This is a genomic window from Stenotrophomonas sp. YJH_SMC_119 (assembly GCF_059368315.1).
Genome location: NZ_JCAFRP010000001.1, coordinates 676,639 through 904,893 on the forward strand (window position 1 = coordinate 676,639; position 228,255 = coordinate 904,893).

Genomic DNA, 228,255 nt, shown 5'->3' on the forward strand with positions numbered 1-228,255 from the left:
AGGTCGCCAAGCTGATCGATGTGAGCAAGTGCATCGGCTGCAAGGCCTGCCAGGTCGCCTGCATGGAGTGGAATGACCTGCGCGACGAAGTGGGCAGCTGCGTTGGCAGCTACGACAACCCGCCCGACCTGAGCGACCAGTCGTGGACGGTGATGAAGTTCCGCGAGTACGAGGATGAGAAGGGCAAGCTGGAGTGGCTGATCCGCAAGGAAGGCTGCATGCACTGCAGCGATCCGGGCTGCCTGAAGGCCTGTCCGTCGCCCGGCGCGATCATCCAGTACGCCAATGGCATCGTCGACTTCCAGGAAGAGAACTGCATCGGCTGCGGCTACTGCGTGACCGGTTGTCCGTTCGACGTGCCGCGCATCTCCAAGAAGGACCACAAGGCCTACAAGTGCACGCTGTGTTCGGACCGGGTGGCGGTGGGCCAGGAACCGGCCTGCGTGAAGACCTGCCCGACCGGCGCGATTACCTTCGGCAGCAAGCAGGCGATGACCGAGCATGCGGCCGGACGCGTGGAAGACCTGAAATCGCGCGGCTACGAGAATGCCGGCCTATACGATCCGCAGGGCGTCGGCGGCACCCACGTGATGTACGTGCTGCAGCACGTGGACAAGCCGGAGCTGTATGCCGACCTGCCCAAGGACCCGCGCATCAGCCCGATGGTGGAGGTGTGGAAGGGCGTGGCCAAGCCGCTGGGCGTGCTGGCGATCGCCGCCACCGCCTTCGCCGGCTTCCTGCATTACATCGGCATCGGCCGCAACACGGTCAATGACGAGGAAGAAGAGGAAGCCGAGCACGAGGCGAAGAAGATCGAAGAGGAGCAGCGGCCATGAAGTACGCCCCGCACCCGCGCCAGATCATCCGCTACCGCGCACCGACCCGCATCAACCACTGGATCGTGGCGATCTGCTTCGTGCTGACCGCGCTGTCCGGGCTGGCGCTGTTCCACCCTGCCCTGTTCCCGTTGACCCAGCTGTTCGGTGGCGGCCCCTGGACGCGCATCCTGCATCCGTTCATCGGGCTGGCCATGGTGGTGGGCTTTGCGCTGCTGGCGTTCCGCATGTGGCGCGACAATCTGCCGACCGCCGACGATCGCGCATGGATGCGCGGCATGCGCGATGTACTGCGCAACGAGGATGAGAAGCTGCCGCCGGTGGGCCGTTTCAATGCCGGCCAGAAGCTGCTGTTCTGGGCCATCATCGGCTGCCTGTCGGCGCTGCTGCTGACCGGCTTCGTGATCTGGCGGCAGTACTTCAGCCACTTCTTCCCGATCGGGGTGATCCGCTTCTCGGTGCTGGCCCATGCGCTGTTCGGCTGGGTGCTGGTGTGCGCGATCGTGGTGCACATCTATGCGGCGATCTGGATCAAGGGCTCGGTGCGGGCGATGACCCAGGGCAAGGTGACCTATGGGTGGGCGTACAAGCACCACCGGCAGTGGTTCAGGGACATCCTGCGTGGACGTCGGGAAGAGGGTTAGCGGCAGGGCCTGCGGCCCTGCACCCGCAGAGGCAAGGTCAACGTCAACGTCAACGTCAAAAGCGGGCTTCCTGAGGGGTGGGGGAGTGGGTCCGGTTGCGGGGGACGCCGTCAACCCGTCCTTGGGGGGTTGGCCGCGGCATCCATGCCGCGGACACCCCCGCAACCGGACCCACTCCGCCTTCGACAGTTTCCCGCTGCTGTCGGAATGGCATGAGCTGCTCTTGGTGGGTGTCGACCTTGGTCGACACGATGAACATGGCAACGACCGAAACCGGTTTTTGTAGAGTCGAGCCGTGCTCGACTGCTTTGCTCGACTGCGTTGTTTGAACACGCTGGACGCCAGCGCCGACAACGGCGAGGATGGAGGCTGGTTCTTCTGGCTGGCCCTGCATGGCGCAACGCATCCTTGAACCCGGTGAGATCGAGACGCTCGCCTCGCGCGATGTGCCGCGCATCATCCTGCCCGATATCGAGTCACTGTTCGCTGAGCGCGCGACGCGCCTGCGCAGCCTGGCCGCGCACAGTGCCATCGGCGGTTACCTGCAGCTGCTGGCGGCGTTGGCCGATGCACAGCAGGCGCTGCTGGATGAGCTGACACCGCAGCAGCGCGAGGCGCTGCAGTCGCAGGCGCGTGCGCAGCAGTCGAGTGCGGCGGCCGGTGCCGGCATGCCGTTGCGGCCGGCCAACACGCTTCAACTGGATGGATGCTGGCGCGACTGGCTGCGCACGCTGTGCCAGCACTGTGCCGACGAAACGGGGCTGCCGCTGGAAACCCGGCAGGAGCTGCAACGCGTCGCCGCGGCCGACGACGCCTGGCTGGATGCGCAGGCGCACGCGGTGCTGGAGCGCGATGACGCGCCGTCGGTGGATGCGGTCGCTGCGCTGCTGGTGATGAACGCACTGCAGGTTTACTGGGCGGTGCTCGCAGCCAGCTTCCGCCCTACCGACCTGAAGCCGCTGGCTGATGCGCCAGGGCTGTGCCCGCTGTGCGGCACGTTGCCGGTGACCAGCGTGGTGCAGGCACGCCCACCCTATGCGTCCTACCGTTACCTGTCGTGCTCGCTGTGCGCCTGCCAGTGGCATTACGTGCGCGTGCAGTGCAGCCAGTGTGGTGCCGCCGGCAAGGACATCGCCTATCGCGCCCTGGCCGATGTGGACGGCGACAGCGGCGAGGCGGTGCGCGAGAGCGCGGTGCGTGCCGAGACCTGCGACCACTGCCACAGCTACCGCAAGATCCTGTATCTGGAAAAGGACCCGTCACTGGAGCCGGTGGCCGATGACCTCGGCACGCTGGCGCTGGATCTGCTGCTGGCCGAGGAAGGCTATGCGCGTGCCAGCCAGAATCCTCTGCTGTGGCAATCCGACGGCGATTGAGGCGATGACAGCCATGCCCCCCGCCCCGGCATCGGCCGCCGCCCTGCCCTCGCTGGACCGGGTGCTGCGCCTGCCTGCACTGGCGCCACTGATCGAAGGCCACGGTCGAAGCCGCATCACCCAGCTGCTGCGTTCGCACCTGCAGGTGCTGCGTGAGCGTGTCAGCGCCAGCCAGTTGTCGACCGCGCAGCTGCAGGAAGCGGTCGACGGCCCGGCGCTGGTGGCAGCGGTCGAGGCCGCACTGGCAGCCGATGCACGGCTGGACCTGCAACCGATGTTCAACCTGACCGGCACCGTACTGCATACCAACCTGGGTCGCGCATTGCTGCCCGAGGCCGCGGTGCAGGCAGTCACCCGCGCGATGACCGCGCCGGTCGATCTGGAGTTCGACGTCATCCGTGGCCGTCGCGGCGACCGCGATGCGCGGGTACAGGCATTGATCTGCGAACTGACCGGCGCCGAAGCGGCCACTGTGGTCAACAACAATGCAGCAGCGGTCCTGCTGCTGCTCAACAGCCTGGCCAACCGCCGCGAGGTGGTGGTGTCGCGCGGCGAGCTGGTGGAGATCGGCGGCGCTTTCCGCATCCCGGATGTGATGCGCAGCGCGGGCGCGCGGCTGCTGGAAGTAGGTACCACCAACCGCACCCATCCGGCCGACTTCACCAACGCCATCGGCGCGCGCACAGCGCTGCTGATGGAGGTGCATGCCAGCAACTACGCGATCAGCGGATTCACTGCCAAGGTCGACACGGCGGCGATGGCCACGATCGCGCACGAACACGGCCTGCCGCTGGTGGTGGACCTGGGCAGTGGCAGCCTGTGCGATCTGGCCACGTTCGGCCTGCCGCACGAGCCCACCGTGCAGGAAACACTGGCGGACGGCGCCGATCTGGTTTCGTTCAGCGGCGACAAGCTGCTGGGTGGCCCGCAGGCCGGCATCATCGCCGGTCGCGCCGACCTGATTGCACGGATCAACCGCAACCCGCTGAAGCGGGCACTGCGCATGGACAAGATGGGCCTGGCCGCACTGGAAGCGGTGCTGGCCCTGTACCGCGAACCCGAGCTGCTGGCACAGCGGCTGCCGACACTGCGCACGCTCTCGCGCACGCAGGATGACATTGATGCGCAGGCCCAGCGCCTGCTGCAGCCGATGCGTGCCTCGCTGGCGGCGGACTACACCCTCGAGCCTGCTTCGATGCACAGCCAGATTGGCAGCGGCGCGCAGCCACAGGCGCAGCTGGCCAGCGCCGGACTGCGCATTACCAGCGCGCGCCGTGGCGGACTGGATCGCCTGGCCAAGCGCCTGCGTCAGCTGCCGCGACCCGTGCTGGGCCGCATTGCCGATGACGCGCTGTGGCTGGACCTGCGCTGCCTGGAACCGGCCGACGAAGCCGACTTCCTCGCCCAGTGGAGCACGCTGCAGGCATGATCGTCGGCACCGCCGGGCATATCGACCATGGCAAGACCAGCCTGGTACGCGCACTGACCGGCATCGAAACCGATCGCCTGCAGGAAGAGCGTACGCGTGGTATTTCCATCGAGCTGGGCTACGCCTATGTCCCGGTGGAAAGCGGGGACGTCGAAGGCCCGGCCGCGACCCTGGGTTTCGTCGACGTGCCGGGCCACGAGCGCTTCGTGCACACGATGGTGGCCGGCGCCACGGGTATCGACGTCGCCCTGCTGGTCATCGCTGCCGACGACGGCGTGATGCCACAGACCCGCGAACATCTGGCCATCCTGCAACTGCTGGGCGTGAACCGCGGTGCGGTGGCGCTCACCAAGATCGACCGTGTGGATGCGGCGCGCCTGGCCCGGGTCGAGATCGAGGTCGCTGCCCTGCTGGCCGGCACGCCGCTGCAGGATTCCCCTGTGTTCACCTGCAACAGCACCGCACCCGACGATGCTGGCATCAACGCGCTGCGTACCCAGCTGCACGCGTGGGCGGCGGACGACGCCAGCACGCGCCAGGCCGAACTGCGCAGCGAGCTGTTCCGCATGCCGGTGGACCGCGTGTTCTCGCTGGCCGGCCACGGAACGCTGGTGACCGGCGCAGTGCACGGCGGCATCGCCTCGGTGGGTGAGCATCTGCAGCTGGTGCCGGCCGCCACTGAAGTGCGCATACGCAGCATCCACGCGCAGAACCAGGCCAGTGACCACGCGATGGCCGGGCAGCGCTGCGCGCTGAACCTGGCGGCCATCGCCCGTGATGACATCCGCCGCGGTGACTGGATCGCCGACGCACGCGCACTGCTGGCCACCACCCGCGTTGATGTGCGGTTGCGGCTGTCCGCGTTGGCCGCACCGTTGCGCGACTGGGCACCGCTGCATATCCACTGGGGCACGATGCACCGGCAGGCCCATGTGGTGCTGCTGGAGGACCATGACCACGGTGATGGGCAGTTGGTGCAGCTGGTGTTCGATGCTCCGGTCTGTGCGATGTGTGGCGATCGCTTCATTGCCCGCGATTCAGCGGCCACCCACACGCTGGGCGGCGGCCTTGTGCTCGATCCGGACCCGCCACAGCGGCGCCGGCGCAGTCCTGCACGGCTCGCATGGCTGGGAGCCCTGGAGCAACTGGCCGCGGGTGCGGGAATCGGCCCACTGTTGCAGCAGGCGCCCTTCGGCGTTGCCATGGCCGCGCTGCAGCGCTACTGCCGGCGCGCCGCCGACCGGATCGATCTTCCTGCAGACACGCGACGCATCGTCACCCGCGAAGACACGGTAGTCATCCTTGTCCCGCACTGGCAGGCATTGCGCGAGCAGGTGATCGCCTCACTGCGTGGATGGCATGAGCGACGCCCGGACGAACCCGGTGTCGACAGCGGCCGCCTGCAGCGCGGCACCCTGCCCGCGCTTGCAGCGAGCCTCTGGAATGCGCTGCTGCAGGACCTGCTGGACGACGGCAGCGTGCAACGCGTGGGTGCCTGGTGGCGCCTGCCCGGGCATGACCATGCGCCACCGGAACGCGAGCGTCTGCTGCTGGAACGCGTGCTGCCGCAACTGCACGCCGGTCGCTTCGATCCGCCGTGGGTGCGCACCCTTGCTGCCGAGATCGGCCTGGCCGAAGACGAAGTCCGCGCCGTCCTGCGCCGCGCCACCGCACGTGGCGAGCTGTTCCAGGTGGTGCCGGACCTGTTCTATGCCCCCGCACGCATTGCGGAACTCGCCGCGATCGTCGCGCAGCTGTCACAGGCCAGCGGCACGGTGGATGCAGCCAGTTTCCGCGATGCCATCGGCCTGGGCCGCAAACGCAGCATCCAGATCTTGGAGTTCTTCAATCGCGTTGGCTACACTCGACGCGTCGGTGACCAGCATCGGCCGCGCGGCGACCTGCAGTGGAACGCAGCCCGCGACTGAGCCCACCGGTACCGCCGTACTTTCGGAAGGCATGCGCATCCGGGCATGCGGCTGGGCTTCAAACCCAGTAGGGGGCGTCGATCGTTCCCTGGTAGGTTCGACTCCTGCTGCCTTCCGCCATTCGCGTTCCCGCAGGAGATGTCGGCATGGCCACGCACGCGCAATCCCCCGCCCCTTCAACGGCCGATGCCCCGCAACGACTGACCTCTCTCGCGCATGGCGGCGGCTGCGGCTGCAAGATCGCGCCGGGCGTGCTGAGCGAACTGCTGCGTGGCGTTCCAGCACTTCCGGCACCGGCTGAGCTGCTGGTGGGCCGTGAGAACAGCGACGACGCCGCGGTGTATCGCCTCGATGACCGGCAGGCGATCGTCGCCACCACCGACTTCTTCATGCCGATCGTCGACGACCCGTTCGACTTCGGCCGCATCGCGGCCACCAACGCGCTGTCGGACCTGTATGCGATGGGCGCGCGCCCGCTGTTCGCACTGGCCATCGTCGGCATGCCGATCAACACGCTGCCGCAGGACACGATCCGCGGCATTCTGCAGGGTGGCGAACGCGCCTGCGCCGATGCTGGCATCGTGGTCGCTGGTGGCCACAGCATCGATTCGGTGGAACCCATCTACGGCCTGGCCGCGATCGGCGTGCTCGACCCGCAACGACTCAAGCGCAACGCCGATGCCCGCGCCGGCGACGTGCTGGTGCTGGGCAAGCCGTTGGGCGTGGGCGTGTATTCGTCAGCACTGAAGAAGGAAGTGCTGGACGCTGACGGCTACCAGCAGATGATCGCGTGGACCACCCGCCTGAACACCGTGGGCGTGCCCCTGGCTGCGCTGGACGGCGTGCATGCCATGACCGACGTCACCGGCTTCGGCCTGCTCGGCCACCTGCTGGAAGTGTGCCGCGCCAGTGGTGTCGCTGCCGAGGTGGACAGTGCACAGGTGCCGCTGCTGCCGCAGGCGCTGGAGCTGCTGCAGCGTGGCTGCGTGACCGGCGCATCCAACCGCAACTGGGCCTCCTATGGCACCGAGGTGCGCTTCGCCGATGGGTTGCCGGCACACTGGCAGCCACTGCTGACCGACCCGCAGACCAGCGGCGGACTGCTGGTGTCGTGCGCTCCGGAGGCGGTGGATGCAGTGCTGGCCTGCTTCCACGACGCGGGGTTCGGCCAGGCAGCCGTGGTCGGGCGTTTGAGCGAAGGAGCGCCGGGCGTCAGCGTGGTTTGAGACGTGAAGGTTTGCCAACGTGTCACTTCCGGGCACTTGAATCATGTCCAAAATATTGGACACTAAAGCCATGAACCTGATCGACATCGGCAAGGCGGTTCGTACCCGCCGTGAGCAGCTTGGCCTGTCGCAAGGCCAACTGGCTCATCTCAGCGGCCTTTCCCGGCAGACCGTGGTCGGCCTGGAAGGGGGCACCCTTAGTGATCTGGGCGTCAATCGCGTGGGACAGCTGATGGCCGTGCTCGGTCTGGATGTTCCGGCACCCACCACCGAAAACCGGCTGCGCAAGCAAGGCCTGAAAATGGCCGCGCGAACCGCGAACGTGAGCTACGCAAGCGAATTGACTGCGGGCGAGCTGGCCCGCGTACTGGTCAGCGGGGAAGTTCCTGCCACCTACGCGGCGCAGATGGCGCACCTGCTGGATGAAGCCCCTCCCGCCATGGTGGTGATGGCGGTCGAGGAAGCTGCAATCGGCGCGCAGATGCCACCACGGCGCATCTGGCGCAACGTGGCGAAGATGGCCAACACACTTTCTGCTCACCGCAAGGACCTGTGGATGTGAACCGCGAATTGCCGGCCGGCGCCTGGCAGGCGCTGCTACCCCGGGCGCTTGTCCTCATCGGGGAGATCCGGCGCCACGGCGGCATCACCGATCCGTTCTGGACGTTGGGTGGCGGAACGGTACTGATGTTTCGACATCGGCACCGGCTCAGCAAGGACATCGACATCTTCGTGCCGAACCCCCAGTACCTGGGCTTCGTCACTCCCCGCTTGAGCGATGTGGCCGCGAGCCTTACCGGCGACTACAGCGAAGATCCCAGCGCATGGGTCAAGCTGCAGTTCGAGGAAGGCGAGGTGGATTTCGTCGCAGCTCCCAATCTTCTCGATGACGCCTGGGAGGAATGGACGATCGATGGCCGGCGCATACGCGTGGAAACGTCGGCGGAAATCATCGCCAAGAAAATGTTCCATCGCGGGCATCGAACAACGGCCCGAGACCTGTTCGATCTTGCGCTGGTCATCGAACGCGAGCCGGACGCGCTGGCGGCCGCAGCAGACGCACTGGTCCGCCATCGATCAACGTTTCTTGATCAGATCCGCAATCCCCATCCGACATTGAAGATTGCGTTCAAGGCCATCGACACGCTGGACTAATCGCCAGACTTCGACCACTGCGTCGCGATAGCTGCGGACTACCTGGAAGGACTGTGATCCTCCCAGGCGATTGCGCAGAACATCACTCGATGTTCTGCACCTGTTCGCGGATCTGGTCGATCAGCACCTTCAGTTCCACCGCGGCATTGGACGTGCGGCTGTCCACCGACTTCGAGCCCAGCGTGTTGGCTTCGCGGTTGAACTCCTGCAGCAGGAAGTCCAGGCGGCGGCCGACCGGCTCGCGCTGCTTGAGCACGCGACGAATCTCGACGATATGGCTGCCAAGGCGGTCCAGCTCTTCATCCACGTCCAGCTTCTGCAGCCACAGCACCAGCTCCTGCTCGGCGCGGCCGGGGTCGACCGGGTGCGGCAGGTCAGCCAGACGGGCGGCCAGCTTGGCGCGCTGGCCGTCGCGAATGGCCGGAATCAAGGTGCGCACTTCGGTGGCGATGCGCTCGATGCCGTCCACACGCTCGCTGATGGCCGCAGACAACTTGCCGCCTTCGCGCTCACGGGCCTCGACGAAGCCATCCAGCACCTGGTCCAGCAGCGCCAGCGCCTCGACCTGCAGGGCGGCGGCATCGGTGGCCTCGCCACGGGTCACGCCCGGCAGCTGCAGCAGGTCGGTGAAGCTGACCTGCAGGTTGGGGAAATCGGAGGTCAGGCGGTGCGCCAGGCGGCCCAGCTGGGCCAGCAGGGCCTCGTCAACCTGCAGGTTGGCCGCCGCTTCCGGCGCGCGCAGGCGCATCACCAGATCCAGCTTGCCACGGCTCAGGCGCGCGGCGATGCGCTCGCGCAGCTGCGGTTCCAGCGCCCGCAGCTCCTCGGGCAGGCGGGTGCCGACCTCCAGGAAGCGGTGGTTGACCGAGCGCAGCTCGCAGCCCAGCGTGCCCCACGGGGTGACCCGCTCGCCGCCGGCATAGGCGGTCATGCTTCGAATCATGGATTGTGTCCGGTGCGTGCAAAGGGGGAATGGTACCCTAGCGCCCTCACCAGAGCCCCCTTGCCCGCCCCGTGAAGGCCGCGGGCGTGGCGGCGTACTCCCTTGCCATTACGGAACCCGCACCATGTCCGATTCCCGCCCCAGCGGCCGCCAGCCCGACCAGCTCCGCCCGGTCGTCATCCAACGCGGCTTCACCCGCCACGCCGAAGGTTCGGTGCTGGTGTGCTTCGGTGAAACCCGTGTGCTGTGCACCGCCAGCGTCGAGAACCGCGTGCCGGGCTTCCTGCGCGGCAAGGGCGAAGGCTGGGTCACCGCCGAATACGGCATGCTGCCGCGCGCCACCCACACCCGCAGTGACCGTGAAGCGGCCCGTGGCAAGCAGGGTGGCCGCACGCTGGAGATCCAGCGCCTGATCGGCCGCAGCCTGCGCGCCTGCGTGGATCGCAACGCGCTGGGCGAGCGCACCATCACCCTCGACTGCGACGTGCTGCAGGCCGACGGTGGCACCCGCACCGCCGCCATCACCGGCGCCTACGTGGCGCTGGTCGATGCGGTGAACGTGCTGATGAAGCGTGGCGACATCAAGCGCAACCCGATCCTGGGCGCAGTGGCCGCCGTATCGGTAGGCGTGTACCGCGGCACCCCGGTGCTGGACCTGGACTACGCCGAAGACAGCGACTGCGACACCGACATGAACGTGGTGATGAACGACGGTGGCGGCTTCATCGAGCTGCAGGGCACCGCCGAAGGCCACGCCTTCCGTCGCGATGAACTGGATGCGCTGCTGGGCCTGGCCGAAAAGGGCGTGGGCGAACTGCTGGCCGCACAGCAGGCGGCGCTGTCGGCATGAACCGCCGCATCGCCCTGACCACCCTGGTGGTGGCCGACTATGACGAAGCCATTGCCTGGTACACCGGCAAGCTCGGCTTCGCACTGTTGAAGGACATCGACCAGGGTCACAAGCGCTGGGTGGTGGTCGGCCCGACCGACGGCAGTGCCGCCGCCCTGCTGCTGGCCCGCGCCAGCGACGAGGAACAGCGCAGCCGCATCGGCAACCAGACCGGCGGCCGCGTCGGCTTCTTCCTCAACACCGACGACTTCCGTCGCGACCACGCGGCGATGGTCGCCGCCGGCGTCGAGTTCCTGGAAGCGCCGCGCGAAGAACCCTATGCAACGGTTGCGGTGTTCCGCGATCTGTATGGCAACACCTGGGACCTGCTGGAGCCCCGTCAATGAAGAAACTGGTACTGGCCAGCCACAACGCCGGCAAGCTGGTGGAGATGCAGGAGATCCTTGCCGATCTGCCGCTGCAGATCACCTCGGCCGCCGAACTGGGCCTGGGCGATGTGGAAGAGACCGGCCTGACCTTCGTCGAGAACGCGCTGCTGAAGGCACGCGCGGCCTGCGAAGCGACCGGCCTGCCGGCGCTGGCCGATGATTCGGGCCTGATCGTCGATGCCCTCGGCGGTGCGCCGGGCCTGTACAGCGCACGCTATGCCGGCCACCCGACCAATGCTGCGGCCAACAATGCCAAGCTGCTGGACGCGATGGCCGACATTCCCGATGGCCAGCGCAGCGCCCGCTTCTATGCGGTGATCGTGCTGCTGCGCCACGCCACCGACCCGCAGCCGCTGATCTGCGAAGGCCGCTGGGAAGGCCAGATCATCCGCGAACTGCGCGGCACCAATGGTTTCGGCTACAACCCGGTATTCCTGGACACCACCCACGGCCTGACCGCCGCGGAAATGGAGCCGGCGCTGAAGAACGCCATCAGCCACCGCGCCATTGCCCTGCAGCAGCTCAAGCAGCAGCTGGCGACGCTGTACTGACGCCACCCGATCGACCCAGGGAAGCCGGCCAGCGGCCGGCACTACCGAAGAAGCCCATGCCGCACGCCCACGACCACTGCAACCACCTGCCCGGCGAAGCCTGCTCCGCCGACCACGACAACCCGCCGCGGCTGGTGCCGCCACCGCTGTCGTTGTACGTGCACCTGCCGTGGTGCGTGCGCAAATGCCCGTACTGCGATTTCAATTCGCACCAGGCCAAGGGCGAGCTGCCGTTCGACGCTTATATCGATGCGCTGCTGCGCGACCTCGACCAGGACCTGCCGCTGGTCTGGGGCCGGGTGGTGCACAGCGTGTTCTTCGGTGGCGGCACGCCCAGCCTGTTCCCGCCGGAGGCGATCGACCGCTTCCTGCAACAGGCCAGCGCACGCCTGCGTTTCGCGCCCAATGCCGAAATCACCCTGGAAACCAACCCGGGCACCGCCGAGCATGGCCGTTTCGACCGCTACCGCGCGGCCGGCGTGAACCGCCTCAGCTTCGGCATCCAGAGTTTCGACGACGCCATGCTCAAGCGCCTGGGCCGCATCCACGACAGTGGCGAAGCCGAGCGCGCGGTGAAGATGGCGCAGGACGCGGGCTACGACAACTTCAACATCGACCTGATGTACGCGCTGCCGGAACAGACCCTGGCCGGTGCCGAGGCCGACCTGGAACGCGCGTTCGCGCTGCAGCCGGCACACATCTCCCACTACCAGCTGACCCTGGAACCGAACACGGTGTTCTTCGCGCGGCCGCCGCAGGGCATTCCCGATGAAGACAACGCCTGGGACATGCAGGAACACTGCCAGGCATTGCTGGCACAGGCCGGTTTCGGCCAGTACGAGGTCAGCGCCTATGCGCGCCCCGGCCGGCAGAGCGCGCACAATCTGAACTACTGGCGCTTCGGCGACTACCTGGGCATCGGTGCCGGCGCGCACGGCAAGATCAGTTCCGGCGCCGAGGAGCATGTGCTGCGGCGTTGGAAGCTGAAGCACCCGCAGGCCTACCTGGACAGCGCCGGCACGCCCGCCTCGTTCGGCGGCGACGATGTGATCGCGCCGGAGCGCCTGCCGTTCGAATACATGCTCAACCTGCTGCGCCTGCACGAAGGTTTTGGCCTGCGCGATTTCGAGTCGCGCACGGGGCTGCCGCGCAGCGTGCTGGACGCTCCCCTGGCCGAGGCCGTGCAGCGCGGCTGGCTGGACATGACCGATGGGCATGTGCAGCCGACCGAGCTGGGCCGCCGCTTCACCAACGATGTGGTGAGCCTGTTCCTGGAAGATTGATCCTCGCCTGACAGAGGATCGTTCCGGCCGCTGGCCGGCAATCCGGTGAAGACATATCTGCCGGCCAGCGGCCGGCACTACCGTTCATCGGTCGGGCCAGGCCCGGCGGATGCGATTCACGTTCAGCCTAAAGTAGCGCCGACATCGGCCGACACGGTAGATTCACCAGATCGATCCGCGGGAATCCGGGTACCGCCTGCCGATGTCAGTTGTCTTTTCCATCACTCCTGCCGACAAGAACCGCCTGGCCGCCAGCGATCTGCCACCGCGGGTACGTGAGCTGCTGGGCGCGCTGATCGGCCTGTGCCGGCAGACGCTGGCGGCGCCCCTGATCCTGACCGTCGAGGCGCTGGAGCAGACCCTGCTGCACGACGCCGACCGCGCACGCAATCCGCAGCAGCAGGCCGAGCTGATGGCCCAGCGTGGACAGCTGCACGCCTTCGCCGGCCATTTCGCCGATCGCATGCTCGATGCCGTGGCCGACGCCCTCGCGCGGTTGCGCGAACCGGTCAGCGGTGTCAGTACCAGTGCTGGGCCGCCAGCGCTGCCGGGCATGCTCGGGCTGTCGCTGGTTGATGAGCACGAAGTGGATCGCGACCTGCTGCTGACCGAGATGGTGCGGCGCGAAACCCTGCGTTCAACCAACACACTGAACCTGCTGGGCCAACGCCTGGGCGTACTGGCGGCGGCGCCGGCCTTCGAGGCCGACACCCTGCCGCTGGCACCGCAGGCACTGTGCGCGATGGTGCGCCGGATTGCCGAACAGGACGCGCTGAGCGTCGAGGTACAGCTGGCGCTGTATCGCAGTTTCGAACGGCAGGTGCTGGAACGGCTGGGCGATATCCTTGACCGTGCCAATGCCCTGCTGGCCCAGTCCGGTGTACTGCCGGGGCTGGTCTACACCCCCTACCTGGCACGCTCGTCGAGCACGCGGCGGATCATCACCCAGTCGGTGGGGGGCGGCCGCACCACGCAGCCGGCCAAGCGCACCGCAGCCCCCCTGACCGGCTGGAACGGTTCGGCACCGGCCGGCTCCTGGTCCAGCCTGGTACAGGACGCCTTCCACGAGGGCGGCGCTGGCGGCCCCGCCACGCCGGGCGTGACCACCTCCACCGGCAGTGCACTGCATGAACTGCTGCAGCAGGCGCGGCACGGCAGCCCTGCCCCGGCGGACAGCGGCGCGGTGCCCAGCGCGGCAGTCGACGCGGTCCTCGCGCGCCTGCAGGCCCAGTCCAGTGCGGCAACCGGTGTGGCCGACCTGCAGGCTGCCGTGGTCGCGCAGCTGCGCAGCGAGCATGGTGCGCAGGCCCAGCTGGGCAGTCACGACCGGGACAACCTCGACCTGCTGCGCATGCTGATGCAGCAGGTGCAACAGCAGCAGCGTCCCGATCCAGTGCCGGCCGCGCTGCTGGCCCGCCTGCAGGTACCCCTGGCACGCGCCGCCATGGCCGATCCGGGCTTCTTCGTGCGCGACGAACACCCCGCGCGTGAGCTGCTCAATCAGATCGCCGAAGTCGGCGCCAACTGGCTGGGCGATGAGGATGTCGACCCGCAGCTGCTGCAGCGCATGGCGCAGAGCGTGCAGGGCCTGCTGGGGCAGGATGCGCGTGCGCCGGAAGCCTTTGCCGCCGCCAGTGAAGACGTGCAGCAGCACCAGCGCGCGGCGGCCCATCGTGCCGAACTGGCCGAGCGCCGCCATGTGGAAGCCGCGCGCGGCAAGGAACGATTGGAACTGGCCCGTCGCCAGGCCACCGCACAGATCGACCAGTGCTGCGACACCCGGTCGCCACCGCGTTTCGTGCAGACCTTGCTGCGCCAGGCCTGGGCCGATGCACTGACCCTCACCCGCCTGCGCCATGGCGACGATTCACCGCAATGGCAGGAGCGCCTGCAACAGACCGAGCGCATCGCTGCCATCACCGCGCAGGCCATCGACGCCCCCGGCGGCACCGATACCGCACTGGCAGCGGACGTGGAGGCCGCATTGCTGCAGGTCGGCTACCACGCCGAGGAAGCCGCCGCTGTCGCGCGCAGGCTGGCCACGCCCGGCGGCGAGGATGAAAGCACCTCGCGTACCGAGCTCAGCGCACGCCTCAAGGCACGTGCGCGCCTGGGCGAGCACGCCGGCACGAACGGTGGCGCCGCACCTGCCACGCCGCGCAGCAGCGCCGAAGAAGCGGCCTACCAACAGCTGTCCAGCCTGCCGTTCGGCAGTTGGTTCGACATCGACATGGGCGATGGCACGATGCGCCGCCAGCGCCTGTCCTGGTACAGCCTGCTGACCGGCCACGCGTTGTTCGTCAATGCGCGCGGGCAGAAGATCACCGATACCGACCTGGATGCGCTGGCACGGCAGATCAGTGCCGGGCGCGCGCAGCTGGTCACCGAAGACAAGGGCCGGCTGGTCGACCGTGCCTGGGAAGCCAGCCTCGGTGCGCTGCGCGCACTGGCCACGGCTCGCGCACAGGAGACCCCCGCATGAAAGCCGTACCGCCGCAGGACACCCGCCGCGCGCCGCGCCGCCAGGTCTCGGACCTGGTGCCGGTTACCGACCAGATGCGCGAGTGCGTGGTCGGGCGCCTCGGCAATGTCTCCGAAACTGGCATGCTGATGCTGGCCAGCATGCCGCTGCGCGAGGATGCGCTGTACCAGCTGCGCTTTCCCTTGCCATTGGGTGATGGCCGCCAGCAGGCCATCGACGTAGGCGTGCATCTGCTGTGGAGCGAGCCCGCACACGTTCCCGGGCAGAGCTGGACCGGCTTCCGCTTCCTGACCCTGTCGCGCGAACATCGGCAGCTGCTGCGGCAGTGGGTGGGCGAGGACAGCGACGAGGGACCGGTTTCGACGGCCTGAGTGCCGGTTCCGGCACAGCGGTTTTTCGCGGTATGCGGCAGAATCTAGGGCCGTTTTCCGTGTCGAGCCACCGCAATGATCCAGCAAGACCCCGGCGCCCTGTATTCCGACCACCTGGCCGTGCTGTGCCGACGCGCCGAACAGGCGCTGGCCCGCGGCGGCTTCGACCATCTGGTGGTGCCCAGCGGCACCCTGCACTACCAGGTGTTCGACGACCGCGACTACCCGTATGCGGTCAACCCGCAGTTCAAGGCCTGGCTGCCGCTGACCCGCGTGCCCAACAGCTGGATCGTGTTCACCCCGGGCAAGCGCCCGGCGGTGATCTTCCACCAGCCCTTCGACTACTGGCACGTGGTGCCGGACGCCCCCAGCGGCTGGTGGGTGGAGCACTTCGACATCCACATCATCCGCAAGCCCGAAGAGGCGCTGGCCCTGCTGCCGGCCGACCCGTCGCGCTGCGCGATCCTGGGCGAGCCGCAGAGCGCACTGGGCAACTACGTGCCGAACAATCCAGCGCCGGTGGTGAACTACCTGGAATGGCACCGCGGCAGCAAGACACCGTATGAAATCGCACTGATGCGCCAGGCGCAGGTGCTGGGCGTGCGCGGCCACCGCGCCGCCGAGGCGGCCTTCCGCAATGGCGCCGACGAGTTCAGCATCCACATGGCGTACTGCCAGGCGGTGGGCCAGGATGCCAACGAGCTGCCGTACGGCAACATCGTCGCACTGAACGAACACGCCGCCGTGCTGCATTACACCGAGCTGGGCCGCAAGGCACCGCAGCCGCTGCGCAGCTTCCTGATCGACGCCGGCGCCAGTGCGCACGGCTATGCCAGCGACATCACCCGCACCTACGCCGCGCAGGGCCACGACGAATTCGCCGCGATGATTGCGGCCGTCGACGCCGCCCAGCAGCAGATGTGCGCAGCGGTGCGCCCGGGCTTCGACTACAAGCAGCTGCACGTGGACGCACATCTTTCGCTGATGGGCGTGCTGAAGGACTTCGGCGTGATCAAGGTGTCGCCACAGACCGCGCTGGAGACCGGCGTCAGCGCCGCATTCTTCCCACACGGCATCGGCCACCTGATCGGCCTGCAGGTGCACGACGTGGCCGGCTTCGCCGCCAGCGACGAAGGTGGCCGCATCGAGCGCCCGGCCGGCCATCCCTACCTGCGCCTGACCCGCGTGCTGGAACCGGGCATGGTGGTGACCATCGAGCCAGGCCTGTACTTCATCGACATGCTGTTGAACGAAGTGAAGGACGCCGGCCATGGTGATGCGATCAACTGGGAGCGCGTGGATTTCTTCCGTCCGTATGGTGGCATCCGCATTGAAGACGAAGTGCTGTGCACTGATGGCGAGGCGGACAACCTGACGCGGCCGGCGTTTGCGGCGGCGAACGGCTGAGCCCCTCGTGGTTGGGTGCTGAATTCAAAAGCCGCGCTTTGCCGGGCGGGGTGGGTTTGCAGGACACGCCGTAAACCCATCCATGGGGGCTCGATGGCGCCATCCATGGCGCCAACGGTCCTGCAAACCCACCCCGCCCGGCCTTTGACAGTTTCCTGCGCGCGTCCAACCACGGAAAAGAAAAAGAAAAGCAAAAGCGGGTCGCTCGCTGCGCTCGCTCTGTGTCGACCAAGGTCGACACCTACCAACAGCCGCAATTGCCCGTAGATCCACGCCATGCGTGGATGATTCATTCGATATCTGACAGATGTGCCGACCAACGGTCGGCACCCACCAACAGCCACAGGAATCTGTCAGGGGTGGGGCGGTGTGGGTGGGCAGGACCGTTGGCGCCATGGATGGCGCCATCGAGCCCCCATGGATGGGTTTACGGCGTGTCCTGACCACCCACACCGCCCCGCCATCCCACGGAATGCCGCTCTGGCATTGGCAGTTGCCGTTGATTGCAGCAGGTGCAGGGCTGCAAGCCCTGCAGAACACCCCTTACCCCGCCATCACCGCTTCAATCTCGTCGGCGCTGCGCGCCAGGCCTTCGGTCAGCACGCGATGGCCGTCATCGGTGATCAGCACGTCATCCTCGGTACGGATGCCGATACCGCGCCAGCGCGGTTCCACCGTCGTGTCATCCACGCCGATGTACAACCCGGGCTCGATGGTGAACGCCATGCCCGGCTCCAGCAGACGCGAGTCACCCGCCAGGCGGTAGTCGCCCACGTCGTGCACGTCCATGCCGATCCAGTGCCCGGTCTTGTGCCGGTAGAAGCGCTGGTACAGGCCTTCGGCCAGGTTCTTTTCCAGCGTACCCTTCAGCAGGCCCAGCCGCAGCAGGCCCTCGGTCAGGGTCTGCACTGCGGCGAGGTGACCGGCTTCGTACGGCACGCCCGGCCTGGCCTGGGCCAACGCAGCGGCCTGCGCATCGCCGACCAGGTCGTGCAGTGCACGCTGCTCAGCGCTGAAGCGGCCATTCACCGGGAACGTGCGGGTGATGTCACTGGCGTAGCCACGGTACTCGGCACCGGCGTCGATCAGCACCAGCTCGCCGTCGCGCGAACGCGCGTTGTTGTCGCGGTAATGCAGGATGCAGCCGTTGCGGCCGGCACCGACGATGCTGCAATAGGCCGGCACGGCGTCGTTGGCGCGGAACACGCGTTCCAGCTCCGCCTGCAGTTCGTACTCGTGGATGCCGGCCCTGGCGGCCTTCATCGCGGCCAGATGCGCACGCACGCTGATCTGCGCGGCGTGGTGCATCAACGCCACTTCGGCACCGGACTTGAACAGGCGCTGCTCGTGCAGCAGGTGGCCCAGTTCGAGGAACTCGTGCGGCGGCTGCGCACCGTGGCGCACCTGCGAACGCACGCGGTTGACCCAGCCGATCAGCTTCAGGTCGAAGTCGGCATCCCGGCCGAAGTGGTAGTAGACGCGCGAACGGCCTTCAAGCAGGCCCGGCAGGATATCGTCCAGATCATCGATCGGGTAGGCATCGTCCATGCCGTACTGCGCCACCGCGCCTTCCTGGCCGGCGCGGCTGCCGTCCCAGGCTTCGCGTTCGGCATCGCGCTCGCGGCAGAACAGGATGGCCTCGCCGTGGCGTCGGCCCGGGATCAGTACCAGCACTGCTTCCGGCTCCGGGAAGCCGCTCAGGTACTGGAAATCCGAATCCTGCCGGAACGGATAATGGGTATCGAGGCTGCGCACCTTCTCGGCCGCGGCCGGCAGCACCAGGATCGCATCCTCGCCGGCCATGTCCATCAGCTGGCGGCGACGACGCTTGTACTCGCCGGCGGCAATGCCGGTGCGCTGCTTGATGTCCATCAGTTCAGGCGCTGACGATGGCGCGAGGCCAGCACCACGTCGCCGTGCAGCAGGAGCACCGCCACGCGGATGAATTCCTCGATCTCCGACAGGGCTTCGTCGTCATCATCGCCACCGGCCTCGAAATCCTCGCTGGAGGCACGCGCCAGGCTGGCCATGTCGGTCAGCGCTTCCTCGCCCTCTTCGGACAGGGTCGGGCGGCGGCCGCCGCTGCCCAGGCCGAAGCCGCCCAGGAAGGAACGGGTCCAGCTGAACATGGCATCGGCCTGCGCGGATACATCGTCGCCGTCGGTCAGCAGCAGCTCGAAGGCGAAGTCGCGGTCTTCCAGCTGCTTGATGGTGGCCTGCAGCAGCTGCCCCAGCACGCTGTCGGCAGCCACCGGCGGCAGGTTGTCGTCGGCCAGCACGCGCGCCGGCCAGTCGTTGCCGGGGGCACCGCCGGCAGCCAGCCAGCCGCACAGCGCGCCGTGCAGCTCGGCAGCGGTGGCGCCCAGGCCCAACGCCTGGCTGGCGCGGGTAACGTCGTCGACGGAGGGAAGTTCGGTCATCGTGCGGCTCGTTCGGAAAGGAAACCCGGGGCGCGCACGCGCGCGCCCGTGAGACCCCGTAGTGTAGCAACCCGACGGCATCCTCTCCGCAGCCGTCCAGCCTTGCTGCGACAACGCTTGACCGCCCTTACCCGGCTTGCCTATCGTGCCCGCATGGAACCCGCCGATCCCCTTGCCCAGCTGCAGGACTTCGCTGCCCGCGTGGAAGCGTTGCTTGACCGCAACCAGCGCCTGGCCGAGGAGAACCGCAGCCTGCGCCACCAGCAGGAACAGCTGGTGGCCGAGCGCTCGACGCTGCTGGCCAAGAATGAGCAGGCACGTTCGCGGGTGGAAGCAATGATCAGCCGGCTCAAATCCCTGGAGCAGCACACATGAGCGCCGAACCGGTCAGTGTCCGCATCCTCGATCGTGAATACACCGTGGGCGTCGGCGGCGATGAACGTGACAGCCTGATGGCCGCCGCACGCCTGCTGGATGCGCGCATGCGCGAGATCCGCGGCAGCAACCGCATGGCCGCGGTTGATCGCGTTGCCGTACTGGCCGCGTTGAACCTGGCCCACGAACTGCAGCTGCTGCGCGACGAGAACGCCCGCCAGGCGGTGGCGCTGCAGCAGACGCTGGCCGATCTGAACCGGCGCCTGGACCGCGCCATCGACGGCACCCCCTAGAAAAAGGGGACGGAGGGGATTAAGGCGCATTCGCCCCCATCCGTGCCGGAAACGTCTTAATCCCCTCCGTCCCCTTTTCTCATATCTGAATTGGCACGGACTGTTGCCGACGAACGGCCTATCCAGATCCTGCGTGCTGGCTATAATGGCCACGCGTTCTCTGCGGTACTCGACGGCATGTGCAAACATTCGCCTTGTCCCTTAAGAACGACACCGGGAGCGCGACAGCGCCGGGAGTGCAGGTCCGCCTTGCAGCGGGAAGCCCGATGGTTCTCCAGCGTTCCCACTTGAGCCCCCGGGTTCAAGGTCGTTTCGCATGCATCGACATTGCGGAGAATGCAATATTCCAGCAAGGGCGGCGTCTTCGGGCGTCGCCCTTGTTCTTTCCGGCACAATGGCGGCTGTTCCCCCGCCGCACGCTGCCATGACCGACCCGCGCCAGGCCCTGCGCCACGACCTGCGGCAACGCCGCCGCGACCTTTCCGCCACTGAGCGCATCGCCGCCGCCGAATCGCTTGCCGATGCCCTGCTCGCCCTGCCGTTCGCCCCGCGCGAAGGCGCCGTGGCCGGCTACTGGGCGCTGGATGGCGAGATCGCCCTGCACCGCTGGCAGTTGCAGTTGTCCGAAGGCCTCACCTACTGCCTGCCGGTGCTGGCCGGCGACGTGCTGCGCTTCGCGCCGTGGCGGCCGGGGCAGCCGCTGACCAGCAACCGCTACGGCATTCCCGAGCCGGACGTGGCGCTGGAAGACACCCTGGAACCAGCACAGATGGCGCTGGTGGTGGCCCCGCTGGTGGGTTTCGACACGCAGTGCCGGCGGCTGGGCATGGGGGGCGGCTGGTATGATCGCAGCTTCGCCTTCCGCCACGACCGGCCGGCGCCGCCCTGGCTGGTCGGTGCTGCGTTCGCGGTGCAGCAGGTCGAGTCCTTGCCGGTGGCGTCGTGGGACGTGCCGGTGGATGCGATCTGCACCGAAGACGGCACCCTGTTCCCCTCCGCTGCCCCCGTGAACGCATGACCGCCCGCAAGCGCTACTGGCTGATGAAGTCCGAACCGGACGCCTTCTCCATCGATGACCTGGCCAAGGTCAAGGTCGAACCCTGGAACGGGGTGCGCAACTATCAGGCGCGCAACTTCATGCGCGATGGCATGCAGGTGGGCGACGGCATCCTGTTCTACCACTCCAATACCAAGGTGCCCGGCATCGTCGGCCTGGCCACCGTGGCCAGTACGGCCTACCCGGACGACACCCAGTTCGATCCGAAATCCGACTACCACGACCCCAAGAGCACGCGCGAAAACCCGCGCTGGATGCTGGTGGACGTGGCCTTCGACCGCAAGCTCAAGCAGGTGATCGCGCTGGACGAGATCAAGCTGCACGCCGAAGAACTCGGCGAGGGCTTCCCGCTGGTTGCCAAGGGCAACCGCCTGTCGGTGTTCCCGGTGACCGCCGCGCAGTGGAAGCTGCTGCTGTCGCTGGAAAAGAAATCCTGATTCCCTGCCTGAGAGTTCTCCCATGTCCGAAGCCAAGCGCCTGGCCGCCGAGAAAGCCATCGAGTACGTTGAAGACGGCATGATCGTCGGTGTCGGCACCGGTTCCACCGTGGCCTATTTCATCGATGCCCTGGCCCGCATCCAGCACCGCATCAAGGGCGCTGTTTCCAGCTCCGAGCAGAGCACCGCGCGCCTGAAGCAGCACGGCATCGAGGTGATCGAGCTGAACCACAGCGGCAACCTGTCGCTGTACGTCGATGGCGCCGATGAGTGCGACGCCAACAAGTGCCTGATCAAGGGCGGCGGCGCCGCGCTGACCCGCGAGAAGATCATCGCCGAGGCCAGCGAGCGCTTCATCTGCATCATCGACCCGAGCAAGCAGGTGCCGGTGCTGGGCAGGTTCCCGCTGCCGGTGGAAGTGATCCCGATGGCGCGCAGCCTGGTTGCCCGCCAGATCCGCGACATGACCGGCGGCCAGCCGACCTGGCGTGAAGGCGTGGTCACCGACAACGGCAACCAGATCCTGGACATCCACAACCTGCAGATCACCGATCCGGAAAAGCTGGAGCGCGAGCTCAACCAGCTGCCGGGCGTGGTCTGCGTCGGCCTGTTCGCCCGCCGCCGCGCCGATGTGGTGATCGTCGGCGGCGAGCCGCCGGTCGTGCTCTGACCCTTTCGAAGGATCCTGACGATGTCGCTGTTGCGTTCGCTGCTGATGCTCCCGCTGCTGGCCCTGGCTGGCTGCGCCACCGACGCGGCCCGCCACTGGGTCGAACTGGATGGCGCCCGCTACCAGGTCGAGCTGGCCACCAACGATGAAACCCGCGCACGCGGTCTGATGTTCCGCGACCAGATGGCGGCCGACCACGGCATGCTGTTCATCCACGACCGCGAGGAAATGCAGGCGTACTGGATGAAGAACACCAGGATCGCGCTGGACATCCTGTACTTCGACAGCCAGCGCAAGCTGGTCAGCCAGCAGCGTGATGTGCCGCCGTGCTCGGCCGGCGACATGTGCCCGCCCTACCCCAGCGGTGGCCCGGCACGTTACGTGCTGGAGCTCAACGCCGGCCAGGCCGAGAAGCTCAAGCTGAAGGACGGCACGGAGCTGAAATTCGGCCCAGGCATCGAGTAACAGGGTTCTGCCCGCGGTAGTGCCGGCCGCTGGCCGGCAACCCTGCAGGGGTCAGATCCCTTTCGCACGCGAAAGGGATCTGACCCCCGGATTTTTCACGCGGCACCGCTTGAAACCGCCTGCGAATGACGCCAGTCTGTGGTCATGCAGGACCGGATCACACTCCCCGACTGGGATGCACTGGCCGACCTCGAAGACGAGGCGCTGCCCTTGTTGCCGACCGCGCTGCTGATCGCGCGCGATGAATACCCCGATCTGCAGCCGTCCACCTACGACGCGCTGATCCAGAGCCATGTCGACCACCTCCGCTCGGAAGTGGAGAGCATCGACAACAGCCCACTGAAAATGGCGGCGATCAACCGCCACCTGTTCGACGAGCTGGGCTACAGCGGCGACCACGACGAGTATTACGACCCGCGCAACAGCTACCTCAACCAGGTGTTCGAGCGGCGCCTGGGCAATCCGATCTCGTTGGCGCTGGTGCAGATGGAAGTCGCGCGCCGGCTCGGCATACCGTTGGATGGCGTGTCCTTCCCCGGCCACTTCCTGGTGCGCTTGCCGGTGGACGACGGCGTGCTGGTGATGGACCCGTTCAACGGTGGCCGGCCACTGGACGTGGACGAACTGCGCGAACGCGCCAAGTCACACCTGGGCGGACAGATGCCCGATGACCAGGTGCTGGCGCAGATCCTCGACCCGGCGCCGGCGCGCGCGATCCTGATGCGCATGCTGCGCAACCTGCATGGTGTCTACGCCGAAGCCGGTGAATGGGATCGTGCCGCACGCAGTGCCGACCGCCTGCTGAAACTGGCGCCCGAGCAGGACGACGCGCTGCGCGACCGCGGCCTGGCGTACCTGCAACTGGAGTATCTGGCCGGTGCCCGCCATGACCTGGGGCAGTACCTGAAGCGCAATCCCGAGGCCAGCGACGCGCAGTGGCTGCGCGAGAAGCTGATCGACCTCGGCGGGCCGATGCCGCGGCTGCATTGAGGGTGTCGGTGTGTGGACCAACGGTCCACACCCACCCCAACGGTCCGCACCCACAGGATGGGCCGGGTGGCCCGCCGGTCAATCGACCTCGACCATCTCGAAATCGGCCTTGGTCACCCCGCAGTCCGGGCAGGTCCAGGTTTCGGGAATGTCCTCCCAACGCGTCCCGGGCTCAATACCCTCCTCCGGCAAGCCTTCCGCTTCGCTGTACAGGAAGCCGCAGACCACGCACATCCAGGTTCGCAGGGTGGTGGGGCTGGCGTCGCTCATCGGATAATCGGGGCTGGATTCACGGGCGGCCATTGTCCCATTGCAGCCCACGCACCGGTAGCCATCGATGACTTCTGCTTCCCCTGCGCCCCGCGGCGTCTACCTGATCACCCCCGACGAGCCAGATACCGCGCGCCTGCTGGCCCGTACCGCGCCGCTGCTGGCCGCGGGTGCCACCTGGCTGCAGTACCGCAACAAGACCGCCAGCGACGCGCTGCGGCAGGAACAGGCGGCGGCCCTGCAAGGCCTGTGCGCCGCCCACGGCGTGCCGCTGATCGTCAACGACGACCCGGTGCTGGCCAAGGCCGTGGGCGCGGCCGGCGTGCATCTGGGCGGCACCGACGGGGACATCCCCAGCGCGCGCGCGCTGCTCGGTGCCGAGGCCATCATCGGCGCCTCCTGCTACGACCAGCTGGCCAATGCAGAGAAGGCCGTGGCGGCCGGCGCCAGCTATGTGGCCTTCGGCGCCTTCTTCCCGACCACCACCAAGGTCACCAGCAGCCGCGCCCACACCGACCTGCTGCGGCAAAGCGCCGCACTCGGCGTGCCGCGGGTGGCGATCGGCGGCCTGACGCCGGACAATGTCGGTCCCATCATCGACGCCGGCGCCGATCTGGTGGCCGTGGTCAGCGGTATCTATGCCGCATCGGACCCGGTCGCGACCCAGCGCGCCTATCTCGCCCAGTTCGCGTAATGCCCAGGAAAGCCCCATGAACCACGACCAGTCCCACGCCCTGTTCTCCCGTGCCCAGCAGCTGCTGCCGGGCGGCGTCAATTCGCCGGTACGTGCGTTCAAGTCGGTCGGCGGCGAGCCGTTCTTCGTTGAACGCGCCGATGGCGCCTACCTGTACGACGTCGATGGCAACCGCTACATCGACTACGTCGGTTCCTGGGGCCCGATGATCGTCGGCCACAACCACCCGGCCGTGCGCCAGGCGGTGAAGAAGGCGATCGACAGTGGCCTGTCCTTCGGTGCGCCGTGCGCGGCCGAAGTCACCATGGCCGAGACCATCACCGGCCTGGTGCCATCGTGCGAGATGGTGCGCATGGTCAACTCCGGCACCGAGGCCACGCTGTCGGCGATCCGCCTGGCGCGTGGCGCCACCGGCCGCAACCGCATCGTCAAGTTCGAAGGCTGCTACCACGGCCACGGCGACTCGTTCCTGGTCAAGGCCGGCAGCGGCATGCTGACCCTGGGCGTGCCGACCTCGCCGGGCGTCCCGGCCGGCCTGAGCGAACTGACCCTGACCCTGCCCTACAACGACTTCGAAGCGGCCACCGCCCTGTTCGAACAGCAGGGTGACGACATCGCCGGCCTGATCATCGAACCGGTGGTCGGCAACGCCAACTGCATCCCGCCGCGCGAGGGCTACCTGCAACACCTGCGTGCGCTGTGCACGAAGCATGGCGCGCTGCTGATCTTCGACGAAGTGATGACCGGCTTCCGTGTTGCCCTCGGCGGTGCGCAGGCGCATTACGGCATTACCCCGGACCTGACCACTTTCGGCAAGATCATCGGCGGTGGCATGCCGGTGGGTGCCTACGGTGGTCGCCGCGAGCTGATGCAGCAGATCGCACCGGCCGGCCCGATCTACCAGGCCGGCACGCTGAGCGGCAATCCGGTGGCAATGGCCGCCGGCCTGGCGATGCTGGAGCTGGTCCAGCAGCCGGGTTTCCATGCCGACCTGGCCGAGCGCACCGCACGCCTGTGTGCGGGTCTGGAAGCGGCCGCCGCCGACGCCGGTGTGGCCGTGACCACCACCTGCGTGGGTGCGATGTTCGGGCTGTTCTTCACCAGCGAGAAGGTGGAGACCTATGCGCAGGCCACCGCCTGTGACATTCCGGCGTTCAACCGCTTCTTCCACGCGATGCTGGAGCAGGGCGTGTTCCTGGCCCCGTCGGCGTACGAGGCCGGCTTCCTGTCCAGCGCGCACGACGATGCCGTGATCGAGGCGACGCTGGCCGCAGCACGCGTGGCGTTCAAGGCTGCCAAGGGCTGATCGCAAAAAAGGGGACGGAGGGGATTAAGTCGTTTGTGCACAAACGACTTAATCCCCTCCGTCCCCTTTTTTTCAACCGAAGACGAACTTGCCCTTCATCATCGCGAAGTGGCCGGGGAACGAGCAGAAGAAGGTGTAGTCACCGCCCTTCTGCAGGCCCTGGGTGGAGAAGCGCACGCGCGTGGTCTCGCCACCGCCGATCACCTTGGTGTGCGCCAGCACGCGCTTGTCGGCCTTCGGCAGGTAGCTGTCGGCCAGGGTCATGCGCATGCCCGCCATCGCCACCGGCTGGTAATCGGCGGTACGGGTCAGCACCCAGTTGTGGCCCATCGCGGTGACAGCCAGCTTGCCGGTGTGGCGCAGGGTCAGGTCCACGGCGGTGCAGTCGGCGGCGACCTTGATCTCGCGGCTGCTGAAGCTCATCTGGTCGGTGCTGTCGATGCTCACCGCACACACCCGCGCCATCGCCGACGGCGCCAGCATCAGCACGCCCAGTCCCACTGCCACCATCCAAGCCTTCATCGTTGCATCTCCTGCGGATTCAAGCGCCATTCTAGGCAGCCTCCTGTGGCCGCGTCTGCGACCGTCTGTCGCACGCGCACTCCAGGGTTTCCGCGCATCCACCGCGATGGCATGCTCGGCCGATGCGGATCGATCTGTTGCTGCTGGATGTGGATGGCGTGCTGGTGCAGTACCTGCGCGCGCAGCGCGTGCTGCATCTGGCACAGGCGCTGGATGTCGCGCCGGAAACCGTGCAGGCCGCGCTGTACGACAGCGGGCTGGAAGCGGCACATGACAATGGCACGCTGGATGGCCCGGCCTATCTGGCGCAGCTGAGCAAACAGCTGGGCCGCACCGTTGATGTACACACGTGGATCGCGGCGCGACAGGCCGCCAGCCATCCACAGCCGGCCGTGCTGCAGCGGCTGCAGGCCCTGCAGCTGCCGATGGCGGTGCTGACCAACAATGGCGCACTGATGCAGCAGGCCTTGCCGACTCTGCTGCCGGAACTGTTCCCGGCCCTGCATGAGCGCGTGTTCTGCAGCGCGGAGTTCGGCCTGCGCAAACCGGCGCCCGCGGTGTTCCTGCGCACGCTGGAAGCACTGGACGTGGCACCTGCGCGCACGCTGTTCGTCGATGACCTGTTCGCCAACGTGCGCGGCGCACGCGCCGCCGGCCTGCACGCGGAAACCGTGCGCGATGGCCGTGAGCTGGGCAAGGTGTTGAAGCGTTACGCGGTGGGCTGATCGGGGCCAGAGCCCTCTCCGCAGGAGAGGGATCCGACCCCGACGCCAAGGCGTCAGCGCGCGGCGATGAACGCGGCAATTGCCGCGCGCAGGCGCTTGAGGCCTTCAGCCACTTCTTCGTCGGTGATGTTCAGCGACGGCACGAAGCGCAGCACGTCCGGGCCCGCCTGCAGGGTCAGCAGCCCCTGCCCGGCGGCGTGGTCGAGGATCACACCAGCCTGGCCGGCGAAGTCCTTGCTCAGCACCGCACCCAGCATCAGGCCGCGACCACGCACCTCGCTGAACACGCCGAACTCTTCGTTGATGCGCGCGAAACCATCGCGCAGCGCCTTCGACTGGCGGCTGACGTTGGCGGCGATCTCCGACGAGGCCAGCTTGCGCAGCGCCACGCGGGCCACCGCAGCGGCCAGCGGGTTGCCACCGAAGGTGGTGCCGTGCGCGCCAAACTGCATGGTCTCGGCCACCTTCGGGCCGGCCAGCATCGCACCGATCGGGAAGCCGCCACCCAGTGCCTTGGCCAGGGTGACCATGTCCGGCACCACGTCGTCCTGCCAGTGCGCGAACAGCGTGCCGGTGCGGCCCATGCCGGCCTGGATCTCGTCCAGCACCAGCAGCGCGTCGTGCTGGTCGCACAGTTCGCGCACGCGCTTGAGGAAGCCGGACTTGGCCGGCATCACGCCGCCCTCGCCCTGGATCGGCTCCAGCATCACCGCCGCCACGTCACCGGCGGCCATCGCGGTTTCCAGCTGCACTTCGTCGTTGAAATCGATGTAGCGGAAGCCACCCGGCAGCGGCTCGTAGCCTTCCTGGTACTTCGGCTGCGCGGTAGCGGTCACCGCGCCCATGGTGCGGCCGTGGAAGCTGCCACGGAAGGTGATGATGACGCGCTTGTCGGCCGGGCGGCCCTGGCTGGAGGCCCACTTGCGGACCATCTTGATCGCCACTTCGTTGGCTTCGGCGCCGGAGTTGCACAGGAACACCCGCTCGGCGAAGCGACTGGCCTTCACCAGTTCCTCGGCCAGGTGCAGCGGCGGTGCGCTGTAGAACACGTTGCTGGTGTGCCAGAGCTTGCCGGCCTGCTCGACCAGCGCGGCCACCAGGTCCGGATCGTTGTGGCCCAGGCCGCACACGGCGATGCCGGCAGCCAGGTCGATGAACTCACGGCCCTGGCTGTCCCATACGCGGGCGCCCTGGCCTCGCTCCAGTACCACCTGGCGGGGCTTGTAGACCGGCAGGTAATAGTGCGAAAGGGAGATCAGCGGATCGGTCGCGGCGGTCATGGCAGTCGGCAGGGTTCAGGAACGCCCATTCTCGCGCCGGAACCCCTGCGGCACAATGCGCCCATGCGACCGTTCTCCGCCCCCCAGCTCAACCCCGCCACCGAGACCGGCTGGCGCCGTCGGTGGTTCGACATCATCTACCGCCATGACACCCGCCCTTCGCGCAATTTCGACCTGATCCTGGTGGTGGCGATCGTCGCCAGCATCCTGGTGGTGATGATCGACAGCGTGCAGCACCTGCATGCCGAATGGTCCACCGGCCTGTACATCCTGGAATGGGGATTCACGATCATCTTCACCGCCGAGTACCTGCTGCGGCTGGCGGTGGTCAAGCGCCCCCTGCGGTATGCAGTGAGCATCTGGGGCATCATCGACCTGCTGTCGATCCTGCCCGCCTACCTGTCGATGTTCATCCCCGGCGCGCAGAGCCTGCTGGTGGTGCGCGCGCTGCGCATCCTGCGGGTGTTCCGCATCCTGAAGCTGACCCGCTACATCGAGGAAAGCGGCGTCCTGATGACGTCGCTGTGGCGCAGCCGGCGCAAGGTGCTGGTGTTCCTGTTCACGGTGATCACCATCACCATCATCGCCGGTGCGCTGATGTACGTGATCGAGGGCCCCGAACACGGTTTCACCAACATCCCGGCCAGCATGTACTGGGCGGTGGTGACCATGGCCACGGTCGGCTTCGGCGATATCGTGCCGCAGACCGTGCTCGGCCGCTTCGTCACCTCGGTGCTGATCCTGATCGGCTACAGCATCATCGCCGTGCCCACCGGCATCTACACCGCCGAACTGGCCAGCACCATGCGTGAAGCCGAGCAGGCCGCACGCCGCGATGCGCGTGGCTGCCCGGACTGTGGGCTGGAAGGCCATGAACCAGATGCACTGCACTGCCGCAAGTGCGGCGGCAAGCTGCCGGATGCGTTCAGTCATTGATGCGAGCGCCGGCGATGTACACCGGCGCACGCTGATCACGCCATGAGCGGGAGCACTACTGGCGGTTGCTCTGGAAAACGAGCGTGTTGTATTCCTGCATCAGCTTGCTGGCCGATCCACGGGGCGCCATCGACGGCGAATCAAGCATGCGTCGTTCGAAATCGGTGTAAGGCTCTTTCTCGCTGACGCGCTGCAGCCGCGCCTTGCCTTCCCGACGGAAGTTCTCGGCCTCACGCTCGAAGCTGTTCCAGTCCAGCTTGCCCGGTTCCTGATCAGCCACCTTCGCATGTGCTTCGTCGGAAATGCGGTTGAACGCATCCAGACGCTCGCGGGCCTTGGCCTGATCGAAATCATCCTCGCTCATCAGATCCATGATGGCCTTGGCTTCCAGCATCATCGCCAGGCGGTAGTACTCGCGCGTGCGACCCTCGGCCTGCTCCAGTGCCTTGAGCTGCTCGCGCTGGGCGGCGTCGTTCTGGCGCTCCAGCTCGGCATTGAACGTTTCGCTGGCAGCCACGAAATCCTTGAAGGCGGCCATCAGGGGCGCGTGCAGCTGCTTGCCCTTGGCGAACTGGTCGTCTTCGTAGTCCTGGCGATCGTAGTAGTCGTGCGCGTCCTTGCTGATCGGCACCAGTGCCTTCAGCGCCTGCTGGTAGTGCCCAGCAGCAGCATCGAGATCGGCCAGCACTGGCTTGGCAGCCATCGCCTCGGTCACGGGGGCATCGCACTGCTTCATGTCGTAATCGCTGATCTCGAACGGACCGTACACCTGTGTCTCGCGACCGGTCGGGCCGGCGGCGACATCCTTGATCCAGCGCGTATAGGACTCGATGCTGCCGTGGGTCTTCGAATCAAGCGCGTTGAAGCAGCCGATGTAGGCGTTGAGCTTGGCGGTCAACTGCTGCTGCGGGTCGGACGGCGCCGCGCTGGCGTCCGGCGTGCCGGATGCAGCGGCGCCGCCCGCAGCGGCGGGTGCTTTGCCACCGCAGGCGGCCAGGATCAACGACAGCGAAGCGGCCAGCGCCGCGACGGAAAGAGTGCGTGACATGTGTTCACATCCCTGTTGAAAACGATTACAGCCGCACATTCTAGCGCAGCAGGCCGAAGGTCGCAGCCCTCGGCCTCTTCCGGCGACGTACGATCAATCCAGGAACAGATCCGGCAGCAACGGACGCGATGGATCCACTGCGTAGCCCGAAAGATCGGTGATACCCGCCTGCGCCAGCACGTCATCGTCGATCAGGAACTGGCCATGGAAGCCCGCCGCTTCGCGCACCAGCACCGCATGCGCGGCATCAGCCATGATCTGCGGCGTGCGGCAGCCGGCCGCATCCACGCCCGGGATCATGTTGATCGCATCGGTGGCGATGACCGTGCGCGGCCACAGCGCATTCACCGCCACGCCCTGCGGGCCGAATTCCGCGGCCAGGCCCAGGGTAACGAAGCTCATGCCCATCTTCGCCAGCGTGTAGCCGGTATGCGGTGCCCACCACTTCGGCTCCAGGCTGGGCGGCGGTGCAAGGGTGAGGATGTGCGGATTCGGCGCCTGCAGCAGGTACGGCAGGCAGGCCTGCGCGCACAGGAAACTGCCGCGCGCATTGACCTGCTGCATCAGGTCGAAACGCTTCATCGGCGTATCCAGCGTACCGCGCAGCCAGATCGCGCTGGCGTTGTTGACCAGGATGTCGATGCCACCGAAGGTATCGACCGTGGCCGCAACCGCCGCGTGCACCTGCTCTTCCTCGCGGATGTCGCACTTCAGGGCCAGGCCCTGCCCGCCTGCCGCCGTCACCGCTTCGGCCGCGGTATGGATGGTGCCCGGCAGCTTCGGATTCGGCACCGACGACTTGGCCGCAATGGCCACGTTGGCGCCGTCGCGCGCAGCGCGCAGTGCGATGGCCAGGCCGATCCCACGCGAGGCTCCGGTGATGAAAAGCGTTTTGCCCTGCAGACTGCCCACGTTCCACACTCCAGCGTATGCAATGAGCCGCTAGTATGCCGCGCCGACGCGGAGTTCACCCGGCCTTGACGATACTCGGGCCTCCAGCCAACGCACGAGGTCCACGCCATGCGCCGTTCCCGCCTGTTGCTGCCTGCCCTGGGGCTTGCCCTGCTGACTGCCTGCCAGGGCCGTTCGCCGGAACCCGGCAAGGAGCCGCCCGCCGGTGACGCGCCCAGCGCGGAGAAGGCAGCCGCCGACGGCAAGATGCGCTGGAGCGAGGCCGTGGTCTGGGATGGCGATCTGAACGCATGCCGCCAGGGCGAGAATGCCGCCACCCGGGATTGCCTGCGCGATGCGATGCGAGCGGGGGGAGCAAGCGCCGAGGCGATCACCGCGGCCGAGCAACTGTCCAGCGCCGGGGAACTGGCGTATGTGACCGCCTGGCATGAGAACGAGGGGCTGGGCATTGCCACGGTCGAGTATCCCTTCCGGGCCAACACCAACGAAGGCACCCGCCTGGTCGACGCCAGCGGCAAGCGCATCGATGTGGATGCCGTACAGCTGGACGACACGCTGCGTGCCGACCCGGCCGTGCAGGAGCTGTTGAAGGCCAACCCGCAGGCCACGCCATTCGCGCCGGCGCAATCGGCCGGAGCGACACCGCTGGAGGGCGGCGGGATCCGCCTGCTGTACCGCACACCACTGCGCGACTGCCACGCCTGCCCGGACGTGGGCCAGCTGCAGATCGCCTATGACTTCGATGCCAAGCGCAACTTCATCGGCCAGCAGGTGGTGCCGGCGACGCCGTAATCCGGAAACGCCGCGTGTCGCCGGGCATGGCCCGGCGAGCGCAGTGTCGAATCATCGGTACGCCTGCACCTGCTTCTGCAGCAGATGCGGCACGATCAACCTGTGCACGGGCGCGACCGGCAGCATGTAGAGGCGCCCGAATGCGTTATGCGTATGCACCACCGTCACCACTTCCAGCGCATCGCCCTGCCATTGCAGGGCCAGCTGTACGCGCAGGTGGCGATCATCGTCTTCCAGCACGATGGCGTCGTCATCCAGCGACTGCAGGGTGAAGATGCCCAGCCGCTGGCCGGCAGCCGGATCGTCGGTGTCCTGCACCGCACGCAATGAGCCAAGGTGCTTCATCCCAAGCAGGCGCATGCCGTGGTTGCGCAGCGCCATCAGACCATCGAACCAACCGGGAATGCTCGCGGCCATGTCGCGATAGGCCTGCAAGGCCGAGCGCCCATCACGACGGGTGGTCGCATGGCACGCATGCACGAAATCCGCACCGGGCAGCTGAGTTCGCAGCACGCTGCCCGCGCTCGGCGGCGCGCTCATCACCTGCGATGCACTCACGGCTTCGGTCCCTGCCCCTCGTTGTCTTCCCAGTGCAGGATGCGGCGGGTGACGAAGCGGTAGACCGGCTTGCCGGTGGCGAACCACAGCTCGCGCACCCACGACGTACGCTTGAGCACGCGCTTCTCCACCGGGGTGAGTGATTCGCGGCAGTACATGCGCTTGTGCTTGAGCAGGTGGCGCAGGTCCTCGCGGGCCAGCAGCCGCATCCAGCGCGAGCGCGGGTTGCCGATCACCGCCAGCTGGAAGTCGATCAGCGCCGGTCGTCCATCTTCAGTGACCAGCCAGTTGGCTTCCTTGGCCAGGTCGTTGTGGGCCACGCCATTGCGATGCAGCTGCTGCAGCAGGCGACGCGCGGCGCGGAACCAGGCCAGATCGCCGCGCGGCGGACGCTGGTACATGGCATCGCCGGCCATGAAGCTGCGGTCGAGGTGGCGGCCATCCCAGGCCAGCAGCTGCGGCACATCGGCCATGCCATGGATATGGCGCAGCGCGCGTGCTTCGCGACGTGCAAGCCACCACGCGGGCAACCGCAGCCACAGCGGCGTGGCCCCCAGATCGCGGCGTACGAACGGGCCATCGGGCCCTTCAACCAGAAGGATCTGACCGAAACTGTCGGCCTTCAAAGCACGGTGGGGAGCGTCTGGCGTATGCGGCATGACTCCATTCTAGGCGATGGCGCCGGTTGCAAACGGTCACGAAGCGGCTGGGAACCAGTCACCTTCACGCCCCTATAATCGGGCAATGGACTCTTCATGGATCGACGCCACGCTCGCGTGGATTGCCGCTCACCCCGTGCTGGCGGGCGCCGTTATCTTCCTCATCGCCTTCTGCGATGCGGTCATCATTCTTGGCGCCATCGTGCCGGCGCTGCCACTGCTGTTCGCGGTGGGCGTGTTCATTGGCCTGGGCCAGATCTCCGGGCCGTACGCGGTGGCGGCTGCGGCATTGGGTGCGTTTGCCGGCGATGGCATCAGTTACTGGATCGGCCGCCGCTGGGGCGACCGCCTGCGCGGCGTGTGGCCGTTCAGCCGTTACCCGCAGCTGCTCGACCGCGGCGAAAACCTGTTCCGCCGCAATGCCTTCAAGAGCATCCTGGTGGCACGCTACGTCGGCGCGATCCGCCCGTTCGTGCCGGCCATCGCCGGCATGATGAAGATGCCCGCCAGCCGCTACGTGCAGGCCAGCGGCATCGCCAGCATTTCCTGGGCGGTGCTGTTCCTGGCGCCGGGCTGGATCCTCGGCGAAGCGTACGACGCGGTGGCTGCTGTGGCCGGGCGGCTGGTGGTGGTGGTCGGCCTGCTGGCGGTGATCCTTGGCCTGGTCTGGGCCATCGTGCTGTACGGCTACCGCTGGTCGGCCGCACGCATGGACAACTGGCTGGCACGCCTGCTGGACTGGTCCAACCGCCACCCGACGCTGGGCCGCTACACCGTTGGCGTGCTGGACCCGAAGCGGCGCGAATCGGTGCCGCTGGCGATGCTGGCGCTGATGCTGCTCCTGCTGGGCTGGGGCTGGTTCGCGCTGTTGACCGTGGTGGTCGCACACGGCGAGCCGCTGGCGATCGACCTGCTGGTGCACCAGGCCATGCTGGCGCTGCGCAATCCGCTGGCCGACTACCCGATGGCTGCGCTGGCGTCGCTCGGGGCCTGGCAGGTCCTGCTGCCGGCCACCGCCGCGGCGATGGGCTATCTGATCTGGCGCCGACGCTGGATGGCCGCTGCGCACTGGCTGGCGGCACTGGCCTTCGGCCTGGCGCTGACCATGCTGCTGGGCGCCACCGTGGATGTGGTGCGCCCGATCGACGCCAGCAGCGGCTTCGGCTTCCCGTCGGTGTCGGTGACCATGGCCACCATCACCTTCGGCTTCTTCGCGGTGCTGATCGCACGCGAGATGCCCGGCCGCACCCGCGTCTGGCCGTACCTGGTCTCGGGCATCGTGGTCAGCCTGATCGGCTTCTCGCGCCTGTACCTGGGCGCGCATTGGCTGAGCGACGTGATCGGCGGCATGCTGTTCGGCACGTTCTGGCTGCTGGTGCTGGGCATCGCCTATCGCCGCCGCTTCAACCGCTCGTTCTGGGTGAAGCCGGTGGCCTGGCTGTTCTACGGCGTCTTCGCCGTGGCGGCGATGTGGTACGCACCGCGCAACATCCCGGTGAAGCTGGAACGCTTCGAACCGACCCTGCCGGCCCCGCAGGCGATGGACATGCAGGCCTGGTGGCAGCACGACTGGGCCACGCTGCCGGCGCGCCGCAACGAGTTCGACGACGACCAGCGCTGGCCGCTGGACGTGCAGGTGGCCGGGCCATTGGCACCGCTGCAGGCGCAGCTGGAAGCGCGTGGCTGGAAGCGGCAGGAACAGGCCGGCTGGCAGCAGGCGCTGCTGATGCTGGACAAGAACACCGGCGCCGATGAACTGCCGGTGCTGCCGGCGACGCTGGACACCCGCGTGGAAGCACTGCTGATGGTGCGCCAGGGTGCGAAGCCGGACGAACGCTATGTGCTGCGCCTGTGGCCGGCACCCGCGCAGCTGCAGGCGGGCAACACGCCGCTGTGGCTGGGCAGTGCACAGACCCTGCGTTACGAACGCCACTTCGAGTGGATCGGCATGTGGCACCCGCTGCGTGGCGTCGACCCGGCGTTGAACGCGGTGAAGGACGCCGTGCAGGACCTGCCGCAGCGCGAGGACGTGCACAGCGAAACCGGATTGCCGGTGCTGCGGTTGAAGACCACCACGCCCTGAGGAGGCCGCCGGGCATGACCCGGCGCTGCCGCAACACGGACAGGTAGCGCCGAACCATGCCCGGCGGAGTAGATCCACGCCATGCGTGGATGACATTCCCCGCATGCACCAGCGTGTGCACCAAGGTGCACACCCACCCAAAGCAGGCTGCTACGGCATCCAGCCCAGCAACTGCTGCAACCGCTGGTGCGGGTCGTCCATCTGCAGCAGCTGCAGGCGCTGCTGCTCGCTCAGCGGCAGCAGTTCGGCCAGCCGCCAGCCAACCCAGCTGGCCTGGTCCAGCAACGCCGGATTGGCCGGCGCATAGGCCTCACCGGCCTGCTCGATGATGTGCCCCAGCACCGTGGCCAGCAGCGCATGCTGCGGCCGCAGCTCATCGTCGGGGTCTTCGTCGCACCAGCGCACGTCGGCCACCACCAGGCCGTTGTCGCGTACGCGGGTGCGCTCGACATGGAAGCGGCGGGTGCCTCGCAGGCGCAACTGCAGCACGCCGTCGGCGCCGACATCGAAGTCTTCGATGCGTACCTGCACGCCATACGCTGCCGGTGTCGCCGGGGCTCCCACTTCCTGGCCGTCGAGGATCAGGCAGACACCGAAGCCCTCGCCACTGCGGCCGCTGTCGCGGACCAGATCCAGGTACCGCCGCTCGAACACGCGCAGCCCGACCGCTGCACCCGGCACCAGCGTGGTGTGCAGCGGAAACAGCGGCAGTGACGTGTCGCTGCTCATCGGGCCTGCAGCGCGGCGAGGAAGCGACGCGGTGCGCCGTCGAAGCCCCCATTGGACATGAACACCACGTGGTCGCCGCTGCGCGCGCTGGCCTGCAGCTGCGCCAGCAGCGCGTCGGTATCGGGCACCGCGTGCGCTTCGCCGCGCACCGCGGCGATCACCGCGGCCGCATCCCAGGCCAGTTCCGGGCGATGCAGGAACACCACCTCGTCAGCCAACGCCAGCGACGGGGCCAGCGCCTGCGCGTGAGCGCCCAGCCGCATCGAATTGCTGCGCGGCTCCATCGCGACCACGATGCGCGCGTCACCCACCTTGGCACGCAAGCCTTCCAGCGTGGTGGCGATCGCGGTCGGGTGATGGGCGAAATCGTCGTAGATGGTGATGCCGTCATGGCGGCCGATCACTTCCATGCGGCGCTTGACGCTGCGGAAGCGCGCCAGCGCAGGAATCACGTCGGCCGGCGCCACGCCCACCGCATGTGCGGCAGCCAGCGCAGCCAGGCCGTTGAGCACGTTGTGGCGGCCCAGCAACGACCAGTGCACATCGCCCATTGCCTGCCCGCGGTGGTGCACGCGGAAGGCGCTGCCATCGGCGGCCAGCAGCTCGGCATGCCATTCCAGCGACGGGTCGAAGCCGAAGCGCTCGACCGGGGTCCAGCAGCCCATCGCCAGCACTTCGGCCAGATGCGGGTCCTCGCCGTTGACGATCAGTCGGCCACGCGCCGGCACCGTGCGCACCAGGTGGTGGAACTGGCGCTGGATCGCGGCCACGTCCGGGAAGATGTCGGCGTGGTCGTATTCAAGGTTGTTGAGGATGGCCACCAGCGGCCGGTAGTGCACGAACTTGCTGCGCTTGTCGAAGAACGCGGTGTCGTACTCGTCGGCCTCGACCACGAACTCGCGGCCCTGGCCCAGCCGGGCGGAGACGCCGAAATCCTCGGCGACGCCGCCGATCAGGAAACCGGGCGAACGACCGGCGCTTTCCAGCAGCCAGGTGAGGATGGTGGTGGTGGTGGTCTTGCCATGGGTACCTGCCACGGCCAGGGTGTCGCGACCCGGCAGTACCTGTTCGGACAGCCATTGCGCTCCCGAAATGTAGCGCTGGCCGCCGTCGAGCACGGCCTCAACGGCGGCATTGCCGCGCGAGAGGGCGTTGCCGATCACCACGTCATCGGTGCCGGCCGGCACGCTGTCGGCGCGGTAGCCCTGGTTCAGGGCGATGCCCAGCTGCTCGAGCTGGGTCGACATTGGCGGATAGATGGCCTGGTCGCTGCCGCTGACCGTATGGCCCAGTTCCCGCGCCAGGGCGGCCACGCCGCCCATGAAGGTGCCGGCGATTGCAAGGATATGTACGCTGCTCATGACCGAGGATTGTGACCGATGACGGCTGTATAGGGCCAATGTCCGCCCCCGGGTAAGACAAGTCCTACACGGGATGTGAGAAAACTCCAATCACCTGTCAGGGAATTCCCGATAGCGATGTTCTGTGAACCCGGACACAATTCGAACTGCCAGCCGCAGTACCCGAACCGGTCCTACTCCCCAAGAGGCCATCCCCAAGGGAGCTCATGCTGCGGGGCCCTGAGCAAGCCCTTCGCTGGCGCCTGTCAAACGACACAGGCCTGATCCTCACGGACCAGGCCTGTGTTTTTTTGCGCCCGAAGGGCCGGCAACAGGCCGGCCCCCGCCGGATCAGGCCTTGATCGCCGCCAGGATGCGGGCTTCGATCTCGTCCAGCTCACCGACGCCATCGACGCGGGCCAGGGTGCCACGGCCGGCGTAGAAGTCGACCACCGGGGCGGTCTGGTCGTTGTAGACCTGCAGGCGCTGGCGCACCGCTTCCGGCGTGTCGTCGGCGCGGCCCTGTTCCTTGGCACGACCGGCGATGCGCTCGACCAGCAGCTCGGTGGCCACGTCCAGCTGCACCACGGCATCCAGCGGCTGGCCGATCTTGGCCAGCAGGCCGTCCATCGCATTGGCCTGGGCCACATTGCGCGGGTAGCCATCAAGAATGAAGCCCTTGGCGACATCGGGCTGGGTCAGGCGCGACTCCAGCATGCCCAGCAGGATGTCGTCCGACACCAGGTTGCCGGCATCCATCACCGTCTTGGCCTGCTTGCCCAGCTCCGTGCCCGCGGCGATTTCCGCGCGCAGCATGTCACCGGTCGAAATGTGGGCGATCCCCAGCTTTTCCTTCAGGCGCGTCGCCTGTGTCCCCTTGCCCGAACCGGGCGGTCCCAACAGAACCAATCGCATTGACCTGACTCCAACGTGTTGAAAACAAAGAAGGTTCGCGTCCCGGACGGACCGGTATCGCTGCACCGCAATAGCGCCACTTTACCGCATCCGGGTAATGTCCCTGCAATGTCCTTTCCCCCGAGCAGGTAGACGCATGCGCAACGGTACTCTCCTCTACGCCCAATCCGGTGGTGTCACCGCGGTCATCAACGCCACGGCGGCGGCGGTGATCGAGCAGGCCCGGGCCAAGGGCATCAAGGTCCTGGCCGCGCGCAACGGCATCCTCGGCGCGCTGCGCGAGGAACTGATCGACACCAACAAGGAGAGCGCTGCGGCCATCCGCGCCCTCGCCCATACCCCGGGCGGCGCGTTCGGCTCCTGCCGGGTCAAGCTGAAATCGCTGGACGCCGACCGCGCCCGCTACGACCGCCTGCTGGAGGTGCTGCGCGCGCACGACGTGCGCTGGTTCCTCTACAACGGCGGCAACGACTCGGCCGATACCGCGCTGAAGGTCTCGCAGCTGGCCAAGGCCTCCGGCTACGACCTGACCTGCATCGGCGTGCCCAAGACCATCGACAACGACCTGGCAGTGACCGACACCTGCCCCGGCTTCGGCTCGGCGGCCAAGTACACCGCGGTGTCGGTACGCGAGGCAGCGCTGGACGTGGCGGCGATGGCCGAAACCTCCACCCGCGTCTTCATCTACGAAGCGATGGGCCGCCACGCCGGCTGGCTGGCCGCGGCCGCGGGCCTTGCCGGCAACGGCGATGACGAAGCGCCGCACATCATCCTGCTGCCCGAACGCGCCTATGACGAGGCGGCGTTCCTGGCCAAGGTGAAAGCGGTGGTCGAGCGCGTCGGCTACTGCGTGGTGGTGGCGTCGGAGGGCATCGCCACCGCCAATGGCCGCTTCGTCGCTGACGCTGGCGGCGGCAAGGACTCGTTCGGCCACTCGCAGCTGGGCGGCGTGGCCGCGCACCTGGCCGGCCGGGTCAAGGACCAGCTGGGCCTGAAGGTGCACTGGGCGCTGCCCGACTACCTGCAGCGCTCGGCCCGGCACCTGGCCAGCAGGACCGACTGGGAGCAGGCGCAGGCGGTCGGCAAGGCCGCCGTGCAGCTGGCGCTGAAGGGCCAGAACGGCGTGATGCCGGTGATCGTGCGCAGCAGCGATGCGCCCTACCGCTGGAAGATCGAAGCGGCGCCACTGTCGAAGATCGCCAACCATGAAAAGAAGATGCCCGCCGGCTTCATCCGCCGCGACGGCTTCGGCATCACCGCCAGGGCGCGGGCCTACCTGTCGCCGCTGATCAAGGGCGAAGCACCGCTGCCGTATGGCGCCGACGGCCTGCCGAAATACGTCACCCTGAAGAACGTGGCGGTGAAGCAGAAGCTGCCGCCGTTCGAGGGCTGACCCGAAAAAGGGGACGGAGGGGATTAAGTCGCATACGCCCCTCTGTCATCTCCAACAGCGTCAGCAGTGGGTCGGATACGACTTAATCCCCTCCGTCCCCTTTTAATGGAGGAACACCATGGCACTGCGTGTTGTTCGACTCGGTACGCCGCGCGTGTCTGGCGAGGGCCTGCGCATCGGCACCGTGCGGCGGCCGCCGCGCGGCGTTCCGCGCAGCGAGTTCGCCCGACAGGACTGGTACGACGTCTGGTTCCCGACCCTGGCACCCAGCGCGGAACTGGTGAAGCGGGCGCATGAGGCGACGACGGCCGCCGACTGGACCGCGTTCTTCCGCCACTACAAGGCCGAGATGAAAGCGCCGGATGCCGCCCATGCACTGGACCTGCTTGCCGCACTGTCGCAGCACAGCGACATCAGCGTGGGGTGCTACTGCGAGGATGAGGCGCACTGCCATCGCAGGGCTTTGCGCGAGCTGCTGGTGGCGCGCGGGGCGACGCTGGCGGAGTGATGATTGCAGGGTTGCCGGCCAGCGGCCGGCACTACCCGTGGATGACCGCTTGGGTACACCGCCCAGGCAATTTCAGTTGCAGGCCTTGCCTTCCATCTGCAGCTGCGCGGCGAACATCGTCACCTGCGGAATCTGGCCGGCAGCGGCCTGCTTCTTCGCTTCCTCCAGATAGATGCGCGACTGGCCCTGACCGTCCAGCTCGACCTTGTTGGTCGACGGCAGGCGCCACACGCGCACCACGGCCTGCTGTGCCGGGCATGCGGCGCTGGGCACGCGGATCACATCATTGAGCTTCCAGCCCTTGTCGGCACTTGGCTGCGCCTTGGCGTAGTCGACGAAGCGCGCGCGCGGCTGGCACTGCTCACTGGTACGCACCGCAGAGAAGCGGTACGGCTCGGCCGCCTGCCCGGTGAAGGCGCCTTCCAGGCGCGCACAGGCCTCGGGGATCTGCCGCAGCGTATGCACCGCGCCTACCGCCTGCGGAGCGCCCACGGCGCGCTGTAGCTCCGGGGTTTCCGCGGCGAGTGCTGGTACGGCCGGGACCAGGGCGGCAAGCATCAACAGGGACAGGCGCATGGGAGATCTCCTACAGGACTGAGCGCAGGCTTGCAGAGCCTGGCTTAACGGGGTGCAAAGGCCGGTGGCTCTCGAATCAAGCCCATTGACTGGCGGCATGCGCTGCGGCTCGCAGAAGCCAGTCGAGCACGGCTCGACTCTACAGTGCGCGGCACGCATACTGCGGGCACCAGGGAATGCTGAACACCGCCATACGTCGGACGACCGCCAAGGTCGGTACGGGTTGGTTCCAGGCTGCAGCCCGTCGTCCCCCTCGTGGTGCCGTTCATCGCCACTGGATGCCTACATCCATTCTGCGGAGGGGTCTAATGCTGGAACGTCACGGGCTGTCACTGGCGCTGGGCTGCGCCATTCTCGCGATCCTGTTCGGAATCGTCTCGGCGCGCTGGATCCTGCGCCAACCCACCGGCAATGAACGCATGATCGCGATCGCCACGGCGATCCAGGAAGGTGCGCGTGCCTATCTCAACCGCCAGTACCTGACCATCGGCGTGGCCGGTGTGGTGCTGTTCGTGCTGGTCGGTGTGTTCCTCAGCTGGTACACCGCGATCGGCTTCGCGGTCGGCGCGGTACTGTCCGGCGCGGCCGGCTACATCGGCATGAACGTGTCGGTACGCGCCAACGTGCGCACCGCCGAAGCTGCACGCCACGGCATCAGCGCCGCAATGGACGTCGCCTTCCGCGGCGGCGCCATCACCGGCATGCTGGTGGTCGGCCTCGGCCTGCTGGGCGTGGCCGGCTACTACGCGCTGCTGCTGCGCATGGGCTTGCCGATGGAACAGGCGCTGCACGCGCTGGTCGGCCTGGCCTTCGGCTCGTCGCTGATCTCGATCTTCGCGCGGCTGGGCGGTGGCATCTTCACCAAGGGTGCCGACGTCGGCGCCGATCTGGTCGGCAAGGTGGAAGCCGGCATTCCCGAGGACGACCCGCGCAACCCGGCGGTGATCGCCGACAACGTGGGTGACAACGTGGGCGACTGCGCCGGCATGGCCGCCGATCTGTTCGAGACCTACGCGGTGACCGTCATCGCAACAATGCTGCTGGGCAGCCTGATGCTGGCCGAAGCCGGAGCCAATGCGGTGCTGTATCCGCTGGTGCTGGGCGGCGTATCGATCATCGCCTCGATCATCGGCGCGCTGTTCGTGAAAGTGAAGCCTGGCGGCTCGATCATGGGCGCGCTGTACAAGGGCGTGATCGTCTCCGGCGTGCTGGCCGCCATCGCCTTCTACCCGATCACTACCGGCCTGATGGGTGACAACGTGCACGGGCCGATGGCCCTGTACGGTTGCGCGTTGATCGGCCTGGTCCTGACCGGGCTGATCGTGTGGATCACCGAGTACTACACCGGCACCCAGTACAAGCCGGTGCAGCACGTGGCGCAGGCCTCGACCACCGGCCATGGCACCAACATCATCGCCGGCCTCGGCATCTCGATGAAGTCCACCGCGCTGCCGGTGGTGGCCGTGTGTGCGGCGATCTGGGGCGCGTTCGCGCTGGGCGGGCTGTACGGCATCGCCATCGCCGCCACCGCGATGCTGTCGATGGCCGGCATGATCGTCGCTCTCGATGCCTACGGGCCGATCACCGACAACGCCGGTGGGATTGCCGAGATGGCCGAGCTGCCCTCGGAGATCCGCGACATCACCGATCCACTGGATGCGGTTGGCAACACCACCAAGGCGGTGACCAAGGGCTATGCGATCGGTTCGGCCGCACTGGCCGCATTGGTGCTGTTCGCGGACTACACGCACAACCTGCAGGCTGCACATCCCGGGCAGGAATTCCGCTTCGACCTCAGCGACCACACGGTGATCATCGGCCTGCTGATCGGCGGCCTGATTCCCTACCTGTTCGGTGCGATGGCGATGGAAGCGGTCGGCCGCGCGGCGGGTGCGGTGGTGGAGGAAGTACGTCGCCAGTTCCGCGAGATCCCCGGCATCATGCAGGGCACCGGCAAGCCGCAGTACGACAAGGCGGTGGACATGCTGACCCGCTCGGCGATCCGCGAAATGATCGTGCCCTCGCTGCTGCCGGTGGCGGTGCCGGTGGTGGTCGGCCTGCTGCTGGGGCCACGCGCACTGGGTGGCCTGCTGATCGGCACGATCGTGACCGGCCTGTTCGTGGCCATTTCGATGACCACCGGCGGTGGCGCCTGGGACAACGCCAAGAAGTACATCGAAGATGGCCACTTCGGCGGCAAGGGCAGCGAGGCGCACAAGGCTGCGGTGACCGGCGATACCGTCGGTGACCCGTACAAGGACACGGCCGGCCCGGCGATCAATCCGCTGATCAAGATCATCAACATCGTCGCGCTGCTGCTGGTGCCGTTGCTGTAGATCCACGCCATGCGTGGATGACGGCCTCGATGGGGTCAGAGCCCTTTCCCAGAAAAGGGATCCGACCCCACCGTCAATCACCGCCCGCGCAGGAAGAACGACACCGGCACCATCACGTCCACCGGGTCGCCGGCCACTTCGGCCGGCGGCGCCGGTACCGGGCTGGCGCGCTGCACGGTGTCCAGCGTCTCCTGGTCAAGCAGCGCGAAGCCACTGCTGCGGCCCAGCTTCAACCCCGAGACCGCGCCATCGCGGGCCACGGCAAAGCGCACGTAGACCACGCCCTGCTGGCGCAGCCGCTCGGCCTGGCGCGGATAGCGGCGATGCTTCTGCAGGTGCCCCAGCAAGCGACCTTCCCAGCTTGCCTCGGCGCGACTGCGCTCACCCGCCGTGGTCTGCGGTGCGGTGTAGCGCGCGGCGGCGTCAGCGGCCACCTGTGGCGGTGCGCTGGTCTGCGCGACATTGGCGTCGGCGACATCCGGCGAGGGCGTCGGCTCCGGTGTACGCGGCGGTGGCAGGTCACCCTGCGGCTGCACCGGCGCCTTCGGTTGCTCGCGCAGGGCCGGCTTCGGCGCCTGCCGCTGCTGTTGCTGCTGCAGTGGACCGGTGGCGACCTCGCGCGGCGGCACCGGCGGTGCCTGCACCATCGGTGCCAGTTCCAGCATCAGCGCGGCGGGCGGCGCCGTCGCAGCCAGTACCGGTGCGCGCGTCGCCCACCAGCAGGCCGCGCCGATCAGCAGCGCGTGCACCAGCAGCACGATCGCCAGGCTGGTCGCCCAGCGTCGCAATCCGCTCATCGCGCGCCCTGCTCCAGTCCAACCAGTGCCACCTTCAAGTAGCCTGCGCCACGCAGCGCGTCCAGCGTCGCCATCAGTTCACCGTAAGGCACGCGGGTATCGGCACGCAGGAAGATGCGCTGCGCGGTGTCGCCGTGGGTGGCCGCCTGCAATGCAGCCGCCAGCCCGTCACGCGCCACCGCCTGCTCGCCCACGCGCAGCGACAGATCGGCCTGCACGGTCACATACACCGGCGCCTGTTCGGGCGGCGTGGCACTGGCGCTGCTGGCCGGCAGCTGCACCGGCACTGATACGGTAGCCAGCGGTGCGGCTAGCATGAAGATGATCAACAGCACCAGCATCACGTCGATGAAGGGCGTGACGTTGATCTCGTGTGCTTCTTCCGGTGCGTCGTCGCGGTCGGACGCGGTCCTGATCGCCATCGGCGCGCCTCAGTGCACCGCGCGCAGCGGTGCCGCTGCGGTACGCGGCACGGCACGATCAAGATCGCGCGAGACCAGCTGCTGCACGGCCGCCGACAGATCGCCGAGCAGGCCCCGCAGGCCGGCCAGCACGCGGCTGAAATGGTTGTAGACCAGTACCGCGGGAATCGCCGCGACCAGGCCGAGTGCGGTCGCCAGCAGGGCCTCGGCGATGCCGGGCGCAACCACCGCCAGGTTGGTGGTGTTGCTGTGTGCGATGCCGATGAAACTGTTCATGATGCCCCACACCGTGCCGAACAGGCCGACGAAGGGCGCCACCGCGCCGATGCTGGCGAGCACACCGATGCCGCGCCGCTGCACGCGCGCGGTCTCCAGTTCGATGCGGTCCAGGCGCGAGGCGATGCGCTCCTTGATGCCGTCGCGACTATCCAGATCCTGCGACAGACGCAGTTCGGTGCGGGCGGCGTCCAGCATCGCCAGCGCGATGCCCTGCTGCAGACTTGCCTCTTCGCTCTGCGGCGGCAGCTGTGCGGACTGCAGCAACAGCGCGCGCGCCGCGCGCAGCTGCCGGGCCTGGCGGGCCAGCTCCCAGCCCTTGGCCAGCAGCACGGTCCAGGTGGCCAGCGACGCCAGTGCCAGCGCGATCATCACGGCCTTCACCACCACGTCGGCGGCCAGGTACATGCCCCATGGGGTCAATGCGGGGGCGGCCACGGGGGCCAGGTCAGCAGGCAGCATCGTCTCGGTTTCCATCAGCATCAGGGGTCGCTGCGCGACGACGGGCCGCGCGCGGATCATTGGCGTCGTCCACTTCCACGACCGGATGGGACTCCAGCCGGGGGGCCGGTCGGCTCAGCACGTAGCCGGCGCTGACCGCGAAGAACAGGCCCACGCCCAACAGCAGGCGCCAGGACGGGTGCGCGCCCCAGCAGAACAGGGCAAAGCCCAGCGCCATGCCGGCACTGGCAAACGCCTTGCCCTTGCGCGATACCGCGCCCTGCTCGCGCCACAACCGCAGCGACGGGCCGTAGCGCGGATGCGCCAACAGGCGCTGCTCGAACTTCGGCGAGCTGCGCGCGAAGCAGCCCACGGCCAGGATCAGGAAGATGGTGGTCGGCATCACCGGCAGCAACGCGCCGATCACCCCGAGCCCGACCATCAGCCAGCCCAGCGCGAACCAGAGCCAGCGCATCAGCGCTGCACCTGTGGGCGTGCGCCGTGCATCAGGCGAATTCCACTTCGACGTGGCCGTGCACGCTGCGGAACGCGGCGTCGGCCGCATCGATTACCTGCTGCTCCTGCTCGGCACTCAGCGGTACCGCGTCCAGCGCCGCGGTGAACTCACGCCAGTGGCGCGCCGCGCCATCCGGATGCGCGGCCAGGTGGCGGGCGCCAAAATCACGGTCCAGGCCGAGCTTGGCAGCCATCTTGTACAGAATGGTGCCGCCCAGGTTGGAGCCTTCAGCCACGTACAGCCACCCCAACGCGGCGGGCAGTTCCAGATCGGACGGCAACGCCGCGATGTCAGCCCCCGGCAGGGTCTGCTCCAGGTCCTGCAGGTCGCGCGCGACCTGGGTCAGGCGGCGGCGCTCGCCCAGCTCCGGCAGCAGTGCGTCCAGCGCAGGGTTGGCATACAGCGCATCGATGCTGCGGTGGAAGCGATACTGCACGCGCAGGAAACGGGCGAAATTGCTGCGGTCGGCGAAGATGTCGCCGGCCATGATGCGCTTGTCCAGGGCACCGTGGCTGTCGCGGGTGGCGGCCTTGAGCCGCAGGCTGCGGCTTTCTTCAGGGGCGATGTGTGCGTTCATGGGGGAATGCCAAGGGGGTCGTCGTGCTGTAGACGTCTGCCACGGGGCTTTCCCCAAGGCCGTCTACACCGATAATGGGCCATCCCCTTGTCCATCCGGAACCGACGATGATCACCACCGAACCGCGCATGACCAACCTGTTCCTCCAACTGGGCCTGGACGCCAGCGCCGAGGGCATCGCCCGCTTCATCCGCGAGCACCAGCTGGCCACCGATGTCGAAGTGGTCGAAGCACCGTACTGGAACGATGCCCAGCGCCAGTTCCTGTCCGAATCACTGCAGGCCGATGCGGCATGGACCACGGTGGTGGATGAGCTGAACGAGTCGCTGCACGAAGATGCGGTGAAGGCTTCGAGCGGGCTGTAAATAGACGCCGGGCATGGCCCGGCGCTGTCGATTGCTCGGCAGAAGCGGTGCGGACCAAGGTCCGCGCCCACCGAGGGCGGTTGGGGCTCGCTGGGGTCAGAGCCCTTTCCGCAGGAAAGGGATCCGACCCCACCACTCATCCGCGACCGATCAGTACTTCCAGGTCAACGCCAGCCGCGCGGTGCGGCCCGGGGCCGGCATCACGCCCAGGGCAAGCGGGTCCAGGTAGTAGCGGTCGGTCAGGTTGTCCACGCCGGCTTCCACCGACAGCTGGTCGTTGAAGCTCCAGCTGGCGAACAGGTCCACCAGCGTGGTTGGCCGGTACAGCTGCTGGATCGCCGACAGGCCCACGTTCCAGTCCTTGTCCAGCTTGCTGATCGGGCCGGCGTTGTGGACCACGCGGGTGCCGAAGGTCAGGCGCTCGTCGAACAGGCGCGAGCCCAGGGTCAGGTTGACCATGTAGCGCGGTGGGTTCTGGGTATTGGTGTACGAGCCCTCGAAGCCGCCGTCCACGCAGTCGGGCGTGTTGGCCAGCTCGCCGTTCCTGCGCTGCGCCCCATAGGCACGGCGCTCGGCGGCGATGTCCGGCGCGCAGGTCTTGGCCTTGAAGTAATAGTGCGCGGACAGATCGGCAAATACCTTGCCGCTGTCATAGCTGGACTGGAACTCCATGCCGGAGACCTTGAACTGGTCGACATTGCGGATCAGGCCCGCCGACAGCGTGCGGTAGTCACGGGTGATCAGGTCGTCAATGCGGGTATCGAAGTACGCCAGCTTCAGCGCCAGGCGGTCACCGGCGGTGAACAGGTCGTAGCGGAGGGTGCTGGCACCGATTTCCCAGCTGCGCGCACGCTCCGGCTTCAACTCGCCCACCGGCTTGGCAGCGGTGAACAGGCCCAGCGTGGTCTCGAACAGGCTCGGCAGCTTGGTGCCTTCGGCGTACTTCACGTAGACCATGATGTCTTCGCTGAAGCGGTAGGCCACGCTGGCGGTCGGCGAGAACGCGGTGTCACGACGGCGGATCGGCTGCGACCAGGTCCAGCTGACCGGCACTTCCAGGTCCTGCGCCTTGCCGGCGTCGTAGAAGTTCCAGCCACCGATGTCGCCCACCGTGCCCTTCTTGTACGGTGAGGCCAGCAGCGATTCCTGGGTGAAGTTGCCGTTGGCATCCGGATACCAGTTCAGCAGCGCGATGCGCTTGGCCCGCCACGACGGCAGCGCCGGGTTGCCATTGAGCAGTTCGGTGTAGCGGTACTGGCCCTGCACCTCATAGGCATCGGGCGTGGCCAAGCGGTTGCGGTCATGCACATCCACGCGGTTCCAGCGGCCGCCGGCCAGCAGTTCCCAGTGCTCATCGGGCTGCCACTTCAGCGAGGCCACGGCGCTGTATTCCTTGCGCTCGGCGTTGCGCAGGAAACGGTTGTTGATCAGGTCATCGTGCATGACCGGGCCCGAGCTGCCCGGTGCGATGTCTTCGTCACTGTAGGACAGGCCGTAGTCGAGGGTGAACGCGCCAGCACGTGTGTCGAACTTCGAGGTGTTGCTGGCATCCAGTCCGAAGCGCTTCTGTCGCAGCGGATTGCGGTAGGCATCCTTATAGCCGGGGTCGCCACTGAAGCTGGGCGCGTCGTACCACTCGGTGCGGCGATCGAAGTACCAGGGGGTGATGCCGGTCAGGCTGTTGTACATCACGCTGTCGGTGTCGGTGTACGCGGCGTTGACGCGCAGGTCGACCAGCTCGCTGTCCGGGTTGAAGCGATAGCGCAGGGTGTAGCTGTCCATGTCGACGTGGCCCGGATCCCATTGCGGAATGCGGTCGCGATCGACGCGGATGATCTGCGAGGCCATGATCTCGCCGGCGGTGCCTTCGTAGCGGCGGTAGCCCGCTTCCAGGGTCTGTGCATCGTCGATACGCCAGGTGCCCTTGAGCAGCGCCGACTTCGAGCGCGACGAGGTGTTGAACACTTCGGTACGCGGCGGATTCAGCGGTGCCAGCGTGCGACGGGTCTGTGGGAAATCATCGTAACCGTGCTTGCCGGAGAAGTAGTTGCCATTGTCGCGGTAGGCGTAGGCGGCGACCAGATCGAAGCGATCCCAGTGTCCCGCAGCGGCCACGTTGAAGAACTGGCTGCCGGTGGCGCTGCGATCGTTGCGCGGCGCGGCACTGTAGGAAGGCAGGTTGTTGGCGCTGTTGTTGGCCAGGCCGCCACGCACGCGCACGCCGAAGTCGCGCTCTTCGCGCAGCACGTCGCCGATCTTCAGCGTCTCCATCTCGACCACGCCGCCGATGCCGCCAGAGGCGTTGGCCTGCAGGCTCGGGCCCTTGGTGATGGTCAGGCTGGAGATCAGGTCCGGGTCGAGGTAGGTACGCTGCGATTGACCGGCATAGCCACGGTAGGTATCCATGCTGGACTGGCCACCGTCGATGATCACCGGCACGCGGCCCTGGCCCTGGATGCCGCGGATGTTGACGTCGAAGCCATTGCCAACGCGTGGGTCACCGGCAGTGACGCCGGCCACGCCCTTGACGATGTCGCCGTTGGACGTACCGCGGAAACGCTCCAGGTGCGTGCGGTTGAGCGTGGTGGTGGAACCGACGCTGCGATAGCTGTCGAGCAGGCGCGCCTCGTCGCTGGTCGCGCCACTGTCGACGCGGTCGCCGGCCACGCTGAGCGTGTCGGTGACGATCACGCCGCTGTCGACCTGCGCCGGCGTTGCCGCTTCCAGCGTGACTGCATCTGCGCTGACCCGGCGCACCGCCAGGCCACTGCCCTGCAGCAGCTGCTGCAGCGCCTCGTTGGCCGGCAGGCTGCCATTGACCGCACGCGAGCTCACCCCGTGGGCCGGGATGGCCGGATACACGACCTGCACGCCGGACTGGCGCATGTAGCTGCGCAGCGCATCGTCCAGGGGCTGCGCTGGAATGTCGAAGCGCTGTACGGCGGCGTGATCGCCACGGGCGTTCTGTGCCAGCACGGATGGCGTGGCACTGGCCAGGCCGGCAGCCAGCAATGCAATGCACAGGCGGGACGGGCGCGGCGCGCGGCCCGGACGGTGGGAGTCGAACATGGGGAACCTGTCAGGTAATCGGTGCCGCAGGCGCGGCGTCATCCGCAACACAGGCGGACACGGCGACGTACGTGGCGGCGGCGGGTACGTTCGCGGGGTAAGACGGCTGGGCGCGCGGCAACCCCAAGGGCGATTTGCGGTCGCGGTGGGTGCCGACCGTTGGCCGGCACATCGGGAACATCATCCACGCATGGCGTGGATCTACTGATGGATGATGGCGACGCCGAGCGGCAGGCGGGTGACCTGCAGACCTGCCGTCGCCGCCAACGCGTCCAGCGCCTGTTCCGGGCGATCGATGCGCAGCGCCGCACTGATCGCCGGCAGTCGCGACAGATCACCGCGCACGAACGTCGGGCCGGCACGATAGCGCCCCACCCATTGCACGGCGTCGGCGACGCTGGCCTGCTCCAGCAGCAGCTCGCCCTGGCGCCATGCACCCACGCTGTCGGCCGCCACATCCTGCAGGCGCGTCACGCCGCTGCGCTCGCCATAGACGGCGCGCTGGCCCACCTGCAGGTAGGTCCAGCCACCGTCGGCCGGGCTGGCCACACGCACCCTGCCTTGCCCGACCTGGGTTTCCACCCGGTCATCGCCACGCGCGACGGTGAACGCGGTCGAGATGTCCTCAACCACGCCATTGCCGGCACGCACGCTGAAACGCCGCTGCGCATCCGGGCTGACCTCGAACCAGACGCGCCCGCGCAGCAGCTCGACCTCGCGTGCGTGCGCATCGAAGCGCACGGCGATCGCGCTGTCCGCATCCAGCACTGCGCGGCTGCCATCGGGCAGCGTTACGTTCTGCACGACGTGCGAGCTGCAATGGTCGGCCTGCAGCCGCAACCAGGCCTCCGGCCATGCCACCAGCATCGCCAGCACAGCTGCAGCGGCCATCGCCCAGCGCATTCGATGCGGGCGGCGGCGTTCGGCACACCGGGCCAGCGGGCGTGGCCCGACACTGCGCCACAGCGTGCGCTCGTGCTCGAAGGCCCGGCGGTGCCCCGGCTCTGCCAGCCAGCGCTCGAACTCGTGCATGCGTCCCTCGCCGATGTCACCCGAGGCCAGCCACGCAATCCAGCCCCGGGCCTGTTCGGCCAGGGCATCGTCATTGGCGGCGGGCAGCGTGTTCGGCGGGCTCATCGGCTGGCGGACAGGCGCATTCAAGCGCGGGCGGGGGAACTAGACCGCATCCACGGTCCAGTGATCAAGACGTTTCAGCGAGGGCCAGGCCCAAGCCGGAGCGATCATCGGCCGCTGCGCGCCCAGGCCAGGCGTTGCAACGCGGTGCGCACATGGTTCTCGACGGTGGTCACCGACACCCCGAGGCGGCGGGCGATCTCGGCCTGGGTCAGGCCCTGCAGGCGGTTGAGCCGGAAGATGGTGCGGGTCGGCTCCGGCAGGTGTCCGGCAGCATCCAGCACACGCTGCAGCTCGTCCTGGGCCATGGCCTGTTCCTCGGTCGAGATGACCTCGTCCGGCCCCCACAGGTAGTGGTCGGCCAGCAGGCGGTTGCGCCGGGTCGATTCGCGGCCGTGGTCGGTGGCCAGGTTGGCGGCCAGCCGGTACAGATAGGCACGCGGATTGTCGATGGCCTGGCTGTCATCGACGCCACGCGCCTTGAACCACACCGCCTGGATCACGTCCTCTGCGCCGTTGTCGCCCCCCAGGATGCGCTGCACCCGGCGCAGCAGCGCAGGCCGCTCGCGGATCAGCAGTTCGGTGAGGGAGGCGGCATTGGAGGACATGCGCGGAACCGGGACGTCAGACGGAAGGCGCCGCGCATGCTACTCCGTTAATGAGAATCAGTCACGTTCGCATCAATGGATGCACCCGGTCAGCCCGTCATAGACGCTCTGCGAGGTCCCCGGCAACGGGTCATGCAGTGGATTGCGGGCGGCGAGCGCGGCATGGAAGGCTTCCACCGGTGTGCCAGGCTCCAGCGGCAGGCGGCACAGCCAGGTCGGTTGCCGGGCGACGATCGCACCGTCTTGCCGCGACACAGCCAGGTCACTGGCGGCAAATGCCCACAGGCACTCATGCACCGTGCCGCGCACCGCGTCCACCGAGCAGCGCAGGCGCAGGGCGCGGATATCGCTGTACTCGCCTTCGCAGAATGTATCGCCGCAGATCGCGTCGAACCCGTAATGCAGACGTCCCTCCAGGGCAAAGAAGCGGTCCCAGTTGGCTTCCTGCCGCGGGTAGTCGATCAGGTCGACGTAAGGAGAGGCCTGGGCCAACGGCGCAACCAGCAGCATGCAGAACAGGGCGAACGGCAGGGCAGACACTTTCATCGGCGGACTCCTTGGCAAGGTCGATCCAGCCTGCGCCCCCGCACCGGCCGGCCCTATCAGCCAACCCCGGCCTGCCGCGTGGGTCCCTGCCCCACGCAGCGGTCAGCCCCTCCCTCTGCACAGCGCCCGGCAAAGGCATAAAATGGGGGGCTATCCGTCTATATCCCCCACCTGGAGCACGACCATGGGTCTGGAACTCGTCTCGCCCGGCAAGAACCCGCCGGAAGAAATCAACGTCATCATCGAGATCCCGAAGGACTCGGAGCCGGTGAAGTACGAAGTGGACAAGGAAACCGGCGCGATCTTTGTCGACCGCATCCTGTCCACCCCGATGCGTTACCCCTGCAACTACGGCTACGTGCCGAGCACCCTGTGCGGCGACGGCGATCCGGCCGACGTGCTGGTGGTGCTGCCGCTGCCGCTGGTGCCGGGCTCGGTCGTGCGCTGCCGTCCGGTCGGCGTGCTGAAGATGAGCGATGAGGCGGGCAGCGACGAGAAGATCCTGGCCGTGCCGGTCTCGAAGATCTTCAGTGGCTACGCCCACGTTGAAGACATCGCCCAGGTCTCGAGCCACTGGCTGGAGCGCATCGGCCACTTCTTCGAGCACTACAAGGACCTGGAGAAGGGCAAGTGGGTCAAGCTGGACGGTTGGGGCGGCGCCGCTGAGGCCAAGCAGATCCTGATCGAGGCGCACCAGCGCCACCTCGACAGCAAGGCCTGAGCCTGAACCGGATCGCTCCGGCGGTACCCTGCCGGAGCGATGCGGGTCACGTTTCATGATGACGGCACATCACTCTTGCTGCCGTATTAGGTAAATTGCGTCACTTCACACGTCATCGACATCCATCGTCGAGACAGCCAGGGGAATGTGTCGTGCGTATTCTGCTTGTTGGGGATGCAGCCAGCCTGCCGGCTGAGCTGACCGAATTCATTGCCGATCTTGGGGAAGACTGGCAGCCGCTGACCGCCACCGATGGCCAGACCGCGATGACCGCGGTTGCCACCCAGGGCGTGGACGCGGTGATTGTCTGCCCGCAGCTGCCGGACCTCAATGCCACCACGCTGCTCGGCCAGATCAGGACCCTGCGTCCGGAAACCATCCGCATCGCGCTGGTGGACGCACAGCATGGCAACCGGCCGCCGCCGGCACGCCTGATCGGTGTCGCTCACCGTTTCCTGCCGTTGCCACTGGCACCGGAAGTACTGCTGGAAGCGCTGACCAGCCTGGAAGAGCTGCGCGAAGTGCTGGACAGCCCGCGCCTGCGCGATGCCATCGGCCGCATCGAGAAACTGCCGTCGCCGCCGCACCTGTACCTGAGCCTGACCCAGGCGCTGGAGCATGATGACGACGCCGACAGCGCCGACGTGGCCAAGCTGGTGGCCGCCGATCCGGCCATCGCCGCCAAGGTGCTGCAGTTGTCGAACTCGGCGTTCTTCAGCCAGGGCCGCACCATTGCCGACCTGCGTACTGCAGTCACCCGGCTGGGCCTGGCCACGCTGCGTGACCTGGTGCTGGCCAGTGAAGTGTTCTCGGCGCCGACGCTGTCGACTGCCGAACGCAACTCGCTGCAGCAGCGCGCCCTGCTCGCCTCGCGCCTGGCCGCACGCCTGCTGCCCGAGTCCAGTGCCGAACTGGGCGCAACTGCGGCACTGCTGGCCGACATCGGCCTGCTGCTGCCCGGCGTACGCAACGAGCGCACCGAGCCGTCGCTGGCCGGTGATACCCGCCCGGGCCATGCCGAAGCCGGTGCCTACCTGCTGGGGCTGTGGGGCCTGCCGATGCCGATCATCGAAGCGGTGGCATTCCACCTGCAGCCGCAGCGCGCCAACACCCGCAGCTTCTGGGTGACCGGTGCGGTGCACGTGGCCCTGGCGCTGGTCAACGGCGACCCGGTGGATGAGGACTATCTGCAGCGCGCGGGCGTGCTCAACAAACTGCCGCAGTGGCGCGAACATGCCAACAGCCTGATGGGGCTTACGCCGAGCGAAGCCTGAGTTCCGCCGGCAATCCACACGATGAAGGCGCGTCCGCAGGGACGCGCCTTCGTTGCATCAGGGCTGCGCGCAGTGGTCGTACACGCAGCGCTCGAACAGGAACTGGCAGTACGCCGCATCCTCACCGGCCTTGATGCAGTTGCTGCGCACCTCCGCGCAATAACGGCCATTGGCACACACCAGCGGACCGGCCGACACACTGCCGGCCAGGCTCAGGACGGCGAGAACTGCAGCAGCAAACATACGTGGCATCGCGTTGTTCATTTCGCGCTCTCCTCGGTCCGGAATGGACCTCTGCGAACCTACCAGCGGTCCAGTTGCGACAAGCGTGACCTTTGTCGCTGAACTGCCCTATTCAGAATTTCCCGACCCGGCTCTGCCAAACGCAAAGAGGGCGGGCCTTGCGGCCCGCCCTCCTCGTCTTGCCTTCAGGCTTCGATGGATCAGAAGCGCTGGTTGTACTGGATGAACAGGAAGCGGTCGTAATCCAGCATCGGGTCCAGCTGCACGGCACTGGCGTTGGTCACCGCGTAGGTGATCGGCGGGGTCTTGCCGAACACGTTGCGGGCACCGACGGTCACGCTGCCGTTCCACGGGGCCTGCCAGGTGGCCGAGATGTCGTGATAGACGATCGCGCCCTTCTTGTTGGCACCCAGGCCACCGCTCCAGCCACCGTTCTCGGTGTAGTAATCGGGCTGGTTGCACTCCAGGCCATTTTCCTGGTCGTAGCAGAAGTCGCGGAAGCCGCCGTAGTAACGCATGGTCCAGGTGGCCGACAGGTCGCCCTTGGTCCAGGTGCTGGCCAGGGTGCCGCGGACACGCGGGTAGTTCCAGTAGCCTGCGTAGTCATCCCATGCAGCACCCTTGGTGGCCTGCTGACGGAAGCTGGTCAGGTAGTTGGTGTCCAGGTTGAACGACAGGGTACCGAAGCTGTATTCCGGCATGCGGTAGCGGACGCCGAAGTTGTAGCCTTCGGTTTCCAGCGAGCCCAGGTTCGCGTTGCCTCGGCTCAGGCCGGTGACCTGCTGGCCGTTGGCGACGTCGCCACGGCTGTACTGGTCACAGAAGGCCTGCACACCGTTCTGGTAGCACTGGTTCAGCACGTAGTTCGCCGACAGCGCGGTGATCACGTTGTCGACAGTGATCTTGTACCAGTCCAGCGAGACGTTCAGGCCGCTGACGAAGCTCGGGCTCCAGACCAGGCCCGCGGTGCGGGTCTTGCTGGTTTCCGGCTGCAGCTTGTCGTTGCCCACACCCGAGTTGAACGGGTTGTTACCCTGGGTGTCACGGGCACTGATCGGACGACCGGCAGCGTCGGTCTGACGGAAGTCGGACGCCAGGCCTTCAGCACCGCAACGGGCTGCAACGGCCGGGTTGCTGCGCTGGCCGAACACGGCATCACACGGATCGGTGAACTTGTCGAAGGTCTGCGAACCACCACCGAACGTGTCGTCCAGGGTCGGGGCACGGAAGCCCTCGCCGTAGGTCGCACGCACCAGCAGGTCGTCGATCGGCTTCCAGGTCACGCTGAACTTGCTGTTGACCGTGTTGCCGAACTTGTCGTAGTCCGAGTAGCGGCTGGCGATATCCAGCGACAGCTCCTTGGCACCCGGCAGGTCACGCAGCAGCGGCACCATCAGTTCCAGGTAGAACTCGTTGGTCTTGTACTTGCCTTCGGTCGGCTGCGCGGCCAGCTCGGTGGTGTAACCCGAGGAGGACAGTGCGTCCGGGTGATCGTAGCCCGACACTTCGCGATGCTCGTAACCGGCAGCGAAGGCGAACTCGCCCGCATCGCCCGGCATGTCGAACAGCGAACCGGTGATGTTGGCGAAGTACTGCTTGCTCTTGCTCTGGCCGGTCGAGTTCAGCAGGGTGTTGATGTACTTCAGCGCATCCGGGGTCGCGGCGCTGGCGCCGCCCAGCAGGTCGAACGGGACGCAGCTGCCCGGGCTGGTGCCCAGCGCGATCGGGTTGGCAGCGGTGCCGCACTGGGCGACGCCGTTGGCGTTGATGAACGACGGGCCGAGGGCGTTCTTCAGGGCCAGCAGGTTGATGTTGCCCGAGCTGGTCTGGGTCACGTCGAACTGGTTGTAGTTGATGCCCACATCCCAGTCGAACGGACGGTTGTTGAAGTCGAAGTTGCCTTCCAGGGCCGCGTCGAAGTGCAGCGACTTGACGTTGTTCTGGGTGATGCGCGGCAGTTCGAAGATACGACGGCCCCAGCCACCGATGTCAACGCCGGCGCCCGGGTTGGCCCAGTTGCCCAGCGGGTTGTAGATGCTGTCCTTGCTGATCGCCACCGGGAACTGCGGCTGCGAGGTGCCGGTCAGCGGGTAGCCGGCGATCTGGCGCTTGGAATCGCGCTCGGAGTACATCGCCGTCGACTTCAGACGCAGGTTGTCGTTGATGTCGTAGCTGGCCGAGGTGAACATGGTCTTCGACTCAGCGCCCTGGTTCAGCATCATCTGCTGCGAGGCGTTGTAGTAGTCGTCCAGACCAATCAGGTGGTAGTTGTTGAAGTTGTTCGACGGCTGGCCAACGCCGACCGGGGTGTCCCAGGAACCGGTGTGGTTGACCACCCAGGTGTTCGGGACCCACTTGCCAGCCTTGTTGTATTCGCCAGCACCGGCGGTGCCTTCGGCACGCGGATCGGTGAAACGACCCCACGGGCCAGCCGGGCTCAGACCGTCTTCCTTGTGGCCCTGGCCATAGGAGTACTTGGTCAGGCCACGATCCTTGGCCCACACCGGATCTTCCTTGATGTAGTTCGCGCCGAACACGATCGAGGAGCGCTCGCCGCTGGCACCCAGGGTCAGGCTGTACTGGGTCTTGGAACCGTCGCCGTGGCTGTTCTGGCCATAGTAGGCACTGGCCTCGGCGCCATCGAAGTTCTTGCGCAGGATGATGTTGACCACGCCGGAGATGGCGTCGGAACCGTAGATCGCCGAGGCGCCGTCCTTCAGGACTTCAATGCGCTCGATCAGCGAGGTCGGGATGGTCGACATGTCGGTGAAGCCGGCCAGGCTGGTGCTCCAGCGCTTGCCGTTGACCAGCACCAGCGTGCGCTGCTCACCCAGGTTGTACAGGCTGACGTACTGGCCGCCCTGTTCCGGGTTGGACGCCAGCACGGCCGCCTTGCTGAAGGTCTGGGTGCCCGCCACGGACAGGTTCTGCAGCAGGTCGCCGACGCTGACCAGGCCCGAACGCTGGATGTCCTCATGGCTTACGGTGAGCACCGGCTGGGAGGTTTCCACATCCACCGAGCGGATGCGGGAGCCGGTGACTTCCAGGCGATCAAGGGTGGTCGGGGCACTGGCTTCCTGTGCGGAAGCAAATGCCGGTGCCAGCGCCAGCGCGATGCCGGCGGGCAGCAGGCCCAGCCGCACGGCAGGGGTGCGAACGTTCATCAATCTCTCCAAGGTACGTGTTAGTAGCGTGTTAAAACGCTCCAGCACGTTACGATTGCGTTGCGATGCTGTATTTGCGCGACCCAACCGTAGACTTTGCAGAGTGTGGCGGGAGCAAGCCGCCGTTTTCCCTGAACCGGGAAGCAGACTGCCCGTAACGGGCGCGGAAGGCCCGCGCGAAGCTGCAGCAGTTGTCGAATCCGCTGGCCGCGGCGACCTCGCCCACCATCATGTCGGTGTCGCGCAGCAGATCTGCGGCCCGCTCCAGGCGCAACCGTGCCGAAAGCGACTGGGGGCTCTCTTCATACAGGCTCTGGAAGGTCTTGGAGAGATACCAGCTGGAGAAGTTGGTCAGCTCGGCCAGTTCGCCGATCCGCACCACGCGGTGGCTGTTGCCCTCCAGATAGAGACGGGCGCGCTGCATGCGGCCGAACACCTGGCGCTTGCGGCTGCGTGAGCGACCGGGGCAGCGCTGTACGTTGTCGGCTAGGTCACGCTGCAGGCCGGCCAGATGCAACAACAGCGGGCGCAGCGCCTGCGCTGGCAGGCCGCTGTCGAGCGCATCGCGCCACAGGCGCAGGGCAACGCGGGCGTCGCCGCGGCTCATGCGACCACGACCGGCATACAGGCCGCAGTCGGCCATCTCGGACAGCACCCGCATCGCCTCCGCAGTCAGGCTGAGGCCCACGCACAGTCCGTTACGGCCGGCCTGCACCAACGGGCGCGACTCCTTCTCGAAGGCAATCCACTCGCCATGGCGCAGGCGGAAACGCCCTTCCTTGGCTTCCACCCAGGAACTGCCCCGCACCTGCAGCCAGACAGTGAAGCTTGACCCTGCCGTCTGCAGGCTGCCGAGCCGGGCCACGCCCATGCAGGTCGGCGCGAGATCGTCCAGCGCCTTGTCGAGGGAGACGGTTTGGCCACGATCGGCCAGCGAGAGTTGACGCATGGGGCACCACGGGTTTGCCTGATACAGGCTTCCGTTTTGCCTAATCAGGCGTCAGCCCGTCAGGAAAATCCGCCGAGATCGCCACGAATTCGCGGCGAGAACTCCACGAAAAAATCACGAAGAGATATTTTTCTTCAGGATCAATGACTTGAGAAAGGCCGGGAACAGTGCCGGCGTCGACTGGGGCAGCTGCATGACGCCGATGTCGGCACCATCGCTGACCGCCAGGGCGACGTACAGGTCCCGGCCATCGGCGCTGGCACTGATGCCGTTGCCCGCGCTGAGCCGCTGCCGGTCCAGGCAGCGCTCGGGAGCTTCGGTCCCGGCCTGGATATGGATCAAGGTCGTACCGCATTCGGTCGAGTTGCCGAGATACCCGATGCCACCGGTGCCCGCCACCGTCCAGGTGCGATAGCGCCATCGGCTGGGCCGGTCTTCACTGACCTGCTGCACGCTGGCCGGGGACAGTGCCGCATCCACCGACCACAAGCCGCCGGACGCCAGGCGTGTGAACAGCACGCGGCCATCGCCGCGATCGAAACGCGCCTGGGAGACGCCGTCGATACTGGCCAGGCGGCGCCAGGGGGTCACGCTGCGATCGAACAGGCTCAACCGGGTGCGTTGCTCCGCATCGCGCTCGACTACCAGCAGCTGCTCCGGGGTTGCCCCGTACAGGGCCTGCAGCGGCTGATCCACCGGAACCGGCAGCGGTTGCAGGTGCTCGTCGCGCGGGGCGATCTCGTAGACAACGGTACGCCCATGCTCGTCACGCCCGACCACCAGCAGCTGGCGGCTGTCGGCCGACCAGTCCGGCGCCTGCCGCCCCTCCGGACGCAGGCCCTCGATCGGCCGCAGTGAGTCGGGCCGCTGCATGTCCGCCCACCACAGCGCGAAACTGCCGGAACGATCGGAGGTGAAGACCAGCTGGCGACCGTCGGGCGCCGCCATCGGCTGCCCGTCGCGCCCACTGGACGCGAACAGGCGCTCGGCGCTGCCGCCGGCCATCGGCACCTTGAACACGCCGAACTGGGCACGGCGGTGAACGAAGGCCAGCACGTCGCCGTGGCGGGACACCGCAGGCCATTGTGCGTCGTCGAGGCCGGCATCACGCAAGGTGCGGCGCTCCACGTCCAGGTAGTACAACCGCACCTCGCTGTCCACGCGCCGGCCGAACACGATGCTGCGCCCATCGCCCAGCCAGGCCCAGCCACGCTGTTCGGCGGATTCGTTGGTCAACTGCTCCAGCTCACCGCCTTCGGCCGGCATCCGCCACAGGTCGCCCATCTGTGGATTGCGCACGAACACCAGCCACTTGCCGTCGGGCGAATAGCGTGGCGCGTAGTCAAAATCATCCTGATCGACCGCGTAGTCCAACGCCCGCCACTGGCCGCTGGCCAGGTCGAGCACACGGATGCCGCGATGGGCATAGCGGCCCACCATGCTGCCAAAGACCAGGCCGCGGCCATCCGGTGTCCAGTCGAAGCTGAGCAGCTCGGTTCCATCGCAACGGGTCGCCTGGCGCACGCCGCCGCCAGTGGCGCTGGCGATCAGCACCTGGCAACCGCCGTCGGCTCCAAAGCGGGCAAAAGCGATCTCGCGCCCGTCCGGTGACCAGCTCGGGAAACGGTCACTGGCCCCCTTCGGCGGCAGCGCCAGCTGCCGGGCCGGCGCATTGCCCGAGGTCTGCACCTTGATCACACCACCTCCGGCGCCATCCTCGTTGGCGCCTTCGTAGGCAACCTGGGAGCCGTCCGGCGAAAGTGTGGGATAGGTTTCAAAACCACTGGTAGCGGTGATCAGGCGATAGGGACGCTGCGGGCTGCCGATCACCCGCACGCCGTTCTCGACCGCTGCATCCACCGGTGAACTCGGCTCCGGCCCGCGCCGCAGCAACAATGTAGCCATGACCAGCAGCGCGGCCAGCATCATCACGCCCAGCACCCACAACAGCTGGCGGCGCAGCTGGCGCCAGCCACGCCGGCGTGAAGCCGCTGCCGGCACGGCCAGCGCCGGAATCATGCCGGCACCGTCCGGCGACGGCATCACATCCGCAATGGCCAGCGCGTCCACTTCCGCCACCGGCTCGAAGTCGTCCAGCGCCTGCACCGGTACCAGCAGCCGATAGCCGCTCTTGGCGATGGTCTCGATGTAGGCCTGGCCATTGTCATCGTCGTTGGCGAACGCCTTGCGCAGCTGGGTGACGGCCTGGGTCAGCACGTCATTGGTCGGCAACGTATCGGGCCAGACCTCGGCAAACAGCTCTTCACGGGTGACCACGCGCCCAGGCTGCCGCATCAACACGCGAAGTACGCCCAGCGCTTTCGGCGTCAGCCGCCGCGGACGGCGCGCGCCTTCAACCTCGACCTCACGCGAGGACAAGGTAATGACACAGTCGCCGACCTGCACGCGGTCGGCGTCAATGGGCGTGAGTTCGCTGCTGTTCATTTTCCGCTATACAGTAGGGACGGGACCTGGGCAGGGCTCACCAGCAATACCGTCCCCACCGTCCCTGGACAGGGCCATCGAAAAGCCAGATTCCGCACAAAGCATCGGCGCATACCGCAAAAACAATAACGCCCCCGGATATTAGCCTAAGCCGGTTACCCCGCCTATGACGGGGTCGACACTCAGGCTCTCTCTCGCCGACGCATTCACATAATCTGCATCACCATTCGCGCCCTTATGGGCGCGAAATTTTTATCTGGCGTTCATTTTCACATGCGCCGAAGCATGGTCAATCCGACCAGACGCGACACCACAAGGCCGATATACATGACGCCTGCGAACTGTTCGAGCATCACCAGGGCCCGTGCCTGCGGGTGCAACGGCACGACGTCACTCAATCCAACTCCGGACAACAAGCTGAAGCTCAGATAAAGCAGCTCCATCCAGCTGCGCTCGGGGCCAGCCGTCGCGCCCTGGAAACTGCCTGGATACCACTGTTGGCACACCGCGAATGCAAAGGCGAACCCCCAGGCCAGCAGGGTGAAGGTTGCCCCGGCCGCGAACAGTTCGTCGCGTGTTACTCGATGGTCCTGCAGCATGTAGGCGATCAATGCCCCGGCCGTATAGAAGTACAGCAGGCTTTCCAGCAGCTGCGCGGTGGTCAGCAGCGCGCTGCGGTCCAGCAGGGCGCCAGCCAGCGAGAACACCACCGATGGAATGGCCAGCAGCAATGCCAGCCAGGTTCCCAGCGGACTGCGCTGGACCACCCACAGCGCCAGGCCGAGTACCGCCATGCCGAACATGCCCAGCGCCGCCCGGCCAGCGGCGGTGTCATCGAGGGCGGGATACAGCAGCACCGCGATCAACTGGGCGGCCAGGAGCCAGGCCGAAGGATGGCGGCGGGCGATGGCCAGCCAGCGGGTGGTCGTGGCAACGGGCATGGCGTCCTTTCCCCTGGGCGATGCGCGGAGGATAGCCGGGCGCGGCGTGATGAACGGTAGTGCCGGCCATTGGCCAGCACTCTCCCCGGTCCCGTGCACGACGGAATGCCGGCCGGCGGCCGGCACTACCCGTTACCCGTCACCCCTGGCGGTAGACCTCGGCCCCGCCAGCACGGAACTCCTGCGACTTCTCCTTCATGCCGGCCTCGGCGTAGTCGCGCACGTCCTGGGTGATCTTCATCGAACAGAAGTGCGGTCCGCACATCGAGCAGAAGTGGGCCAGCTTGTGCGCGTCCTTCGGCAGCGTCTCGTCGTGGAATTCCTTGGCCTTTTCCGGATCCAGGCCCAGGTGGAACTGGTCCTCCCAGCGGAACTCGAAGCGCGCCTTGCTCAGCGCGTTGTCGCGTACCTGTGCGCCCGGATGCCCCTTGGCCAGGTCGGCCGCGTGCGCGGCAATGCGGTAAGCCATGATGCCGTCGCGCACGTCCTGGCGGTTGGGCAGGCCCAGGTGTTCCTTCGGCGTCACGTAGCAGAGCATGGCCGTGCCAAACCAGCCGATCATCGCCGCGCCGATCGCACTGGTGATGTGGTCGTAGCCCGGCGCGATGTCGGTCGTCAGCGGGCCCAGCGTGTAGAACGGCGCTTCGCCGCATTCGCGCAGCTGCTTGTCCATGTTTTCCTTGATCAGCTGCATCGGCACGTGGCCGGGGCCTTCGATCATGGTCTGCACATCGTGTTTCCAGGCGATCTTCGTCAGTTCACCCAGCGTTTCCAGTTCGCCGAACTGCGCCGCGTCGTTGGCATCAGCGATGCAACCCGGGCGCAGGCCGTCGCCCAGCGAGAAGGTCACGTCGTAGGCCTTCATGATTTCGCAGATGTCTTCGAAATGCGTGTAGAGGAAGTTCTCCTTGTGGTGCGCCAGGCACCACTTGGCCATGATCGAGCCGCCGCGGCTGACGATGCCGGTAACACGCTTGGCGGTAAGCGGCACGTAGCGCAGCAGCACGCCGGCGTGGATGGTGAAGTAGTCCACGCCCTGCTCGGCCTGCTCGATCAGGGTGTCGCGGAAGATCTCCCAGGTCAGTGCCTCGGCGCGGCCGTCAACCTTCTCCAGGGCCTGGTAGATCGGCACGGTACCGATCGCCACCGGCGAGTTGCGGATGATCCATTCGCGCGTCTCGTGGATGTGCTTGCCGGTGGACAGGTCCATCACCGTGTCACCGCCCCAGCGGATCGCCCACACCAGCTTCTCCACTTCCTCGGCGATGCCGGAAGACACCGCGCTGTTGCCGATGTTGGCGTTGATCTTGGTCAGGAAATTGCGGCCGATGATCATCGGCTCGCTTTCCGGGTGGTTGATGTTGTTGGGCAGCACCGCACGGCCACGGGCGATTTCGTCGCGCACGAACTCCGGGGTGATGACTTTCTGGATCGACGCACCGAAGGCCTCGCCCGGGTGCTGCTGCAGCAGGCCGGCATCGCGGATCGCGTCCAGGCGCTGGTTCTCGCGGATGGCGACGAATTCCATTTCCGGCGTGATGATGCCGCGGCGCGCGTAATGCATCTGGGTGACGTTGGCACCGGCACGTGCACGGCGTGGCAGGCTGCGCGCGGGGAAACGCACCGCGTCAAGCTTCGGGTCATGCTCGCGATCGCGACCGAACGAAGAACTCAGTCCTTCGAGCTGCTCGGTATCACCGCGCTCTTCCACCCAGCCGCGACGCAGTGCCGGCAAACCGGCGGACAGATCGATGCGCACCTCCGGGTCGGTGTACGGGCCCGACGTGTCGTAAACGGTCACCGGCGCATTCTCTTCGCCGCCGAACAGCGTCGGCGTACGGGTCAGCGCGATCTCGCGCATCGGCACCTGCAGATCCGGGCGTGAACCGGGCACGTGGATCTTGCGCGAGCCGGGAATGGGCCGGGTCACGGATGCGGAGAGTTGCTGGGCCTGTTGCTGCAGGGCGGAGAGCTGTGCGTTCATCGGGCATCGTCCAGGAAGGTCAGGGACGAAGCGGCGGCGCACGGCACCCGCACACGGACGGTCCTTGGGCGGAGTCCGGGCACGGCTGCATTGCAAAGCTTCCCTACGCCGGTATGAGCCGGATCAGGTTCCAAGGGACTGTCTCAACCGTGGCCAGATGGCCCGGTACCCCCGCTTCTTGGTGCGCATTAGAGCATAGACCGCCCGCCTCCGGGACCAGATCGCCATTCGTTAACGGAACCATGACGTCGCGTTCAGTAACGTGCACGCCATCGCGTTGCTGAGATCGATGCGTTCCCCGCCGCCTTCGCGGCTCCTGCCCGGTCCGTGCTGCATGCCGCCGGCCCTTCGCTGCAAGCTCTGCTCGCTCCCCTCAATCCCCCTTGATCGGAGAAGCTCCTTCATGGTGTTTCGCGTTTCCATCGCACTGGTTCTGCTGCTGGTGCTGCTCGCCGGTATCGCCCCCGGCCCCTTCAACACCGTGGTCCAGTCGATGCTGGCAGAAGTCATCCGCAGTGTCGGCTGGCTGTACCTGCTGGTGGTGTTCCTGGCGCTGGTGTTCCTGATGTACCTGGCGTTCGGCCGCTTCGGCAACCTGCGCATCGGCGGCGAGGACGCCGAACCCGAGTTCTCGCGTGCCAGCTGGATGTCGATGCTGTTCGCCGCCGGCATGGGCATCGGCCTGGTGTTCTGGGGTGCGGCCGAGCCCATCTCGCATTTCAGCAAGCCGCCGGAAGGCCTGGCGCCGCAAAGCCTGGATGCGGCGCGCGCATCGATGCGCTATGCGTTCTTCCACTGGGGCCTGCACCCGTGGGCGATCTACGCACTGATCGGCCTGGCGATGGCCTGGTTCCAGTTCAACCGCAATGGACGCGGCCTGGTCAGCGACATGCTGCAGCCGATCATCGGCCGCCACCATCGCGGCTGGATCGGTCGGGTGGTCAACATCGCCGCCGTAGTTGCCACCGCGATCGGTGTCGCCACCACGCTCGGCTTCGGCACCATCCAGATTGCTGCCGGTATCGAACGCGTCTTCAGCGTGCAGGCTACCGTCGCCGTGCAGATGACCATCATTGCCGTCGCCTTCGTGCTGTACATGGCCTCCACCGCCAGTGGCGTGGAGCGAGGTGTGAAGTGGCTGTCCAACTTCAACCTGGCGTTGGCTGCCCTGCTGGCAGCCATCCTGCTGGTGCTGGGGCCGACCGGCTTCATCTTCGATACGTTCACCACCACGCTGGGCTCCTACCTCAACCAGCTGGTGACGATGAGCCTGCGCATGTCACCGTTCTCCGGCAGCACCTGGGTGGCGGACTGGACGATCTTCTACTGGGCCTGGTGGATCTCGTGGGCGCCGTTCGTGGGATCGTTCATCGCGCGCATCTCGCGCGGCCGCAGCGTTCGCGAGTTCGTGATCGGCGTCGTGCTCGCACCGACGCTGCTGGGCTTCTTCTGGTTCGCGGTGTTCGGCGGCACTGCGTTGTGGGCACAGATCTTCGGCCACGCCGATCTGGTGCAGGCGCTTGGCAATGGCTACGAGACGGTGTTGTTCACACTGTTCGACAGCATGCCGCTACCGCTGTTGCTGTCGTGCATCGCGCTGGTGCTGCTGATGATCTTCTTCGTGACCTCGGCCGATTCGGCGGTCCTGGTGCTGGCCAGCATGTCCACCGACGAGGCTGGCGACCCACCGTTGAAGCGCAAGCTGGCCTGGGGCATTGCGGTGGCACTGATCGCAGCGGCATTGCTGCTGGCCGGAGGCCTGGACGCGCTGCAGGGCATGATCACGATCGCGGCATTGCCATTCGCGCTGCTGATGGTGCTGGTGATGGTGTCGCTGTACCGGGTGCTGGACCAGGAGTACACGCGCGAGCGGCGGCAGGCGCAGCGCCAGCGGCACATGATCGATGCGTGGATTGCACGCGAGATGGCGGCGCAGGAGGAGACGCAGGCCGAGGCAGCGCGCGCGCACGATCAGGATTGAGGGCTGTTTTGCAGCCTGCGGCTGCACCGCTTTTTTCAAGCAACGGCAACAACAACTTCAAAAGCGGCTCTGGATTTCTGCTGGTTTGGCGGGGAGGGGGCCGATGGCGGGACACGCCGCAAGTACGTCCCTGTAGGCTCGGCCACGGCATCCATGCCGTGGACGGTCCCGCCATCGGCCCCCTCCCCGCTTCCGACAATTTCCCGGTGACGGTTGGTTTTCCACGCCATGCGTGGATGAGGTGTATCAGAAAACAAGAAAGGGTCAGATCCGTTTTCCGAAGGAAAACGGATCTGACCCCAACCCACAGCGCGCGGCTGTTGCTGTTGCTGTTGTCTTTGCTTTTGATCTTCTTCTTTCTCTTCCTGCGGTGGCGGCCACGGAAACTGTCAGGGGCCGGGCGGGTGGGCTGGGCGGGGGTGTCAGCCGCATGGATGCGGCTGCCAAGCCTCCAGGGACGGATTCACGGCGTCCCCCGAACAGCCCACCCGCCCGGCCCAATCACATGATCCCGCTTCCACGAACCACCACCGCAGAGGGGGCTCAGCCCGGTGGCCGGGAAACCTCAATACCCCGCCGCCTGCCCATCCTTGCGGCTCTCCGACGCACCGTAATACACCCCGGTATCAGGATCACGCATGATCGCCTGGTACCCGCCATAAGGCCCATCGGCGAACACGATGCGATGCCCCTTGCGCATCAGCGCACGCACCGTCTCGTACGGGAAGCCGGTTTCCAGATTCACTTCGCCGCCATCGGTCATCGCCGTGGCCTGACCCGTCGGTTCAGTCGAGCCTTCGTGCTGGATGCGCGGCGCATCACCGGCTTCCTGCAGGTTCATCCCGAAATCCACCAGGTTCATCACGATCTGCGCATGGCCCTGCGGCTGCATCGCGCCGCCCATCACGCCGAAGCTGGCATACGGCTTGCCGCCCTTGGTGATGAACCCCGGAATGATGGTCTGGAATGGACGCTTGCCCGGCGCGTAGCCGTTGGGATGGTTCTTCTGCAGCACGAACATCTCGCCACGGTCCTGCAGGATGAAACCCAGACCGGGCGGTGCCATGCCGCTGCCCATGCCACGGTAGTTGGACTGGATCAGCGAAACCATCATGCCGTCGGCGTCGGCCACGGTCATGTAGATCGTGTCGCCCTCCTCCAGCTGCTTCGGCGTGCCCGGCTGCACTTCCTTCAACGCCTTGTCCATCGAGATCAGCGCACGACGCTGCGCGGCGTACTCCTTGGAGATGAGCTTCTGCACCGGTGCCGGCTGGAACGCCATGTCGGCGTAGAAACGCGCACGGTCGGCGAAGGCCAGCTTCTTCGCTTCGACAAACAGGTGCACGTGTTCCGGTGAACCGAACGGGATCTTCGAGAAGTCGTAGCCTTCCAGCACATTGAGGATCTGCAGCGCGGCGATGCCCTGGCTGTTCGGCGGCAGTTCCCAGACGTCGTAGCCGCGGTAGTTGCTGCTGACCGGTTCGACCCACTCGCCATGATGGTCAGCCATGTCCTGGTAGCTCAGGTAGCCACCGTTGGCCTTGAAGTAGTCGCCGATGGTGTGGGCGATCTCGCCCTTGTAGAAGGCGTCGCGGCCACCGTCGGCGATCTTCTGCAGGGTGCTGGCCAGGTTCGGGTTCTTCCACATCTCGCCCTTGCGCGGAGCGTGGCCGTTGATCGTGAACTGCTCCTTGAAGCCCGGGTACTGCGACAACTTGGGCACCGAGCGGTCCCAGTAGTAGGCGATCACCTCGGCCACCGGGTGACCCTCGCGGGCGTAGCGGATGGCCGGCGCCAGGTTGTCGGCCATCGGCTTGCGACCGAAGCGGTCGTGCAGCGCGAACCAGCCGTCGACGGCACCCGGCACCGACACCGGCAGTGGACCGGTGGCCGGGATGTCCTTCAGGCCACGGCGCTGGAATTCGGCCAGGGTGAGCGATTTCGGCGAGCGGCCCGAGCCGTTGTAGCCGTAGAGCTTCTGCGTCTTCGGGTCCCACACGATGGCGAAAAGGTCGCCGCCGATGCCGTTGCCGGTCGGCTCCATCAGGCCGAGCGCGGCGTTGGCGGCAATCGCCGCGTCCACTGCCGAACCGCCGCCCTTCATCACGTCCAGCGCGATCTGGGTGGCCAGTGGTTGCGAGGTCGCGGCCATCGCATGCGGGGCGATCACCTCCGAACGGGTGGCGAAGGTCTGGCCGGTGATGCGGTCGGCGCCGAAGGACAGCGCGGGTACGGCAGCCAGTACGGCGGCGGCGAGCAGGGAACGGGCAAGGCGTCGGGACACGGTCGGGTTCCGATGGACGGGTGGTTCCCCGATCTTCGCCGCTGCGGCCTTCACGCGGTATCGGACAGACGTCATGGACGTTGATCCTTGGGCGGAAAAATCCACCGGATTCCGCGCAAAAACCGCCCCGAAAGGAGTGAATTCGGGTTCACCGAAACACTTTCAGCAGCAACCATCCTTGTGCCGCAAGCGATTGCGCTGGGTGCAGCGGAAACCGATAGAAAATCCGTCGCGAGGGTTGACACCGCCGAAATGGCTGTGTTTCTCTCGATCACATGTTGCATCACAACACGCCACCGCGAACCCACATCGAAGCCGCCGACACCGGCGCCGCCTCGCTGCATTCGATTCTTGTGCTCGTACTTATTACCCAACCAACAGGTGCGGGACGAGCCAGCGTGTAAGCAACACACACACCGGAACTCTTCAAAAACCCGCACCCGCCCCGGTGCGGGTTTTTTCATTTCAGAACCTGGTTTCAGACGCAACCACCATGACCAACGCTCATCGCACAACCCGGACCTGCACCACCACGCCTCGTGGTGGCTGCGCCTGTGCGATGCGCGGCGCCTCCTCCACCGCTTTCCCCTGACCGGCCGGCACGTCACCTCGACGACCGGCCGTTCTTTTTTCTTCCCACCGCAAGGAACCTCCCCCATGAGCACCAACGACCTGCCCCAGACCAAGATCGCCGTCATCGGCTACGGCAGCCAGGGCCGCGCCCACGCACTGAACCTGCGCGAATCCGGCTTCGACGTGGTGGTAGGCCTGCGTCCGGGCGGGCCGACCGAAGCCAAGGCGCAGGCCGATGGCTTCACCGTGATCGCGCCCGCCGAGGCCGTGAAGGACGCCGACCTGGTTGCCGTGCTGACCCCGGACATGGTGCAGAAGAAGCTCTACAACGACGTGCTGGCGCCGAACATGAAACAGGGTGCATGCCTGCTGTTCGCGCATGGCCTGAACGTGCATTACGGGATGATCGAGCCGCGTGCCGACCTGGACGTGGTGCTGGTCGCGCCGAAGGGCCCCGGCGCGCTGGTGCGCCGTGAGTACGAGATCGGCCGTGGCGTGCCGTGCATCTGGGCGGTCTACCAGGACATCAGCGGCAAGGCCGCGCAGCATGCGCAGGCCTATGCGGCCGGCCTCGGCGGTGCGCGCGCCAACCTGATCCAGACCACCTTCAAGGAAGAGACCGAGACCGATCTGTTCGGTGAGCAGGCGGTGCTGTGCGGCGGTGCCTCAGCGCTGGTGCAGGCCGGTTTCGAGACCCTGGTCGAAGCCGGCTACCAGCCGGAGATCGCCTATTACGAAGTGCTGCACGAACTGAAGCTGATCGTGGACCTGTTCTATGAAGGCGGTATCTCGCGCATGTTGGAGTTCATCTCCGAGACCGCGCAGTACGGCGACTACGTCAGCGGCCCGCGCGTGATCGATGCCGGCACCAAGGAACGCATGAAGGAGGTGCTGAAGGACATCCAGGACGGCACCTTCACCAAGAACTGGGTGGCCGAGTACGAAGCGGGCCTGCCGAACTACAACAGGTTCAAGCAGGCCGACCTGGAGCACCCGATCGAGAAGGTGGGCAAGGAACTGCGCGCCAAGATGGTCTGGTTGCAAGGACAGGCCGCGTAACCACGCGGCCCTCCCCCACCCGCTTTGCAAGGTTCCCCCATGAACTCTTCGACACATCGCAGCGCGCCGCCCAACGGCGCGCGCTGGCTGACCCAGGCGCTGGAGGCCGAAGGCGTCCGCACGCTGTTCGGCTATCCCGGTGGCACCATCATGCCGTTCTACGACGCGCTGGTGGATTCGTCGCTGAAGCACATCCTGGTACGCCATGAGCAGGGCGCGGCGCTGGCCGCCAACGGCTTCGCCCGCGCCAGCAACCAGGTGGGCGTCTGCGTGGCCACCTCCGGCCCGGGCGCCTCGAACCTGGTGACCGGCATTGCCGATGCGATGCTGGATTCGGTACCGATGGTCTGCATCACCGGCCAGGTCGGCACGCCGCTGCTGGGCACCGACGCCTTCCAGGAACTGGATGTGTTCGGCCTGACGATGCCGATCGTCAAGCACAGCTGGCTGGTGCGCAGCGTCGATGACCTGCCGCGTGTGGTGGCCGATGCGTTCCGCATTGCCCGTGAGGGTCGCCCCGGCCCGGTGCTGATCGACCTGCCCAAGGATGTGCAGCTGGCCGATGCCAGCCATCTGCCGGCGCATGTGCCCAGCAGCGTCGAACCGCCGCCGGCGCCGGCCGAGGCCGCCATCGCCGAGGCCATCGCCGCGCTGGCGGCGGCCGAAAAGCCGGTGGTCTACGCAGGTGGCGGCATCGCCCTGGGTGATGCCGTGCAGGACCTGCGCGACTTCGTCGAGGCCAGTGCCATCCCCACCGTGATGACCCTGCGCGGCCTCGGTGCACTGCCGGCCCACCATCCGCAGTCGCTGGGCATGCTGGGCATGCACGGCACCCGCGCGGCCAACATGGCGGTGCAGGAAAGCGACCTGTTGCTGGTGCTGGGCGCGCGCTTCGACGACCGCGCGACCGGCAAGCTGGCCGAGTTCGCGCCATTTGCCCGCGTCGTCCACATCGATGCGGACGCCTACGAGATCTCCAAGCTGCGCAGTGCCGACGTCGCCGTGCCTGGCAATGTCGGTCACGCCATCCGCGCCCTGCGTGCGGCCTTCCCCTCCCCCAAGGCCCACCAGGATGCATGGCGCAAGCGCTGTGCGCAGCACCGCGATCGCTTCGCCGCCCGCTACGACGCACCGGGCCAGCACATCTACGCCCCGGCGCTGCTGAAGCGACTGAGCGAGCTGGCCCCGGCCGATGCGGTGATCGCCTGCGATGTCGGCCAGCACCAGATGTGGGTGGCCCAGCACTGCCGCTTCAACCATCCCCGCAACCACCTGACCAGTGGCGCACTGGGCACGATGGGCTTCGGCCTGCCAGCGGCGATGGGTGCGCAGTTCGCCTGCCCCGAGCGCACCGTGGTACTGGTGTCCGGCGACGGCAGCTTCATGATGAACGTGCAGGAGCTGGCGACCATCGCCCGCTGCCGCCTGCCGGTGAAGATCGTGCTGCTGGACAACAGTTCGCTGGGCATGGTGCGGCAGTGGCAGGAACTGTTCTTCGCCGAGCGTTACAGCGAGATCGACCTGTCCGACAACCCGGACTTCGTAGCCCTGTCGCAGGTGTTCGGCATTGCCGCCACCCGCATCGACAACCGCGACGACGTGGAAGGCGGCCTGGCCGCGCTGCTGGCCGAGCCCGGCCCGGCGCTGCTGCACGTGGCCATCGATGCACGCGCCAACGTGTGGCCGCTGGTGCCGCCGAACACCGCCAACAGCACGATGCTGGAAAGCAATCCCGCCCACGCCCGCCAGGAGACCCCCAATGCAATACCGGCTTGACCTGGTGCTGCACCCGGCCGAAGGCGCGCTGCTGCGCGTGATCGGCATGGCCGAACGCCGCGGCTTTGCGCCGCGTGCGATCAGCGGTGCGCCGGTGGCCGCCGACGATGGCCGCTGGCACCTGCAGCTGGTCGTCGATGGCCAGCGCCCGGCGGAAACGCTGTGCCGGCAGATCGAGAAGATCTACGACTGCGTGTCCGTGCAGGTCACCGCCGTGGAAGGAGTGTCGCCATGAACACCCGTACCGTAGCGACCACGGTGCCGGTACGGAGGCGTCTTCTTCGCCGCCCGTGCCCGCATGCGGCGGTCTTCCGCACCGCGCTGGTGGCCCATGCCGGCCGCTGACACCAGCCAGGAAAGCGATGTCGGCGACGTAAGCGTCGCCGACGTCCTGGCAGCGCAGGCCCGCCTGCGCCGCTTCCTGCCGCCCACCCCGCTGCACCACGCCGAACGCTTCGGTACCTGGCTGAAGCTGGAGAACCTGCAGCGCACCGGTTCCTACAAGGTGCGCGGCGCATTGAATGCACTGCTGGCCGGCCGCGAACGCGGCGACACCCGGCCGGTGATCTGCGCCTCGGCCGGCAACCACGCCCAGGGCGTGGCCTGGGCCGCCTATCGCCTGGATGTGCCGGCCATCACTGTGATGCCGCATGGTGCACCCGCCACCAAGATCGCCGGCGTCGCCCACTGGGGCGCGACCGTGCGCCAGCACGGCAACAGCTATGACGAAGCCTACGCCTTCGCGGTCGAACTGGCACAACGCCACGGCTACCGCTTCCTGTCCGCGTTCGACGATGCCGACGTGATCGCCGGCCAGGGCACGGTCGGCATCGAGCTGGCCGCGCATGCCCCGGACGTGGTGATCGTGCCGATCGGTGGCGGTGGCCTGGCTTCCGGCGTGGCCCTGGCGCTGAAATCACAGGGCGTGCGCGTGGTCGGCGCGCAGGTGGAAGGCGTTGATTCGATGGCACGCGCGATCCGCGGCGACGTGCGCGAGATCGCACCCGTCGCCTCGCTGGCCGACGGCGTGCGGGTGAAGATCCCCGGCTTCCTGACCCGTCGCCTGTGCACCTCGCTGCTGGACGATGTGGTGATCGTGCGCGAAGCCGAACTGCGCGAAACCCTGGTCCGGCTGGCACTGGAAGAACACATCATTGCCGAGGGTGCCGGCGCGCTGGCGCTGGCCGCTGGCCGCCGCGTCGCGGGCCGCCGCAAGTGCGCGGTGGTCTCCGGCGGGAACATCGATGCCGGTGTGCTGGCCGGCCTGCTAACCGACATCCGACCGCGCCCGCCGCGCAAGCCACGGCGACGGCGCAGCGAAACACCCCGCTCGCCCGCCAAGGCCAGCGCGCCGCCCTCCCCCATGCCTTCCCCTTCCCACCTGCAAGCCGCAACGCCCGCTGTCGAGGAGATTTCCCTGTGACCACCATCGAACGAATTACCACCCCGCGCATCCGCATCTTCGACACCACCCTGCGTGACGGCGAGCAGTCCCCTGGCTGCAGCATGAGCCCGCCGCAGAAGCTGGTGATGGCGCGTGCGCTGGACGAACTGGGCGTGGACATCATCGAGACCGGCTTCCCGGCCAGCTCGCAGTCCGACCGCGAAGCGATGGCACTGATCGGCCGCGAACTGCGCCGCCCGAGCCTGAGCCTGGCGGTGCTGTCGCGCTGCCTGCAGGCCGATATCGAAACCTCGGCACGCGCACTGGAAGCCGCGGCCAACCCGCGCCTGCACGTGTTCCTGTCCACCAGCCCGCTGCACCGCGAGCACAAGCTGCGCATGACCCGCGAGCAGGTCCTGGAGTCGGTACGCAAGCATGTATCGCTGGCCCGCTCCTACATCGACGATGTCGAATTCTCGGCCGAGGATGCCACCCGTACCGAGCTGGATTACCTGATCGAAGTCGCGCGCGTGGCGATCGCCGCCGGTGCCACCACCATCAACCTGCCCGACACCGTCGGCTTCACCACGCCGGAAGAAATCCGCGCGATGTTCCAGCAGGTCATCGCCGGCGTCGCCGACGTTCCGAACGCCGCCAATGTGATCTTCAGCGCGCACTGCCACAATGATCTGGGCCTGGCCGTGGCCAACTCGCTGGCCGCCATCGAAGGCGGCGCGCGCCAGGTCGAGTGCACCGTCAACGGCATCGGCGAGCGCGCCGGCAACTGTTCGCTGGAAGAGATCGCGATGGTGCTGAAGGTGCGCCAGGCCTTCTACGAGCAGGACAGTTCGATCAACACCCCGCGCATCGTCGGCACCTCGCAGTTGCTGCAGCGCCTGGTCGGCATGCCGGTACAGCGCAACAAGGCCATCGTCGGCGCCAATGCGTTCGCCCACGAATCGGGCATCCACCAGCACGGCATGCTGCGCCATCGCGGCACCTACGAAATCATGCGCCCGGAAGACGTGGGCTGGGAGGATTCGCAGATGGTGCTGGGCCGCCACAGTGGCCGTGCCGCCGTTGAAGCGCGCCTGCGTGCGCTGGGCTTCTGGCTGGACGAAGACGAACTGAAGCTGGTGTTCGAGCAGTTCAAGGGCCTGTGCGAACAGCAGCGCGTGGTCACCGATGCCGATCTGCAGACGCTGATGCAGGGCGGTTCCAACGCACAGGGCTACCGCTTGGCCTCGATGACCATCAGCGATGTCGGCAGCCGCGCCAACGCACTGGTCGAACTGTCCGATCCGGATGGCAACCGCGTGGCCGAGACCGCGCAGGGCGACGGCCCGGTCGATGCGCTGTTCGGCGCACTGTCGGCCGCCACCGGCGTGCAGCTGATGCTGGACAGCTACCACGTGCACAGCGTCGGCATCGGCGCCGATGCGCGCGGTGAGGCCAACCTGAGCGTGCGCCACGAAGGCGTGGAGTACGACGGCACCGGCACCAGCAAGGACATCATCGAAGCCTCCGCGCTGGCCTGGCTGGATGTGGCCAACCGCCTGCTGCGCCAGCGCCAGGCCACCGCCCACAACAGCACCGACGTTCCCACCCCTGCCACCGCCTGAGGAACCCGCCATGAGCGCCTTCGACACCCCCACCCCGGCCAGCGCCGCTGGCCAGCAGTGGAACGCCCAGGACTATGCGATCGACGCCGGCTTCGTGCCGCTGCTCGGCGGTGTGGTATCGCGCCTGCTCGAGCCGCGCGCCGGTGAGCGCATCCTCGACCTGGGCTGTGGCGATGGCGTACTCAGCACCGAGCTGGCGCTGAGCGGCGCACGCATCCACGGCGTGGATGCTTCGCCGGAACTGGTGGTCGCCGCCCGCGCACGCGGTGTCGACGCGCAGGTGATGGACGGCCACGCGCTGTCGTTCGACAGCGAGTTCGATGCAGTGTTCAGCAATGCCGCACTGCATTGGATGACGACTCCGGACCGCGTGCTGGAAGGCGTGCGCCGCGCCCTGCGCCCCGGCGGCCGCTTTGTCGCCGAATTCGGTGGCCACGGCAACGTGGCCACGATCATCGCGGCGGTACAGGCCGCGCGCGTGGCCCACGGCCATGGCGCCAGCACCTTCCAGTGGTATTTCCCGACCGCCGATGCCTACGCCGACCGCCTGCGCCAGCATGGCTTCCAGGTGCAACTGATCGAGTGCACGCCGCGCCCGACCGCACTGCCGACCGGCGTGGCCGGCTGGCTGCGGGTCTTCGCCGCACCACTGCTGGACGACCTGCCGGCCGAGGCCCGCGCTACCGTGCGCGAGGCCGCCACCGCGTTGCTGGCCGAGCTGCCGCGCAATGCCGCCGGCCAGCCGCTGGCCGACTACGTGCGCCTGCGCGTGCTCGCCCGCCGTCGCTGACTTGACCGTTCCGTTTTCTTTACTGATGTTCGCTATTTCGTACTTCTGCCAGGCATACGCATGACTTCCGCACCCCGCACCCTGTACGACAAACTGTGGGACGCCCACGTGGTGGTTCCCGGAACCGACAGCGCCCCCGCCGTGCTGTACATAGACCTGCACCTGATCCACGAGGTGACCTCGCCGCAGGCGTTCACCGAACTGCGCGAGCGTGGCCTGTCGCCGCGCCGCCCGGACCGCACCAAGGCGACGATGGACCACTCCACACCGACCCTGCCGGCCGCTGCTGACGGCACGCTGCCCTACGCCAGCGCCGCCTCCGAAGCGCAGGTCGCCACGCTGGCGCGCAACTGCGCCGAGCACGGTATCGAACTGTTCGACATGGCCTCGGACAATCGCGGCATCGTCCACGTGATCGCGCCGGAACAGGGCTTCACCCAGCCGGGCATGACCATCGTCTGCGGCGACAGCCATACCTCCACCCACGGGGCCTTCGGTTCGCTGGCGTTCGGCATCGGCACCAGCGAAGTCGGCCACGTGCTGGCCACGCAGTGCCTGCTGCAGCGAAAGGCCAAGACCCTGGCCATCACCGTCGATGGCCCGCTGGCGCCCGGCGTTGGCGCCAAGGACGTGGTCCTGCACATCATCGGCGTGATCGGCGTCAACGGCGGCACCGGCCACGTGATCGAATTCCGTGGCAGCACCATCGAAGCGATGGACATGGAACAGCGCATGACCCTGTGCAACATGTCGATCGAAGCGGGTGCGCGTGCCGGCATGGTGGCGCCGGACCAGGTTACCTTCGACTTCGTCGCCGCTACGCCGCGCGGGCCGAAGGGCGCCGATTTCGACGCCGCCGTGGCGCGCTGGCAGCAGCTGCGCAGCGATGAGGGCGCGCGTTTCGACAGCGAAGTGCACATTGACGCCGCCGACATCCGCCCGACCCTGACCTGGGGCACGCATCCGGGCACCGCGATCGCGGTGGATGCACCGATTCCCGCCGCCAACGATGCCGCCGCACAGAAGGGCCTGGACTACATGCATTTCCAGGCCGGCAAGGCGCTGGCCGGAACGCCGGTGGACGTGGTGTTCGTCGGTTCGTGCACCAACGGTCGGCTGAGCGACATGCGCGAAGTGGCGCAGGTGCTGCGGGGCCGTCGTGTCGCCGATCGGGTGCGCATGCTGGTGGTGCCGGGCTCGGAGATCGTCAAGCGCGAGGCCGAGGCCGAAGGCATCCACGAGATCGTGCGCGCGGCCGGTGCCGAGTGGCGCGAGCCGGGCTGCTCGATGTGCATCGCCATGAACGGCGATCTGGTCGCGCCCGGGCAGCTGGCCGTCAGCACCAGCAACCGCAATTTCGAAGGCCGCCAGGGCCCTGGTTCGCGCACGCTGCTGGCCTCACCGATGAGCGCGGCGTGGGCCGCGGTGAACGGGCACGTCGCCGATACCCGCGAACTGTTCGCACAGGAGGTGGCGTGATGGCCGGTTTCCGTACCCTGACCTCGGCCAGCGTGGTGCTGCGCCAGACCAACATCGACACCGACCAGATCATTCCGGCGCGGTTCCTGTCCACCACCGAACGCGCCGGCCTGGGCCGCAACGCGTTCAATGACTGGCGCTGGCAGGCCGACGGTTCGCCGGTGGCCGACTTCGCCTTCAACCAGCCGCACAACGCCGGCCGCAGCATCCTGCTGGCGGGCCGCAACTTCGGCTGCGGCTCATCGCGCGAGCATGCACCGTGGGCACTGACCGACCTCGGCCTGCGTGCCATCGTCAGCAGCGAGATCGCCGATATCTTCCGCGGCAACTCGCTGAAGAACGGCCTGCTGCCGATCGTGCTGGACGAAGCCGACGTGCAGGCGCTGATGCAGCGCCCTGACGACGAGCTGACCATCGACGTGGCCGCGCGCGAGCTGCGCACGCCTGACGGCCGCGTCTATTCCTTCCCGCTGGATGGCTTCTCGCAGACCTGCCTGCTGGAAGGTGTCGACCAGTTGGGGTACCTGTTGGGCCGTGTCCCTGAAATCGAACGTTACGAGAGTGAGCATGCACGCTGAAATTGTTGTCCTGCCCGGTGATGGCATCGGCCCGGAAGTGGCCGCCGCGGCAGTCGCCGTCCTGAAGTCTGTCGCCACGCGCTTCAACCACACCTTCACCTTCAGCGAGCACGACATCGGTGGCATCGCCATCGACCGCCACGGCGAGCCGCTGCCGGCCTCTACGTTGACTGCCTGCCAGGCCGCCAACGCGGTGCTGCTGGGTGCGGTCGGCGGCCCGAAGTGGTCCGATCCCAACGCCAAGGTGCGCCCGGAACAGGGCCTGCTGGCGATCCGCAAGGCGCTGGGCCTGTATGCCAACCTGCGCCCGGTGCGTACCCATGAGGCCGCGCTGCACGCCTCGCCGATCAAGGCCGAGCTGCTGCAGGGCGTGGACTTCGTGGTGGTACGCGAGCTGACCGGCGGCATCTACTTCGGCGACAAGACCCGCGACGCCGACAGCGCCAGCGACCTGTGCCGCTACACCGTGGCCGAGATCGAACGCGTGCTGCGCAGTGCCTTCCGCCTGGCCCGGCAGCGCCGCGGCAAGGTCACCTCGGTGGACAAGGCCAACGTTCTGGAGACCTCGCGCCTGTGGCGTGACGTGGCCGCGCGCATCGGCCGCGAGGAATTCCCGGACGTTGCACTGGAGCACCAGCTGGTCGATTCCATGGCCATGCACCTGCTGGCCAAGCCGCGCGAGTACGACGTGATCGTGACCGAGAACATGTTCGGCGACATCCTCACCGATGAGGCCTCGATGCTGGCCGGCTCGCTCGGCCTGCTGCCGTCGGCCTCGCTGGGCGAACCCGGTGCAGTCGGCATCTACGAGCCCATCCATGGTTCGGCCCCGGACATCGCTGGCAAGGGCATCGCCAATCCGTACGCGACGATCTTCAGCGCCGCGATGCTGCTGCGCCATTCGCTGGGGTTGGAAACGGAAGCCGCTGCGGTGGAAGCCGCCGTGCATGCCGTGCTGGATGACGGCGTGTTCACCGCCGATCTGGCCGCCAAGGGCCAGGCGGTGAGCACGGCAGCCGCCACCGACGCGGTGCTGGCCAAACTCAACTGATCCGATAGCGCCACGCCACGCGTGGCGCCTCTCCCTTCGCACAGTGCGGGCAGCCACCCATGGGGTGGCTCTACTGTAGAGCCACGCCATGCGTGGCTGCTTTACTTGGTGGTGTACCCACCATTGACCAGGATGGTCTGCCCGGTCATCCACCAGCCATCGGTGACCAGGAAGCGGATCCACGGCACGATGTCGGCGATGTCGGTCAGTCCGGTACGGGTGAACGCCGAGAGCGCGGCCGCGGTCTTGTGGTACGCCTGCGCATCGGCACTCTCGGCCGGATAGAAGAACGGCGTGTCCATTGGACCGGGGCCGATCGCCGTGACCGAGATGCCGCGCTCACCGAACTCCTTCGACGCCGCACGGGTGAAATGCTCGACCGGCGCCTTGGTGCCGGCGTAGCTGGAGTAGAACGGCGTGAACGCACCCAGCAGCGAGGTGACCAGGGTGCAGATCCGGCCGCCGTCGTTGACGTGACGTCCCGCCTCCTTGAGGAAGAAGAACGCGGCCTTGGCGTTGACCGCGCTCATCTCGTCGTACTCGGCTTCGCTGATCTCCAGCAGCGGCTTCTTCAGCACCTTGCCGACCGTATTGATGGCGATGTCGGGACGGCCGACTGCGGCCACGGCATCGGCGAACAAGCGCTCCATCGCTGCCGCCGACGTCAGGTCGCCCTGCAGGGCAACCGCCTTGCTGCCAGCGGCCTGCACGGCGGCGACGGTCGCCTCTGCATCGGCCTGGGTGGCGGCGCTGTTGTAGTGGATGACGATGGCTTTGGCGCCCTGGCTGGCGAAGTCGCGGGCGATCAGTCCGCCCAGGTTCTTGGCGCCACCGGCGATCAGCACGGTCTTGCCCTTGAGGGAATGGTCGGTCATGGCCTCGGTCTCGGAAGTGGGCTGCCCGGGGTGGCAACCCTGTCCTGACGACGATATCGTGCAGAAAATGCGGATAAAGCCCGCCGCATTGACTTAACCTTCCAGAGCCAGCGAACAATGGATCGGATCGATCGCTTCCGCATCTTCACCCGGGTGGTGGAGTGCGCCAGCTTCACCCGCGCCGCCGACCAGCTCGGCCTGCCCCGCTCCACCGTCTCGGCAGCCATTGCGGAGCTGGAGCAGCGGCTCGGTACCCGCCTGCTGCAGCGTTCGACCCGCAGGGTGTCGACCACCCACGACGGCGACGTGTTCCATGCCCGCTGCCTGCGCCTGATCGCCGAGGTTGAAGACGCCGAATCGCTGTTCCGGCAGGACGATGCGCAGCCGGTGGGTCTGCTGAAGATCGACGTGCCCAGTCGCATCGGCCGCCGCATCATCGCCCCGGCGCTGCCCGACTTCTTCGCGCGCCATCCGCAGGTGGAAGTCGACCTGGGCATGACCGACCGCGCGGTGAACCTGATCGAAGACGGCTGCGATGCCGTGCTGCGGGTCGGGCAGCTGGGCGATTCCAGCCTGGTCGCGCGCACGCTGGGCCAGCTCGACTTCGTCAACGTTGCCGCGCCAGCCTACCTGCGCGAGTACGGTGTGCCGCAGCAACCTGCCGACCTGCAGCAGCACCGGGCGGTGAACTACGCGTCGCCGACCACGGCGCGGGTGGAACCGTGGGAGTGGCAGGAGGGTACGCAGCTACGCACATTGCCGATGCCCGGCTGGGTGCGGGTCAACAGTGCAGAAGCGTCGATCGCGTGCTGCGTGGCGGGGCTGGGGCTGCTGCAGATTCCGCGCTACGACGTGCAGGCCGAACTGCAATCCGGTGCGCTGGTGGAAGTGATGCCGCAGCATGTGGCGCAGCCGTTACCGGTGACCCTGCTGCAGCCGCACCGGCAGCACCGCGCGCAACGCGTGCAGGTGTTCATCGAATGGCTGCTGCCGGTGCTACGGAGCGGCCTGCAGCTACAGTAGATCCACGCCATGCGTGGATGTGCACAAGGTGGATGGGGTCAGAGCCCATTCCCAGCGGGAAAGGGATCCGACCCCGGCCGCAGAACCCGGGGCATTACGCCCCGGATTCGTCCGGCTTCACCCGGAACCATGCCGCGTACAACGCCGGCAGGAACACCAGGGTCAGCACCGTGCCCACGATCAGGCCGCCCATGATCGAGATCGCCATCGAGCCATAGAACGCGCTGCGCGACAGCGGAATCATCGCCAGCACGGCCGCCAGCGCGGTCAGTACGATCGGGCGGAAGCGGCGCACCGTCGCATCGATGATCGAATGCCAGCGGTCATGCCCGGCATCGATGTCCTGCTGGATCTGGTCGATCAGGATCACCGAGTTGCGCATGATCATGCCGGCCAGCGCGATCGTGCCCAGCAGTGCCACGAAGCCGAACGGCGCGCGGAACAGCAGCAGGAACAACGTCGCGCCGATGATGCCCAGCGGCGCGGTCACCAGCACCATCGCCGCACGCGAGAAGCTGCGCAGCTGCAGCATCAGCAGCGTGGCCACCACCACCAGGAACAGCGGCATGCCGGCCTTGATCGAGTTCTGGCCACGTGCCGAATCCTCCACGGTACCGCCTGTTTCCAGCAGGTAGCCATTCGGCAGCTCGGCACGGATGCCGTCCAGCGTCGGCAGGATCTGGTGCACCACGTCCAGCGGCTGCATGCCATCGCTGATGTCGGCACGCACGGTCACCGTCGGCAGGCGATTGCGGTGCCAGATGATGCCGTCCTCGAAGCCGTACTCCATCGTCGCCACCTGCGACAGCGTGATGCTGCCACCGTTGGCGGTCGGCATCGACAGGCTGGACAGCAGCTCCAGCTGGTTGCGCTCATCGGCCGGCCCGCGCAGCAGCATCTCGATCTGGCGATTGCCTTCGCGGTACACGCTCACCGACTGCCCGGCCAGTGAACTGGACAGGAACTGGCTGACCTGGGCACTGCTCACGCCCAGCGCGCGGGCACGCTCCTGGTCGATCACCAGCCGCACTACCTTGCTCGGCTCGCTCCAGTCCAGGTTGACGTTCATCACGTGCGGGTTCTCACGCACCTTGGCTTCGACCTGGCGCGCGATCGCCTGCACCTTCTCGATGTGCTCGCCGGAAATACGCATCTGCACCGGATAGCCGACCGGCGGGCCGTTCTCCAGGCGGGTCACGCGCATCTGCACGTCCGGGAACTTCGGAATCACCTCGTGCAGCAGCCAGTCACGGGTGCTTTCGCGCGATTTGATGTCCTTGGCCAACACCACGAACTGGGCGAAGTTGGTGGCCGGCAGCTGCTGGTCCAACGGCAGGTAGAAGCGCGGCGAACCGGTGCCCACGTAGGACACGTAGTTGGCGATGCCCTCGCGGCTGGACAGCAGCTTCTCCAGCTTCTCGGCCTGGGCCTGGGTCGAACGCAGCGACGCGCCCTCGGCCAGTTCGATGTCCACCATCAGTTCCGGCCGGGTCGAATCCGGGAAGAACTGCTGCGGTACAAAGCGGAACATCATCAGCGAGAACACGAACAGGGCGATGGTCGCAGCGATCACCCACCAGCGGTGACGCAGGCAGCCATCGAGGAAGCGGCGGAAGCTGCGATAGAACGGGCGCTGGTACGGATCATGGTCGTGCCCATGCTGCGGCGGCGCGATCAGGTTGGCCAGCGCCGGATAGCGGTCGGCCCACTGCTGGCGCTTGGCGTGCCAGCGCGCGGACAGGCTGCCCGGCTTCGGCGGCTGCGGATTGAACAGGTCCGGCAGCATCTTGTCGCCCAGGTACGGGATGAACAGCACCGCCGCGATCCACGACACCACCAGCGCGATGGTCACCACCTGGAACAGCGAGCGGGTGTACTCACCGGTGCTCGATGCCGCGGTAGCGATCGGCAGGAAGCCGGCCGCGGTGATCAGCGTACCGGTCAGCATCGGGAACGCGGTCGACTCCCAGGCGAAACTGGCCGCGCGCAGGCGGTCGTAACCCTGCTCCATCTTGGTGGCCATCATCTCCACCGCGATGATCGCATCGTCCACCAGCAGGCCCAGCGCCAGCACCAGCGCGCCCAGCGAGATCTTGTGCAGGCCGATGTCGAAGTAGTGCATGACGAAGAAGGTCATCGCCAGCACCAGCGGAATGGTCACGCCCACCACCAGGCCGGTGCGCAGGCCCAGCGAGAAGAAGCTGACCAGCAGCACGATCACCACCGCTTCGGTCAGCACCTGCACGAACTCGCCGACCGACTCTTCCACCGACTGCGGCTGGTCGGACACCTTGCGCAGCTGCATGCCCGCCGGCAGGGTCTTCTGCAGGCGCTCGAACTCGGCATCGAGATTGGCGCCGAGCTTGAGGATGTCACCGCCATCCTTCATCGCCACTGCCAGGCCGATGGCCTCTTCACCCATGAAGCGCATCTTCGGCGACGCCGGATCGGCGAAGCCACGCTTGACCTCGGCGATGTCGCCCAGGTGCACGGTGCGGTCACCGGCGCGGATCGGGAACTGGCGGATCGCTTCGATGTCGTTGAACTGGCCGGTCACGCGCAGCTGCACGCGGTCGGTGGCGGTCTCGAAGAAGCTGGTGCCGGTGACCGCATTCTGGTCGGCCAGCGCCTGCTGTACCTGCTGCATCGACACACCGAGCGTGGCCAGGCGGGTGTTGGACAGCTCGATCCACACCTTCTCGTCCTGCAGGCCGACCAGGTCGATCTTGCCGACATCGGGCACGCGCTGCAGTTCCAGCTGGATGCGGTCGGCGTAGTCGCGCATCACCGCGTAGTCGAAGCCCTTGCCGGTCAACGCATAGATGTTGCCGTAGGTGTCGCCGAACTCATCGTTGAAGAACGGACCGACGATCTCGCGCGGCAGCGTCGCACGGATGTCGCCCACGCGCTTGCGCACCTGGTACCACAGGTCCGGGATCTGCCTGGAACGCAGGCTGTCGCGGGCCATGAAGATGACCTGCGATTCGCCGGGGCGCGAATAGGAGCGGATGAACTCGTACTCGCCGGTGTTCATCAGCGCCTTCTCGATCGGCTCGGTCACCTGCCGCGAGACCTGTTCGGCGGTGGCGCCCGGCCACAGCGTGCGCACCACCATCGCCTTGAAGGTGAATGGTGGATCCTCGGACTGGCCCAGGTGCTTGTACGACCACGCGCCGATCAGCGCGAAGGCCAGCATCGCGAACAGCACCAGCGGGCGGTTGGCCAGCGCCCACTCGGAAAGATTGAAGCGGCGCACCGGCTTACTCCTTGGCCTTGGCGGCAGCGGCCGGCGCGGCCGGCTTCAGCACCGGGCGGTTCTGCCGGTCCACGGCGATCACCGGCTGGCCCGCTCGCAGCAGGTGGCCACCGGCGGCAACCACCCAGTCACCCGCGTTCACGCCGGACAGCACCGGCACGGTCTCGCTGCCAAACGCACCGGTGGTGACCGAGGCGGCCTTCAGCGTGCTGTTGGCCGGATCGACCACCCACACGCTGGCGGCACCGTTGGCGCCGCGCTGCAGCGCGCCCAGCGGCAGCTGCAGGGTGCCGTGGCGACCGGCGCTGCTGTAGACGCGTGCGCTCTGGCCCAGTTCGACATCGGCCAGCGCATTGGCGGCCAGGCTGACGCGGGTGGCATAGGTGCGTGCCTGCGGATCGGCGGCGGCGGCGATCTCGCGGATCGTACCGGGCAGGCGCTGGCCCGGGCGGTTCCACAGTTCCACCTCGACCGGCTGGCCGACCGCGTAGTCGCGGATGGTCGCCTCGGGCAGGTCGATCAGCACTTCGCGGCCGCCATCGGCGGCCAGGTTGAAGATGGTCTGGCCGGCGGACACCACCTGCCCGGCTTCGGCCTCGCGGCTGGCGATCACGCCATCGGCCGGCGCTCGCAGCTGCGCGTAGTCAGCCTGGTTGCGCAGCACATCGAGGTTGGCGCGGGCCGCATTGGCCTGGCCCTGCGCGGCCTTGAACGCCGCGGACTGCTGGTCCAGCTGCGAGCGGCTGACCAGTTGCTGGTCGGCCAGCACCTGGTAGCGCTTCAGGTCATCGCGGGCACGCACCAGGTCGGCCTCGGCCGCAGCCAGCTGCGCCTGCGAGGCACGGGCCTGCAGCGCGAAGTCAGCCACGTCCAGTTCGGCCAGCACGTCGCTCTTCTTCACCCGCTGGCCGGCATCGACGTGGCGCTTGACCAGGTTGCCTCCGACGCGGAACGACAGCGGGCTTTCCTGACGGGCACGCACCGTGCCCGGGAATGCCGCCGGCGCCTGTCCGGCCTGTTCGCCGGGGTGAACCACCAGTACCGGCACGGCCGCCTGCGGCGCCTGTTCCTGTCCCGAACAGGCTGCCAGCGCAGCCACCCACACCATACCGCCCATCCAGCGCACGATCTTCATCGGTCAACGTCCTGAAAACGCAGGGTTGCAACAAGGGGGAGCCGCGACTGCCGGCCCAATTTAATAAACCGGCCGGTATAGTATAAATATCGAACCGCTTGGTCTAGTATTGTTGCGATGAGTTCTTCCACTTCCCGCAAGCCGTCGGCCAAGCCCGCTGCCAAGGCCGCCGGACCCGGGCGCCCCAAGGATCTGGGCAAGCGCGCGGCGATCCTTGAAGCAGCCAAGGTACTGTTCATCGAACAGGGGTATACCGGCGTGAGCATGGACGCCATTGCCGCCCAGGCCGGCGTCTCGAAGCTGACCGTGTACAGCCACTTCGGCGACAAGGAGACCCTGTTCTCCGAGGCCGTGCAGTCAAAGTGCATTGAAATGCTGCCCGATGCCCTGTTCGTGGCCGACGCGGACGGCCCGCTGCGCGACCAGCTGATCGGCATCGGCCTGGCCTTCTTCGAACTGATCACTTCCGATGCGGCGATCTCGATCCAGCGCATGATGATGGCGCCGGAGACCGACGAACGCCTGCGCGAGCTGTTCTGGAAGGCAGGACCGGAACGTACCTGCGAGGCCCTGGCTGACTTCCTGCGGGCACGCGCCGAGCGCGGCGAGCTGGAAATCACCGACTATTCGCTGGCTGGCGAGCAGTTCCTGACCCTGGTCAAGGGCGAAGTGCACATGCATATGATGTGCGGCATGCCACTGTCACCGGTGGAGTGCGACCCTCTTGCCCACGTGACCGCCAGCATCGACTTCTTCCTGCGCGCCTATGCGCCGCGAGGGGCCGAGACGGCTGAATAACCAAAACTGAACGAACCGGAGGTCGCGATGACTTCCGGCACTGCGACCCCGGCCACCCGGCAGCTGATGCTCTGGGCGCGCCGCCGGCCTCCGGCACCGGTAAAATGGCCGGCCCACTGCGCTGGATTTGAACCTCATGACGATTGATTACGCCCACGCCCGCGAACTGATGGTGGAACAGCAGATCCGTCCCTGGGACGTGCTGGACATCAAGGTGCTCGACGTCCTGGCCCGCCTGCCGCGCGAGGCTTTTGTCGCCGATGCACACCGGGCACTGGCCTACGCCGATGTCGAACTGCCGATCGGCCACGGCCAGAAGATGATGAAGCCGGTCATCGAGGGCCGTACCCTGCAGGCACTGGATCTGCAGCCGGGTGACGAAGTGCTGGAAATCGGCACCGGCAGCGGCTTCCTGTCCGCCTGCATCGGCGCGCTGGCGCGCGACGTGCTGAGCCTGGAGATCGACCCGGAGCTGGCCGCCGCCGCGCGTGCCCACCTGGACGCCTCCGGCCTGGGCACCAACGTCCGCGTGGAAGTGGCTGACGCCCTGTCCTGGCAGACCGAACGCCGCTTTGACGTGATCTGTGTCACTGGTGCGGTCGACGTGGTGCCGTCACAGTTCGCCTCGTGGCTGCGTCCGGGTGGTCGCCTGTTCGTGATCCACGGCCGCTCGCCGGCGATGGAGGCCCTGCTGGTCAAGGCCGACGGCAGCACCGAGTCCCTGTTCGAGACCGATATCGATTACCTGCGTGGTGCCGCCCCGGCACCCCAGTTCCACCTCTGAGTCCAAGGAAGCCGCAATGATCCGCCGATCCCTCGCTGTTGCGCTGGCCACTGCCCTGCTGCCGTTGTCTGCCCATGCCGCCGACCTGCTGCAGGTCTACGAAATGGCGCGCAACGGCGATCCGCAGCTGTCTGCCGCCGAATCGACCCGGCTGGTCGACAAGGAAGGCGCCGTGCAGGCACGCGCCGCCCTGCTGCCGCAGATCAACGGCCAGGCCACGCTGAACCGCACGCGCAGCGAGCCGAACGCCGACATCAACTCCGGCTCGTTCACCAACAAGCGCCGCAATTACACGATCGATGGCAGCCAGACGCTGTTCAACTGGACCCAGATCAACAACCTGCGTTCGCAGCGTGAGCTGAGCAAGGCGGCGGACTTCACCCTCGAATCCGCCAACGACAGCCTGATCGTGCGCACCTCGGCGGCCTACTTCAACGTGCTGGTGGCGATCGAATCGCTGAACGCCGCACAGACCAATGAAGCGGCTGCGAAGAAGCAGTTCGACTTCGCCGACAAGCGCCTGGAAGTGGGCCTGGCGCCGATCACCGACGTGCACGAAGCACGCGCCCAGTACGACCAGGCGCGTGCCAACACCATCGTTGCGCAGAACACCCTGGCCGATAACTACCAGGCCCTGACCGAACTGACCGGCCAGCCGGTGACCAACCTGCGTGGGCTGCCGGCCGACTTCCGTCCGGAAGTGCCGGCCAACCGTGGCAACATCGATGAGCTGGTGCACCAGGCCACCACCCAGAATCCGGCGCTGAAGGCGCAGGAACTGAAGGTGAGCGCCGCCGAAGCCGGCGTGCAGGCCGCGCGTGGTGGCCACTACCCGACCCTGTCGCTGGGCGGCAGCTGGGGCAAGACCGCGACCTGGGGCGACAGCACCGGCTCCGGCTCGCTGTCCCCCGACGCCCGCACCAACAGCATCGGCCTGACCCTGAACGTGCCGATCTTCGCCGGCGGCGCTACCCAGTCCGGCGTGCGCCAGGCGCTGGCCCAGCGTGACATTGCCCAGGACGGCTACGAGCAGCAGAAGCGTGCCCTGGACCGCAACACCCGCAATGCCTACCAGACCCTGGTACAGGGCATCAGCGAAGTGGAAGCCCGCCGCCTGGCGGTGGTCTCGGCACAGAGCGCCTATGACGCCTCGCAGGTCGGCCTGGAAGTCGGTACCCGTACCGTGCTGGACGTGATCCAGAACCAGCGCATCCTGTTCTCGGCGCAGCTGGACTACGCCCAGGCCCGTTACACCTTCCTGCAGAACCGCCTGCTGCTGAGCCAGTCGCTGGGTGCGCTGGACGTGGCCGAGCTGCAGGACGTCAACCGCCTGCTGACCCAGGACGCGGGCAACCCGGCAACCACCACGCACTAAGTCGTCAGCCTGCCGGTCACGAAGAAGCCACCCGCGAGGGTGGCTTTTTTGTTGGTCGCGCGGACGGAGGCATGCACCCACCGACCGTCAGCCGGGCCAGACCCGCATCCGTTCGACTGCGGCCAGCAGACACAGTGCGATGGCGACGGGAGCCAGCACCGGCAGGGCGCGTGACCGCTGTGCCCGTCCGCGCAGCACGGCCACGCACACGGCCCCCATCACCAACAGGGTTGCCGGACCAGGCAGTACCGGCAGGCTGCCCATGGGCGCCCACAACGCCAGCAATGCCGCCGGCAGGACGACGGCAACCGGCACCAGTCTCTCCCGGAACTCCAGGGATCGGTCACCTGCCGTCGGCCACAGCTGCATCGCCACCTGCGCAGCCAACATCAGCAGCACCAGGATGAGCGCCACCAACCCTGCCACTCCCGCCAGCGGCAGCAAGGGCATCACCCAGTACAACTGCGGGTGATGCTGCAGGGCGACCGACAAAGGCCGCGTGCTGGCCAGGGCCGGAAATTCGACCAGGCCCGCCTGCAACGCGGCCAGTACGATCAGCAGCACCATGGCCAGCAGCACGCACGCCGGCAGCAGCGGCGGCCGTGCCCTCGCCTGCCTGCCGATGCCAGGAAATCCCAGCGCCAGGCCAACGGTGGCGAACACACCGTACAGCGGCACGCTCGCCGCCAGTACACCGCCGATCCCGAAGCGATAGGGTGCCGTTGCCGGCGGCAGCCATGGAATCCAGTTCGCGTAGTGCACATGGCGGGCTGCCAGCACCAGCAACAGCAGGCCGGCGCCGATCTTCACCGTCAGCAGCACGCAGGCAACCAGCACCACACGGTGTGGCCGCAGCAATCCGACCACTGCAAGCAACAGCAGGCTGGCAGCAGCCACCAGTTGACCCGGCATCCCGTTGCTGGCCTCGATTCCACAACCAGCCAGCAGTACATGCAGATGGTTGGCGACGGACTGCGCAACGCCAGCGGCAGTCACCACCAGTTCCAGCAGCAGCGCGCCACCGAGCAGAACGGCCGGCACGCCTCCCCAGCAGTCCCGCACCACGCCATGCAGGCCATCGGCAGCGGGCCTTTGCTGGTTCAGAACGTGCAGGCAGTACAGCAGCGGCCCTGTGCCCAGCGCGGCCAGCAGCAGGCTCAGGACGATGGCCGGGCCTGCCTGGCCTGCGGTGTGCTGGCCGACCAGCGCGACCACGCCGCCTCCCAGCAGCAAGGTCAGTGCCACCACCACAAGGCGATCGCCGTACCCGGGCTCATCGATGCCGGGGCTGCTGTCGCTGTCCATCGCAAGTTCCCTTGATATCCGCCCAAGCGCGGTCGACAGCAGACTGACAGCCTGTGCCGGGAGGCGGTATCGGAATACGCGCCATGCGCATCACGATGTGACGGCAGGCACGTTGGCAAGGAAGCTCCCGGTCCCGCTACGACAGATTCCAGGTCGCTAAGCAGAATTGACGCGGTCTTTCACGACAGTCACGTCGCGTGCGCCGGCCCTTCGGACTCAGCGGCAAGGCGGCGGCAGGTGCGGTCCGACCAGCGCCAGCGTACGCTGCAGGGCACCGCGTCCGTTGCTGATCAGCGTGCAGCCTGCCCGCGCCATGTCCTCGCGTGCCTGTGGATCTTCGAGCAGGTGCTGCAGCAGTTCGCCGACCGCCTGCACGTCTTCGCCGATCAACAGCGCGCCCGCCTCGCGCATCCGACGGGAAATCTCCGAGAAGTTGTGCAGGTGCGGGCCCGTCACCGCAGCGGTGCCCATCGCCGCCGGCTCCAGCAGGTTGTGGCCACCGATCGGCTGCAGGCTTCCACCGACAAACGCCACCTGCGCGCAGGCATAGAACGGCATCAGCTCGCCCAGGGTATCGATGACGAACACATCGGTTCCAACCTCCGGCCACTGCTTCGCGCGCCGGGTTGCCACGTTCCAGCCCTGCTCCCGCGCCAGCGCCTCCACCTTCGGGAAGCGCTCGGGATGCCGGGGCGCCCACAGCAGCAACAGGTCGGGGTGCTGCCGGCGCAGGCGCCGATGCAGATCGATCACCGCCTGTTCTTCACCATCATGGGTACTGGCGGCGATCCACACCGGCCGCCGGGCCGGCACGCGGGCATGGAACTGCTCGACGAAGCCCTGCACGTCCGGCGTAGTGATGTCGAACTTCAGGTTGCCCAGCGCCTGCACCTGCTCCGGCGCGGCACCCAGCTGCACGAAACGCTCGGCATCGTCCTGCGACTGCGCGGCCACGCAGGTGACCGTGCGGAGCGCGCGGCGGATCAACGCCGCCAGCAGCCGGTAGCCCCGCAGCGAACGTGCCGAGAGGCGCGCGTTGAGGATGTAGACCGGAATGCCACGGTCACGGCAGCCGAACAGCATGTTCGGCCACAGTTCGGTTTCCAGGATCAGCGCCAGGCTGGGCTGGAAGTGGCCGAGGAAGCGGTTGACGCTGCCGGGCACGTCATACGGCAGGTAGACGTGGTCCAGGGCGTCGCCCCACAGCGCACGCACGCGCTCGGAGCCGGTCGGGGTGATGGTGGTGATGACCCAGCGGATGTCCGGGCGCTCCTTGCGCAGCGCGTTCACCAGCGGCGCAGCGGCATTGACTTCGCCCACCGAGACCGCGTGCAGCCAGACCCGCGGTTGGCCGGTGGGCTGGGGATAGGAGGCATAGCGCTCATCCCAGCGCCGGAAGTATTCACGGACCCGGAAGCCGCGCCAGACCAGGTGGTACACGGTGATCGGCAGCAGGATGTAGAGCACGACCGAGTACAGGCCGCGCAGGATCCATTCGACAGGGTCTTTACGCATGCGGCAAGGATACGGGAGCCCCCCGGGAAAGACACGCGGCCGCCTTGGTAGAATGGGCCAATGTCCGATGCCACCACCGCCGTCCGCCCGTCGCTGCGCGATCCCCGCAACTGGCCGATGTTCGCCGCCATGCTGGGCGCCTTCGCCATCGCCCGCCTGCCGTGGATGCTGCAGCGTGCGCTGGGCCGGGGCGTCGGCTGGATCACCTGGCGCCTGCTGGGCAGCCGTCGCCGCGCCGCCGAGGTCAACCTGCAGCTGTGCTTCCCCGAGAAGGACGAGGCCTGGCGCCAGCGCCTGGTGCGCGACAGCTTCGATGCCCTGGGTGTGGGCGTGTTCGAGTGCATCCGCGCCTGGTGGGGCAGCATCGACAGCATCCGCCCGCAGGTGCAGATCGAAGGACTGGAACATCTGCGGCAGATGCAGGCGGAAGGTCGTGGCGTGCTGCTGGTGTCCGGCCATTTCATGACCCTGGAAATGTGCGGGCGCCTGCTGTGCGACTACGTTGATCTTTCAGGCATGTACCGCAAGCACAAGAACCCGGTGTACGAGTGGGCGGTGAAGTTCGGCCGCCTGCGCTACGCCAAGGCCATGTTCGCCAATGAGGACATCCGCGCCACCGTGCGCCACCTGAAGAAGGGCGGCTTCCTCTGGTACGCGCCCGACCAGGACATGCGCGGCAAGGACACCGTGTTCGTGCCGTTCTTCGGCCACACCGCTTCGACCATCACCGCCACCCACCAGCTGGCGCGGATGACCGGCTGTGCGGTGATCCCGTATTTCCATCGCCGCGAAGGCGGGACGTACTTCCTGAAGATCGGCGCGCCACTGGAGAATTTCCCCAGCGACGACGTGGAAGCCGATACCACGCGGGTCAACCAGGCCATCGAAGAGATGGTGCGCGAGGCGCCCGACCAGTACCTGTGGATCCACCGCCGCTTCAAGCGCCAGCCAGGCGGGCGGAGCGATTTCTACAAGTAGATCCACGCCATGCGTGGATGCTTTTCGATTCCGTGCCGGGATTCACAACGGCCAGCGGCACCAGGCGTACGGGTACTCCCCCACCACGCACGCCAAGCCCGCACGGACCGGATTGGCCAGGATGTACATCGCCTTCTCGTGAAGTGATTCGTCGGTCCGCACTGCATGGTCGTGATAGCCGCGCTGCCACTGCGCAGTTCCATCAGCCAGTGCAGATGGTCGGGCATCACCACCCAGGCGAGACTGTGGCTGAAGCCCCTACGCTCGACGAAGCGCAGGGTGTCGATCAGGATCGCCATGTTCGCCGCATCGGCGAACAACGGTTCACGGCCAAGGGTTGCCGTGGTCAATGAGTACACGTTGCCGGATCGGGAATATCGACCGTAGCGGAGTCTTGGGCTTGGCCATGCCTCGAGCGTGCGATACCCATGGAAACACCGGTAGGGGTGGGTTACCTGTGTTTGCGTCGGGAAAGCTCCATCCACGCATGGCGTGGATCCACCACTGCAATCTCCGTTCGGTACGCGCAGTAGAGCCACGCCAGGCTGGATGGACGATCACACCGCCGTCGGCGTGTCGTCCGCGTCGCGCGCCAGCAGGCTGCCGGCGAACAGCGCGGCCAGCAATACGGTCAGGCCACCCCAGAAGGCCGAATAGAACGCCAGATGGGTGTTCAGCGGGAACACGGTCACCGCCAGCGCCAGCATCGCCGGACGCGCGCGTTCGCGGGCCATTGCCGGCGCGTAGCGCCATGCGCGCCAGGCCTGGGCCACCGCCGCCAGCCACAGCAACAGACCAATCACTCCAGTCTCTGCGAGGATTTCCAGCACGATCTGATGGGCATGAAGCGCCGGGGCATTGCCCCACACGGCCGGCCCTTCCTCCGCCACGCAAGCGGGATAGGCATCGCGGAAACCACGTGCACCCACGCCATTGATCGGGTGCTCTTCAATCATGCAGGCGGCGGCTTCCCAGATCCGCGCGCGCCCTGACAGGGCCTCGTCGACACCACGCTCGCCCCCATCCAGGGCCATGGCCGTACGCGCGAAGCGCTCGCGCAGCTGCGGCACGCTGGCGGTCAGCGCACCGGCGCCGAGCACCGCCACCAGCGCCAGCGCGGCCAGCCGTTTCCAGCCGAACTGGCGCACGCCGCTGTAGGCCAGCACCAGCGCGAAGGTGATCCACGAGGCGCGCGAACCGGCCAACAGCAGCACACTGCCCAGCGCTGCAGCAGCCAGCAGCCAGCCCGTATTGCCAAAGCGCCGCGCGGCGGGCAGCAGCAGGAACGGCGACAGGCTGGCCAGCACCTGGCCGAACTTCAGGTTGCACGGTCCCAGTGCGCCACTGAGGCGATCTGCCAGTGCGGCCTCGTCGGCCGGGCACAGTGCGTGGCCACTGACCGCCAGCTTCAGGTGTTCCAGCGACCAGAACCATGGGCTGGTGCCGGCCACCGCCTGCACCAGCGCATCCAGCGTCCATGCGCCGGTGATCAGTGCCAGCCCCGCGAAGGTCTGCCGCCGCCGCTCCGGCGTAGCCACTGCGATCGCCACCAGCCACATGAAGGGCAGATAGCGCAGGCCCGCAGCAGCCTTGGTCCACGAGGCCGCCGGATCGATCGCATCGAATGCGGAGAATGCCTGCGGCAGCCAGTAACCAAGGAACAGGATCGAAGTCAGTGCCCAGGCCGCCGTGCTCAACAGATGCGGGCGGCGCTGCAGGCGTCGCGTCACCATGCGCGCCGCCGCGTACAGCGCGCCCAGGCCCAACACGGTTTCGGCGATGCCTGGCAACGGCCACATCGCCACGTACGCCAGCACCCACCAGGGCGCCCAGCGCCCGGCGCGGTCGTCGCGCACGATGACGGCGGGGTCAGCCGGCGAGGTCGGCATAGAGGCGGAGGGTATCGCGCTGCATGGCCTGCAGGGTAAACGGGATGCGGGTCGGCAAGGACGGGGGCTGGGCCAGCAGGGCCAGCGCACGTTCACCCAATGCCCGCGCATCGCCGAGCGGCACGGCACCTGCGGGTTGCAGCTGCCGAAGCAGCTCACCGACGCCGCCATGGTCCCAACCCAGCACCGGCCGGCCCACCGACAACGCCTCGACCACGGTGCGGCCGAACGCTTCGGGCTTGTCCGACAGCTGCAGTACCAGGTCGCTGGCCGCGTAGGCCTGGGCGATGCGTGCGGTCGGCGTGCTGATGTGCACGGCCTCGGCCACGCCGAGCGCGGCCGCCTGCCGGCGCAGGTCGGCCACGTAGGCTTCACGGCCGGGCTCATCGGTGCCCAGCATCCACAACTGTGCCGGCACGCCGGCGGCGCGCACATCCGCCAGCAGCTGCAATGCGTGTGCGTGGCCCTTCAGGCGGGTGCCACGCCCCGGCAACAGCAGCAAGGGGCCTTCAACCTGCGCCAGCCATGGGTACTCTGCCGCAAGCGCCATCCGCGGACGGCGATCGGCACGCGCCACGCGCGGGAACTGGGCCACATCGACGCCACGCGGAATCACCTGCAATGCCTGTTCGGGCACGGTCGGGTAGTGCCGCTGCACGTAATCGCGCACGGTGTTGGACACGCAGATCACGCGTTCGCCGCTGGTCATCACCGCGCTGTAGCGGCTGGGCGAATTCAGCCCATGCACGGTGGTCACCCAGTGCGGGCGTTGCGCGGCAGGCAGGGCACGGATTGCATACAGACCCAGCCAGGCCGGCAGCCGCGAGCGGGCATGCACGATGTCCGCACCAATCTCGGCAAACAAGCGGCGCAGGGTCGGCAAGTGGCGCAGGGTCAGCAGCGACTTGCGGCCGATGTCCAGGGTGAGGTGCTCGGCACCGCTGTCGAGCAGCGGCTGCACCAGGCGGCCACCGGCGGAAACCACCAGCGCGCGATGGCCGGCGGCGACCAGGGCCGCAGCGATTTCCAGGGTCGAGCGCTCGACGCCGCCGGAGTGCAGCGCCGGCAGCAACTGCACCACGGTCAATCGGCGCATCGAAGGGGCGGCCGCTTAGTCGGCCAGCACGAACACGGAACCGCAGTACGGGCACTGCGCTTCGCCATTGGGCTCGTCTTCGATCGGCAGGTACACGCGCGGATGCGAGTTCCACAGCGCCATTTCCGGGGTCGGGCAGCTCAGCGGCAGATCGCTGCGGTGCACGGTGTAGCGCTTCTCGGCGTTGGCGGGCGCAGTGGCGGTATGGCTCATGGCGGATGTCGATGAACGGGTTGCGAGGCCTGTGATTCTAGCATCCAGGCCGCCCCGACATTGCGCCGCAACGGGTGTTTGCGCGTACCGGGCCGATTCCCTGCGACCTTGCATGCCACTTCGGGATGAGGTGCCGGTGGGAATTCCCGGCCGATCCTGCAGATCCACCCCGGGAAACCACCGACAACGATATTTACCGCATTTGGATCGAACTAAATGGCACTTGTCAGGTTGCCACGGCTGTTGCAGGATCGGGCCAGGTCGTGAACCGGCCTATCCCAATCCGACCCGATCGCATGGCCCGCCCCCACCGGACCGGCATCGCCTCTTCCACTGCCATCGCGGCGGGCGGAGCGATGCTGTCCGTGGTGTCCGCCGATGCGGGTTCTGCCCGCCGCCAGCCCTTCCGGGAGACCCCTGCATGACCCTGTCCGATCCACGCCGCGCCCTGCTTCCGCTCGCCCTGGCCCTGGCCTGTGCGACTACCGCGATGCCGGTGCTGGCACAGGGACTGCAGAGCTCGTTCGAGCCGGGCCAGCCGGCTCCGGAACCGGCCGCAGGCGCATTGCAGGTCACGATCGGCAATGGCCCCGCGGCGCCCTACGCCGCCAAGCGCAATGTCGGCTACAGCGGCCTGCACGCACTGCGCTACAGCAGTGGAGGTGGCAATGCGCGGCGCGAACTGTTCAAGGCGGACGTGACCATCGAGGCCGATACCACCCTGTCGTGGTTGGTGCTGCCGGAGATCGTCGGCAAGGACACCGTGGCTTCGACCTATGTGTCTCTGGACCTGCTGCTGGACGATGGCAGTCGGGTTTCGGCCGGCGCTGCGCGTGACCAGCATGGGGTGGCCCTCGGCGCCCGCGCGCAGGGCGACTCGAAGACGCTGTACCCGCAGCAATGGGCGCGCAAGGCGGTGCGGCTGGGCGATGTGCCCGCGCTGAAGGGCCGCCGCGTGGTGGCGATCGAACTGGAGGTGGCCAGTGCCGACGGCGCACCGGTCTCCGGCTGGATTGATGACGTTCGCCTGGACACCGTGCCACGGCAGCAGCCAGCGCGCGTCTCCGACTGGGTACTGACCACCCGCGGTACCCAGGCCAACGGCACCTTCTCGCGTGGCAACAATTTCCCGGCCACGGCGGTGCCGCACGGGTTCAACTTCTGGACCCCGGTCACCGATGCCGGTGCGCTGAACTGGCTGTACCGCTGGAACGAGCAGAACGACGCGCAGAACCGTCCTCAGCTGCAGGCGCTTGCGCTGAGCCACCAACCCAGCCCGTGGATGGGCGACCGCCAGACCTTCCAGGTGATGCCATCGGCCAGTCGTGGCGTGCCGGAGGCTGACCGCCGCAAGCGTGCCCTGTCGTTCGACCGCAGCCATGAAAGCGCCCGCCCTTACCGCTACGACGTGCGCTTCGACAACGGCGTCGCGGCATCGATCGCGCCGACCGACCATGCCGCGCTGTTCCGCTTTGACTTCCCGGAGGACGGCGACGCCAACCTGCTGTTCGACAATGTCGATGCACGCGGTGGCCTGACTCTGGACGCCGCCACGCAGACGCTGTCCGGCTACACCGACACGCGCAGCGGCCTGTCCAACGGCGCCAGCCGCATGTACGTGGTGGCCCGCTTCGACAAGCCGTGGCGCAGCAGTGGGCGCCTCGACACCGGCCGACCGACCGGCTACATCAAGTTCGATGCCGGCAGCGAACGACGGGTGACCATGCGCATCGCCACTTCGCTGATCTCGGTGGAGCAGGCACGACACAACCTGGCGCTGGAAATCGCCGCCACCGATACGCTGGAGAGCGTGGCCGGCCGTGCGCAGGATGCATGGGACGCACGCCTGGCCCGCTTCGACATCGGCGATGCCAGCGACGACCAGAAGACCACGCTGTATTCCAGCCTGTACCGGCTGTTCCTGTACCCGAATTCCGGCCATGAAAACGTGGGCAGCACCGCCGCACCGGAGTGGCGCTACGCCAACCAGGCCAGCGCCAGCGATGACAACACCGATGGCAGCGCGACCCGCACCTTTGCCGCCGTGCGCGATGGCAAGGTGTTCGTCAACAATGGCTTCTGGGACACCTTCCGCACCACCTGGCCGGCCTACGCGCTGTTCACGCCCGACGATGCCGGGCAGATGGTGCAGGGTTTCATCGAGCAGTACCGCGCTGGCGGCTGGATCGCGCGCTGGTCATCGCCGGGCTACGCGGACCTGATGGTCGGCACCAGCTCGGACGTGGCCTTCGCCGATGCGTGGCTGAAGGGCGTCGGCGGCTTCGATCCGGGCGAGGCCTACGCCGCCGCGCTGAAGAACGCGACCGTGGTACCACCCGACCGCCATGTCGGCCGCAAGGGCATGGACCGTTCGACCTTCCGGGGCTACGCCAGCGCCGACGTGCATGAGGGCATGTCGTGGACGATGGAAGGCGCACTCAATGACTTCGGCATCGCCAACATGGCCGATGCGCTGGCCAAGCGCGCGACCGCACCCGCCGCACGCGAGCGCTACAGCACCGAAGCCGACTACTTCCGCCACCGCGCTGCCAGCTACGCGACGATGTTCGACCCTGCCGCCGGCTTCTTCCAGGGCCGCAGGGCCGATGGCCGCTGGCGCGTGGACGCCAAGGACTACGACCCGCGCGTGTGGGGCCACGATTACACCGAATCCAACGGCTGGACCTTCGCCTTCACTGCCGCCCATGACGGCGAAGGCTTGGCCGCGCTGTACGGTGGCCGCGACAAGCTGGCGGCGAAGCTGGATACCTTCTTCGCCACGCCGGAAACCGCAGACCCGGCACTGGCCGGCTCCTACGGCGGCACCATCCACGAGATGACCGAAGCGCGCGACGTACGCATGGGCATGTACGCGCACAGCAACCAGCCGGCGCACCACATCCCGTGGATGTACCTGTATGCCGGGCAGCCGTGGAAGACCCAGCAGCACGTGCGCGAAATCCTGTCGCGGCTGTACGTCGGCAGCGAGATCGGCCAGGGCTATCCGGGCGATGAGGACAACGGCGAAACTTCGGCATGGTACGTGCTGGCCTCGCTGGGCCTGTACCCGCTGCGCATGGGCGCCCCGGAGTACGTGATCGGCTCGCCGGCCTTCGAGCATGCACGCGTGGAGCTGCAGGGTGGCGCGGTGCTGACCGTGAACGCGGCCAACAACTCGCGCGAGAACGTCTACGTGCAGTCGCTGAAGATCAACGGCAAGCCGTGGACGAAGACCTGGGTGCCACACGACCTGATCGCCAAGGGCGCGACCCTCGACTTCGTGATGGGACCCCGTCCCTCGCGCTGGGGCAGCGGCGTGGACGATGTGCCGCGCTCGTTGACCGCGCGCGGCCAGCGCCCGCAGCTGCTGCACGACCTGCTCGGCAGCGGCGCGAAGGCGACGCTGGCCGATGGCCGCGCCCTGCCCGCACTGGTCGATGACGATGCGAGCACCACCGTGGGCCTGGGCGGCGGCGCAACCATCGCGCTGACCGGACTGAGCGACGGCACGCCGACGATGTACACGCTCACCAGCGGCGACGGCCGCATCCAGGGCGGTGAGTGGACGCTGGAGGCGCGCAACGGCGGCGGCAGCTGGACCGTGCTCGACCAGCGCAGCGGCGAAGACTTCGAATCCGCCCGCCAGACCCGTCCGTTCCGCATCGCCAGACCCGGCCGCTACAGCGAATACCGCCTGCGCCTGGCGGCACCGGCACGGCTGCCACTGGCGGAGATCGAACTGCTGGCGGCCGGCACCGTACAATGAGCGGCATGCGCTACCGTCTTCTGCCTCTGGCCCTTGTTGCCCTGTCCTTCTCAAGTTTCGGCCAGACCCAGGCGTTCGATACGCAGCTGACCCGCGACGGCGTGACGCTGAACTACCAGGACGCCCGTGGCGCCCTGGCCGCGCCGCAGCGCAAGCGGGTAATCGATACGTTCTTCTTCGCCTACCTGCGCGAACGCGCGGACTTCCACCCGGCCGCGCCGGCGATGGTGCGCATCGTGATCGATCCGGCCTACACCGGCATCGCCTTCGTCGGCGACAAGGACCAGGCAGCGACGATCACCATCAACCCAGGCTGGTTGGCGCAGCACCCGAACGACATCGATCTGGTCACCCATGAGGCGATGCACATCGTGCAGGGCTATCCAGGTTACGGCGATGCACGGGTGCCGGGCTGGCTGGTGGAAGGCATCGCCGACTACGCACGCGACCGCTACGGCATGGACAATGCCGCCGCAGGCTGGGTACTGCCGGGCAAGGTCGAGAAGGGGCAGAATTTCGACAGCGGCTACCGGGTGACCGGTGCGTTCCTGAAATGGGCCGAGGCCGAGTATCCCGGCCTGGTGCTGGCGCTGGACAAGGCCCTGCGCGACGGCCGCTATACGCCGGCGCTGTGGCAGAAGCACACCGGCAAGGCACTGCCGGCGCTGTGGACGCAGTACGCCAAGCCGCGTTCGGATGCACCGCCGCCGGCACCAGCGCGCCGCGGCAAGCGGCGCTGACTGGGCGATCAACTGGGTATTGCGGCCGCTGGGTAGAGCCGGCTGGGTAGAGGCGACTGTTAGTCGACTGCCTTTCGTACAGCCCCCGAAAACCCCGCGCTTCGCGCGATAGTCGACCAACGGTCGACTCTACCTCGCTGCCTTCTACGCCTCAGCGCGACTGCACGAAGCCGGCGTACAGCGCGAACAGCTGCTGGAAGTACCGCCGCGTCACTCGATTGCGCATGACACCCTCGCCCATGGAAAGTTGGTCGGGCCCAGGGTGGGAAGGCCGGTCCGGTCCCTTCCCACGGCCGGGCCGCGTGGACGTATTGAGCCGCAACGGCGTTGCAGGGACATGACCGGGTTGCGTAGCGCGTGTGGCACAGACCGGGGTAGAGCCGGCCGCTGGCCGGCTGACGTCGTGCGCCCGGACATCACTGCCGGCCAGCGGCCGGCACTACCCGTTTCCGCTTTGCGGAAACAGAAACGCGCCCCGTGGGGCGCGTTTCTGCAGCTGTCGCTGAAAAGAAGGCTTACGCCTTCTTTTCCGCTTCCAGCTGCTTGCGAATCTGCGCATCCACCGCTGCAATCGCGGTCATGTTCAGGATCCTGCGCGAGGTCGCGCTGGTGGTCAGGATGTGCACCGGCTTGTTCACGCCCATCAGGATCGGGCCGATCGCCACGCCGTCGGTGAACACACGCACCAGGTTGTAGGCGATGTTGGCCGCTTCCAGGTTCGGCAGCACGAACAGGTTGGCGCGGCCCTGCAGGGTCGAGCCCGGCAGCAGCTTCTGGCGCAGCGCTTCATCCCATGCGGTGTCGCCCTGCATTTCACCGTCCACGTTCAGACGCGGGTTGCGCTTGAGCAGCAGCTCGCGCACCTGGCGCATCTTCAGCGCGTCCTTGGAATCGTGGCTGCCGAAGTTGGAGTGCGACAGCAGCGCCACCTTCGGCTCGATGCCGAACAGCTTCATGCGGTAGGCCGCCTGCAGGGTCGCTTCGCACAGCTGCTCGGCGGTCGGGTCTTCCTGCACGTGGGTATCGACGAAGAAGAACACGCCCTGCTGGTTGATCACGCCTGTCATCGCAGAGGTCGAGGTGACCTTCGGCTCCAGCGGCAGCACGCTGCGCACGTAGCCCAGCTTCTTGTGGAAGCGGCCGACGATGCCGGTCAGCATCGCATCGGCTTCGCCACGGGCCACCATCACCGCCGCGATCAGGGTCGGGCGCGAACGCATCAGGTTCTTCGCCGCGGCCACGGTCACGCCACGACGGCCGGTCAGGCCGTGGTAGTACTGCCAGTATTCGTTGAAGCGCGGGTCGTCGTTGATGTTGGTGACTTCAACGTTCTCGCCGATCTTCAGGCGCAGGCCGAGGCGTTCGATGCGCGATTCGATCACTTCCGGGCGGCCGATCAGGATCGGGTGTGCCAGGCCGTCGTCGACCACGTTCTGCACCGCCTGCAGCACCACTTCCTCTTCGCCTTCGGCGTACACCACGCGCTGCTTGTCGCTGCGCGCGCGGTCGTAGACCGGCTTCATCATCAGGCTGGTGCGGTAGACGAACTGGGCCAGCTTGTCACGGTAGGCGCCCATGTCCTCGATCGGGCGCGAGGCCACGCCCGAGTCCATCGCGGCCTGGGCCACGGCGGCCGACAGCTCCACCAGCAGGCGGCGGTCGAACGGGCGCGGGATCAGGTATTCACGGCCGAAGCTCGGCGTCTCGCCACCGTAGGCCGAGCCCATGTCGGTGGCCGCACGACGGGCCAGCGCGGCGATGGCACGCACGCAGGCGATCTTCATTTCCTCGTTGATCGCGGTGGCGCCCACGTCCAGCGCACCGCGGAACAGGTACGGGAAGCACAGCACGTTGTTGACCTGGTTCGGGTAGTCCGAACGGCCGGTGCCGATGATCGCGTCCGGACGCGCGGCGCGCGCCACCTCCGGCATGATTTCCGGGGTCGGGTTGGCCAGCGCGAAGATCACAGGGTCCGGCGCCATGGTCTTAACCATGTCGGCAGTCAGGATGCCCGGTGCCGACAGGCCCAGGAAGATGTCCGCGCCGTCGACGATCTCGGCCAGGGTGCGCTTGTCGGTGTCGCGCGCATAGCGCTGCTTTTCCGGATCCAGGTCGGTACGACCGGTGTGGATCACGCCCTCGCGGTCGAAGGCCAGGATGTTTTCCGGCTTCAGGCCCAGCTGCACCAGCATGTTCACGCAGGAAATGCCGGCCGCGCCCATGCCCGTGGTCGCCAGCTTCACGTCCTCGATCTTCTTGCCGGTGATCGCCATGGCGTTGAGCACGGCCGCACCGACGATGATCGCCGTGCCGTGCTGGTCGTCATGGAACACCGGAATCTTCATGCGCTCGCGCAGCTTGCGCTCGACCACGAAGCACTCCGGCGCCTTGATGTCTTCCAGGTTGATGCCGCCGAAGGTCGGCTCCAGCGAGGCGATGATGTCGACCAGCTTGTCCGGGTCGGTTTCATCCACTTCGATGTCGAACACATCGATGCCGGCGAACTTCTGGAACAGCACGCCCTTGCCTTCCATCACCGGCTTGCCGGCCAGCGCGCCGATGTTGCCCAGGCCCAGCACCGCGGTGCCGTTGGAGATCACCGCCACCAGGTTGCCGCGGGCGGTCAGCTCGCTGGCCTGCTGCGGGTCGGCCTTGATCGCTTCACAGGCGTACGCCACGCCCGGCGAATACGCCAGCGACAGGTCGCGCTGGGTCAGCATGGGCTTGGTAGCGGAAACCTTGATCTTTCCCGGCGGGGACATCCGGTGGTAATCGAGGGCGGCCTGTTTGAAATCTTCGTTGGACATCGATGTGGGTTACATGAATGGGCAGAAGGGACAGGGGATGATACCCCCGTTGGAGCGTCTGGACCTGTCGCTATCCTGTCGCAGGCATGCTGCGACTGCACAATTCCGTGCCGTATGCGACGGTACCGGGATGCCAAGCATCGGCGCCCCCGATGACAGCCATGGGACGCGCTGAAACGCCGCGGGGCCGTACCACTGTCGTGATCGGCCCCGCGGTACCACACACCTGGGTCAGCCCTTGGCCGGCAGCGCCTCGGGCAGTGCGTCCACCGGCGGCGGCAGCTCGCTTTCGCGGCCATCCAGCGCCAGCTGCAGGCGGTTGCGGTCCAGCGCGCCTTCCCAGCGCGAAACCACCACGGTGGCCACCGCATTGCCGATGAAGTTGGTCAGCGAGCGGCATTCGCTCATGAAACGGTCCACGCCCAGGATCAGCGCCATGCCGGCCACCGGTACCTCCGGCACCACGGCAAGGGTGGCGGCCAGGGTGATGAAGCCGGCACCGGTGACGCCGGCCGCACCCTTGGAGCTGAGCATGGCAACCAGCAGCAGGGCGATCTGGTGGCCCAGGGTCAGTTCGGTGTTGGTGGCCTGGGCAATGAACAGTGCCGCCAGGGTCATGTAGATGTTGGTGCCGTCCAGGTTGAACGAGTAGCCGGTCGGGACCACCAGGCCCACCACCGACTTGCTGCAACCGGCGCGTTCCATCTTCTCCATCAGCGACGGCAGCGCCGACTCCGACGAGGAAGTGCCCAGCACCAGCAGCAGCTCGGCCTTCAGGTAGCGCGCCAGCTTGAACACCGAGAAGCCGCACAGTCGGCAGACCACACCGAGGATCACTGCCACGAACAGGAACGCGGTGAGGTAGAACGAGCCCACCAGCCACGCCAGGTTGACCAGCGAACCGACGCCGTACTTGCCGATGGTGAAGGCGATGGCGCCGAAGGCACCGATCGGGGCGGCCTTCATCAGGATGTGCACCAGCTTGAACACCGGGGCGACCAGCGCCTCCAGGAAGTTCAGGATCGGCTTGCCCTTCTCGCCCACCGAGGCCAGCGCGATGCCGAACAGCACCGCGATGAACAGCACCTGCAGGATGTTGCCGTCGACGAAGGCGCTCACCAGCGTCTTCGGAATGATGTCCATCAGGAAACCGACCAGGGTCAGGTCGTGCGACTTCTCGACGTAGCTGTGCACCGCGGTCTGGTCCAGCTCGGCCGGGTTGATGTTCATGCCGGCGCCGGGCTGTACCACGTGCGCCACGATCATGCCCACGATCAGTGCCAGCGTGGAGAAGAACAGGAAGTACGCCATCGCCTTGGCGAACACCCGGCCCACCGTGCGCAGGTGGGTCATGCTGGCGATGCCGGTGACGATGGTGAGGAAGATCACCGGCGCGATGATCATCTTCACCAGGTTGATGAAGGCATCGCCGAGCGGCTTCATCTTCTCGCCGATCAGCGGTTCGTAGTGGCCGAGGATGGCGCCCAAGACGATCGCCACGATCACCTGGAAATACAGCTGGCGATAGATCGGCAACGGCTTTGCAGGCGCCGGGGCTGCGGTCGGGATGTGCATGGCGGACTCCGGAAGGGGCGTTTTCAGGCACGTACGGCCCCGGGACAGCACGGGAACCGTTACCGTGGAAACTGATCGCAGGCCCTGTGCTGCATGCGCAGGAGGTGCGACCAATGGACGCCTTTGTACGCGCCGGGCACGCCGGCGCAGATAACCTATTGGTACTAGCCCCCCGGTTCAGGTGGCGGCGATGCCTACACTGGCGCCGCACCGCCCGATCCTGGGGAGGCCGGTGGCCCGTGCTGAACGGCCGGGCGCGTCATTGCGAAAGTTTCGGCCCCTGCGGCCGTTGTTGTCCTGTCCACACGCAATCTGAGAGAGCCGCACCCAACATGCGCCCGATTCCCACCTTGCTGGCCCTGTCGCTGGCCGCGCTTCCCGCCTTCGCTTCGGCTGCCGATTTCGACAACTGGCCGACCAAGTACGCCTTCGGCGACGGCACCGAGTTGGCCGCTACCGCCAACATCGCCTACGACTACAACGATTTCTCCTCGGGCAGCGGCCTGGAGGACGACGACGCCGTGCGCCGCAAGGAGTTCGGTGCGACGCTGAAGAAGAAGGGCGTCTACGACGCGATGGTCTACTACGACTTCCAGTCCGATACCTGGCTGGACGTGTTCGTGCGCTTCGAGAGCAAGGCCTTCTTCGGTCGCGACATCGGTCGCTTCCGCTTCGGCTATATGAAGACCCCGGTCGGCCTGGATGCGAACACCTCTTCGCGCGCCGGCAGCTTCCTGGAAACCGCACTGCCCGTGCAGGCCTTCTACGAAGGCCGCCGCACCGGCGTGGAATGGGTGCTGGAGCGCCCGCAGTACCTGCTGCAGGCCGGCGCCTATGGCGGCAAGGACCTGCAGGGTGACAACCCCGGCACCACCCAGGCAGTACGTGCGGTGTGGACCCCGGTGAAGGCGCCGGGTGACGTGATCCACCTGGGCCTGGCCTACTCGCAGGAAAATCCGCGCGGTTACAGCGATGGCCGTGACGTGCACCACGAGGCCAGCGCGCGCCTTCGCGCGCGCCCGGAAGCCGGCCTGACCGACATCCGCTACGTCGATTCCGGCGCCCTGGTCACCGCCGACCAGATCCGCCGCACCGGCCTGGAAGGCATCTGGATCCGCGGCCCGTTCTCGCTGCAGGCCGAAGCCCTGCGCGCCACGGTCACCCGCCATGACGGCAAGCCCGACTACACCGGCAGCGGCCAGTACGCGATGGCCAGCTGGGTGCTGACCGGCGAGTCGCGCCCGTACAACGCAGGTGCCGTGGCCAACATCAAGCCGGCGCACGACTACGGCGCGGTGGAACTGGTGGCCCGTTACAGCCGCATGGACCTGGACGATGGCAGCATCCTGGGTGGCCGCCAGCACGACCTGACCCTGGGCGCGAACTGGTACCTGACCAGCCACTTCAAGTTCCAGGCAAACTACGTGAAGGTCGACGCCAGCCGTCGTGGTGTGCACAGCACGCCGGAGATCTTCGAGCTGCGCGCGCAGATGCACTTCTGACCCCTTCCACGTCAGATTCCGGCGGGCGTGCACGCCACGCCCGCCGGCCCTGCGTAGACTGCCGCCATGTACTGGCTCAGCCGCCATCGGATGCTGTTGCTGACCATCCTGGTGATGGTCGGTGGCACCGTGCTTTGTGCGGTCGCCGCCGGCCACTACGCCTGGCGGCGCGCCCTCGGCGAGGAAAGCAGCCAGGTGCAACGCCAGCTGCAGCTGTACGGCCAGGGCCTGCAGCAGCGCATCGACCGCTTCGGCACGTTGCCGCAGGTACTGGCGCTGGATCCGGATCTGCTGCACGCCCTGCGTGTGCCGCCCTCGCCCACCGAACAGCAGCGGCTGAACCTCAAGCTGCAACGCGCCAATGAAGTCACCCGTGCCTCGACCCTGACCCTGGTCGGCCACGACGGGGTGGCAGTGGCGGCCAGCAACTGGGACCAGCCGACCAGCAACGTCGGCGAGAACTACAGCTACCGCCCCTACTACCGGCAGGCACTGGCGCAGGGCCGCGGCCGCTTCTACGGCATCGGCATGACCACCGGCGTACCCGGCTACTACCTGTCGCAGGCCATCGAGGAAGACGGCAAGCGGCTCGGCGTGGTGGTGATCAAGGTCGAGCTGTCGGCGCTGGAACAGGAATGGTTGAGCAGCCCGGACGTGGTGCTGGCCAGCGACGACCATGACGTGGTGTTCCTGGCCAACCGTGACAGCTGGCGCTACCGCCTGCTGCGCCCGCTGGGCGCCGATGAGCGCCGCGAAATGCTGGACGCCCGCCAATACGCCGACCGCGCGTTGCAGCCATTGCGCGCGCGTACTGAAGACGTGCTTGCCGATGGTGGCCGCATGGTGCGCCTGCTCGATCCCGCACTGCCGCAGCCGATGCTGTGGCAAAGCCTGCCGCTGCCCGCCGAAGGCTGGAACCTGCATCTGCTGCACGACGCCAGCGCCGCCACCGCCGCCGGTCGCGCGGCCGCCCTCACCGGCGGTGCCGCGTGGCTGGCGCTGGGCTTCCTGGTGCTGTTCGTGCAGCAGCGCCGACGCCTGGCCAAGCATCGCCTGCGCAGCCGCCGCGAACTGGAAACCCTGCTCAAGCAGCACGCACAGGAACTGCGCACCGCACAGGATGGCCTGCTGCAGGCGGCCACCGACGCCGACAGCGGACTCAGCCGCAGCCTCGAACACCTGCCGCAGGGCGTGGTGGTGATCGACCGCGAACTGCGCCTGGTCGCGTGGAACTCGCGCTACCTGGAACTGTTCCGTTTCCCACAGGACCTGGTTCGCGTCGGCCGGCCGATCGAGGAACTGTTCCGCTTCAACGCACGCCGTGGCCTGCTCGGTCCGGGCCCGGTCGATGAAGCAATCGAGCGTCGCCTGAACCACCTGCGCAGCGGCCGCCCGCACATGCGCGAGAGCGAGAAGGACGACGGCACGGTGCTGGAGATCCGTGGCAATCCGCTGCCTGACGGCGGCTTCGTCACCAGCTATGCCGACATCACCAGCTACAAGAACGCCGCGCGCGAACTGCGCTCGCTGGCCGATGCGCTGGAGCACCGCATCGCCGAGCGCACCCATGATCTGGAAGAAGCACGCCGCGAAGCCGAGCAGGCCAACCGCTACAAGACCCGTTTCGTTGCCTCGGCCGTGCACGACCTGCTGCAGCCCCTCAACGCGGCGCGCATGTTCGTCTCGGTGCTGCGCGGCAAGCTGAGTGACCCGGCGCAGCAACAGACCAGCGACCACATCGATGCTGCATTGGCCGCGCAGGATGCGATCCTCAACAGCCTGCTGGATATCGCGCGCCTGGAATCGGGCAGCCTGCCCACGCGCGTACAGGCGTTCCGGCTCGGGCCTTTGCTGCAGACGCTGGCACGCGAGTTCGGCATCGCCGCGCAGTCACGCGGGCTGGTGGTCGACTGGGTCGATACCGCTGCGGTGGTGGTCAGCGATGAAGCGCTGCTGCGCCGCATCCTGCAGAACTTCCTGTCCAACGCATTGCGCTACAGCGAACGTGGCCGCGTGCTGCTCGGCTGCCGTCGCCGCGAAGGCCTGCTGTGGATCGAAGTTCACGACCAAGGCCCCGGCATTCCCGATGCACTGCAGGGCGAGATCTTCGAGGAGTTCCGCCGCCTGCACGACGGCCAGCAGCGCGGCGCCGGCCTTGGCCTGGCAATCGTCGACCGCATCGGTCGGCTGCTCGGCCACCCGATCCGCCTGCGCTCGCAGCTGGGCCAGGGCAGCGTGTTCGCGGTGGGCGTGCCGTTCGGCGAAGCCAGCGCGATTCCCGCTACTGCTCCTGTGCCGGTGCTGGTGCAGGAACCGGCCGCGGACAATCCGCTGCGCGGTCGCCGGGTGTGGGTGATCGACGACGATCCGCACGTCTGCGCCGCCAGCCGCGCGCTGCTGGAGCGCTGGGGCTGCGAGGTGGCGCTGGCCGACGGCCCGCAGGCGGCGCTGCAGCTGGCGGCAACAGGCGCGGTGCCGGAGCTGGTGCTGCTGGATGTGCGCATGGGCGATCACCACGGGCCGGTGCTGTACGAGACGCTGGCCGAGTTGTGGCAAGCGCGCCCGCCGGTGGTGCTGGTCACCGCCGAGCGCGATGCGGGATTGCGTGAGATGGCCGGCGAGCGCGGTTGGGGAATGATGGCCAAGCCGGTGAAGCCGCCGGCGCTGCGGGCGTTGATGAGCCAGTTGTTGATCCGGCATCGCGGGTAGTTTCCAGCCAATGGCGCAGCCCCTCGTGGGTGGTCGCACAAAGCAGTTCATCGGTGGGACCGGGCAGATGGGCTGCACAGGGGCCGCTGCAAGTACGTCCCTGTAAGCTCGGTCGCCGCATCCATGCGGCTCACGCCCCTGTGCAGCCCATCTGCCCGGCCACGGACACGTTCCGTGCGCGTCCACCCTCGGAGAAGAAAAAAGATCAAAAGCGGGTCGCGCGCTGCGCTTGCTCGTGTAGAGCCGAGCCCATGCTCGGCCTCACGGACGGGCCGGAAAGCAGCCGAGCGTGGGCTCGGCTCTACGAAAAATGGCCTGCCAGGCTGCCTTTGCTTTTGATCTTCTTTTCTCTTCCGTGGGTGACAGGCCACCGAAATCTGTCAGAGGTCGGTCGGGTTGGGTGCGCGGGGGTGTCAGCCGCATGGGCCCGAGGCATGCCTCGGGCGGGTTGGGCAGGACGCCCAACCCGGGTCTTGCCGTGTGCGCAGGACAGCGCACACGAGCAAGCGGCTGCCAAGCCTCCAGGGGCGGATTCACGGCGTCCCCCGCGCACCCAACCCGACTGGCCCGCTCGCAGCTTCTGCTTTCAGCGACCAACCCAAACCCACCCACGAGGGGCTGCGCCGTTGGCTGGAAACTACAACCCGATGCCGGCGTCGCCCTCAGGCTCCAGCGCCTTCACCAGCACCGCTGCCTGCGTGCGGCTATGGCATTCGAGCTTCTTCAGGATCGCGGTGACATGCACCTTCACCGTGTTCTCGGCCAACCCCAGCGTATAGGCAATCTGCTTGTTGAGCAGGCCATCGGCCAGGCACAGCAGCACGCGGAACTGCTGCGGGGTCAGCTGGGCCAGGCGGCTGGCCAGCAGTGCATCGGCCTCCGAACGCTCGGCGGCCATCGCCGGGAACCACAGGCCACCATCGAGCACCGCCTGCACGGCCTCGCCGATGGTCTCGGCCGGGGCCGACTTCGGAATGAAGCCGGCCGCGCCGAACTGCTGGGCACGGCGGATCACCCGTGGGTGGTCGTTGGACGAGAGGATCACCACCGGGATGTCCGGATGCGAGCCGCGCACGTGCAGCAGCGCGGAGAAACCGTGCGCGCCGGGCATGGTCAGGTCCAGCAGCACCAGGTCCACGTCCGGGTACGCGTCGAGTGCTTCGGCCAATGCCTCGGCGCTGGCGACCTCGCGCACCTGCGCCAGCGGCAGGCTCTGCCGCAATGACTGCACCACCGCCGAACGCAGCAGCGGGTGGTCATCGGCGATCAGGATGGTGTATTCGCTCATGCCGCCATTGTACGGGCAGGCCGGAGCCTCAGCGCCCTGCCGGCTCCACGCTGCTGCGCCAGGCATCCAGGAACTGGCGGCGCTTGAGCGCGTCCAGGTACACCAGCAGGCCCGGGCCGAGCTGGATCGGGCGGCGGCTGCGGCCGGGCGCATCGTCGCCACCTGCGTTGCCGGTCACGATCGGCATCAGCCGTGCCTCGCGCGACAGCACCTGCTGGCCACGTGGTGACAACAGGTAGTCGAGGAAGCGCCGGGCTTCTTCCGGGTGTGGGCCGGTACGTGGAATCACCGCGGTACGCAGCACCACCAGCGTGTAGTCCTCGGGCTCCACGATCGCCAGCGGCGCACCCGCGTCGATGCGCGCCTGCGCGTAGGAGCCGAGCACGTTGTAGACCAGCGACAGCTGTCCGCTGGCGACCTTGTCCAGCAGCACGCCGGTGCGCTCCTCGCGCACCACGTCGTTGTCGCCCAGCGCGCCCAGCAACGCGCCGGCGATGCTGCCACGCTGCGCATCCTGGGTAGACAACAGGTAGCCGACACTGCTGCGCTCGATGTCATAGGTACCGACCCTGCCGCGCAGCGGTGCCCCCTCCGCGCGCAACCGGTCCAGCAGTTGCCGACGCGTGTGCGGCACCTTCGCAGCCGGCAGTGCGCGGGTGTTGTAGACCATCACCACCGGCTCGTAGCTGATGCCGAAGGCCTCGTTGCGCCACTGCGCCCAGGCCGGCAGCGCAGCGGTCTGCGCCGAACGATGCGGCAGCGCGTGGCCGTCGTTGACCAGCTTGGTCTGCAGGTCCATGCCGCTGGAGATCAGCAGGTCCGGCGATGCCGGTCCGCCGCGGTCGTGCAGGTACCGCGCGTACAGGTCCTGGGTGATGATGTCCTCGTACACCACCTCAGTGCCGGGGTGCAGCCGCTGGTAGTCGGCAATCACTACCGCGAACACTTCGATGTCGGTGGTGCCGTGGATGCGCAGCTGCGCAGTGGCCTTTGCCTGGGCCGGGAAGCGGCGCACGTCGCCCGGTGCCGCAAGCACCGGCAGGGCCAGCAGCAAGGCAACGGCAGCAGCGAACAGGCGGATCATGGAGTGCTCCGGGGCAGGCGGATGGTGGCGACCAGCCCGCCCTGCGGACGGTTGCTGAGGTCGATGCGACCGCCATGGCTGTCGACCACGCGCTTGACGATGGCCAGGCCAAGCCCGGCGCCGCCGGACGGCGCGCCTTCGCCACGGGCGAAGCGCTCGAACACGCGTTCGGCATCGGCGGCGGCAATGCCGGCACCGTGGTCGGCGATGGTCAGCACGGCCTGCCCGCCTTCCACGGTCAATGCGATCTGCAACGGCCCATCACCACCGTACTTCAACGCGTTGTCGACCAGGTTCTTGATCGCCTCGCGCAACAGCAGCGCATCGCCATGTACCTGTACCGGCTCGGCGGTCATCGCCAGTTGTACGCGCGGTGCCGGGCCGGCCTGCGGCAGTGCTTCATGCAGGGCCTGGTGCACGGTCTCGGCCAGGTCCACCGCTGCAAAGCGCTGCAGATGCGAGCGATGGATCACGCTGGCATCGCTGAGCAGCTGGTTCAGCAACCGACTCATGTGGGTGGCATTGCGTTCGATCGCCTGCAGGCTGCGCCGCATGTCCTCGGGGTCGTCGTCATCCAGCGCCAGCTGTGCCTGCGCGCGCAGGGCAGCCAACGGCGTACGCATCTGGTGCGCGGCCTCGGCCATGAACGCGCGCAAGGTCTCGTTGCTGCTGGACAGTCGTTCCATGAAGCGGTTCAACGCCGCCACCATCTGGTCCATCTCACGCGGCACGCGCGCATCCAGCGGCTTCAGGTCGGATGGCTCGCGGCGCGACAGCTCGCGTTCCACCCGCACCAATGGCCGGAACGCGCGATGCACGCCAAAGGCCACCAGCGCCAGCAGCAGCCCGGACAGCACACCGATCGCCAGCAATGCACGGTTGACCATGTCCTGCGCAACCGCTTCACGTGCACGCCGGGTCTGGCCGACCTGCACCTGCACCTCGCCCTGCGCCGACGCGGCGGCGAAACTGCGGCCGACCACCACGAAGCGCACGGTCTCGCCGCTGTACGCCGCATCAAACAGCTGCGGTTGCGTGCCGGGCCGGCGCGGCGGCGCCGGCAGGTCGCCGTAGCCGGTGATCAGGTTGCCGCGACTGTCGGCGACCCGATAGAACACACGGTCTTCCGGGGCCATCGCCAGCAGGTCCAGCGCGGCATAGGGAAGATCGACCTGCCACTGGCCATCGACCAGGGCCACCGAATCGGCGATGGACAACGCCGAGGACACCAGAAGGTGATCGTAGGAACGGTTGGCGGCGCGCTGGCCATAGCCGCGCGCCGCAAACAGCAGGGCCACCGCGAACACCGCCAGCAACGCGCCAAGGTAGACCAGCAGCGTGCGCCGCAGCGAGCCCGGTGCGGCATTCGCGGTACGCGCGTCAGCCATCGGCGTCGGCGCTGCCGTCACTGGCTTCCAGCAGGTAGCCAACGCCGCGCACCGTGGTGATGCGCAGCGGTGCGCCTGCCAGCTTCTTTCTCAGGCGACCCACATACAGTTCGATGGCATTCGGACCGGCTTCGTCGTCGAAGCCGAACAGGCCGTTGCCGATTTCGTCCTTGCCGACCACCTGGCCAATGCGCCCGACCAGGATTTCCAGCAACCGATATTCGCGGTTGGGCAGTTCGATCGGTTCACCGTTGAGGCTGACCCGGTGCGCGGCGTTATCGAACTGGAAGCCGCCGATCTGCACCACTTCGCTGGCCTGGCCACGCGCACGCCGCAGCAGCACGCGGCAGCGTGCTTCGAACTCGCGGAAATCGAACGGTTTGCCCAGGTAGTCGTCGGCGCCGACATCCAGCGCCTGCACGCGGTCTTCGATGCCATCGCGCGCGGTCAACATCAGTACCGGCGTGCTGTCGCCGCGCTCGCGCATGCCGGCCAGCACGCGCAGGCCATCGAGCTTGGGCAGGCCGATATCCAGCACCACCAGGTCGAAGCTCTGGTAGCGCAGTACGCTGGCCGCCGCCAGGCCATCGGCCTGCCAGTCCACGGCATGCCCACTGCGGCGCATGCGGCGGATGATCGCATCGGCCAGGTCCGGGTTGTCTTCGACCAGCAGCAGGCGCATGGGCACGGGGATGGGAGGGGAAACGAATGCTACCGCATGCCGCTGCCGCGCTCGCCGGGCCCCGCCCGGAGGCAGCAGCGGGCCGCTTTACGCTGCACCGCACAATCCGTTGACAGGACGATGACAGCTTGCCCGACCCAGACTGCGGCCGCGCACCGTCCGGTGCCCACGATTGCCGCGCGCCTGGCGCGCACCTGGGAGGGTTTGTGGAATTCACGTTTGCCTGGCGGCGCCCTGCCGCCATGATGGCGCTGGCTGCCCTGTCGGCGCCGGCCATTGCCGCCGAAGACGACCGTCCGGTCACCGCCACCCTCGGTGGTCGCCTGCACCTGGACTTCGCCACCTTCGACAACGACAACCGGGGCACCCCGAACAAGGACGACACCGAAATCCGCCGTGCGTGGGTTGACGTGTCCGGCAAGTTCTTCGTGGTCGACTACAAGCTGGAAGCCGATTTCTCCGGCGACCGCGTCGAGGCCAAGGACGTGTACCTGGCACGCAGCTTCGGTAAGGCCGGCAAGCTGACCGTCGGCCAGTTCAAGCAGTACTTCTCGCTGGATGACCGTACCAGCTCCAACTACGGCAGCTTCCTGGAGCGCGGCAACGCCGGCACCACGCTGGCGCCGCTGTACCGCCTGGGTGCGTCCTGGCAGGCCAACCCCGGTGACTTCACCTGGGCGGCCAGCCTCTACAGCCTGGAGAGCATCGACGCCTGGCAGGTGAAGGGTCGCGCTGCCGGTGGCCGCGTCACCTGGGCGCCCTCGCCCAGCGATGGCGACGTGCTGCACCTGGGCCTGTCGCTGGCCCGCGAGGCCTACGACAACCCCGGCGCCAACGGCGTGCCCGGCCTGCGCATCCGCCCGCGCCCGGCCGGCCATCTGTCCGACAACAGCCGCCTGACCCTGGTCGACTTCTCCGCCGGCCGCGATACCGACGTCAACAAGTGGTCGCTGGAATACGCGCAGGTGCGCGGCCCGCTGTCGTGGCAGGGCGAGTTCAGTGGCGCAACCTTCGACGACGGCGCGCAGCGCGGCGATGTAATGGCGGCCTACGGCATGCTCAGCTGGTTCGTCACCGGCGAAAGTCGTGCCTACGACCGCAAGACCGGTCGATTCGCGCGGGTGAAGGACATCCGGCACAAGGCCGGTGCCTTCGAAGTGGCGCTGCGCTACGACCAGATGTGGGGCGCGCAGCATCTCGACGGTGCGCCGGACCTGCGTCGCGGCAGTACCGAAGCCTGGACGCTGGGTGGCAACTGGTACCTGCGCGACAACCTGCGCTTCATGCTCAACGTGATCGAAAGCCGTAACCGTGATCGCCTGGCCGGGGTGACGGTGGACCGCACGCGCGCGGTCACCGGCCGCCTGCAGTACGACTTCTAGGCCCGACATTCCGGGCATTCCGCCCGGGCCCCTTCCACTCCCCACGTCCTGTTTTCGCAAGGAGTCCGCAGATGATGCTGAGCATCCTCGGCTTTGGCATGGTCATTACGTTCATGTACTTGATCATGAGCAAGCGCCTGTCGCCGCTCGTCGCCCTGATCACCATTCCCATCCTGTTCGCGCTGATCGGTGGCTTCGGTGCCGGCATCGACGAGATGATGCTGGAGGGCATCAAGAAGATCGCGCCGACCGGCGTGATGCTGATGTTCGCCATCCTCTACTTCGGGGTGATGATCGACGCCGGCCTGTTCGATCCGCTGGTGCGGGTGATCCTGCGTTTCGTCAAGGGCGATCCGATGAAGATCGTGCTTGGCACCGCGGTGCTGGCGATGCTGATCTCGCTCGACGGCGATGGCTCGACCACCTACATGATCACCGTCTCGGCGATGCTGCCGCTGTACCAGCGGCTGGGCATGAACGCGCTGAACATGACGTGCGTGACCATCCTCGCCGGCGGCGTGATGAACCTGACCCCGTGGGGCGGCCCGACCGCACGCGCGGCCACAGCGCTGCACGTGGACCCGGCCGACGTGTTCGTGCCGCTGATCCCGTCGATGGTGATCGCCTGTGCCGGCGTGCTGCTGCTGGCCTGGTACCTGGGCCTGAAGGAACGCCGTCGCCTCGGCGTGGTCACCCTGCCCAAGGGCGGCAGCTGGATGGACAACAGCGTGTCCGATGACAGCAACCCGCTGCCGACCGTGGAAGACGCCGAAGACATCAAGCGCCCGAAGCTGCTGTGGGTGAACCTGGCCCTGACCGTGGCACTGATGACCGCGCTGATCATCGGCGTGCTGCCGATGCCGGTGCTGTTCATGGTCGGCTTCGCCATCGCCCTGGTGATCAACTATCCGAACCTGGCCGAGCAGCGCCGCCGCGTGGTCAACCATGCCGGCAACGTGCTGTCGGTGGTGTCGCTGATCTTCGCCGCGGGCATCTTCACCGGCATCCTCAACAACACCGGCATGGTCGAAGCGATGTCACACAGCTTCCTGGCGGTGATTCCGGAATCGTGGGGCCCGTACCTGGCGGTGATCACGGCGGTGGCGTCGATGCCGTTCACCTTCTTCATGTCCAACGACGCGTTCTACTTCGGCGTGCTGCCGATCCTGTCCGAGGCCGCTGGCAACTACGGCATCACCCCGGTGGAAATGGCACGCGCCTCGCTGGCCGGCCAGCCGGTGCACCTGCTCAGCCCGCTGGTGCCGTCCACCTACCTGCTGGTGGGCCTGGCCAAGGTCGAATTCGCCGACCACCAGAAGTTCACCCTGAAGTGGGCCATCGCCATCTCGATGCTGCTGATGGTCGGCAGCCTGCTGTTCGGCCTGTATCCCCTCGCCGCCTGACCCTTTGCCAAGGAGCCTTCTGCAATGACGCTTCGAATCGCTTACGTCACCAGTGGAATGGGCAGTGTCGGCACTGCCATCTGCCAGAGCCTGGCCCGCAGCGGCCACACCGTGGTTGCCGGCTGCGCGCCGAACTCGCCGCGCAAGGCCAACTGGCTGCGCGAGCAGCGCGAACAGGGCTTCGACTTCATCGCCTCCGAAGGCAACGCGACGGACTGGGCCTCGACCAGCGCGGCGTTCGCCAAGGTCCGCGCCGAAGTCGGCGAGGTGGATGTACTGGTCAACAATTCCGGCGGCAGCCGCGACCTGCTGTTCCGGCAGATGACGGTGGAGGACTGGAACGCGGTGATCGCCTCCAACCTCAACGCGCTGTTCAACCTGACCAAGCAGGTGGTGGACGGCATGGCCACGCGGGGCTGGGGCCGCATCATCAACATCGGTTCGGTCAGTGCCCACAAGGGACAGATCGGCCAGGTGAACTACGCCACCGCCAAGGCCGCGATGCATGGCTTCAGCCGTGCGCTGGCTGCCGAAGTTGCGTCGCGCGGGGTCACCGTCAACACGCTGTCGCCGGGCTACATCGCCAGCCAGGCGATCAGCAGCTTCCCGCCGGATGTGCTGGACCGGCTGGCTGCCTCGGTACCAGTGCGCCGCCTGGGCCGCCCCGAGGAAGTGGCCGGCCTGTGCGCGTGGCTGGCGTCGGATGAAGCCTCGTATGTGACCGGTGCCGACTACGCGGTCAACGGTGGTCTGTACATGGGTTGAGCCCTCCCCCACGGAGTGCGCGGGGGCCGGATCACCTTCAGTTGTGAAGGTGATCCGGCCCCTTTTGTTTCTGCATTTCTGAGACGCACTTCCCGATACATCGGCAGAACCGCTGCTATACCTGCCAGCGCTCGCCGAGCCCGATGGATGAACGGCTGGAATCGCGGATCAAGGAGGTTGGCATGCGTGCATTGCTGATTGCGCTTCTCGTGGTCGCCACTACGCTGCTGGCGACACCGACCCGCGCGGAGCCCCCGCCTATGCGGGTGATCACGGGCCTGGGCTGCCCCGACTGGCTGATCCCAGGCGCGCCCACGCTCGACGCGCAGATCACCGGCCATCCGGAGTGGACCTTCGCCTGGGCTCCCGCGTCCTATACCAATCGCGATCCCATCCGGATCTACATCCAGTCCTTCGACTGCGATTCCTCCGACATTGCAGGCTATTACTTCCGGATCGCAGCCATTGCCCATGAAGTGGGACACGCACTGTATTTCGAAGGTATCGCCTTGAGCACCCGAGGTGCGTTCATCCAGCACTTCTGCACCATGGAGGGGAAAGCGGTACTCAACAACCTCACCGCGCGCAGTGAGCTTCTGGTGACCAGCCTGGGGTACTACGACATCGGCGTAGCTGCGTCCAACGGTCCTGGCCTCATCGCACAGGCCGATGCCGGCGGTGAAGACCTGGACCGGCAGGTAGGTAAGCTGTTCTGCGACAACAACGTAACTTCAACCACCGGCGAGAACTACAACGACTTCTACGGAAGAATCTACGATGAAGCGATCGCAGCCCGTCCCTGAACTTCTTCTGATCCTGAGCCTGTTGGTTGCCGGTTCTGCAACAGCAGCCACGTCCGCTGCCACTGCGGAAGAGGCGGATGCAACCTGGCGGCTCGTGGAGCGCTGGTCCTTGCAGCTGTCACGCTCTGACCTTGTCGCGCAGCTATCACCCCTGGCTCCGGCCGGCTCGCGTTCGGAAGCAAGAATGGGCCGGGGCGACAGCGCCACCATCGATCTGGCGCCATTCGCGGTCGCTGGGAGGATCAAGGGGCCCTCTGGCCAGATCTACACCGACGCGTCGGGGCGAATCATCAAAGGCATTACGCTGCGGCTGAGCGGCGCCTGCATCTCGCGAAAGCAGATGGGTCGTCGCTACCCCGACTTCAATGTCCTTTCCGTGCCGTCAGGGCATAGCCTGGACGAGTCGACGGTGTTCGGCACAGTAGTGAACGGCATCCAGATCGGGTTCTCATTCTCCGAGCATGACCGTGACTGCATGGACCAGCTCAAATTGAGCTGGCCTGGGGAGCGCTTCTGATTCCCACCGGCCTACCACCATGACGAACATGTTGCAGAGCACGCACCACTGCCCTGCATCGTTCGTTGGTTTTTCGTAAAGAAGGTTTCATGTTCCGTTCGCATAGTGGCCATGCACCGCGCACGCGTGCCGGTGACCACCCCCAATGCAACGGACCACCATGCAGACCCGACACCTGACGATCGCCGTGGCGATCGCCCTCTCCGCCGCCACCAGCGCCCATGCCGCCACCGCCGCCGATACCGGCGCCAGCACCGATGCCGCGCTGAGCGCGCAGACGCTGGATACCGTCTCCGTGATCGGCCAGGGCGAGACCCGCCAGGTGCAGCGCATCACCACCGTCGACAAGCAGGTGCTGCCGCCGGGCACCAGCGGCCAGAAGATCCTCGACCGCCTGCCGGGCGTGTCGGTGCAGTCCAACGATGCCTTCGGCGCCAACGAAGAATCGCAGACCATCAGCCTGCGCGGCTTCGACAAGAGCCGCCTCGGCTACACGCTGGACGGCATCCCGCTGGGCGACAACAGCTACGGCAACTACAACGGCCTGAGCATCGCCCGCGCCATCATCGCCGAGAACCTGGCCGGTGCCGAGCTGTCGCAGGGCATCGGTTCGCTGGGCGTGGCCTCGACCAGCAACCTGGGCGGCACCATCCAGTACTTCTCGATGGACCCGTCCACCGAGTTCGGTGGCCGCGCCAGCGTCACCGTCGGCGACAACAGCCAGCGCCGTGGCTACCTGCGCGTGGATACCGGTGACATCAACGGCTTCTCGGCCTATGTGTCCGGCGTGCACCAGGACCAGGACATGTGGGCCGCGCCCTACCAGAACCAGACCACCCGCCAGTTCAACGCCAAGGCAGTGTGGAATGTCGGCGACCACCGCTTCGGTGCGTTCGTGGCCACCTCGCGCGCCAGCCAGGCCAACTACGCCTACCTGTCCAAGGACATGCTGGCGCGTGGCCTGGGCTGGGATTGGAACATCTACGCGCCGGACTGGGATCGCGCCGTGGCCGCTGCGTACTGCGCGCCGGGCACCTTCAATGCTTCGAAGTGCAAGTACAGCGGCAATGTCCGCAGCATCGACGATGCCTACTACCAGAGCCGCGCACTGCGTGACGACAATCTCTATTCGGTCGATGCCGACCTGCGCCTGGGCGAGCAGGGCCGCCTGAAGCTGCTGGCCTATCACCACGACAACCGTGGCCAGGGCCACTGGTGGGCACCGGGCCAGCCGTCCTACCCGGGCACCGACAGGATGCTGCCGATCTCGATCCGCAGCACCAACTACACGATCAACCGCGACGGCCTGACCGCCGCGCTGTCGTGGACGGTGGGCATCCACGAACTGGAAGCCGGCCTGTGGTACGAGCAGAACGACCACAACGTGTCGCGCAACTTCTACTACATCAGTGGCCCGTTCCTGGACGACCTGTACCTGAAGAACCCTGATCGCCTGCTGTTCAACCAGGACTTCGACATCCGCACGCGCCAGTTCTACGTGCAGGACCGCATGCGCTTCCTGGACCAGCGCCTGACCGTGGACGTGGGCATCAAGAGCCCGAACACCCGCATGCGTGCCACCGCCCAGCCGGGCGTGGAAACCAGCATCGCCTCGGGCACGCTGACCGCCAAGGAATCGGTGCTGCCGCAGGTGGGCCTGGGCTTCAAGCTCAATGCCAACAACGAGCTGTTCGCCTCGTACGCCGAAAACATCGCCGCCTTCGTCGGCGGTGGCAGCGGCGGCCCGCTGCAGGTGTCGCCGGAATCGTTCGCGGCCAGCGCTGGCCTGGAGCCGGAGAAGTCCAAGAGCCTGGAAGCCGGCTTCCGTACCTTCGGCGAGAAGTACCAGGCCTCGATCGCCGCATACAACGTCAAGTTCGACAACCGCCTGCTGTCGTTGAACCCGTGCTCGAGCATCGAAGTCGGCACGCGTCCGGAGTGCGTGACGCGCTTCATCAACGTCGGTTCGGTGAAGAGCTACGGCGCGGAACTGACCTTCATCCTCAAGCCGATCGACGGCCTGCAGTGGTACAACGCGCTGTCCTGGAACAAGACCACCTACGAGGATGACTACACCTCGGGCGGCGCCATCGTTCCGGTGGCCGGCAAGATCACGGTGGATACGCCGCAGCGCATGGCCTCCAGTGAGATCAGCTGGAACCGCGATGGCTTCTTCGCCAGCCTGCGTGCCAAGTACACCGGCAAGCGCTACTACACCTACACCAACGACCAGTCGGTGCCGGGCGTGACCACCTTCGACGCCGGTGCGGGCTACGATTTCGGCCCGGGCCTGGGCCTGCGCAACGTGCGGGTGTCGTTGAACGCGACCAACCTGACCAACAAGCGCTATGCCGGCCAACTGAGCTCGTTCGCGCCGACCGATCCGAAGGGCACGCGCTATGCGATCCATGCGAGCGCACCGCGTCAGTTGTTCATGACGGTGGCGGCGGAGTTCTAAGTCGAAAGCGTTGCTCCGCAGCGTCTTGATTATCATCGCGGGGCAGAGCCGGATGGGCCGGCGCAGGACACGCCGTAAACCCATCCATGGGGGCTCGATGGCGCCATCCATGGCGCCAACGGTCCTGCGCCGGCCCATCCGACCCTGCTCGACGGCTTCCCGCGCCACGGTGCGGAAGGCAAAGAAGAGCAGAAGCAAAGAGCCGGGCATTGCCCGGCTCTTTGCTTTTCAAGCGCAATCCCTTCGGCGCGATGATGTGCTGCCGCCCGCGCGGGAAACTGTCTGGCGGCGGTGGGGCACCCTGGCCAGGACCGTGAGGCGCATGGATGCGCCGATCGAGCCCCCATGGATGGGTTTACGGCGTGTCCTGGCCAGGGTGCCCCACCGCCGCCCAGCGACATCAATCGAGGCGCCAGCGCATCATCCCGCCAACGCATTTCATTCCGGCGCCAGCTGGTCCATCCGTATCCGGTTGGCAAACAGCGAGAACGCCAGCATCCCGGCCAGGCCGTTCGCCCGGCTCACCCAGTGCGGCAGCCAGCGCGGCGGCTTCAGCACCCCCGCCTCGAACAACGGCGCGAACGCGATCGCATCGGTCAGGCTCATCTTGCCGGCGAACAACCAGCGGCAGACCTGCAGGCGGTCCTCGGCCAGCATGTGGCGGAAGAAGGTGTGCACCGACACCAGGCCGCGCAGGTACACCGTGTCCTTGGTGAAGGCCAGGCCGCCATTCGGCGGCACGCCGCGGAACACGCGCTGTGCCGAGGCGAAGCTCTCCTCCGCATTCTGCCCGGCGTCGCAGAAATAGCGGAACACTTCGATGAAATCGGCGCCTTCGCGTGCCATCGCAATCGCTTCGGTACGCAGGCTGATGCGCTTCAGGCGCTCGATGTCGATGCTGCCAGTGATCTGCTCGGCGAACGTGGCCAGGCCTTCCTGTGTCGCGGTCACCCGCGGCGAAGACAATGCCAGGCTCGGCAGCACCGGCTGTTCGCGGCCATTCAATGCGGTCAGCGAATGCACCAGCGCTTCGTGGTGGAACAGCTGCGCGCGGTCGTAGGCACTGAAGCGCGCACTGGTGCGCAGGCGGATGCGGGTCGGGCCGGCAGCTGCTTTGGACACCAGTTCCGGGTCGAGCTGTACCTGGATGATGCGCGATTCGAAGAAGGCATCCAGGTCGTTCTGCAGCTGCAGCTGCAGGGCGATGGCCGACACTGGCACCTGCTCTTCCGGCGCCAGCAGTTCGTGGTCCAGTTCGGCGGCAATCTGGATGAAGTGGCGCGCCGCTTCGCGCGTGCTCGGGCCATTGCCCGGCAGCGGCTGCTCCGGCGCGCCGAACAGCTGCACCGAACAGGTATCGACGGCGGCGGTGCCCAGCCCTTCCAGCAGCTGCGCGGCCAGGTCCCAGCTCTGCGCCGATTGCCGCACGTAGTGGCCCAGTGGGTGGCTGTCGTCGCAGTCGGCGGCGATCGCGGCCAGCGCGCGACGTTCTTCGCTGAAGTCCAGCCGTGGGTAATCCACCTTCGGCAGCACCGGCTGACCACGTGCCACGCTGTCCAGGAACGGTGCCTGCACCGTTGCCGGCCAACTGGTCAGGCCCAGCAGGCGGATGCCTCCCACGGCCTCGACCAGGCGCGCATCGAGCGCTGCATGGTGGGCCACGTCACGGTCCAGCGTCGCAGTCGGTTCCATGCGCGGACTATAGCGCCCTGCCCTTGCTTTGGTAGGTGCCAACGTTGGTTGGCATCCGCCGACGGCGGGCTTCGGACACACCCGTGCCAACCAGGGTTGGCACCTACCAGGAGCGGGCAGTTGGCATCCGCCCGAAGCAGACAGAGGCGGGTTCATTGCAGGGGTCAGCGCCCATTGCGGTGCAATGGGATCCGACCCCGCGGTACCGATCAACGCCTACGCGGCTTGCCGGCCGGGCGGAACTGCTGGCCCTTGCCCTTCTTGCCGCCACGCTCCTGCGCGGTCTCGGCCTGGCGGACCGCCAGCTTGGCGGCGGCGGCGGCCACTTCTTCCTTCAGCTTGAAGTAGTTGAGCAGCCGGCTCTCTTCGATCTCACCTGCGTCGATCGCTGCGCGTACGGCACAGCCCGGTTCCTGCTGGTGCTTGCAGTCGTTGAAACGGCACTGTGCGGCCAGCGCTTCGATATCGGCGAAGCCGCCTTCGGACAGCGTCTCTTCACCGGTCGGCTTCAGCTCGCGCATGCCGGGGGTGTCGATCAGGCAGGCGCCGGTCGGCAGCGGCATCAGTGCGCGGTGCGTGGTGGTGTGGCGTCCGCGCGAATCGTTGGCGCGCACCGCGTTGGTCTTCATCCGCTGCTCGCCCAGCAGGGTGTTGGTCAGCGTCGATTTGCCGGCACCGGACGAGCCCACCAGCACCACCGTGCGGCCCGGGCCCAGCCACGGTTGCAGCACCGCCACGCTGTCGGCATCCAGGCCATTGATCGCATGCAGCGCGATACCCTGCATCTCCAGCTCTTCCAGCACCGCCAGCGCGTCTTCGCTGTACTCGGTCTGGTCAGCCTTGGTCAGCACTACCACCGGTTCGGCACCGCCACCGCCGACCAGCAGCAGGTAGCGCTCGATGCGGCGCGGATTGAAGTCGGCATCCAGGCCGCAGACGATGAACACCGTGTCGATGTTGGCCGCGATCACCTGCTGGTGGTAGTGCTCGCCGGCGGCGCCTCGCTTGATCGCGGTGCGGCGTGGCAGCAGGGCGACGATGCGGATGCCATCGAGCAGCACCCAGTCACCCACCGCCGGCCGTTCATGGCTGGGGAAGCGCGGGCGCTGCCATTCCGGCAGCGACTCGGCCTTGATCGACGCATCCGGGCCATCGGCCACCACGTAGTGGGTGCGGTGCTGTTCGATCACCCGTGCCGGGCGGGCCTGCGGATGTGCGGCCATTGCGGCCTGCCAGTCGGCCTGCTGCGCCGGGCCCGGCCAGGGCCAGCCAATGGTCTGCAGGGCGATGAAATCGGGGGTCTGGGTCATCGCCGCCATTCTACCTGTGCCGGCGCCCTGCCAGCCCAGCAATGACGGGCCCGGCGCCCTTGCCATGCATTGCAGCAATTCCGGTAGGATGGAAGCCCCATGCCTTTTGACGGCCCAGCTCCCATGTCCACCAACTCGCCCAAGCCCCTGGCCATCCGCGAGCGCCTTTCCGAAGTGCGCTACGAAATCCGCGGAGAACTGGCGCGGCGAGCCCGGGAGCTGGAGGCGCAGGGCCGCAAGCTGATCAAGCTCAACATCGGCAATCCGGGCGCTTTCGGCTTCCGCGCGCCGGAGCACCTGCAGCGTGCGATCGCTGACGACATGGGCCGCACCGACCCGTACACGCACCAGCAGGGCCTGCCGGTGGCGCGCGAAGCCATCGCCAGCTACTACGCCCGTCGTGGCGCGCCCGATGCGCACCCTGACCGTGTCTTCCTCGGCAATGGCGTCAGCGAGCTGATCGACCTGTCGCTGCGTGCGCTGCTCAACCCGGGCGATGAAGTGCTGGTGCCCTCGCCCGACTACCCGCTGTGGTCGGCCTCGACCATCCTCAACGATGGCCGTCCGGTGTACTACCGCTGCGCACCGGAGAACGGCTTCCAGCCGGACCCGAGCGAGATCGAGACGCTGGTGTCCTCGCGCACCCGCGCCATCGTGCTGATCAATCCGAACAACCCCAGCGGCGCCAGCTACCCGCGCGAACTGCTGGAGCGCGTGGTCGAGATCGCACGCCGCCACAACCTGTTGCTGCTGGTCGACGAGATCTACGACCAGATCCTGTACGACGACGCGGTGTTCCAGCCGGTCGCGCCGCTGGCCGGTGATCATCCGTGCCTGACCTTCAGCGGCCTGAGCAAGGTGCACCGCGCCTGCGGCTGGCGCGTGGGCTGGGCCCACCTCAGCGGCGACGATGCCCGCCTGGGTGACTTCCGCGCGGCACTGGACCTGTTGGGCGCGCTGCGCCTGTGCGCCAACGTGCCGGGCCAGTACGCCATCGAGGCCGCGGTGAACGGTCCGGACACCATTTCCGAGCTGTGCACGCCGGGCGGCCGCCTGTATGAAACCCGCCGCGCGGTCATCGAGGCCTGCGAAGCCAGCGAACATCTGTCGCTGGTCGCACCGGCCGGCGCGCTGTACGCGTTCCCGGCCGTGGTCGGCGCCGCTGCGAAGGGCTTCGACGACCACAACTTCGCGCTGGACCTGATGAACAACGAAGGCGTGCTGGTGGTGCCGGGCTCGAGCTTCAACGTGCCCTACCGCCATCATTTCCGCGTGACCCTGATGCCGGAGGCCTCGGTGATGCGCGATGTGTTCGCGCGCATCGACCGCGTGCTGGCGCGACGTGCCGAGGACGCGACCAAGGTCGTGCCGCTGAAGCCGCGCCGTTCGGTGGCCTGAGCGTGGCGCTGTCCTACCTGGCGCTGGGCGATTCGTACACCATCGGTGAAGCGGTTGCAGTCGAAGGCCGCTGGCCGCACCAGCTGGCCGCCACGCTGCGTGCGCAGGGCATTGAGCTGTCCGATCCGCAGACCATTGCGACCACCGGCTGGACCACCGACGAACTCGATGCGGGCATCGATGCGGCTGCGCCGCAGGGCCCGTTCGATTTCGTCAGCCTGCTGATCGGCGTCAACAACCAGTACCGCGGGCGTCCGCTGGACGAATACCGCAGCCAGTTCCAGGCGCTTCTGCAGCGGGCGATCGGCTTCGCTGGCGGTGATGCCAGACGCGTGCTGGTGCTGTCCTTCCCCGATTGGGGCGCGACCCCGTTCGGCGCAGGCAGTGGCCGCGACCTGGCCGGGATCGAGATCGAGACCGACGAGTTCAACGCGGCAGCCGAGGTGATCAGCACCCAGCAGGGCGTGGCCTTCGTCGACATCACCGATATCAGCCGCGCACAGGGCGAAGACCCGACGATGATCGCCGAGGATGGCCTGCACCCTTCGGCGCGGATGTACGCGCTGTGGAGCGCACGCGCCCTTCCGGTGGCCGCGCACCTGCTCGGCGGCACGGACTGAGGCGATGGACGGCACGCCACGGAACGGCCCGCCCCTGCCCTGCACTCCCCTGACGGCCCCGCAGGCCCGCTTGATTGCCGAGGCCTTCCGCCCGGCGCAGGCCTGGGGCAGCCGCCGCGACTACTACTACACCCGTGGCAAGCTCGGCAGCGATCCGCTGTACGACGGCGTGCTGCAGCATCTGCCTGACGATGGGCAGCCGGTGCTGGACCTGGGCTGCGGGCTGGGCCTGTTCGCCCATGTACTGCGCCAGCGCGGCGGTACCCAGCGCTACCTTGGCGTGGACGTGGATGCCGGCAAGATCACCCGCGCGCAGCGTGCTGCCGCCGACCTGCATGACGTGCGCTTCGATTGCGTGGATGTGCAGGCGCCGCTGCCGGCGCAGGCCGGGCACGTCCTGCTGCTGGACGTGCTGCAGTACCTGGACGCGGGCCCACAGCAGGCACTCCTGCGCGCGGCCAGCGCGCAGGTGGCCCGCGGCGGCTGCCTGCTGCTGCGCACGCCGCTGGCCACCGGCGATGGCCGCGACCGCACCACGCGGGTGGCGGACCGGCTGGCCTGGCTGATCGGCTGGATGGGCACGCGACCGCGCCACTACCCCGATCCGCAGGTATTGCAGACAACGCTTGCCGAAGCTGGATTGCAGGTGACCGCACCCCGCCCGCTGCACGGGCGTACCCCCTTCAACAGCTGGCTGCTGGTGGCCAAACGCCCCGCGTTGTAGGGCCGAACCCACGCTCGGCTGTGCTGTTGCGGTAGATCCACGCCATGCGTGGATGGTCTCGCGACCATTCCTGTAGGGGCGAGCCCACGCCCGGCTGCCCCAAGCGGCCAGAAGCCTGGTTTACAGGACCGGCAGCCGCGCCTTCAGCCCCCGCTCGTCCAGCGCCTGCAGAACGCGTTCGATGATCACCCGATTGTGACCGTGGGCGGCGCCCTCATGCAGCAGCACGATGGCGCCGGGTTGCAGGTCAGGCAGCAGCCGCGACAGCACGCCCTCCGGCGTGCAGCCGACGCCGTCGTAGCCCCGGGCACTCCAGCCCACGCGCACCAGGCCCAGCGCCTTCAACACCGGTGCCACGAACGGATTGGTCATGCCCACCACCGAGCGGTACCAGCGCACCGGATGCCCGCTCAGGGCCTGCAGTGCATGCTGGCAGCCCTCGATCTCCGCCCGCATCGCCGCCGGGCCCAGACGCCAGAAGCGCGCCTGTGGGTGGCTGTGGCTGTGGTTGCCCAGGTCGTGGCCGCGGCGCAGGATCTCCTGCACCAGTTCCGGCTGTGCCAGCGCACGTTCCCCCACCAGGAAGAAGGTGGCGCGCGCCTGGTGGCGGTCCAGCAGGTCGAGCACGGCGCGGGTTTCCGGGCCGGGGCCGTCATCGATCGTCAGCCAGACGCTGTTGCCGGCCTCTGGCAACCGGCTCAGCACCGGTGCGTAGAAGCGGCTGTTGGGCAGGAATATCGGCACCATGAACAGCGCGTGGCTGGCCACCATCAGCGGCAGGCCCCAGTGCCAGCCTGCCAGTACCCATACCAGGATCACGGCCAACTGCGACGCCACCAGCCAGGGCAGCCAGCGCCAGGGCCGGGTCGGGATGCGATGCAATGTTCCTGCGTTGCTCATCCCCCATGATGCCATGAGGGGTAGAATTGATGATTCGAATTCCCGGAAACCCGACGTCCATGTCCCTCGATCCCGCCCTGCGTTCGCGCATCGAATCCATCCTCAACGCCAACCGCGTCGTGCTGTTCATGAAGGGCCAGCCGTCGATGCCGCAGTGCGGTTTCTCGGCCAAGGCCGTGGGCGCCCTGCAGGATCTCGGCGTCGAGTTCGCCCACGTCAACGTGCTGGCCGACCAGGAAATCCGTGAAGGTATCAAGGTCTACGGCGACTGGCCGACCATCCCGCAGCTGTACATCGACGGCGAACTGGTCGGTGGCAGCGACATCGTGCTGCAGATGGCCGCCAGCGGCGAGCTGAGCAGCGTGCTGGGCCTGGCCGCACCGGACCGCACCCCGCCGAGCATCACCGTCACCCCGGCCGCCGTGGAAATGCTCAAGGGCGCGCTGGCCGACGCTCCGGGCGCTGCCCTGCAGCTGAGCATCGACGCCGGCTTCCAGCCGAACTTCCAGCTGGCTCCGCACGACGAAGGCGCGATCGCTGCCGAGTCCAACGGCCTGCGCGTGCAGTTCGACCTGGCCAGCGCGCGTCGCGCCAACGGCATCACCATCGACTGGGTGGACGACATCCGCGGCAAGGGCCTGGCCATCGACAATCCGAACGCACCCAAGCCGGTGCAGGAAATCAGCGTGCGTGATGCCGATGACCTGGTGCGTGCCGGCAACATCACCCTGGTGGACGTGCGCCCGGCCGAGGAGCGCGAGATCGCTGCTGTGGGCGTGCCGTTCAAGAGTTTCGACGGCAACGGCCGTGCGGAGCTGGAGGCCCTGCCCAAGGACACCGCACTGGCCTTCATGTGCCACCACGGCGGCCGCAGCGCACAGGCTGCCGAGCAGTTCCGTGCACTGGGCTTCACCAAGGTGTTCAACGTCACCGGCGGCATCAACGCCTGGTCGGAAGAGGTGGACAACGGCGTGCCGAAGTACTGATCGGCCCTGAAAAAGGGGACGGAGGGGATTAAGTCGTTTATGGCACAAACGACTTAATCCCCTCCGTCCCCTTTTTCTTAGCCGGCGAACCCGCCTTCGGCCAGGTAATCCAGTTCTTCCGCCGTGGGGAAGCGACCGAGCACGGCATTGCGATGCGGGAAACGACCGAAGCGGCGGATGATGTCGCGGTGCAGTTCGGCGTACTGCAGGTATTCCTTGTCACCCAGCACGTCGAACATCGCCACCGAGCGGTCCTGGTCCAGCGGATCCTCGGAGTGCTCGAACGGCAGGTAGATGAAGGCGCGCAGCTTCGGCACCAGCTGCAGATCCAGGCCTTCCTCGATGGCGCGCATGGCGTAATGCCGGGCCAGGCCATCGGTGGCGTAGGAATGGGCAGTACCCCGGAAGCAGTTGCGCGGGAACTGGTCGAGCAGCAGCATCAGGGCCAGCGCCCCTTCGGCACTGCCCAGCCAATGTTCGCGCGCGCGCGAAGCGGCGGCGAAATGCTCATCCAGAAACAACTGGCGGAACTGCGCGTCGAACGCGTCGTCGCGGGCGAACCACTTCGCAGGGCCCGCCTCCTTCCAGAATTCCACCACTTGCGCGGCAACGTCCATCACCTACTCCCCAAGGCCGGCGCGCCGCGCCAGGCCATCATCATCATTCGTCGAAGCGCAGGTGGCGGACCGACTTGCCGTTGCGCCGGATAAGCTTAAGCGCCTCGATACCGATCTGGATATGGTTTTCCACGAACTGGGAGCTGACCTTGGCATCGGAGGCTTCGGTCTTGACCCCATCGGGGATCATCGGCTGGTCCGACACCAGCAGCAGCGCACCGCTGGGGATGTGGTTGGCGAAGCCGGCGGCGAACACGGTGGCGGTTTCCATGTCGATGGCCATGCAGCGCATCGCCCGCAGCCGCTCCTTGAAGGCCTCGTCGTGCTCCCAGACCCGGCGGTTGGTGGTGTAGACGGTACCGGTCCAGTAGTCGTGGCCGAGGTCGCGGATCATGGTCGAGACCGCACGCTGCAGCGCGAACGCCGGCAACGCCGGCACTTCCGGCGGCAGGTAGTCACCCGAGGTACCCTCGCCACGGATCGCAGCGATCGGCAGCACCAGGTCGCCCAGCTGGTTCTTGCGCTTGAGGCCGCCGCACTTGCCCAGGAACAGCACCGCCTTGGGCATCACCGCCGACAGCAGGTCCATGATGATCGCGGCATTGGGGCTGCCCATGCCGAAGTTGATCATGGTGATGCCGTCGATCGTGGCGCTTGCCATCGGCCGGTCCAGGCCGATGACCGGCGCACCGGTCAGCTCGGAAAAGGTATGCAGGTAGCCGCCGAAGTTGGTCAGCAGGATGTGCTGGCCGAACTGGTCCAGAGGCACCCCGGTATACCGGGGCAGCCAGTTGTCGACGATTTCCTGCTTGCTTTTCATGGGCGGTCCGGTACGGCGGGGGACCGGGTATTTTCGGCCACCCGGCCGGTGCAGTCGAGCCGCCGTCGACCGTCCTGTGAAGAAGGTCACTTGGCAAGCCCGCCACCACCGGGCTAGCGTCGGCGGTTGGACCAGGTTGCAAGGGGAACTGCATGGCATCGACGTTGTTGCGCGCCGGGGTGGTCCTGGCGCTGCTTTCATTGAGTACGGCTCCGGCGGTGGGCGCCTCGCGCTTTGTCGCCGATCCCTACCCCAGCACCTACCAGGCCCATCCCGATGCGCCGGTACTGATCCAGAACGCCACCGTGCTGACCGGTACCGGCCAGCGCCTGGACAACGCCGATGTGCTGCTGCGCGACGGCCGCATCGTTGCCGTCGGCCGCCAGCTGCAGGCCGATGCGGGCGTCACCCGCATTGATGCACAGGGCAAGTGGGTCACTCCGGGCCTGATCGACGTGCATTCGCACCTGGGCGTGTATCCCAGCCCGGGTGTCGGTGCGCACAGCGACGGCAACGAGATGACCGCACCGGTCACCGCCAACGTCTGGGCCGAACACTCGGTGTGGCCGCAGGACCCGGGCTTCGCCACCGCGCTGGCCGGCGGCGTGACCAGCATGCAGGTGCTGCCGGGCTCGGCCAACCTTGTCGGTGGCCGCGGCGTGACGCTGAAGAACGTCCCGGCCATCACCTACCAGGCGATGAAGTTCCCCGGTGCGCCGTGGGGCCTGAAAATGGCCTGCGGCGAGAACCCCAAGCGGGTCTATGGCGAGGGCAAGGGCGTGACCCCGGCCACGCGCATGGGCAACGTGGCCGGCTATCGTGCCGCCTTCATCGATGCCGCCGACTACATCGCCAAGAACAAGCCCAAGCCGGCAAAGCGCAAGAGCTGGTTCGGCAGCGACAAGGGCGACAGCGCCGGTGATGCCGGCGGCAAGCGCGATCTCAAGCTGGACACGCTGGCCGGCGCGATCGAAGGCGACATCCGCGTGCACATCCACTGCTACCGCGCCGACGAGATGGCCACCATGCTCGATCTGGCCAAGGAATTCGGCTTCAAGGTAGCCGCCTTCCACCACGGCGTGGAGGCCTACAAGCTGGCCGACAGGCTGGCCGCCGACGGCGTCTGCGGTGCGCTGTGGGCCGACTGGTGGGGCTTCAAGATGGAAGCCTTCGACGGCATTCCGGAGAACATCGCGCTGGTCGACCGGCCGAAGAACAGCTGCGCCATCGTCCACTCCGATTCACCCGAGGGCATCCAGCGCCTGAACCAGGAAGCAGCCAAGGTGATGGCGTCCGCGCGCCGCGCGCGCATGCCGGAGATCACGCCCGAACACGCCATCACCTGGATGACCGCCAACGCCGCCAAGGCGCTGGGCATTGAAGGCCAGACCGGCACCCTGGAGGCCGGCAAGATGGCCGACGTGGTGGTCTGGAACGGCAACCCCTTCAGTTCGTATGCGCTGGCCGAGCAGGTCTTCATTGATGGCCGCAGGTTGTACGACCGCAGTGCACCGGCAGCGACGCCGCGTTCTGATTTCCAGCTCGGCCAGGAGGTGCGTTGATGATGGTGCTCAAGCAGTTGACGCAGTCTGCCGCGAAGGGCAGCCGAGCATGGTTCGGCGCTACTGTCATGGTGCTGGCCTGCATCTCCGCATCCGCACAGGCACAGGACCTGCTGGTGCGCAACGCAACGGTGCACACGGCCAGCGCACGCGGCAGCCTGCACAACGCCGATGTGCTGGTCCAGGGTGGCATCATCCGCGCGGTCGGCCCCGGCTTGTCCGCGCCGGCCGGGGCGACCGTGGTCGAAGCCAGTGGCAGACCGCTGACCCCGGCCCTGTTCGGTGGCATCACCGAAACCGGCATCGAAGAGGTCTCGGGTGAATCGAGCACGGTGGACAGTTCGTTGAAGCTCGGTGAGCAGCCGCTGCGCCCGGAATTCGACGTCACCCTCGCCTACAACCCGGCCTCGGTGCTGATTCCGGTCACGCGCCTGGAAGGCATCGGCTTCACTGCATTGGGGGCAGCCACTGGTGGTGGTTTCGTGGCCGGCCAGGGCGGCGTAATGCGGCTGGACGGCAGCGCCGACCCGATCGGCCCGCGTGCCCTGTTCCTGCGCATCGGCGCGGCCGCCTCCGAACTGACCGGCCATTCGCGCGCCGCGCAATGGATGCTGCTGCAACAGATGGTCGACGAAGCACGCGGCCAGGTTGCTGTGGATTCGCCGCACGCGCTGTTGACCCCGGCCGGGCGCCGCACACTCAGTCGCTACCTGGCCGGCCAGGGCCGCATCGTGGTGGAGGTGGATCGTGCCTCGGACATCCGCCAGCTGCTGCGCTGGGCCACACGCGAGAAGGTGAAGATCGCCATTGCCGGTGCCAGCGAAGCCTGGCAGGTCGCGCCGGAGCTGGCCGCTGCGCACGTGCCGGTATTCGTCGACGTGCTGGCCAACCTGCCAGCCAGCTTCGACCAGATCGGTGCCACCCTGGAAAACGCCGCGCGCCTGCAGCGTGCAGGCGTGCCGGTGTCGTTCGTGCAGCGCGGCGACGCCACCCACAATGCGCGCAAGATGCGCCAGCTGGCTGGCAATGCAGTGGCCAACGGCCTGCCCTGGGCTGACGGTCTGGCCGGGCTGACCCGGGTACCCGCACAGGCGTTCGGCGTGGCCGACCAGATCGGCAGCATCGAGCCCGGCAAGCGCGCCGACCTGGTGCTGTGGGAAGGCGACCCGCTGGACGTGGCGCACTATGCCGAACAGGTCTGGCTGGGCGGGCGTGCGATGCCGATGCGCTCGCGCCAGACCGACCTGCGTGATCGCTACCTGCAGCGCAATGCGCAGCCCTGACCGCATTGAAGGACACCACCATGGCCACCCTGCGCTGGTACTTCGACTTCGTCTCGCCCTACTCCTACCTGCACTGGCAGAAGCTGAAACAGTTGCCGCAGTTCGCGCAGATCCAGACCGTGCCGATCGCCTTCGGCGCGGTGCTGCATCACCTGGGCAATCTCGGGCCGGCCGAGATCCCGGCCAAGCGCCGTTTCATGTACCGCCAGCTGCAATGGACCGCGCAGGCCGAGGGCACGCCGATGCGCTTCCCGCCCGGCCATCCGTTCAATCCGTTGTCGGCGCTGCGCCTGTGCCTGGCCGCCGGAGCCAGCGCACAGGCGGTGGACGTGCTGTTCGACTGGATCTGGCGCGACGGCCATGCCGGTGACAGCGCCGAAGCCCTGCGCGAACCGGGTGCGCAGCTGGGCATCGAGGATGTCGCCAGCGCCATCGCCGCCCCGGCGGTCAAGGAACAGTTGCGGCGCAACACCGAGGCCGCAATCGGCGCCGGGGTGTTCGGGGTCCCGACCCTGGCCATCGACCAGGAACTGTTCTGGGGCAACGACGCCCATCCGCTGATGGCGGCCGTGCTGGCCGATCCTGCCCTGCTGCAGCAGCCCGAATGGCAACGCCTGGACAGCCTGCCGGTGGCGGTACAGCGCGATCGCTGAACAGGGGTGGCGCCTTTCCCTCGGGCGCGGGCTCTGGTTTTGAGATAGATTTCACGTTTCCGAACCTACAACCGCCCTGGAGGGGGAGCCGCGGATGCGCATCGGAATCGTCGTCGACTCGGCCTGCGACCTGCCGCAGGACTTCATTGCCGAGCACAACATCGTGCTGCTGCCGATCACCGTCCGCATCGGCGAAGCCGTGCTGGCCGATCACCGCGATGAGCAGGCCACCCTGAGCTTCCTGCACGCGCACGTGGCCGAACACGGCGCCGAGGCGGAAACCATTCCCTTCAGTGTCAACCAGATCCGCGACCTGTTCCTGCAGCAGCTGGTGATCGATTACGACCACGTGTTCTGCATGACCATCACCAAGACCCGCAGCCCGATCCACGACAACGCGCTGCAGGCCAGCTTCGCCATCCTCAACGACTACAAGCCGGTGCGCCAGGCGGCAGGCTACAACTCACCGTTCGCGCTGCGCGTGCTCGATACCCAGAACCTGTTCGCCGCGCAGGCGGCTACGGCGGTGGAAGCCGTGCGCCTGCGCGAGAGCAACGCCAGCGTGCAGCAGATCCGCGAGCGGCTGGAGGAACTGGCCGGCAACGTGCACGGCTACATGGTCACCCGTGACCTGTACTACATGCGTGCGCGCGCACGGCACAAGGGCGACCGCAGTGTCGGCCTGCTCAGTGCGGCGCTGGGCAGCGCGCTGGACATCAAGCCGGTGCTGCACGGCTACCGCGGCGAAACCGGGCCGGTAGCCAAGATCAAGGGCTTCGACAATGCCGTGCAGAAGCTGTTCGCGGTGGTCGGCCAGCGCGTACGTGCCGGACTGATGACGCCGACGGTGTGCGTCAGCTACGGCGGAGAACTGGACGAGCTGCGTGCCCTGCCCGGCTACGCACAGTTGAAAGAGGTCTGCGCCACCCATGGCGTGACCGTGTACGAATCGGTGATGAGCCTGACCGGCATGGTCAACGTCGGCAAGGGCGCGGTCACCGTAGGCTTCGCCGATGGGCCGCATCGGTTCGAATGAGCGCTGGCCACGGCCGGAATCTGCACATCGATTCCACTGCGGTTGTGCCAGTCTTGCCGCACTTCAAGGAGAACTCCATGCCTGCGCAGTACCACATCAGCCTGCCCGACCCGTCCAAGGCCCGTGGCAATGACCCTGACCTGTCCTTCCACTCGCAGGGCGCCGCCGGTTTCGCCGAAGAGCTGCAGGATGCCCTGCGCAGCGGCACGCTGTTCGAGCGCTGGAAGGCCAAGCAGCCCGACCCGGACGCGGTGGAACCGCAGTGGGGCGTGACCGATCCGGACGCCACCGTGACCGGCGAGCAGAAGGACCTGCGCATCAACCTGGTCGCCACCACCCGCATCGACAGCGACGTGTTCAAGCAGCGCCTGCGCCTGCTGGCCGGCCACCACTGGGAACTGCGCGACGTGCGTTGAGGCCTGGATCTGGTAGTGCCGGCCGCTGGCCGGCAACCGCAACAGCCACGAAGGTGCCGGCCAGCGGCCGGCACTACCCCGACGATTCCCTACCAGCCGCCAGCCAAAGCCGTGCGCTGGTAGAGGCGCCGGGCATGGCCCGGCGTTTCCATATCGTTACCAGCCGCCGCCCAGCGCGCGGTACAGCTCTACACGCGCGATCGCGGCGGTGGCCTGGCTGTTGGCCAGCGCGGCCTGGTTGTCCAGTGCGATGCGCTGGGTGGTCAGCACGTCCAGCATGTCGACCACGCCGGCCTGATACTGCCGGCGCGCCGCCCCCAGTGCCGTCTCGCTCTCATCCACTGCCACGTGCAGCTGCACCGTGCGCTGCTGCTCGGCACTGTAGCCATCCATGGCGTCATCCACTTCGTGCCATGCCTGCAGCACGGTACGGCGGAACTGCAGGGCCGACTGTTGCTGCTGCAGCCTGCTCAGCGCGAGATTGGCCTTCAGCCGTCCGCCCTGGAAGATCGGCAGGCTGATCGACGGACCGATGCTGAAACGGTGCGCGTTCCAGCCATCCAGATCATCGAGCTGCTTGGCCTGGAAGCCGGCGTCGCCATTCAAGGTGATGCGCGGCAGGAAACTGGCCTTGGCCACGCCGATGCCTGCCGTTGCCGCATGCAGTGCCGCTTCGGCACGACGGATGTCAGGGCGACGCTCGGCCAGTTCACTGGGCAGCCCCACCGCTACGGCCGGCAACGCCGGCCAGTCACGGCGTGCATCCTGCAGCTGCGCGTCCAGCGCCTGCGGCGGCTGCGCCAGCAGGAACGCCAGCGCATTGCGCAGCTGCGATTCGCGATGCCGCAACGGCGCGATGCGTGCCTGCAGCGATGCCACCTGCGCGGCCGCGCTGGACACCTGCAGCGTGCTGGCCACACCCTGGCGTTGGCGTGCTTCGGTCAGGCGTTTGATGTCGTGGGCGATGCTGAGGTTGTCCTCGGTGATCGCCAGCAGCTGCCGCGTCGCGCGCAGCTGCAGGTAATCACGCGCGGTTTCCGCCAGCAGCGCGATGCGCACTGCATGTGCATCCTCCTCGGCCATCTGCACGCGCGCGTCGGCCGCTTCCACCTGCCGCCGCACGCGGCCCCACAGGTCCAGTTCCCAGCTCAGGCCGATACCGGCCTGGAACAGCCCGTAGTCATCACGGCCGCCGTTGCCGGACGGATCATTCAGGCCCACCTCGCTGTTGCGTGCACGCACGCCACTGGCGCTCGCGCTGACGCTGGGCAGGCGATCGGCGGCGGTGATGCCGCGTGCAGCACGGCTCTGCTGCACGCGGTTGGCCGCCAGCTGCAGGTCCAGGTTGGCCGCCAGCACCTGGTTGGCCAGCTGCCCCAGCAGCGGATCGTCGAAACCGGCCCACCAGGCCGCGTCCTGGTCGATGGCGTTGCCGGCGACGGCCTCACTCTGCCAGTGGCTGGGCAGTTCCGCCTGCGGACGTACGAAGTCCGGACCCATCGTGCAGGCAGCCAGGGCCGTGCACAGGCTGGCCGCAACGAAGGTGCGGAACACGGTGACTGCGCTCATGCGCCCTCCCCGCTCTTGTGGCCCGGACTGTGCTGCACGCTCTGCGCGCGCGCGCGGCTGCCCAGGTCAACGCTGGCTTCCACCGACATGCCGGCACGCAGCTGGTCCAGCAGCGGCTGGCCCGGCTCCAGCACGATCTTCACCGGAATGCGCTGCACCACCTTGGTGAAGTTGCCGGTGGCGTTCTCTGGTGCGACGGCAGCAAAGGTGACGCCGGTGGCTGGTGCAATGCTGTCGATGTGCCCGCGCAGCGGCTTGCCCGGGAATACGTCCACCTTCAGTTCGACCTGCTGGCCGGCCTGCATGCGGGTCATCTGCGTTTCCTGGAAGTTGGCGACCACGAAGGCGCGCTTCAGCGGCACCACCGCGGCCACCGGCGTACCCGGCGTCAGGTAGGCACCCACGCGCACCGCGCGGCGACCGACCATGCCATCGATCGGTGCGCGCAGCACGGTGTGCGACAGATCCAGTTCGGCGCGTGCCTGCGCCGCTTCCGCACGCTGCACCGCCGCCTGTGCAGCCTGCACGCCCGCGCTGAGGATGTCGGTGCGCTGGCGTGCGGTCGACAGCGCGGCCTGGCCCTGCTGCAGATGCGCACTGGCCACGGCCTGCTTCGACTGCGCCTGCTGCGCGTTCTGCACGGTACCGGCGCCGTCACGGGCCAGTTCGCGGTAACGCTGCTGGTCGGCACTGGCCAGGGTCAGTTCGGAACGGCTGACATCGACACTGGCCCTGGCCTGCGCGATCAACGAGTCCTGCTGGGCCAGTGCGGCCTGCGCATTGGCCAGCTGTGCACGGGCATTGGCGAGGTCGGCACGGGCCGCCTGCAGGGCGACCTGGTAGTCGCGGTCGTCGATGCGGGCCAGCACATCACCGGCCTTCACCGACTGGTTGTCCTCGACTTCCACGGCACTGACGAAGCCGGGAATCTTCGGCGCTACCAGGGTGTAGTCGGCCACCACGTACGCATTGTTGGTGGTCTGGTGGCCGCCATCGCGCAGCAGCAGCCACGCGCCGACGGCCAGGGCCAGCACGCCCAGGCCCAGGCCGGTGTTGAGGGTGGTTCGATTGATCGTCATGAGGGGGTTCCTGCGAAAGGTTCAGGCCACGGCACGTGGCGGATGGATGCGGGTGGGCATCCAGGCAATGAGGGGAATGAAGGCCAGCGCCACCAGTGCGACCACCCAGTACAGGTCGGCCGAAGTCAGCGCCTGTACCTGTGCATGCAGGCGCGCGCCCAGCTGCGGGCCATCGGCCAGCCACGGTTGCTCGCCAAGGCGATCGACCAGCACGGTGGAATGGAAATGACGGCGGCCCTGGGCGACGGCATCCAGCACGCCGCCGGCGAGCACGGCAGCGAAGCCCTTGACCGTGTTGAACCAGGCCGAGGCGAACGGGCCGTCCTGCGGCGCCAGGCCGCCGGTGGCCAGCATCAGCAGCGGCAGCACCGCCATCGGTTGCGCGAACACCTGCAGCAGCTGCACCCACAGGAAGTTGTCGCGGATCCAGGCCACGTCCAGGTGCGAGCCCAGCCAGCAGGCCAGCGCCAGCATCGCCAGGCCCGTGGCCTGCACCCAGCGGCAGTCCACCGCGCGGATGTTCAGCAGCGCCGCCACCAGCGGCAGCGCGATCACCTGCGGCAGCGCCACCCACAGCAGCATCGGTGCGGTCTGCAGCGGCCGGTAGCCCTGCACGCTGGCCAGGAACCCGGACGGGATCGAGATCACCGCCAGCAGCACGAACAGCACGCCGCCCAGCGTCACCAGCGAGTAGCTGAGATTGCGGTTGGCCAGCAGCTGCAGCTTGAAGAACGGCAAGGGGTGGAACCATTCATTGATCATGAACAGCACCATCAGGCCGGCACCGCCACCGATCATCAGCGTGATCATCGGCGAGTCGAACCAGTTCAGCCGCGGGCCCTGCACCAGGCCCAGCACCAGCAGCACCAGCGCCGGCAGGCCCAGCAGCAGGCCGACGCCATCGAACTGGGCGAAGCGTTCCAGCCGCAGCGGGTCCTGCGGCAGGCCCCAGCCGACCATCGCCATGGCGGCCAGGCAGTACGGCACGATCTGCCAGAACGCCCAGTGCCAGCCCACCTGCTCGACCCAGAACGCGGCCAGCGGCGTGCCCATGCTCGGGCCGAACGTCGCCGTCAGCGCGTAGCCGGCCAGGCCATACAGCTTGATGCCCGGGGGCAGGAAGCGCAGCGCCACGCTCATCAGCAGCGGCGGCAGCGCGCCACCGCACAGACCCTGCAGCGCGCGCAACAGCAGGAACACCTGCAGGTTCGGGGCAAGCGGGCAGAGCACGCCCAGCACCATGAAGCCACCGATCATCGCCAATGCGAAGCGGCGCAGCGAGAAGGTGGCGGCACACCACGGTGCGAAGGCCATCGCGCTGACCGACATCGCGCTGTAGAGGGCGACGATCCAGCTGCCGTCGTCGACGCTGAAACCCATCGCGCCACGGATGTCGGCCAGGGCGACCTTGGTGATGTTCTCGTTGAAGCCCGACACCAGCACCGCCAGCAGCACGCCACACAGGCCGACCAGAATGCGGCGATCGAGCCCGGGGGCGGCGGCAGGACGGGGCGCTGCGGCGGCCGGGACAGCGGCGGCCGGCGTACTCATCGCCGGGCACCTATCCGTGCAGTGCACGGCATATTGGGGGTCATTGGAATGCGCTCAGTGAAACTCCGGGGAGCGCAGTCTAGGGAGCCGGTACCCTGCGAAAAATGGCGCAACCCGCATCCCAGGCGTGCGCCAGGCGCACGCATGCAGATATCAGCGCGGGGCCTCCCCTGCGCTTTCGCACATGGTCTTGATCGACCGCCGCAGCCACTGGTGGGCGGCGTCGTTGTCCAGTCGTGGATGCCAGGCCTGCACGATGGCGGCGGTCCGCACCGGGATCGGCAGCGGGAACAGGCGCAGCGGCAGGCGCATGCTGACGATCCGCTCCAGCATCACGCTCGGCATCTGCGGCAGGATCAGGTCCGATTCGGCCGCCGCGAAGATCGCGCCGTGGAAGGTCGGGCTGATCAGCGCCACCCGCCGCTGCAGGCCCAGCGCGGCCAGATCATCATCGATCGGACCACGCGGCAAGCCGCGGCGCGACACCGCGATGTGGTCGCAGGCGGCAAAACGCTCGGCGCTGATCTCCTCATCGAACAAGGGATGATCTTCGCGCGCGGCGCCCATGAACGAGGTACTGAACAGGTTCTGCACCTTGGTATCGGGCGCATGCTTGCCGGCGGTGCTGATGTACAGGTCGATCCGGCCCTGCGCCATCGCATCGTCGTCGGTATCGCCCTCGGGCACGAAGCGCAGCACTGCGCGCGGCGCCTGCTGGCGGAACAGCTCGCGCAGGCGTCCGCCGAAACCACCGACGAACACATCATTGGCACGCACGCTGAAGGTTCGCTCGAGCACGCGCATGTCTACCTCGCGACCGGCGTTGAAGACGCGGTGGGCCTGCTCGATCACATCGCGGACCTGCTCGCGCAGCTGCAGGGCGCGGGGCGTGGGCGCCAGACCGCGGCCGGCACGCACCAGCACCGGGTCGCCCAGCGCGGTGCGGATCCGGCCCAGGGTACGGCTCATCGCCGGCGCGCTCAGGTTCATCCGGCGCGCGGCGGCGGCCACGCTGCATTCGTCAATCAGCACGTCCAGTGCCAGCAACAGGTTCAGGTCCGGCAGGGGCATGACAGTCTCCAGTAAATCAGATGACTTTACGGCACTTGCAACCACGGTGGATTGCGTTCGACGCATTCATTGACTGACGGGCACGGCATGGGTGCGCGCGGTGACATCGGCGACCATCCCCGGCCTGCCAAGGAGACATCCATGTTCAATACCCTGCTGGTCGCCCTGGATGGTGGCCCCCAGCACGCGCGCGTGCTGGACCTGGCCGCCGCCATCGCCGGCCCCCACAGCCGCCTGCACCTGCTGTGCGTGCTCGACCCCGAATTCGCGCTGGCGGCCGATGCCAGCGAAGCCGACCGCATCGAGTACCCGGAAGCCGCCCGCCAACGCTCGCGGGCCGAAGCGGTGCTGGCCGAAGCCCTGGCCGAGCTGCGCGAACGCGGCGTCGACGCCATCGCGCAGATTCCCTCCGGCGACCCGGGCGAAGTGATCAGCGAGCAGGCCCGGCGCCTGAAGTGCGACCTGATCGTCATCGGCCACCGCCACCTGTCCCGGCTGGAACGCCTGTTCGAACCCTCGATCGGGCAATGGACCATCGACCACGCGCCCTGTCCGGTGCTGGTGGAAACCCGCGACCCACAGCCCTAGCCACCATGGCCTCCCGTTCCCCGTTGTTTCCCACCCGGGTCAACTACCGCGCCTTCGGTCGACAGTTCGGCCGGGGCGAACAGGCGCTGCTGGGCGCGATACGGCAGTTGCGCGACCCCGATCTGCAGGCCGATGGCCTTGCCCAGCTGAGCGGACTCGGGCTTGGCCAGGAGGGATGCGACGCCTTCATCGGCCTGCTGCCGCTGCTGGCCACCCCCGCCGCTCCGATCGATCTGCTGCCGGCCGGCTCTCCCTTCATTGCCGCCAGCGAATTGGACCTGCTGGTCTGCCTGCTGCGCATCGCACAATGGCGGCATGCGCGGCCCCGCGAAGACGACACGCTGGCACCCTTGCGCCGGCAACTGGCACGCTGTGCGATGGCCGTGCAGGCGGCAAACCTGCCGTTGCGGCAGCGCTCGTTGTCACCGGTCGGGCTGAGGCTGCTCGATCCGACCGGCTGGTTGCGGCAGCGATAAGCCGTCGCGCCCCCCGTGTGATCGCATGCAGAGAGCTGCTCAGCAGTCCATCGTTCCGTGCGTGCTGCCCTCGTCATCCAGCACGTGCGCATGCAGGATCACCTGGTTGCGGCCAGCCCGCTTGGCGGCATACAGGCCGGCATCGGCGTCTGCCAGCAACTGATCGGCACTGGCCAGAGCCGGCGGATGCAGGTAACCCACGCCGACGCTGATGCTGACCGGGCCTTCCGGCAATGGCAGCGCTTCGACCGCTTCGCGCAGCCGCTCGGCCAGCGCCAGCACGCCCGACAACGGGCTTCCGGGCACGATGACGGCGAACTCTTCACCGCCATAACGCGCAACGCTGTCACCACCGCGACCGGCTATGGCCTTCAGCACCCCGGCCACCGCTTGCAGGCAACGATCACCGGCTGGATGGCCGTGCTGGTCGTTGAAGGCCTTGAAGTGGTCGATATCCACCAGCAGCAGGCCCAGCTCGGTGCCGCTGCGCCGTGCGCGATTCCACTCGGACGTCAGCCGTGCGTCGAACTCGCGGCGGTTGGCCACGCCGGTCAGGCCATCCTGCCGCGCCAGTTGATCCAGTGCTGCCTGGCGTTCCAGAAGATCGGTCTGCAGCAGGACGCTGCGCAGGCCGAAGCCAAGGGTGGCTACGACGAAGCCGGCAACGGCCAACGGCCGCGCATGATCGACCACCAGCGTGCCGACCACCAGCAGCAGCAATGGCAGGATGATCGGACCGGCGGCCTGCACCGTCCTCGCCAGCCGCGGGTGCGGCGTTGTGCCTGCGTCCGGCACCGTGTCCAGCGCCAGGCAGGCGATCAGCAGGAAAGGTATGTCGATCAGCAGATCGTTGAACGCACCGAATGCATCGTCGGATGTGTAATGGTTGATGTAGTAGGCCACCAGCAGATAGGCCATCGCGTACAGCGCCAGTGCGCGGAAGAACCTGCGCCGTTCGGGCACGTCGCCGGCCAGCCAGCGCACCACGGCGAACGCGGCGATACACAGGTTCTGGATGTCGAACATGCGCTGCATGTTGGACATCGCATGGGCGTCGACCTCGACACGGGCGGCGAACGATGCGGTGTGCACGAAGAACAGCACACCCAGCAGCGCCGCCATCGCCGCGTCGATCAGGCTGATGCTCAGGCGCTCGCGGCGTGCCCGGGCCAGGATGAACACCAGGGGCACGCCATACAGCACGTAAAGGAACAGGCTTGCGCGCGGGGTGAAATCAGCACGCCCGGCGCCCAAGGCGTCGATCATGTTGAACGCCATGCCGCCGGCCCACAGCAGCAGTGCCAATGCCGTGGCGCGCCACCCCAGTGCCGCGCGGTCGCGGCGGGCCCGCCACAGGCAGGCGGCCGCCGCCAGCAGCGGTGCGCCGGTCAGGAAAACGAAGGAGCCTACCCCGGCGGGGCCAGGCCACAGGGCCAGCACCAGGCCATGGCACAGCACATACAGCAGCGCCAGCACTACCGGCATGCATCCCCCCGATCCGCAAGGCCGTCTACGCGCACGATAGCGCGCCGGCACGCCACAGCGGCGTGATCCACTGCGGCAAAACGACACTCCGAGTGCACCGCGATGGTAGTGCCGGCCGCTGGCCGGCAAACCCAATGAATCACAGGGCTGCAGGTTGCCGGCCAGCGGCCGGCGCTACCGGAAAGCGCTCAGCCCTGCAGGGCGCGGGCGTGGTGGGCGATGTGCTCGCCGATGAAGCTGGCGATGAAGTAGTAGCTGTGGTCGTAGCCGAGCTGCAGGCGCAGGGTCAGCGGATGGCCGGCGGCATCGCAGGCCTGCTGCAGGCGCTGCGGCTGCAGCTGGGTCTGCAGGAATTCGTCCGCCTCGCCCTGGTCGACCAGCAGCGGCAGGCGCTCGTCAGCCATAGCGATCAGCTCGCAGGCATCCCATTGCGCCCAGTCGGCCGGGTTGTCGCCCAGATAGGCATGGAAGGCCTTCTGCCCCCACGGCACGTGGCTGGGCGCGACGATCGGCGAAAACGCCGACACGCTGCGATAGCGCCCGGGGTTGCGCAGCGCGATCACCAGCGCGCCATGGCCGCCCATCGAATGGCCACTGATCGCGCGCGCGTCGGTCACCGCGAAGTTCGCCTCGATCAGCGCCGGCAGCTCCTGCGCCACGTAGTCATGCATGCGGTAGTGCTTCGCCCACGGTGCGCGGGTGGCATTGAGGTAGAACCCTGCCCCCTTGCCCAGGTCGTAGCCCTCGGCATCGGCTACGTCATCACCGCGCGGGCTGGTGTCGGGCGCGACGATGATCACACCGTGCTCGGCCGCATAACGCTGCGCGCCGGCCTTGGTGATGAAATTCTGCTCGGTGCAGGTCAGGCCGCTCAGCCAGTACAGCACCGGCAGCTTCTGTGTTTCCGCCTGCGGTGGCAGGTACACGGCGAACTGCATGTCGCAGCCCAGCGTGGTCGAATGATGGCGGTAGACGTCCTGCCAGCCGCCAAAACATGCGCGGTGTTCAATGCGTTCCATGGTGCTCTCCTGCGCGGCGCGTCAGCGCACGCGTGCTTCTGGTAGATGCCGACCTTGGTCGGGTTATCCACGCCCGGCGTGGATGCCTTGGTTGATCCGTTCATCCAGCTGTGCCAGCAGGCGCAGCAACGATTCGACGCCAGGCTGGCCGTCCAGGTTGCGATACGCCGCCACCGCCACGTCGCTGCGTGGTGGCCACTGGCCGTCGGCGCGGGCTTCGTGCAGTCGCGGCAGGAATACCTGCGCAAGCCACTGCTCGAACGGCATGCCATCGTCGCTGCCGAAGGCCGAAGTCACCGCACGCGGTGGCCCCACCGCGCCGTCGACCCAGCCCAGCGCACGCAACGCCTGCTCGATCGGCGCTACCAGGGCCGCGCGCGGGTCTTCCGCACGCGGCCGGCGCAGGGCATCGAACCAGCCCATGACGCGGCTCAGTAGTGGACCACCGAACGGATCGACTTGCCTTCATGCATCAGATCGAAGGCGTCGTTGATCTTGTCCAGGTCCATGGTGTGGGTGACGAACGGGGCCAGTTCGATATCGCCCTTCATCGCATCCTCGACCATGCCCGGCAGCTGGCTGCGGCCCTTCACGCCGCCGAAGGCGGTGCCCATCCACTTGCGCCCGGTCACCAGCTGGAACGGACGGGTGGAGATCTCCTGGCCCGAACCGGCCACGCCGATCACCACGCTCTGGCCCCAGCCACGGTGCGCGCATTCCAGCGCCGCGCGCATCACGTTGACGTTGCCGATGCACTCGAAGCTGTGGTCCACGCCCCAGGTGGTCATTTCAACGATGACCTGCTGGATCGGCTTGTCGAAATCCTTCGGATTGATGCAGTCGGTGGCACCGAATTCGCGCGCCAGTTCGAACTTGGACGGGTTGGTGTCCACCGCGATGATGCGGCCGGCCTTGGCCTGGCGCGCACCCTGGATCACCGCCAGGCCGATGCCACCGAGGCCGAACACGGCCACGCTGTCGCCTTCCTGCACCTTGGCGGTGTTGTGTACCGCGCCGATGCCGGTGGTGACGCCGCAGCCGAGCAGGCAGACGTGTTCCGGGTTGGCGTCCGGGTTGATCTTCGCCAGCGAGACTTCGGCAACGACGGTGTACTCGCTGAAGGTCGAGCAGCCCATGTAGTGGTACAGCGGCTCACCGTTGTAGCTGAAGCGGCTGGTGCCATCGGGCATCACACCCTTGCCCTGGGTGGCGCGCACGGCCACGCACAGGTTGGTCTTGCCGCTCTTGCAGAACAGGCACTCGCCGCACTCGGCGGTGTACAGCGGAATCACGTGGTCGCCGGGCTTGACACTGGTCACGCCCTCGCCGACCTCGACCACGATGCCGGCGCCTTCATGGCCCAGCACCACCGGGAACAGGCCTTCCGGGTCATCGCCGGACAGGGTGAACGCATCGGTGTGGCAGACACCGGTGTGGGTGATCTTGACCAGCACTTCGCCTGCCTTCGGCGGGGCGACGTCGATCTCGACGATCTGCAGCGGCTGGCCGGGACCAAAGGCGACGGCGGCACGGGATTTCATGGGTGGACTCTCCAGAGACAGGCAATGACAGGATGGGCGGCGCCATGTTGCGCCGTCGTTTACTTCAGGTACGAGCGGATCAACGCGCTCATGTCGCGCACGCGTTCGGCGCGTTGTTCATCGGAGGCTGCGGGTTGCCCGAACTCCTCGCGCAGATGAGCCTCCATCACCTCGGACATCAGGCCGTTGACCGCGCCACGGATGGCGGCGATCTGCTGCAGCACCGGCCCGCAGTCAGCGCCGGCTTCCAGCGCGCGGTCCAGCGCATCGCACTGGCCGCGGATGCGGCGCACGCGGGCCAGGACCTTTTTCTTTTCTTCGGGGGAGTGCGGCATGGCGGGCCATCTCGGAACTATACTGGGGGACAGTATACAAGCCGAAGTCACGAACTCAATCCTGGCCGGCTCAATCAAACAATCCCTCACCCGCCAACCGGGTCAGTTCATCCACCACGTAGCGCACCTTGGGCCGCAGGTGGCGCGTCGGTGGCCACAGCGCGTGGATATCGATGTGCCGTTGCATGTGCGCATCCAGCACCGACCGCAGCGCGCCGGAATCCAGGTGACGCCGTACCAGTGAAACCGGCATCTGGCAGATACCAAGCCCGGCGATGGCCGCCTCGATCACCGCGTCGCCGTCATTGAGTTGATACGGCGCATTCGGGATGAATGTCCCTTCGTCCTCCTCGCTACCGATCCGCCACCACACCGGTTGCCCGTGGCGGAAGCCAACAATGCTGCGGTGCTGCGCCAGTTCCTCCACCGTGCGCGGCACGCCGTGCGCCTGCAGATACTCTGGCGATGCGCAGGTGACCAGTCGCTGGCTCCCCAGCCGCCGCGCCACCAGATGCTCGGCCTGGTGCAGCCCGCCGAAGCGGATCAGCAGGTCGATGCCTTCCTCGATGGGATCGACGAAATGATCGGTGAAGGTCATCGTCAACTGCAGGTCCGGGTACTGCCGGCACAGCCGCAACAGCACCGGCAGCACCACCAGGCGCCCGAACGAGGATGGCATGTCGATGCGCAGCCGCCCGCTGGGCAGGCCGGCCGAACCCAGGCAGGCCTCGGCGGCGGAGATTTCTTCCAGCGCCGCCGCGCACGATGCGTAGTACGCCTCGCCATCGGTGGTCAGCGCGATGCGCCGCGTGGTGCGGTGGAACAGGCGCACCCCCAGCCGCGCTTCCAGCCGGGCGACGGCCTTGCCCACCGCCGAGCGCGAGATGCCCAGCGCGTCGGCGGCCTCGGTGAAGCTGCCTGAGCGGGCCGTGGTGACGAACGTGACCAGGCCATTCAACGATTCCAGCGGCAGCATCGTTCGCGCTCCATTGGGGACAAATAGTCCCGCACCCAGGGAGATCGAAGCGCTTTATGCGCCCGCATGTCAACTCCATCCTGTGTGCATCGCGCCGCTGGCGCCTTCCCCCGCACCGAGATGACCGACATGACCGCCGCCCTGTTCCGCCCCTTCGACCTTGCAGGCACTTTCCTGCGCAACCGCATCGCGATGGCGCCGATGACCCGTGCCCGCAACCCCGGAGCGGTCGCCAACGAACTCACCGCGCAGTACTACCGGCAGCGCGCCAGCGCCGGCCTGATCATCAGCGAAGGCACGCCTGTCTCGCCGCAGGGCCAGGGCTACATCGACGTGCCGGGCATCTGGTCGGCCGAGCAGGTGGCCGGGTGGAAGCGTGTCACCGAGGCGGTGCATGCCGCACAGGGCACGATCTTCGCCCAGCTCTGGCACGTCGGCCGCATGTCGCATTCCTCGCTGCAGCCCGACGGTGGGCAACCGGTCAGCGCCGGTACCCGCCCGGTGGCCAGCGCACCGAAGAACACCTCGTTCGTGTACCTGGACGATGGCAGCCGCGGCCACGCCGATCCCACTCCGGCACGTGCACTGGAGACTGCGGAGATCCCCGGTATCGTCGACGACTTCGTGCGCGGCGCAGACAACGCCATTGCGGCCGGCTTCGACGGCATCGAACTGCATGCCGCCAACGGTTACCTGTTCGAGCAGTTCCTCAACCCGCTCATCAACCAGCGTGATGATCGCTACGGCGGCTCGCTGCCCAATCGTGCGCGCTTGATCCTGGACACCGTCGATGCGATGGCGCAGCGTATCGGTGCGCATCGCATCGGCGTGCGCCTGGCACCGAACAACCTCACCTTCGACATGCCGTTCTACCCCGACAACGAAGCCACCTATCTGTACCTGGCCGAGGAACTGGGCAAGCGTGGGCTGGCCTACGTGCACCTCAACGACAACGTGCAGGCGGGCCAGTCGGTGCTGGGCGAGGCGTTCCTGCGGCAGTTCAGGCAGGCCTACGGTGGCACCGTCATCCTGGCAGGTGGCATGACCCGCGAACGCACCCTGCAGCTGGTCGAAGCGGGCACCATCGACCTGGCCGCGTTCGGCCAGCCGTTCATCGCCAACCCGGATCTGGTCGAACGCCTGCAGCGCAACATCGCGTTGGCCACGCCCGACCGCAGCACCTATTACGGTGGCGGCGAAGCAGGCTACCTCGACTACCCGGCCGCGGGCTGATCCCCCACGGGGCCTCCACGGGGTCGGATCCCTTTCCAACGGAAAGGGCTCTGACCCCTGTTCGGCGCACAAGGAGTCAGAGCCACGCTGCGCGCGGATCCGACCCCGGCCTTCAGGCGTCCTCGCGCACGTAGGCGAACGACTCGTCCAACCGCTCGAAGCCGATCACCTCAGCGACGATGGCCTGTGCATCCTCGTCGCTGATGTTTCCTTCAGCGATATCGTCAACGCGGGCGAACAGCCGCTGCAGGGCTGCGTACTGGTCATCGCGCAGGAACGGCTGGTGGCTCTGCAGCCAGCGCCGCAGGTTGCTGGCCAGCTCGCCGTGCGACAGCAGCGTGTACGGCCCCTGGTAATCAGCAACGGCTTCGACCATCTTGCGGAACAGGAAATCCTGATAGCTGGCGGCCAGCACATCGGCACGATCATCGTCATGCCACACCAGCACGACGGGGGGCTCGGCAAAGCCGGGCGCGTTGCTCCAGAAGCAGTAGCTGTCGCCGCCGCCGGTCCGCGCAAAGGGCAGCAACTGCAGGTCAGTGCGCAGGGGATTGTAATGATCCTCCGCAGTCAGCTCCTGCCACGCCTCGAGCAGCTCATCGTCCTCCAGGGGCTCATAGTCCTGGGCATACAGCAGCACCGGTGGATCCGCCTGCAGCGTCGGGAATACCACCTCGGACCATTCCGGATGTGGGGCACCCCAACTCAACCGATCCGCTGCGTGCAGCTGCTTGAACAGGGGCGGGAAGGACTGGCCGGTGGCCTGTTCGATGCCGGATAGCGCGCTCATGGATGTCCTTGTCGATAGAGACCGCCCAGCTTGCCCGAATCCGCGCAGGAGATGAACGGGTCGCAGCACGCGGCAGGACTAGACTGCGACCACCGGATGCCGCCCATCGCTGCCATGAACGCCACTGCCCACAGCTTCATCGTCAACCTCGACGTGCCCGACCTGGCCGCCGCCGAAGACTTCTACATCCGGGCCTTCGGCCTGCGCATCGGCCGCCGTCTCGGCCCGGGCGCCGTGGAGCTGCTCGGTGGGCCAACGCCGCTCTACCTGCTGCACAACGACGCCGGCAGCGCCGCCACCGAAGACGGCGACGTGCGCGACTACGAGCGCCATTGGACGCCGCTGCACCTGGATTGGGTGGTGGATGACATCGAAGCCGCGCTGGTACGTGCAGTCGCAGCCGGAGCGACGCTCGAGCAATCCGTGCGCGAGCGCCGCTGGGGACGCATCGCCGTGCTGGCCGATCCGTTCGGCCACGGCTTCTGCCTGATCCAGTTCAGTGGCGAAGGCTACGACGCACTGGTCGAATGACCGCTGCACCGCTCACCACGGCAACGGCACCGCTTCGCCGTTGGCGCGCTCGCCGTAGTACAGCGACGGCAGCAGGCGCGAGAGGAAACTGAACTCCGTGTAGCAGTGCTTGAGCAGGCCCAGGCCGACCGCATCGCCGGCATCGCGGTGCGGATCGGTGCTGTCCAGGCCGAGCACGAAGCGGCTGCGCAGCACACAGCCAAACGGCGTATCGCGCGCCACGTGCAGCATCTGCCCGTCGCAGGGATCACCGTTTGCATCCAGGCGGACGTGGTCGCCGAAGCCGATGCGCGCGGCGATCACCGCCGATACATCGCCTGCATCCTGTGCCGCCTGCAGGCGCTCGGGCACCAGCAACGTGCGCGGGTCATGGAACTTCAGGCGCGCCGCCACCGGCGGAATGTCGGCCAGCGATTCCACCGCATGGATGCTGGCGCCGTGGTAGCTGCGCCCGCGCTGCCAGGCCGCGTCCCAGCCGCGATGCTCGACATGATCGACCGGATGCCACCAGCGGATGTGCTGGGTGGTCTCGAAGAAGGTGAACCACCAGTCCAGCATGCGGCCCTTGCAGCCGTGCAGATCGGTGCGCACCGCCACCAGCAGGGTGCCGTCTTCGCGGCGCTGGATGCCGGTCTCCAGGTGCATCGGCGCCGGGTCCAGCAGATCGTGGTGGTCCAGCCAGGCGCGTGCGTTCACAGCGGTATACATCGGGGTCTCCTGCGGTGTTGGGAGCCCCGACAATACGGAAACGGCATTCGTTTCGCAATTGTCCGGATGCGGTAAGATGGGCGCAATGAACAGCACCACCGTGCCCGAGCCCACATCACCAACCCGCCGCCGCGGCCGCCCTGCGCGGCCGGAAGCCGAAGTCCGCCACGCCGTGCTGCAGGCCACGCTGGAACTGCTGCTGGCGCAGGGCTACGAGGCCACCACCATCGAAGCGGTGGCGGCGCACGCCGGGGTGGCGAAGAAGACCGTCTACCGCCACGCCAGCAATCGCGAGGAACTGGTTGGGTTGGCGGTGCGTGAGTGGACCGACGGCTTCGCGCCACAACTGCAGCGCGATGCGCGCAATGCCCAAGAGGTCGTGCCGTTGCTGCAGGACATCCTGCACGCGGTGTGCGCGCAGGCGCTGTCGGCGCAGGCGGTGCAGGTGTTCCGCCTGCTGGCCACCGACTTTCCCGGCAAGGACGCGCTGCTGCAGGCCTATCTGGACAACGGCATCGAACGCGGCCGTGCGCTGCTGGCCGACTGGCTGGCGCGCCAGCAACAGCGTGGGCTGCTACGCGAGGGAGATCCTGTTCGCATGGCGCGATTGCTGCTGGCGATGGCCGTGGCCGAGCCGCTGCGCGAACGCGTGATCGGTGTGGTGGCCGAGGATGCGCCGGTGGACGTGCACCTGCGCGACTGCGTGGCGTTCTTGGCGCCGGTGTTGCAGGCGCCGTAAGGTTGCTCCATCCACGCGTGGCGTGGATCTACCGGCCGGTCCCGATTCGTTGGTCGGCAATGGCCTTGCCCGGTGGGTGCCGACCGTTGGTCGGCAATGGCCTTGCCCGGTGGGTGCCGACCGTTGGTCGGCACCACATCATCCATCGCAACTCACTCGCGCAGCATATCCACGAACGCGCGCAACGCACCGGGCATCTGCCGCTGCTTCGGGTAGTACAGCGCGAAGCCGGCGAACGGTTCGCTCCAGTCTTCCAGCACTGCCACCATCTGGCCGGATTCGATGTACGGGCGGGCGGTGTCTTCCAGCACATAGGCCAGGCCGATGCCATCGAGTACCGCTCTGACCACGGTGCCCTGCTCGCACAGCGTCAGCCGCCCCGGCACATCGATCTCCAGCGCCTGCCCACCGCGCTCGAACTGCCACTTGTACAGATGCCCGCTGGCGAAGCGGAAGCGGATGCATTCGTGTGTGGCCAGGTCGCGCGGATGCTGTGGCGCCGGGCGCCGCCGCAGGTAGTCCGGCGAGCCGACAATCAAGCCACGCAGCGGTGGGCCCATCGGCACCGCCACCATGTCCTCGGGTACGAACTCGTGCAGGCGCACGCCGGCGTCGTAGCCTTCGGCAACGATATCGACCAGGCCATCGTTCTCGGTCAGCTCCACCCGCACGTCGGGATGGGCGTGCAGGAAGCGCGCCAGCCGTGGCCCCAACTGGGTCGGCACTGCGGCGCGGGTAGCATTGATACGCAGCAGGCCCGCCGGCGCGGCGCGGAACTGGTTCATCTCCTCCAGCGCGTCATTCACCTGGCCCAGCGCGGGCTGCAGGCGTTCCAGCAGGCGTTGCCCGGCCTCGGTCAGGGCCACGCTGCGGGTGGTGCGATGGAACAGGCCCACGCCCAACCGTTCCTCCAGCGCGCGGATCGCATAGCTCACCGCCGAGGTCGACAGCGCCAGCTCGGCGCCGGCACGGCGGAAGCTGCGGTGACGGGCGACCGCCGCGAACGCGGCCAGGTGGGTGAGATTGTCAGTGGCCATGATTGTGCAGTTTCACTTGATGAATCATGCCGATATCCGTGCTTCTTGCGGCTGGGTACGGGGCGTATTGTAAAACGCCTTTCGACAAACCCTGCCAAGGATTCCCCATGTCCCTCGCCCGTGGTTACGCCGCCCACTCCCATACCGACCCGCTGGTGCCCTTCGAGTTCGAACGCCGCGCGGTCGGCCCGGACGATGTGCGCATCGAGATTCTCTACAGCGGCATCTGCCACTCCGACCTGCACCAGGCCCGCGACGACTGGGGTGGCTCGATCTACCCGATGGTGCCGGGCCACGAGATCATCGGCCGCGTGACCGAGGTCGGCAGCAACGTCACCCGCTTCAAGGTCGGCGACCACGCCGGCGTCGGCTGCATGGTCGACTCCTGCCGCCACTGCGATGCCTGCGAGCACGACCTGGAGCAGTACTGCGCAGAGGGCGCGACCTGGACCTACAACGGCCGTGAACGCGAAAGCGGCGCGCCGACCTACGGCGGCTATTCCGACCACGTGGTGGTCGAACAGCGCTTCGTGGTGAAGGTGTCCGACACCCTCGACCTGAAGGCCGCCGCCCCGCTGCTGTGCGCCGGCATCACCACCTGGTCGCCGCTGCGCCACTGGAAGGTCGGCCCGGGCCAGAAGGTCGGCGTGATCGGCCTCGGTGGCCTCGGCCACATGGGCGTGAAGTTCGCCAAGGCACTCGGCGCGCACGTGGTGATGATCACCACCACGCCGGAAAAGGGTGCCGACGCCAAGCGCCTGGGCGCCGATGAGGTACTGGTCTCGCGCGATGCCGCGCAGATGAAGGCGCACGCCGGCAGCTTCGACTTCCTGCTCAACACCATCCCGGTCGGCCATGACACCAACCCCTACATGGGCCTGCTCAAGCGTGAAGCCACCATGTGCCTGGTCGGCGTGCTGACCGAACTGGACCCGCCGTTGACCGGTGGCAGCGTGATCTTCGGCCGCAAGCACCTGACCGGCTCGGCGATTGGCGGCATGGCTGAAACCCAGGAAATGATGGACTTCTGTGCCGAGCACGGCATCGTCAGCGATGTGGAGATGATCGACATCAAGAACGTCAACGAAGCCTGGGAACGCATGGCGAAGAACGATGTGCGCTACCGCTTCGTGATCGACATGGCGACGATGAAGGACGCGGCCTGATCCAGGGCAGATGCGAAAAAGAAAAACCCCGGCAATGCCGGGGTTTTTTTCTGGTAGTGCCGGCCGCTGGCCGGCGCCCCCGCCTGGCTGCCGGCCAGCGGCCGGCACTACCGCAATCCACTCAGTACGCGAATTCGCGGAACACCGGATCGACGTCGCCGTGCCAGCGGCCATGGAACAGCGCCAGCTTGCGCTCGGCCGGGGTCAGCCCGGATTCGACGATCTCCTGCAGCACGTCCAGGAACTTGCTCTCGTCCTGGCCGTCGGCATTGCGCGCCGCGCGGCGCTTGAGGCCTTCGACGGAAATCTTCACGGCTTCGCGGGCCAGGTCGCGCACCGTGCCATTGCGGAACGGCAGGTTCATCGCATGCTTCGGCACGCCGTCGCGCAGTGCATGGCGCTCGGCCAGGGTGAAGTCACGCACCAGGTCCCACGCAGCGTCCAGCGCAGCGTCGTCGTACAGCAGCCCGACCCAGAACGCCGGCAGCGCACACAGGCGGCTCCACGGACCACCATCGGCACCGCGCATTTCCAGGTACTTCTTCAGGCGCACTTCCGGGAACGCGGTGGTCATGTGGTCCGACCAGTCGCGCAGCGTCGGCAGCGCGCCCGGCAGCACCGGCAGCCTGGCCTGCATGAAATCGCGGAAGCTCTGCCCGCTGGCGTCGTGGTAGATGCCATCGCGGTAGGAGAAATACATCGGCACGTCGAGCAGGTAATCGACATAGCGCTCGTAACCGAAGCCATCCTCGAACACGAAGTCGAGCATGCCGGTGCGGTCAGCGTCGGTGTCGGTCCAGATGTGCGAGCGGTAGCTCAGGTAGCCGTTGGGCTTGCCTTCGGTGAACGGCGAATCGGCGAACAGCGCGGTGGCGATCGGCTGCAGCGCCAGCGATACGCGGAACTTCTTCACCATGTCCGCTTCGGTGGCGTAGTCCAGGTTCACCTGTACCGTGCAGGTGCGCGTCATCATGTCCAGGCCGAGCGAACCGACCTTGGGCATGTACGCACGCATGATCTTGTAGCGGCCCTTGGGCATCCAGGGCATCTCGTCGCGCTTCCACTTCGGCTGGAAGCCCATGCCGAGGAAACCCAGCTGCAGTTCGCCGGCCACCTGCGCCACTTCGTTGAGGTGGGTGCCGGTCTCCACGCAGGTCTGGTGGATGGTCGCCAGCGCCGCGCCCGACAGTTCCAGCTGACCGGCCGGCTCCAGCGTCACCGAGGCGCCATCGCGCAGCAGGGCGATCGTGTTGCCGTTCTCCTGCACCGGCTCCCAGCCGAAGCGGACCAGGCCGTTGAGCAGCGCTTCGATGCCGCGCTCGCCTTCGAAGGTCGGCGGGCGCAGGTCATCCAGGCGGAACCCGAACTTCTCGTGCTCGGTGCCGATGCGCCACTGCGCGCGGGGCTTCTCGCCGGAGGCGATCACCTCCACCAGCTGCGAGCGGTCGGTAATGGGGGTATCGGCGACGTGGCTGGGGCTCGACAAGGGAAAGGCTCGCTGGACGGTGGCGGGGGATGTGGGGCTCGCGGCCTTCCATCGCAAGGGCGCACTATAGCGTGGCACCCCGTTGCGTCATGCGACGGTGACGGGTTTCAGCATCCTACCGACGCCCTCTTGACCCTCGTACACTCAGAGCCATGAGCCGCCATTCACGACACCCCGAACTGCATCGCTCCGAGCGCGTCGGCTGGCTGCGAGCCGCCGTGCTGGGCGCCAACGATGGCATCGTCTCGGTGGCTGGCCTGGTGGTCGGCGTGGCCGCCAGCGGCGCCTCGGCTGCGACCATCCTGGCCACCGGCGTGGCAGGTACCGTGGCCGGCGCGATGTCGATGGCGGCGGGCGAATATGTCTCGGTGCAGACCCAGGCCGACACCGAAGAGGCCGACCTGGCAATGGAAAAGCGCGAGCTGCGCGACGATCCGCACAGCGAACTGGAGGAGCTGGCCGCGATCTACCGCCACCGCGGCCTGGAGCCTGCGCTGGCGCGGCAGGTGGCCGAACAGCTCACCGCCCACGATGCGCTGGGTGCCCACGCCCGCGACGAACTGGGCATCACCGATACCCTGCGCGCCCGTCCGCTGCAGGCAGCGCTGGCCTCGGCCGGTGCGTTCACCTGCGGTGCGGCGCTGCCAGTGATGACCGCCCTGCTGGCGCCGGTCGACAAGGTCGCACTGATGACCACGGCCAGTACCCTGCTCGGCCTGTGTCTGACCGGCGCGGTGGCAGCCCAGGCCGGCGGCGCCCCGCCGGTACGCGGCGCGATCCGGGTGATGTTCTGGGGTGCACTGGCAATGGCCGCCGCTGCAGGCGTCGGTCGCCTGTTCGGCGCCCCGGTGACATGACCGGCATGCTGCCGCCAGTTACCGCACTGCTGGCCGAGATGGCCAGTCTGGCCGGCTGCGCACGCGCCGAAGGTTATGCGTGCATCACCGCGCGGCGCGAACATGGCGCCAGCTCGGTGGAGATTCCGCAACCGCAGTTCGCGATCCTGCTGGAAGGCCGCAAGCAGGTGCGTACCGCGCACCAGTCGCTGGAGTTCATCCCCGGCGACATCCTGCTGCTGACCCAGCGCTGCCGTATCGATGTGGTCAACACCCCCGACCCACGCAGTGGCCGCTACCTCAGTGCCATCGTGCCGCTGTGTGCCGAAGTGCTGGCGGCCGCACGCACGCTGTGGAGCGAGGAGCTTCCCGCGCCAGGCCAGGCGATGGCGCGGCTGCCGTTGATCGATCATGGCGCGGTGCTGCGCCAGTGGCGGCAATCGCTGCAGGACGGTCGTTACAGCGAAGCGCGGCTGGCCCTGGCCTCGCTGGTACTGACCTTGTGCCGGCAGGGCCACGGCAACCTGCTGCTGCCGCAGGCACCGAGCCTGGGCGAACAGATCCGCGACCGCATCGCCGCCGAACCCGCACGCGACTGGCAATCGCGCGATGTGGAAGAACAGTTCGCGTTGAGCGGCGCGACCCTGCGCCGCCGTCTTGCCGCCGAAGACACCAGCCTGCGCCAGCTGCTCACCGAGGCACGGCTGGCGCATGGCATGCAGCTGCTCTACACCACGGACCTGCCGTTGAAGACCGTGGCAGCGCGCGCGGGCTACCGGTCTGCGGCGAGTTTCAGCAAGCGCTTCGCCGAGCAGTACGGACTGGCTCCCACAGACATTTGAGGGGGTTCGGCAGGGCTTGCAGCCCTGCACCTGCTCAATGCAACGGCAACGGCAACGGCCAAAGCCAGAGCCAGAGCCAGAGCGGCATTCCGTGGGATGGCGGGGCGGTGTGGGTGGGCAGGACACGCCGTAAACCCATCCATGGGGGCTCGATGGCGCCATCCATGGCGCCAACGGTCCTGCCCACCCACACCGCCCCACCTCTGACAGATCTTCGCGACTGTTGGTAGGTGTCGACCTTGGTCGACACATCTGTCAGATATCGAATGAAACTGTGGGGTCAGATCCGTTTTCCTGCGGAAAACGGATCTGACCCCACGAGCTGACAGATCGCGGAAAACTGTCGAAGGCGGGGTGGGTCCGGTTGCGGGAGTGTCCGCGGCATGGATGCCGCGGCCAAGCCCCCATGGACGGGTTTACGGCGTCTCCCGCAACCGGACCCACCCCGCCATCCCACGGATAGCCCGCTGTCGCTGTTGCTGTTGCTTCGGCCGTTGCCCTGGCTCGTAGCGGGTGCAGGGCGCAGCCCTGCAGACAACACCCCTTCCCTGAGCATTCCGCGCAGTGGTTTGAGCGCCGCGCACACGCCGGCCACGGCACTCTGGGCACAACGGAACCGCCCGTCATCCACCGAGAACCGCCATGACCCTGCGTCACCTGCCGCTGCGCGGCGCCCTGCTGCTGGCCCTGTCGCCCCTGCCGCTGGCCGCGCTGGCCGAGGCCACTTCGCCCGCCCCCACCCAGCAGGTGCCTGGTGTCTATCACCAGCGCGTCGGCGCGCTGCAGGTCACCGCCCTGTTCGACGGCGTGGTCGCGCTCGGCCGGCAGGAAGTGGTGGACGTGCCGCCGACGCTGGTCAGCCGCCTGCTGGAAGGCCGTTACGTGCCGGAAGACAAGAAGGGCCTGCAGACCGCGATCAATGCGTTCCTGATCCGCCAGGGCAACCACCTGACCCTGGTCGACACCGGCACCGCGCAGTGCTTCGGACCCGGCCTGGGCCAGGTGCTGGGCAATCTGCGCGCCTCCGGCGTGGACCCGGCCGAGGTAGATGAGGTGCTGCTGACCCACGCCCATCCGGACCACCTGTGCGGCGTACTCGACGCGCAGGGCAAGCCGGCCTACCCCAATGCCACGGTGTGGCTGTCCAAGGCCGATGCCGATTACTGGCTCAACCCGGCCAGCGAGGGCACCGCGCCAAAGGGCGTGCGCTTCGCCTTCCCGCTGGCACGCAATGCGGTCGCGCCATACCAGGCCAGCGGCCACCTGCGCACCTTCAGCCCCGGCGACGCCCTGCCCGGCGGCGCGGTGGCGATGGACACCCATGGCCATACGCCCGGCCATGTCTCTTACCGGTTCGACAGCCAGGGCCAGTCACTGCTGGTATGGGGTGATGTGCTGCACTTCCATGCGGTGCAGTTCGCGCACCCGGAGGCGGCATTCGAGGCCGATTCGGACCGCACAGCGGCCATCGCCAGCCGTCGCGGGCTGCTGCAGCAGGCCACCGCCAACGGCTGGTGGGTAGCCGGTGCGCACCTGCCCTTCCCCGGCCTGGGCCATGTGCGTGGCGAGGGCAAGGCCTATGCGTGGGTGCCGGCGGAGTATTCGCCGTTGTAAGGGTGTGCCGACCAAGGTCGGCACCCACCGATCGGGTAGCGCCCGGCTGCCAGCCGGGCGACCGGAAATGCCTTACTCCAGCCCCAGCCAGCCGCCGATCACGCCACGGGCTTCGTCCACGCCGGTACGGTCTTCGCCGGAGAACACCTGCACGCTGACGCTGTCGCCGTAGGCCGATTGCAGTTCCTTGCGCACCTTCTGCAGGGACTGCATCTGCTGGCTGCGGCTGAGCTTGTCGGCCTTGGTCAGCAGGGCGTGCGCCGGCAGGCCGCGCTGCACGGCGTAGGACAGCATCTGCCGGTCGTAGTCCTTCAGCGGATGGCGGATGTCCATCACCACCACCAGCCCCTTCAGGGCTTCGCGGGTGCGGAAATACTTGTCGATGAAGGCCTGCCAGTGCGCCTGCAGGTCCAGCGGCACCTTTGCATAGCCATAACCTGGCAGGTCGACCAGATGCGCTTCCGGGGTGACCTGGAAGAACACCAGCTGCTGGGTACGGCCAGGGGTCTTGGAGACACGGGCCAGGGCGTTCTGGCGGGTCAGCGCGTTCAGCGCACTGGACTTGCCGGCGTTGGAGCGGCCGGCGAAGGCCACTTCGGCCCCTTCGTCGGGCGGCAGTTGCCGCACGTTGTGGGCCGAAAGGTGGTAACGGGCGCGTTCGATGAGCAATGACATGTGCCTAGGATCGCATGTTGCGGCGCCGCGCGCCCGTGCCGGCGGCCCCTGCGGGCATTTTGCTGCACTGCTGCGTTGACCGTGCGCGGAAACGGCGTTGATAATCCGGGCGATGCCGGCGGCCACCGCCCGGCCCGGTCCATACGGAGCTTCAGCATGCGCCACGCTCGCGTTCTTGCCGTATCCGCCCTTGCCACTGCTGTAGTCGTTGCCGCTGCTGCGTTCGCGCAGACCACGTTGACCCCGCTGCCCGACAACGGGCCGATCAACACCGCCTCGCTGGAGGTGGATTTCAGCAAGACCCACTGGGGCGATGCCAAGGCCGGCCAGACCAAGGCCTCGGCCTGCGCGGCCTGCCATGGCGCCGACGGCAATTCCACGGTGGAGATGTACCCGTCCATCGCCGGCCAGAGCGAACGCTACGTCGCCCAGCAGATGGCCCTGATCGCCAATGGGCAGCGCAGCTCCGGTGCGGCGGTGGCGATGGTGCCGTTCGTGCAGAATCTCACCCCGCAGGACATGCGCGACATCGGCGCGTTCTTCGCCACGCAGAAGGCCACCGCCGGCATCGCCGATGACACGGCAGTCACCGACGGCCCGTACAAGGGCATGAAGTTCTACGAGATCGGCCAGCAGCTGTACCGTGGCGGCGACGCCAAGCGCGGCCTGCCGGCCTGCATGGCGTGCCACGGCCCCAGCGGTGCCGGTAATCCGGGTCCGGCCTATCCGCACATCGGTGGTCAGCACGCCAGCTATGTCGCGCGCCGCCTGCAGGAATACCAGGCCGGCCAGACCAACGAGACCGACAAGGCCCACTTCCAGATCATGGCGACAGTCGCGCAGAAGCTGAGCGAGCAGGAGGTGCAGGCGCTGTCGAGCTACCTGCAGGGCCTGCACAACAAGGCCGACGATGTGGCCACTGCCCCCCCGTCGGCGCAACCGGCTGCCGCCCCCTGACCACCACTGGTCGGCCCGGGCCGCCACCACGGCCCGCGCCTGCGGTATGTTTCCTTCACGCCGGCGACCGCGCCGGCGTTGCTTTTTTCAACGGAGATGCGTGTCGATGAGGTTGATTTCCCGCCTGCTGTTGTCCGTGCTGGTGCTGCTGCCGCTGGCAGCCTGCGCCGCTACCCCCGCCAATGCCCCGCTGGTCGAGGGCAAAGACTACGAGCGCATCGCCCAGCCGGGCCCGTTCCAGCCGCTGGCCGGCAAGATCGAGGTGGTCGAGGTCTTCGGCTACACCTGCCCGCATTGCGCCCACTTCGAACCGCAGCTGGAAGCCTGGGCGGCCAAGCTGCCGGCCGACGTGCGCTTCACCCCGGTCCCGGCTGCCTTCGGTGGCGCCTGGGATGCCTGGGCACTGGCCTACTACGCCGCCGACGAGGTCGGCGTGGCCAAGCGCAGCCACGCTGCCGTGTTCAAGGCCCTGCACGAGCAGGGATCGCTGCCGATGCAGAACGTCTCGGCCGATGAGCTAGCCACCTTCTACAAGGCGTATGGCGTGACCCCGGACCGTTACCTCCAGGCCCTGCGCGGCGACGCCGTACAGAAGAAGGTCGATGCCGCGCGCGCGTTCGCCCAGCGCACCAGGATCCCGGGGACCCCGGCGCTGATCATCAACGGCCAGTACCTGGTGCGTGGCAACAGCTTCGACGACCAGCTGCGCATCGCCTCGGCGCTGATCGCCCAGGCCCGCGCTGCCCGCGGCCGCTGAACCAACACACACCACCGACACGGCGCTGTCGCCGCCGCATGTCATCATTTCCCTCTGGCCGGCGCCTGGCGCCGGCCCCACCATTCCAGATGCTGGAGACGTTTCCATGAAGATCCGTTACGCCCTCGCCCTCGCAGCGCTGCTGCCGATCCTGGCTGCCTGCAAGGCTGATGACGGCAGCACCAACACCACTGCGGCCCCGGCCGAACCGGCTGCAGCACCGGCAGCCACCACCGAACCGGCTGCTGCGCCGGCGGCGGGCAGCGAAGGCGCCGCGCCGGCTGCCCCTGAAGGCGAGAAGGCCCCGGCCGAAACTGCTCCGGCCACCGCACCGGCCCCGACCACCGCCGCACTGACCGGCCCGGCCCCGGTGGAAGGTGCCGACTACCAGGTGATCCCGAACGGCCAGCCGTTCCAGCCGGCCACCGGCAAGATCGAAGTGACCGAGATCTTCGGCTACGTCTGCCCGGCCTGCGCCGCATTCCAGCCGCTGGTCGGCCCGTGGAAGGCCGGCCTGCCGAGCGACGTGAACTTCGTCTACGTGCCGGCCATGTTCGGCGGCACCTGGGATGACTACGCCCGTGCCTTCTACGCCGCGCAGACCCTGGGCGTGCAGGAGAAGACCCACGAAGCGCTGTACGCCGCCATCCACTCGCAGAAGACCCTGAAGGGCGAGCGCGGCCGTGATTCGGTCGAAGACATCGCCAAGTTCTACGGTGCCTACGGCGTGGATCCGAAGCAGTTCGCCGCCACCATGGGCAGCTTCGCGGTGAATGCCAAGACCAACTCGGCCAAGCAGTTCGCGCAGCGCAGCCAGATCAGCGGCACCCCATCGATCATCGTCAACGGCAAGTACCTGGTGAAGGGCAAGAGCTTCCCGGACATGCTGCGCATCGCCGACCACCTGATCGCCCGCGAACGCGGTGCGGCCCAGGCTCACTGATCCAAGAGAAGCGTTTCCCGGCCGTGAATTCCCCCCGTACACGGACCCTGCGCTTGCTGACGGCCAACATCCAGGCCGGCTCAAGTACCCGCCGCTACAGCGACTATGTGACCCGCAGCTGGTCACATGCGCTGCCGGCGGGTCGCAAGCGCAGCAGCCTTGACGCGATCGCCACCTTGGCGCGCGACCATGACATCGTCGGCCTGCAGGAGGCCGACCCGGGCAGCCTGCGCTCGGGCTTCACCAACCAGACCCACTATTTGGCCCAGCGCGCCGGCTTCAATTACTGGAGCCACCAGCCGAACCGGCGCATGGGTGGGGTCGCCTCCAGCGCCAACGGCCTGTTGAGCAAGCTGGAACCGGTTGAAGTGCAGGATCACGCCCTGCCCGGCCGCATCGGCGGGCGCGGCGTGCTGCTGGCCAAGTTCGGCGATGGCGCCGATGGCCTGGCGGTGGCTGTGGCCCATCTGTCGCTGGGCGCGGGATCGCGGATGTCGCAGCTGGGCTTCATCGCCGAGCTGTTGTCCGACCACCCCAACGCGGTGCTGATGGGCGACTTCAACTGCCTGGCCGAGCGCCCGGAAATGCAGGTGCTGTACCAGAAGACCCGGCTGCAGCCCCCGGGCTGCATCGTGCCGACCTTCCCCAGCTGGCGCCCGGACCGCGCCATCGACCACATCCTGGTCAGCAGCGGCCTGCAGACCCGCACCGTGGAAGCCGTACCGGCCGCGTTCTCCGATCACCTCGCCCTGGCGATGCAGATCGACGTCCCGGCCGACGCCCTGCGCTGACTCGCCGTTACGGTAGGTGCGGACCGTTGGTCCGCACGCTCTGCGCCGGGCGCCGCCCGGCGCCCCCTAAATCGGGGCACAAACGACTTAATCCCCTCCGTCCCCTTTTTCAGGCGGTGACGGGTGCCTTCAACCGCCGCGCGGTCATCGTGCTGCCCACCGAGGCCAACACCGTGCAGCCGATCGCCAGCCACTGCAGCCCGTGCAGGTGCTCGTGCAGCAACAGCATCGCCCACAGCGCGGCCACCGCCGGCTCCATGCTGATCAGGATGCCGAAGGTCTCCTTCGGCAGGCGCTTGAGCGCCATCATTTCCAGCGACATCGGGATCGCGCTGGACACCAGTGCCACCAGCAGGCCCGCCGCCAGGATCTTCGGGTCGAGCAGCGCCGCACCGGCATGCACCACGCCCACCGGTACCACCACCAGAGACGCCGCCAGCAGCCCCAGCGAGACCGAGTGCCCGGCATGCAGATGACCGGCACGCTTGCCGAACACGATGTACAGGCCCCAGCAGGCCGCAGCGCCTATCGCGTACAGCACGCCGGCCGGGTCCAGCGCGGGGCCACCGCCGATCGGCAGCAGCAACAGCAGCCCCACCGCCGCGCAGCCTACCCAGAGGAAATCGATCGGGCGTCGTGATGACAGCATCGCCACCGTCAGCGGCCCGGTGAACTCGATGGCCACCGCGATGCCGAAGGGAATCGTGCGCAGGGCCATGTAGAACAGCAGGTTCATCAGCCCCAGGGTGAGCCCGTAGCGCAGGATGGTGATTGCATCCACGCGGCTGGTCTTCCAGCGCCATGGTCGCCAGAACAGCAGTAGCAACAGCGCTGAAAAGCCCACGCGCAGCGCGCTGGTGCCCTGCGCACCGATCAGCGGGAACAGGTGTTTTGCGTAGGAAGTGCCGATGGCCAGCGAGGTGACCGAGCCGAGCACCGCCAGCGCCGGCAACATCGGCGCAAGTCGTGAGGTCTGCATCCGCAAAGTCTATTGCGTCGGCGCCGAGCACTTGGCTCAATTGACAGCCTGTTCGTGCAACTTCTGCTCGCCATGGCCATCGCTCCCGTGCTCGACAGTTTCGACCGCGCCATCCTCGACCTCCTGCAGCGGGACAACACCCTGCCGCAGCGCGAAATCGCCGAGTCCGTGCACCTGTCCACCCCGGCCGTGCAACGGCGCATCAAGCGCCTGCAGGACAGTGGCGTGATCGCGGCCAACGTGGCGGTGGTCGCCGCAGCCAAGATCGGTCGGCCGCTGACCATCATCGTCGAGGTGCGCGTGGTCAGCGAGCAGCGCGACCGCGTGGCGCCGTTCAGGCGCCGCGTGCAGGACGACCCTGCGGTGCAGCAGTGCTACTCCATCACCGGCGATGGCGATTTCCTGCTGCTGCTTTCGGCGGCGTCGATGGAAGAGTACGAGGCCATCACCGAGCGGTTGTTCGGCGGCGATGACAACATCGAGCGCTTCCGCACCTCGGTGGCACTGGGCACGTTGAAGCGGAGTTTCGAGGTCCCGCTGGCACCGGTTCTGTAGCGTCGAGCCATGAATACACCGTCCTCCCACGCCCAACGCCTGCGCCGCTGGTTGCTGCGTAGCCTGTGGCTGGCCATTGCGCTCATCGCGGCGATGACGCTGTGGAACAGCCCATGGGCGGCCGCACCGAAGATGCTGTGGGCGCTCTCGCGGATGCCGCCGGCCACGCAACTACCGGTGCCGGTGGACGGCGTGCGGCCACGCCAGATCGCCGATACCTTCGGCGCGCCACGTGGCCGTGACCGCTCCCACGCCGGCATCGACATCTTCGCCAAACGCGGCACCCCAGTGCGCAGCGCCACGGCCGGTGTCGTCGCGGATGTCAGCGAACGCGGGCTCGGCGGGCGTCAGGTCTGGGTGATCGGGCCTGGGCGCGAACGCTACTACTACGCGCATCTGGAGGACTGGGCCGACGGCCTGGCACGCGGCCAGGTGGTGCAACCCGGCGATCTGCTCGGCCATGTCGGCGACAGCGGCAACGCCAAGGGCACGCCGCCGCACCTGCACTGGGGCGTCTACGGCACCGACGGCGCGCGAAACCCGCTGCCATTGCTGCGCTGACTGCCACTGCACACCCGCAGACCGATCTGTTCATCATTTGTAAATAGGAATAGTTCGTATTACCATTTCTTTCGTTTCCGGTGGTGCCAGGACGGCCTGCCCGTCCGTTTCCCACCCGTCCAGGACCCCCATGACCCGTTCCGTCTTCCGTACGCCGCAGCCACAACGGCTGTCCGTTGCCGTGCTCGCCGTTCTCTGCGCCGTGGCCCCGGCCGCCTTCGCCGAAACCGCCGCCGATCCGACCAACCTCGACAAGGTGGTGGTGAAGGGTGAACGCGCCGAAGGCTATTCGGTGCGCCGCACCTCGGCCGGTACCCGCTTCGACCTGGCCCCGCGCGAGATCCCGCAGTCGATCAGCATCATCAGCCACCAGCGCATCGAAGATCAGAACCTCGACGACATCATCGACGTGCTGGCCAACACCACCGGCGTGACCAGCACCCAGTCCGACAGCGAACGCACCGAGTTCTACGCGCGCGGTTTCTACATCGATGCCTACCAGTTCGATGGCCTGCCGACGCAGATGGTGCAGAACTGGAGCTACGGTGATTCCGGCCTGGACCTGGCGCTGTACGACCGCGTGGAAGTGGTGCGTGGTGCCACCGGCCTGCTCAGTGGTGCCGGCAATCCGTCCGCGTCGGTGAACCTGATCCGCAAGCATGCCGACAGCGCCGAACTGACCGGCAGCGCCTCGGTGAACGTCGGCAGCTGGGGCCGCACCCGCACCACCGTGGACGTGGGCAGTGCACTGAACGCCAGCGGCACCGTGCGCGGCCGCGTGATCGGCAGCTACCTGGACACCGACGGCCAGATGGATCGCTACAACCAGCGCAAGACGCTGGGCTATGCGGTCATCGACGCCGACCTGACCCCGGACACCCAGCTGAGCGTGGGCTACGACTACCAGCAGAAGCGCGCCAACGGCGCGACCTGGGGCGGCTTCCCGATGCTGTACTCCGATGGCTCGCGCACCGGCTATGACGAATCGTTCAACGCCAGCCCGAACTGGACCTACTGGGACACCACCAGCAAGCGCGCGTTCGCCACCCTGCAGCACGCCTTCAGCAATGGCTGGAAGTTCAAGGTCGGTGCCACGCACGATGAGACCAAGGCCGACGACAAGCTGTTCTACCCGGCATACAACGACTGGACCACGGGCGCATCGAACTTCGACAGAACCAACGGCACGGGCATCTCGCCTTCCGCGGGTTTCTACAACACTGAGCGCAAGGTCACCGGTGTTGATGGCTACGTTGACGGTCCGTTCCAGCTGTTCGGCCGCGAGCACCAGTTCATGGCCGGACTGAGCTACAACAAGCGCGACTATGCCAACTACGGCGACTACCAGGTCGGTGGCGCCGGCAAGACCTGGGACCCGTTCACCAGCTACCTGCACTGGACCGGCAACATCAGCGAGCCGAACTGGAACCCGCTGGCACTGGCCAGCCAGGGCACCATCACCCAGAAGGCCGGTTACGCCGCCGCACGCCTGTCACTGGCCGATCCGTTGAAGCTGATCATCGGCGCCCGCTACACCGACTGGAAGAGCGAAGGCGAGAACGACGACCGCGAACACAAGGTGACCACCCCGTACGCCGGCCTGGTGTATGACATCAACGACACCTACTCCGCGTACGCCAGCTACACTGAGATCTTCCAGCCGCAGACCGCCCGCGACCGCAACGACCGTTATCTCGACCCGGTCGACGGCAAGAGCTACGAGGTGGGCGTCAAGGGGGCTTGGTTCGACAACCGCCTGAATGCCTCGCTGACGGTGTTCCGCATCGAGCAGGACAACGTCGCCCAGGTCACCAGCGAGCCGATCCTCGGCCGCCCGGGTGAGTTCGCCTCGATCGCCGCACGCGGCACCGTCAGCCGTGGCTTCGAGTTCGAGGTGAACGGTGAACTGGCACCGGGCTGGAATGCCACCTTCGGCGCCTCGCGCTACGTGGCCAAGGACATCAACGACGCCGACATCAACACCAACCTGCCGCAGACCGCCCTGAAGCTTTTCACCAGCTACACCCCGCAGTCGCTGCAGGAACTGACCGTCGGTGGCGGTGCCAACTGGCAGAACCGCATCTACTACGCGGTGCCTGCCTACGGCCGCATCGAGCAGAGTGGCTATGCACTGGTCAGCGCCTTCGTGCGCTACCGCATCTCGCCGGAGTTCAGCGTGCAGGCCAACCTCAACAACCTGCTGGCCAAGAAGTACCTGTCGCAGATCAACGGCTACGGTGCGTATGGCGATGGCCGCAACGGCTCGCTGACGTTCACCTGGTCGTTCTGATGTAACCGGCTTCTGTGGAGTCGAGCCATGCCCGACTCGGTCACAGAGGGCAGTCGAGCACGGCTCGACTCTACAACGGGGGCGCTCAGCGCCCTCGTTGCAGCGGCGCCCCGGCAGGTGTAGCGTCGCGGACACGGTGGCCTGCAGCTTCGACCCGTGCCATACGGGCACCTTGCGCCTCCCCCTTCAAGGACGACCGGCCATGCGCACCCGCACGAAACTCGGTGTCTCGCTCATGGCCCTGTTCTCGTCGCTACCGCTGATGATCGGCACCGGCAACGGCTACTTCATCCTGCTTCTGCTGATCGGCCTGCCCGCCGCCATCCTGTCCTGGTTCGATCTGGGCCGTGAACTGCGTGCCATCCCCAGCCCCACCCGTACCGAGCGAGCGCTCGGCCTGGCAATGGGCGTTCCGCAGGTGCTGTTCGGGCTGTTGTGTGCGGTCATCGGCCTGCTGTTGGTTGTCTGGATCCTTTACAACCTGCTGATCGAGCACCAATCGCAGTTCCGCATCCCGTCACTGCCCGCCTTCGCGGCTGGGCCGATGATGATCGTGGTCGGGCTGGGTTGGGCGCGCACAGCCTTCCGCCGCGCGGCCCTTGAGCAGGACGCCCCGGAACAGGACATTCCGGATTGATCCCCGATGACCGGTGCCGGGACATGCCCGGCACCGGTCCCTCAGCCCGGCACCGGTCCCTCATCAGAACCGCAGATCCGCGCGCAGGTACCAGTAGCGGCCACGCGGGATGTCGTAGGTCGAAGCGTCGTAGCCGTTCAACGAGCACGACAGGCAGATCGGCGGATCCTTGTCGAACACGTTGTTCAGGCCGGCGGTCAGCTGCAACCCCTTCATCCAGTCGATCTTGTAGCCCACCTGCATGTCGTGGAAGGTGGTGGCCGACAGCGTGTTGGTGCCCGCTGCCTGGTTGCTGCACACCGGGAAGGCCGCGGCATCGCCACAGTTCTCGGTCAGCTCGGAGATGTGCCGCACCGTCCAGTTGGCGCTCCAGCGATCCATCGTCCAGCCGATGCTGGCATTGCTGGTCCACTCCGGAATCGAGCTGTCGGCCACTTCCACGCCCGGCTTCTGCGGCTGCTTCTGCCCGGCCGCGCCGGTGGCCTCGTAACGGCCGACGAAGGTGTTCTTCCACGCCAGCTTGAACTGGCCGATGGAGGTCTGCGGCAGGGTCCAGAACAGATCCACGTCCCAGCCGTCGGTCTTGATCGACCCCAGGTTGGTCAGGCGGTTGTTGAAGCTGCTGACCGCACCGGTGCTGGCACGGGTGATGCCATCGCAGTAGACCGGGTCCAGCGTATCCACGCACAGGTCCAGCTGGGTCTGCGCGTTGATCGCTTGGATCGCACCATCGATGGCGTGGCGGTAGAAGGTCACTTCCACGTCGAAGCGCTCCGACCACGACGCATTGTTGCCGAACCATGGGCTCCACACGAAGCCGGCGCTGAAGCTGCGCGAGCGTTCCGGCTCCAGCTCACGGTTGCCGCCGGTGGTCACCGAGATCTGCGAGTTGGCCTGCTGGAAGCCGGCCGGCACGCCCAGCGCGGCACAGTTGGCGGCGCTGCCACGCGGCGGAGTGCCGCCCAGACCCACCGAGCACGGGTCGAACAGCTGCAGGTCGGCACGCGCCGCCGAGCCGTACAGTTCACCGATCGACGGTGCGCGGAAGCCCTCGGCGTAGGTGGTGCGCAGCACGAAGTCATCGGTCACCTGCCAGCGCAGGCCGTACTTGGGCGTGAATTCACCACCAAAGGTGGAGTAGTCCGAATAGCGGCCGGCCAGGCTCAGGTCCAGCTTCTTGCCGAACGAGGAATCGGCGAAGATCGGCACGCTCAACTCCAGGTAGGCCTCGTTGACGTCGTAGGAACCGGAGGTCGGCTGCGACGGTACGCCGTTGTAGTGGCCGATCACCGTCAGCGGATCGGGCTGGTAGGAGCCCTTGTACTTGCGGTACTCGAAGCCGGTGGCGAACGATACCGGACCGGCCGGCAGCGAGAACAGCTCGCTGGACAGGTTGGCGGTGAACAGGCTCAGTTCGTTCTGGCTGCGGTCGCGCACCACCGGCTGGATCCACTTCAGCATGTCCGGGGTGATCGAACCGACGCCGCCGAAGATGTTCAGCGGCACGCAGCCCGGCGTGGCCGCACAGATGGACGGATCGCCCAGCGCCATGTTCACCTTGTAGATGTCATAGCTGCCGTAGTTGGTCTGTTCGGCCTTGTTCTTGCTGTACATGCCGTTGACATCCCAGTACCAGCTGCGGTCGGCGGCATGGAAGTCACCGACCAGGCCGGTGGCGAAGTAAGTGGTGTCCACTTTCTGCTTGAACACGCGCGCACCGCCTTCCACCGGGCGACGACCGATCAGGCTCATGTTGTCACCGGAAACCAGATCGAAGCCGAACGGGTTGTACGGATTCAGGCGCGAGACCACGATGTTGTCGGCCAGCGGATTGCCGGTCGCGCCATCGGGGCCGAAGAACAGCGGCTCCGGGCCGGCCTGGTTGGTCGACTCACGACGGTTGCCCAGTGCCTTGACGTACCACTGCACGTTGTCGGTGATGTCGAAGCGGAACTGACCGAACAGGCCTTTGCGCTCCGACGGCGTCAGCACCATGTTGTATTCGGCGAAGTTGAAGCGGTCGGCGGTGGTGAAGCAGTGGTAGTCATCCGTGCGGCTGCAGCCGGCGCTGCCGTCGTAGCGCGGATTGCTCACGCCGGTATTGGGCACGATGTTCTGCACCGCACCGGTGTTCGGGTCGGTGAACATGAAACGGCCCTGCGGAATGCCACCGCTGCCGAACGCCAGGCCGGTGCCGGGAATCGGGAAGCGCGACTGCTCGCGGTCCTTGGCGAATACCGGATCCTGCTTGGTCCAGCTGGCGCCCAGGAACAGGCTGAAGCGGTCGCCACTCTTGCCCCAGGCCAGGTCCACGCCCTTCTGCGTGCCGTCGCCCTTGCTGTACTCGCCGTAGTTCAGCGTCACCTGCCCACCATCGAAGTCACGGCGGGTGATGATGTTGACCACGCCGGCAATGGCATCGGAGCCGTACAGCGACGACGCGCCATCTTCCAGCACCTCGATGCGCTCGACGATGGCCAGCGGAATGGTATTGAGATCGGTGGCCGAGCCGACGCCGGAGGCGGACGACTCATTGACCCAGCGGATGCCATCGACCAGCACCAGCACGCGCTTGGCCCCCAGATGGCGCAGATCGACCTGCGCCGAGCCGGCACCCACGCCACTGCCATCGGGCGGGAAACCGAAGTTGCCGGACGAGTTGAACTTGGCGTTGAGCGCCGAACCGGAACCGGTGAGCTGCTGCAGCACTTCGCCGATCGAGGTCAGGCCGGTGCGTTCGATGTCACCGCGCGTCAATGTCTGGATCGGCACCTGGCCTTCGACTTCAGCGCGCTTGATGCGGGTACCGGTCACTTCCACCGCATCAAGGTTGGTGGTGGACTGCGCAGCGGCACCCAACGGTGCCAGGGCCGTCACGCACAGCGCAACGGCAACCGCCAACGGGCGGTGATGCAGGTGAATCATTCGCTCTCTCTCCAAAGGAATGTCGGGACATGGACTGCCGCGCTCCCCCCTGCGTGGCGGCAGCGTCTCCTTTGTAAACAAACAGTAAAAGCCACGGCGTGATGATCGACACTCTTTCACGCGGAATTGACGCAATTGCAGGCCGATTACGTCAGATAGCTGCAGGTTATGACCGGACGATACTGTTCGCTGTGAACGTCGTTAATGCCGGGTGCGACAGCCGTTTCCCGGCTTTCCCGCAATTGGGCAAGTGCTCTTGCCGATCCGTCCAACGACAATGCGCCTTCGCCATCGGCAGCATGATGATCGCCGTTGCCGTCGGTTGACGGTCTCGATCAGATCGCTTTCTAGCTGGAACTCATACCAAGATGGTGAGTAACCCGTAGGGAGGAGCTCTTGCAATGATGGACTGCAGATCGCCGGGATCACCGTGCGAACGTGAGGCACTCAATGTCTGCTCTTTCGGATCCTGCCATCTCGATGACAGAGCTAAATGCATCGACTAGCTTGAACCTACGGAGCAAATTCAGACAACATTTAGGAACAGTTTGAAAACTGCCCGTCAAACGGATTTTCGGGGCCGACCAAGGTGAGACTGAGAACCCCAGTCATTCTCATGAGGCTCAATTGTGAAAACAATCACCGTCATGATCCATGTCGCGATTGTCACGGCATTGCTTCTGTCCCCGGCAAGCGAATCGAGAGCGGGGGGCCTGATTGAATGCAACAACTGTGCATCTCCCAAGGATGCAGCCCTGATGTCAGGCTCCGGGTTGGCGGTTGTAATGGACTTCGAAAAAGCCCGACTGAGCGCCTTCGAAGTTGAATATGATCGCGAGATCAGAAAGTGGCGCGCACTTTCGACACCGGTTCCCGCACAGATTCAAATGGCCTTCCTACGAATTCTGGATGCGACGTCAGCCTTTCGAGCGTCACCTGAAGACGCCCACGCGATGGCAGGAGGCGGATCAGTAGTCGTGCTGCATCCAGACAACCCCGGAAACACCAATGGAGTGAGGTTTCCCGAGTCTTACAAGTCCTCCAATACCTTCGACATCGTCGCCTCAGCCACACTGAGAACCAGACTTGGCCAGTATCTAGCCACAGAACTGGCAGGAGCCAATACGGGAAGCCCAACCTGGAACAGCATTGCGCTCTCGATTCAACAAGCGGCCCTGAACTGGGCAGGTCTCAAAGGTGGCGGATCCATAGCAATAATGATCACATGGCGTGACGGGTCAAAGACGCTTTATCGAGTAACACCCGACAACGTGGCCGAAGCCAAGTATCAGAAGGGCGAAAGTCGCGACAGCACAGGCAACAAGGTTCCTGACGACTCCATCGCCGACCCGATCTCCGCCCCTTCGTACGCCGGACAATACTATTTCGGCCAGCATCGTGACCTGGACAACTGGGTCAGATCCGCACAGATGTATGGAGTCCCCGTCCAGCGCGGAAGCAGCAGCCGCATCTCGTGCAGTTGGGATGGTCGCACAGTCTACTGCCAGCAATACTGACACCCACATCCGCCGCTCATGTCGCAATCTCCCCATGAGCGGCGGTTTAGATAGCCCTACCGCACGAACGCAATGCGCTCCATACCGGTGGCCTCGGCAGCGGCCAGAATCCGCGCCATGCCTTCGTACTCGGCCGCCGGATCGGTGGCGATGCGCAGCTCCGGCAGGTTGCCGGCATGTTCGCCCACCTGTGCCTGCAGGCGCACCTGCAGATCGCCAATGGCCATCGGCTGGCCATTCCAGCTGAGCTGGTTGCCAGCGTCCAGGCTCAGCTCGATCGGCGGTGGCGGTTCGGGGCGATCGATCGTGCGATCGGTGGCCTGTGGCAGCTGCACGGCAATCGGCCGGGCCACGATCGGCGCGGTCACGATGAAGATGATCAACAGCACCAGCATCACATCCACCAGTGGCGTGACATTGATGTCCGCCAGCGGGCCGCTTCTTCCTGCGCTACTGAACGCCATGTGCCGCTCCGTGCAGCCGGGCCGTTCGCCCAAGGCCGACAGTACGTCGCCTTCCGTCACCTGCGGCAGTGCCTGTACGGGTTCGTTCAGCTGTCGTTGCCGACGCCCGGCGTGCACGCAATGCGAAACTGAATTCAGCCAGCCCCCGCTATGCTGGGCGCCATGACCCGACGCTCTTCGACCGCCCTGTCCCTGCTGCCCTTGGCCACCTCGCTGCTGATCGGCTGCGCCAATGCCCAGTCCCTCGACACCCAGAACGCGCAGCTGAAGGCCGCGATCGCTGCCGCCGAACGCGGCCAGTTCGATCCCGGCCAGGCCGCCGCACTCAGCCGCCATCCGGCTTACGGCTGGCTGGAGTACGCCAACCTGCGCCGCAACATCGACACCGTCGATACCGCGCAGGCCCAGGCCTTCCTCAAGCGCTATGACGGCCAGGCCGTGGCCAACACGTTCCGCAGCGTGTGGTTGCCCTCGGTCGCACGCCGCCAGGACTGGCCCACCCTGCTCGCCAACTGGGCGCCCACCGACAACGCAGGCCTGCGCTGTGCGCAGCTGACCGCGCGCCAGGTGACGGGCAAGGTCGATCCGCAGTGGATCAGCGAGGCACAGGACCTGTGGCGCAAGAACGGCAAGTCGCTGCCGGACGGCTGCGACGCGGTATTCGCAGTGCTGCAGGCACAGGGCGGACTGAGTGACGCATTGCGCTGGGAACGCATCGATGCCGCCGCCGACGCCCAGCAGCCGGCCGTGATGCGCAGCGCCGCACGTGGCCTGCCTGCCACCGACCTGGCGCTGGCCAACAATTACGCCGCCTTTGTCGACAAGCCCAATGCCAGCGCATTGAACTGGCCGCGCAACGAGCGCAGCCGGCGCATCGCCACCGACGGCCTGGCCAAGCTGGCCAAGGCCGACCCGGCCGCCACCGAACAGCAGTTGCCGCAGTACGCCCAGGCGCTCGGCCTGAGTGCCGAGCAGCAGGGCCAGGTGCTGTACCAGATCGCGCTGTGGACGGTGGCTTCCTATCTGCCCGATTCGGCACGCCGCCTCAACGCGGTGCCGGAATCGGCGTATGACGAACGCCTGCACGAATGGCGCGTGCGCGAAGCGATGTCGCGCGGTGACTGGCCGGCGGCACTGACCGCGATCCGCAAGATGGCCAGCAAGCAGCGCAGCGACCCGCGCTGGCGCTACTTCGAAGGCCGCATGCTGGAGAAGACCGGCCAGGCCCAGCAGGCGCAGCCGTTGTTCCGCGATGCGGCGCGCGCACCGACCTTCCACGGTTTCCTCGCTGCCGACAAGCTGCAGCAGGGCTATACCCTGTGCCCTTGGAAGCCGAACGACAGCGCGCAGGCACAGGCGGTGATCGCGCGCGACCCGGCCATCCAGCGCGCGATGGCGCTGTACCAGATCGACCGCACCGGCTGGGCCGTGGCCGAATGGAACAGCGCGCTGTCGCGCTTCGATGACACCCAGCGCCGCCTCGCGGTACGCGTCGCGCAGGACAACGGCTGGTTCGACCGCGCCGTGTTCGCGCTCGGCAAGCAGCCGCAGGAACAGCGCCTGTACGACCTGCGCTTCCCGCTGCACCACGACGCCACCATCCGCCGCGAATCGGCACGCAACGCGATCGATCCGGCCTGGGTGGCGGCGGAAATCCGCGCCGAGAGCACGTTCACCCCGCGTGCGCGCTCGCCTGCAAACGCCATGGGCCTGATGCAGGTGCTGCCGGCCACCGGTGCCGGTGTGGCCAAGTCGATCGGCCTGACCGGCTACGGCGGCGCCGACAGCCTCTACGACCCGGACACCAACATCGCCATCGGCACCGCCTACCTGCGCCAGCTGATGAACAAGTACGACGGCCTGCCGTACGTGACCATCGCCGCCTACAACGCCGGCCCGACCCCGACCGCGCGCTGGCAGAGCCAGCGCCCGGGCTTTGACCCGGACCTGTGGATCGAGACCATCAGCTACAAGGAAACCCGCGAGTACGTCGCCCGTGTGCTGGCCTTCAGCGTGATCTACGACTGGCGCCTCAATGGTGATGCACTGCCGCTGAGCGACCGCCTGATGGGCCGCCTGGTGGACAAGCGCAAGAACTTCAGCTGCGCCGCCAACGCCGAGCAGGGCGGGGATTGATCGCAACACGGTACTGCCGGCCGCTGGTCGGCATTCCCCGGTATCCACGCCCTGGGGAGTGAAACGATGAGCCTGCTGGCCTGGATCAGGCTGGCCGCTGTATCGGTAGTGCCGGCCGCTGGCCGGCAGCTTCGGGGTGACTGCGGTTGCCGGCCAGCGGCCGGCACTACCGGTGCATCTGCGCCGGGCATGCGATGATTCCAGCCATGAAGATCTATCTTGTCGGCGGCGCCGTACGTGACCGCCTGCTGCAGCGTCCCGCCGGCGACCACGACTGGGTGGTGGTTGGCGCAACGCCCGCGCAGATGGAAGCGCAGGGCTACACCGCGGTCGGCCGCGATTTCCCGGTATTCCTGCATCCAAAGACCGGTGAGGAGTACGCACTGGCGCGCACCGAACGCAAATCCGGCCGCGGCTATCGCGGCTTTGTGGTCGATGCCGACCCGGGAGTGACGCTGGAAGAAGACCTGCAGCGCCGCGACTTCACCATCAATGCGATTGCCTGCGACGAAGACAGCGGGGCGCTGGTCGATCCTTACGGCGGCGTGCGTGATATCGAGCAGCGCGTGCTGCGCCATGTCGGCCCTGCGTTCGTGGAAGATCCGTTGCGCGTGCTGCGCGCGGCGCGCTTCATGGCGCGCTTCGCGCCGCTGGGCTTCACCGTCGCCGAAGAGACCATGGCGCTGATGCGCGAGATCGCCGCCAGTGGCGAACTGGACGCGCTGGTGCCGGAACGCGTCTGGCAGGAACTGCGCAAGGCGCTGGTCAGTGAGCGGCCCTCCGCCTTCCTGCGCACGCTGCACGATGCACATGCACTGGGCCCGATCCTGCCCGAGCTGGAAGCGCTGTATGGCGTGCCGCAGCGTGCCGAATTCCACCCGGAAGTCGATACCGGCATCCACCAGGAAATGGTCAGCGACATGGCGGCGAAGCTGGCCCCCGGCGATGACCTGGTCGGCTTTGCCGCGCTTACCCACGATCTCGGCAAGGGCCTGACCCCGCCGGAGGAGTGGCCGCGCCACATCATGCACGAACAGCGCGGCATCAAACCCCTGAAGGCACTGTGCGCGCGGTTGAAGATTCCCGCCGAGCACCAGCAGCTGGCCGAAGCGGTCTGCCGGGAGCACTTGAACGTGCACCGCATCGACGAACTCCGCGATGCCACCGTGTTGGAACTACTGGGCCGCTGTGATGCGCTGCGCCGGCCGGAGCGCGTGGCCCGCATCGCACTGTGCTGCGAGGCTGACAAACGCGGCCGGCTCGGCTTCGAGGACGCCGACTACCCGCAGGGCGAAACGCTCAAGCGCCTGCACCAGGCGGCGCTGTCAGTACAGGCGCGGGACCTGGATACCACCCATCTGAAGGGCCCGGCCATCGGTGAAGCGTTGGCCAAGGCGCGCGTAAAAGCCATCGCCGCCGCCCGCTGATCCGCAACCGCCGTGGCGGCCGCGCACCGACTCCCATGGGTAGTGCCGGCCGCTGGCCGGCAACCCTATATCGCTGGCTTCAATGCGCCATCCCGCGGGTGATCGCCGCCGCCCGCTGTTTCAGCTGGGCCACGGCATCGGGAATCATCTCCATGCCCACGTCCAGGCCGGGGTTCAGCACCAGGCCGACGCCGTCGCCGATCCCGGCCAGCAGCGCGTGCACCGCGATCGGCATGGCATGCGCGAACTGCGGCAGCTGCTCGTGCCACAGGCCCGCGCGCTCGGGCGCGGTGAACACCGCGAACATCGGCTCGCCGCTCTCGCTGGTCAGCACCAGCGGCGAGATGCTCTCGTCCCAGGCACCGTCTTCGCCGATGGCCTTGTCCAGCAGCACGAACGCCGTCGAGGTCAGCAGGCCATCGAGGAACTGCGATGCGGTCAGCGTGCCGTCCTGGGCCTGCAGAAGGCGCACCTCGAGGTCGTTGAGGGGTTCGAACGGGGTGTCGTGGTCCATGGTCGGTTCCGGTACGTGGTTGCAGGGCAGACTTTAACAGGCCCGCTCCTCAACCGAGGAATCCGTGCCGCCACAGCCAGCCCAGCGCGGCCAGCCCGGCCACGCCGACCAGCATCAACGGCAGGCCGAAGCGGTGCCGCCACGGGATCGGCACCCCGCCCAGCTGCTGGTCCATGGTCTCGGTATCCAGCACCCAGCCGTGCCCGCACCGGGTGCAGGCCAGCTCGTAGCGGCGCTGGTAGGTGAGGCCAAACAGCAGGTCGATGCGCGCCATTTTGTAGCGCAGTTGCGGGGCGAACTCGGTTTCCGTCTGGCAGCGCAGGCAATGGTGGGCTTCGGTTGGGCCGACCACCACCACCCGCTCCTGCTGGCCGATCAGGATCATGGATCAGCGGCCTGGCAGGCGGGTTGGGCCAGCAGCCAGGCTTCGGCGGCGGCCAAAGTGGCGGCATCACCCTCGATATGCTGGTCGGGCTCGATCTTCAAGCCATCACCACGATCATTGCGGTCGCGCATCACGGTGGTGGTCAGCAGCAGGCGACTGCCATCGGCAAGCGTCTGCACGACATTGCCAGTGGAGACACCCGCAGTGGGCTGACCGAAACTCCGCGTCTGCGGACGACCACGCCACGCCAGCACCGAGGCCTCGCCCGAACTGCCGGTGCGCGGCCCGAACAGCACCGCCACCGGCGCGCCGGGCTGCCGCAGCACATAGCCGGACTGGCCGAAGTCCAGCACCGACTTGCCTGCACGCTGCACGGCGGTCGCGGTCAACGTCCAGCGCTCCGGCCCCTGTGCAGTTTCGAACGACCCCACATCTTCGTTGTTCACTACCGAGGTGCGCAGCAGCGGTGCCATGCCCAGCAGCATCGGCCACATGTTGCCACCGCTGTTGTCACGCAGGTCGACGATCCAGCCACAGCGCGCGCCGTCGTCCTTGCTGCGGATGACCTGCTGCCACCGCGCGGCACGCTGGATGTCCTGGCGGAACTTTTCCTGCGGCGTCGCGCCCGGCGTGGAGGCATAGCCCTCGATGACCACCCAGCCGATGCGCATATCCACCGCATCGGCCGCCTTGGCCCGGTCCACGGCGGCGGCGCCGGCCTGCTGCGCGCGCGCAAGGGATTCGCTCTGGCGCTGGGTCGTCGTCCATCCGCCATGATTGCCCGTGCTGACCGCAATGGCTTCGCGCAGAACGGCCAGCCGTTGCGCCGGGTCGCCCTGCGCCGATTGCAGGCGTACGCGGGTGGCGGCCCAGTCCACCCGATCGCGATACAGCGCCTGGCGTTCAAGCAGATTGAGGATCTCGGCCTGGGCCTCCGGCGAGGGCACCTCGACCGCGCCTGGCGTATCGGCCATGGCGCCGGTCGCCAGCAACACGAGCATCAGCGCGCCGATGCGACGCACTCCCTTGCGAACCTGCATGTGACGTTTCCTTGTCGTTGAGGCAGGCGCACAGCATAGCCCGCAGGTGATGGCTTTCGCCATGCGCGAACTGTCGTATCTGGCCCCGCCGCGGGTTGCAGCAAGACAGCGTGCACGCGATCAGTAAATTGCAACTTTGCCCATGTCATTGCCACGTAGAACGCGAGAAGGTTGCCTCCGTCGGCGCCTCCTGCGCTGGCCGGGATTGGCGTCCTGAATCAAACATCGAAACGATCGAGTTGCCGCCTCAGCGGCAATCGCGACAATGCACCGGCTTGCCCATGGCGGGCGGTGCGTGGGGATCCTCGTGATCCGTCGGCTTTTTTTCGTTTCGATTTTGACCGGCACGCCAACCCGCACCGCCCGCCACCTTGCACGCCGCAGGTGGCCTTGCCTCGTGAGGTTGCCGCCATGAACACGCCCCACCCCACCTATCCACGCCTGCAGGCATTGCTCGGCGCTGCACTGCCCGGCCTGCAGCTGCCCACTACCGCCGCCGAAGCGTTGGAAGATGCACTCGCCGAAGCCAACGAACAGGCGCCGCCCTCCGCATTCTTCGCGCGGTTGCGCGGCATCGCTCACAGCCACGCAGCCGACGGCCAGGCGTGGCGCGAGCGGCAACTCAGCGAGGGGCGCGGTCGGGAACTGGCCGAGGCGACGCGTTGCCTGGCGGCGTTGTCTGCGTGCGGCGGGGTACTGCTGGCTGCACAGTCTGCGCGCGAGACGGACGATGCGCAGGCGCAGTGTCCGCCGCAGGTGGAGGAAGGCCTGCTGCATGCAATGGTGGTGTTGGCCGATCATGCCGGCGCGCTGGTGGAAACGGATGCGTGCGCACCGCTGCTGTAGAGCCGAGCCGTTGCTGGGCTGCGCGGAGGTCATGGCATCGGTGGGATTCGTGCCGACCAAGGTCGGCACCTACCAGAGCAGGTCATGGCAGTGGAAAGCATCGTGCCGACCAAGGTCGGCACCCACCAGAGCGGATCATGGCGTCGATTGGCCCTGTGTCGACCAAGGCCGACACCCACCAGAGCGGGTCATGACACCCGTACCGCGCGCTACCAGTCCGCGCGCAGGCCGATGTTGCCTTCGATGATGCGGCGCTTCTCGTTGCGGTCGCCACCCAGTTCACGGGTGTAGTCGGCCACCGCGTACGCGCTGATGGTGCGGTTGAAGCGCCCTACCGCGCCGACACCGGCTTCGAGTGCACGCGAGCGCTGCGAATTGAAGATCACGTCATCGTCGAAGCGGATACGGTCTTCGCCGGAACGGCCGTGCCAGTAGTTGAGCTTGAAGTACGGCTGCCAGCCGTTGTCGGCCAGCTGATAGTCGCCGGCAAGGCGCAGGCCGACGCGGCCGGTCCAGGCGTTGTCGTTGTCGAAGCGTACGCTCGACACCGCATCGCGGCGGTCGTCCAGCGAGGTGCGTTGCCAGATCACCTGCACCTGCGGTTCCAGCCACCATGCGGACTGACCGAAGTGCAGCAGCGGTTTGCCCGCCTCCACCGACACGCTGGTGCCATCACCCTTGATCCCGAAGCCGAGCCCGCGCGAGGAACGCACGCGGCCGTCGTAGCGGCTCTGCATCGCCACGGCGTCGATGTAGCCGCCACTGCTGTCGGTGAAGGTCCAGTACAGGCCCACGTGCTTGTCGTCCAGGCGGTTCTGGCCTACCTGCACGTTCTCCCAGCCCAGTGCCAGGCCGGTGGTCTTGCCCTGCGCGCGGGTGCGGCCGACGAACACGCCGATCTGGTTGCGGTGGTTGTCAGAAGCAGCAGCCCACACGTCGAGGCCGGCCTGCAGGCCCATCACATCGCCATCGAAGCCGGGCTGCGAATCGCCCTTCCAGTGGATCTCGCTGCTCTGCCCCACCAGACGGCCCCAGGCGGTGCGGAACGCACCCTGGCTGTACAGCAGGCGCTGCTCGCCCTGCCGCTCGTGGAAGGTACCCAGGCTGGCCAGCGAGGTCTCGCGCAGCAGCGGCGGCACCACGGCATAGGCAGCAGTCTCCACGCGGTACAGCGGCACCACCGCGCCTTCGGCGGGGCGTGCGCCCGGCGTCGGCGGCGCACCGGTTCCGGGCAGCGCACCGCCGGCCACCGGCACGTCCGGTACCGCTGGATCACTGGGCGGCGCCACAGGCGCCGGTTCCGGTGGCGGCGGCGGTGGTGCGGTCTCGCCGGCTGTCAGGTCTGGATCGGGGGCGCCTTCGGGCGGCGGCGGCGGTGCCGGGGTGATCGGTGGCGGTGGTGCGACAGGTGGCGTCGGCGGCGGCGGCACGCCATTGATACCGCTCCCGTTTGGCGCTGGTGCCGGGCCGGCCACCAGGGTCGAGCGCAGGTACCAGTTCTCGCTGGTACCGGCACTGACACCACCCTTGAACAGGAAGTACTCGTAGGCGCCAGCCGCCACCGGCGCGAACAGCGAGAACGCACCCGGCGCGGTGCGGCCACCATTCAAGGCCTGCACCACCAGGATGCCATCGGCCAACGTGGCAGCGCCGCTGCCGCCGGCATTGAGCACGCCGATGCCGGTCGTGCCGGTGACGGCACCACCATCGATCACCAGGCGGTCGCTGGTTGAATTATCCGCCCCCAGAACGGTGCGCAGGTACAGACCACCACCGTCACCGCGGTAGTTGCCACGCACGGTGAACACGTCGCCGGCGCCAGTACCGGTCAGGTCGATGCGCCCGGCATTGACCATCTCCACCAGTGCACCACTGTTGAACGGACGGATGGCATGGCCGCCACTGCCTGCATAGACGGTGCTGGTGTCATCCACCGTGAGCGTTCCGGTGCCGGTACTGCTGTCACCCAGCACCAGATCGCCATCAAAGGTCAGCTCGGTGCTGTTGGCCAGGCTGATCGCCTCCCAGTTCTGGAAGCGGCCCACGCCCGTGGTCTTGACGTTGTTGAAGTTGAGCTGGTCGATGCCACTGCCGCCGTCGAACAGCGGCACCGCACCGAGGTTGCCCTGGTTGAGGCTGCTGAGGTTGGCCACGTCGTTGTCCGGCCCCATGTCGATCGCGCCGTAGACGATGCCACCGCCACTCCAGTTGAAGGTGTCGCTGCCGGTACTGAGCAGCACCTGCCCGCGCACGGTGCCGTCGGTGATGGTCACGCTGTCGTTGCCGCCACTGACACTGATGTTGCCGCCGATGTAGGCCGTGCCCGAGATGATGATGGTATCGGTGTCGAAGCCGGTCACCACGTTGCCGTCCACCGTACCGCCAGACTGGTCCCACAGGTTCTTGTCCAGCTTCATGTTGACGCGGCCGATGCGGCCAGCGGTCATCCAGGCCTGGTCGCCATCTTCGAACGCGCCGATGATGCGGCCACCGCTCATGCGGAAGGTATCGATGTTGTCGCCCTGCTGCAGCGCGCCTATCGTGCCGCCACTCATGATGAAATCATCGCGGCCACTGCCCTGCGCCACCACGCCGGTGACGGCGCCGCCGGTGACGGTCATCTGGTCATCGCCGCCGCCCTGGTCGACGCTGTCGATCGTGCCATCGCTGAGCAGCAGCACATCGTTTCCATCGCCCTGCAGGATGCCGCCGCTGATGCTGCCGCTCTGCATCTCGAGGCGATCATTGCCCGCATCGAACTGTACGCCGGTGCGCCCGCTGATCGTTCCTCGATTGACCAGCACGCTGTCGCCCGCACCGACGAACTGCAGGGCGGTGTTGTTGCCGGTGCTGATGCTGCCGGTGTTGTCGACGCGGCTGCCACCCCCAAGCTGCACGGTTACACCGCCGACCGAACTGATCGCGCCCTGGTTTGACAGCAGGTGACCACCGGCGCCGACCAGCGCGATGGCCGATCCACCACCACTCTGCTGCAGCTGTGCACCGGCGGCGACATTGACGGTGATGCCGGCCGCACCATTTGCGGTAACGGGAGTGGTCTGCGGATTCGGCGCGTTGGTATCACAGGTGACCGTCTGGCCGGCAGTCGGTGCCGGGCTGTTGCAGCCGGCCCAGGCAACGCTGGCGGTCGTCAGAAGCAGGGAGGGAACGGCGAGGGCCTGCAACACGGAAACAGCAAGGCGGCGCGGACGGAACGCACGCGGAACGGCACGGTACATGGGGCACTCCTGGGCGGGCAATCAGGAACTGCGTATGTGCGGCACGGCGCTTGCAGTCTGCCGTGTGGTGAACCATTTCGATAGGTGAACTTGCGTGCGGGAAATCACAGTTCAGATGTGAAATCGCCCAGCCCTCACGCCGATGTGATGTGGCTGAAATCGTTCATTTTTTCCGGCATCCGGAATCACGCGCAAAGCATCCATGCATGGCGTGGATCTACTGATCCTGGATCGCCAATCGATTCGCTCATGGCACCTGGTAAATCTACGTCATGCCTGGATGCCGTTGGCGGATGGGGTCAGATCTTCAGGTAGATCTTCCGCTTATCCAGCCACCACGCCACGCCCCACCACAGTGCGACGAACACCAGCGCCTGCAGCATCGACGCCAGCTCCAGCGCCTGCGGCATCGCGGTGGCCAGCTGCTGCCAGATCCACCCCCAGATCCCGGTGGCCATCAGCACCACCGACATCACCGATGCCCCCAGGTACGCGGTGATCGCATTGACCCCGAAGCGCCGGCCGAGTGCCGGCCAACCCTTCTGGTCGATCAGCACGTGGCCCAGCCACAGCGCCAGCGCGGCCAGGCCGCCGGTCCACAGCACGTAGCTGGGCGTCCACAGCTGCTTGTTCAACGGCAGAACCACGGCCAGCAGCAGGCCCAGCACAGCGGTCGCCATGCCCAGCCCTGCCAATGCCGCCGAACGCCCGTTGCGCAGCAGGCCACCGGCAAGCAGGCCGAGCACGGTACTGGCCAGCGCCCCCAGCGTGCTCAGCAATCCTTCCGGGTCATGGCCCAGTCCGGTATCGGCATGCCACTGGTAGATCCACGGTGCGAACAGCGCGGTATCCAGGCGGCTGGCCGGGTTGGTCCACGGCGCCAGGTCGCCGATGCCCAGCAGCAACACGGTGTACCCCACCAGCAGCGCGATCAAAGCGCCCACCTGCACGCGTGGTCGCGCGTAGACCGCCAGTACGCCCACCAACGCCGCACACACCGCGATGCGTTGCAGCACGCCCCAGATGCGGAAGTGATGCGTATCCAGTGCCCACCAGATCAGCAGGTGCAGCAGCGCACCGGCCATCAGGATGCGCAGCGCGCGCTCCAGCACGCCGCGCGCCAACGCGGGTCGCGCCGCCGCATCCTGCGCGCGCGGTGCCACGCTGAAGGCCATCGACACGCCCACCAGGAACAGGAAGAACGGGAACACCAGGTCGGTGGGCGTGCAGCCATGCCATTCCGAGTGACGCAGCGGCGCGAACACCGCACTCCAGTCGCCCGGATTGTTGACCAGCAGCATCGCCGCCACGGTGATGCCGCGCAGGGCATCGATCGAGCCCAGCCGGCGTGGCGGCGAACTGTTCATCAGGCGGCCTCGTACTGTCCGGCAATCCAGGTACCACGCACCTGCAGGGCGTCGTCCAGCAGCACCAGGTCGGCCTGGTACCCCTCGGCGATGTGGCCCAGGCGATCATCGACATTGAGGAACTGCGCTGGGTACGTCGATGCCATGCGCGCCGCTTCGGCCAGCGGCTGGCCAAGCAGCTGCACGGTGTTGCGCACCGCGGTGGCCATGTCCAGCGCCGAGCCGGCCAGCGAACCGGCAGCATTGCGCACCACGCCGTCGACGGCGGTAATGGTTTCGCCGTACAGCACGTAGCTGGGATCGTCGGCACCGACCGGCGGCATCGCATCGGTCACCAGCAGCAGGCGGCCTCGCGGCTTGGCCGCCAGCGCCACGCGCAGGCTGGCGGGGTGCACGTGAACGCCATCAACGATGATGCCGATCCAGCTGTCGCGGTCCTCCAATGCGGCGCCCACCGCACCGGGCTCACGGCCCTGCAGCGGCGACATCGCGTTGTACAGGTGGGTGAAGCCACGCACACCGGCATCCAGGCCGGCACGGATCTCTTCGTAGGTACCTGCGGTGTGCCCGGCGGCAACGATCACGCCACGCTCGACCAGCGCACGGATGGTCTCCAGCGGCACGCGCTCCGGCGCCAGCGTCAGCACGGTCACACCGTTGTCCAGCGATGCCGCCAGCGCGATTTCTCCCTCGTCCGGCACGCGGAACTTGCTGGCATCGTGCGTGCCCTTGCGCGCCGGTGCGATGTACGGGCCTTCCAGGTGGATGCCGATCACGCCTGGTACACCCTGCGTGATCGCCTCGCGCATCGCAGCGATCGCTTCGCGCATCACTGCCACGTCATCACTGATCAGGGTCGGCAGCATCGCCGTGGTGCCGAAACGGCGGTGCGCCTGCGCGATGGTGCGCAGTGCCGCCACGTCCGGCGTGTTGTTGAACAGTGCACCACCGCCACCATTGACCTGCACATCGATGAAGCCGGGCAGCAGCCAGCCGCCACCCAGGTCCACCTGCTCGGCGGCATGGCCGAGCTGCGGTGCGGCGTCGGGCAACAGCGCGCTGATGCGACCGTTCTCGATCACCAGCGCCAGATCATCACGGAAGTCGTCGCCCGCCAGGATGCGGGCATTGCGCAGGACGGTCGCCATTACACGGTCTCCGTCACCTTGTTCAGGTGCGGCGGCAGGTCCGGGTTGAAGCCACGACGCAGCGCCAGCGCATTGATCGCGCGGTAGAAGCTCTGCACGGTCAGCAGCGGTGCGCACAGCGGGTGCGGCGCAGCAGCCACCGGCAGGTTGCCGCCAGCACCGGCCATCCATACCTGTGCGCCACGCGCGGTGAATTCCTCGACGACGGCACGGGTGCCGGCGCCGGTTTCATCCGGCTGGGCAAAGGCCAGCACCGGGAAGCCGCGGTCGACCAGCGCCATCGGGCCGTGCTTCACTTCAGCCGAGCTGTAGGCTTCGGCATGCAGGCTGCAGGTTTCCTTGAACTTCAGCGCCGCTTCCTGCGCCGCCCCCAGGCCCAGGCCACGGCCGAGCACGAACAGGTTGGTGGCCTCGACCAGGCCTTCGGTCACCGCGCTCCAGTCGCACTGCCACGCCTCACGCAACGCGTCGGGCAGCAGGTCCAGCGCAGCGCGCAGGCTGCTGTCCTGCTTCCAGTACGCGGCCAGCTGCAGCAGCGCGGCCAGCGACGCCAGGTAGCTCTTGGTCGCCGCCACGCTCTTTTCGGCACCCGCGTGGAGCGGAATGACCGTATCGGCCAGCTGCGCCAGCGGTGAATCCTCGACGTTGACCAGCGCGATCACGCGCGCACCGGCCGCCTTGGCGGCCTCGGCGTTGCGCAGCAGGTCCGGGCTCTTGCCCGACTGCGAGATGACGATGAACAGTGCGCCGCGCAGCTGCAATGGTGCGGCGTAGACCGACCCCACCGATGGCGAGGCCGACGCGACCACCAGGCCCAGCTGGGTTTCCAGCAGATACTTGCCATAGGTGGCGGCGTGGTCGGAGCTGCCGCGTGCACAGGTGACCACGAACGGCGGCGGTTCAGCACGCAGGCTGGCGGCCAGGGTTTCCATGGTGGCGTGGTTGCGCGAGAACTGGCGCGCGACCACGTCGGCCGCTTCAGCGGCCTCGGCGAACATCAGGGTGGACGTGGGGTCTGACAGCGACATGGCAGGCTCAGGCAGGATCGGAAGGAAGGGGGCGTGCGCCGGCGGGGCGCATCGGCGCGGTCGAACCACGCACCACCAGCTGCGGCACGAAGCCCTGGTTGTGCAGCGGCGCCGGCGCATCGTCGTAGGCATCGCTGCGCAGTTGCGCGATCAGCAGGCGCGCGGCGTGGCGGGCGATGTCCTCGGTGGCCTGCTTGGCGGTGGTCAGCGGCGGCCACGACTGGCGCGAGAACGGGCTGTCCTCGAACCCGGCAATGGACAGGTCGTAGGGCACGTTCATGCCGGCCGACTTGGCGGCGGCCAGTACGCCGGCGGCGATTTCGTCGTTGGAACCGAAGATGGCGGTAGGTGGCTCGCGCAGCGCCAGCAGGCGGCGCGCACCGCGGAAACCGTCATCGAAGGTGTAGTCGCCCTGCACCACCAGATGCTTGTCCACGGTCATGCCGTAGTCCTTCAGCGCGGCTTCGTAACCGGCATAGCGTTCGCCAGAGGAGCGGTGCGAGATGCCGCCCCAGAGGAAGCCGATGCGCTGGTGACCCAGCTGGATCAGGTGCTCGGTGATCTCATAGGCCGCTTCGCGATCGTCGACGAATACGCAGGCGCCATCGGCCGGGTCTTCGGTGGCAGCGATGATGCGCACCAGCTTGATGCCGCGCGCGGTCAGCGCCTGGATCAGGTCGCGGCGCTCGGACATCGGTGCGGTCAGCACCAGCCCGGCCAGCCGCGAACGCTGCACCCAGTCGGCCAGCTCATCGGCCAACAGCGGCGAGCTGGAGTCGCAGGGATGGATCTGCAGGCCGAAACCGGTCTCGCGGCATGCGGCCAGCACGCCGTTCTGCACACCGATGATGTGGTACGGGTTCGGGTTGTCGTAGACCAGCCCGATCACGAAGGTGGTGCCGCTGCGCAGGTTGCGCGCGGACGGATCGGGCTCGTAATCGAGTTCGGCGATGGCACGCAGCACCCGCGCACGGGTGGCCTGCATCACCGAGGGCTCGTTGTTGATCACCCGCGAGACCGTCTTCAGCGAGACCTTGGCCTTCTCCGCAACGTCCTTGATGGTCGCTCTGCGCATGGGTTTTCCCTGGGGTTGGCTGCCGTCCATCATCGCCGATCAGGCCTTGTCCTGCGGCAGGCCGGCGCGATGCCCGACCACCGAATAGAACAGGATGTACAGGTAGCAGGGCACCATCAGCAGCACGAACACCAGCTGGAAGTCGATGTGCTGCTTGAGCACGGCGAACAGCTGCGGAATGATCGCGCCACCGGCAATGCCCATCACCAGCAGCGCCGAACCGGTCTCGGTGAAGCGGCCCAGGCCACGGATCGCCAGCGGGAAGATCGCCGGCCACATCATGGCGTTGGCAAAACCCAGCAGGGCCACGAAAGCCACCGACACGTAGCCGTGGGTGGCCCAGGCGCCAAGACAGAACACCACGCCCAGCACCGCCGAAATGGTCAGGTAGCGCGACTGCGAGACAACCTTGGGGATCAGCAGCAGGCCGACCACGTAACCGACCAGCATTGCGCCCAAGGTAAGCGAGGTGAACATCTTGGTCTGGTCCAGTGGCAGGTCGAAGCCGTGGCCGTAGGTACCGATGGCATCGCCGGCCATCACCTCCACGCCCACGTACACGAACAGGCACAGCACGCCCAGCCACAGGTGCGGAAACTGGAAGATGCTGCGCCGTTCGGCGGCACCGGCCGCAACCGGCGTGGCATTGGCTTCGGACGACTTGATTTCCGGCAGCGGCGAGAACAGCACGGCCACCGCCAGCAGCACCAGCAGGCCGGCCATGGCCAGGTACGGGGTGTGGATCTTGGCGGCAAACTCGTTCAGCAGCGCGGCCTTTGTGACCGCATCTGCCGCCTGCACCTGCGCATCGAGGTCACCGATGCCGTGCAGCACCAGCGTGCCGATCAGCACCGGCGCCAGCATGCCGGCGATCTTGTTGCAGATGCCCATCAGCGCAATGCGGCGTGCCGCCGTCTCGATCGGGCCGAGGATGGAGATGTAGGGGTTGATCGCGGTCTGCAGCAGGGCCAGGCCACTGCCGATCACGAACAGGCCGCCGAGCGCGCCCGGATACCAGCGCTGGGTGGCGAATTCGCCGAACAACGCGGCACCACCGGCCATCACCAGCAGGCTCAGGCTCAGGCCCTTCTTCATGCCGGTGCGGCGCAGGATCCACGATGACGGCAGGGCCAGGAAGAAGTAGGACAGGTAGAACACCATCAGCACCAGGAAGGCGCCGACCTCGCTGAGTTCGAAGGCGAGCTTGACGAAGGTGATCAGCGGGCCGTTGAGCCAGGTGAAGAAGCCGATCAGGAAGAACAGCACGCCGACGATGGCGATGGAGGTGGCCACGTTCGGGCGCACGCTTGCAGCGGAGACGGCGGACATCGGGAAGGGCTCCTGCGGCGACGGCCGCAGCACGCGGCGTCGGAGAGTGGCTGGGAACAACGTTGTCACATTCTTTCGATGGACAACCGAGGTTTGTCAACTTCCCCGCGAGGCCGCGTGAACCTCGTGCTGCACTGCGCAACCCGATGGCAGCGGGTCGTGCTGAATGCGCCGCAGCCCTTGAGCCCCGTGCAGCAACGGTTCCAGCGTGAAACCCATGCTCACGCCATGTAAACGTTTACTGCACGCCGCATTCGTTGCGACGCAGCAACGAAAGTATCACGAACTCGTTGACATCGTTGTCAGCGCGGTTACAGACTCCGCCCCAATCGCCGCCCTCGAACCTTGGGGACGGCCCCACCTGCAGCAGGAGCCCGCGTGACCGCCAGCCACCCCGCCCCGGCCCATGTCCTGTCCCGAATCGCGCCCTCGTTCCTGGCCGCCGACGTCGGTGGCACCCATGTGCGCGTGGCCCGGGTCCAGGCCAGCGGTGATGCCGCCCATCCGGTGCAGGTGCTGGAGTACCGCAAGTACCGCAACGCCGACCATGCAGGCCTCAGCGCGATCCTGTCCGACTTCCTCGGCGAAGGCCCGCGGCCCACGCACTGCGTGGTCGCCAGTGCCGGCTACGCCCGCGAGGACGGCACGGTGATCACCGCCAACCTGCCGTGGCCGCTGTCGGCGCGCCAGGTGGAAGCCGACGTCGGCCTGCAGCGGGTATTCATCGTCAACGACTTCGAAGCCGTGGCCTATGCCGCTGCGCAGGTTGACGCCAGTGGCGTGCTGCACCTGTGCGGACCGGAAACCGCCGCCCGCGGCCCGACCCTGGTGGTCGGCCCCGGTACCGGCCTCGGCGCCGCGCTGTGGATCCCCACCGCGCACGGCCCGGTGGTGCTCCCGACCGAAGCCGGCCAGCCGACCCTGGCCGCCAGCACCGAACTGGAAATGGCCATCGTCCGCCACATGCAGCGCGACCGCGCGCATGTGTCGATCGAACATGCGATCTCCGGCCCGGGCCTGATGAACCTGTACCGCGCGGTGTGCGCACTGCAGGGCCAGGCGCCGACCCTGGCCAGCCCCGACGCGGTCACCGCTGCGGCCATGGCCGACAGCGATGCACATGCGCGCCAGGCGCTGGATGTGTTCTGCGGCCTGCTCGGCAGCACCATCGGCGACATGGCGCTGTTCTACGGCGCCCATGGTGGCGTCTACCTGGCCGGCGGCATCCTGCCGCAGATCCGCGAATACCTGCACGCCAGCACCTTCGTCGAACGCTACCTGCAGAAGGGGCCGATGGGCGAAGCGCTGGCACGCATCCCGGTGAAGGTCGTCGAGCACGGCCAGCTGGGCGTGGTCGGCGCTGCCAGCTGGTACCTGCAGCAGCAGTCGGCCGCCTGACACCGCAACAGGCTTCAACGCAATCGCAGCACGCAGTACGTGGCACGCCAACGCACGGGACTTCGCCGCCGCCCCGCGCATGTCATCGCAACCGTAATCGAACACCGCCGCCGGCATCCAATCGAGTGATGAGGAGAGACATCATGAACACCCGCAAGACCCTGCTTTCGGCCGCCATCGTCAGCTGCATCGCCTTCAGTGCACATGCGCAGCAGGCCGCCCAGACCGCCACCGACCTGGATACCGTGCAGGTCACCGGCATCCGTGGGTCGATGGAAAAATCGCTGGACACCAAGCGCGAAGCCAATGCGCGCGTGGAAGTGGTCACCGCCGAAGACGTGGGCAAGCTGCCCGCGCACAACGTCGCCGACACCCTGCAGCGCCTGCCGGGCGTGAACATCAGCTCGTCCAGCGCCGACGAAGGCGGCTTCGACGAAGCCGACCGCGTCAGCCTGCGTGGTACCAGCCCGAGCCTGACCCAGACCCTGATCAACGGCCACACCGTCGGCACCGCCGACTGGTTCGTGCTCAGCCAGGGCAACAACGTCGGCCGCAGCGTGAGCTACTCGTTGCTGCCGTCGGAACTGGTGCGCTCGGTGGAAGTGAACAAGTCCTCGCAGGCCAAGCTGCAGGACGGCGGCACCACCGGTACCGTCAACATCCTCACCCGCAAGCCGCTGGAATTCTCCAAGCAGCTCACTGCGGAAGGCTCCATCGGCATGGTGCGTTCGGACCAGGCCAAGTCCAACGACCCGCAGCTGTCGGCACTGTTCAACTACAAGAACGACGAAGGCAACTTCGGCGTGATGGTGCAGGCCTTCAGCCAGAAGCGCGAGCTGCGCCGCGAAGCGCAGGAAATCCCGGGCGGTTTCTTCCAGATCGATCCGAATGGCACCGTGGCCAAGTCCAACCCGGACCTGGCCGGCGTATACGCGCCGGGCCTGCTCGGCTCGACCCTGTTCGAACAGACCCGCGAGCGCAAGGGCGGCCTGGTGTCGCTGCAGTTCAAGCCGATGGACAACCTGACCCTGGGCCTGGAAGGCTTCAGCTCGGAACTGAAGGCGAACAACTACAACCGCAACTTCATGCTGTGGGGTGGCCGCATCCTCAATGACCGCACCGTTGAAGATGCCAATGGCAACAAGATCCTGATTCCGGGCCAGGCCCCGAATCCGGGTTACGTCATCAAGGATGGCGTGCTGTCCAACGCCACCTTCGCCGGCCAGGCCGACCGCGACTACGCGGTGTACGACATGATCTACCGCGAGTCGAAGGCCAAGACCAACTACATCACCTTCGATGCCGACTGGCAGATCAGCGACAACCTGGGCATGAAATTCCAGGCTGGCAGCACCAAGGGCACCGGCGAAACGCCGCGCCAGTACATCGCCGAAGTCAACCTGGCCCGTGGTGGCGGCGCCACCTGGGCAACCCACGGCAACGGCTCGCCGATCGACTGGAACGTCGGGGGCAACATCGGCCCGAGCGGCGTGACCGACTTCGGCACCTGGGGCAACCAGCAGGTCACCGCGATCGACAAGGAAAAGTGGGCCACGCTCGATTTCAACCAGTACTTCGCCGACGCTGGCGTACTGAACTCGATTGATTTCGGCGCCCGCTTCGGCGACCACAAGCGCGAGGCCAAGTCGCCGGAAGGCGCAACCCCGGGCGCGATCTGGAATGCGCTGAAGAACGGCGCCACTGCCAACTTCCCCGGTGGCTTCGCCAACGGCATCGGTGGCAGCTTCCCGCGTGACCTGTGGTACTTCACCCCGGGCGCACTGAAGGAAGCAGTGACCAACAACTCCACCTGGCTGTCCGGCAATGACGGCCCGACCGGCCGCCACAACTACGGCGCCGAGTGGAAGGTGTCCGAGAAGAACTTTGCTGCCTACGTACAGGGCAACTTCAGCGGCGACCGCTGGAGCGGCAACGTCGGCCTGCGCTACGTCAACATCAAGCAGGATATCGATACCTACGCCGCCGCCACCGGCTCGACCGTGCCGGACGTGAGCAGCCTGTTCGGCGCGTGGACCCGCGAAGCTTTCGAGAACAAGCACAACCGTGTGCTGCCGAGCGCCAACTTCAAGTACGACCTGCGTGACGACCTGGTGCTGCGCGTGGCCGCATCGCAGACCCAGACCCTGCCGGACTTCTCGGCACTGGGTGCCTCGTCGTACGGTTCGGACCTGAACCGGACCGGCGGTGGCGGCAATCCGAAGTTGAAGCCGGTGGTGTCGACCAACTTCGACGCCAACCTGGAGTGGTATTTCATGCCGCGCGGCATGTTGTCGATCGGTGCCTACTCGATGCGCCTGAAGGACTACGTCGCCTTCAGCACCGAGAAGGAAATGCTGTTCAGCGAGCTGACCAACCGTCTCGAGGAATACAACATCTCCCGCCCGCGCAATGCCGACGGCAAGGTGCGCGGTATCGAAGTGGCCTATGAGCAGCCGATCGGCGAGTACTTCGGTGTCAATGCCAACTACACCTACGCCGATGGCAGCACCGACCACACCTGGGCCGATGGCAGCGACAACCTGCTGGGTACTTCGAAGAACACCTACAACGTCGGTGCCTACTTCGAGAACGATACCTTCGGTGCACGCGTCAGCTACACCCGCCGTTCGTCGTTCCTGATCGGCCTGTCCGGCGCCAACCCGTACTACCAGGATGACTTCGGCACCCTGTCGGCGTCGCTGAGCTACAAGGCCACCGACTGGCTGAGCATCAGCTTCGATGCGCTCAACCTCAACAACCCGACCTACAAGTACTACCAGACCGCGGCCATCCCGACCTCGTTCTACAGCAACGGTCGCCAGTACTACCTCAACTTCCGCTTCAAGTACTGATCCAGCGGCGGCAACATCGCCGAGTCGTGCACGCACGCCGGGCCTGGGTCATTCCGGGCCCGGCGTTTTTCATGTATAGCGTTCATCGCACCGTTCCAAGGAGTCGTACCGATGGTCAAGCCTTCCCGCGCCCGGATGCGCAGCGCAGTGCTGCTGGGCAGCCTGCTCGCCCTGTTGCCGGCACTGCCGGCACTTGCCGCCGACCCCACACCCGCCACTGAAGCACCCGGCCCCCTGCTGCGCGCCGACAGCCTGATGCTGATTCCCGCCCCGGCCAGCGTGCAGCGCGGCCAGGGCAGCGGCATCACCGTCCGCGCCGACACCGTGCTGCAGGCCGAAGGCGAAGCCGCGCAGCGCGTCGCCAGCCAGTTCGCCGATCTGCTGGCCCGCAGCGGTGGTCCGCGCCTTGCACCAGCCAGGGGCAAGGCGGCAGGCACGTCGAGCAGCATCCGCTTCCAGATCGTGCCCACCTTCCGCGACAGCGGCGAAAGCTACACGCTGGAGAGCACCGCGCAGGGCGTGCTGATCCAGGCCGGCAACGAAACCGGCCTGTTCTACGGCGCGACCACCCTCGCCCAGCTCGCCACCGGCGGCAGCAATGGCGTGCTGCCGGCGGTGCAGATCCAGGACGCGCCGCGCTTCAGCTGGCGCGGTTTCATGCTCGATTCCGCACGTCACTTCCAGAGCCTGGACGAGATCAAGCGCGTGCTCGACGCGATGGCCGCGCACAAGCTCAACACCTTCCACTGGCACCTCACCGACGACCAGGGCTGGCGCATGGAGATCAAGCGCTACCCGAAGCTGACCGACGTGGGCAGCTGCCGCCTGCCGGCCGGCGACGGTGGCATCGATCCGGTCACTGGCAAGGAGCATCCGTATTGCGGCTTCTACACGCAGGACCAGATCCGCGAAGTGATTGCCTATGCGGCGAAGCTGCATATCCAGGTGATTCCGGAAATCGATGTGCCGGGCCACGCGACTGCCGCGATTGCTGCGTATCCGGAGCTGGGCACCATCGATACGCCGTTGAAACCGATCAGTGAATGGGGCGTGTTCCCCAACCTGTTCAACACTGAAGACAGCACCGTCACCTTCCTCGAGAACGTGCTGGAAGAAGTGATCGACCTGTTCCCGGCCAAGTACGTGCACGTCGGTGGCGACGAAGCAGTGAAGGACCAGTGGGAAGCGTCGAAGCAGGTGCAGCAGCGCATGCGTGCGCTGGGCATCAAGGATGAAATGGCCATGCAGAGCCACATCATCAAGCGCCTGGAGACCTTCCTGGAGGAGCACGACCGGCGCCTGATCGGCTGGGATGAGATCCTCGAAGGCGGGCTGCCACCGCAGGCCACGGTGATGTCCTGGCAGGGCACCGAAGGCGGACTGGCTGCGGCCAGCGCCGGCCATGACGTGATCATGTCGCCGGTCGGCTACCTCTATCTGGACTACCTGCAGACGGCCTCGCCGAACGAACCGCCCGGCCGCCCGACCCAGGTCAACCTCGGCAAGCTGTACAACTTCGAGCCGGTGCCGGCCGAGCTGGCCGCTGACAAGCGCGGGCACATCCTCGGCCTGCAGGCCAACATGTTCACCGAGCACACGCGCAGCTACGCACGCCTGCAGCACAACCTGTTCCCACGCCTGGCCGCCGTGGCCGAGACCGGCTGGAGCACGCCGGAACATCGCGATTTCCGCGATTTCCTCGCGCGCCTGCCGTCCCAGCTGCAGCGCTACCGTGCCTGGGGCCTGGCCTATGCGCAGACTCCGTTCGAAGTGGGCGTGGACTACACCGACAATCGCGCGGACAACACGGTGACGGTGTCGCTGGCCAATCCGCTGGGCTATGAAGTGCGCTACAGCACCGATGGCCAGCCGGTGAGCGCGCAGTCACCGCTGTACCAGCAGCCGCTGACCGGAAAACTGCCAACCACCGTGCAGGCTGCCGCGTTCTACCAGGGCCAGATGCTGGCGGCGAAACCGACCATTGCCACCTTCACCGCACAGTCGCTGCTCAGCCGCCGCAGCGATGAGCTGCTCAGCTGCGTGGGCAAGAAGGGCCTGGTGCTGCGCCTGGAAGACGATGGCCCACGCGAAGGCAACCGTGCGGTGTTCAACGTGGACATCTTCCAGCCGTGCTGGCGCTGGCCGCAGGCGCAGTTGGACGGCATTGGCAGCCTGGAAGTCCGCGCGGGGCGTATTCCGTACTACTTCCAGCTTGCCCACGATGAACCCAAGCGTCGCTTCGAGAAGGCCAAGCGCGCGCACGGCGAGATGCAGGTGCGTCGTGGCGACTGCAGCGGCAAGGTGCTGGCGGAAGTGCCGTTGCCGGCCAAGCCGGATGCCGATGGCTTCGTGACGCTGAAGGCAACGCTGCCGAAGGGCACGCAGGGCAGCGGTGACCTGTGCATCAACTTCACCGGCGACACGCGCCCGGCGATGTGGGTGCTGGATGAGGTGACCCTGGGGAAATGACGGCAGGCCTGTCCGGGTGGGTGCCGGCCTTGGTCGGCACCTCGGGCAGAGCATCCACGCATGGCGTGGATCTACGGGTAGGTGCCAACCTGGGTTGGCACGCCTTTACCCGCGCCAGCGCAGCAGCAGGTCGCGCAGCGGGGTCAGCGCGGTGGTCATGCCGGCGAGCACACCGATCGTGTTGGCGATGGCATCCATCGGGTCGGCCATGCGGTTGCTGGTCAGCGCACCCTGGGCAAATTCGATGCCGATGCCCATCAGCACCAGGCCCACGCCCACCCACAGCAGCGGGCGGCCCCGACGGAACAGCTGCACCGCGCTGCCGGCCAGGATGAAATAGGCGAGGAAGTGCTCGCCCTTGTCGCTGTTTTCCGGCAACGGAATCGGCGGCGGTGGAATCAGGCAGACCACGATCACCAGCAGTACTGCCGCCGCCCACAGCCCGGCCCACAACCGCGGCCGCCGCAGCGGCTTGATCGCCGGCAACACCTCGCTCACAGGCGCCAGCTCAGGTCACCCAGCTCGAAGGCCGGTTCGAAGTCGACGCCACGCTGCAGGCCGATGGCCTGGAAGCGCTCGCCCATCTCGGTCGGCAGGGTCAGCTTCTTCACCTGGTCGCGCAGCTGGATGCGGCCGACCTCATCGGTGCGTTCCTCGGCCAGCAGCAGCACCTGGTCCAGGCCGTTGCCGAGCAGGAAGCTGGCCTGGCTGCAGTAGCCGGCCAGCTCGAATCCGCCGTGCATGCCGGCCTCGGCCATCGCGGTGAAATCCACCGACGCGGTGATGTCCTGCAACCCCGGCCAGCGGTGCACGTCGTTGTGCACATGGTGGCGGTAGAACGCACGCACGGTGCCATCGTCGCGGTCGTGCTGGTAGAACTCGCCGCGGCTGTAGCCGTAGTCGACAAACAGCATCGCACCACGCTGCATGCCACCGGCCACCGCCTGCAGCCAGTACGGCAGCTGCGGCAGCACTTCGGAACGGTAGCCCTCGGCGAAAGGCTTTTCCAGGTAGCGCTCGATATGGCGCACCGCACCGTTGAGCAGGATGTCGGCCGGCTGCGCGCCACGGATGAAGTTGCCCTCGGCGTCCAGCTCGACGGTTTCCTCGTAGACCTCGCCATCCCGGATCAGGAAGCGCGGGGTCGGCAGCGCGTCGATCACCTCGTTGGCGAACACCACCCCTTCCCAGTCCTCCTCGAACGGGCGGTCGACCCAGTCCACGCGCGCGGCCAGCTCGGCCGGCAGGTTCTGCTGCAGGCGCTGCTGCTGGCGCTCGCGCAGGTCGGCACTGGGTTCCAGGATGGCGTAGCGCGACGGCAGCGCATCCAGCTCGGCCAGGCGCAGCAGCACCGCCTCGGCAAAGGCGCCGGTACCGCCGCCCAGTTCCAGCATCCGCGCCTGCGCCCCCAGCTGTGCAAATACCGGCGCCAGCGCATTGGCCACGCTGCCGGCGAACAGGCTGCCGAGCTCGGGCGCGGTGGTGAAGTCGCCACTGCCACCGAACTTGCTGGCGCCGGCGCTGTAATAGCCCCAGCCGGGGGTATACAGGCAGAGCTCCATGAAGCGCGAGAACGGCATCGCCCCGCCCTGCGCAAGGATCTCGGCGCGCAGGGCGGCCGCCAGCTGGTCGCTATGGGCCAGGGCATCGGCTTCGGGCAGGGGGAAGGTGGGCTGCATGGCGTCTTCGAATGCGGTGACAATGGTGCACAGGATAGCCGAGCCTTGGAGGACCCTCGATGAGCGATACCCACCCCGTGGTCCTGATCACCGGCAGCGCGCGCCGGATCGGTGCGGCCATCGCCCGCCAGTTCCACGCCTGTGGCTGGTCGGTGGTGCTGCACGCCAATACCTCCAGCGCCGAGCTGCAGCAGGCCGCGTTCGATTTCGACAATGTGCGCCCGGGCAGCGTGCTGGCCCTGCAGGCCGACCTGCGTGACGCCGACGCCCTGGCCGACCTGGTGGAACAGGCCGTCACCCACTTCGGCCGACTGGACGCGCTGGTCAACAACGCCTCCAACTTCTTCCCCACCCCGCTCGGCCAGGTCACCGCCGAGGCGATGGACGAGCTGTACGCGGTCAACGCGCGCGCGCCACTGCTGCTGTCACAGGCGGCGGCGCCCTACCTGCGCCGCCAGCAGGGCTGCATCGTCAACCTGACCGACCTGCACGGCACCGACCCGATGCGCGACCACATCGCCTACACCATGGCCAAGGCTGCGCTGGAGATGGCCACCCGCGCGCTGGCATTGGAGCTGGCGCCGAAGGTGCGTGTGAATGCGGTGGCCCCGGGTGCGATCCTGTGGCCGGAGCAGGGCAAGGACGATTTCGCCCGCGAGGCGTTGCTGGCGCGCACGCCGCTGGCACGGATCGGCACGGTCGAGGAGATCGCCGAAGCGGTCTACTGGCTGGTGGCCGAAGCCAGCTTCGTCACCGGCCACACCCTGCGCGTGGATGGTGGGCGCACGGTCAGTTGAGGTAGTGCCGGCCGCTGGCCGGCAACCGCCGTCATTCCAGGTCCACCACCTCGAACGCTTCGCCAAACTGCGCGTGCGCCCGCCACAGCGTGGCCAGGTCCTGCCCGCTGACCGGGTCGATGAAGCCCGGCGCGATGTCCGCCAGCGGCTTCAGCACGAAGGCATGCTTCAGTTCCGGGCGCGGAATGCGCAGGTGGCCGGGGCCTTCCACCACCAGGTCGCCGTAGAACACCACGTCGATGTCCAGGGTCCGGTCGGAGAAGCGCGGCCCACTGCGATCGCGGCCATGCGCGTCTTCCAGCGCATGCAGCCAGTCGTCCAGTTCCTGCAGCGGCAGATCGGTCTCGATCGCCACCGCATTGTTGAGGAAGGCCGGGCCATCGAAGCCGACCGCGGCAGTACGGTAGGCGGGTGACACCTGCAGTGCGCCAAAGCGCTCGCGCAGGGCCGTCACCGCGGCGTGGAGGTAGCGGCGGGGCTGGACGTTGCTGCCCAGGCTCAGGAGCACGGTGGTCATGCGGTTCAGGTGACGGCACTTGGGGGGCGTGGACATGCCGTCGTCACGGCGGCCTGCCTACAATCCGGGACGCACATGATAGGGCACCGACATGACCTATTGCGTTGGAATCGAGGTGGACGAAGGCCTGGTCTTCGCTGCCGACACCCGGACCAATGCCTCGCTGGACGATGTGCGCGTGCACCGCAAGCTGCACGTGTTCGAGTACCCCGGCCAGGCAGCCTACGTGCTGATGGCGGCTGGCAACCTGGCCACCACCCAGCTGCTGGTGTCACGCCTGGGGCGCGACGCCGGTGAACGGCGCACGCCCAACCTGCGCGACATGACCCATCTGTTCGAAGCTGCCGAGTACGTCGGCCAGCTGCTGGTGGACAGCCAGGTGCACAGCAGCCACAGCGAGCACGGCCATGACGGGGTCAACACCCAGGCGACGCTGATTTTCGGTGGCCAGATCGCTGGCGAGCGGCCCGGGCTGTACATGATCTATCCGCTCGGCAACGCCATCGCCGCTTCGCCGGAGACGCCCTATCTTCAGATCGGTGAGTCCAAGTACGGCAAGCCCATCCTGGACCGCATCCTCAGCCCGGCCACACGCCTGGAGGACGCGGCGCGCACGGCAATCGTGTCGCTGGATTCGACCATTCGCTCCAATCTGTCGGTAGGCCTGCCGATCGACCTGGCGCTGCTGCGTGACGGTGAACTGCGCATCGGACAGCAGCTGCGGCTCGGCGCGGATTCAACGTTGTATGCGGACATCCACCAGAACTGGTCACGGCGCCTGGAACAGGCGGTGGACGCCCTGCCGCGGTTCCCCTGGGAGACCCTGGACCGGTAGTGCCGGCCGCTGGCCGGCAACCGCATTGATTCCACCACACTGGGATGCCGGCCAGCGGCCGGCACTACCGGGGCATCAGCCCAGCGCCTCGGCCCCCGCGCGGAAGACCTGCTGCATCTGCAGCGGCTGGAACAGGCGGTGGACGCCCTGCCATGCTTCCCCTTGGGAAACCGTGGACCGGTAGTGCCGGCCGCTGGCCGGAAACCGCATTGATCCCGCCACACGGGGATGCCGGCCAGCGGCCGGCACTACCGGGGCATCAGCCCAGCGCTTCGGCCACCGCGCGGAAGACCTGCTGCATCTGCAGCGGCTGGAACAGGCGGTGGACGCCCTTCCACGCTTCCCCTGGGAGACCCTGGACCGGTAGTGCCGGCCGCTGGCCGGCAACCGCATTGATCCCGCCCCACAGGGATGCCGGCCAGCGGCCGGCACTACCGGGGCATCAGCCCTGCGCTTCGGCTACGGCGCGGAAGACCAGCTGCATCTGCTGCGGCTGGAACAGGCGGTGGACGCCCTGCCACGCTTCCCCTGGGAAACTGCCGAACGGTAGTGCCGGCCGCTGGCCGGCAACCGCGTTGATTCCACCACACAGGCATACCGGCCAGCGGCCGGCACTACCGGGGCATCAACCCAGTGCTTCGGCCACGGCGCGGAAGACCTGCTGCATCTGCAGCGGCTGGAACAGGCGGTGGACGCCCTGCCACGCTTCCCCTGGGAAACTGCCGAACGGTAGTGCCGGCCGCTGGCCGGCAACCGCGTTGATTCCACCACACTGGGATGCCGGCCAGCGGCCGGCACTACCTGGCATCAGCCCTGCGCTTCGGCTACGGCGCGGAAGACCAGCTGCATCTGCTGCGGCTGGAACAGGCGGTGGACGCCCTGCCACGCTTCCCCTGGGAGACCCTGGACCGGTAGTGCCGGCCGCTGGCCGGCAACCGCATTGATCCCGCCCCACAGGGATGCCGGCCAGCGGCCGGCACTACCGGGGCATCAGCCCTACGCTTCGGCTACGGCGCGGAAGACCTGCTGCATCTGCAGCGGCTGGAACAGGCGGTGGACGCCCTGCCGCGGTTCCCCTGGGAAACTGCCGAACGGTAGTGCCGGCCGCTGGCCGGCAACCGCATTGATTCCACCACACTGGGATGCCGGCCAGCGGCCGGCACTACCTGGCATCAGCCCAGCGCTTCGGCCACGGCGCGGAAGACCTGCTGCATCTGCAGCGGCTTGTGCAGCACATGCACCTCTACGCCGTCCGGGAAGGCATCGGCCGCGACCGGCACTGCCGGGTCTTCCAGTACCAGTGCCGGGCCGCGATAGCCCAACGTCGCCATCTCACCCAGCAGCTGGCTGGCCGGCAGCAGCTTGGAGCCGGCATCGGCAATCACCAGCGCGGGCATCGCCTCCTGCTGCATCCAGCGCAGCGCTGCCGGGCCATCGGAAGCCAACTGCAGCTGGTAGCCCTGGCTGGACAGCGCATTGCCCAGCAGCGATAGGCGCGTGGCTTCGCCATCGACCACCAGGATCGATTGGCCGCTGCCCAAGGCCACCAGCTGTTCGATCGGCTCGCTGCCATCGATGGCCTCGTGCATCGGCAGGCGCAGTTCGAAGCAGGTGCCCTGCCCCGGCTGGCTGCTGACGTGAATGCTGCCGCCGGCACCTTCGACGATACGCTTGCAGGAAATCAGCCCCAGGCCAGTGCCGTCGGCCTTGGTGGTGAAGAACGGATTGAACAGGTGCGACAGCGTGTCCGCATCCATGCCGATGCCTTCGTCGGCGACCCGTATGTGCATCCAGTCCACGCCATCGCGATGGCCGGCATGGCTGGCAGTCAGGCTCAGGCGACCACCGTTGGGCATCGCCTGTATCGCGTTGAGCGCCAGGTTCAGCATCACCTGCTGCAGTTCGGTGTAGTTGGCGTCGACCACCAGGCCTTCGTCCTGCACCTGCAATTCCAGGCGCACCGCATCAGGCACGTTGCTGCGCAACAGCAGTGCCACCGCATCGAACAGGCCATCGATCTCGATGCGCTCGCTCGGCTTGCGCGAACCGCGCACGAACGACAGCATCGATTCGGCCATCTCATGGCCACGGCGGCCGCACTCGGCGATGACATCGGCCAGGTGGTGCAGCTGCGGATCGTCGGTACGCGCCTTGAGCAGGTCCGGCATGATCAGCAACGGCTGCAGGATGTTGCGCAGGTCGTGGCTGAGCCCGGCTGCGAGCAGCGACAGGCTTTCCAGGCGCTGTGCGCGCATCAGCTCGGTTTCCACCCGTGCGCGCTCGATCGCGCTGCGTGCATCGCGGATCGCACGTGCCACCGCCGACGGCAGGCGCGCCGGCTGGTGCTTGATGATGTAGTCATTGGCGCCCTTCTGCAGCGCCGCCACCGCATTCTCCTCACCCATGGTGCCGGAGACGAAGATGAAGGGTATTTCCGGCGAGGTCTCGCGCACGATGCGCAGCGCATCATCACCGGAAAACCCCGGCATGCTCAGGTCGGACAGCACGATGTCCGGCTGGAACGCGGCCAGTGCCTGGCGCAGTTCGGCCTCGCTCTCGACACGCTCGAAGCGGGCCTCCAGGCCCGCATCGAGCATCTGTTCGGACATCAGCTCGGCATCTTCCGGTGAGTCCTCCACCAGCAGGATGCGCAGCGCCCCCAGGGCGGGACCGGTCAAGGGCATGGGCTCACTCGAGTTCCGGTGCCTGGTTGATCAACGCCCAGAACTTGCCCAGCGTCTGTACGGCGCCGAAGAACTGGTCCACGTCCACTGGCTTGACCACATAGGCATTCACGCCCATGTCCCAGCTCCGGGCCAGATCGCTTTCCTCGCGCGAGGACGACAGGATCACCACCGGCAGGCGCTTGAGCTCTTCGTGTTCGCGGATCTGCCGCAGCACTTCCAGGCCATCCATGCGCGGCATCTTGATGTCCAGCAGCAGCACCGCCGGCAGGCCTTCCTCGCGGTTGGCGAAGGCACCACGGCGCAACAGGTAGTCCATCACTTCCACGCCATCCTCGACGTGCACGATGGGGTTGGCCAGACGCGCCTCTTCCAAGGCGTCGATCGCCATTTCGGCGTCGGCCGGGCTGTCTTCGGCGAGAAGAATGGTGCGCAAAGTGGTCATGCAGAAGGCCCTTGTTTGTCCGCATCGATCGCGGGAGGCAGGTAGAAGTGGAAGGTGGCGCCGACGTCCGGTTCAGCCTCGGCCCAGATACGGCCGCCATGACGGGTGAGCACGCGGCGCACGCTGGCCAGGCCGATGCCGGTACCCGGGTAGTCGCTGGCCTTGTGCAGGCGCTGGAACACGCCGAACAGTTTGCCGGCATAAGCCATGTCAAAGCCTGCACCATTGTCGCTGACCGTGAACTGATGACCGCCGTCAGGCTGCGGCTGGTAGTCCACGCGAATCTTCGCCGGTTCGCGGTTGCCCGAGTACTTCACCGCGTTGCCGAGCAGGTTCAGCCAGACCTGGCGGATCATGTTCTCATCGCCGACCACGATCGGCAGCGGCGCGATGCTCCACTCCACCTGATGCACATGGCCACTGTTCTCCGCCTCGGCCTGCAGGTTGGAATCGAGCATGGCGCGGGTATCGGCCACCAGCGACTGCATGTCCACCGCCTGCTGGCGCATCGCCGCGCGGCCCAGGCGCGAGTAGACCAGCAGGTCATCGATCAGCGCCGCCATGCGCCGGGCCGAACTGGAGATCACGTCCAGGTAATGACGGCTCTTGTCATCGGCAGCGTCGCCCAGGTGGCGCGACAGCTTGTCGGAGAATCCAGCGACGTGGCGCAGCGGTGCGCGCAGGTCGTGCGAGACCGAGTAGCTGAAGGCTTCCAGTTCCCTGTTGACCTCGGACACCTGCGCGACCTTGCCTTCCAGCTGGCGGTTGAGCTCTTCAACGCGCAGCTGGACTGCGCGTTGCATGGTGACATCGCTGACCGTCAGCAGCACCACTTCATCATCGGTATCGGGCAGCGGCATGCGCCGTGCGTTCAGCAGCATGTAGCGCGCCATGCCGTCGGCGGTGCGCTGTTCGTGCTCGAAATCCCACAGCTCGCGGCCGCGCAGCAGCACGTCGGACAGGCGTTGGCGCACGACGGCGTCCTTCCAGGCACCGTCGCCGACGCCTTCCAGCAGCAGGCCATCGGCGCGTTCGTCCTGCAGCCCGTACAGCTCGGCGAAGGCGGGGTTATGCAACTGCACGCGCAGGTCGCGGTCGAGCAGCACGATGGGTTCGCGCACGGTCTGCAACACCGATGCCGCGCGTGCCGCCGAGCGCAGCGATTGGCGTTCGGCGTGCAGGCGCCGCCCGATCTGCCGCTGCAGGAGCCAAAGCACCAGGCCGAGCAGTCCCAGCTGGATCACCAGCGAACTCCAAGACACCAGCTCGGTCTGCTTGCGCTGGCGCGCCGCCTGCTCGGCCCGCAGTGTCAACAGTTGCTGTTCGCTGGCCTGGAGTTCTTCCACCAGGCCACGGATCGGATAGCGCGTGCTCAGGTCCTTCACCAGCTCGCGTTGATCGCTGTTGGGTTCAGATCTGGCCAGCTCGCGGGCAAGCGCCATCCGTCCTTCCAGCATCGATTCGATACGGCCGATGCGGATCAGCTGGTCGGGGTTGTCGCGGGTCATCCGCCCCAGTTCGGCCAAGCGACCGGGAATGTCGTTGGCTGCGGCCATGCGCTCACGCAGCCCGGGTGCGTCCACGCCCTTGGACAGCGTCAATGCGGCCGATTCGACGTCGCGCACATCAGCCTGGAGCTGCTGCAGGGCCACGCCCACCGCCTGGGTATGGTTGACCCAGGCCATTGCCTGCTCGTTGTCCTGCTGCAGTTTGCGCAGGGTCAACCACGGCACCACGATGATCGCTGCGGCCGCCAGCGCCAGGGCCGGCAACCGCCAGCGGTCCCAGATGTCGTCACTGAAAACCAGCGCCATAGTTCCTCTTCAGCACGGCCGCAGGGCGTCGGCCGGACCCTGTCCGGCTGCGGCGGAACCGGCAATATAGCGCAGGCGGTCACAACGCAGGGGTTTCCCCCCTGGTTGGCTGAACAGGTTCGCAGTCCTCAGACCTGTAGAGCCGGGCCATGCTCGGCTGCCTTGGAGTTCCAGCCGAACATGGCCGCGGCCCTACAGCTCAACGGGCGCCCCGCGAGGGGGCGCCCATCAGGTTCAGCGCTTGGCGGCAGCGCTGACCTTCAATGCGGCTGCATCAACGCGGGTCACGCCCTTGATGCCCTTGGCGGTGGTGACGGCCTTGTCCTTCTCGGCCTGGCTCGCTACGGCACCGCTCAGGCTGACCACGCCGTTCACGGTTTCCACCTTGATTTCGGTACCCGGAACGTTGCTGCTGGCGAGCAGGTCGGCCTTCACCTTGGTGGTGATCCAGGTATCGGTCACCGGCTCGTTGGAATCGTGGCGATCAGCATGGGTCGCCGGGTGCGCGCTGGTCGGCGGGCTCTTCGCGGCCGGATCCTTGGCGAATGCGGCCGAGGAGGACAGCGCCAGGCCCAGCGTCAGGGCGGAGGCAATCAGCGTGCGGGTCGTATTGCTCATCGTGTCGTACTCCTTCGGAATGTGCTGCCAGTCTGGACAACCCGGCGTAGAGCAGGCGTGGGGTTGCGGTCATGCCGCTGTGAATCGGGCTATCTGCAACGACAACCGTTCAGCTTTGGCCCGTGAGCCCGCGTCGTTTACCCTGCCCTTCCCCACTGCCGGAGCTCTGTCATGCGCCCCGACCTGCAACTGGCCCTGATCGGCTACGGCCTCGCCGGCCGTGTCTTCCACGCACCGCTGATCCAGCACACACCCGGCCTGGTGCTGCACAGCATCGTCAGTTCGCAGCGAGACACGTTGCTGCGCGCGTTCAGTGACGTGCACGTGCGTGCCACGCCGCAGGAGGTGTTCGACGACCCGGCGGTGGATGCCGTAGTGATCGCCACGCCCAATGAACAGCACGCGCCGCTGGCGATCGCAGCGCTGGCCGCCGGCAAGCACGTGCTGGTCGACAAGCCGTTCGCGCTGGATGTCGCTGAAGCCGAAGCCGTTCTGGCTGCGGCACGCGATGCCGGACGCATCGCCACCGTCTTCCAGAACCGGCGCTTCGATGCCGACTTCCTCACGCTGCAGGCGCTGCTTGCGGACGGGACACTGGGCGACATCGCCGAGTGCCATGTGCATTTCGATCGCTATCGCCCGCAGGTGCGTGACCGCTGGCGCGAGCAGGACGGTCCCGGCAGTGGCCTGTGGTACGACCTGGGCCCGCACCTGCTGGACCAGATGCTGGTGCTGTTCGGCTGGCCCGAAGCGATCGATGCTGATCTGGCCGTGCAGCGCGATGGCGGCAGCGCCATCGATTACTTCCACGCCGTGCTGCACTACCCGCGGCATCGCGCGATCGTGCATTCCGGTTCCCTGGTGGCAGCTCCCACGCCGCATTTCAGCGTGCATGGCAGCAAGGCCAGTTGGATCAAGCACGGCCTGGATGTACAGGAAGCGCAGCTGCGCCGCGGTGTGGCGCCCGGTGCGCCCGGCTGGGGCATCGACCCGCGGCATGGCGAGCTGGTGCGCTGTGATGCCGAGGACAACGTGCAGCGCAGCACCGTCGACAATCTGCCCGGTGACTACCGTCGGTTGTATGCGCAGTTCGCCGCGGCCATGCATGGCGACGGCGAAGCCACGGTCGATCCGGTGCAGGCGCTGCAGCTGATGCGGCTGCTGCAGGCAGGCATGGACAGTGCGCGCGAAGGGCGGCGGATCGCGTTGGGGTGATCGGCAGGGCTGCGCCCTGCACCCGTGGTAGTGCCGGCCGCTGGCCGGCAACCTCAACAGCAACGGCAAAAACCGGCAATCCGTGAGATGGCAGGATGGGTCCGGTTGCGGGAGCCGGACCCACCCCGCCTTCGACAGAGTCCCGCGCCCGACGGTAGGTGTCGACCTTGGTCGACACATCGACGTGGAAGCCATCGGAGACGGCTTTTGCAGAGTCGAGCCATGCTCGACTGCCTGCATGGGGTCAGAGCCCTTTCCTGCGGAAAGGGATCCGACCCCGGCTTCGTGCTTACGATTTCTTGATCGCGTGGCCGCCGAACTCGTTGCGCATCGCCGACAGCAGGCGGTCGGTGAACGAATTGGATTCGCGCGAGCGCAGGCGTTCCAGAAGCGACAAGGTGATCACCGGTGCCGGCACATCGAGCGCGATCGCTTCGGCCACGGTCCAGCGGCCTTCACCGGAATCCTCCACGTACGGGGCAATGCCATCAAGCGAAGGATTGCGCTTGAGGGCTTCGGTGCTCAGGTCCAGCAGCCACGAACGCACCACGCTGCCGTGGCGCCAGACTTCGGCCACCTGGGCCAGGTCCAGTTCCATTTCCTGCTTGCGCTCCATCAGCGCGAAGCCCTCCGCGTAGGCCTGCATCATTCCGTACTCGATGCCGTTGTGGACCATCTTGGTGAAGTGGCCAGCGCCGGACGGGCCGACACGACCCCAGCCACGGTCTTCGGCCGGTGCCAGCGTGCGCAGCAGCGGTGCGATCTGCTCCACCACCGCCGCTTCACCACCGACCATCAGGCTGTAGCCTTCCTGCAGGCCCCACACGCCACCGCTGGTGCCGCAGTCGACGTAGCCCAGGTCGTCTTCGGCCAGCGCCTTGGCGCGACGGATCGAGTCCTGGTAGTTGGAGTTGCCGCCGTCGATGACGATGTCACCCTCGGCCAGGTGCGGAGTCAGCTGACCCAGGGTCTGGTCGACGGTTTCGCCGGCCGGCACCATCAGCCACACCACGCGCGGCACCGGCAGCGCGGCCACCGCGGCGGCCAGCGAATCGACCACCTCCAGGCCGGCCTCGGCGGCGCGCTGGCGGGCACCTTCGCCCGGGTCGTAGCCGACGACGCGGTGGCCGCCGCGATGCAGGCGCTGGGCCATGTTGGCGCCCATGCGGCCGAGGCCGATCATTGCAATATCCATTGTTTCACCTTCAGTTGGGGTCTAGGGTCAGGCTGCCTGGCCTGCCGGTAGCCGCGCAGTGGCGCAGCTGCGCCTCGCGCCAACGCCGGTAGAGCGTGGTATGCAGATTGTGCACCGCCAGGTCGATCGAAAAGGGGGTTCGCGGGTTGCGGTCAAGCAGGCGGGCGATGTGGTAGCCGATGGGACGTATACCGCGCGGATGCACATAGATCACGAACTGCTGGTAGAACGGATCGTCCAGCAGGCGGTCCATGCGTGCCAGCGTGGCGTGGTAGCGCGGTTCCAGCCGTGCACGAAGGTCCGGGTCGCGCTCGAACAACAGGCGTTCGAAGTAGCGCCGGCCGATACGCGGGATGTCCTGCGCCAGCGCCCACAGCTCGGCATTGCGCTGGTCGTACCAGGCAAGGCCGCCGTGCGCGGCCAACGCCTGCGCGGCCTCCTCGCCCACCGACACCACCACGAAGTTTTCGGCCTGGTTGCTCAGGTCGTCCAGCATGCCCTTGTCGTACACATGTTCGATGAAACCAGGCACACCGACGAAGGCCTGGCGGCCCATCGCCGAGGTGCGCACCGCCTTGCCATCGGCGAAGTAGTCACCGGCGTGTGCGCCAAGCAGGATGCTGTCGGTATCGTGCAGCGCGAGGAACGTACCGATCGACAGTTCTTCTGCGGAGAATCCAGCGTCGAAGGCCGCATCGCCATACAGCTCGCGCTGTGTGGCCAGTTGTGCGACCTGGCGACCGACTCCACATTCGGCGCGTACATTGCCGCTGTAGAACGCCTGCAGCGCCTGGCTGTTGCCCTTGATGGGCACGAAACCACGGCCGAAGCTTCGCGTGCGCTGCCAGCCTTGCGCGTGTGCTCCGTGCAGGCCGAAGCCGATCCAACCGAGCTGCAGGCCAGAGAAGCGGAATCCTGCATTGCCCTGCAGTGCAGCAGCGGCACGTTGCGTGGCTGCACCCAGCTGGAAGGCGTAGGCGCAAACCGTAGCCGGATCGTCCAGCACCTGCTGCAGCAACGCCTTGCGCGCTGCAGCGGGCATGTCCGCCGGCCATTGCACGCGCAGATCGCCTGCCGCCTGAGCGTCCGGCAGCGACGCGCGCGTGCACACAGGGCCACCATGCACCTGCGGTGTACCGATCGCGCGTGTTTCGAAGTGCCACCCCAGGCGCTGCAGCAGGCCTTGGGTACAGTCCAGCGGCGTGGCTGCCGCGCCCAGCGCCGGCAGCAGCAGGGCCACGCCCATCCATCTGCCGCGCACGTTCAATCCTGGTCCGTGCTCGCCGGTGCGGGCTCCGGGGTTGTGACCACGGGCGGAACGGGCTTGCCTGCCTCCGCCGGAAGGTACTGTTGCAGGCGCTGGAAGAAGCGACGATAGAACTCAGCATCGGTAACCGTGCTGCTGGCCACTTTCACCAGCGAGTCGTCATTGCTGCCGAACGGCAGCGATACAGATCCGAGCGCACCGACGCCAACACTGGCCGAGGTCGGACTCTTCTTCAACGCATAGCGATCCTGCACGGCACTGACGAATACCAGTGTCTGGCTCCCGCGCGGTGCACAGGAAATACGCAGCACCAGCTGCTCGTGATCGTCCTCGCGCGGCTGGAAGTTCTTGTTGCCTTCCACCTGCGCCGCGTCGGAACGGGCGATGGCATAGCCCTGGCTGAGCAGGGTGCGCCGTGCGGCCTCGCAGGCGTCACCGGGACGGCCATCAACGGTGCGCGAGAAGGTGTCGCCGGAATCAAAGGATTCGCGAAGCAACGTACTGTCAGCAGCGCGGCCACCACAGGCCGACAGGATCAGGGCGCTGGCGAGCGCCACGGCAACACTGGAAAGACGGGAGGCCCGCATGGGTACTCCTGCGAGGACGGTACCGCCAAGGGTAGTCCTGCGGCCGTGTGCGGCAGGTCGAAAGTACGCCCGCCAGCCCCCGCCGTTGCTGCCGGTTCATGCACGGAAAAGGGGACGGAGGGGATTAAGTCGTTTGTGGCACTTCGCCCCGCCACGCATGGCACGGCGCTACCGTGAACGAGGTCCCCCAAACGGAGAAGGGCCGGCAATGCCGGCCCCTCGGGTATCACATGCCGTCGCCGGCTCAGTCCGCCCAGCGGCCGGCACCGGTGGACTGCGGCAGCACCTGCGCCGACAGCGGGCGGTCGTTGGCCAGCAGGTTCACCGCGTCGGCCAGGATCGAGGCTGACTCGCGCAGCAGCGGGTCCGGGCGCTTTTCGGCAGCCTTCTCGCGCGCGGCATCCTTGACGATGTCGCGCTCGTTGCCGGTCAGGCCGTCATCGCTGCTGTCATCGGCCAGCGGGTCCAGGGCCAGGCCCAGCTCCTTGCGCTGCACCTGGCGCTCCTTGCGCTGGGTATCCTGGCGCTCGCGCTCAGCGCGACGGGTCGCCTCGTTGAGCGAGATGTACTTCTTCGCCGCTTCGGTGCGGAACTGCTGCACGTCCTCGTTCCACCACTGGAACTCCTTGTCGGTGGCGATGCGCGCGTCGTGACGGGTTTCCAGCTTCGGCAGCAACGGCGCGAAGTTGCCGTACTGGGTGTGCGGCACGGCGGCGATGCGGGTCCACGGCAGTGCGTTGTCGTAGGTGCTCTCGCCGAACTCGGTGGCATCGACGCTGGCCGGGAAGGCCAGGTCCGGCACCACGCCCTTGTGCTGGGTGCTGCTGCCGCTGATGCGGAAGAACTGGGCAATGGTCAGCTTGACCTGGCCGAAGCGCTGGGTCTCGCCGCTCGGCCAGCGGTCAAGGTCGACGATGTTCTGTACGGTGCCCTTGCCGAAGCTGGTTTCACCGATCACCAGGCCGCGACCGTAGTCCTGGATGGCGCCAGCGAAGATCTCCGAGGCCGAGGCCGAACCACGGTTGATCAGCACCGCCAGCGGGCCATCCCACGCCACGCCCTGGTTGCGGTCGCTGTTGACGGTGACGCGGCCACCGGATTCGCGCACCTGCACAACCGGCCCCTGTTCGATGAACAGGCCGGTCAGTTCGATCGCTTCATCCAGCGAACCACCGCCGTTGTTGCGCAGGTCCAGCACCACGCCGTCCAGCTTGTCGTTCTTGAAGCCGGCCAGCAGCTTGGCCACGTCGCGGGTGGCCGAGGCGTAGTCGGCGGCATTGCGGCGACGGCCTTCGAAGTCCTGGTAGAAGGTCGGCAGCTTGATCACACCGATCCTGCGTGCCGGCTCGCCGTTGGCAGCCGGGATGGTCATGGTCTCCCCCTTGGCGGCCTGTTCGGCCAGGCGCACCTTCTGGCGGGTCAGCACCAGGGTGTGGTGCTTGCCATCGGCGCCTTCGGCAGCCGGGATGAATTCCAGCTTGACCTGGGTGTCCTTGGCGCCGCGGATCTTGGCCACGACATCGTCGATGCGCCAGCCGATCACGTCCTCGACCAGGCCGGACTTGCCCTGGCCAACGCCGACGATGCGGTCACCCGGCTTCAGCGTGCCATCCACCGCGGCCGGGCCACCGGCAATGATCTCGCGGATGACCACCACATCGTCCTGGCGCTGCAGCTGCGCACCGATGCCTTCCAGCGACAGCGACATCGCCTGGTTGAAGTTCTCGGCGGTGCGTGGGGTGAAGTAATCCGTGTGCGGGTCAACGGCACTGGTGTACGAATTCATGAAGAACTGGAAGACGTCTTCGCCCTTCAGTTCATTGACCGACTTCTCCAGCGTCGCGTAGCGCTTGTCCAGCGTCTTGCGGATGTCATCCGGCTTCTTGCCGGCCAGCTTCAGGCGCAGCCAATCGTTCTTCACCGACTTGCGCCACAGCTCATCGAGCTCGGCACTGCTGGCCGCCCACGGCACCTTCTTGCGGTCGTACTCGAAGCGCTCGTCGGTGGTGAAGTCCGGCTCCTGCTTGAGCAGCTTGCGCGCGTACGCCACGCGCTCGCCGACGCGCTGCTTGTAGACAGCGAACACCTGGAACGCCGGCTCCAGCTCGCCGCCCCGGATGGCCGAGGCGATGTTGGCCTCGAACGGTGCGAAGCGCGCCACGTCGGCCTGGGTGAAGTACTGCTTGCCACCGTCAAGCGTTTCGAGATAGCGCTTGAACACGTCCTTGGAGGTGGCCTCGTCCAGCGCGCGCGGGCGGTAGGCGTAGCGGCTGTCGGACAGCAGGCCGTACACCAGTTTGGAGGTGGTCACCTGGTCGGCGGTGGCCGCCGCGGGCAATGCGGGCGAGTCGGCCTTGGCCGCCAACGCCAGTGGCGCGACCAGCGCCAGGGCCATCAGGAATGCGGGGGCTTTGAATTTCATTGACGTGCTCGAAGGCGCCTTGCCAAGGGGAAGACTGCGGGGTGTTAAGACACCACGACAGTGCCGAAAGTTGCCGGGTTTGTCACCCGGCCGCGCTCGGTGGAAAACCAGCCTAGCCGGGCCGGTGTAGCAAATTGTGAATGCAGGCGAAGGCGTGCGGACCAACGGTCCGCACCCACCAGGAGGGTGGTGACACCTATTGGCAGCGCCAGGCCATGGCTGGCGAAGGCGTGCGGACCAACGGTCCGCTCCCACCTCAGGAGACGCCGGCGCCCTTGGCCTGCACGTCGGCGTGGTACGACGAGCGCACCATCGGGCCGGAGGCAACATGGCTGAAGCCCAGCTCGTAGCCGTAGTCCTCCAGCGCCTTGTAGTCTTCCGGGGTCCAGTACTTCAGCACCGGGTGGTGGTGTGCGGTCGGCTGCAGGTACTGGCCGATGGTGATCATGTCCACGTCGTGCGCGCGCAGGTCGCGCAGGGTGGCCTTGATCTGTTCGAAGTCCTCGCCCAGGCCCAGCATGATGCCGCTCTTGGTCGGCACGTCCGGATGCTGCGCCTTGAAGTTCTTCAGCAGGTTCAGCGACCACTGGTAGTCCGCACCCGGGCGCACATTGCGGTACAGGTCCGGCACGGTCTCGATGTTGTGGTTGAACACATCCGGCGGGTTCTGCGCCAGGATCTCCAACGCGCGCTCCATGCGGCCCTTGCCACGGAAGTCCGGGGTCAGCACTTCGATGCGGGTGCCCGGCGACTTCTCGCGAATGGCGGTGATGCAGTCGACGAAGTGCTGGGCACCACCGTCGCGCAGGTCATCGCGGTCGACGCTGGTCACCACCACGTACTTCAGGCCCATGTCGGCCACGGTCTGGCCGAGGCTGGCCGGTTCGTTGGCATCCGGCGGCTTCGGGCGGCCGTGGGCCACGTCGCAGAACGAGCAGCGGCGGGTGCAGACCTCGCCCAGGATCATGAAGGTGGCGGTGCCGTGGCCGAAGCACTCGTGGATGTTCGGGCAGCTGGCTTCCTCGCACACGGTCACCAGGCGGTTTTCGCGCAGCTTGGCCTTCAGGTTCTGCACGGCATTGCCCGAAGGAATGCGCACGCGGATCCAGGACGGCTTGCGCAGCACCGGCGCGTCGGCGAACTGCACCGGCGAGCGGTTGATCTTGTCACCGCCCAGCTGCTTGACCCCGGCCTGCAACGGCGCGGCGGACGGGGAGTCGCCCTGCACGATCTGCAGGGGAATGGAACGGGCGGTGGTTTCAGTCATGGCAGTTCCGGGGGCGGTCAGGCGGCCGCAGAAAGATCGGGCAGTTCGGGGGTGTGCTGCAGCAGCAGGCCGAACTGGCGGGCCAGGTGGTCCAGCAGCACCGGCTTGACGGCCTCCATCCCGGAGGGACCGCCCAAGTCTACCACCGAGGTCACCTGCAACCCCTGATAGCCACAGGGATTGATGCGGTGGAAGGGTTCCAGGTCCATGGCCACATTGAAGGCCAGCCCGTGGAAGGTGCAGCCGCGACGCACGCGGATGCCGAGGGCAGCGATCTTGGCGCCGCCGACATAGACGCCCGGGGCGCCCTCGCGGCGTTCGGCACCGATGTTCCACTCGCCCAGCGTATCGATGATGGCCTGCTCGATGCGGCACACGTAATCGCGCACACCGATGCCCAGGCGCGGCAGGCGCAGCAGCGGGTAGACCACGATCTGGCCGGGGCCGTGATAGGTCACCTGGCCGCCACGGTCCACATGCAGCACCGGGATATCGCCCGGCGCCAGCACATGCTCATCCTTGCCGGCCTGGCCCAGGGTGAACACCGGGTCGTGTTCGACCACCCACAATTCGTCGGCATCGGTGTCGCTGCGCTGGTCGGTGAAGCGCTGCATGGCGCGCCACACCGGCTCGTACGCCTGGCGGCCAAGGTCACGCACCAGCGCCGGACGCGGCGCGCGGTCCTCGGGGGCGGCTTCAGCCGGGCAGCTGTCGGCTACAGCGTCCACTTCACTTCCGGGTGGTCGCGCAGCGCCTGGTGCGCCAGGTCGTACTGTTCGCGGCTCTCAGCCTTGAACACGATGCGGACGGACACGTACTTGCCGTTGGAGGAATGCTTCCAGCTGATGCGTTCATTGACGACATCGATGCCGGCAGCCAGCAGCAGGCGGGGGAGCTCATGTTCCAGGCCGCGGTTGGCCGGGCCCATGGCGCTGAGCTCGAACTGGCCGGGGAACTGGAAGCCGTGGTCGGGGTTGTCGGACTTGATTTCCATGGACCCATTATCGGGCCGCAGGGCAACAAACCCAAGAGTATTCATCAACGTCAAAGACGGCACCGGCGGCCTGCTGCGTTGCAGGGCACCCAGAGGCGCGGGGCGAAAGCCCAACGGCAGCTGACTGCAATCTGCTGTCACGCACTGGCCCAGGCATCGTATGGCGGCCAGTGGTCACCTTCACGCCAGACCCGCGGCGCTTGCGCGGGTAACAAATTGTGTCCGCTGGACAATGTTGTTTTCGGAACAGACAAGTGATTCGAACGTGCTCGTTCCGCCGCGCGGGCGCGAGTACCGTAGCGTTGCATATAACGACTGAAAACCGTCCCCTTCCCCATGAGCATTCCATCCATGCGTAGTGTCGCAGCCCTCGGGCTGGCCGGCCTGCTGGCCTCTGCCCTCCCCCTTGCCGCCCAGGCGGCCGAACAATGTGGCCCGGACGCGATGCGCGACCACCCGCCGCAGATCAACTTCCGCGTCGACAACGACCTGTTTGGTGGCCGCCACCAGGACCAGGGCTACACCAACGGTGCACTGTTGACCCTGGTCTCGCCCAATCTGGTCGACTACACCGACGACCCCTGCCTGCCGCGCATGGCGCGCTGGGTGAACCAGTACCTGGAAGGGCTGCATCCGGGCAGGTTCGAACAGCAGAACATGATCTTCAGCATCGGCCAGGGCATCTTCACCCCGACCGATTTCAGCCGCAGGGACCTGATCGAGGACGACCGTCCTTATGCCGGCGTACTGATCGCAAACTTCGGTTTCAATGCGCGCAGCGGCGACCGCCTGCAGACCACCCAGCTGACGCTGGGCGTGGTCGGCCCGTGGGCACAGGGCAAGCAGGTGCAGAATGCCGTGCACGAAGTGCTGGGCGACGAGAAATTCAAGGGCTGGGACAACCAGCTGCACAACGAGCCGCTGTTCATGCTCACCCATGAGCGCATGCGCCGCTGGCCCGGCGATGCCAGCGTCAATGCCGACGGCTGGGGTTGGGACGCGATCAGCCACTACGGCGGGTCGATCGGCAACCTGGAAACCAAGGCCAACCTCGGCGGTGAAGTGCGCTTCGGCTGGAAGCTGCCGGACGACTTCGGCAGCACGCCGTTGCGCCCGGCCGGTGAGAACACTGCGCCGACCCGCAGCGGCCGTCCCAATGGCTGGTCCTGGCACCTGTTCGCGACCTCGGACGCGGCCTGGGTGATCCGCGACATCACGCTGGATGGCAACACGTTCCGCAACAGTCACAGCGTGGACAAGCGCCATGTGGTGGCCTACGGCGGCTACGGCGTGGCCGTGATGTACGGACGCTGGAAGTTCGCCGCGGCGCGCTACCACAGCACGCGCGAGTTCAACGGCCAGCGCGAAGCACCGGTGTTCGGCAGCTTCACCATCAGCCGCTCGCTGTAAGCGAGGGGCTGAGGGTAGTGCCGGCCGCTGGCCGGCTGTTGGCACATCCGGATGGGTTCATGGGGAGCCGGCCAGCGGCCGGCACTACCCACATCCGGATGGCTTCATGGGGAGCCGGCCGGCGGCCGGCACTACCCACATCCGGATGGGTCCATGAGGAGCCGGCCAGCGGCCGGCACTACCCACATCTGGATGGGTTCATGGGGAGCCGGCCAGCGGCCGGCACTACCCACATCCGGCGGGAATCATGCGGAGCCGGCATCCCGAAACGGAAAAGGCCGGCATTCGCCGGCCTTTTCCTTCACCACGCCAGGGCGTGGATCATTCCGATTCCCACCACATCCAGAAGCTGTCCCACAGGCGCTTGAAGAAGCCGGCCTGCTCGACGGCGGCCACGGCCACCAGCGGTGCCTCGGCGATGACCTTGCCATCCAGGGTGACCTTCACGGTACCGATCTGCTGGCCGGCGGTGAACGGTGCTTCCAGGGTCTTGGGCACGTCGATGCTCGGCTTCAGGTCGTTGTAGCGGCCGCGCGGCACGCTGACCAGCATCGGCTGGGCCACGCCCAGCTGCACCTTGTCGGTGGTGCCCTTCCAGACCTTGTGCTCGGCCACGGCCTTGCCCGGCTCGTAGAGGCGGTGGGTCTCGAAGAAGCGGAAGCCCCAGTTCAGCAGGGCCAGGCTGTCATCGGCACGCTGCTTCTCCGACGCACCGCCCAGCACCACCGCGATCAGGCGCTGGTCGCCACGCTGGGCCGAGCTCATCAGGCAGTAGCCCGCCTCGGAGGTGTGGCCGGTCTTGATGCCGTCCACGCTGCCATCGCGCCACAGCAGCAGGTTGCGGTTCGGCTGCTTGATGTTGCCGACCTGGAATTCCTTGATCTTGTTGTACGCGTAGGTTTCCGGGTAATCGCGGACCATCGCGCGGCCCAGCAGCGCCAGATCGTAGGCGGTGCTGTGGTGGCCCTGCGCGGTCAGGCCATGGGCGTTGACGAAGTGCGAGTCCTTCATGCCGATCTTGGCGGCGTAGCTGTTCATCAGCGAGGCAAAGGCCTCTTCGCTGCCAGCCACATGTTCGGCCAAGGCGATCGCGGCATCATTGCCGGACTGGATCGCCATGCCCTTTTCCATGTCTTCCAGGCGCGCGGTCTGGTTGACCGGGAATCCGCTGTAGCTGCCATCGGTGCCGGCGCCACCTTCGCGCCAGGCGCGCTCGCTCATCATCACCTGGTCATCCGCACGGACCTTGCCGTTCTTGACCTCGGCGGCGATCACGTAGGACGTCATCACCTTGGTGATGCTGGCCGGGGCCAGCTGCTCGTGGATGTTTTCACCAGCCAGCACCTGGCCGGTGGCGTAATCCATCAGCACCCAGGCCTTGGACACGCTTGGCGCCGGGGCCGGCGGAGTGGCGACGGTGGCCGGGGCGGCGGCGGCGGCGGGCGCCGGCGTGGCCGGAGTCGGCAGCGGCGTCTGGGCGGAAGCCAGGCCCACCACCAGGGTGGTGGCCAGGGCGGTGGCGGCGGAACGGAAATTCATTGGACAGCAGGCTCCAGGGGACGGCCGGGAATGGAGGGTGGAACGTAACGGCCATTGTAAGGCCGGGGGAGCATGGGCCGGCAGCACCGGCCCGGGCGGATCAGTCCTTGACGATCTGCGGCGAACCCAGGCCCAGACCGGCGATGCGACCGACAAGTTCCGCCGCACTGGCATGGTCGCTTGCCGGAACACGCAGGCGGAACAGGGTGCGGCCACCGGCGGCGATGTCGCTGATGGTCGCGCCGACGATGCCGGCGGCACTGAGCTGGCCCATCGCGCGGTTGGCGTTGTCGCGGTTGGAGAAGCTGGCGACCTGCACCATCACCGCGCCGACCATCTGCTGCGACAGGCTCGGCGCCGCCGCGGCGGCACGCACCGGTGCCGGTGCCACCGCGCGCGGGGCCGTGCTGGCGACAACGGCCGGAGCCGGCGCGGAGTTGCGCACCACCGGCGCGCTTGGCGGCAGGCTGCTGACCGCCACATCCGGCGCGGTGCTGGCCACGCCCCGGGTGGTGGCCGGCTGGCCGCGCGCCGGGGCGCCATCGGTCGGCAAGCGGTTGACCAGGCGATCGATATCACTGTCGGTGGAAGCACGTGGCGCCGGCATCGGGCGCGCGCTGGCCACTGCAGTGGCGGCAGCCGCTTCAGCCGCGCGACGCTCGCGACGCGACGGCTTCTGCGCCATCAGGTTGCTCTCGCCCGGTTGCAGCGCGCGCACCTCGACATTGCCGGTACCGCGTTGGGTGATGCCCAGGCGCACGGCGGCGGCATAGCTGAGATCGACCACGCGGCCGTCATGGAACGGACCACGATCGTTGACACGCACGATCACCGACTCGCCGTTGTCCAGGTTGGTCACGCGGGCGAAGCTGGGCAGCGGCAGCGTCTTGTGCGCGGCAGTGAACTGGTACATGTCGTAGACCTCGCGGTTGGAGGTCAGGCGGCCGTGGAACTTGGCCCCGTAGTACGACGCGGTGCCGCGCTCGACGTAGTCATGGGTGTCGTCGAGCACTTTGTACGACTTGCCCAGCACCACGTACGGCGACTTGTTGCCGATGGCCGAACGTTCCTCGGCGGTCACTTCCGGCTCGGGGATGCAGGCCACGTTGGGAATGTAGTCGGGCGTGCTGTCACGCACGCCTGGTTTGTACAGGCCACCAGCGGTGTAATTGCCGCGGGTGCTGAGGTCTTCCTTGGCCGCTGCATACGGCGAACCTTCCGGGCAGTGCGCCGGTCGCGAACCACGGCCCTGCACCAGCGTGCCGCTGGACTTGCCACCATGGCCGGCCGTGGCCGGCTTCTTCGGCGCGCTGCTGCAGGCCGCCAGCGCGAAGACGATCAAGCTCGGGACCAGCCATCTGATGTTCATGCCGGGGGCAACTCCTGTCCGGCGATGGCCTGGGACAGCTGGAACACGGCCATCGCGTACATCTTCGAGAGGTTGTAGCGGGTGATCGCGTAGTAGTTCTGGAAGCCCAGCCAGTACTGCTTGCCGGTGCTGCCTTCCAGGGTGATCGGGGTGGCGGTGGCGCCCGGCTGCACCGGCGTGCTCGGCTGGTAGCCGCGCTGTGCGAGGTCGGCCAGCGACCAGGTGGGCATCCATTCGGTCGGGTTGAACTCCTCGCGACCCGGGGCCAGCGTGGCCGGTACCGCAACCTGGCCACCACGCACCCAGCCCCCCTTCTTCACGAAGTAGTTGGCGATGGAGGAGAACACGTCGTCGTAGCTGTTGAACAGGTCGCGACGACCATCACCGTTGCCGTCCACCGCGTAATCGAGGTAACTGGACGGCATGAACTGGCCCATGCCCATCGCACCGGCATAACTGCCCTTGAGCGTGGTGATGTCCAGTTTTTCTTCGCGGCCCAGCTCGAACAGCTTGGCCAGCTCATCGCGGAAGAACAGCTCGCGGCGCACTTCGCGTTCGAGCTTGGCCGGGGCGCCGCTGCGTGGGTAGTAGAACGCCAGCGTGTACAGCGCATCGAGCACGCGATGGCTGCCTGCATTCTTTCCGTAACTGGTTTCCACGCCGATGATCGCCACGATCACTTCGGCCGGCACGCCGGTGCGCTGCTGCACGCGATCCAGTTCGGCACGGTGTTCGGCCAGGAACGCGCGACCGCCATCAATGCGTGCCTTGCTGATGAACATCGGCCGGTATTCGTTCCACGGCTTGACCCGCTCGGCCGGGCGCGACATCGCGGCGATGATCGGCTGGCGCACCTGCGCCTGGTCGAGCACGCTGCTGATCTGCTCCGGCTTCAGGCCATAGCGCTTGGCGGTATCGGCAATGAAGCGGGCCCGCGCGACCTCGAACGGCACCGGGGTGAGATCGACCGGCGGCGCGGTAGCCGCAGTTGCTTCGGGTGCAGCCTCGGCCGGCCCATGGGCCTTGGTGGCGGGCTGGCGCGGCGTACTGCTGGCCTGGGGTGAAGACGGTGGGGACTTCGGCTGGGTCGCGCAGGCGACCAGGCCGAGGGTGAGCATGCAGGCCAGAGTGCGTCGAATCATCGTCGCAGGTTAGCAGGTCATGGATGAATTAAAACCCCTAACACCATGAATCACAACGATTTGCCCGTGTTCAGCGGGAAATGTGAAGACGTCGTGATCGCACTTCCCCATTCAGATAGAGGTTGCCGGTTGCGTCCCCATCCCCGCAGACGCAACCGGCGACCGGATCCGGTCGATACCTGCGCGGCTGCCGCTCCCCAGTGGCAGTGCCCCGCGCTCCTTGTATCCGTTGGATCAGTACTGCTTCCCGCCCGACGCCCCCTCGCGCTGCAACGATAGACGGCGCGCCGTGCCGAACGGGCCGCCATTGTGCAGGCCGATTACGACAAGTCCATTGATCAAGATCAACGCGGCGTAAAAGTGTGAACCAGCTAACGTTTTTTGCGGACTTTGGTCAGCGAGTGTGCTGTCCTGCATCGTTATGAGAACGCTTCCACAGCGAGCGTTGCGCAGAGTCAGGAAGTTTCCAGCCAACGGCGCAGCCCCTCGTGGGTGGTCGCGAAAAGCAGTTAACGGGTGAGGCCAGGTAGATGGGCTGCGCAGGGGCCGCTGCAAGTACGTCCATGTAAGCTCGGTCGCCGCATCCATGCGGCTCACGCCCCTGCGCAGCCCATCTACCCGGCCACGGACAGGTTCCGTGCGCGTCTACCCACGGAGAAGAAAGAGAAGATCAAAAGCAAAAGCGGCTTGGCGGGTCGCTTCATTGCCTTGTGTGGAGCCGAGCCATGCTCGGCTCACAAGCAAGCGCAGCGCCGCGACCCGCTTTTGATTTTCTCTTTCTTCTCCGTGGGTGGCAGACCGCCAAAATCTGTCAGAGGGCGGTCGGGTTGGGTACGCGGGGGTGTCAGCCGCATGGATGCGGCTGTCAAGCCTCCAGGGACGGATTCACGGCGTCCCCCGCGTACCCAACCCGACCGGCCCACCCGCGGCTTCTGCTTTCCGCGACCACCCAGACACCACCCACGAGGGGCTGCGCCGTTGGCTGGAAACCCTATCCCCCGTGCACGGGCCGGTGCCCGCGCACCGCCATCACCAGCCCGATACCCGCCAGCAGCGACACCGCCGAGGTACCGCCATAACTGATCAACGGCATCGGAATGCCCACCACCGGCAGCAGGCCGGAAATCATCCCGCCGTTCACCAGTACGTACACGAAGAACGCCAGGCCCAGGCTGCCGGCCAGCAACCGTGCGTGCGTGTCGCGGGCGTGCACCGCGATCCACAGGCAGCGGCCGACCACGAACAGGTACAGCGCAAACACGGTGGCCACGCCGATCCAGCCGAACTCTTCGGCCAGCACCGAGAACGCGAAGTCGGTGGTGTACTCAGGCAGGAAGTCCAGCGTGGCCTGGGTGCCCTGCCCCCAGCCGCGCCCGTCCCAGCCACCGGAGCCGATCGCGATGCGCGACTGCAGGATGTTCCAACCGGTGCCAAGCGGATCCGCCAACGGATCAAGGAAGGTCAGCACGCGATCCTTCTGGTACTGCCGCAGCAGGCCGAACCAGGCCAGCGGCGCGGCAACGGCAAGGCCCGTCGCGCCAGTGGCCACCCAGCCCCAGTGCAATCCAGCCAACAGCAGCGCGAACACGCCGCTGGCGGTAACCAGCGTGGCGGTGCCCAGGTTGGGCTGCATCAGGATCAGCACGGCGGGTACGCCGATCAGCACGGTGGTGGTCAGTACGGTGCGCGGCGACGGTGGCAGCGGTTGCCGATGCAGGTACCAGGCCATCATCAGCGGCAGGCTGAGCTTGAGCAGTTCGGACGGCTGCAGGTAGAACACGCCGAGATTGAGCCAGCGCTGCCCGTACTTGCCTGTACCGATCACATACACCGCCATCAGCGGCAGCAACGAAAGCGCATAGATTGCAGGCGTCCACGCGCGCAGCCGCAGCAGCGAAACGCGGGACAGCAGCCACATCGACGCCAGGCCACCGGCAAAACGCGCCGCCTGCCCAGCCACCGGACCGGACACGCTGTGCAGCACCGCCAGGCCCGCGCCCATCAGGATCAGCAGCGCGATCAGCAATGGCAGATCGATCGTGCGCGCCACCTCACGGCAACCGCCAAGCAGTCGTTTCCATTCCACGCGGGCACGGTAGCAATGCGTGCTTGCGTGAAGCTGTCAGGGTGCGCGTGCGCTTGTAGAGTCAAGCCGTGCTCGACTCTACAGAACAGCGCAAGCAATCGAGCAGATGGAAGCGCGACGAAGCGCGCAACCGGTGCTAGCCGTAGCCGCCGTGCACCGGGTTGTGACTGCGCACGGCCATCACCAGGCCGAAGCCGGCCAGCAGTGACACTGCCGAGGTACCGCCGTAGCTGATCAGCGGCATCGGCACGCCCACCACCGGCAGCAGGCCGGAAATCATCCCGCCGTTCACCAGTACATAGACGAAGAACGCCAGGCCAGTGGCGCCAGCCAACAGGCGCGAATAGGAATCGCGCGACTGGCTGGCGATCCACAGGCAACGCCCGATCACCACCAGGTACAGGGTCAGCACCAGGGCCACACCCATCCAGCCGAATTCCTCGCTCAGCACCGAGAACGCGAAGTCGGTGGTCTGTTCGGGAATGAAGTTCAGGTGCGACTGCGAGCCCTCGCCCCAGCCCTTGCCATCGAAGCCGCCGGAGCCGATCGCGATCTTCGACTGGATGATGTTCCAACCGGCCCCCAGTGCATCCATCTCCGGGTCCAGGAACATCATGATGCGGTCCTTCTGGTACGGCCGCAGCAGCCAGAACCAGGCCACCGGCGCGACCGCAGCCACGCCGCCCACGCCCAGCCCGACCCACCACCACGGCAGGCCTGCCAGCAGCAGTACGAACACGCCGCTGGCGGCGATCAGCACGCCGGTACCGAAGTCGGGCTGCAACATCACCAGGCCGGTCGGCACGCCGATGATGATCAAGGCCACGAGCACGGTGTTGAAGCGCGGCGGCAGCGGCATCTTGTGCAGGTACCAGGCCACCATCATCGGCAGGCTGACCTTCAGCAGCTCGGCCGGCTGCAGGTAGAAGAACTTCAGGTCCAGCCACTGCCGGCCGTACTTGCCGGTGCCGAGCACGAACACCGCCAGCAGCGGAATCATGGAGATCGCATAGATCATTGGCGTGGCCGAGCGGATGCGCAGGATCGGCACCCGCGAGATGCCCCACAGTGCAGCCATGCCCACCGCGAAACGCGCGCCCTGGGCCATCACCAGGCCGTCGCCACCGGCACTCTTCAAGGTGGCCAGGCCGATCACCATCAGCGCGCCCAGGACCAGGCACAACACCCAGTCCAGCGTGCTGAAGAAGCGGCGCAGCATGTCGCCGGCCCAGCGCAGGAACACTTTCATCGTGCGGGCTCCGCAACCGTCGGGCGTGGCGTGGCCGGCAGTGCGGCAGCGGCCGGCGTACCCGGCTGCGGCGCAGGGGCCGGTTCGGGGGCGGGGGCACCCACCTGCACCAGGTGTTCGCCCAGCTGCGCGGCCGCGAGATCACCGGCCTGGCGTGCGCCGGCGTCTTCGTTGTCGAACGCGGTGGCACCGATGGCGGTGGTACCACGCTCGCTGTCCAGCGGCTGCATGCCCTCGGGCATCTTGCCCAGCAGGTAGGCATCGAACACCTTGCGGGCGATCGGCGCAGCAGCCGAACCACCATAGCCACCGCCTTCCACCGCCACCGCGATCGCGATCACCGGGTTTTCGACCGGCGCGAAGCCGACGAACAGCGCGCGGTGGCGCAGGTGCATGGGCAGGCTCTTCGGGTTCACCGCTGCGGTGCCCTTGCGGCTGATGACCTGCGCGGTACCGGTCTTGCCGGCCATCACGTACGGCGCACCGACCGCCACGCGCCAGCCGCTGCCGCCCGGCCGCATGGTCGCCATCATGCCCTCGCGCACCGCCTGCACGTTGTTGGGGTTGGGGCTGACCGGCTTGCTCTCGCCGGGCGGCGTCGCGGTCCAGTCGCTGTCGAAGCCGTCGCGCTGCTGGATCACCAGGTGCGGGGTGCGCAGCTGCCCGTCGGCCAGCGCGCTGACGCCGCGCGCCAACTGCAGCGGGGTGACCTTCCAGTCGCCCTGGCCGATGCTGATGTTGACCGTATCGCCGGGGTACCAGGCTTCCTTGCGGGTCTTCCGCTTGTAGGCCGGCGACGGCAGGATGCCGCCGATTTCGCCGGTGAGGTCGATACCGGTCGGCTGGCCGAAGCCGTAGTACTCCATGTAATGGTCGAAGCGCTCGATGCCCAGGTCCAGCGCCAGCTTGTAGTAGTAGGTGTTGACCGACTCGGCGATGGACTTGCGCAGATCGGTCCAGCCATGGCCGCCACGATGCGCATCACCCCAGCCACGGCTGGTGCCGGGCAGGTAGAACATGCCGGTGGACAGCACCTTGTCTTCCGGGCGGCGCACGCCCGAGTCCAGGCCGGCCAGGCCGATCAGCGGCTTCAGCGTGGAACCGGGAGCGACGCCGCCGAGCACCAGGCGGTTGAACTGCGGCCGCGACGGGTTCTCGTTCAGCGCCTTGAAGTCGGCATGGGAAATGCCGTTGACGAACAGGTTGGGGTCGTAGGACGGCAGGCTGACCATCGCCAGCACCTCGCCGGTACGCGGGTCCATCGCCACTGCCGAGCCTTCCTGGTCGCCGAAGGCGGCCACCATGGCACGCTGCAGGTCCGCGTCGATCGACAGCCGCAGGTCGGCGCCGGACTGCGCGGCCACCCGGCCGATGGTGCGGATGGCACGGCCCTGCACGTTGGTTTCGACCTGCTCGTAGCCGACCTTGCCGCGCAACTGCTGCTCGTAATAGCGCTCCAGGCCGGACTTGCCGATGTGGGTCAGCGCGGCATTGCCTTCGCCGAGGATCTCCAGATCCTTGTCGTCGACGCGGCCGACATAGCCGATGATGTGCGCAAACAGGTCACCGTACGGATAACGCCGGGTCAGGTAGGGCTCAAGCTCGACGCCAGGGAAGCGCCAACGGTCGACGGCGAAGCGCGCCATCTCCTCGTCGCTCATGCGCAGCTTCAGCGTGACCGGCAGGAACTTGCGGCGCGCCTTGCGCGACTTGTTGAACGCTTCCAGCTCTTCCGGGCTGATGCTGATGATCTTCGCCAGCCCTTCCAGGGTGGCGTCCATGTCCTTGACCTTGTCCGGGGTCACGTCCAGGCGGAACGCTGGCACGTTCTCGGCCAGCAGGCGGCCGTTGCGGTCGTAGATCATGCCGCGCCCGGGCACCACCGGCCGCGGCTTGATGCGGTTGGCTTCCGAGCGCGTGGCGTAGACGTCGTGGTCCAGCACCTGCAGCTTGAAGTACCAGCCGCCCAGGCCCAGCAGGCAGACCAGCACGCCCAGGAAACCCAGCGCCGCGCGGCGGCGGAACTGTTCGGCTTCAGCGTGCGGATTCTTGACCTGGCGACGCGGGATCATGGCTCAGCGCCCGCGCTTGCCGAAGCGCACCGCATCCAGCAGCACGAACACCAGCGGCCACAGGCCCATGCCCAGCAGCGGTGCCCACCAGTACGACCACGGCAGGGTCGGTTCACCCACCAGGATGTGCACCAGTGCGCTGACGATGCGGTCATTGAACAACAGGCCACCGATGGCCAGCATCTGCTGCGACATCGGGAAGAAGCGGATGCGGGCGCGGAAACGCTGCAGGATGAAGGCCAGCATCACCAGCCGCAGCGCCTGTTCGCCGAGCACGCCGCCGTACAGCAGGTCGGCGACCACGCCGCTGGCGAAAGCGATGCCCAGGCCGACGCGCTCGGGCGTCTCGATCACCCAGTACGCCAGTACCAGCGCCAGCCAGTACGGGCGCAGCGGCTGCAGCAGCGCCGGCAACGGCAGCAGGCCCAGCAGCAGGGCTACGACCAGGCTGGCCGGCAATACCCACGGGTTGTCGCGCAGGCGGCTCATCGCTGGGCCTCCGGCGTGGTCGGTTGCCGGCCAGCGGCCGGCACTACCGGAGCAGCAGGATCAAGCGAAGATGCGGGAGCAACAGTCCTCGTTTGCGATGAGGGCTGTTGCCGGCCAGCGGCCGGCACTACCGGAGCGGCAGGATCAAGCGAGGATGCGGGGGCAACAGTCCTCGTTTGCGACGAGGGCTGTTGCCGGCCAGCGGCGGGCACTACCGGGGAGCTGACCGGAGCTGGCGTCGTTGTCGCTGGCGCGGCTCCCGCAGGCACGGTGGCGCCGGTGGCCGGGCCACCCGGAGTGGTTTCTTCCAGCTGCAGGCGCAGTTCCGGCGGAATGCGGATCGCCGCACCGGGGCGCAGCAGCAGCACATCACGGCCACGATCCAGCTGGGCGGCTGGCTTCAGTTCGCCGACCAGGAAGGCATGGGTGTCGTCCGGGCGCAGGCCGGTGATGGTGCCGACCGGGAAGCCGGCCGGGAAGCGGCCACCGAGGCCTGAGGTGACGATCTCATCGCCCACTTCCACACCCGCGCTGAGCGGGATGTCGCGCAGCTCCAGCGTGTCGCCGCGACCGTAGACGATCAGGCGTACGCCGTTGCGGGCCACGGTGACCGGCACCGCGTGGTCGGGGTCGGTCAGCAGCAGCACGGTGGAGGTACCGCCGGTGACGCTGATCACCTGCCCCATCAGGCCACCGGCATCGATCACCGCCTGCCCGACATGCACGCCTTCGCGGCTGCCGGCGTCGAGCACCAGGCGCTGCTTCACCGGGTCCAGGTCGATATCCAGGATCGGCGCCAGCTGCACGTCCAGGCCACTGCGCTCGGCCACGTTCAGCAGTTCACGCAGCTGGGCGTTGTCCAGCGCCGCGGTCTGCAGACGGGTCAGGCGCGCGTTGGCCAGCAGCAGCTGGTTGCGCAGTTCACGGTTCTCGGTGACCAGCTGGGTGTGGCTGGCCGCGGAATCCTTGACCTGGTTGCCGAGCTTGCCGGGCAGACCCGCCAGTGCCCACACAGGCTGCACCAGGCTGTTGGCCTGCTCGCGCAGGCGCGCCAGCCAACCCGCCTGATCGTCAAGGACGATCAGTGTGATGGCCAATGCAAGATAGGCCAGCAACCGCAGGGGGCTGGCGGCATCACCGGATCGGGAGGCAACGGGAGGACCGGCGTAGGGCGGCACGGCAACGATTCAACTGGCAGAAGGCGGAAGGGAAACACGCGGACGCCCCGCCGGTGCCGGCCCGCCATCGCGGCGGGCCGCACCCCGGAAGGGCGCGGCGGGCAGGAACGGCCGGGACGGCTTATTCCGGCGCAAAGAACTCGTTGCCGTGCATGTCCACCAGTTCCAGCGCACGACCGCCACCGCGGGCCACGCAGGTCAGCGGATCGTCGGCCACCTGCACGTGCAGGCCGGTTTCCTCGGAGATCAGGCGGTCCAGGTCACGCAGCAGGGCGCCGCCGCCGGTCAGCACGATGCCGCGCTCGGCAACGTCGGCACACAGTTCCGGCGGGGTCTGCTCCAGCGCCAGCTTGACCGCGCTGACGATGCCCGACAGCGGTTCGTGCAGGGCTTCAAGCACCTCGTTGGAGCTGATCTTGATCATCTTCGGCACGCCCTCGGCGAGGTTGCGGCCGGAGATCTCCAGCTCCTGCACCTCGGCCTGCGGGTAGGCACAACCCAGCTCGACCTTGATGCGCTCGGCGGTGGCTTCACCGATCAGCATGCCGTGGTTGCGGCGCACGTAGTTTGTGATGGATTCGTCGAAGCGGTCGCCGCCGATGCGGACCGAGGCCGAATAGACGATGCCGTTGAGCGAGATCACGGCCACTTCGGTGGTGCCGCCGCCGATGTCGATGACCATCGAGCCACGGGCTTCGGTGACCGGCATGCCGGCGCCGATCGCGGCAGCCATCGGCTCTTCGATCAGGTACACGTCACGGGCACCGGCTTCCTCGGCCGATTCCTTGATCGCGCGGCGCTCGACCTGGGTCGAACCGGCCGGCACGCAGACCAGCACGCGCGGGCTCGGGCGCAGCACGCGCGACTTGTGCACCTTCTTGATGAAGTGCTTGAGCATCGCCTCGGTGTAGGTGAAGTCGGCGATGACGCCGTCCTTCATCGGGCGGATGGTGGTGATGTGGCCCGGGGTACGGCCGAGCATCTGCTTGGCCTCGGCGCCAACGGCTGCCACCGAGCGGGTGCCACCGATGGCACGGTCCTGGCGCACGGCCACGACCGACGGCTCGTTCAGCACGATCCCCTGCCCGCGCACGTAGATGAGGGTGTTGGCCGTGCCCAGGTCGATGGACAGGTCGTTGGAGAACATGCCACGGAGTTTCTTGAACATCTGAGGAAGGAGTCCTGAGGGGTGTCGTGCCCGCCGCGGGATGGCGAAAAAATGGGCAGAAATCGAGGCCGACAAGCCTAGCAACCCGCCTGCCGCCGAGCAAGGAAAAAACTAGCTGAACCCGCGTCTTCACAGGCTTTCGGCCTGATCGGGCATCACCCGGTTCTGGCCCTGAGCGGCACCAGCGGGTAACCTTTGCGCCGTCGGGCGCCCAAGGGCGCCGTTTGCTTGCCCGCTGAACCGGGCCGGCCCACCCCAAAATTCACCGCATAGGCTTACATCGATGTCCGCTCTGATCTGTGGTTCTCTTGCCTTCGACACCATCATGGTGTTCCCGGACCAGTTCAAGAATCACATCCTGCCGGACAAGGTGCACATCCTGAACGTGTCCTTCCTCGTGCCGCGCATGCGCCGCGAGTTTGGCGGCTGCGCCGGCAACATCGCCTACAACCTGCACCTGCTGGGCGGCCAGCCGATCCCGATGGGCACCGTGGGTTCGGATTTCGGCCCGTACCGCGAATACTTCGAAGGCCTGGGCATCGATCTGTCGCGTGTGCGCGTGATCGACGAGCTGTTCACCCCGCAGGCGTTCATCACCACCGACCACGACAACAACCAGATCACCGCCTTCCACCCGGGCGCGATGATGCGCTCCTACGAGAACCATGTGCGCGGCGTGCCGGGCGTGACCCTGGGCCTGGTCGGCCCGGACGGCCGCGAAGGCATGATCCAGAACGCGCAGGAATTCCACGAGGACGGCATTCCGTTCATCTTCGACCCGGGCCAGGCCATGCCGCTGTTCAACGGCCCCGAGCTGCGCGCCTTCATCGATCAGGCCGACTACGTGGTGGTCAACGACTACGAGTCGAACCTGCTGCAGGAGCGCACCGGCTGGGACGAGAAGGAGATCGTCAGCCGGGTCAAGGCCTACATCACCACCCGTGGCCCGAAGGGTGCGGTCATCCACACCCCGGAAAAGAGCTACGACATCCCGCCGGCGCACGAGCGCCGCGTGGTCGATCCGACCGGCTGTGGTGACGCCTTCCGCGCCGGCCTGATCTACGGCATCCAGAAGGGCTACGACTGGCTGACCATCGGCCGCATGGGCAACCTGATGGGCGCGCTGAAGGTCGAGCACCCGGGCACGCAGAACCAGCGCTTCACCTTCGATGAGTTCAACGAGCAGTTCAAGCAGCAGTTCGGTTACGCGCTGGGCGCGTAAACGAACTGCCCGCGCATCCCACCTTGTCCCCGCGCCTTCGGCGCGCCCCCTTGAACAACAAGGGGGCTTTCCACCCGATGCGCTGCTGGGAATGCTGTTGGTAGGTGTCGACCTTGGTCGACACTGCCGGCCAGCGGCCGGCACTACCCCTTCTGCCAGGCCGCCAGCCTGGCCACGGGTGTTCTGGTAGGTGTCGACCTTGGTCGACACTGCCGGCCAGCGGCCGGCACTACCCCTTCTGCTGCCAGGCCGCCAGCCTGGCCACGGGTGTTCTGGTAGGTGTCGACCTTGGTCGACACTGCCGGCCAGCGGCCAGCACTACCCCTTTTGCTGCCAGGCCGCCAGCAAGGCGCGGCAATCGGCGAAATGCCAGTCGGCCCGGCCCGGCCATGGGTTCTCCGGCAGATTGACCAGCACGGTGTGAGCGCCCGCGGCGCGCCCGCACTCCAGGTCGTAGGCGTGGTCACCGACCATCACCGCGTGCGCAGCCCCGATGCCCCAGCGACGAAGATGCTGCTGCAGGCCATCCGGCGAGGGCTTGGGCACCGCTTCATCGCGGCCGATGATGTCGGCGTCGTCGAACAACGCCCCGACCCCGATCGCCTCCAGCGTCAGCTTCGCCAGCGCATGGTCGTTGCGGGTCAGGATGCCCAGCCGGCAACCTGCCGCCGACAGCGCGCGCAGCAGCTTCACCGCCCCCGGCGCTGGCAGCGCGTCCTCGGCCAGGGCGCGCTCGTGATCCAGCAGCCACGCGCGCTTGGCCTGCGCCGGTGCGTCGGGCAATGCCGCGATATGGTCGAGGATGTCTTCCTCCGCGGCGATCTCCAGCGCTCGGCGGATCGCGGCGAAATCATGCACGGCCACCGTCAGCGTGCCGTCCATGTCGAACACCCAGTGCCGGATCGCGGACAACGCGTGCACTGCGCTGCCCGTCGCAACCTTCACTGCCACCACTGCGGCATGCGGCTGGCGTCGACACCGCCGGTTTCGAACACGGCCGTTCGCGTGCCACCGGCCTTGACCGGGAACTCGATGCTGATCGACTTGCCCTTGCGCGCCAGCTTCCACAGTGCCTTCTGATCGGTGATGAACAGGGCGATGGCTTCATCGGTCTTCGGGCGCCAGGCCGCCATTGGTACCGGCTTGCCGTCATCCACGGTCACTTTCACCGTGCATTGCGGGCAACGGAAATCACCGGCCTGCAGCACCAGGTAGGCATGCCGCTTCCACTCCGGATGATCGCGGAACACCAGCTGCACCGGTTTGGCGCCGCTGCCATCCACGTCCACCCGTTCCTTGCTGTAGATCTGCGCCGAGACCTGGTTGCCCTTGATGCCCACCGGAATCTGGTTGTACTGCCATAGCCCCTGCATGCGGCGCAGGTCGCGCGCGGCGTCGCCCTTGGCCTTGACCTCGTCGAAGCCTGCGGCGATGCGCTCGGCGGCGGCGGTGTCCTTGTACTGGTCCAGCAGCGAGGCACCATGCAGGCGCGCGCGTTCCCAGTCCTGCGCGGCCACGGCCATGTCGTACTGCTTGGCCACGTCTTCGGCCTTGGCCTCCTTCTGCGCCTGCGCGGCGGCCGCAGCGGCTTCCTGCGCCTTGCGTTCCTCTTCCGGGTTGCTGCAGGCGGCCAGGGCTAGGGTGCAGGCGGTGAGCAGGATCAGTCGTTTCATGGCGGAGGTCCTATGCGAGTGCATCCCGATTCTATCGGCAGCGAAAAGCGGATACACCAACGGCGGGTTTCCCCGCCGTTGGTGGTGAAGCAGTGACCGGTTGCCGGCCAGCGGCCGGCACTACCGCTTACTTGGCTTCAGCCTTGGCCAGCATGTCCTGGACCGAGGTGGTGGTGATCGGGTGGTAGCCCGGCTTGGCCTTTTCGAAGGCCTGCTTGGCCAGCTCCAGACCCTTCGGGGTCTTCACCAGTTCGGCGTAGATCGGCAGGATCAGCTTGCGACGGCCGACGCGCTCGATGAATGCAGCCGCCCCTTCATTGGCCTGCTCGTAGCCGCTGCGGATCGCCAGCGGGTACCAGCGCATGGCGATCTCGCCATTGGGGGTGCCGGTGAAGTGGAAGGCCTTGTCCAGCGTGGCCAGCTTGTCCAGCGGCTGGGTCGCACCCAGACCGTCGATGAAGCGCACCCACTCCTGGGTGCTCCAGTCGGCGATGACCTGGCTGCTGGGCACGGTGCCGGCGCTGGCGAAGGCGATGCGCGCGGTATCGACGCTGCTGAAGTTGCGCGACTGCGCCTTGGCTGCGAACGCCGGGATGCCCGGCTCGTCCAGCCATGCCTTCAGTTCGGCCTCGGTCACGGCCGACGGATTCTTCGGCAGCAGGTTCTTCTTCAGGTACTCGACGAACTGGTCGGTGTTCGCGCTCTGGAAGGCGTGGTCATCGAACCAGCCCCGCAGGAACGGATCGAAGGTCTCGCGGCCAAAGCGCTGTTCCAGGAACTCCAGGAACCACGAACCCTTGACGTAGGCGACCTGGCTGAGGGCTTCATCGGGGTCACGCTCGTTCAGCGGCGGCAGCGCCAGTGCCTGGTCGGCCGGGCTCATGTCCTTCACTTCGGCCAGCAGGTCGGTCTGGTCGATCTGCTTCTCCATCTCGGCCATCTCCTTGCCGTACAGGGCTTCGGTGATGCG

Annotated in this window: 200 protein-coding genes, 1 tRNA gene, 1 other RNA gene, 1 pseudogene and 1 riboswitch (2 of these 204 cut by a window edge); of the genes and pseudogenes, 100 read left to right on the forward strand and 103 right to left on the reverse strand. The window is 67.1% G+C overall.

Annotation, left to right across the window (positions count from 1 at the left end; all coding sequences use genetic code 11):
* From fdxH to AC5P6S_RS03120, 9 genes are all read left to right on the forward strand, one after another.
* Positions 1-836, forward strand: the 3' portion of a protein-coding gene (gene fdxH / locus AC5P6S_RS03080; RefSeq protein ID WP_005410881.1) for a formate dehydrogenase subunit beta. Its footprint begins 82 nt before the window's first position; the window shows 836 of its 918 coding nt (coding positions 83-918); its start codon lies beyond the left edge, outside the window; it ends in the stop codon at positions 834-836.
* Positions 833-1,480 carry a formate dehydrogenase subunit gamma gene (locus AC5P6S_RS03085; protein ID WP_005410882.1) on the forward strand — a complete coding sequence of 216 codons (648 nt, stop codon included), beginning with the start codon at positions 833-835 and terminating at the stop codon, positions 1,478-1,480. Before fdxH ends, AC5P6S_RS03085 begins: the two co-directional genes overlap by 4 nt.
* A 392-nt stretch (positions 1,481-1,872) precedes the next feature.
* A complete protein-coding gene (gene fdhE / locus AC5P6S_RS03090) occupies positions 1,873-2,856 on the forward strand; it encodes a formate dehydrogenase accessory protein FdhE (protein ID WP_012481156.1) in 984 nt (327 codons plus the stop codon).
* 4 nt (positions 2,857-2,860) lie between these two features.
* Positions 2,861-4,285 carry an L-seryl-tRNA(Sec) selenium transferase gene (gene selA / locus AC5P6S_RS03095; RefSeq protein ID WP_495204470.1) on the forward strand — a complete coding sequence of 475 codons (1,425 nt, stop codon included), beginning with the start codon at positions 2,861-2,863 and terminating at the stop codon, positions 4,283-4,285.
* Positions 4,282-6,213 carry a selenocysteine-specific translation elongation factor gene (selB, locus tag AC5P6S_RS03100; RefSeq protein ID WP_049407058.1) on the forward strand — a complete coding sequence of 644 codons (1,932 nt, stop codon included), beginning with the start codon at positions 4,282-4,284 and terminating at the stop codon, positions 6,211-6,213. Before selA ends, selB begins: the two co-directional genes overlap by 4 nt.
* 24 nt (positions 6,214-6,237) lie before the next feature.
* Positions 6,238-6,333, forward strand: a tRNA-Sec gene (locus tag AC5P6S_RS03105).
* Between the two features lie 26 nt (positions 6,334-6,359).
* Positions 6,360-7,439 carry a selenide, water dikinase SelD gene (gene selD, locus AC5P6S_RS03110; protein WP_049396156.1) on the forward strand — a complete coding sequence of 360 codons (1,080 nt, stop codon included), beginning with the start codon at positions 6,360-6,362 and terminating at the stop codon, positions 7,437-7,439.
* A gap of 70 nt (positions 7,440-7,509) precedes the next feature.
* Positions 7,510-8,001, forward strand: a complete 492-nt coding sequence (locus AC5P6S_RS03115; RefSeq protein ID WP_012481160.1) for a helix-turn-helix domain-containing protein — start codon at positions 7,510-7,512, stop codon at positions 7,999-8,001.
* Positions 7,998-8,594 carry a nucleotidyl transferase AbiEii/AbiGii toxin family protein gene (locus AC5P6S_RS03120; protein WP_012481161.1) on the forward strand — a complete coding sequence of 199 codons (597 nt, stop codon included), beginning with the start codon at positions 7,998-8,000 and terminating at the stop codon, positions 8,592-8,594. Before AC5P6S_RS03115 ends, AC5P6S_RS03120 begins: the two co-directional genes overlap by 4 nt.
* 82 nt (positions 8,595-8,676) lie before the next feature.
* Here AC5P6S_RS03120 and AC5P6S_RS03125 read toward each other — a convergent pair whose 3' ends face one another.
* On the reverse strand, positions 8,677-9,537 hold the full coding sequence (locus AC5P6S_RS03125; protein ID WP_012481162.1) for a YicC/YloC family endoribonuclease: 861 nt from the start codon (positions 9,535-9,537) through the stop codon (positions 8,677-8,679).
* Positions 9,538-9,661: 124 nt separating this feature from the next.
* Here AC5P6S_RS03125 and rph point away from each other — a divergent pair, with 124 nt between their 5' ends.
* The 7 genes from rph to pepQ all read left to right on the forward strand — a co-directional run bounded on the left by rph (position 9,662) and on the right by pepQ (position 16,909).
* Complete coding sequence (rph, locus tag AC5P6S_RS03130) at positions 9,662-10,387, forward strand: ribonuclease PH (RefSeq protein ID WP_005410889.1); 726 nt, start codon at positions 9,662-9,664, stop codon at positions 10,385-10,387.
* Positions 10,384-10,773: a VOC family protein gene (locus AC5P6S_RS03135; protein ID WP_495204471.1), complete on the forward strand. Its 390-nt coding sequence runs from the start codon at positions 10,384-10,386 to the stop codon at positions 10,771-10,773. Before rph ends, AC5P6S_RS03135 begins: the two co-directional genes overlap by 4 nt.
* Positions 10,770-11,366 carry an RdgB/HAM1 family non-canonical purine NTP pyrophosphatase gene (gene rdgB, locus AC5P6S_RS03140; protein ID WP_005410891.1) on the forward strand — a complete coding sequence of 199 codons (597 nt, stop codon included), beginning with the start codon at positions 10,770-10,772 and terminating at the stop codon, positions 11,364-11,366. Before AC5P6S_RS03135 ends, rdgB begins: the two co-directional genes overlap by 4 nt.
* Before the next feature lie 56 nt (positions 11,367-11,422).
* Complete coding sequence (gene hemW / locus AC5P6S_RS03145; protein ID WP_033834955.1) at positions 11,423-12,649, forward strand: radical SAM family heme chaperone HemW; 1,227 nt, start codon at positions 11,423-11,425, stop codon at positions 12,647-12,649.
* A gap of 202 nt (positions 12,650-12,851) precedes the next feature.
* Positions 12,852-15,131: a DUF1631 family protein gene (locus tag AC5P6S_RS03150; RefSeq protein WP_235643465.1), complete on the forward strand. Its 2,280-nt coding sequence runs from the start codon at positions 12,852-12,854 to the stop codon at positions 15,129-15,131.
* Complete coding sequence (locus tag AC5P6S_RS03155) at positions 15,128-15,502, forward strand: PilZ domain-containing protein (RefSeq protein WP_005410894.1); 375 nt, start codon at positions 15,128-15,130, stop codon at positions 15,500-15,502. Before AC5P6S_RS03150 ends, AC5P6S_RS03155 begins: the two co-directional genes overlap by 4 nt.
* A 75-nt stretch (positions 15,503-15,577) precedes the next feature.
* Positions 15,578-16,909, forward strand: coding sequence for a Xaa-Pro dipeptidase (pepQ, locus tag AC5P6S_RS03160; RefSeq protein ID WP_012481166.1), 1,332 nt, complete (start codon positions 15,578-15,580; stop codon positions 16,907-16,909).
* 543 nt (positions 16,910-17,452) lie between these two features.
* On the opposite strand, the gene AC5P6S_RS03165 is transcribed toward pepQ, so the two are convergent.
* Positions 17,453-18,775 (reverse strand): aminopeptidase P N-terminal domain-containing protein, encoded by a 1,323-nt coding sequence (locus AC5P6S_RS03165; RefSeq protein WP_087944448.1) that lies wholly within the window; start codon positions 18,773-18,775, stop codon positions 17,453-17,455.
* Positions 18,776-18,780: 5 nt separating this feature from the next.
* Positions 18,781-19,329, reverse strand: coding sequence for a YecA/YgfB family protein (locus AC5P6S_RS03170; protein WP_005410897.1), 549 nt, complete (start codon positions 19,327-19,329; stop codon positions 18,781-18,783).
* Between the two features lie 153 nt (positions 19,330-19,482).
* Between AC5P6S_RS03170 and AC5P6S_RS03175 the strand changes: the two genes are divergently transcribed.
* The 8 genes from AC5P6S_RS03175 (at position 19,483) to AC5P6S_RS03210 (ending at position 23,616) form a co-directional block, all read left to right on the forward strand.
* Positions 19,483-19,704, forward strand: coding sequence for a TIGR02449 family protein (locus tag AC5P6S_RS03175; protein WP_043034082.1), 222 nt, complete (start codon positions 19,483-19,485; stop codon positions 19,702-19,704).
* Positions 19,701-19,997, forward strand: coding sequence for a cell division protein ZapA (locus tag AC5P6S_RS03180; protein WP_005410899.1), 297 nt, complete (start codon positions 19,701-19,703; stop codon positions 19,995-19,997). Before AC5P6S_RS03175 ends, AC5P6S_RS03180 begins: the two co-directional genes overlap by 4 nt.
* A 154-nt stretch (positions 19,998-20,151) precedes the next feature.
* Positions 20,152-20,337: non-coding RNA, 6S RNA (gene ssrS, locus AC5P6S_RS03185), on the forward strand.
* An 84-nt stretch (positions 20,338-20,421) separates the two neighbouring features.
* Entirely contained in the window at positions 20,422-21,015 is a 594-nt protein-coding gene (locus tag AC5P6S_RS03190) for a 5-formyltetrahydrofolate cyclo-ligase (protein ID WP_049395368.1), read from the forward strand.
* Entirely contained in the window at positions 21,012-21,491 is a 480-nt protein-coding gene (locus AC5P6S_RS03195; protein WP_005410901.1) for an EVE domain-containing protein, read from the forward strand. The genes AC5P6S_RS03190 and AC5P6S_RS03195 overlap by 4 nt, the downstream gene beginning before the upstream one ends.
* 22 nt (positions 21,492-21,513) lie before the next feature.
* Positions 21,514-22,161: a ribose-5-phosphate isomerase RpiA gene (rpiA, locus tag AC5P6S_RS03200; protein ID WP_005410902.1), complete on the forward strand. Its 648-nt coding sequence runs from the start codon at positions 21,514-21,516 to the stop codon at positions 22,159-22,161.
* A 21-nt stretch (positions 22,162-22,182) separates the two neighbouring features.
* On the forward strand, positions 22,183-22,626 hold the full coding sequence (locus AC5P6S_RS03205; protein WP_005410903.1) for a DUF192 domain-containing protein: 444 nt from the start codon (positions 22,183-22,185) through the stop codon (positions 22,624-22,626).
* A gap of 144 nt (positions 22,627-22,770) precedes the next feature.
* Positions 22,771-23,616: a SirB1 family protein gene (locus AC5P6S_RS03210; protein ID WP_024957828.1), complete on the forward strand. Its 846-nt coding sequence runs from the start codon at positions 22,771-22,773 to the stop codon at positions 23,614-23,616.
* 78 nt (positions 23,617-23,694) lie between these two features.
* Here the strand turns inward: AC5P6S_RS03210 and AC5P6S_RS03215 are convergent, their stop codons facing one another.
* The gene (locus AC5P6S_RS03215; protein WP_005410905.1) at positions 23,695-23,919 is read right to left on the reverse strand and encodes a rubredoxin; all 225 of its coding nucleotides are present in this window, start codon (positions 23,917-23,919) and stop codon (positions 23,695-23,697) included.
* 34 nt (positions 23,920-23,953) lie between these two features.
* Between AC5P6S_RS03215 and thiE the strand changes: the two genes are divergently transcribed.
* Together thiE and hemL are read left to right on the forward strand one after the other, a co-directional pair.
* Positions 23,954-24,580 carry a thiamine phosphate synthase gene (gene thiE, locus AC5P6S_RS03220; protein ID WP_005414374.1) on the forward strand — a complete coding sequence of 209 codons (627 nt, stop codon included), beginning with the start codon at positions 23,954-23,956 and terminating at the stop codon, positions 24,578-24,580.
* 16 nt (positions 24,581-24,596) lie between these two features.
* Positions 24,597-25,886 (forward strand): glutamate-1-semialdehyde 2,1-aminomutase, encoded by a 1,290-nt coding sequence (hemL, locus tag AC5P6S_RS03225; protein WP_049395371.1) that lies wholly within the window; start codon positions 24,597-24,599, stop codon positions 25,884-25,886.
* 72 nt (positions 25,887-25,958) lie between these two features.
* Here the strand turns inward: hemL and azu are convergent, their stop codons facing one another.
* The gene (azu, locus tag AC5P6S_RS03230) at positions 25,959-26,408 is read right to left on the reverse strand and encodes an azurin (protein ID WP_049395433.1); all 450 of its coding nucleotides are present in this window, start codon (positions 26,406-26,408) and stop codon (positions 25,959-25,961) included.
* 122 nt (positions 26,409-26,530) lie between these two features.
* Here azu and AC5P6S_RS03235 point away from each other — a divergent pair, with 122 nt between their 5' ends.
* Positions 26,531-27,133, forward strand: coding sequence for an HAD-IA family hydrolase (locus tag AC5P6S_RS03235; protein WP_049395435.1), 603 nt, complete (start codon positions 26,531-26,533; stop codon positions 27,131-27,133).
* Between the two features lie 53 nt (positions 27,134-27,186).
* On the opposite strand, the gene AC5P6S_RS03240 is transcribed toward AC5P6S_RS03235, so the two are convergent.
* Entirely contained in the window at positions 27,187-28,413 is a 1,227-nt protein-coding gene (locus tag AC5P6S_RS03240) for an acetylornithine transaminase (protein ID WP_049395436.1), read from the reverse strand.
* A 63-nt stretch (positions 28,414-28,476) separates the two neighbouring features.
* Between AC5P6S_RS03240 and AC5P6S_RS03245 the strand changes: the two genes are divergently transcribed.
* Positions 28,477-29,349 (forward strand): ion transporter, encoded by an 873-nt coding sequence (locus tag AC5P6S_RS03245; RefSeq protein WP_005410911.1) that lies wholly within the window; start codon positions 28,477-28,479, stop codon positions 29,347-29,349.
* A gap of 55 nt (positions 29,350-29,404) precedes the next feature.
* Here the strand turns inward: AC5P6S_RS03245 and AC5P6S_RS03250 are convergent, their stop codons facing one another.
* Positions 29,405-30,397 carry a YiiG family protein gene (locus AC5P6S_RS03250; RefSeq protein WP_044570820.1) on the reverse strand — a complete coding sequence of 331 codons (993 nt, stop codon included), beginning with the start codon at positions 30,395-30,397 and terminating at the stop codon, positions 29,405-29,407.
* A 93-nt stretch (positions 30,398-30,490) separates the two neighbouring features.
* Complete coding sequence (locus AC5P6S_RS03255) at positions 30,491-31,309, reverse strand: SDR family oxidoreductase (RefSeq protein ID WP_005410913.1); 819 nt, start codon at positions 31,307-31,309, stop codon at positions 30,491-30,493.
* A 108-nt stretch (positions 31,310-31,417) separates the two neighbouring features.
* Here AC5P6S_RS03255 and AC5P6S_RS03260 point away from each other — a divergent pair, with 108 nt between their 5' ends.
* Positions 31,418-32,101: a hypothetical protein gene (locus tag AC5P6S_RS03260; protein WP_005414380.1), complete on the forward strand. Its 684-nt coding sequence runs from the start codon at positions 31,418-31,420 to the stop codon at positions 32,099-32,101.
* A gap of 51 nt (positions 32,102-32,152) precedes the next feature.
* On the opposite strand, the gene AC5P6S_RS03265 is transcribed toward AC5P6S_RS03260, so the two are convergent.
* Together AC5P6S_RS03265 and AC5P6S_RS03270 are read right to left on the reverse strand one after the other, a co-directional pair.
* A complete protein-coding gene (locus AC5P6S_RS03265; protein ID WP_012481179.1) occupies positions 32,153-32,641 on the reverse strand; it encodes a DUF2867 domain-containing protein in 489 nt (162 codons plus the stop codon).
* A 14-nt stretch (positions 32,642-32,655) separates the two neighbouring features.
* A complete protein-coding gene (locus tag AC5P6S_RS03270) occupies positions 32,656-33,318 on the reverse strand; it encodes a serine/threonine-protein kinase (protein WP_012481180.1) in 663 nt (220 codons plus the stop codon).
* A gap of 85 nt (positions 33,319-33,403) precedes the next feature.
* On the opposite strand from AC5P6S_RS03270, the gene AC5P6S_RS03275 reads away from it, so the two are divergent.
* Entirely contained in the window at positions 33,404-35,401 is a 1,998-nt protein-coding gene (locus AC5P6S_RS03275) for a bifunctional DedA family/phosphatase PAP2 family protein (RefSeq protein WP_012481181.1), read from the forward strand.
* Between the two features lie 150 nt (positions 35,402-35,551).
* On the opposite strand, the gene AC5P6S_RS03280 is transcribed toward AC5P6S_RS03275, so the two are convergent.
* From AC5P6S_RS03280 to AC5P6S_RS03290, 3 genes are all read right to left on the reverse strand, one after another.
* On the reverse strand, positions 35,552-36,130 hold the full coding sequence (locus tag AC5P6S_RS03280; protein ID WP_012481182.1) for an LON peptidase substrate-binding domain-containing protein: 579 nt from the start codon (positions 36,128-36,130) through the stop codon (positions 35,552-35,554).
* A complete protein-coding gene (gene mpl, locus AC5P6S_RS03285) occupies positions 36,127-37,491 on the reverse strand; it encodes a UDP-N-acetylmuramate:L-alanyl-gamma-D-glutamyl-meso-diaminopimelate ligase (protein WP_495204472.1) in 1,365 nt (454 codons plus the stop codon). The genes AC5P6S_RS03280 and mpl overlap by 4 nt, the downstream gene beginning before the upstream one ends.
* A 330-nt stretch (positions 37,492-37,821) precedes the next feature.
* Positions 37,822-38,385, reverse strand: a complete 564-nt coding sequence (locus AC5P6S_RS03290) for an adenylate kinase (RefSeq protein WP_005410920.1) — start codon at positions 38,383-38,385, stop codon at positions 37,822-37,824.
* A gap of 136 nt (positions 38,386-38,521) precedes the next feature.
* Here AC5P6S_RS03290 and AC5P6S_RS03295 point away from each other — a divergent pair, with 136 nt between their 5' ends.
* Both AC5P6S_RS03295 and AC5P6S_RS03300 read left to right on the forward strand, forming a co-directional pair.
* The gene (locus AC5P6S_RS03295) at positions 38,522-39,778 is read left to right on the forward strand and encodes a 6-phosphofructokinase (protein ID WP_495204473.1); all 1,257 of its coding nucleotides are present in this window, start codon (positions 38,522-38,524) and stop codon (positions 39,776-39,778) included.
* A 118-nt stretch (positions 39,779-39,896) separates the two neighbouring features.
* Complete coding sequence (locus AC5P6S_RS03300) at positions 39,897-40,286, forward strand: DUF488 domain-containing protein (RefSeq protein ID WP_100438086.1); 390 nt, start codon at positions 39,897-39,899, stop codon at positions 40,284-40,286.
* 72 nt (positions 40,287-40,358) lie between these two features.
* On the opposite strand, the gene AC5P6S_RS03305 is transcribed toward AC5P6S_RS03300, so the two are convergent.
* On the reverse strand, positions 40,359-40,862 hold the full coding sequence (locus AC5P6S_RS03305) for a hypothetical protein (protein ID WP_005410923.1): 504 nt from the start codon (positions 40,860-40,862) through the stop codon (positions 40,359-40,361).
* 308 nt (positions 40,863-41,170) lie between these two features.
* Between AC5P6S_RS03305 and AC5P6S_RS03310 the strand changes: the two genes are divergently transcribed.
* Positions 41,171-43,198, forward strand: a complete 2,028-nt coding sequence (locus AC5P6S_RS03310) for a sodium-translocating pyrophosphatase (protein WP_005410924.1) — start codon at positions 41,171-41,173, stop codon at positions 43,196-43,198.
* A 77-nt stretch (positions 43,199-43,275) separates the two neighbouring features.
* Here the strand turns inward: AC5P6S_RS03310 and AC5P6S_RS03315 are convergent, their stop codons facing one another.
* From AC5P6S_RS03315 to AC5P6S_RS03335, 5 genes are read right to left on the reverse strand one after another with little or no spacing between them, the layout of a single operon-like run.
* Complete coding sequence (locus AC5P6S_RS03315; RefSeq protein ID WP_049396197.1) at positions 43,276-43,995, reverse strand: energy transducer TonB; 720 nt, start codon at positions 43,993-43,995, stop codon at positions 43,276-43,278.
* Complete coding sequence (exbD, locus tag AC5P6S_RS03320; protein ID WP_057497603.1) at positions 43,992-44,417, reverse strand: TonB system transport protein ExbD; 426 nt, start codon at positions 44,415-44,417, stop codon at positions 43,992-43,994. Before exbD ends, AC5P6S_RS03315 begins: the two co-directional genes overlap by 4 nt.
* Before the next feature lie 9 nt (positions 44,418-44,426).
* A complete protein-coding gene (exbB, locus tag AC5P6S_RS03325; RefSeq protein ID WP_049396214.1) occupies positions 44,427-45,155 on the reverse strand; it encodes a tonB-system energizer ExbB in 729 nt (242 codons plus the stop codon).
* A complete protein-coding gene (locus tag AC5P6S_RS03330) occupies positions 45,142-45,609 on the reverse strand; it encodes a YbaN family protein (RefSeq protein WP_043034067.1) in 468 nt (155 codons plus the stop codon). Before AC5P6S_RS03330 ends, exbB begins: the two co-directional genes overlap by 14 nt.
* A 31-nt stretch (positions 45,610-45,640) precedes the next feature.
* Entirely contained in the window at positions 45,641-46,228 is a 588-nt protein-coding gene (locus AC5P6S_RS03335; RefSeq protein WP_241879931.1) for a biliverdin-producing heme oxygenase, read from the reverse strand.
* A 107-nt stretch (positions 46,229-46,335) separates the two neighbouring features.
* Between AC5P6S_RS03335 and AC5P6S_RS03340 the strand changes: the two genes are divergently transcribed.
* Positions 46,336-46,593: a DUF2789 domain-containing protein gene (locus AC5P6S_RS03340; RefSeq protein ID WP_005410930.1), complete on the forward strand. Its 258-nt coding sequence runs from the start codon at positions 46,336-46,338 to the stop codon at positions 46,591-46,593.
* Positions 46,594-46,743: 150 nt separating this feature from the next.
* Here AC5P6S_RS03340 and AC5P6S_RS03345 read toward each other — a convergent pair whose 3' ends face one another.
* The 4 genes from AC5P6S_RS03345 to AC5P6S_RS03360 form a co-directional block, all read right to left on the reverse strand.
* Positions 46,744-49,662 (reverse strand): TonB-dependent receptor, encoded by a 2,919-nt coding sequence (locus tag AC5P6S_RS03345; RefSeq protein ID WP_099472583.1) that lies wholly within the window; start codon positions 49,660-49,662, stop codon positions 46,744-46,746.
* Positions 49,663-49,863: 201 nt separating this feature from the next.
* Positions 49,864-50,799 carry a FecR family protein gene (locus AC5P6S_RS03350; protein WP_049396200.1) on the reverse strand — a complete coding sequence of 312 codons (936 nt, stop codon included), beginning with the start codon at positions 50,797-50,799 and terminating at the stop codon, positions 49,864-49,866.
* 104 nt (positions 50,800-50,903) lie between these two features.
* A complete protein-coding gene (locus tag AC5P6S_RS03355; protein WP_014038389.1) occupies positions 50,904-51,404 on the reverse strand; it encodes an RNA polymerase sigma factor in 501 nt (166 codons plus the stop codon).
* A 72-nt stretch (positions 51,405-51,476) separates the two neighbouring features.
* Positions 51,477-51,950, reverse strand: coding sequence for a hypothetical protein (locus AC5P6S_RS03360; RefSeq protein WP_049396202.1), 474 nt, complete (start codon positions 51,948-51,950; stop codon positions 51,477-51,479).
* A gap of 184 nt (positions 51,951-52,134) precedes the next feature.
* On the opposite strand from AC5P6S_RS03360, the gene ppa reads away from it, so the two are divergent.
* Positions 52,135-52,671 carry an inorganic diphosphatase gene (gene ppa / locus AC5P6S_RS03365; protein ID WP_005410935.1) on the forward strand — a complete coding sequence of 179 codons (537 nt, stop codon included), beginning with the start codon at positions 52,135-52,137 and terminating at the stop codon, positions 52,669-52,671.
* A 152-nt stretch (positions 52,672-52,823) separates the two neighbouring features.
* A complete protein-coding gene (locus AC5P6S_RS03370; RefSeq protein ID WP_005410936.1) occupies positions 52,824-53,945 on the forward strand; it encodes an HDOD domain-containing protein in 1,122 nt (373 codons plus the stop codon).
* Positions 53,946-54,002: 57 nt separating this feature from the next.
* On the opposite strand, the gene AC5P6S_RS03375 is transcribed toward AC5P6S_RS03370, so the two are convergent.
* From AC5P6S_RS03375 to thiC, 6 genes are all read right to left on the reverse strand, one after another.
* Positions 54,003-54,197: a hypothetical protein gene (locus AC5P6S_RS03375; protein ID WP_223846439.1), complete on the reverse strand. Its 195-nt coding sequence runs from the start codon at positions 54,195-54,197 to the stop codon at positions 54,003-54,005.
* Between the two features lie 191 nt (positions 54,198-54,388).
* Entirely contained in the window at positions 54,389-57,352 is a 2,964-nt protein-coding gene (locus AC5P6S_RS03380; RefSeq protein WP_005410938.1) for a TonB-dependent receptor plug domain-containing protein, read from the reverse strand.
* A 49-nt stretch (positions 57,353-57,401) separates the two neighbouring features.
* Positions 57,402-58,301, reverse strand: a complete 900-nt coding sequence (locus AC5P6S_RS03385; protein ID WP_005414398.1) for a helix-turn-helix transcriptional regulator — start codon at positions 58,299-58,301, stop codon at positions 57,402-57,404.
* A 114-nt stretch (positions 58,302-58,415) separates the two neighbouring features.
* Entirely contained in the window at positions 58,416-60,746 is a 2,331-nt protein-coding gene (locus AC5P6S_RS03390) for a winged helix-turn-helix domain-containing protein (RefSeq protein WP_049396204.1), read from the reverse strand.
* A 269-nt stretch (positions 60,747-61,015) separates the two neighbouring features.
* A complete protein-coding gene (locus AC5P6S_RS03395) occupies positions 61,016-61,687 on the reverse strand; it encodes an ion channel (protein WP_005410941.1) in 672 nt (223 codons plus the stop codon).
* 139 nt (positions 61,688-61,826) lie between these two features.
* Positions 61,827-63,671, reverse strand: a complete 1,845-nt coding sequence (gene thiC / locus AC5P6S_RS03400) for a phosphomethylpyrimidine synthase ThiC (RefSeq protein WP_012481195.1) — start codon at positions 63,669-63,671, stop codon at positions 61,827-61,829.
* Between the two features lie 82 nt (positions 63,672-63,753).
* A riboswitch (TPP riboswitch) is annotated at positions 63,754-63,854 on the reverse strand.
* A 220-nt stretch (positions 63,855-64,074) separates the two neighbouring features.
* Between thiC and AC5P6S_RS03405 the strand changes: the two genes are divergently transcribed.
* Entirely contained in the window at positions 64,075-65,652 is a 1,578-nt protein-coding gene (locus AC5P6S_RS03405) for a BCCT family transporter (protein WP_005410943.1), read from the forward strand.
* A 565-nt stretch (positions 65,653-66,217) separates the two neighbouring features.
* Here the strand turns inward: AC5P6S_RS03405 and ggt are convergent.
* A complete protein-coding gene (gene ggt, locus AC5P6S_RS03410; RefSeq protein WP_049396215.1) occupies positions 66,218-67,936 on the reverse strand; it encodes a gamma-glutamyltransferase in 1,719 nt (572 codons plus the stop codon).
* 657 nt (positions 67,937-68,593) lie between these two features.
* Between ggt and ilvC the strand changes: the two genes are divergently transcribed.
* From ilvC to leuB, 9 genes are all read left to right on the forward strand, one after another.
* Entirely contained in the window at positions 68,594-69,568 is a 975-nt protein-coding gene (gene ilvC, locus AC5P6S_RS03415) for a ketol-acid reductoisomerase (RefSeq protein WP_005410945.1), read from the forward strand.
* 39 nt (positions 69,569-69,607) lie between these two features.
* Entirely contained in the window at positions 69,608-71,344 is a 1,737-nt protein-coding gene (gene ilvG, locus AC5P6S_RS03420) for an acetolactate synthase 2 catalytic subunit (protein ID WP_012481199.1), read from the forward strand.
* Entirely contained in the window at positions 71,328-71,579 is a 252-nt protein-coding gene (locus tag AC5P6S_RS03425; protein WP_005410947.1) for an ACT domain-containing protein, read from the forward strand. Before ilvG ends, AC5P6S_RS03425 begins: the two co-directional genes overlap by 17 nt.
* Before the next feature lie 96 nt (positions 71,580-71,675).
* A complete protein-coding gene (locus tag AC5P6S_RS03430) occupies positions 71,676-72,767 on the forward strand; it encodes a threonine dehydratase (protein WP_033835631.1) in 1,092 nt (363 codons plus the stop codon).
* The gene (locus tag AC5P6S_RS03435) at positions 72,764-74,350 is read left to right on the forward strand and encodes a 2-isopropylmalate synthase (RefSeq protein WP_012481201.1); all 1,587 of its coding nucleotides are present in this window, start codon (positions 72,764-72,766) and stop codon (positions 74,348-74,350) included. Before AC5P6S_RS03430 ends, AC5P6S_RS03435 begins: the two co-directional genes overlap by 4 nt.
* Positions 74,351-74,360: 10 nt before the next feature.
* Positions 74,361-75,140, forward strand: coding sequence for a class I SAM-dependent methyltransferase (locus tag AC5P6S_RS03440; RefSeq protein WP_012481202.1), 780 nt, complete (start codon positions 74,361-74,363; stop codon positions 75,138-75,140).
* 60 nt (positions 75,141-75,200) lie between these two features.
* A complete protein-coding gene (leuC, locus tag AC5P6S_RS03445) occupies positions 75,201-76,619 on the forward strand; it encodes a 3-isopropylmalate dehydratase large subunit (RefSeq protein WP_414498554.1) in 1,419 nt (472 codons plus the stop codon).
* Complete coding sequence (leuD, locus tag AC5P6S_RS03450) at positions 76,619-77,197, forward strand: 3-isopropylmalate dehydratase small subunit (protein ID WP_005410953.1); 579 nt, start codon at positions 76,619-76,621, stop codon at positions 77,195-77,197. Before leuC ends, leuD begins: the two co-directional genes overlap by 1 nt.
* Positions 77,187-78,248: a 3-isopropylmalate dehydrogenase gene (gene leuB, locus AC5P6S_RS03455; RefSeq protein WP_005410954.1), complete on the forward strand. Its 1,062-nt coding sequence runs from the start codon at positions 77,187-77,189 to the stop codon at positions 78,246-78,248. The genes leuD and leuB overlap by 11 nt, the downstream gene beginning before the upstream one ends.
* A 101-nt stretch (positions 78,249-78,349) precedes the next feature.
* On the opposite strand, the gene AC5P6S_RS03460 is transcribed toward leuB, so the two are convergent.
* The gene (locus tag AC5P6S_RS03460) at positions 78,350-79,123 is read right to left on the reverse strand and encodes an SDR family oxidoreductase (protein ID WP_005414410.1); all 774 of its coding nucleotides are present in this window, start codon (positions 79,121-79,123) and stop codon (positions 78,350-78,352) included.
* A 117-nt stretch (positions 79,124-79,240) separates the two neighbouring features.
* Here AC5P6S_RS03460 and AC5P6S_RS03465 point away from each other — a divergent pair, with 117 nt between their 5' ends.
* The gene (locus AC5P6S_RS03465; RefSeq protein WP_065183159.1) at positions 79,241-80,146 is read left to right on the forward strand and encodes a LysR family transcriptional regulator; all 906 of its coding nucleotides are present in this window, start codon (positions 79,241-79,243) and stop codon (positions 80,144-80,146) included.
* A 94-nt stretch (positions 80,147-80,240) separates the two neighbouring features.
* Here the strand turns inward: AC5P6S_RS03465 and AC5P6S_RS03470 are convergent, their stop codons facing one another.
* Together AC5P6S_RS03470 and AC5P6S_RS03475 are read right to left on the reverse strand one after the other, a co-directional pair.
* A complete protein-coding gene (locus AC5P6S_RS03470) occupies positions 80,241-83,402 on the reverse strand; it encodes an efflux RND transporter permease subunit (RefSeq protein WP_049396206.1) in 3,162 nt (1,053 codons plus the stop codon).
* Positions 83,403-83,406: 4 nt separating this feature from the next.
* A complete protein-coding gene (locus AC5P6S_RS03475; RefSeq protein WP_414498556.1) occupies positions 83,407-84,537 on the reverse strand; it encodes an efflux RND transporter periplasmic adaptor subunit in 1,131 nt (376 codons plus the stop codon).
* Positions 84,538-84,654: 117 nt separating this feature from the next.
* Between AC5P6S_RS03475 and AC5P6S_RS03480 the strand changes: the two genes are divergently transcribed.
* From AC5P6S_RS03480 to AC5P6S_RS03490, 3 genes are all read left to right on the forward strand, one after another.
* A complete protein-coding gene (locus AC5P6S_RS03480; protein WP_065183160.1) occupies positions 84,655-85,335 on the forward strand; it encodes a TetR/AcrR family transcriptional regulator in 681 nt (226 codons plus the stop codon).
* A 136-nt stretch (positions 85,336-85,471) separates the two neighbouring features.
* On the forward strand, positions 85,472-86,119 hold the full coding sequence (locus tag AC5P6S_RS03485; protein WP_065183162.1) for a protein-L-isoaspartate O-methyltransferase family protein: 648 nt from the start codon (positions 85,472-85,474) through the stop codon (positions 86,117-86,119).
* A gap of 16 nt (positions 86,120-86,135) precedes the next feature.
* On the forward strand, positions 86,136-87,494 hold the full coding sequence (locus AC5P6S_RS03490; protein ID WP_033835642.1) for a TolC family outer membrane protein: 1,359 nt from the start codon (positions 86,136-86,138) through the stop codon (positions 87,492-87,494).
* Between the two features lie 87 nt (positions 87,495-87,581).
* On the opposite strand, the gene AC5P6S_RS03495 is transcribed toward AC5P6S_RS03490, so the two are convergent.
* Positions 87,582-88,799 carry an amino acid transporter gene (locus AC5P6S_RS03495; protein WP_065183164.1) on the reverse strand — a complete coding sequence of 406 codons (1,218 nt, stop codon included), beginning with the start codon at positions 88,797-88,799 and terminating at the stop codon, positions 87,582-87,584.
* A 216-nt stretch (positions 88,800-89,015) separates the two neighbouring features.
* Positions 89,016-90,314, reverse strand: coding sequence for a lipid IV(A) 3-deoxy-D-manno-octulosonic acid transferase (gene waaA / locus AC5P6S_RS03500; protein WP_005414416.1), 1,299 nt, complete (start codon positions 90,312-90,314; stop codon positions 89,016-89,018).
* Between the two features lie 60 nt (positions 90,315-90,374).
* Between waaA and AC5P6S_RS03505 the strand changes: the two genes are divergently transcribed.
* Entirely contained in the window at positions 90,375-91,292 is a 918-nt protein-coding gene (locus tag AC5P6S_RS03505; protein ID WP_043034051.1) for an LpxL/LpxP family Kdo(2)-lipid IV(A) lauroyl/palmitoleoyl acyltransferase, read from the forward strand.
* Positions 91,293-91,334: 42 nt separating this feature from the next.
* On the opposite strand, the pseudogene AC5P6S_RS03510 reads toward AC5P6S_RS03505, so the two are convergent.
* The 4 genes and pseudogenes from AC5P6S_RS03510 to AC5P6S_RS03525 all read right to left on the reverse strand — a co-directional run bounded on the left by AC5P6S_RS03510 (position 91,335) and on the right by AC5P6S_RS03525 (position 94,490).
* A pseudogene (locus tag AC5P6S_RS03510) lies at positions 91,335-91,651 on the reverse strand (transposase).
* Positions 91,652-91,849: 198 nt separating this feature from the next.
* A complete protein-coding gene (locus tag AC5P6S_RS03515; protein ID WP_495204474.1) occupies positions 91,850-93,181 on the reverse strand; it encodes an O-antigen ligase family protein in 1,332 nt (443 codons plus the stop codon).
* Positions 93,162-94,277, reverse strand: coding sequence for a glycosyltransferase (locus tag AC5P6S_RS03520; RefSeq protein WP_049396210.1), 1,116 nt, complete (start codon positions 94,275-94,277; stop codon positions 93,162-93,164). The genes AC5P6S_RS03515 and AC5P6S_RS03520 overlap by 20 nt, the downstream gene beginning before the upstream one ends.
* Before the next feature lie 15 nt (positions 94,278-94,292).
* Positions 94,293-94,490, reverse strand: coding sequence for a zinc-finger domain-containing protein (locus AC5P6S_RS03525; RefSeq protein ID WP_005410967.1), 198 nt, complete (start codon positions 94,488-94,490; stop codon positions 94,293-94,295).
* Between the two features lie 421 nt (positions 94,491-94,911).
* On the opposite strand from AC5P6S_RS03525, the gene AC5P6S_RS03530 reads away from it, so the two are divergent.
* Both AC5P6S_RS03530 and AC5P6S_RS03535 read left to right on the forward strand, forming a co-directional pair.
* Positions 94,912-98,256 carry a GH92 family glycosyl hydrolase gene (locus tag AC5P6S_RS03530; protein WP_099561389.1) on the forward strand — a complete coding sequence of 1,115 codons (3,345 nt, stop codon included), beginning with the start codon at positions 94,912-94,914 and terminating at the stop codon, positions 98,254-98,256.
* Positions 98,253-98,996 carry a basic secretory protein-like protein gene (locus AC5P6S_RS03535; RefSeq protein ID WP_005410969.1) on the forward strand — a complete coding sequence of 248 codons (744 nt, stop codon included), beginning with the start codon at positions 98,253-98,255 and terminating at the stop codon, positions 98,994-98,996. Before AC5P6S_RS03530 ends, AC5P6S_RS03535 begins: the two co-directional genes overlap by 4 nt.
* Before the next feature lie 515 nt (positions 98,997-99,511).
* Here AC5P6S_RS03535 and AC5P6S_RS03540 read toward each other — a convergent pair.
* Together AC5P6S_RS03540 and AC5P6S_RS03545 are read right to left on the reverse strand one after the other, a co-directional pair.
* The gene (locus tag AC5P6S_RS03540; RefSeq protein WP_005410971.1) at positions 99,512-101,803 is read right to left on the reverse strand and encodes an NADP-dependent malic enzyme; all 2,292 of its coding nucleotides are present in this window, start codon (positions 101,801-101,803) and stop codon (positions 99,512-99,514) included.
* A 231-nt stretch (positions 101,804-102,034) separates the two neighbouring features.
* On the reverse strand, positions 102,035-103,378 hold the full coding sequence (locus AC5P6S_RS03545) for a dicarboxylate/amino acid:cation symporter (RefSeq protein ID WP_005410972.1): 1,344 nt from the start codon (positions 103,376-103,378) through the stop codon (positions 102,035-102,037).
* Between the two features lie 332 nt (positions 103,379-103,710).
* Here AC5P6S_RS03545 and AC5P6S_RS03550 point away from each other — a divergent pair, with 332 nt between their 5' ends.
* Together AC5P6S_RS03550 and AC5P6S_RS03555 are read left to right on the forward strand one after the other, a co-directional pair.
* Positions 103,711-104,880: an OprO/OprP family phosphate-selective porin gene (locus AC5P6S_RS03550; protein WP_005414426.1), complete on the forward strand. Its 1,170-nt coding sequence runs from the start codon at positions 103,711-103,713 to the stop codon at positions 104,878-104,880.
* A 66-nt stretch (positions 104,881-104,946) separates the two neighbouring features.
* A complete protein-coding gene (locus tag AC5P6S_RS03555) occupies positions 104,947-107,589 on the forward strand; it encodes a hybrid sensor histidine kinase/response regulator (protein WP_012481214.1) in 2,643 nt (880 codons plus the stop codon).
* Positions 107,590-108,226: 637 nt separating this feature from the next.
* Here AC5P6S_RS03555 and AC5P6S_RS03560 read toward each other — a convergent pair.
* The 4 genes from AC5P6S_RS03560 to AC5P6S_RS03575 are packed head-to-tail and all read right to left on the reverse strand — an operon-like array spanning position 108,227 to position 112,031.
* Positions 108,227-108,877 (reverse strand): response regulator, encoded by a 651-nt coding sequence (locus AC5P6S_RS03560; protein ID WP_012481215.1) that lies wholly within the window; start codon positions 108,875-108,877, stop codon positions 108,227-108,229.
* A 28-nt stretch (positions 108,878-108,905) separates the two neighbouring features.
* Entirely contained in the window at positions 108,906-109,961 is a 1,056-nt protein-coding gene (locus AC5P6S_RS03565) for an ABC transporter substrate-binding protein (RefSeq protein ID WP_012481216.1), read from the reverse strand.
* Entirely contained in the window at positions 109,958-111,349 is a 1,392-nt protein-coding gene (locus AC5P6S_RS03570) for a sensor histidine kinase (RefSeq protein WP_012481217.1), read from the reverse strand. The genes AC5P6S_RS03565 and AC5P6S_RS03570 overlap by 4 nt, the downstream gene beginning before the upstream one ends.
* Entirely contained in the window at positions 111,342-112,031 is a 690-nt protein-coding gene (locus tag AC5P6S_RS03575; protein WP_043034043.1) for a response regulator, read from the reverse strand. The genes AC5P6S_RS03570 and AC5P6S_RS03575 overlap by 8 nt, the downstream gene beginning before the upstream one ends.
* 242 nt (positions 112,032-112,273) lie before the next feature.
* On the opposite strand from AC5P6S_RS03575, the gene AC5P6S_RS03580 reads away from it, so the two are divergent.
* The 6 genes from AC5P6S_RS03580 (at position 112,274) to AC5P6S_RS03605 (ending at position 119,359) form a co-directional block, all read left to right on the forward strand.
* Positions 112,274-113,413, forward strand: coding sequence for an OprO/OprP family phosphate-selective porin (locus AC5P6S_RS03580; RefSeq protein WP_241879936.1), 1,140 nt, complete (start codon positions 112,274-112,276; stop codon positions 113,411-113,413).
* Positions 113,414-113,487: 74 nt separating this feature from the next.
* Positions 113,488-114,816: a CitMHS family transporter gene (locus AC5P6S_RS03585; protein WP_012481220.1), complete on the forward strand. Its 1,329-nt coding sequence runs from the start codon at positions 113,488-113,490 to the stop codon at positions 114,814-114,816.
* A 24-nt stretch (positions 114,817-114,840) separates the two neighbouring features.
* The gene (gene phbB / locus AC5P6S_RS03590; protein ID WP_005414435.1) at positions 114,841-115,581 is read left to right on the forward strand and encodes an acetoacetyl-CoA reductase; all 741 of its coding nucleotides are present in this window, start codon (positions 114,841-114,843) and stop codon (positions 115,579-115,581) included.
* A gap of 182 nt (positions 115,582-115,763) precedes the next feature.
* Positions 115,764-116,384 carry a hypothetical protein gene (locus AC5P6S_RS03595; protein WP_065426815.1) on the forward strand — a complete coding sequence of 207 codons (621 nt, stop codon included), beginning with the start codon at positions 115,764-115,766 and terminating at the stop codon, positions 116,382-116,384.
* Positions 116,359-116,901, forward strand: coding sequence for a hypothetical protein (locus tag AC5P6S_RS03600; RefSeq protein WP_049450563.1), 543 nt, complete (start codon positions 116,359-116,361; stop codon positions 116,899-116,901). The genes AC5P6S_RS03595 and AC5P6S_RS03600 overlap by 26 nt, the downstream gene beginning before the upstream one ends.
* A gap of 160 nt (positions 116,902-117,061) precedes the next feature.
* Positions 117,062-119,359 (forward strand): TonB-dependent receptor, encoded by a 2,298-nt coding sequence (locus tag AC5P6S_RS03605; RefSeq protein ID WP_201862517.1) that lies wholly within the window; start codon positions 117,062-117,064, stop codon positions 119,357-119,359.
* A gap of 438 nt (positions 119,360-119,797) precedes the next feature.
* Here the strand turns inward: AC5P6S_RS03605 and AC5P6S_RS03610 are convergent, their stop codons facing one another.
* Positions 119,798-121,051, reverse strand: coding sequence for a flavohemoglobin expression-modulating QEGLA motif protein (locus tag AC5P6S_RS03610; RefSeq protein WP_005414439.1), 1,254 nt, complete (start codon positions 121,049-121,051; stop codon positions 119,798-119,800).
* A 209-nt stretch (positions 121,052-121,260) separates the two neighbouring features.
* Positions 121,261-122,370, reverse strand: a complete 1,110-nt coding sequence (gene rsgA, locus AC5P6S_RS03615; protein ID WP_032965961.1) for a ribosome small subunit-dependent GTPase A — start codon at positions 122,368-122,370, stop codon at positions 121,261-121,263.
* A gap of 114 nt (positions 122,371-122,484) precedes the next feature.
* Here rsgA and AC5P6S_RS03620 point away from each other — a divergent pair, with 114 nt between their 5' ends.
* The 3 genes from AC5P6S_RS03620 to AC5P6S_RS03630 are packed head-to-tail and all read left to right on the forward strand — an operon-like array spanning position 122,485 to position 125,103.
* On the forward strand, positions 122,485-123,759 hold the full coding sequence (locus AC5P6S_RS03620) for a pyridoxal phosphate-dependent aminotransferase (RefSeq protein ID WP_005414441.1): 1,275 nt from the start codon (positions 122,485-122,487) through the stop codon (positions 123,757-123,759).
* Positions 123,760-123,761: 2 nt separating this feature from the next.
* Positions 123,762-124,379, forward strand: coding sequence for an SGNH/GDSL hydrolase family protein (locus AC5P6S_RS03625; RefSeq protein WP_012481226.1), 618 nt, complete (start codon positions 123,762-123,764; stop codon positions 124,377-124,379).
* Between the two features lie 4 nt (positions 124,380-124,383).
* Complete coding sequence (locus AC5P6S_RS03630; RefSeq protein ID WP_099479682.1) at positions 124,384-125,103, forward strand: class I SAM-dependent methyltransferase; 720 nt, start codon at positions 124,384-124,386, stop codon at positions 125,101-125,103.
* 120 nt (positions 125,104-125,223) lie between these two features.
* Here AC5P6S_RS03630 and AC5P6S_RS03635 read toward each other — a convergent pair whose 3' ends face one another.
* A complete protein-coding gene (locus AC5P6S_RS03635; protein ID WP_033835208.1) occupies positions 125,224-126,003 on the reverse strand; it encodes a polysaccharide deacetylase family protein in 780 nt (259 codons plus the stop codon).
* 59 nt (positions 126,004-126,062) lie between these two features.
* On the opposite strand from AC5P6S_RS03635, the gene grxD reads away from it, so the two are divergent.
* Complete coding sequence (gene grxD / locus AC5P6S_RS03640; RefSeq protein WP_012481229.1) at positions 126,063-126,989, forward strand: Grx4 family monothiol glutaredoxin; 927 nt, start codon at positions 126,063-126,065, stop codon at positions 126,987-126,989.
* A 77-nt stretch (positions 126,990-127,066) separates the two neighbouring features.
* On the opposite strand, the gene AC5P6S_RS03645 is transcribed toward grxD, so the two are convergent.
* Positions 127,067-127,606, reverse strand: a complete 540-nt coding sequence (locus AC5P6S_RS03645; RefSeq protein ID WP_005410992.1) for a DUF924 family protein — start codon at positions 127,604-127,606, stop codon at positions 127,067-127,069.
* A 43-nt stretch (positions 127,607-127,649) separates the two neighbouring features.
* On the reverse strand, positions 127,650-128,426 hold the full coding sequence (locus AC5P6S_RS03650) for an AMP nucleosidase (RefSeq protein WP_005414446.1): 777 nt from the start codon (positions 128,424-128,426) through the stop codon (positions 127,650-127,652).
* Between the two features lie 152 nt (positions 128,427-128,578).
* On the opposite strand from AC5P6S_RS03650, the gene AC5P6S_RS03655 reads away from it, so the two are divergent.
* The 5 genes from AC5P6S_RS03655 to AC5P6S_RS03675 all read left to right on the forward strand — a co-directional run bounded on the left by AC5P6S_RS03655 (position 128,579) and on the right by AC5P6S_RS03675 (position 133,376).
* Positions 128,579-129,988, forward strand: coding sequence for an amidohydrolase (locus tag AC5P6S_RS03655; protein ID WP_012481231.1), 1,410 nt, complete (start codon positions 128,579-128,581; stop codon positions 129,986-129,988).
* On the forward strand, positions 129,988-131,271 hold the full coding sequence (locus AC5P6S_RS03660) for an amidohydrolase family protein (protein ID WP_076739022.1): 1,284 nt from the start codon (positions 129,988-129,990) through the stop codon (positions 131,269-131,271). The genes AC5P6S_RS03655 and AC5P6S_RS03660 overlap by 1 nt, the downstream gene beginning before the upstream one ends.
* A 20-nt stretch (positions 131,272-131,291) precedes the next feature.
* A complete protein-coding gene (locus tag AC5P6S_RS03665) occupies positions 131,292-131,924 on the forward strand; it encodes a 2-hydroxychromene-2-carboxylate isomerase (protein ID WP_005414448.1) in 633 nt (210 codons plus the stop codon).
* 94 nt (positions 131,925-132,018) lie between these two features.
* Positions 132,019-132,960, forward strand: coding sequence for a DegV family protein (locus tag AC5P6S_RS03670; protein ID WP_495204475.1), 942 nt, complete (start codon positions 132,019-132,021; stop codon positions 132,958-132,960).
* 77 nt (positions 132,961-133,037) lie between these two features.
* Positions 133,038-133,376 (forward strand): hypothetical protein, encoded by a 339-nt coding sequence (locus tag AC5P6S_RS03675; protein WP_006469105.1) that lies wholly within the window; start codon positions 133,038-133,040, stop codon positions 133,374-133,376.
* A gap of 156 nt (positions 133,377-133,532) precedes the next feature.
* Here the strand turns inward: AC5P6S_RS03675 and AC5P6S_RS03680 are convergent, their stop codons facing one another.
* The 4 genes from AC5P6S_RS03680 to AC5P6S_RS03695 form a co-directional block, all read right to left on the reverse strand.
* Entirely contained in the window at positions 133,533-134,945 is a 1,413-nt protein-coding gene (locus AC5P6S_RS03680; protein ID WP_012481235.1) for an efflux transporter outer membrane subunit, read from the reverse strand.
* Positions 134,942-136,024 carry an HlyD family secretion protein gene (locus tag AC5P6S_RS03685; RefSeq protein WP_012481236.1) on the reverse strand — a complete coding sequence of 361 codons (1,083 nt, stop codon included), beginning with the start codon at positions 136,022-136,024 and terminating at the stop codon, positions 134,942-134,944. Before AC5P6S_RS03685 ends, AC5P6S_RS03680 begins: the two co-directional genes overlap by 4 nt.
* A 21-nt stretch (positions 136,025-136,045) precedes the next feature.
* Positions 136,046-137,575 carry an MFS transporter gene (locus AC5P6S_RS03690; RefSeq protein WP_012481237.1) on the reverse strand — a complete coding sequence of 510 codons (1,530 nt, stop codon included), beginning with the start codon at positions 137,573-137,575 and terminating at the stop codon, positions 136,046-136,048.
* Positions 137,576-137,728: 153 nt separating this feature from the next.
* A complete protein-coding gene (locus AC5P6S_RS03695) occupies positions 137,729-138,646 on the reverse strand; it encodes a LysR family transcriptional regulator (protein ID WP_005411002.1) in 918 nt (305 codons plus the stop codon).
* 141 nt (positions 138,647-138,787) lie between these two features.
* Between AC5P6S_RS03695 and AC5P6S_RS03700 the strand changes: the two genes are divergently transcribed.
* Both AC5P6S_RS03700 and AC5P6S_RS03705 read left to right on the forward strand, forming a co-directional pair.
* Positions 138,788-139,234 carry a universal stress protein gene (locus tag AC5P6S_RS03700; protein WP_032129880.1) on the forward strand — a complete coding sequence of 149 codons (447 nt, stop codon included), beginning with the start codon at positions 138,788-138,790 and terminating at the stop codon, positions 139,232-139,234.
* Between the two features lie 5 nt (positions 139,235-139,239).
* Complete coding sequence (locus tag AC5P6S_RS03705) at positions 139,240-139,710, forward strand: hypothetical protein (RefSeq protein WP_005411004.1); 471 nt, start codon at positions 139,240-139,242, stop codon at positions 139,708-139,710.
* A 39-nt stretch (positions 139,711-139,749) separates the two neighbouring features.
* On the opposite strand, the gene AC5P6S_RS03710 is transcribed toward AC5P6S_RS03705, so the two are convergent.
* The 6 genes from AC5P6S_RS03710 to AC5P6S_RS03735 all read right to left on the reverse strand — a co-directional run bounded on the left by AC5P6S_RS03710 (position 139,750) and on the right by AC5P6S_RS03735 (position 145,066).
* Positions 139,750-141,195, reverse strand: coding sequence for a GGDEF domain-containing protein (locus AC5P6S_RS03710; RefSeq protein ID WP_235643475.1), 1,446 nt, complete (start codon positions 141,193-141,195; stop codon positions 139,750-139,752).
* Positions 141,196-141,383: 188 nt separating this feature from the next.
* Complete coding sequence (gene fghA, locus AC5P6S_RS03715) at positions 141,384-142,214, reverse strand: S-formylglutathione hydrolase (protein ID WP_099524261.1); 831 nt, start codon at positions 142,212-142,214, stop codon at positions 141,384-141,386.
* Positions 142,215-142,277: 63 nt separating this feature from the next.
* A complete protein-coding gene (locus AC5P6S_RS03720) occupies positions 142,278-142,637 on the reverse strand; it encodes a YqcC family protein (RefSeq protein WP_495204476.1) in 360 nt (119 codons plus the stop codon).
* 8 nt (positions 142,638-142,645) lie between these two features.
* The gene (locus AC5P6S_RS03725) at positions 142,646-143,755 is read right to left on the reverse strand and encodes an S-(hydroxymethyl)glutathione dehydrogenase/class III alcohol dehydrogenase (RefSeq protein ID WP_005411008.1); all 1,110 of its coding nucleotides are present in this window, start codon (positions 143,753-143,755) and stop codon (positions 142,646-142,648) included.
* 59 nt (positions 143,756-143,814) lie between these two features.
* Positions 143,815-144,090, reverse strand: a complete 276-nt coding sequence (gene frmR, locus AC5P6S_RS03730) for a formaldehyde-responsive transcriptional repressor FrmR (protein WP_005411009.1) — start codon at positions 144,088-144,090, stop codon at positions 143,815-143,817.
* Positions 144,091-144,160: 70 nt separating this feature from the next.
* A complete protein-coding gene (locus tag AC5P6S_RS03735) occupies positions 144,161-145,066 on the reverse strand; it encodes a LysR family transcriptional regulator (protein ID WP_060380164.1) in 906 nt (301 codons plus the stop codon).
* 129 nt (positions 145,067-145,195) lie between these two features.
* Here AC5P6S_RS03735 and AC5P6S_RS03740 point away from each other — a divergent pair, with 129 nt between their 5' ends.
* Positions 145,196-146,299 carry an alkene reductase gene (locus tag AC5P6S_RS03740; protein ID WP_495204477.1) on the forward strand — a complete coding sequence of 368 codons (1,104 nt, stop codon included), beginning with the start codon at positions 145,196-145,198 and terminating at the stop codon, positions 146,297-146,299.
* Positions 146,300-146,411: 112 nt separating this feature from the next.
* Here AC5P6S_RS03740 and AC5P6S_RS03745 read toward each other — a convergent pair whose 3' ends face one another.
* A complete protein-coding gene (locus tag AC5P6S_RS03745) occupies positions 146,412-147,089 on the reverse strand; it encodes an SMI1/KNR4 family protein (protein ID WP_005411012.1) in 678 nt (225 codons plus the stop codon).
* Between the two features lie 114 nt (positions 147,090-147,203).
* On the opposite strand from AC5P6S_RS03745, the gene AC5P6S_RS03750 reads away from it, so the two are divergent.
* On the forward strand, positions 147,204-147,620 hold the full coding sequence (locus AC5P6S_RS03750; RefSeq protein WP_012481244.1) for a VOC family protein: 417 nt from the start codon (positions 147,204-147,206) through the stop codon (positions 147,618-147,620).
* Positions 147,621-147,632: 12 nt separating this feature from the next.
* On the opposite strand, the gene AC5P6S_RS03755 is transcribed toward AC5P6S_RS03750, so the two are convergent.
* Positions 147,633-148,328 carry a DAPG hydrolase family protein gene (locus AC5P6S_RS03755; RefSeq protein WP_012481245.1) on the reverse strand — a complete coding sequence of 232 codons (696 nt, stop codon included), beginning with the start codon at positions 148,326-148,328 and terminating at the stop codon, positions 147,633-147,635.
* Between the two features lie 76 nt (positions 148,329-148,404).
* Here AC5P6S_RS03755 and AC5P6S_RS03760 point away from each other — a divergent pair, with 76 nt between their 5' ends.
* Positions 148,405-149,067, forward strand: a complete 663-nt coding sequence (locus AC5P6S_RS03760; RefSeq protein ID WP_024956057.1) for a TetR/AcrR family transcriptional regulator — start codon at positions 148,405-148,407, stop codon at positions 149,065-149,067.
* 152 nt (positions 149,068-149,219) lie between these two features.
* Here AC5P6S_RS03760 and AC5P6S_RS03765 read toward each other — a convergent pair whose 3' ends face one another.
* Positions 149,220-150,104, reverse strand: coding sequence for a LysR family transcriptional regulator (locus AC5P6S_RS03765; protein ID WP_005411016.1), 885 nt, complete (start codon positions 150,102-150,104; stop codon positions 149,220-149,222).
* Positions 150,105-150,211: 107 nt separating this feature from the next.
* Here AC5P6S_RS03765 and AC5P6S_RS03770 point away from each other — a divergent pair, with 107 nt between their 5' ends.
* Positions 150,212-151,270 (forward strand): NAD(P)-dependent alcohol dehydrogenase, encoded by a 1,059-nt coding sequence (locus AC5P6S_RS03770; RefSeq protein ID WP_012481247.1) that lies wholly within the window; start codon positions 150,212-150,214, stop codon positions 151,268-151,270.
* Between the two features lie 121 nt (positions 151,271-151,391).
* On the opposite strand, the gene AC5P6S_RS03775 is transcribed toward AC5P6S_RS03770, so the two are convergent.
* Positions 151,392-152,756, reverse strand: coding sequence for a glutamate--cysteine ligase (locus AC5P6S_RS03775; protein WP_049396492.1), 1,365 nt, complete (start codon positions 152,754-152,756; stop codon positions 151,392-151,394).
* 152 nt (positions 152,757-152,908) lie between these two features.
* Here AC5P6S_RS03775 and AC5P6S_RS03780 point away from each other — a divergent pair, with 152 nt between their 5' ends.
* The 3 genes from AC5P6S_RS03780 to AC5P6S_RS03790 all read left to right on the forward strand — a co-directional run bounded on the left by AC5P6S_RS03780 (position 152,909) and on the right by AC5P6S_RS03790 (position 156,048).
* Positions 152,909-153,613, forward strand: a complete 705-nt coding sequence (locus AC5P6S_RS03780) for a VIT1/CCC1 transporter family protein (protein WP_235643478.1) — start codon at positions 152,909-152,911, stop codon at positions 153,611-153,613.
* Positions 153,610-154,434, forward strand: coding sequence for a helix-turn-helix transcriptional regulator (locus AC5P6S_RS03785; protein ID WP_005411020.1), 825 nt, complete (start codon positions 153,610-153,612; stop codon positions 154,432-154,434). Before AC5P6S_RS03780 ends, AC5P6S_RS03785 begins: the two co-directional genes overlap by 4 nt.
* Before the next feature lie 642 nt (positions 154,435-155,076).
* Entirely contained in the window at positions 155,077-156,048 is a 972-nt protein-coding gene (locus tag AC5P6S_RS03790; protein WP_012481250.1) for an MBL fold metallo-hydrolase, read from the forward strand.
* A 72-nt stretch (positions 156,049-156,120) separates the two neighbouring features.
* On the opposite strand, the gene yihA is transcribed toward AC5P6S_RS03790, so the two are convergent.
* On the reverse strand, positions 156,121-156,723 hold the full coding sequence (gene yihA, locus AC5P6S_RS03795) for a ribosome biogenesis GTP-binding protein YihA/YsxC (protein ID WP_005411022.1): 603 nt from the start codon (positions 156,721-156,723) through the stop codon (positions 156,121-156,123).
* A 156-nt stretch (positions 156,724-156,879) separates the two neighbouring features.
* On the opposite strand from yihA, the gene AC5P6S_RS03800 reads away from it, so the two are divergent.
* The 4 genes from AC5P6S_RS03800 to AC5P6S_RS03815 all read left to right on the forward strand — a co-directional run bounded on the left by AC5P6S_RS03800 (position 156,880) and on the right by AC5P6S_RS03815 (position 160,171).
* Positions 156,880-157,680 carry a c-type cytochrome gene (locus AC5P6S_RS03800; protein WP_005411023.1) on the forward strand — a complete coding sequence of 267 codons (801 nt, stop codon included), beginning with the start codon at positions 156,880-156,882 and terminating at the stop codon, positions 157,678-157,680.
* Positions 157,681-157,786: 106 nt separating this feature from the next.
* Positions 157,787-158,437, forward strand: a complete 651-nt coding sequence (locus AC5P6S_RS03805) for a thiol:disulfide interchange protein DsbA/DsbL (RefSeq protein ID WP_005411024.1) — start codon at positions 157,787-157,789, stop codon at positions 158,435-158,437.
* Between the two features lie 106 nt (positions 158,438-158,543).
* Positions 158,544-159,380: a thiol:disulfide interchange protein DsbA/DsbL gene (locus AC5P6S_RS03810; RefSeq protein WP_049396488.1), complete on the forward strand. Its 837-nt coding sequence runs from the start codon at positions 158,544-158,546 to the stop codon at positions 159,378-159,380.
* A 53-nt stretch (positions 159,381-159,433) separates the two neighbouring features.
* Entirely contained in the window at positions 159,434-160,171 is a 738-nt protein-coding gene (locus tag AC5P6S_RS03815) for an endonuclease/exonuclease/phosphatase family protein (RefSeq protein WP_005411026.1), read from the forward strand.
* Positions 160,172-160,280: 109 nt separating this feature from the next.
* Here the strand turns inward: AC5P6S_RS03815 and AC5P6S_RS03820 are convergent, their stop codons facing one another.
* Positions 160,281-161,150: an EamA family transporter gene (locus AC5P6S_RS03820; RefSeq protein WP_495204478.1), complete on the reverse strand. Its 870-nt coding sequence runs from the start codon at positions 161,148-161,150 to the stop codon at positions 160,281-160,283.
* A gap of 72 nt (positions 161,151-161,222) precedes the next feature.
* Between AC5P6S_RS03820 and AC5P6S_RS03825 the strand changes: the two genes are divergently transcribed.
* The 4 genes from AC5P6S_RS03825 to AC5P6S_RS03840 all read left to right on the forward strand — a co-directional run bounded on the left by AC5P6S_RS03825 (position 161,223) and on the right by AC5P6S_RS03840 (position 165,193).
* Positions 161,223-161,705: an Lrp/AsnC family transcriptional regulator gene (locus tag AC5P6S_RS03825; protein ID WP_012481255.1), complete on the forward strand. Its 483-nt coding sequence runs from the start codon at positions 161,223-161,225 to the stop codon at positions 161,703-161,705.
* Between the two features lie 9 nt (positions 161,706-161,714).
* A complete protein-coding gene (locus AC5P6S_RS03830) occupies positions 161,715-162,266 on the forward strand; it encodes a M23 family metallopeptidase (RefSeq protein WP_012481256.1) in 552 nt (183 codons plus the stop codon).
* 130 nt (positions 162,267-162,396) lie between these two features.
* Positions 162,397-164,556, forward strand: a complete 2,160-nt coding sequence (fhuE, locus tag AC5P6S_RS03835; protein WP_235643480.1) for a ferric-rhodotorulic acid/ferric-coprogen receptor FhuE — start codon at positions 162,397-162,399, stop codon at positions 164,554-164,556.
* Between the two features lie 202 nt (positions 164,557-164,758).
* Complete coding sequence (locus AC5P6S_RS03840) at positions 164,759-165,193, forward strand: hypothetical protein (RefSeq protein WP_224481833.1); 435 nt, start codon at positions 164,759-164,761, stop codon at positions 165,191-165,193.
* Between the two features lie 63 nt (positions 165,194-165,256).
* Here the strand turns inward: AC5P6S_RS03840 and AC5P6S_RS03845 are convergent, their stop codons facing one another.
* Positions 165,257-168,118, reverse strand: coding sequence for a TonB-dependent receptor plug domain-containing protein (locus tag AC5P6S_RS03845; protein ID WP_012481259.1), 2,862 nt, complete (start codon positions 168,116-168,118; stop codon positions 165,257-165,259).
* Positions 168,119-168,747: 629 nt separating this feature from the next.
* On the opposite strand from AC5P6S_RS03845, the gene AC5P6S_RS03850 reads away from it, so the two are divergent.
* Entirely contained in the window at positions 168,748-169,635 is an 888-nt protein-coding gene (locus AC5P6S_RS03850; RefSeq protein ID WP_012481260.1) for a hypothetical protein, read from the forward strand.
* Between the two features lie 56 nt (positions 169,636-169,691).
* On the opposite strand, the gene AC5P6S_RS03855 is transcribed toward AC5P6S_RS03850, so the two are convergent.
* Entirely contained in the window at positions 169,692-170,099 is a 408-nt protein-coding gene (locus AC5P6S_RS03855) for an ExbD/TolR family protein (protein ID WP_024957020.1), read from the reverse strand.
* Positions 170,100-170,249: 150 nt separating this feature from the next.
* Here AC5P6S_RS03855 and AC5P6S_RS03860 point away from each other — a divergent pair, with 150 nt between their 5' ends.
* Positions 170,250-172,235, forward strand: a complete 1,986-nt coding sequence (locus tag AC5P6S_RS03860; RefSeq protein ID WP_235643481.1) for a transglycosylase SLT domain-containing protein — start codon at positions 170,250-170,252, stop codon at positions 172,233-172,235.
* Positions 172,236-172,441: 206 nt separating this feature from the next.
* The gene (locus tag AC5P6S_RS03865; RefSeq protein ID WP_100438118.1) at positions 172,442-173,662 is read left to right on the forward strand and encodes a multifunctional CCA addition/repair protein; all 1,221 of its coding nucleotides are present in this window, start codon (positions 172,442-172,444) and stop codon (positions 173,660-173,662) included.
* A gap of 79 nt (positions 173,663-173,741) precedes the next feature.
* Here AC5P6S_RS03865 and AC5P6S_RS03870 read toward each other — a convergent pair whose 3' ends face one another.
* From AC5P6S_RS03870 to AC5P6S_RS03880, 3 genes are read right to left on the reverse strand one after another with little or no spacing between them, the layout of a single operon-like run.
* Positions 173,742-174,176, reverse strand: a complete 435-nt coding sequence (locus tag AC5P6S_RS03870) for an SseB family protein (protein ID WP_005411035.1) — start codon at positions 174,174-174,176, stop codon at positions 173,742-173,744.
* 49 nt (positions 174,177-174,225) lie between these two features.
* The gene (locus AC5P6S_RS03875; protein WP_043034012.1) at positions 174,226-174,561 is read right to left on the reverse strand and encodes a hypothetical protein; all 336 of its coding nucleotides are present in this window, start codon (positions 174,559-174,561) and stop codon (positions 174,226-174,228) included.
* Entirely contained in the window at positions 174,558-175,601 is a 1,044-nt protein-coding gene (locus AC5P6S_RS03880; protein WP_049396472.1) for a S41 family peptidase, read from the reverse strand. Before AC5P6S_RS03880 ends, AC5P6S_RS03875 begins: the two co-directional genes overlap by 4 nt.
* Before the next feature lie 411 nt (positions 175,602-176,012).
* Here AC5P6S_RS03880 and AC5P6S_RS03885 point away from each other — a divergent pair, with 411 nt between their 5' ends.
* Complete coding sequence (locus tag AC5P6S_RS03885; RefSeq protein WP_062605636.1) at positions 176,013-176,447, forward strand: hypothetical protein; 435 nt, start codon at positions 176,013-176,015, stop codon at positions 176,445-176,447.
* A 209-nt stretch (positions 176,448-176,656) separates the two neighbouring features.
* Here the strand turns inward: AC5P6S_RS03885 and AC5P6S_RS03890 are convergent, their stop codons facing one another.
* The 6 genes from AC5P6S_RS03890 to AC5P6S_RS03915 all read right to left on the reverse strand — a co-directional run bounded on the left by AC5P6S_RS03890 (position 176,657) and on the right by AC5P6S_RS03915 (position 185,633).
* Positions 176,657-179,686 (reverse strand): autotransporter family protein, encoded by a 3,030-nt coding sequence (locus AC5P6S_RS03890; protein ID WP_111189028.1) that lies wholly within the window; start codon positions 179,684-179,686, stop codon positions 176,657-176,659.
* Between the two features lie 299 nt (positions 179,687-179,985).
* Complete coding sequence (locus AC5P6S_RS03895; RefSeq protein ID WP_043034006.1) at positions 179,986-181,053, reverse strand: acyltransferase family protein; 1,068 nt, start codon at positions 181,051-181,053, stop codon at positions 179,986-179,988.
* Positions 181,053-182,201 carry an N-acetylglucosamine-6-phosphate deacetylase gene (gene nagA, locus AC5P6S_RS03900; protein ID WP_062605631.1) on the reverse strand — a complete coding sequence of 383 codons (1,149 nt, stop codon included), beginning with the start codon at positions 182,199-182,201 and terminating at the stop codon, positions 181,053-181,055. Before nagA ends, AC5P6S_RS03895 begins: the two co-directional genes overlap by 1 nt.
* Entirely contained in the window at positions 182,201-183,229 is a 1,029-nt protein-coding gene (locus AC5P6S_RS03905) for an SIS domain-containing protein (RefSeq protein ID WP_049450606.1), read from the reverse strand. Before AC5P6S_RS03905 ends, nagA begins: the two co-directional genes overlap by 1 nt.
* Before the next feature lie 7 nt (positions 183,230-183,236).
* Positions 183,237-184,304 carry a LacI family DNA-binding transcriptional regulator gene (locus AC5P6S_RS03910; RefSeq protein WP_006391719.1) on the reverse strand — a complete coding sequence of 356 codons (1,068 nt, stop codon included), beginning with the start codon at positions 184,302-184,304 and terminating at the stop codon, positions 183,237-183,239.
* 39 nt (positions 184,305-184,343) lie between these two features.
* Complete coding sequence (locus AC5P6S_RS03915) at positions 184,344-185,633, reverse strand: sugar MFS transporter (RefSeq protein WP_109337681.1); 1,290 nt, start codon at positions 185,631-185,633, stop codon at positions 184,344-184,346.
* Positions 185,634-186,011: 378 nt separating this feature from the next.
* On the opposite strand from AC5P6S_RS03915, the gene AC5P6S_RS03920 reads away from it, so the two are divergent.
* The 3 genes from AC5P6S_RS03920 to AC5P6S_RS03930 all read left to right on the forward strand — a co-directional run bounded on the left by AC5P6S_RS03920 (position 186,012) and on the right by AC5P6S_RS03930 (position 192,352).
* The gene (locus tag AC5P6S_RS03920; RefSeq protein ID WP_024957032.1) at positions 186,012-187,031 is read left to right on the forward strand and encodes a glucokinase family protein; all 1,020 of its coding nucleotides are present in this window, start codon (positions 186,012-186,014) and stop codon (positions 187,029-187,031) included.
* Positions 187,032-187,174: 143 nt separating this feature from the next.
* Positions 187,175-189,883, forward strand: a complete 2,709-nt coding sequence (locus AC5P6S_RS03925) for a TonB-dependent receptor (RefSeq protein ID WP_005411048.1) — start codon at positions 187,175-187,177, stop codon at positions 189,881-189,883.
* Positions 189,884-189,994: 111 nt separating this feature from the next.
* The gene (locus AC5P6S_RS03930; RefSeq protein WP_109337683.1) at positions 189,995-192,352 is read left to right on the forward strand and encodes a beta-N-acetylhexosaminidase; all 2,358 of its coding nucleotides are present in this window, start codon (positions 189,995-189,997) and stop codon (positions 192,350-192,352) included.
* A gap of 105 nt (positions 192,353-192,457) precedes the next feature.
* Here the strand turns inward: AC5P6S_RS03930 and AC5P6S_RS03935 are convergent, their stop codons facing one another.
* Positions 192,458-192,850: a VanZ family protein gene (locus AC5P6S_RS03935; protein WP_109337684.1), complete on the reverse strand. Its 393-nt coding sequence runs from the start codon at positions 192,848-192,850 to the stop codon at positions 192,458-192,460.
* On the reverse strand, positions 192,847-194,031 hold the full coding sequence (locus AC5P6S_RS03940; protein WP_005411051.1) for a class I SAM-dependent methyltransferase: 1,185 nt from the start codon (positions 194,029-194,031) through the stop codon (positions 192,847-192,849). The genes AC5P6S_RS03935 and AC5P6S_RS03940 overlap by 4 nt, the downstream gene beginning before the upstream one ends.
* Before the next feature lie 59 nt (positions 194,032-194,090).
* Between AC5P6S_RS03940 and AC5P6S_RS03945 the strand changes: the two genes are divergently transcribed.
* Positions 194,091-194,828, forward strand: a complete 738-nt coding sequence (locus AC5P6S_RS03945; RefSeq protein ID WP_005411052.1) for a pteridine reductase — start codon at positions 194,091-194,093, stop codon at positions 194,826-194,828.
* A gap of 31 nt (positions 194,829-194,859) precedes the next feature.
* On the opposite strand, the gene folK is transcribed toward AC5P6S_RS03945, so the two are convergent.
* Positions 194,860-195,345 carry a 2-amino-4-hydroxy-6-hydroxymethyldihydropteridine diphosphokinase gene (folK, locus tag AC5P6S_RS03950; RefSeq protein WP_012481279.1) on the reverse strand — a complete coding sequence of 162 codons (486 nt, stop codon included), beginning with the start codon at positions 195,343-195,345 and terminating at the stop codon, positions 194,860-194,862.
* A 91-nt stretch (positions 195,346-195,436) separates the two neighbouring features.
* On the opposite strand from folK, the gene AC5P6S_RS03955 reads away from it, so the two are divergent.
* Together AC5P6S_RS03955 and AC5P6S_RS03960 are read left to right on the forward strand one after the other, a co-directional pair.
* Positions 195,437-196,180: a proteasome-type protease gene (locus AC5P6S_RS03955; RefSeq protein WP_005414496.1), complete on the forward strand. Its 744-nt coding sequence runs from the start codon at positions 195,437-195,439 to the stop codon at positions 196,178-196,180.
* Between the two features lie 777 nt (positions 196,181-196,957).
* Positions 196,958-197,095 carry a hypothetical protein gene (locus AC5P6S_RS03960; protein ID WP_168759586.1) on the forward strand — a complete coding sequence of 46 codons (138 nt, stop codon included), beginning with the start codon at positions 196,958-196,960 and terminating at the stop codon, positions 197,093-197,095.
* A 257-nt stretch (positions 197,096-197,352) separates the two neighbouring features.
* Here AC5P6S_RS03960 and AC5P6S_RS03965 read toward each other — a convergent pair whose 3' ends face one another.
* The 4 genes from AC5P6S_RS03965 to AC5P6S_RS03980 form a co-directional block, all read right to left on the reverse strand.
* Positions 197,353-198,864, reverse strand: a complete 1,512-nt coding sequence (locus tag AC5P6S_RS03965) for an ATP-binding protein (RefSeq protein WP_005414498.1) — start codon at positions 198,862-198,864, stop codon at positions 197,353-197,355.
* A gap of 4 nt (positions 198,865-198,868) precedes the next feature.
* Positions 198,869-199,309, reverse strand: coding sequence for a response regulator (locus AC5P6S_RS03970; RefSeq protein WP_005411057.1), 441 nt, complete (start codon positions 199,307-199,309; stop codon positions 198,869-198,871).
* The gene (locus tag AC5P6S_RS03975) at positions 199,306-201,123 is read right to left on the reverse strand and encodes a sensor histidine kinase (protein WP_005414500.1); all 1,818 of its coding nucleotides are present in this window, start codon (positions 201,121-201,123) and stop codon (positions 199,306-199,308) included. Before AC5P6S_RS03975 ends, AC5P6S_RS03970 begins: the two co-directional genes overlap by 4 nt.
* A 234-nt stretch (positions 201,124-201,357) precedes the next feature.
* Positions 201,358-201,741 (reverse strand): BON domain-containing protein, encoded by a 384-nt coding sequence (locus tag AC5P6S_RS03980; protein ID WP_005411059.1) that lies wholly within the window; start codon positions 201,739-201,741, stop codon positions 201,358-201,360.
* 171 nt (positions 201,742-201,912) lie between these two features.
* On the opposite strand from AC5P6S_RS03980, the gene AC5P6S_RS03985 reads away from it, so the two are divergent.
* On the forward strand, positions 201,913-202,956 hold the full coding sequence (locus AC5P6S_RS03985; RefSeq protein ID WP_100438130.1) for an oxidoreductase: 1,044 nt from the start codon (positions 201,913-201,915) through the stop codon (positions 202,954-202,956).
* 289 nt (positions 202,957-203,245) lie between these two features.
* On the opposite strand, the gene gnd is transcribed toward AC5P6S_RS03985, so the two are convergent.
* From gnd to AC5P6S_RS04020, 7 genes are all read right to left on the reverse strand, one after another.
* On the reverse strand, positions 203,246-204,151 hold the full coding sequence (gnd, locus tag AC5P6S_RS03990; protein ID WP_005411061.1) for a phosphogluconate dehydrogenase (NAD(+)-dependent, decarboxylating): 906 nt from the start codon (positions 204,149-204,151) through the stop codon (positions 203,246-203,248).
* A gap of 10 nt (positions 204,152-204,161) precedes the next feature.
* On the reverse strand, positions 204,162-205,397 hold the full coding sequence (locus tag AC5P6S_RS03995; RefSeq protein ID WP_060381026.1) for a hypothetical protein: 1,236 nt from the start codon (positions 205,395-205,397) through the stop codon (positions 204,162-204,164).
* A gap of 17 nt (positions 205,398-205,414) precedes the next feature.
* Positions 205,415-206,005 carry a DUF2242 domain-containing protein gene (locus tag AC5P6S_RS04000; protein ID WP_024957044.1) on the reverse strand — a complete coding sequence of 197 codons (591 nt, stop codon included), beginning with the start codon at positions 206,003-206,005 and terminating at the stop codon, positions 205,415-205,417.
* A 244-nt stretch (positions 206,006-206,249) separates the two neighbouring features.
* On the reverse strand, positions 206,250-208,427 hold the full coding sequence (locus tag AC5P6S_RS04005; protein ID WP_005411064.1) for a carboxy terminal-processing peptidase: 2,178 nt from the start codon (positions 208,425-208,427) through the stop codon (positions 206,250-206,252).
* A gap of 256 nt (positions 208,428-208,683) precedes the next feature.
* A complete protein-coding gene (gene lipA / locus AC5P6S_RS04010; protein ID WP_005411065.1) occupies positions 208,684-209,694 on the reverse strand; it encodes a lipoyl synthase in 1,011 nt (336 codons plus the stop codon).
* A gap of 17 nt (positions 209,695-209,711) precedes the next feature.
* The gene (lipB, locus tag AC5P6S_RS04015) at positions 209,712-210,422 is read right to left on the reverse strand and encodes a lipoyl(octanoyl) transferase LipB (protein WP_005411066.1); all 711 of its coding nucleotides are present in this window, start codon (positions 210,420-210,422) and stop codon (positions 209,712-209,714) included.
* A complete protein-coding gene (locus AC5P6S_RS04020) occupies positions 210,410-210,688 on the reverse strand; it encodes a YbeD family protein (protein ID WP_005411067.1) in 279 nt (92 codons plus the stop codon). Before AC5P6S_RS04020 ends, lipB begins: the two co-directional genes overlap by 13 nt.
* 351 nt (positions 210,689-211,039) lie before the next feature.
* Between AC5P6S_RS04020 and AC5P6S_RS04025 the strand changes: the two genes are divergently transcribed.
* Positions 211,040-212,098 (forward strand): lipid A deacylase LpxR family protein, encoded by a 1,059-nt coding sequence (locus AC5P6S_RS04025; RefSeq protein WP_080354109.1) that lies wholly within the window; start codon positions 211,040-211,042, stop codon positions 212,096-212,098.
* A 321-nt stretch (positions 212,099-212,419) separates the two neighbouring features.
* Here the strand turns inward: AC5P6S_RS04025 and AC5P6S_RS04030 are convergent, their stop codons facing one another.
* The 9 genes from AC5P6S_RS04030 to AC5P6S_RS04070 all read right to left on the reverse strand — a co-directional run bounded on the left by AC5P6S_RS04030 (position 212,420) and on the right by AC5P6S_RS04070 (position 224,390).
* The gene (locus AC5P6S_RS04030) at positions 212,420-213,637 is read right to left on the reverse strand and encodes a D-alanyl-D-alanine carboxypeptidase family protein (protein ID WP_495204479.1); all 1,218 of its coding nucleotides are present in this window, start codon (positions 213,635-213,637) and stop codon (positions 212,420-212,422) included.
* Positions 213,638-213,737: 100 nt separating this feature from the next.
* Positions 213,738-215,006 (reverse strand): septal ring lytic transglycosylase RlpA family protein, encoded by a 1,269-nt coding sequence (locus AC5P6S_RS04035; protein ID WP_024957046.1) that lies wholly within the window; start codon positions 215,004-215,006, stop codon positions 213,738-213,740.
* A complete protein-coding gene (gene mltB / locus AC5P6S_RS04040) occupies positions 215,003-216,148 on the reverse strand; it encodes a lytic murein transglycosylase B (protein ID WP_099527899.1) in 1,146 nt (381 codons plus the stop codon). The genes AC5P6S_RS04035 and mltB overlap by 4 nt, the downstream gene beginning before the upstream one ends.
* A 991-nt stretch (positions 216,149-217,139) precedes the next feature.
* Positions 217,140-218,234 carry a rod shape-determining protein RodA gene (gene rodA, locus AC5P6S_RS04045; protein ID WP_043035515.1) on the reverse strand — a complete coding sequence of 365 codons (1,095 nt, stop codon included), beginning with the start codon at positions 218,232-218,234 and terminating at the stop codon, positions 217,140-217,142.
* A 136-nt stretch (positions 218,235-218,370) separates the two neighbouring features.
* On the reverse strand, positions 218,371-219,483 hold the full coding sequence (gene rodA / locus AC5P6S_RS04050) for a rod shape-determining protein RodA (protein WP_495204480.1): 1,113 nt from the start codon (positions 219,481-219,483) through the stop codon (positions 218,371-218,373).
* A complete protein-coding gene (mrdA, locus tag AC5P6S_RS04055; protein ID WP_005411074.1) occupies positions 219,480-221,555 on the reverse strand; it encodes a penicillin-binding protein 2 in 2,076 nt (691 codons plus the stop codon). Before mrdA ends, rodA (AC5P6S_RS04050) begins: the two co-directional genes overlap by 4 nt.
* A 3-nt stretch (positions 221,556-221,558) precedes the next feature.
* Complete coding sequence (mreD, locus tag AC5P6S_RS04060) at positions 221,559-222,044, reverse strand: rod shape-determining protein MreD (protein WP_005411075.1); 486 nt, start codon at positions 222,042-222,044, stop codon at positions 221,559-221,561.
* Positions 222,041-223,222, reverse strand: coding sequence for a rod shape-determining protein MreC (gene mreC / locus AC5P6S_RS04065; protein ID WP_065183193.1), 1,182 nt, complete (start codon positions 223,220-223,222; stop codon positions 222,041-222,043). The genes mreD and mreC overlap by 4 nt, the downstream gene beginning before the upstream one ends.
* 121 nt (positions 223,223-223,343) lie before the next feature.
* A complete protein-coding gene (locus AC5P6S_RS04070) occupies positions 223,344-224,390 on the reverse strand; it encodes a rod shape-determining protein (protein ID WP_005411077.1) in 1,047 nt (348 codons plus the stop codon).
* Positions 224,391-224,673: 283 nt separating this feature from the next.
* On the opposite strand from AC5P6S_RS04070, the gene AC5P6S_RS04075 reads away from it, so the two are divergent.
* Positions 224,674-225,612 (forward strand): carbohydrate kinase family protein, encoded by a 939-nt coding sequence (locus AC5P6S_RS04075; protein ID WP_005411078.1) that lies wholly within the window; start codon positions 224,674-224,676, stop codon positions 225,610-225,612.
* Positions 225,613-225,930: 318 nt separating this feature from the next.
* Here the strand turns inward: AC5P6S_RS04075 and AC5P6S_RS04080 are convergent, their stop codons facing one another.
* From AC5P6S_RS04080 to AC5P6S_RS04090, 3 genes are all read right to left on the reverse strand, one after another.
* Positions 225,931-226,566, reverse strand: coding sequence for an HAD family hydrolase (locus tag AC5P6S_RS04080; protein ID WP_012481295.1), 636 nt, complete (start codon positions 226,564-226,566; stop codon positions 225,931-225,933).
* Positions 226,554-227,285 (reverse strand): hypothetical protein, encoded by a 732-nt coding sequence (locus AC5P6S_RS04085; protein WP_062605607.1) that lies wholly within the window; start codon positions 227,283-227,285, stop codon positions 226,554-226,556. Before AC5P6S_RS04085 ends, AC5P6S_RS04080 begins: the two co-directional genes overlap by 13 nt.
* 127 nt (positions 227,286-227,412) lie before the next feature.
* On the reverse strand, positions 227,413-228,255 hold the final stretch of the coding sequence (locus tag AC5P6S_RS04090) for a M1 family metallopeptidase (RefSeq protein ID WP_062605605.1). 1,086 nt of this gene lie beyond the right edge of the window; only the last 843 of its 1,929 coding nucleotides appear in the window; its start codon lies off the right edge, out of view; its stop codon occupies positions 227,413-227,415.

Coding starts and splice junctions, on each gene's coding strand:
- AC5P6S_RS03085 (WP_005410882.1), top strand. CDS start 833: ATGAAGTACGCCCCGCACCCGCGCCAGATCATCCGCTACCGCGCACCG.
- selB (WP_049407058.1), top strand. CDS start 4,282: ATGATCGTCGGCACCGCCGGGCATATCGACCATGGCAAGACCAGCCTG.
- AC5P6S_RS03860 (WP_235643481.1), top strand. CDS start 170,250: ATGCTGGGCGCCATGACCCGACGCTCTTCGACCGCCCTGTCCCTGCTG.
- AC5P6S_RS03740 (WP_495204477.1), top strand. CDS start 145,196: ATGACCGCCGCCCTGTTCCGCCCCTTCGACCTTGCAGGCACTTTCCTG.
- lipA (WP_005411065.1), bottom strand. CDS start 209,694: ATGACTGAAACCACCGCCCGTTCCATTCCCCTGCAGATCGTGCAGGGC.
- AC5P6S_RS03805 (WP_005411024.1), top strand. CDS start 157,787: ATGAGGTTGATTTCCCGCCTGCTGTTGTCCGTGCTGGTGCTGCTGCCG.
- AC5P6S_RS03495 (WP_065183164.1), bottom strand. CDS start 88,799: ATGGACAGCGACAGCAGCCCCGGCATCGATGAGCCCGGGTACGGCGAT.
- AC5P6S_RS03250 (WP_044570820.1), bottom strand. CDS start 30,397: ATGTCACGCACTCTTTCCGTCGCGGCGCTGGCCGCTTCGCTGTCGTTG.
- AC5P6S_RS03520 (WP_049396210.1), bottom strand. CDS start 94,277: ATGCGCCGATTGACCGTGGTGCAGTTGCTGCCGGCGCTGCACTCCGGC.
- rpiA (WP_005410902.1), top strand. CDS start 21,514: ATGTCCGAAGCCAAGCGCCTGGCCGCCGAGAAAGCCATCGAGTACGTT.
- AC5P6S_RS03190 (WP_049395368.1), top strand. CDS start 20,422: ATGACCGACCCGCGCCAGGCCCTGCGCCACGACCTGCGGCAACGCCGC.
- AC5P6S_RS03945 (WP_005411052.1), top strand. CDS start 194,091: ATGAGCGATACCCACCCCGTGGTCCTGATCACCGGCAGCGCGCGCCGG.
- AC5P6S_RS03490 (WP_033835642.1), top strand. CDS start 86,136: ATGATCCGCCGATCCCTCGCTGTTGCGCTGGCCACTGCCCTGCTGCCG.
- gnd (WP_005411061.1), bottom strand. CDS start 204,151: ATGGATATTGCAATGATCGGCCTCGGCCGCATGGGCGCCAACATGGCC.
- fhuE (WP_235643480.1), top strand. CDS start 162,397: ATGACCCGTTCCGTCTTCCGTACGCCGCAGCCACAACGGCTGTCCGTT.
- AC5P6S_RS03350 (WP_049396200.1), bottom strand. CDS start 50,799: ATGAGCCCGCCGAACACGCTGCCCGCCGCCAATGACGATGCCCTGGCC.
- AC5P6S_RS03840 (WP_224481833.1), top strand. CDS start 164,759: ATGCGCACCCGCACGAAACTCGGTGTCTCGCTCATGGCCCTGTTCTCG.
- AC5P6S_RS04000 (WP_024957044.1), bottom strand. CDS start 206,005: ATGCGGGCCTCCCGTCTTTCCAGTGTTGCCGTGGCGCTCGCCAGCGCC.
- AC5P6S_RS03650 (WP_005414446.1), bottom strand. CDS start 128,426: ATGAAAAGCAAGCAGGAAATCGTCGACAACTGGCTGCCCCGGTATACC.
- AC5P6S_RS03985 (WP_100438130.1), top strand. CDS start 201,913: ATGCGCCCCGACCTGCAACTGGCCCTGATCGGCTACGGCCTCGCCGGC.
- AC5P6S_RS03335 (WP_241879931.1), bottom strand. CDS start 46,228: ATGAACGCACACATCGCCCCTGAAGAAAGCCGCAGCCTGCGGCTCAAG.
- AC5P6S_RS03880 (WP_049396472.1), bottom strand. CDS start 175,601: ATGCAGGTTCGCAAGGGAGTGCGTCGCATCGGCGCGCTGATGCTCGTG.
- folK (WP_012481279.1), bottom strand. CDS start 195,345: ATGACCACCGTGCTCCTGAGCCTGGGCAGCAACGTCCAGCCCCGCCGC.
- AC5P6S_RS03210 (WP_024957828.1), top strand. CDS start 22,771: ATGCAGGACCGGATCACACTCCCCGACTGGGATGCACTGGCCGACCTC.
- AC5P6S_RS03725 (WP_005411008.1), bottom strand. CDS start 143,755: ATGAAATCCCGTGCCGCCGTCGCCTTTGGTCCCGGCCAGCCGCTGCAG.
- AC5P6S_RS03655 (WP_012481231.1), top strand. CDS start 128,579: ATGGCATCGACGTTGTTGCGCGCCGGGGTGGTCCTGGCGCTGCTTTCA.
- AC5P6S_RS03720 (WP_495204476.1), bottom strand. CDS start 142,637: ATGGGCTGGTTCGATGCCCTGCGCCGGCCGCGTGCGGAAGACCCGCGC.
- AC5P6S_RS03830 (WP_012481256.1), top strand. CDS start 161,715: ATGAATACACCGTCCTCCCACGCCCAACGCCTGCGCCGCTGGTTGCTG.
- AC5P6S_RS03235 (WP_049395435.1), top strand. CDS start 26,531: ATGCGGATCGATCTGTTGCTGCTGGATGTGGATGGCGTGCTGGTGCAG.
- AC5P6S_RS03705 (WP_005411004.1), top strand. CDS start 139,240: ATGGCCTCCCGTTCCCCGTTGTTTCCCACCCGGGTCAACTACCGCGCC.
- AC5P6S_RS03785 (WP_005411020.1), top strand. CDS start 153,610: ATGACCGGCATGCTGCCGCCAGTTACCGCACTGCTGGCCGAGATGGCC.
- AC5P6S_RS03245 (WP_005410911.1), top strand. CDS start 28,477: ATGCGACCGTTCTCCGCCCCCCAGCTCAACCCCGCCACCGAGACCGGC.
- AC5P6S_RS03980 (WP_005411059.1), bottom strand. CDS start 201,741: ATGAGCAATACGACCCGCACGCTGATTGCCTCCGCCCTGACGCTGGGC.
- AC5P6S_RS03750 (WP_012481244.1), top strand. CDS start 147,204: ATGAACGCCACTGCCCACAGCTTCATCGTCAACCTCGACGTGCCCGAC.
- AC5P6S_RS03155 (WP_005410894.1), top strand. CDS start 15,128: ATGAAAGCCGTACCGCCGCAGGACACCCGCCGCGCGCCGCGCCGCCAG.
- AC5P6S_RS03125 (WP_012481162.1), bottom strand. CDS start 9,537: ATGATTCGAAGCATGACCGCCTATGCCGGCGGCGAGCGGGTCACCCCG.
- AC5P6S_RS03545 (WP_005410972.1), bottom strand. CDS start 103,378: ATGCACATCCCGACCGCAGCCCCGGCGCCTGCAAAGCCGTTGCCGATC.
- AC5P6S_RS03465 (WP_065183159.1), top strand. CDS start 79,241: ATGGATCGGATCGATCGCTTCCGCATCTTCACCCGGGTGGTGGAGTGC.
- AC5P6S_RS03770 (WP_012481247.1), top strand. CDS start 150,212: ATGTCCCTCGCCCGTGGTTACGCCGCCCACTCCCATACCGACCCGCTG.
- AC5P6S_RS03680 (WP_012481235.1), bottom strand. CDS start 134,945: ATGAGCGCAGTCACCGTGTTCCGCACCTTCGTTGCGGCCAGCCTGTGC.
- AC5P6S_RS03710 (WP_235643475.1), bottom strand. CDS start 141,195: ATGCCGGTAGTGCTGGCGCTGCTGTATGTGCTGTGCCATGGCCTGGTG.
- AC5P6S_RS03175 (WP_043034082.1), top strand. CDS start 19,483: ATGGAACCCGCCGATCCCCTTGCCCAGCTGCAGGACTTCGCTGCCCGC.
- AC5P6S_RS03440 (WP_012481202.1), top strand. CDS start 74,361: ATGAGCGCCTTCGACACCCCCACCCCGGCCAGCGCCGCTGGCCAGCAG.
- AC5P6S_RS03355 (WP_014038389.1), bottom strand. CDS start 51,404: ATGTCCTCCAATGCCGCCTCCCTCACCGAACTGCTGATCCGCGAGCGG.
- AC5P6S_RS03915 (WP_109337681.1), bottom strand. CDS start 185,633: ATGTCCGCCGTCTCCGCTGCAAGCGTGCGCCCGAACGTGGCCACCTCC.
- exbD (WP_057497603.1), bottom strand. CDS start 44,417: ATGGCGATCAGGACCGCGTCCGACCGCGACGACGCACCGGAAGAAGCA.
- AC5P6S_RS03480 (WP_065183160.1), top strand. CDS start 84,655: ATGAGTTCTTCCACTTCCCGCAAGCCGTCGGCCAAGCCCGCTGCCAAG.
- AC5P6S_RS03700 (WP_032129880.1), top strand. CDS start 138,788: ATGTTCAATACCCTGCTGGTCGCCCTGGATGGTGGCCCCCAGCACGCG.
- AC5P6S_RS04005 (WP_005411064.1), bottom strand. CDS start 208,427: ATGAAATTCAAAGCCCCCGCATTCCTGATGGCCCTGGCGCTGGTCGCG.
- AC5P6S_RS03540 (WP_005410971.1), bottom strand. CDS start 101,803: ATGTCCAACGAAGATTTCAAACAGGCCGCCCTCGATTACCACCGGATG.
- AC5P6S_RS04085 (WP_062605607.1), bottom strand. CDS start 227,285: ATGAAACGACTGATCCTGCTCACCGCCTGCACCCTAGCCCTGGCCGCC.
- AC5P6S_RS03745 (WP_005411012.1), bottom strand. CDS start 147,089: ATGAGCGCGCTATCCGGCATCGAACAGGCCACCGGCCAGTCCTTCCCG.
- ilvG (WP_012481199.1), top strand. CDS start 69,608: ATGAACTCTTCGACACATCGCAGCGCGCCGCCCAACGGCGCGCGCTGG.
- AC5P6S_RS03345 (WP_099472583.1), bottom strand. CDS start 49,662: ATGTTCGACTCCCACCGTCCGGGCCGCGCGCCGCGCCCGTCCCGCCTG.
- AC5P6S_RS03905 (WP_049450606.1), bottom strand. CDS start 183,229: ATGTCGCTGTCAGACCCCACGTCCACCCTGATGTTCGCCGAGGCCGCT.
- AC5P6S_RS03820 (WP_495204478.1), bottom strand. CDS start 161,150: ATGCAGACCTCACGACTTGCGCCGATGTTGCCGGCGCTGGCGGTGCTC.
- AC5P6S_RS03310 (WP_005410924.1), top strand. CDS start 41,171: ATGCTGGAACGTCACGGGCTGTCACTGGCGCTGGGCTGCGCCATTCTC.
- AC5P6S_RS03570 (WP_012481217.1), bottom strand. CDS start 111,349: ATGGCTGACGCGCGTACCGCGAATGCCGCACCGGGCTCGCTGCGGCGC.
- AC5P6S_RS03660 (WP_076739022.1), top strand. CDS start 129,988: ATGATGGTGCTCAAGCAGTTGACGCAGTCTGCCGCGAAGGGCAGCCGA.
- AC5P6S_RS03260 (WP_005414380.1), top strand. CDS start 31,418: ATGCGCCGTTCCCGCCTGTTGCTGCCTGCCCTGGGGCTTGCCCTGCTG.
- AC5P6S_RS03695 (WP_005411002.1), bottom strand. CDS start 138,646: ATGCCCCTGCCGGACCTGAACCTGTTGCTGGCACTGGACGTGCTGATT.
- rdgB (WP_005410891.1), top strand. CDS start 10,770: ATGAAGAAACTGGTACTGGCCAGCCACAACGCCGGCAAGCTGGTGGAG.
- AC5P6S_RS03665 (WP_005414448.1), top strand. CDS start 131,292: ATGGCCACCCTGCGCTGGTACTTCGACTTCGTCTCGCCCTACTCCTAC.
- AC5P6S_RS03340 (WP_005410930.1), top strand. CDS start 46,336: ATGATCACCACCGAACCGCGCATGACCAACCTGTTCCTCCAACTGGGC.
- hemW (WP_033834955.1), top strand. CDS start 11,423: ATGCCGCACGCCCACGACCACTGCAACCACCTGCCCGGCGAAGCCTGC.
- AC5P6S_RS04075 (WP_005411078.1), top strand. CDS start 224,674: ATGTCCGCTCTGATCTGTGGTTCTCTTGCCTTCGACACCATCATGGTG.
- phbB (WP_005414435.1), top strand. CDS start 114,841: ATGACGCTTCGAATCGCTTACGTCACCAGTGGAATGGGCAGTGTCGGC.
- leuB (WP_005410954.1), top strand. CDS start 77,187: ATGCACGCTGAAATTGTTGTCCTGCCCGGTGATGGCATCGGCCCGGAA.
- AC5P6S_RS03600 (WP_049450563.1), top strand. CDS start 116,359: ATGAAGCGATCGCAGCCCGTCCCTGAACTTCTTCTGATCCTGAGCCTG.
- thiE (WP_005414374.1), top strand. CDS start 23,954: ATGACTTCTGCTTCCCCTGCGCCCCGCGGCGTCTACCTGATCACCCCC.
- AC5P6S_RS04025 (WP_080354109.1), top strand. CDS start 211,040: ATGCGTAGTGTCGCAGCCCTCGGGCTGGCCGGCCTGCTGGCCTCTGCC.
- AC5P6S_RS03810 (WP_049396488.1), top strand. CDS start 158,544: ATGAAGATCCGTTACGCCCTCGCCCTCGCAGCGCTGCTGCCGATCCTG.
- AC5P6S_RS03425 (WP_005410947.1), top strand. CDS start 71,328: ATGCAATACCGGCTTGACCTGGTGCTGCACCCGGCCGAAGGCGCGCTG.
- rsgA (WP_032965961.1), bottom strand. CDS start 122,370: ATGGCGGCGATGACCCAGACCCCCGATTTCATCGCCCTGCAGACCATT.
- AC5P6S_RS03890 (WP_111189028.1), bottom strand. CDS start 179,686: ATGTACCGTGCCGTTCCGCGTGCGTTCCGTCCGCGCCGCCTTGCTGTT.
- rph (WP_005410889.1), top strand. CDS start 9,662: ATGTCCGATTCCCGCCCCAGCGGCCGCCAGCCCGACCAGCTCCGCCCG.
- nagA (WP_062605631.1), bottom strand. CDS start 182,201: ATGGCGACCGTCCTGCGCAATGCCCGCATCCTGGCGGGCGACGACTTC.
- AC5P6S_RS03295 (WP_495204473.1), top strand. CDS start 38,522: ATGCGCAACGGTACTCTCCTCTACGCCCAATCCGGTGGTGTCACCGCG.
- AC5P6S_RS03535 (WP_005410969.1), top strand. CDS start 98,253: ATGAGCGGCATGCGCTACCGTCTTCTGCCTCTGGCCCTTGTTGCCCTG.
- AC5P6S_RS03925 (WP_005411048.1), top strand. CDS start 187,175: ATGAACACCCGCAAGACCCTGCTTTCGGCCGCCATCGTCAGCTGCATC.
- rodA (WP_495204480.1), bottom strand. CDS start 219,483: ATGAAAGTGTTCCTGCGCTGGGCCGGCGACATGCTGCGCCGCTTCTTC.
- ppa (WP_005410935.1), top strand. CDS start 52,135: ATGGGTCTGGAACTCGTCTCGCCCGGCAAGAACCCGCCGGAAGAAATC.
- AC5P6S_RS03360 (WP_049396202.1), bottom strand. CDS start 51,950: ATGAAAGTGTCTGCCCTGCCGTTCGCCCTGTTCTGCATGCTGCTGGTT.
- AC5P6S_RS03995 (WP_060381026.1), bottom strand. CDS start 205,397: ATGGGCGTGGCCCTGCTGCTGCCGGCGCTGGGCGCGGCAGCCACGCCG.
- AC5P6S_RS03195 (WP_005410901.1), top strand. CDS start 21,012: ATGACCGCCCGCAAGCGCTACTGGCTGATGAAGTCCGAACCGGACGCC.
- AC5P6S_RS03215 (WP_005410905.1), bottom strand. CDS start 23,919: ATGGCCGCCCGTGAATCCAGCCCCGATTATCCGATGAGCGACGCCAGC.
- AC5P6S_RS03780 (WP_235643478.1), top strand. CDS start 152,909: ATGAGCCGCCATTCACGACACCCCGAACTGCATCGCTCCGAGCGCGTC.
- mreD (WP_005411075.1), bottom strand. CDS start 222,044: ATGAGCCGCCTGCGCGACAACCCGTGGGTATTGCCGGCCAGCCTGGTC.
- AC5P6S_RS03430 (WP_033835631.1), top strand. CDS start 71,676: ATGCCGGCCGCTGACACCAGCCAGGAAAGCGATGTCGGCGACGTAAGC.
- AC5P6S_RS03170 (WP_005410897.1), bottom strand. CDS start 19,329: ATGACCGAACTTCCCTCCGTCGACGACGTTACCCGCGCCAGCCAGGCG.
- mpl (WP_495204472.1), bottom strand. CDS start 37,491: ATGAGCAGCGTACATATCCTTGCAATCGCCGGCACCTTCATGGGCGGC.
- mrdA (WP_005411074.1), bottom strand. CDS start 221,555: ATGATCCCGCGTCGCCAGGTCAAGAATCCGCACGCTGAAGCCGAACAG.
- AC5P6S_RS03975 (WP_005414500.1), bottom strand. CDS start 201,123: ATGGCGCTGGTTTTCAGTGACGACATCTGGGACCGCTGGCGGTTGCCG.
- AC5P6S_RS03735 (WP_060380164.1), bottom strand. CDS start 145,066: ATGCTGCCGCTGGAATCGTTGAATGGCCTGGTCACGTTCGTCACCACG.
- AC5P6S_RS03315 (WP_049396197.1), bottom strand. CDS start 43,995: ATGAGCGGATTGCGACGCTGGGCGACCAGCCTGGCGATCGTGCTGCTG.
- AC5P6S_RS03940 (WP_005411051.1), bottom strand. CDS start 194,031: ATGCAGCCCACCTTCCCCCTGCCCGAAGCCGATGCCCTGGCCCATAGC.
- AC5P6S_RS03525 (WP_005410967.1), bottom strand. CDS start 94,490: ATGAGCCATACCGCCACTGCGCCCGCCAACGCCGAGAAGCGCTACACC.
- AC5P6S_RS04020 (WP_005411067.1), bottom strand. CDS start 210,688: ATGGAAATCAAGTCCGACAACCCCGACCACGGCTTCCAGTTCCCCGGC.
- AC5P6S_RS03560 (WP_012481215.1), bottom strand. CDS start 108,877: ATGAGCGAATACACCATCCTGATCGCCGATGACCACCCGCTGCTGCGT.
- grxD (WP_012481229.1), top strand. CDS start 126,063: ATGTCCCTCGATCCCGCCCTGCGTTCGCGCATCGAATCCATCCTCAAC.
- hemL (WP_049395371.1), top strand. CDS start 24,597: ATGAACCACGACCAGTCCCACGCCCTGTTCTCCCGTGCCCAGCAGCTG.
- AC5P6S_RS03685 (WP_012481236.1), bottom strand. CDS start 136,024: ATGACGATCAATCGAACCACCCTCAACACCGGCCTGGGCCTGGGCGTG.
- AC5P6S_RS03960 (WP_168759586.1), top strand. CDS start 196,958: ATGCCGGCCAGCGGCCGGCACTACCTGGCATCAGCCCTGCGCTTCGGC.
- AC5P6S_RS03180 (WP_005410899.1), top strand. CDS start 19,701: ATGAGCGCCGAACCGGTCAGTGTCCGCATCCTCGATCGTGAATACACC.
- AC5P6S_RS04070 (WP_005411077.1), bottom strand. CDS start 224,390: ATGTTCAAGAAACTCCGTGGCATGTTCTCCAACGACCTGTCCATCGAC.
- AC5P6S_RS03885 (WP_062605636.1), top strand. CDS start 176,013: ATGAACACGCCCCACCCCACCTATCCACGCCTGCAGGCATTGCTCGGC.
- AC5P6S_RS03645 (WP_005410992.1), bottom strand. CDS start 127,606: ATGGACGTTGCCGCGCAAGTGGTGGAATTCTGGAAGGAGGCGGGCCCT.
- AC5P6S_RS03930 (WP_109337683.1), top strand. CDS start 189,995: ATGGTCAAGCCTTCCCGCGCCCGGATGCGCAGCGCAGTGCTGCTGGGC.
- AC5P6S_RS03205 (WP_005410903.1), top strand. CDS start 22,183: ATGTCGCTGTTGCGTTCGCTGCTGATGCTCCCGCTGCTGGCCCTGGCT.
- azu (WP_049395433.1), bottom strand. CDS start 26,408: ATGAAGGCTTGGATGGTGGCAGTGGGACTGGGCGTGCTGATGCTGGCG.
- AC5P6S_RS03550 (WP_005414426.1), top strand. CDS start 103,711: ATGCGCCCGATTCCCACCTTGCTGGCCCTGTCGCTGGCCGCGCTTCCC.
- AC5P6S_RS03390 (WP_049396204.1), bottom strand. CDS start 60,746: ATGAACAGCAGCGAACTCACGCCCATTGACGCCGACCGCGTGCAGGTC.
- AC5P6S_RS03150 (WP_235643465.1), top strand. CDS start 12,852: ATGTCAGTTGTCTTTTCCATCACTCCTGCCGACAAGAACCGCCTGGCC.
- AC5P6S_RS03330 (WP_043034067.1), bottom strand. CDS start 45,609: ATGCGCTGGCTCTGGTTCGCGCTGGGCTGGCTGATGGTCGGGCTCGGG.
- AC5P6S_RS03965 (WP_005414498.1), bottom strand. CDS start 198,864: ATGCCCTTGACCGGTCCCGCCCTGGGGGCGCTGCGCATCCTGCTGGTG.
- AC5P6S_RS03575 (WP_043034043.1), bottom strand. CDS start 112,031: ATGCGCCTGCTGCTGGTCGAAGACAACCCGGACCTGGCCGATGCGATC.
- AC5P6S_RS03580 (WP_241879936.1), top strand. CDS start 112,274: ATGATGGCGCTGGCTGCCCTGTCGGCGCCGGCCATTGCCGCCGAAGAC.
- AC5P6S_RS03555 (WP_012481214.1), top strand. CDS start 104,947: ATGTACTGGCTCAGCCGCCATCGGATGCTGTTGCTGACCATCCTGGTG.
- frmR (WP_005411009.1), bottom strand. CDS start 144,090: ATGCCGCACTCCCCCGAAGAAAAGAAAAAGGTCCTGGCCCGCGTGCGC.
- AC5P6S_RS03485 (WP_065183162.1), top strand. CDS start 85,472: ATGACGATTGATTACGCCCACGCCCGCGAACTGATGGTGGAACAGCAG.
- AC5P6S_RS03955 (WP_005414496.1), top strand. CDS start 195,437: ATGACCTATTGCGTTGGAATCGAGGTGGACGAAGGCCTGGTCTTCGCT.
- AC5P6S_RS03115 (WP_012481160.1), top strand. CDS start 7,510: ATGAACCTGATCGACATCGGCAAGGCGGTTCGTACCCGCCGTGAGCAG.
- exbB (WP_049396214.1), bottom strand. CDS start 45,155: ATGCTGCCTGCTGACCTGGCCCCCGTGGCCGCCCCCGCATTGACCCCA.
- AC5P6S_RS03275 (WP_012481181.1), top strand. CDS start 33,404: ATGGACTCTTCATGGATCGACGCCACGCTCGCGTGGATTGCCGCTCAC.
- selD (WP_049396156.1), top strand. CDS start 6,360: ATGGCCACGCACGCGCAATCCCCCGCCCCTTCAACGGCCGATGCCCCG.
- thiC (WP_012481195.1), bottom strand. CDS start 63,671: ATGAACGCACAGCTCTCCGCCCTGCAGCAACAGGCCCAGCAACTCTCC.
- AC5P6S_RS03895 (WP_043034006.1), bottom strand. CDS start 181,053: ATGAACAGTTCGCCGCCACGCCGGCTGGGCTCGATCGATGCCCTGCGC.
- AC5P6S_RS03385 (WP_005414398.1), bottom strand. CDS start 58,301: ATGCGTCAACTCTCGCTGGCCGATCGTGGCCAAACCGTCTCCCTCGAC.
- AC5P6S_RS03305 (WP_005410923.1), bottom strand. CDS start 40,862: ATGCGCCTGTCCCTGTTGATGCTTGCCGCCCTGGTCCCGGCCGTACCA.
- AC5P6S_RS03875 (WP_043034012.1), bottom strand. CDS start 174,561: ATGATCCTGATCGGCCAGCAGGAGCGGGTGGTGGTGGTCGGCCCAACC.
- AC5P6S_RS04030 (WP_495204479.1), bottom strand. CDS start 213,637: ATGAATTTCCGTTCCGCCGCCACCGCCCTGGCCACCACCCTGGTGGTG.
- mltB (WP_099527899.1), bottom strand. CDS start 216,148: ATGATTCGACGCACTCTGGCCTGCATGCTCACCCTCGGCCTGGTCGCC.
- AC5P6S_RS03845 (WP_012481259.1), bottom strand. CDS start 168,118: ATGATTCACCTGCATCACCGCCCGTTGGCGGTTGCCGTTGCGCTGTGC.
- leuC (WP_414498554.1), top strand. CDS start 75,201: ATGACTTCCGCACCCCGCACCCTGTACGACAAACTGTGGGACGCCCAC.
- AC5P6S_RS03135 (WP_495204471.1), top strand. CDS start 10,384: ATGAACCGCCGCATCGCCCTGACCACCCTGGTGGTGGCCGACTATGAC.
- AC5P6S_RS03825 (WP_012481255.1), top strand. CDS start 161,223: ATGGCCATCGCTCCCGTGCTCGACAGTTTCGACCGCGCCATCCTCGAC.
- AC5P6S_RS03265 (WP_012481179.1), bottom strand. CDS start 32,641: ATGAGCGCGCCGCCGAGCGCGGGCAGCGTGCTGCGAACTCAGCTGCCC.
- yihA (WP_005411022.1), bottom strand. CDS start 156,723: ATGTCATTGCTCATCGAACGCGCCCGTTACCACCTTTCGGCCCACAAC.
- AC5P6S_RS03505 (WP_043034051.1), top strand. CDS start 90,375: ATGTCCGATGCCACCACCGCCGTCCGCCCGTCGCTGCGCGATCCCCGC.
- AC5P6S_RS03475 (WP_414498556.1), bottom strand. CDS start 84,537: ATGAAGATCGTGCGCTGGATGGGCGGTATGGTGTGGGTGGCTGCGCTG.
- waaA (WP_005414416.1), bottom strand. CDS start 90,314: ATGCGTAAAGACCCTGTCGAATGGATCCTGCGCGGCCTGTACTCGGTC.
- AC5P6S_RS03515 (WP_495204474.1), bottom strand. CDS start 93,181: ATGCCGACCTCGCCGGCTGACCCCGCCGTCATCGTGCGCGACGACCGC.
- AC5P6S_RS03855 (WP_024957020.1), bottom strand. CDS start 170,099: ATGGCGTTCAGTAGCGCAGGAAGAAGCGGCCCGCTGGCGGACATCAAT.
- AC5P6S_RS03675 (WP_006469105.1), top strand. CDS start 133,038: ATGCCTGCGCAGTACCACATCAGCCTGCCCGACCCGTCCAAGGCCCGT.
- AC5P6S_RS03240 (WP_049395436.1), bottom strand. CDS start 28,413: ATGACCGCCGCGACCGATCCGCTGATCTCCCTTTCGCACTATTACCTG.
- AC5P6S_RS03620 (WP_005414441.1), top strand. CDS start 122,485: ATGTCCACCAACTCGCCCAAGCCCCTGGCCATCCGCGAGCGCCTTTCC.
- AC5P6S_RS03565 (WP_012481216.1), bottom strand. CDS start 109,961: ATGATCCGCCTGTTCGCTGCTGCCGTTGCCTTGCTGCTGGCCCTGCCG.
- AC5P6S_RS03765 (WP_005411016.1), bottom strand. CDS start 150,104: ATGGCCACTGACAATCTCACCCACCTGGCCGCGTTCGCGGCGGTCGCC.
- pepQ (WP_012481166.1), top strand. CDS start 15,578: ATGATCCAGCAAGACCCCGGCGCCCTGTATTCCGACCACCTGGCCGTG.
- AC5P6S_RS03300 (WP_100438086.1), top strand. CDS start 39,897: ATGGCACTGCGTGTTGTTCGACTCGGTACGCCGCGCGTGTCTGGCGAG.
- AC5P6S_RS03605 (WP_201862517.1), top strand. CDS start 117,062: ATGCAGACCCGACACCTGACGATCGCCGTGGCGATCGCCCTCTCCGCC.
- AC5P6S_RS03670 (WP_495204475.1), top strand. CDS start 132,019: ATGCGCATCGGAATCGTCGTCGACTCGGCCTGCGACCTGCCGCAGGAC.
- selA (WP_495204470.1), top strand. CDS start 2,861: ATGACAGCCATGCCCCCCGCCCCGGCATCGGCCGCCGCCCTGCCCTCG.
- AC5P6S_RS03800 (WP_005411023.1), top strand. CDS start 156,880: ATGCGCCACGCTCGCGTTCTTGCCGTATCCGCCCTTGCCACTGCTGTA.
- AC5P6S_RS03460 (WP_005414410.1), bottom strand. CDS start 79,123: ATGACCGACCATTCCCTCAAGGGCAAGACCGTGCTGATCGCCGGTGGC.
- fghA (WP_099524261.1), bottom strand. CDS start 142,214: ATGGAACGCATTGAACACCGCGCATGTTTTGGCGGCTGGCAGGACGTC.
- AC5P6S_RS03760 (WP_024956057.1), top strand. CDS start 148,405: ATGGGCGCAATGAACAGCACCACCGTGCCCGAGCCCACATCACCAACC.
- AC5P6S_RS03970 (WP_005411057.1), bottom strand. CDS start 199,309: ATGACCACTTTGCGCACCATTCTTCTCGCCGAAGACAGCCCGGCCGAC.
- fdhE (WP_012481156.1), top strand. CDS start 1,873: ATGGCGCAACGCATCCTTGAACCCGGTGAGATCGAGACGCTCGCCTCG.
- AC5P6S_RS03375 (WP_223846439.1), bottom strand. CDS start 54,197: ATGCCACGTATGTTTGCTGCTGCAGTTCTCGCCGTCCTGAGCCTGGCC.
- AC5P6S_RS03910 (WP_006391719.1), bottom strand. CDS start 184,304: ATGCGCAGAGCGACCATCAAGGACGTTGCGGAGAAGGCCAAGGTCTCG.
- AC5P6S_RS03280 (WP_012481182.1), bottom strand. CDS start 36,130: ATGAGCAGCGACACGTCACTGCCGCTGTTTCCGCTGCACACCACGCTG.
- AC5P6S_RS03610 (WP_005414439.1), bottom strand. CDS start 121,051: ATGGAACCGACTGCGACGCTGGACCGTGACGTGGCCCACCATGCAGCG.
- AC5P6S_RS03405 (WP_005410943.1), top strand. CDS start 64,075: ATGGTGTTTCGCGTTTCCATCGCACTGGTTCTGCTGCTGGTGCTGCTC.
- AC5P6S_RS03690 (WP_012481237.1), bottom strand. CDS start 137,575: ATGAGTACGCCGGCCGCCGCTGTCCCGGCCGCCGCAGCGCCCCGTCCT.
- AC5P6S_RS03270 (WP_012481180.1), bottom strand. CDS start 33,318: ATGCCGCATACGCCAGACGCTCCCCACCGTGCTTTGAAGGCCGACAGT.
- AC5P6S_RS03395 (WP_005410941.1), bottom strand. CDS start 61,687: ATGCCCGTTGCCACGACCACCCGCTGGCTGGCCATCGCCCGCCGCCAT.
- AC5P6S_RS03585 (WP_012481220.1), top strand. CDS start 113,488: ATGCTGAGCATCCTCGGCTTTGGCATGGTCATTACGTTCATGTACTTG.
- AC5P6S_RS04035 (WP_024957046.1), bottom strand. CDS start 215,006: ATGAACATCAGATGGCTGGTCCCGAGCTTGATCGTCTTCGCGCTGGCG.
- leuD (WP_005410953.1), top strand. CDS start 76,619: ATGGCCGGTTTCCGTACCCTGACCTCGGCCAGCGTGGTGCTGCGCCAG.
- AC5P6S_RS03790 (WP_012481250.1), top strand. CDS start 155,077: ATGACCCTGCGTCACCTGCCGCTGCGCGGCGCCCTGCTGCTGGCCCTG.
- ilvC (WP_005410945.1), top strand. CDS start 68,594: ATGAGCACCAACGACCTGCCCCAGACCAAGATCGCCGTCATCGGCTAC.
- AC5P6S_RS03380 (WP_005410938.1), bottom strand. CDS start 57,352: ATGAACGTTCGCACCCCTGCCGTGCGGCTGGGCCTGCTGCCCGCCGGC.
- AC5P6S_RS03595 (WP_065426815.1), top strand. CDS start 115,764: ATGCGTGCATTGCTGATTGCGCTTCTCGTGGTCGCCACTACGCTGCTG.
- AC5P6S_RS03630 (WP_099479682.1), top strand. CDS start 124,384: ATGGACGGCACGCCACGGAACGGCCCGCCCCTGCCCTGCACTCCCCTG.
- AC5P6S_RS03290 (WP_005410920.1), bottom strand. CDS start 38,385: ATGCGATTGGTTCTGTTGGGACCGCCCGGTTCGGGCAAGGGGACACAG.
- AC5P6S_RS03530 (WP_099561389.1), top strand. CDS start 94,912: ATGACCCTGTCCGATCCACGCCGCGCCCTGCTTCCGCTCGCCCTGGCC.
- AC5P6S_RS03755 (WP_012481245.1), bottom strand. CDS start 148,328: ATGTATACCGCTGTGAACGCACGCGCCTGGCTGGACCACCACGATCTG.
- AC5P6S_RS03870 (WP_005411035.1), bottom strand. CDS start 174,176: ATGGACCACGACACCCCGTTCGAACCCCTCAACGACCTCGAGGTGCGC.
- AC5P6S_RS03635 (WP_033835208.1), bottom strand. CDS start 126,003: ATGAGCAACGCAGGAACATTGCATCGCATCCCGACCCGGCCCTGGCGC.
- AC5P6S_RS03865 (WP_100438118.1), top strand. CDS start 172,442: ATGAAGATCTATCTTGTCGGCGGCGCCGTACGTGACCGCCTGCTGCAG.